The 230,686-nt window shown below is 40.9% G+C and carries 218 protein-coding genes, 5 tRNA genes, 6 rRNA genes, 4 pseudogenes and 1 riboswitch (2 of these 234 only partly in view); of the genes and pseudogenes, 131 read left to right on the top strand and 102 right to left on the bottom strand.

Annotated elements, in window-relative coordinates; genetic code table 11:
- From rpsE to rplQ, 11 genes are all read left to right on the top strand, one after another.
- Positions 1-324, top strand: partial view of a 30S ribosomal protein S5 gene (rpsE, locus tag L0B70_RS03670; RefSeq protein ID WP_235142954.1) — the 3' portion only. It extends 198 nt beyond the left edge of the window; 324 of the gene's 522 nt are visible here — the last part of the coding sequence; the start codon falls outside the window, past its left edge; its stop codon occupies positions 322-324.
- Positions 325-333: 9 nt separating this feature from the next.
- On the top strand, positions 334-510 hold the full coding sequence (gene rpmD / locus L0B70_RS03665) for a 50S ribosomal protein L30 (protein WP_076385059.1): 177 nt from the start codon (positions 334-336) through the stop codon (positions 508-510).
- Positions 511-588: 78 nt separating this feature from the next.
- On the top strand, positions 589-1,035 hold the full coding sequence (rplO, locus tag L0B70_RS03660; RefSeq protein WP_235142953.1) for a 50S ribosomal protein L15: 447 nt from the start codon (positions 589-591) through the stop codon (positions 1,033-1,035).
- Positions 1,036-1,043: 8 nt separating this feature from the next.
- Positions 1,044-2,426, top strand: a complete 1,383-nt coding sequence (gene secY, locus L0B70_RS03655) for a preprotein translocase subunit SecY (protein WP_235142952.1) — start codon at positions 1,044-1,046, stop codon at positions 2,424-2,426.
- 7 nt (positions 2,427-2,433) lie between these two features.
- On the top strand, positions 2,434-2,649 hold the full coding sequence (gene infA, locus L0B70_RS03650) for a translation initiation factor IF-1 (protein ID WP_015806726.1): 216 nt from the start codon (positions 2,434-2,436) through the stop codon (positions 2,647-2,649).
- A 141-nt stretch (positions 2,650-2,790) separates the two neighbouring features.
- A complete protein-coding gene (gene rpmJ / locus L0B70_RS03645) occupies positions 2,791-2,907 on the top strand; it encodes a 50S ribosomal protein L36 (RefSeq protein WP_007839480.1) in 117 nt (38 codons plus the stop codon).
- Positions 2,908-2,916: 9 nt separating this feature from the next.
- Positions 2,917-3,294: a 30S ribosomal protein S13 gene (gene rpsM / locus L0B70_RS03640; protein ID WP_235142951.1), complete on the top strand. Its 378-nt coding sequence runs from the start codon at positions 2,917-2,919 to the stop codon at positions 3,292-3,294.
- A gap of 12 nt (positions 3,295-3,306) precedes the next feature.
- On the top strand, positions 3,307-3,696 hold the full coding sequence (gene rpsK, locus L0B70_RS03635) for a 30S ribosomal protein S11 (protein WP_076385068.1): 390 nt from the start codon (positions 3,307-3,309) through the stop codon (positions 3,694-3,696).
- A gap of 84 nt (positions 3,697-3,780) precedes the next feature.
- Positions 3,781-4,389 carry a 30S ribosomal protein S4 gene (gene rpsD / locus L0B70_RS03630; protein ID WP_235142950.1) on the top strand — a complete coding sequence of 203 codons (609 nt, stop codon included), beginning with the start codon at positions 3,781-3,783 and terminating at the stop codon, positions 4,387-4,389.
- Positions 4,390-4,423: 34 nt separating this feature from the next.
- The gene (locus L0B70_RS03625; protein ID WP_235142949.1) at positions 4,424-5,419 is read left to right on the top strand and encodes a DNA-directed RNA polymerase subunit alpha; all 996 of its coding nucleotides are present in this window, start codon (positions 4,424-4,426) and stop codon (positions 5,417-5,419) included.
- A gap of 6 nt (positions 5,420-5,425) precedes the next feature.
- A complete protein-coding gene (rplQ, locus tag L0B70_RS03620) occupies positions 5,426-5,962 on the top strand; it encodes a 50S ribosomal protein L17 (protein ID WP_235142948.1) in 537 nt (178 codons plus the stop codon).
- 260 nt (positions 5,963-6,222) lie between these two features.
- Here rplQ and L0B70_RS03615 read toward each other — a convergent pair whose 3' ends face one another.
- The gene (locus tag L0B70_RS03615; protein ID WP_235142947.1) at positions 6,223-6,597 is read right to left on the bottom strand and encodes a hypothetical protein; all 375 of its coding nucleotides are present in this window, start codon (positions 6,595-6,597) and stop codon (positions 6,223-6,225) included.
- Positions 6,598-6,768: 171 nt separating this feature from the next.
- On the opposite strand from L0B70_RS03615, the gene eno reads away from it, so the two are divergent.
- From eno to L0B70_RS03575, 8 genes are all read left to right on the top strand, one after another.
- Positions 6,769-8,064 (top strand): phosphopyruvate hydratase, encoded by a 1,296-nt coding sequence (eno, locus tag L0B70_RS03610; protein ID WP_235142946.1) that lies wholly within the window; start codon positions 6,769-6,771, stop codon positions 8,062-8,064.
- 78 nt (positions 8,065-8,142) lie between these two features.
- On the top strand, positions 8,143-9,429 hold the full coding sequence (locus tag L0B70_RS03605; protein WP_235142945.1) for a citrate synthase: 1,287 nt from the start codon (positions 8,143-8,145) through the stop codon (positions 9,427-9,429).
- A gap of 308 nt (positions 9,430-9,737) precedes the next feature.
- Complete coding sequence (locus tag L0B70_RS03600) at positions 9,738-10,022, top strand: hypothetical protein (RefSeq protein ID WP_235142944.1); 285 nt, start codon at positions 9,738-9,740, stop codon at positions 10,020-10,022.
- Entirely contained in the window at positions 10,016-12,508 is a 2,493-nt protein-coding gene (gene paaZ, locus L0B70_RS03595) for a phenylacetic acid degradation bifunctional protein PaaZ (RefSeq protein WP_235143549.1), read from the top strand. The genes L0B70_RS03600 and paaZ overlap by 7 nt, the downstream gene beginning before the upstream one ends.
- An 11-nt stretch (positions 12,509-12,519) precedes the next feature.
- Positions 12,520-13,773 carry a glycoside hydrolase family 5 protein gene (locus L0B70_RS03590; protein ID WP_235142943.1) on the top strand — a complete coding sequence of 418 codons (1,254 nt, stop codon included), beginning with the start codon at positions 12,520-12,522 and terminating at the stop codon, positions 13,771-13,773.
- Between the two features lie 4 nt (positions 13,774-13,777).
- Positions 13,778-14,470 carry an SMUG2 DNA glycosylase family protein gene (locus L0B70_RS03585; protein WP_235142942.1) on the top strand — a complete coding sequence of 231 codons (693 nt, stop codon included), beginning with the start codon at positions 13,778-13,780 and terminating at the stop codon, positions 14,468-14,470.
- Positions 14,467-15,234, top strand: coding sequence for an enoyl-CoA hydratase/isomerase family protein (locus L0B70_RS03580; RefSeq protein WP_235142941.1), 768 nt, complete (start codon positions 14,467-14,469; stop codon positions 15,232-15,234). Before L0B70_RS03585 ends, L0B70_RS03580 begins: the two co-directional genes overlap by 4 nt.
- Before the next feature lie 3 nt (positions 15,235-15,237).
- A complete protein-coding gene (locus L0B70_RS03575) occupies positions 15,238-15,972 on the top strand; it encodes an SDR family NAD(P)-dependent oxidoreductase (RefSeq protein ID WP_235142940.1) in 735 nt (244 codons plus the stop codon).
- A gap of 16 nt (positions 15,973-15,988) precedes the next feature.
- Here the strand turns inward: L0B70_RS03575 and L0B70_RS03570 are convergent, their stop codons facing one another.
- The 4 genes from L0B70_RS03570 to L0B70_RS03555 form a co-directional block, all read right to left on the bottom strand.
- On the bottom strand, positions 15,989-16,963 hold the full coding sequence (locus tag L0B70_RS03570; RefSeq protein WP_235142939.1) for a Fic family protein: 975 nt from the start codon (positions 16,961-16,963) through the stop codon (positions 15,989-15,991).
- Between the two features lie 120 nt (positions 16,964-17,083).
- Positions 17,084-18,838, bottom strand: coding sequence for an aspartate--tRNA ligase (aspS, locus tag L0B70_RS03565; protein WP_235142938.1), 1,755 nt, complete (start codon positions 18,836-18,838; stop codon positions 17,084-17,086).
- Between the two features lie 158 nt (positions 18,839-18,996).
- Positions 18,997-19,206, bottom strand: coding sequence for a helix-turn-helix transcriptional regulator (locus L0B70_RS03560; RefSeq protein WP_235142937.1), 210 nt, complete (start codon positions 19,204-19,206; stop codon positions 18,997-18,999).
- 2 nt (positions 19,207-19,208) lie between these two features.
- Positions 19,209-19,664 carry a DUF2975 domain-containing protein gene (locus L0B70_RS03555; protein WP_235142936.1) on the bottom strand — a complete coding sequence of 152 codons (456 nt, stop codon included), beginning with the start codon at positions 19,662-19,664 and terminating at the stop codon, positions 19,209-19,211.
- Positions 19,665-20,219: 555 nt separating this feature from the next.
- Here L0B70_RS03555 and L0B70_RS13515 point away from each other — a divergent pair.
- Positions 20,220-20,555 carry a 30S ribosomal protein THX gene (locus tag L0B70_RS13515; RefSeq protein ID WP_407929696.1) on the top strand — a complete coding sequence of 112 codons (336 nt, stop codon included), beginning with the start codon at positions 20,220-20,222 and terminating at the stop codon, positions 20,553-20,555.
- A 57-nt stretch (positions 20,556-20,612) separates the two neighbouring features.
- Here L0B70_RS13515 and L0B70_RS03545 read toward each other — a convergent pair whose 3' ends face one another.
- Positions 20,613-21,278 carry a DUF937 domain-containing protein gene (locus L0B70_RS03545; RefSeq protein WP_235142935.1) on the bottom strand — a complete coding sequence of 222 codons (666 nt, stop codon included), beginning with the start codon at positions 21,276-21,278 and terminating at the stop codon, positions 20,613-20,615.
- A gap of 90 nt (positions 21,279-21,368) precedes the next feature.
- Entirely contained in the window at positions 21,369-21,875 is a 507-nt protein-coding gene (locus tag L0B70_RS03540; protein ID WP_235142934.1) for a DUF2480 family protein, read from the bottom strand.
- A 43-nt stretch (positions 21,876-21,918) separates the two neighbouring features.
- Between L0B70_RS03540 and lpxB the strand changes: the two genes are divergently transcribed.
- The 16 genes from lpxB (at position 21,919) to L0B70_RS03460 (ending at position 40,245) form a co-directional block, all read left to right on the top strand.
- Positions 21,919-23,025, top strand: coding sequence for a lipid-A-disaccharide synthase (gene lpxB, locus L0B70_RS03535; protein ID WP_235142933.1), 1,107 nt, complete (start codon positions 21,919-21,921; stop codon positions 23,023-23,025).
- Between the two features lie 40 nt (positions 23,026-23,065).
- Complete coding sequence (locus L0B70_RS03530) at positions 23,066-24,850, top strand: ComEC/Rec2 family competence protein (protein WP_235142932.1); 1,785 nt, start codon at positions 23,066-23,068, stop codon at positions 24,848-24,850.
- 138 nt (positions 24,851-24,988) lie between these two features.
- Entirely contained in the window at positions 24,989-25,651 is a 663-nt protein-coding gene (locus tag L0B70_RS03525) for a succinate dehydrogenase cytochrome b subunit (RefSeq protein WP_235142931.1), read from the top strand.
- A gap of 10 nt (positions 25,652-25,661) precedes the next feature.
- Positions 25,662-27,674, top strand: coding sequence for a fumarate reductase/succinate dehydrogenase flavoprotein subunit (locus tag L0B70_RS03520; RefSeq protein WP_235142930.1), 2,013 nt, complete (start codon positions 25,662-25,664; stop codon positions 27,672-27,674).
- A 6-nt stretch (positions 27,675-27,680) separates the two neighbouring features.
- Entirely contained in the window at positions 27,681-28,259 is a 579-nt protein-coding gene (locus tag L0B70_RS03515; RefSeq protein ID WP_235142929.1) for a hypothetical protein, read from the top strand.
- Positions 28,260-28,282: 23 nt separating this feature from the next.
- A complete protein-coding gene (locus L0B70_RS03510; RefSeq protein ID WP_235142928.1) occupies positions 28,283-29,050 on the top strand; it encodes a succinate dehydrogenase/fumarate reductase iron-sulfur subunit in 768 nt (255 codons plus the stop codon).
- 181 nt (positions 29,051-29,231) lie between these two features.
- Positions 29,232-30,743, top strand: coding sequence for a TlpA disulfide reductase family protein (locus L0B70_RS03505; RefSeq protein WP_235142927.1), 1,512 nt, complete (start codon positions 29,232-29,234; stop codon positions 30,741-30,743).
- 73 nt (positions 30,744-30,816) lie between these two features.
- Positions 30,817-31,122: a hypothetical protein gene (locus tag L0B70_RS03500; RefSeq protein ID WP_235142926.1), complete on the top strand. Its 306-nt coding sequence runs from the start codon at positions 30,817-30,819 to the stop codon at positions 31,120-31,122.
- 127 nt (positions 31,123-31,249) lie between these two features.
- A complete protein-coding gene (gene rlmD / locus L0B70_RS03495) occupies positions 31,250-32,659 on the top strand; it encodes a 23S rRNA (uracil(1939)-C(5))-methyltransferase RlmD (RefSeq protein WP_235142925.1) in 1,410 nt (469 codons plus the stop codon).
- An 18-nt stretch (positions 32,660-32,677) separates the two neighbouring features.
- Positions 32,678-33,157, top strand: coding sequence for a DUF6452 family protein (locus tag L0B70_RS03490; RefSeq protein ID WP_235142924.1), 480 nt, complete (start codon positions 32,678-32,680; stop codon positions 33,155-33,157).
- On the top strand, positions 33,123-33,776 hold the full coding sequence (locus L0B70_RS03485; RefSeq protein WP_235142923.1) for a DUF6048 family protein: 654 nt from the start codon (positions 33,123-33,125) through the stop codon (positions 33,774-33,776). The genes L0B70_RS03490 and L0B70_RS03485 overlap by 35 nt, the downstream gene beginning before the upstream one ends.
- 253 nt (positions 33,777-34,029) lie before the next feature.
- Positions 34,030-36,966, top strand: coding sequence for a reprolysin-like metallopeptidase (locus L0B70_RS03480; RefSeq protein ID WP_235142922.1), 2,937 nt, complete (start codon positions 34,030-34,032; stop codon positions 36,964-36,966).
- Between the two features lie 179 nt (positions 36,967-37,145).
- On the top strand, positions 37,146-37,937 hold the full coding sequence (locus L0B70_RS03475; protein ID WP_235142921.1) for a hypothetical protein: 792 nt from the start codon (positions 37,146-37,148) through the stop codon (positions 37,935-37,937).
- Between the two features lie 123 nt (positions 37,938-38,060).
- Positions 38,061-38,849 (top strand): DUF6759 domain-containing protein, encoded by a 789-nt coding sequence (locus L0B70_RS03470; protein WP_235142920.1) that lies wholly within the window; start codon positions 38,061-38,063, stop codon positions 38,847-38,849.
- A 60-nt stretch (positions 38,850-38,909) separates the two neighbouring features.
- The gene (gene trmB / locus L0B70_RS03465) at positions 38,910-39,587 is read left to right on the top strand and encodes a tRNA (guanosine(46)-N7)-methyltransferase TrmB (protein ID WP_235142919.1); all 678 of its coding nucleotides are present in this window, start codon (positions 38,910-38,912) and stop codon (positions 39,585-39,587) included.
- Between the two features lie 13 nt (positions 39,588-39,600).
- Positions 39,601-40,245: a DUF6759 domain-containing protein gene (locus L0B70_RS03460; protein ID WP_235142918.1), complete on the top strand. Its 645-nt coding sequence runs from the start codon at positions 39,601-39,603 to the stop codon at positions 40,243-40,245.
- 212 nt (positions 40,246-40,457) lie between these two features.
- Here L0B70_RS03460 and rpsB read toward each other — a convergent pair whose 3' ends face one another.
- The 4 genes from rpsB to L0B70_RS03440 form a co-directional block, all read right to left on the bottom strand.
- Entirely contained in the window at positions 40,458-41,240 is a 783-nt protein-coding gene (rpsB, locus tag L0B70_RS03455) for a 30S ribosomal protein S2 (protein WP_235142917.1), read from the bottom strand.
- A 178-nt stretch (positions 41,241-41,418) separates the two neighbouring features.
- Positions 41,419-41,805 carry a 30S ribosomal protein S9 gene (gene rpsI, locus L0B70_RS03450; protein ID WP_235142916.1) on the bottom strand — a complete coding sequence of 129 codons (387 nt, stop codon included), beginning with the start codon at positions 41,803-41,805 and terminating at the stop codon, positions 41,419-41,421.
- A 5-nt stretch (positions 41,806-41,810) separates the two neighbouring features.
- A complete protein-coding gene (gene rplM / locus L0B70_RS03445; RefSeq protein ID WP_034721149.1) occupies positions 41,811-42,266 on the bottom strand; it encodes a 50S ribosomal protein L13 in 456 nt (151 codons plus the stop codon).
- Between the two features lie 175 nt (positions 42,267-42,441).
- A complete protein-coding gene (locus L0B70_RS03440; protein ID WP_235142915.1) occupies positions 42,442-42,774 on the bottom strand; it encodes a hypothetical protein in 333 nt (110 codons plus the stop codon).
- A 321-nt stretch (positions 42,775-43,095) separates the two neighbouring features.
- Between L0B70_RS03440 and L0B70_RS03435 the strand changes: the two genes are divergently transcribed.
- Positions 43,096-46,506 carry a methylmalonyl-CoA mutase family protein gene (locus L0B70_RS03435; RefSeq protein ID WP_235142914.1) on the top strand — a complete coding sequence of 1,137 codons (3,411 nt, stop codon included), beginning with the start codon at positions 43,096-43,098 and terminating at the stop codon, positions 46,504-46,506.
- A 131-nt stretch (positions 46,507-46,637) separates the two neighbouring features.
- Complete coding sequence (locus L0B70_RS03430) at positions 46,638-47,783, top strand: serine hydrolase (protein WP_235142913.1); 1,146 nt, start codon at positions 46,638-46,640, stop codon at positions 47,781-47,783.
- Positions 47,784-47,834: 51 nt separating this feature from the next.
- On the opposite strand, the gene L0B70_RS03425 is transcribed toward L0B70_RS03430, so the two are convergent.
- The gene (locus L0B70_RS03425) at positions 47,835-49,199 is read right to left on the bottom strand and encodes a M64 family metallopeptidase (protein WP_235142912.1); all 1,365 of its coding nucleotides are present in this window, start codon (positions 49,197-49,199) and stop codon (positions 47,835-47,837) included.
- A gap of 4 nt (positions 49,200-49,203) precedes the next feature.
- Complete coding sequence (locus tag L0B70_RS03420; protein ID WP_235142911.1) at positions 49,204-49,692, bottom strand: hypothetical protein; 489 nt, start codon at positions 49,690-49,692, stop codon at positions 49,204-49,206.
- 95 nt (positions 49,693-49,787) lie between these two features.
- Here L0B70_RS03420 and ruvC point away from each other — a divergent pair, with 95 nt between their 5' ends.
- Together ruvC and L0B70_RS03410 are read left to right on the top strand one after the other, a co-directional pair.
- Positions 49,788-50,342: a crossover junction endodeoxyribonuclease RuvC gene (ruvC, locus tag L0B70_RS03415; protein ID WP_235142910.1), complete on the top strand. Its 555-nt coding sequence runs from the start codon at positions 49,788-49,790 to the stop codon at positions 50,340-50,342.
- A gap of 143 nt (positions 50,343-50,485) precedes the next feature.
- Entirely contained in the window at positions 50,486-51,574 is a 1,089-nt protein-coding gene (locus L0B70_RS03410; RefSeq protein ID WP_235142909.1) for a DUF4407 domain-containing protein, read from the top strand.
- A gap of 53 nt (positions 51,575-51,627) precedes the next feature.
- Here the strand turns inward: L0B70_RS03410 and L0B70_RS03405 are convergent, their stop codons facing one another.
- The 5 genes from L0B70_RS03405 to guaB all read right to left on the bottom strand — a co-directional run bounded on the left by L0B70_RS03405 (position 51,628) and on the right by guaB (position 56,276).
- Entirely contained in the window at positions 51,628-52,203 is a 576-nt protein-coding gene (locus L0B70_RS03405) for an SCO family protein (protein ID WP_235142908.1), read from the bottom strand.
- Positions 52,200-53,048, bottom strand: a complete 849-nt coding sequence (locus L0B70_RS03400; RefSeq protein WP_235142907.1) for a formylglycine-generating enzyme family protein — start codon at positions 53,046-53,048, stop codon at positions 52,200-52,202. Before L0B70_RS03400 ends, L0B70_RS03405 begins: the two co-directional genes overlap by 4 nt.
- 36 nt (positions 53,049-53,084) lie before the next feature.
- Complete coding sequence (gene nirK, locus L0B70_RS03395) at positions 53,085-54,119, bottom strand: copper-containing nitrite reductase (RefSeq protein ID WP_235142906.1); 1,035 nt, start codon at positions 54,117-54,119, stop codon at positions 53,085-53,087.
- A gap of 147 nt (positions 54,120-54,266) precedes the next feature.
- On the bottom strand, positions 54,267-54,722 hold the full coding sequence (locus tag L0B70_RS03390; protein WP_235142905.1) for a DUF6759 domain-containing protein: 456 nt from the start codon (positions 54,720-54,722) through the stop codon (positions 54,267-54,269).
- A 93-nt stretch (positions 54,723-54,815) separates the two neighbouring features.
- A complete protein-coding gene (guaB, locus tag L0B70_RS03385; RefSeq protein ID WP_235142904.1) occupies positions 54,816-56,276 on the bottom strand; it encodes an IMP dehydrogenase in 1,461 nt (486 codons plus the stop codon).
- Positions 56,277-56,416: 140 nt separating this feature from the next.
- Here guaB and L0B70_RS03380 point away from each other — a divergent pair, with 140 nt between their 5' ends.
- The 3 genes from L0B70_RS03380 to L0B70_RS03370 are packed head-to-tail and all read left to right on the top strand — an operon-like array spanning position 56,417 to position 58,752.
- Positions 56,417-56,737, top strand: a complete 321-nt coding sequence (locus L0B70_RS03380; RefSeq protein WP_235142903.1) for a DUF6660 family protein — start codon at positions 56,417-56,419, stop codon at positions 56,735-56,737.
- Positions 56,738-56,783: 46 nt separating this feature from the next.
- Positions 56,784-57,254 carry a TonB-dependent siderophore receptor gene (locus L0B70_RS03375; protein ID WP_235142902.1) on the top strand — a complete coding sequence of 157 codons (471 nt, stop codon included), beginning with the start codon at positions 56,784-56,786 and terminating at the stop codon, positions 57,252-57,254.
- Complete coding sequence (locus L0B70_RS03370) at positions 57,193-58,752, top strand: TonB-dependent siderophore receptor (RefSeq protein ID WP_235142901.1); 1,560 nt, start codon at positions 57,193-57,195, stop codon at positions 58,750-58,752. The genes L0B70_RS03375 and L0B70_RS03370 overlap by 62 nt, the downstream gene beginning before the upstream one ends.
- Positions 58,753-58,821: 69 nt before the next feature.
- On the opposite strand, the gene L0B70_RS03365 is transcribed toward L0B70_RS03370, so the two are convergent.
- From L0B70_RS03365 to L0B70_RS03290, 16 genes are all read right to left on the bottom strand, one after another.
- Positions 58,822-59,346: a DUF4252 domain-containing protein gene (locus tag L0B70_RS03365; protein WP_235142900.1), complete on the bottom strand. Its 525-nt coding sequence runs from the start codon at positions 59,344-59,346 to the stop codon at positions 58,822-58,824.
- Between the two features lie 5 nt (positions 59,347-59,351).
- A complete protein-coding gene (locus L0B70_RS03360) occupies positions 59,352-60,623 on the bottom strand; it encodes a DUF4252 domain-containing protein (protein ID WP_235142899.1) in 1,272 nt (423 codons plus the stop codon).
- 12 nt (positions 60,624-60,635) lie between these two features.
- Positions 60,636-61,298: a hypothetical protein gene (locus L0B70_RS03355; RefSeq protein WP_235142898.1), complete on the bottom strand. Its 663-nt coding sequence runs from the start codon at positions 61,296-61,298 to the stop codon at positions 60,636-60,638.
- 10 nt (positions 61,299-61,308) lie between these two features.
- The gene (locus L0B70_RS03350; RefSeq protein ID WP_235142897.1) at positions 61,309-61,821 is read right to left on the bottom strand and encodes an RNA polymerase sigma factor; all 513 of its coding nucleotides are present in this window, start codon (positions 61,819-61,821) and stop codon (positions 61,309-61,311) included.
- A 94-nt stretch (positions 61,822-61,915) separates the two neighbouring features.
- The gene (locus L0B70_RS03345; RefSeq protein WP_235142896.1) at positions 61,916-62,215 is read right to left on the bottom strand and encodes a type II toxin-antitoxin system RelE/ParE family toxin; all 300 of its coding nucleotides are present in this window, start codon (positions 62,213-62,215) and stop codon (positions 61,916-61,918) included.
- Positions 62,199-62,441, bottom strand: a complete 243-nt coding sequence (locus L0B70_RS03340; protein ID WP_235142895.1) for a hypothetical protein — start codon at positions 62,439-62,441, stop codon at positions 62,199-62,201. Before L0B70_RS03340 ends, L0B70_RS03345 begins: the two co-directional genes overlap by 17 nt.
- 131 nt (positions 62,442-62,572) lie before the next feature.
- Positions 62,573-62,986: a PaaI family thioesterase gene (locus L0B70_RS03335; protein ID WP_235142894.1), complete on the bottom strand. Its 414-nt coding sequence runs from the start codon at positions 62,984-62,986 to the stop codon at positions 62,573-62,575.
- 102 nt (positions 62,987-63,088) lie between these two features.
- A complete protein-coding gene (locus L0B70_RS03330) occupies positions 63,089-64,231 on the bottom strand; it encodes a 3-hydroxyacyl-CoA dehydrogenase NAD-binding domain-containing protein (RefSeq protein WP_235142893.1) in 1,143 nt (380 codons plus the stop codon).
- Between the two features lie 40 nt (positions 64,232-64,271).
- Positions 64,272-64,622 carry a four helix bundle protein gene (locus L0B70_RS03325; RefSeq protein WP_235142892.1) on the bottom strand — a complete coding sequence of 117 codons (351 nt, stop codon included), beginning with the start codon at positions 64,620-64,622 and terminating at the stop codon, positions 64,272-64,274.
- 39 nt (positions 64,623-64,661) lie between these two features.
- A complete protein-coding gene (locus L0B70_RS03320; protein ID WP_235142891.1) occupies positions 64,662-65,459 on the bottom strand; it encodes an enoyl-CoA hydratase-related protein in 798 nt (265 codons plus the stop codon).
- A 169-nt stretch (positions 65,460-65,628) separates the two neighbouring features.
- Complete coding sequence (gene paaD / locus L0B70_RS03315; protein ID WP_235142890.1) at positions 65,629-66,093, bottom strand: 1,2-phenylacetyl-CoA epoxidase subunit PaaD; 465 nt, start codon at positions 66,091-66,093, stop codon at positions 65,629-65,631.
- Between the two features lie 95 nt (positions 66,094-66,188).
- Entirely contained in the window at positions 66,189-66,938 is a 750-nt protein-coding gene (paaC, locus tag L0B70_RS03310; protein WP_235142889.1) for a 1,2-phenylacetyl-CoA epoxidase subunit PaaC, read from the bottom strand.
- Between the two features lie 151 nt (positions 66,939-67,089).
- A complete protein-coding gene (gene paaB, locus L0B70_RS03305) occupies positions 67,090-67,371 on the bottom strand; it encodes a 1,2-phenylacetyl-CoA epoxidase subunit PaaB (RefSeq protein WP_235142888.1) in 282 nt (93 codons plus the stop codon).
- Between the two features lie 34 nt (positions 67,372-67,405).
- Complete coding sequence (locus L0B70_RS03300; RefSeq protein ID WP_235142887.1) at positions 67,406-68,479, bottom strand: DUF695 domain-containing protein; 1,074 nt, start codon at positions 68,477-68,479, stop codon at positions 67,406-67,408.
- Positions 68,476-69,705 (bottom strand): imidazolonepropionase, encoded by a 1,230-nt coding sequence (gene hutI / locus L0B70_RS03295; RefSeq protein ID WP_235142886.1) that lies wholly within the window; start codon positions 69,703-69,705, stop codon positions 68,476-68,478. Before hutI ends, L0B70_RS03300 begins: the two co-directional genes overlap by 4 nt.
- A gap of 57 nt (positions 69,706-69,762) precedes the next feature.
- A complete protein-coding gene (locus L0B70_RS03290) occupies positions 69,763-70,908 on the bottom strand; it encodes an MFS transporter (RefSeq protein WP_235142885.1) in 1,146 nt (381 codons plus the stop codon).
- A 155-nt stretch (positions 70,909-71,063) separates the two neighbouring features.
- Here L0B70_RS03290 and ruvB point away from each other — a divergent pair, with 155 nt between their 5' ends.
- The 4 genes from ruvB (at position 71,064) to coaE (ending at position 74,088) form a co-directional block, all read left to right on the top strand.
- Positions 71,064-72,086: a Holliday junction branch migration DNA helicase RuvB gene (ruvB, locus tag L0B70_RS03285; RefSeq protein WP_235142884.1), complete on the top strand. Its 1,023-nt coding sequence runs from the start codon at positions 71,064-71,066 to the stop codon at positions 72,084-72,086.
- Between the two features lie 33 nt (positions 72,087-72,119).
- Complete coding sequence (locus L0B70_RS03280) at positions 72,120-72,491, top strand: four helix bundle protein (RefSeq protein ID WP_235142883.1); 372 nt, start codon at positions 72,120-72,122, stop codon at positions 72,489-72,491.
- A 68-nt stretch (positions 72,492-72,559) separates the two neighbouring features.
- Positions 72,560-73,426 (top strand): MBL fold metallo-hydrolase, encoded by an 867-nt coding sequence (locus L0B70_RS03275; protein ID WP_235142882.1) that lies wholly within the window; start codon positions 72,560-72,562, stop codon positions 73,424-73,426.
- Between the two features lie 23 nt (positions 73,427-73,449).
- The gene (gene coaE, locus L0B70_RS03270; protein WP_235142881.1) at positions 73,450-74,088 is read left to right on the top strand and encodes a dephospho-CoA kinase; all 639 of its coding nucleotides are present in this window, start codon (positions 73,450-73,452) and stop codon (positions 74,086-74,088) included.
- Between the two features lie 59 nt (positions 74,089-74,147).
- Here the strand turns inward: coaE and L0B70_RS03265 are convergent, their stop codons facing one another.
- Positions 74,148-78,296, bottom strand: coding sequence for a T9SS type B sorting domain-containing protein (locus L0B70_RS03265; RefSeq protein ID WP_235142880.1), 4,149 nt, complete (start codon positions 78,294-78,296; stop codon positions 74,148-74,150).
- A 191-nt stretch (positions 78,297-78,487) separates the two neighbouring features.
- On the opposite strand from L0B70_RS03265, the gene L0B70_RS03260 reads away from it, so the two are divergent.
- Positions 78,488-79,753 carry an ectonucleotide pyrophosphatase/phosphodiesterase gene (locus L0B70_RS03260; protein WP_235142879.1) on the top strand — a complete coding sequence of 422 codons (1,266 nt, stop codon included), beginning with the start codon at positions 78,488-78,490 and terminating at the stop codon, positions 79,751-79,753.
- Positions 79,754-79,814: 61 nt separating this feature from the next.
- Here L0B70_RS03260 and L0B70_RS03255 read toward each other — a convergent pair whose 3' ends face one another.
- The 5 genes from L0B70_RS03255 to dinB all read right to left on the bottom strand — a co-directional run bounded on the left by L0B70_RS03255 (position 79,815) and on the right by dinB (position 84,986).
- Positions 79,815-80,873, bottom strand: a complete 1,059-nt coding sequence (locus L0B70_RS03255; protein ID WP_235142878.1) for an NAD(P)-dependent alcohol dehydrogenase — start codon at positions 80,871-80,873, stop codon at positions 79,815-79,817.
- Between the two features lie 91 nt (positions 80,874-80,964).
- On the bottom strand, positions 80,965-81,351 hold the full coding sequence (locus tag L0B70_RS03250) for a barstar family protein (RefSeq protein WP_235142877.1): 387 nt from the start codon (positions 81,349-81,351) through the stop codon (positions 80,965-80,967).
- 24 nt (positions 81,352-81,375) lie between these two features.
- Positions 81,376-82,848 carry an alpha-amylase gene (locus L0B70_RS03245; RefSeq protein WP_235142876.1) on the bottom strand — a complete coding sequence of 491 codons (1,473 nt, stop codon included), beginning with the start codon at positions 82,846-82,848 and terminating at the stop codon, positions 81,376-81,378.
- A 231-nt stretch (positions 82,849-83,079) separates the two neighbouring features.
- Positions 83,080-83,754 carry a YceI family protein gene (locus L0B70_RS03240; protein WP_235142875.1) on the bottom strand — a complete coding sequence of 225 codons (675 nt, stop codon included), beginning with the start codon at positions 83,752-83,754 and terminating at the stop codon, positions 83,080-83,082.
- A gap of 182 nt (positions 83,755-83,936) precedes the next feature.
- A complete protein-coding gene (gene dinB / locus L0B70_RS03235) occupies positions 83,937-84,986 on the bottom strand; it encodes a DNA polymerase IV (RefSeq protein ID WP_235142874.1) in 1,050 nt (349 codons plus the stop codon).
- Positions 84,987-85,149: 163 nt separating this feature from the next.
- Between dinB and L0B70_RS03230 the strand changes: the two genes are divergently transcribed.
- Complete coding sequence (locus L0B70_RS03230; protein WP_235142873.1) at positions 85,150-85,899, top strand: NYN domain-containing protein; 750 nt, start codon at positions 85,150-85,152, stop codon at positions 85,897-85,899.
- Between the two features lie 76 nt (positions 85,900-85,975).
- Positions 85,976-86,458 carry a DUF2059 domain-containing protein gene (locus L0B70_RS03225; RefSeq protein WP_235142872.1) on the top strand — a complete coding sequence of 161 codons (483 nt, stop codon included), beginning with the start codon at positions 85,976-85,978 and terminating at the stop codon, positions 86,456-86,458.
- 77 nt (positions 86,459-86,535) lie between these two features.
- On the opposite strand, the gene L0B70_RS03220 is transcribed toward L0B70_RS03225, so the two are convergent.
- Together L0B70_RS03220 and lpxK are read right to left on the bottom strand one after the other, a co-directional pair.
- Positions 86,536-87,354 (bottom strand): purine-nucleoside phosphorylase, encoded by an 819-nt coding sequence (locus L0B70_RS03220; RefSeq protein ID WP_235142871.1) that lies wholly within the window; start codon positions 87,352-87,354, stop codon positions 86,536-86,538.
- Entirely contained in the window at positions 87,338-88,363 is a 1,026-nt protein-coding gene (gene lpxK, locus L0B70_RS03215; RefSeq protein ID WP_235142870.1) for a tetraacyldisaccharide 4'-kinase, read from the bottom strand. Before lpxK ends, L0B70_RS03220 begins: the two co-directional genes overlap by 17 nt.
- 158 nt (positions 88,364-88,521) lie before the next feature.
- On the opposite strand from lpxK, the gene L0B70_RS03210 reads away from it, so the two are divergent.
- Genes L0B70_RS03210 through L0B70_RS03200 form a run of 3 tightly spaced genes read left to right on the top strand, consistent with a single transcriptional unit; the run spans position 88,522 to position 90,737 of the window.
- The gene (locus L0B70_RS03210; protein WP_235142869.1) at positions 88,522-89,511 is read left to right on the top strand and encodes a D-alanine--D-alanine ligase; all 990 of its coding nucleotides are present in this window, start codon (positions 88,522-88,524) and stop codon (positions 89,509-89,511) included.
- A gap of 55 nt (positions 89,512-89,566) precedes the next feature.
- Positions 89,567-90,061 carry a pantetheine-phosphate adenylyltransferase gene (gene coaD / locus L0B70_RS03205; RefSeq protein ID WP_235142868.1) on the top strand — a complete coding sequence of 165 codons (495 nt, stop codon included), beginning with the start codon at positions 89,567-89,569 and terminating at the stop codon, positions 90,059-90,061.
- Positions 90,062-90,101: 40 nt separating this feature from the next.
- Positions 90,102-90,737: a trimeric intracellular cation channel family protein gene (locus tag L0B70_RS03200; RefSeq protein WP_235142867.1), complete on the top strand. Its 636-nt coding sequence runs from the start codon at positions 90,102-90,104 to the stop codon at positions 90,735-90,737.
- Between the two features lie 297 nt (positions 90,738-91,034).
- Here the strand turns inward: L0B70_RS03200 and L0B70_RS03195 are convergent, their stop codons facing one another.
- Together L0B70_RS03195 and L0B70_RS03190 are read right to left on the bottom strand one after the other, a co-directional pair.
- Entirely contained in the window at positions 91,035-91,601 is a 567-nt protein-coding gene (locus L0B70_RS03195; protein WP_235142866.1) for a DUF2892 domain-containing protein, read from the bottom strand.
- Between the two features lie 58 nt (positions 91,602-91,659).
- Positions 91,660-92,157 (bottom strand): dihydrofolate reductase, encoded by a 498-nt coding sequence (locus L0B70_RS03190; protein ID WP_235142865.1) that lies wholly within the window; start codon positions 92,155-92,157, stop codon positions 91,660-91,662.
- Positions 92,158-92,234: 77 nt separating this feature from the next.
- On the opposite strand from L0B70_RS03190, the gene L0B70_RS03185 reads away from it, so the two are divergent.
- From L0B70_RS03185 to L0B70_RS03170, 4 genes are all read left to right on the top strand, one after another.
- Positions 92,235-92,843, top strand: coding sequence for a LemA family protein (locus L0B70_RS03185; protein WP_235142864.1), 609 nt, complete (start codon positions 92,235-92,237; stop codon positions 92,841-92,843).
- Positions 92,843-93,271 carry a TPM domain-containing protein gene (locus L0B70_RS03180; RefSeq protein ID WP_235142863.1) on the top strand — a complete coding sequence of 143 codons (429 nt, stop codon included), beginning with the start codon at positions 92,843-92,845 and terminating at the stop codon, positions 93,269-93,271. The genes L0B70_RS03185 and L0B70_RS03180 overlap by 1 nt, the downstream gene beginning before the upstream one ends.
- On the top strand, positions 93,252-94,061 hold the full coding sequence (locus L0B70_RS03175; RefSeq protein ID WP_235142862.1) for a YgcG family protein: 810 nt from the start codon (positions 93,252-93,254) through the stop codon (positions 94,059-94,061). The genes L0B70_RS03180 and L0B70_RS03175 overlap by 20 nt, the downstream gene beginning before the upstream one ends.
- Before the next feature lie 530 nt (positions 94,062-94,591).
- Complete coding sequence (locus L0B70_RS03170; RefSeq protein WP_235142861.1) at positions 94,592-95,626, top strand: AI-2E family transporter; 1,035 nt, start codon at positions 94,592-94,594, stop codon at positions 95,624-95,626.
- Positions 95,627-95,664: 38 nt separating this feature from the next.
- Here the strand turns inward: L0B70_RS03170 and L0B70_RS03165 are convergent, their stop codons facing one another.
- Positions 95,665-96,465, bottom strand: coding sequence for a head GIN domain-containing protein (locus tag L0B70_RS03165; protein ID WP_235142860.1), 801 nt, complete (start codon positions 96,463-96,465; stop codon positions 95,665-95,667).
- A 53-nt stretch (positions 96,466-96,518) separates the two neighbouring features.
- Between L0B70_RS03165 and L0B70_RS03160 the strand changes: the two are divergent.
- The 10 genes and pseudogenes from L0B70_RS03160 to L0B70_RS03120 all read left to right on the top strand — a co-directional run.
- Positions 96,519-98,657, top strand: a pseudogene (locus L0B70_RS03160) (M3 family metallopeptidase); the annotation flags it as partial.
- Positions 98,658-98,681: 24 nt separating this feature from the next.
- Positions 98,682-99,029 carry an immunoglobulin-like domain-containing protein gene (locus tag L0B70_RS13445; RefSeq protein WP_311195399.1) on the top strand — a complete coding sequence of 116 codons (348 nt, stop codon included), beginning with the start codon at positions 98,682-98,684 and terminating at the stop codon, positions 99,027-99,029.
- Between the two features lie 74 nt (positions 99,030-99,103).
- On the top strand, positions 99,104-99,466 hold the full coding sequence (locus L0B70_RS03155) for an MmcQ/YjbR family DNA-binding protein (RefSeq protein ID WP_235142859.1): 363 nt from the start codon (positions 99,104-99,106) through the stop codon (positions 99,464-99,466).
- 924 nt (positions 99,467-100,390) lie between these two features.
- Positions 100,391-101,596 carry a pyridoxal phosphate-dependent aminotransferase gene (locus tag L0B70_RS03150; protein ID WP_235142858.1) on the top strand — a complete coding sequence of 402 codons (1,206 nt, stop codon included), beginning with the start codon at positions 100,391-100,393 and terminating at the stop codon, positions 101,594-101,596.
- Positions 101,597-101,830: 234 nt separating this feature from the next.
- Positions 101,831-102,850 carry a UDP-N-acetylmuramate dehydrogenase gene (gene murB / locus L0B70_RS03145; RefSeq protein WP_235142857.1) on the top strand — a complete coding sequence of 340 codons (1,020 nt, stop codon included), beginning with the start codon at positions 101,831-101,833 and terminating at the stop codon, positions 102,848-102,850.
- A gap of 192 nt (positions 102,851-103,042) precedes the next feature.
- Entirely contained in the window at positions 103,043-103,279 is a 237-nt protein-coding gene (gene rpmB, locus L0B70_RS03140; protein ID WP_235142856.1) for a 50S ribosomal protein L28, read from the top strand.
- A gap of 9 nt (positions 103,280-103,288) precedes the next feature.
- Positions 103,289-103,471, top strand: coding sequence for a 50S ribosomal protein L33 (gene rpmG, locus L0B70_RS03135; protein ID WP_015806891.1), 183 nt, complete (start codon positions 103,289-103,291; stop codon positions 103,469-103,471).
- A 19-nt stretch (positions 103,472-103,490) separates the two neighbouring features.
- A complete protein-coding gene (locus L0B70_RS03130) occupies positions 103,491-103,646 on the top strand; it encodes a DUF4295 family protein (protein ID WP_235142855.1) in 156 nt (51 codons plus the stop codon).
- A 116-nt stretch (positions 103,647-103,762) separates the two neighbouring features.
- Entirely contained in the window at positions 103,763-104,719 is a 957-nt protein-coding gene (ftsY, locus tag L0B70_RS03125; protein ID WP_235142854.1) for a signal recognition particle-docking protein FtsY, read from the top strand.
- An 81-nt stretch (positions 104,720-104,800) separates the two neighbouring features.
- Positions 104,801-105,055: a GlsB/YeaQ/YmgE family stress response membrane protein gene (locus L0B70_RS03120; protein ID WP_235142853.1), complete on the top strand. Its 255-nt coding sequence runs from the start codon at positions 104,801-104,803 to the stop codon at positions 105,053-105,055.
- Positions 105,056-105,112: 57 nt separating this feature from the next.
- On the opposite strand, the gene sppA is transcribed toward L0B70_RS03120, so the two are convergent.
- The gene (gene sppA / locus L0B70_RS03115; protein WP_235142852.1) at positions 105,113-106,870 is read right to left on the bottom strand and encodes a signal peptide peptidase SppA; all 1,758 of its coding nucleotides are present in this window, start codon (positions 106,868-106,870) and stop codon (positions 105,113-105,115) included.
- A gap of 21 nt (positions 106,871-106,891) precedes the next feature.
- On the opposite strand from sppA, the gene folK reads away from it, so the two are divergent.
- The 5 genes from folK to fmt all read left to right on the top strand — a co-directional run bounded on the left by folK (position 106,892) and on the right by fmt (position 113,027).
- Positions 106,892-107,314, top strand: coding sequence for a 2-amino-4-hydroxy-6-hydroxymethyldihydropteridine diphosphokinase (gene folK / locus L0B70_RS03110; RefSeq protein WP_235142851.1), 423 nt, complete (start codon positions 106,892-106,894; stop codon positions 107,312-107,314).
- A gap of 10 nt (positions 107,315-107,324) precedes the next feature.
- Complete coding sequence (locus L0B70_RS03105; protein ID WP_235142850.1) at positions 107,325-108,446, top strand: OmpA family protein; 1,122 nt, start codon at positions 107,325-107,327, stop codon at positions 108,444-108,446.
- Positions 108,447-108,591: 145 nt separating this feature from the next.
- Positions 108,592-110,037 (top strand): OmpA family protein, encoded by a 1,446-nt coding sequence (locus tag L0B70_RS03100; protein ID WP_235142849.1) that lies wholly within the window; start codon positions 108,592-108,594, stop codon positions 110,035-110,037.
- 80 nt (positions 110,038-110,117) lie between these two features.
- Positions 110,118-112,019 (top strand): ATP-dependent DNA helicase RecQ, encoded by a 1,902-nt coding sequence (locus L0B70_RS03095; protein ID WP_235143548.1) that lies wholly within the window; start codon positions 110,118-110,120, stop codon positions 112,017-112,019.
- Positions 112,020-112,079: 60 nt separating this feature from the next.
- Positions 112,080-113,027, top strand: coding sequence for a methionyl-tRNA formyltransferase (fmt, locus tag L0B70_RS03090; protein ID WP_235142848.1), 948 nt, complete (start codon positions 112,080-112,082; stop codon positions 113,025-113,027).
- A gap of 1 nt (position 113,028) precedes the next feature.
- Here fmt and L0B70_RS03085 read toward each other — a convergent pair whose 3' ends face one another.
- Positions 113,029-115,074, bottom strand: a complete 2,046-nt coding sequence (locus L0B70_RS03085) for a choice-of-anchor L domain-containing protein (RefSeq protein ID WP_235142847.1) — start codon at positions 115,072-115,074, stop codon at positions 113,029-113,031.
- Positions 115,075-115,168: 94 nt separating this feature from the next.
- A complete protein-coding gene (gene tsf, locus L0B70_RS03080; protein ID WP_235142846.1) occupies positions 115,169-115,993 on the bottom strand; it encodes a translation elongation factor Ts in 825 nt (274 codons plus the stop codon).
- A gap of 135 nt (positions 115,994-116,128) precedes the next feature.
- Here tsf and L0B70_RS03075 point away from each other — a divergent pair, with 135 nt between their 5' ends.
- On the top strand, positions 116,129-116,707 hold the full coding sequence (locus L0B70_RS03075) for a DUF6759 domain-containing protein (RefSeq protein ID WP_235142845.1): 579 nt from the start codon (positions 116,129-116,131) through the stop codon (positions 116,705-116,707).
- A gap of 9 nt (positions 116,708-116,716) precedes the next feature.
- On the opposite strand, the gene L0B70_RS03070 is transcribed toward L0B70_RS03075, so the two are convergent.
- Genes L0B70_RS03070 through L0B70_RS03060 form a run of 3 tightly spaced genes read right to left on the bottom strand, consistent with a single transcriptional unit; the run spans position 116,717 to position 119,486 of the window.
- The gene (locus L0B70_RS03070; protein WP_235142844.1) at positions 116,717-117,412 is read right to left on the bottom strand and encodes a tRNA1(Val) (adenine(37)-N6)-methyltransferase; all 696 of its coding nucleotides are present in this window, start codon (positions 117,410-117,412) and stop codon (positions 116,717-116,719) included.
- A gap of 36 nt (positions 117,413-117,448) precedes the next feature.
- Complete coding sequence (locus L0B70_RS03065) at positions 117,449-118,903, bottom strand: HAMP domain-containing sensor histidine kinase (RefSeq protein WP_235142843.1); 1,455 nt, start codon at positions 118,901-118,903, stop codon at positions 117,449-117,451.
- Complete coding sequence (locus L0B70_RS03060) at positions 118,875-119,486, bottom strand: riboflavin synthase (protein WP_235142842.1); 612 nt, start codon at positions 119,484-119,486, stop codon at positions 118,875-118,877. The genes L0B70_RS03065 and L0B70_RS03060 overlap by 29 nt, the downstream gene beginning before the upstream one ends.
- A 107-nt stretch (positions 119,487-119,593) precedes the next feature.
- Between L0B70_RS03060 and pdxA the strand changes: the two genes are divergently transcribed.
- The 6 genes from pdxA (at position 119,594) to rocD (ending at position 124,951) form a co-directional block, all read left to right on the top strand.
- Positions 119,594-120,685 carry a 4-hydroxythreonine-4-phosphate dehydrogenase PdxA gene (gene pdxA / locus L0B70_RS03055; RefSeq protein WP_235142841.1) on the top strand — a complete coding sequence of 364 codons (1,092 nt, stop codon included), beginning with the start codon at positions 119,594-119,596 and terminating at the stop codon, positions 120,683-120,685.
- Between the two features lie 86 nt (positions 120,686-120,771).
- Entirely contained in the window at positions 120,772-121,296 is a 525-nt protein-coding gene (locus L0B70_RS03050) for a DUF177 domain-containing protein (protein WP_235142840.1), read from the top strand.
- A 62-nt stretch (positions 121,297-121,358) separates the two neighbouring features.
- A complete protein-coding gene (gene rpmF, locus L0B70_RS03045; protein WP_235142839.1) occupies positions 121,359-121,562 on the top strand; it encodes a 50S ribosomal protein L32 in 204 nt (67 codons plus the stop codon).
- Positions 121,563-121,675: 113 nt separating this feature from the next.
- Positions 121,676-122,161, top strand: a complete 486-nt coding sequence (accB, locus tag L0B70_RS03040; RefSeq protein WP_235142838.1) for an acetyl-CoA carboxylase biotin carboxyl carrier protein — start codon at positions 121,676-121,678, stop codon at positions 122,159-122,161.
- 90 nt (positions 122,162-122,251) lie between these two features.
- Positions 122,252-123,604: an acetyl-CoA carboxylase biotin carboxylase subunit gene (accC, locus tag L0B70_RS03035; RefSeq protein WP_235142837.1), complete on the top strand. Its 1,353-nt coding sequence runs from the start codon at positions 122,252-122,254 to the stop codon at positions 123,602-123,604.
- Positions 123,605-123,700: 96 nt separating this feature from the next.
- Complete coding sequence (gene rocD / locus L0B70_RS03030; RefSeq protein WP_235142836.1) at positions 123,701-124,951, top strand: ornithine--oxo-acid transaminase; 1,251 nt, start codon at positions 123,701-123,703, stop codon at positions 124,949-124,951.
- Here the strand turns inward: rocD and L0B70_RS03025 are convergent.
- From L0B70_RS03025 to L0B70_RS03000, 6 genes are read right to left on the bottom strand one after another with little or no spacing between them, the layout of a single operon-like run.
- The gene (locus tag L0B70_RS03025; protein ID WP_235142835.1) at positions 124,941-126,026 is read right to left on the bottom strand and encodes a glycosyltransferase family 1 protein; all 1,086 of its coding nucleotides are present in this window, start codon (positions 126,024-126,026) and stop codon (positions 124,941-124,943) included. The two genes, rocD and L0B70_RS03025, sit on opposite strands and share 11 nt — an antisense overlap.
- A complete protein-coding gene (locus tag L0B70_RS03020) occupies positions 126,023-127,156 on the bottom strand; it encodes a glycosyltransferase (protein ID WP_235142834.1) in 1,134 nt (377 codons plus the stop codon). The genes L0B70_RS03025 and L0B70_RS03020 overlap by 4 nt, the downstream gene beginning before the upstream one ends.
- Before the next feature lie 18 nt (positions 127,157-127,174).
- Positions 127,175-128,413, bottom strand: a complete 1,239-nt coding sequence (locus L0B70_RS03015; protein ID WP_235142833.1) for a glycosyltransferase family 1 protein — start codon at positions 128,411-128,413, stop codon at positions 127,175-127,177.
- A gap of 45 nt (positions 128,414-128,458) precedes the next feature.
- Positions 128,459-129,094: a hypothetical protein gene (locus tag L0B70_RS03010; protein ID WP_235142832.1), complete on the bottom strand. Its 636-nt coding sequence runs from the start codon at positions 129,092-129,094 to the stop codon at positions 128,459-128,461.
- Positions 129,091-130,266, bottom strand: a complete 1,176-nt coding sequence (locus L0B70_RS03005; protein WP_235142831.1) for a glycosyltransferase family 2 protein — start codon at positions 130,264-130,266, stop codon at positions 129,091-129,093. Before L0B70_RS03005 ends, L0B70_RS03010 begins: the two co-directional genes overlap by 4 nt.
- Before the next feature lie 6 nt (positions 130,267-130,272).
- Complete coding sequence (locus tag L0B70_RS03000; RefSeq protein ID WP_235142830.1) at positions 130,273-130,620, bottom strand: phosphomannose isomerase type II C-terminal cupin domain; 348 nt, start codon at positions 130,618-130,620, stop codon at positions 130,273-130,275.
- 173 nt (positions 130,621-130,793) lie between these two features.
- Here L0B70_RS03000 and gltX point away from each other — a divergent pair, with 173 nt between their 5' ends.
- Both gltX and L0B70_RS02990 read left to right on the top strand, forming a co-directional pair.
- Positions 130,794-132,305, top strand: a complete 1,512-nt coding sequence (gene gltX, locus L0B70_RS02995; RefSeq protein ID WP_235142829.1) for a glutamate--tRNA ligase — start codon at positions 130,794-130,796, stop codon at positions 132,303-132,305.
- A 47-nt stretch (positions 132,306-132,352) separates the two neighbouring features.
- On the top strand, positions 132,353-133,309 hold the full coding sequence (locus L0B70_RS02990; RefSeq protein WP_235142828.1) for an acetyl-CoA carboxylase carboxyltransferase subunit alpha: 957 nt from the start codon (positions 132,353-132,355) through the stop codon (positions 133,307-133,309).
- 173 nt (positions 133,310-133,482) lie between these two features.
- Here L0B70_RS02990 and L0B70_RS02985 read toward each other — a convergent pair whose 3' ends face one another.
- Together L0B70_RS02985 and rpmH are read right to left on the bottom strand one after the other, a co-directional pair.
- Positions 133,483-134,193, bottom strand: coding sequence for a cell division ATP-binding protein FtsE (locus L0B70_RS02985; RefSeq protein WP_235142827.1), 711 nt, complete (start codon positions 134,191-134,193; stop codon positions 133,483-133,485).
- A 158-nt stretch (positions 134,194-134,351) separates the two neighbouring features.
- A complete protein-coding gene (gene rpmH / locus L0B70_RS02980; protein ID WP_235142826.1) occupies positions 134,352-134,510 on the bottom strand; it encodes a 50S ribosomal protein L34 in 159 nt (52 codons plus the stop codon).
- A gap of 344 nt (positions 134,511-134,854) precedes the next feature.
- On the opposite strand from rpmH, the gene L0B70_RS02975 reads away from it, so the two are divergent.
- Positions 134,855-135,862 (top strand): bifunctional oligoribonuclease/PAP phosphatase NrnA, encoded by a 1,008-nt coding sequence (locus tag L0B70_RS02975; protein WP_235142825.1) that lies wholly within the window; start codon positions 134,855-134,857, stop codon positions 135,860-135,862.
- A gap of 1 nt (position 135,863) precedes the next feature.
- Here the strand turns inward: L0B70_RS02975 and L0B70_RS02970 are convergent, their stop codons facing one another.
- The 5 genes and pseudogenes from L0B70_RS02970 to L0B70_RS02950 all read right to left on the bottom strand — a co-directional run bounded on the left by L0B70_RS02970 (position 135,864) and on the right by L0B70_RS02950 (position 138,638).
- Positions 135,864-136,229, bottom strand: coding sequence for a DUF1304 domain-containing protein (locus tag L0B70_RS02970; protein ID WP_235142824.1), 366 nt, complete (start codon positions 136,227-136,229; stop codon positions 135,864-135,866).
- Positions 136,230-136,245: 16 nt separating this feature from the next.
- Positions 136,246-137,027 (bottom strand): annotated as a pseudogene (locus L0B70_RS02965) (alpha/beta fold hydrolase).
- A gap of 41 nt (positions 137,028-137,068) precedes the next feature.
- Entirely contained in the window at positions 137,069-137,578 is a 510-nt protein-coding gene (locus tag L0B70_RS02960) for a hypothetical protein (RefSeq protein WP_235142823.1), read from the bottom strand.
- 122 nt (positions 137,579-137,700) lie between these two features.
- A complete protein-coding gene (gene dtd, locus L0B70_RS02955; protein ID WP_235142822.1) occupies positions 137,701-138,150 on the bottom strand; it encodes a D-aminoacyl-tRNA deacylase in 450 nt (149 codons plus the stop codon).
- Positions 138,151-138,188: 38 nt separating this feature from the next.
- Positions 138,189-138,638 (bottom strand): hypothetical protein, encoded by a 450-nt coding sequence (locus L0B70_RS02950; protein ID WP_235142821.1) that lies wholly within the window; start codon positions 138,636-138,638, stop codon positions 138,189-138,191.
- 99 nt (positions 138,639-138,737) lie between these two features.
- Between L0B70_RS02950 and greA the strand changes: the two genes are divergently transcribed.
- From greA to L0B70_RS02915, 7 genes are all read left to right on the top strand, one after another.
- Positions 138,738-139,208 (top strand): transcription elongation factor GreA, encoded by a 471-nt coding sequence (gene greA / locus L0B70_RS02945; protein WP_235142820.1) that lies wholly within the window; start codon positions 138,738-138,740, stop codon positions 139,206-139,208.
- 128 nt (positions 139,209-139,336) lie between these two features.
- Entirely contained in the window at positions 139,337-139,726 is a 390-nt protein-coding gene (locus tag L0B70_RS02940; protein ID WP_235142819.1) for an HIT family protein, read from the top strand.
- 69 nt (positions 139,727-139,795) lie between these two features.
- Positions 139,796-140,977, top strand: coding sequence for an ATP-dependent Clp protease ATP-binding subunit ClpX (gene clpX, locus L0B70_RS02935; protein ID WP_235142818.1), 1,182 nt, complete (start codon positions 139,796-139,798; stop codon positions 140,975-140,977).
- Between the two features lie 80 nt (positions 140,978-141,057).
- On the top strand, positions 141,058-143,043 hold the full coding sequence (locus tag L0B70_RS02930) for a T9SS type A sorting domain-containing protein (protein WP_235142817.1): 1,986 nt from the start codon (positions 141,058-141,060) through the stop codon (positions 143,041-143,043).
- Between the two features lie 17 nt (positions 143,044-143,060).
- Positions 143,061-143,279 carry a signal peptidase gene (locus tag L0B70_RS02925; RefSeq protein ID WP_235142816.1) on the top strand — a complete coding sequence of 73 codons (219 nt, stop codon included), beginning with the start codon at positions 143,061-143,063 and terminating at the stop codon, positions 143,277-143,279.
- A gap of 60 nt (positions 143,280-143,339) precedes the next feature.
- A complete protein-coding gene (locus L0B70_RS02920; protein WP_235142815.1) occupies positions 143,340-144,623 on the top strand; it encodes a TlpA disulfide reductase family protein in 1,284 nt (427 codons plus the stop codon).
- Positions 144,624-144,668: 45 nt separating this feature from the next.
- Positions 144,669-144,742, top strand: a tRNA-Met gene (locus L0B70_RS02915).
- A 346-nt stretch (positions 144,743-145,088) separates the two neighbouring features.
- Here the strand turns inward: L0B70_RS02915 and L0B70_RS02910 are convergent.
- From L0B70_RS02910 to L0B70_RS02895, 4 genes and pseudogenes are all read right to left on the bottom strand, one after another.
- A complete protein-coding gene (locus L0B70_RS02910; RefSeq protein WP_235142814.1) occupies positions 145,089-146,060 on the bottom strand; it encodes a DUF3810 domain-containing protein in 972 nt (323 codons plus the stop codon).
- 82 nt (positions 146,061-146,142) lie between these two features.
- Positions 146,143-147,591, bottom strand: coding sequence for an MFS transporter (locus L0B70_RS02905; protein ID WP_235142813.1), 1,449 nt, complete (start codon positions 147,589-147,591; stop codon positions 146,143-146,145).
- 41 nt (positions 147,592-147,632) lie between these two features.
- Positions 147,633-148,359: pseudogene (locus L0B70_RS02900) on the bottom strand (lysophospholipid acyltransferase family protein).
- Between the two features lie 36 nt (positions 148,360-148,395).
- A complete protein-coding gene (locus tag L0B70_RS02895; RefSeq protein WP_235142812.1) occupies positions 148,396-148,854 on the bottom strand; it encodes a GtrA family protein in 459 nt (152 codons plus the stop codon).
- A 310-nt stretch (positions 148,855-149,164) separates the two neighbouring features.
- On the opposite strand from L0B70_RS02895, the gene L0B70_RS02890 reads away from it, so the two are divergent.
- Entirely contained in the window at positions 149,165-149,308 is a 144-nt protein-coding gene (locus tag L0B70_RS02890; protein ID WP_235142811.1) for a hypothetical protein, read from the top strand.
- A gap of 138 nt (positions 149,309-149,446) precedes the next feature.
- Entirely contained in the window at positions 149,447-150,877 is a 1,431-nt protein-coding gene (locus L0B70_RS02885; protein WP_235142810.1) for a CCA tRNA nucleotidyltransferase, read from the top strand.
- 63 nt (positions 150,878-150,940) lie between these two features.
- On the opposite strand, the gene L0B70_RS02880 is transcribed toward L0B70_RS02885, so the two are convergent.
- The 3 genes from L0B70_RS02880 to ppk1 form a co-directional block, all read right to left on the bottom strand.
- A complete protein-coding gene (locus tag L0B70_RS02880; protein WP_235142809.1) occupies positions 150,941-151,990 on the bottom strand; it encodes a hypothetical protein in 1,050 nt (349 codons plus the stop codon).
- Positions 151,991-152,000: 10 nt separating this feature from the next.
- Positions 152,001-153,827: a TonB-dependent siderophore receptor gene (locus L0B70_RS02875; protein WP_235142808.1), complete on the bottom strand. Its 1,827-nt coding sequence runs from the start codon at positions 153,825-153,827 to the stop codon at positions 152,001-152,003.
- A gap of 28 nt (positions 153,828-153,855) precedes the next feature.
- Positions 153,856-154,025, bottom strand: a riboswitch (cobalamin riboswitch).
- A 56-nt stretch (positions 154,026-154,081) separates the two neighbouring features.
- A complete protein-coding gene (gene ppk1 / locus L0B70_RS02870; RefSeq protein WP_235142807.1) occupies positions 154,082-156,169 on the bottom strand; it encodes a polyphosphate kinase 1 in 2,088 nt (695 codons plus the stop codon).
- A 106-nt stretch (positions 156,170-156,275) separates the two neighbouring features.
- On the opposite strand from ppk1, the gene L0B70_RS02865 reads away from it, so the two are divergent.
- Both L0B70_RS02865 and L0B70_RS02860 read left to right on the top strand, forming a co-directional pair.
- Positions 156,276-156,872: a Crp/Fnr family transcriptional regulator gene (locus L0B70_RS02865; RefSeq protein ID WP_235142806.1), complete on the top strand. Its 597-nt coding sequence runs from the start codon at positions 156,276-156,278 to the stop codon at positions 156,870-156,872.
- Complete coding sequence (locus L0B70_RS02860; protein ID WP_235142805.1) at positions 156,872-158,089, top strand: hypothetical protein; 1,218 nt, start codon at positions 156,872-156,874, stop codon at positions 158,087-158,089. The genes L0B70_RS02865 and L0B70_RS02860 overlap by 1 nt, the downstream gene beginning before the upstream one ends.
- A gap of 329 nt (positions 158,090-158,418) precedes the next feature.
- Here the strand turns inward: L0B70_RS02860 and L0B70_RS02855 are convergent, their stop codons facing one another.
- The 8 genes from L0B70_RS02855 to L0B70_RS02825 form a co-directional block, all read right to left on the bottom strand.
- Positions 158,419-159,186, bottom strand: coding sequence for an ABC transporter permease subunit (locus L0B70_RS02855; protein WP_235142804.1), 768 nt, complete (start codon positions 159,184-159,186; stop codon positions 158,419-158,421).
- Positions 159,187-159,250: 64 nt separating this feature from the next.
- Positions 159,251-159,973 carry an ABC transporter ATP-binding protein gene (locus L0B70_RS02850; protein ID WP_235142803.1) on the bottom strand — a complete coding sequence of 241 codons (723 nt, stop codon included), beginning with the start codon at positions 159,971-159,973 and terminating at the stop codon, positions 159,251-159,253.
- Between the two features lie 51 nt (positions 159,974-160,024).
- Entirely contained in the window at positions 160,025-161,251 is a 1,227-nt protein-coding gene (locus L0B70_RS02845; protein ID WP_235142802.1) for a nitrous oxide reductase family maturation protein NosD, read from the bottom strand.
- Between the two features lie 8 nt (positions 161,252-161,259).
- A complete protein-coding gene (locus L0B70_RS02840) occupies positions 161,260-161,667 on the bottom strand; it encodes a nitrous oxide reductase accessory protein NosL (RefSeq protein WP_235142801.1) in 408 nt (135 codons plus the stop codon).
- 30 nt (positions 161,668-161,697) lie between these two features.
- A complete protein-coding gene (locus L0B70_RS02835; RefSeq protein ID WP_235142800.1) occupies positions 161,698-162,282 on the bottom strand; it encodes a hypothetical protein in 585 nt (194 codons plus the stop codon).
- A gap of 48 nt (positions 162,283-162,330) precedes the next feature.
- Positions 162,331-164,331 (bottom strand): Sec-dependent nitrous-oxide reductase, encoded by a 2,001-nt coding sequence (nosZ, locus tag L0B70_RS02830; RefSeq protein WP_235142799.1) that lies wholly within the window; start codon positions 164,329-164,331, stop codon positions 162,331-162,333.
- Positions 164,332-164,365: 34 nt separating this feature from the next.
- Positions 164,366-164,575 (bottom strand): hypothetical protein, encoded by a 210-nt coding sequence (locus tag L0B70_RS13510; RefSeq protein ID WP_407929695.1) that lies wholly within the window; start codon positions 164,573-164,575, stop codon positions 164,366-164,368.
- A complete protein-coding gene (locus L0B70_RS02825) occupies positions 164,521-164,865 on the bottom strand; it encodes a hypothetical protein (protein ID WP_407929694.1) in 345 nt (114 codons plus the stop codon). The genes L0B70_RS13510 and L0B70_RS02825 overlap by 55 nt, the downstream gene beginning before the upstream one ends.
- A 132-nt stretch (positions 164,866-164,997) precedes the next feature.
- Between L0B70_RS02825 and L0B70_RS02820 the strand changes: the two genes are divergently transcribed.
- The 3 genes from L0B70_RS02820 to L0B70_RS02810 all read left to right on the top strand — a co-directional run bounded on the left by L0B70_RS02820 (position 164,998) and on the right by L0B70_RS02810 (position 168,297).
- A complete protein-coding gene (locus tag L0B70_RS02820; RefSeq protein WP_235142798.1) occupies positions 164,998-165,384 on the top strand; it encodes a c-type cytochrome in 387 nt (128 codons plus the stop codon).
- A gap of 197 nt (positions 165,385-165,581) precedes the next feature.
- The gene (gene dnaK / locus L0B70_RS02815) at positions 165,582-167,480 is read left to right on the top strand and encodes a molecular chaperone DnaK (RefSeq protein ID WP_235142797.1); all 1,899 of its coding nucleotides are present in this window, start codon (positions 165,582-165,584) and stop codon (positions 167,478-167,480) included.
- A 301-nt stretch (positions 167,481-167,781) separates the two neighbouring features.
- A complete protein-coding gene (locus L0B70_RS02810) occupies positions 167,782-168,297 on the top strand; it encodes a thioredoxin family protein (protein ID WP_235142796.1) in 516 nt (171 codons plus the stop codon).
- Between the two features lie 81 nt (positions 168,298-168,378).
- Here the strand turns inward: L0B70_RS02810 and L0B70_RS02805 are convergent, their stop codons facing one another.
- Complete coding sequence (locus tag L0B70_RS02805) at positions 168,379-168,936, bottom strand: hypothetical protein (RefSeq protein ID WP_235142795.1); 558 nt, start codon at positions 168,934-168,936, stop codon at positions 168,379-168,381.
- Positions 168,937-169,177: 241 nt separating this feature from the next.
- Here L0B70_RS02805 and L0B70_RS02800 point away from each other — a divergent pair, with 241 nt between their 5' ends.
- The 5 genes from L0B70_RS02800 to L0B70_RS02780 all read left to right on the top strand — a co-directional run bounded on the left by L0B70_RS02800 (position 169,178) and on the right by L0B70_RS02780 (position 174,521).
- Positions 169,178-170,194 carry a nucleoid-associated protein gene (locus L0B70_RS02800; RefSeq protein WP_235142794.1) on the top strand — a complete coding sequence of 339 codons (1,017 nt, stop codon included), beginning with the start codon at positions 169,178-169,180 and terminating at the stop codon, positions 170,192-170,194.
- 43 nt (positions 170,195-170,237) lie between these two features.
- Entirely contained in the window at positions 170,238-172,427 is a 2,190-nt protein-coding gene (locus L0B70_RS02795) for an ATP-binding protein (protein WP_235142793.1), read from the top strand.
- 8 nt (positions 172,428-172,435) lie between these two features.
- Positions 172,436-172,981 carry a biliverdin-producing heme oxygenase gene (locus L0B70_RS02790; RefSeq protein WP_235142792.1) on the top strand — a complete coding sequence of 182 codons (546 nt, stop codon included), beginning with the start codon at positions 172,436-172,438 and terminating at the stop codon, positions 172,979-172,981.
- A 28-nt stretch (positions 172,982-173,009) separates the two neighbouring features.
- On the top strand, positions 173,010-173,669 hold the full coding sequence (locus L0B70_RS02785; RefSeq protein WP_235142791.1) for a phosphatase PAP2 family protein: 660 nt from the start codon (positions 173,010-173,012) through the stop codon (positions 173,667-173,669).
- Between the two features lie 120 nt (positions 173,670-173,789).
- Positions 173,790-174,521 carry a DNA-formamidopyrimidine glycosylase family protein gene (locus L0B70_RS02780; protein ID WP_235142790.1) on the top strand — a complete coding sequence of 244 codons (732 nt, stop codon included), beginning with the start codon at positions 173,790-173,792 and terminating at the stop codon, positions 174,519-174,521.
- A 290-nt stretch (positions 174,522-174,811) separates the two neighbouring features.
- Here the strand turns inward: L0B70_RS02780 and cysK are convergent, their stop codons facing one another.
- Together cysK and epsC are read right to left on the bottom strand one after the other, a co-directional pair.
- Entirely contained in the window at positions 174,812-175,741 is a 930-nt protein-coding gene (gene cysK / locus L0B70_RS02775) for a cysteine synthase A (protein ID WP_235142789.1), read from the bottom strand.
- Between the two features lie 130 nt (positions 175,742-175,871).
- Positions 175,872-176,687, bottom strand: coding sequence for a serine O-acetyltransferase EpsC (gene epsC / locus L0B70_RS02770; protein ID WP_235142788.1), 816 nt, complete (start codon positions 176,685-176,687; stop codon positions 175,872-175,874).
- A gap of 329 nt (positions 176,688-177,016) precedes the next feature.
- Here epsC and L0B70_RS02765 point away from each other — a divergent pair, with 329 nt between their 5' ends.
- Positions 177,017-177,943, top strand: coding sequence for a malate dehydrogenase (locus L0B70_RS02765; protein ID WP_235142787.1), 927 nt, complete (start codon positions 177,017-177,019; stop codon positions 177,941-177,943).
- 418 nt (positions 177,944-178,361) lie between these two features.
- The gene (gene pafA / locus L0B70_RS02760) at positions 178,362-180,005 is read left to right on the top strand and encodes an alkaline phosphatase PafA (RefSeq protein WP_235142786.1); all 1,644 of its coding nucleotides are present in this window, start codon (positions 178,362-178,364) and stop codon (positions 180,003-180,005) included.
- A 237-nt stretch (positions 180,006-180,242) separates the two neighbouring features.
- Here pafA and L0B70_RS02755 read toward each other — a convergent pair whose 3' ends face one another.
- Both L0B70_RS02755 and L0B70_RS02750 read right to left on the bottom strand, forming a co-directional pair.
- Entirely contained in the window at positions 180,243-180,776 is a 534-nt protein-coding gene (locus tag L0B70_RS02755; RefSeq protein ID WP_235142785.1) for a DUF4136 domain-containing protein, read from the bottom strand.
- A 24-nt stretch (positions 180,777-180,800) separates the two neighbouring features.
- Positions 180,801-181,001 carry a DUF5522 domain-containing protein gene (locus tag L0B70_RS02750; protein ID WP_235142784.1) on the bottom strand — a complete coding sequence of 67 codons (201 nt, stop codon included), beginning with the start codon at positions 180,999-181,001 and terminating at the stop codon, positions 180,801-180,803.
- A 39-nt stretch (positions 181,002-181,040) separates the two neighbouring features.
- On the opposite strand from L0B70_RS02750, the gene L0B70_RS02745 reads away from it, so the two are divergent.
- The gene (locus L0B70_RS02745) at positions 181,041-181,367 is read left to right on the top strand and encodes a hypothetical protein (RefSeq protein WP_235142783.1); all 327 of its coding nucleotides are present in this window, start codon (positions 181,041-181,043) and stop codon (positions 181,365-181,367) included.
- Positions 181,368-181,522: 155 nt separating this feature from the next.
- On the opposite strand, the gene L0B70_RS02740 is transcribed toward L0B70_RS02745, so the two are convergent.
- Both L0B70_RS02740 and L0B70_RS02735 read right to left on the bottom strand, forming a co-directional pair.
- Positions 181,523-181,939: a PIN domain-containing protein gene (locus L0B70_RS02740; RefSeq protein ID WP_235142782.1), complete on the bottom strand. Its 417-nt coding sequence runs from the start codon at positions 181,937-181,939 to the stop codon at positions 181,523-181,525.
- 1 nt (position 181,940) lies between these two features.
- On the bottom strand, positions 181,941-182,195 hold the full coding sequence (locus tag L0B70_RS02735; protein WP_235142781.1) for a DUF6364 family protein: 255 nt from the start codon (positions 182,193-182,195) through the stop codon (positions 181,941-181,943).
- Positions 182,196-182,296: 101 nt separating this feature from the next.
- Here L0B70_RS02735 and L0B70_RS02730 point away from each other — a divergent pair, with 101 nt between their 5' ends.
- The 3 genes from L0B70_RS02730 (at position 182,297) to hemL (ending at position 185,700) form a co-directional block, all read left to right on the top strand.
- The gene (locus L0B70_RS02730) at positions 182,297-183,202 is read left to right on the top strand and encodes a 1-aminocyclopropane-1-carboxylate deaminase/D-cysteine desulfhydrase (protein ID WP_235142780.1); all 906 of its coding nucleotides are present in this window, start codon (positions 182,297-182,299) and stop codon (positions 183,200-183,202) included.
- Positions 183,203-183,283: 81 nt separating this feature from the next.
- Positions 183,284-184,336, top strand: coding sequence for a glucosaminidase domain-containing protein (locus tag L0B70_RS02725; protein ID WP_235142779.1), 1,053 nt, complete (start codon positions 183,284-183,286; stop codon positions 184,334-184,336).
- 80 nt (positions 184,337-184,416) lie between these two features.
- Complete coding sequence (hemL, locus tag L0B70_RS02720; protein WP_235142778.1) at positions 184,417-185,700, top strand: glutamate-1-semialdehyde 2,1-aminomutase; 1,284 nt, start codon at positions 184,417-184,419, stop codon at positions 185,698-185,700.
- Between the two features lie 332 nt (positions 185,701-186,032).
- On the opposite strand, the gene L0B70_RS02715 is transcribed toward hemL, so the two are convergent.
- From L0B70_RS02715 to L0B70_RS02700, 4 genes are all read right to left on the bottom strand, one after another.
- On the bottom strand, positions 186,033-187,079 hold the full coding sequence (locus L0B70_RS02715; protein WP_235143547.1) for an NADH:flavin oxidoreductase/NADH oxidase: 1,047 nt from the start codon (positions 187,077-187,079) through the stop codon (positions 186,033-186,035).
- 133 nt (positions 187,080-187,212) lie between these two features.
- Positions 187,213-189,351, bottom strand: coding sequence for a catalase (locus L0B70_RS02710; protein ID WP_235142777.1), 2,139 nt, complete (start codon positions 189,349-189,351; stop codon positions 187,213-187,215).
- A 107-nt stretch (positions 189,352-189,458) separates the two neighbouring features.
- Positions 189,459-189,947 (bottom strand): ferritin-like domain-containing protein, encoded by a 489-nt coding sequence (locus L0B70_RS02705; RefSeq protein ID WP_311195393.1) that lies wholly within the window; start codon positions 189,945-189,947, stop codon positions 189,459-189,461.
- Positions 189,948-190,319: 372 nt separating this feature from the next.
- Positions 190,320-190,877, bottom strand: coding sequence for a DUF892 family protein (locus tag L0B70_RS02700; RefSeq protein WP_235142776.1), 558 nt, complete (start codon positions 190,875-190,877; stop codon positions 190,320-190,322).
- Positions 190,878-191,199: 322 nt separating this feature from the next.
- Here L0B70_RS02700 and L0B70_RS02695 point away from each other — a divergent pair, with 322 nt between their 5' ends.
- Positions 191,200-191,679: a cytidine deaminase gene (locus L0B70_RS02695; protein WP_235142775.1), complete on the top strand. Its 480-nt coding sequence runs from the start codon at positions 191,200-191,202 to the stop codon at positions 191,677-191,679.
- Between the two features lie 19 nt (positions 191,680-191,698).
- A complete protein-coding gene (locus L0B70_RS02690) occupies positions 191,699-192,583 on the top strand; it encodes an exopolyphosphatase (protein WP_235142774.1) in 885 nt (294 codons plus the stop codon).
- A gap of 161 nt (positions 192,584-192,744) precedes the next feature.
- Here the strand turns inward: L0B70_RS02690 and L0B70_RS02685 are convergent, their stop codons facing one another.
- A complete protein-coding gene (locus L0B70_RS02685) occupies positions 192,745-193,236 on the bottom strand; it encodes a metallophosphoesterase (protein WP_235142773.1) in 492 nt (163 codons plus the stop codon).
- Positions 193,237-193,849: 613 nt separating this feature from the next.
- On the opposite strand from L0B70_RS02685, the gene truA reads away from it, so the two are divergent.
- Both truA and tnpA read left to right on the top strand, forming a co-directional pair.
- Entirely contained in the window at positions 193,850-194,599 is a 750-nt protein-coding gene (gene truA, locus L0B70_RS02680) for a tRNA pseudouridine(38-40) synthase TruA (protein WP_235142772.1), read from the top strand.
- Positions 194,600-195,141: 542 nt separating this feature from the next.
- On the top strand, positions 195,142-195,570 hold the full coding sequence (gene tnpA, locus L0B70_RS02675) for an IS200/IS605 family transposase (RefSeq protein WP_235142771.1): 429 nt from the start codon (positions 195,142-195,144) through the stop codon (positions 195,568-195,570).
- 482 nt (positions 195,571-196,052) lie between these two features.
- Here tnpA and L0B70_RS02670 read toward each other — a convergent pair whose 3' ends face one another.
- Positions 196,053-196,442 carry a hypothetical protein gene (locus L0B70_RS02670; RefSeq protein ID WP_235142770.1) on the bottom strand — a complete coding sequence of 130 codons (390 nt, stop codon included), beginning with the start codon at positions 196,440-196,442 and terminating at the stop codon, positions 196,053-196,055.
- Positions 196,443-196,519: 77 nt separating this feature from the next.
- On the opposite strand from L0B70_RS02670, the gene L0B70_RS02665 reads away from it, so the two are divergent.
- Positions 196,520-198,262, top strand: a complete 1,743-nt coding sequence (locus tag L0B70_RS02665; protein ID WP_235142769.1) for an ABC transporter ATP-binding protein — start codon at positions 196,520-196,522, stop codon at positions 198,260-198,262.
- Here L0B70_RS02665 and L0B70_RS02660 read toward each other — a convergent pair.
- The gene (locus tag L0B70_RS02660; protein WP_235142768.1) at positions 198,259-198,726 is read right to left on the bottom strand and encodes a hypothetical protein; all 468 of its coding nucleotides are present in this window, start codon (positions 198,724-198,726) and stop codon (positions 198,259-198,261) included. The genes L0B70_RS02665 and L0B70_RS02660 overlap by 4 nt on opposite strands.
- Before the next feature lie 125 nt (positions 198,727-198,851).
- Positions 198,852-200,137, bottom strand: a pseudogene (locus tag L0B70_RS02655) (aldehyde dehydrogenase family protein).
- 263 nt (positions 200,138-200,400) lie between these two features.
- Here L0B70_RS02655 and gcvH point away from each other — a divergent pair.
- The 13 genes from gcvH to L0B70_RS02590 all read left to right on the top strand — a co-directional run bounded on the left by gcvH (position 200,401) and on the right by L0B70_RS02590 (position 214,660).
- The gene (gene gcvH / locus L0B70_RS02650; RefSeq protein ID WP_235142767.1) at positions 200,401-200,778 is read left to right on the top strand and encodes a glycine cleavage system protein GcvH; all 378 of its coding nucleotides are present in this window, start codon (positions 200,401-200,403) and stop codon (positions 200,776-200,778) included.
- 82 nt (positions 200,779-200,860) lie between these two features.
- Entirely contained in the window at positions 200,861-201,130 is a 270-nt protein-coding gene (locus L0B70_RS02645) for a VanZ family protein (protein WP_235142766.1), read from the top strand.
- 677 nt (positions 201,131-201,807) lie between these two features.
- Positions 201,808-203,324: ribosomal RNA gene (locus L0B70_RS02640) — 16S ribosomal RNA — on the top strand.
- Between the two features lie 218 nt (positions 203,325-203,542).
- A tRNA-Ile gene (locus L0B70_RS02635) sits at positions 203,543-203,616 on the top strand.
- Between the two features lie 93 nt (positions 203,617-203,709).
- Positions 203,710-203,783 (top strand) — tRNA-Ala (locus L0B70_RS02630).
- A 368-nt stretch (positions 203,784-204,151) separates the two neighbouring features.
- Positions 204,152-206,917: ribosomal RNA gene (locus L0B70_RS02625) — 23S ribosomal RNA — on the top strand.
- 187 nt (positions 206,918-207,104) lie between these two features.
- Positions 207,105-207,212: ribosomal RNA gene (gene rrf, locus L0B70_RS02620) — 5S ribosomal RNA — on the top strand.
- A gap of 1,047 nt (positions 207,213-208,259) precedes the next feature.
- A 16S ribosomal RNA gene (locus L0B70_RS02615) occupies positions 208,260-209,776 on the top strand.
- A gap of 218 nt (positions 209,777-209,994) precedes the next feature.
- Positions 209,995-210,068, top strand: a tRNA-Ile gene (locus tag L0B70_RS02610).
- Positions 210,069-210,161: 93 nt separating this feature from the next.
- Positions 210,162-210,235: transfer RNA gene (locus L0B70_RS02605), tRNA-Ala, on the top strand.
- A gap of 368 nt (positions 210,236-210,603) precedes the next feature.
- Positions 210,604-213,369, top strand: a 23S ribosomal RNA gene (locus tag L0B70_RS02600).
- A gap of 187 nt (positions 213,370-213,556) precedes the next feature.
- Positions 213,557-213,664 (top strand): 5S ribosomal RNA (gene rrf / locus L0B70_RS02595).
- Together the 16S, 23S and 5S rRNA genes with 4 tRNA genes alongside form the textbook arrangement of a ribosomal RNA operon.
- A 150-nt stretch (positions 213,665-213,814) precedes the next feature.
- A complete protein-coding gene (locus L0B70_RS02590) occupies positions 213,815-214,660 on the top strand; it encodes a DUF2911 domain-containing protein (protein WP_235142765.1) in 846 nt (281 codons plus the stop codon).
- A gap of 84 nt (positions 214,661-214,744) precedes the next feature.
- Here L0B70_RS02590 and L0B70_RS13440 read toward each other — a convergent pair whose 3' ends face one another.
- From L0B70_RS13440 to L0B70_RS02580, 3 genes are all read right to left on the bottom strand, one after another.
- Entirely contained in the window at positions 214,745-215,092 is a 348-nt protein-coding gene (locus tag L0B70_RS13440) for a hypothetical protein (RefSeq protein ID WP_311195392.1), read from the bottom strand.
- A complete protein-coding gene (locus L0B70_RS02585) occupies positions 215,089-216,408 on the bottom strand; it encodes a sodium:solute symporter (RefSeq protein WP_311195391.1) in 1,320 nt (439 codons plus the stop codon). Before L0B70_RS02585 ends, L0B70_RS13440 begins: the two co-directional genes overlap by 4 nt.
- A gap of 351 nt (positions 216,409-216,759) precedes the next feature.
- Positions 216,760-219,192: a PIG-L family deacetylase gene (locus L0B70_RS02580; RefSeq protein ID WP_235142764.1), complete on the bottom strand. Its 2,433-nt coding sequence runs from the start codon at positions 219,190-219,192 to the stop codon at positions 216,760-216,762.
- A 123-nt stretch (positions 219,193-219,315) separates the two neighbouring features.
- On the opposite strand from L0B70_RS02580, the gene L0B70_RS02575 reads away from it, so the two are divergent.
- Entirely contained in the window at positions 219,316-219,726 is a 411-nt protein-coding gene (locus L0B70_RS02575; RefSeq protein WP_235142763.1) for a hypothetical protein, read from the top strand.
- 82 nt (positions 219,727-219,808) lie between these two features.
- Here the strand turns inward: L0B70_RS02575 and hutH are convergent, their stop codons facing one another.
- Positions 219,809-221,296: a histidine ammonia-lyase gene (gene hutH / locus L0B70_RS02570; RefSeq protein ID WP_235142762.1), complete on the bottom strand. Its 1,488-nt coding sequence runs from the start codon at positions 221,294-221,296 to the stop codon at positions 219,809-219,811.
- 162 nt (positions 221,297-221,458) lie between these two features.
- Here hutH and uvrC point away from each other — a divergent pair, with 162 nt between their 5' ends.
- Positions 221,459-223,252, top strand: a complete 1,794-nt coding sequence (gene uvrC / locus L0B70_RS02565; protein ID WP_235142761.1) for an excinuclease ABC subunit UvrC — start codon at positions 221,459-221,461, stop codon at positions 223,250-223,252.
- 2 nt (positions 223,253-223,254) lie between these two features.
- On the opposite strand, the gene L0B70_RS02560 is transcribed toward uvrC, so the two are convergent.
- The 3 genes from L0B70_RS02560 to L0B70_RS02550 are packed head-to-tail and all read right to left on the bottom strand — an operon-like array spanning position 223,255 to position 226,038.
- Positions 223,255-224,046: a hypothetical protein gene (locus L0B70_RS02560; RefSeq protein WP_235142760.1), complete on the bottom strand. Its 792-nt coding sequence runs from the start codon at positions 224,044-224,046 to the stop codon at positions 223,255-223,257.
- Between the two features lie 22 nt (positions 224,047-224,068).
- Positions 224,069-225,151, bottom strand: coding sequence for a PorV/PorQ family protein (locus L0B70_RS02555; protein WP_235142759.1), 1,083 nt, complete (start codon positions 225,149-225,151; stop codon positions 224,069-224,071).
- Complete coding sequence (locus L0B70_RS02550) at positions 225,151-226,038, bottom strand: DMT family transporter (RefSeq protein WP_235142758.1); 888 nt, start codon at positions 226,036-226,038, stop codon at positions 225,151-225,153. The genes L0B70_RS02555 and L0B70_RS02550 overlap by 1 nt, the downstream gene beginning before the upstream one ends.
- A gap of 360 nt (positions 226,039-226,398) precedes the next feature.
- On the opposite strand from L0B70_RS02550, the gene L0B70_RS02545 reads away from it, so the two are divergent.
- Together L0B70_RS02545 and L0B70_RS02540 are read left to right on the top strand one after the other, a co-directional pair.
- The gene (locus L0B70_RS02545) at positions 226,399-228,027 is read left to right on the top strand and encodes an acyl-CoA carboxylase subunit beta (RefSeq protein ID WP_235142757.1); all 1,629 of its coding nucleotides are present in this window, start codon (positions 226,399-226,401) and stop codon (positions 228,025-228,027) included.
- A gap of 25 nt (positions 228,028-228,052) precedes the next feature.
- Positions 228,053-228,658: a hypothetical protein gene (locus L0B70_RS02540; RefSeq protein WP_235142756.1), complete on the top strand. Its 606-nt coding sequence runs from the start codon at positions 228,053-228,055 to the stop codon at positions 228,656-228,658.
- A gap of 69 nt (positions 228,659-228,727) precedes the next feature.
- Here the strand turns inward: L0B70_RS02540 and L0B70_RS02535 are convergent, their stop codons facing one another.
- Positions 228,728-229,237: a YceI family protein gene (locus L0B70_RS02535; protein WP_235142755.1), complete on the bottom strand. Its 510-nt coding sequence runs from the start codon at positions 229,235-229,237 to the stop codon at positions 228,728-228,730.
- 186 nt (positions 229,238-229,423) lie between these two features.
- Between L0B70_RS02535 and L0B70_RS02530 the strand changes: the two genes are divergently transcribed.
- Both L0B70_RS02530 and L0B70_RS02525 read left to right on the top strand, forming a co-directional pair.
- The gene (locus L0B70_RS02530; protein ID WP_235142754.1) at positions 229,424-230,125 is read left to right on the top strand and encodes a phosphatase PAP2 family protein; all 702 of its coding nucleotides are present in this window, start codon (positions 229,424-229,426) and stop codon (positions 230,123-230,125) included.
- Between the two features lie 63 nt (positions 230,126-230,188).
- On the top strand, positions 230,189-230,686 hold the start of the coding sequence (locus L0B70_RS02525) for a DPP IV N-terminal domain-containing protein (protein ID WP_235142753.1). It continues 1,644 nt past the right edge of the window; 498 of the gene's 2,142 nt are visible here — the first part of the coding sequence; the start codon lies at positions 230,189-230,191; its stop codon lies beyond the right edge, outside the window.

The raw sequence follows: 230,686 nt of genomic DNA, 5'->3' as shown, positions 1-230,686 counted from the left end.
GCAAAGGCAGTAGAAGATGCGAAGAAAAATTTAGTAAAAGTTCCTGTTGTTAATCATACCATTCCTCACCAGACTTCCGCGCGTTACGGTGGTGCAGACATCTTTTTAAGACCTGCAACGCACGGTACCGGTGTAATCGCAGGTGGTACAGTTCGTATGGTGGTAGAGGCTGCCGGGATTAAAGATATTCTTTCAAAATCCAAAGGATCATCTAACCCACATAACGTTGTGAAAGCTACTTTCAAAGCATTATTGGACATCAGAAGACCTGAGGAAATTGCAAAATTGAGAGGTATTTCATTAAATAAAGTGTTTAACGGTTAATTTAAAACAATGGCAAAAATTCAAGTAAAACAAGTAAAAAGCGCTATTGGTAGAACAAAAACCCAAAAAAGAACGCTGGAAGCATTAGGATTAAAAAAACTTCACCAAATCGTAGAACATGACGACTCTCCTGCAATCCTTGGGATGGTAAGAGCGGTAAGTCACCTCGTAGAAGTTCAAAAATAAAAGAAAAATAGAAGAGAGAGAAGAGATTTCCCCGGAAGTCTCTTGTCTTCAATCTTTTAATCTCAAATCTAAATTAAAATGAATTTAAATAATATTAGACCTGCAGCAGGTTCTACGCACAGTACAAAAAGAATCGGAAGAGGACAAGGTAGTGGTAAAGGGGGTACAGCTGGGAAAGGTCACAATGGCCAGCAGGCAAGAGCGGGTTATTCAAGAAAAATCGGTTTCGAAGGGGGTCAAATGCCTTTGCAAAGACGTCTGCCGAAATTTGGTTTTACCAACATCAACAGAAAAGAGTATAGAGCAATCAATATCGATACGCTTCAAATTTTGGCAGATGCGCAAAACATCACCGAAATTACTCAGGACGTTTTGGTACAGAACGGATTAGCGAAGAAAAGCGAAATCGTAAAGATTATGGGAAGAGGAGAATTGAAAACAGGTGTTTCAGTTTCTGCACACAAATTCACTAAATCTGCTGAAGAAGCAATTGCTAAAGCAGGCGGTAAAGCAATTACTCTATAACTAAGACAATGAAAGAATTTATACAAACACTAAAAAACATTTGGAGTCTTAAGGAACTAAGGGATAAAATTTTGTTTACCCTTGGGATCATCCTCGTGTATAGATTCGCATCTTATATTTCCTTACCGGCCATTAACATGGCAGAGGTAGGGAATCTTTTGGATATTTACAAAGATCAGGGAGGCAACAAGCAAGGAGCAGGACTTCTTGGGTTGCTTTCTTCGTTTACAGGTGGTGCATTCAGTAGAGCCTCCATTATGGCACTCGGCATCATGCCTTATATTTCTGCTTCCATTATTGTGCAGTTAATGGGTATGGCAATACCATACCTTCAGAAATTGCAGAAAGACGGCGAAAGTGGTAGAAATACTTTGAACCAAATTACAAGATGGTTAACTATTGCAGTTTGTTTGGTTCAGGCACCTTCTTACCTTACTTCGATCACGCAAATGTTTTTGCCGCATGCCCAGTTTGCTTCTGCATACTTTGTGCATCCGGAATCAATTATGTTTTGGTTGCCGAGTATCGTAATCCTGGTTGCAGGCTCCGTATTCGCCATGTGGTTAGGAGAAAAAATTACAGATAAAGGTATCGGGAACGGGATCTCCATCTTAATTATGGTAGGTATCCTGGCAGATTTTCCGGGCGCATTTATTCAGGAAGTTGCTACGCAGACCGGTAAAGGTGGTTTCGGAACGATTATGATCCTGATTGAAATTTTATTCTGGATGGTAGTTGTACTTTTGGCAATCATTTTATCGGTAGCCGTTAGAAAAATTCCTATTCAGTATGTAAGCAGAGCACAGGCCAGAGGCGGAGTTACTAAAAATTTGATGCAGGGTGCAAGACAGTGGATTCCTTTAAAGGTGAACGCTGCCGGAGTTATGCCGATCATTTTTGCTCAGGCCTTAATGTTTGTACCGGGACTGTTAACCAAAGTTGACGAATCCAATACCTTTTTGGCAGGATTCAAAAATGTCTTCAGTTGGCAATACAATGTACTGTTTGCCTTATTAATCATTATTTTCTCCTTCTTCTATACTGCAATTACGATTCCTGTGAATCAGATGGCAGATGATTTAAAGAGAAATGGCGGCCTCATTCCTAAGGTTAGACCGGGGAAAGAAACGTCTGATTATCTGGATGATATATTATCAAAAATAACTTTGCCGGGCTCAATCTTTTTAGCTATCTTTGCAATCCTTCCGGCAATAGTGCACGGAGCGTTTGTTCAAACGGATAGATTTGCCCTGTTCTTCGGTGGAACATCACTATTAATCATGGTTGGTGTGATACTGGACACAGTTCAGCAGATCAATACGTATTTATTAAATCATCATTACGATGGCTTAATGCAGTCGAAATTATCCAGAACAAACAACAATCTGTAAAGAATAAATGGCAAAACAAAAACATATAGAACAAGACGGCGTTATTACCGAAGCACTTTCGAACGCTCAGTTCCGTGTTGAGCTTGAGAATGGGCACATCCTTATTGCGCACATCTCGGGTAAAATGAGAATGCATTACATTAAACTTTTACCTGGCGACAAGGTAAAACTGGAGCTGTCTCCTTACGATTTATCAAAAGGCAGAATAACATTTAGATACTAATTTCAGCCAAAACTGAAGATTACTATAAAAGGAAACTTTCAGAATCTCACGATTTAAAAGAGTTTAAAATTTAAACAAAATGGGAATGATTCCGTAAGATCTCATTTAACCGTTGCAAAATTAGAAAAGAAAAGAAACAAAATGAAAGTTAGAGCATCTATCAAAAAAAGAAGTGCTGATTGCAAAATCGTTCGTCGTAAAGGCGTTCTGTTTGTGATCAACAAAAAGAACCCAAAATTTAAACAAAGACAAGGCTAAAATTAAATTATGGCGAGAATTTCCGGTATTGATTTACCAAAGAACAAAAGAGGCGTTATCGGCCTTACATACATTTTCGGAATTGGAAGAAGCACTTCTTCAAAAATCCTGAAAGCTGCCGGTATCAGCGAAGACAAGAAAGTCAACGAATGGAATGACGATGAATTGGCATTAATCAGAAACTACATCACCGAAAGCGTAAAAGTGGAAGGAGAATTGCGTTCTGAAACTTCCACAAACATCAAGCGATTGATGGATATTGGATGCCAACGAGGAATACGTCACAGACTTGGATTACCTTTAAGAGGACAAAGAACTAAAAATAATTCTAGAACCCGAAAAGGAAAACGAAAAACTGTTGCTAACAAGAAAAAAGCAAGTAAATAATCGGTAAGAATTATGGCAAAACAGACTAAAACAGTAAAGAAAAGAAAAGTTAAAGTTGAAGCAATTGGCGAGGCACATATCCAGGCTACCTTCAACAACATCATCATTTCTTTAACGAATAAAAACGGAGAAGTAATCTCTTGGGCATCTGCCGGAAAAATGGGATTCAGAGGTTCTAAAAAGAATACTCCTTTTGCTGCGCAAATGGCTGCAGAAAATTGCTCAACAGTAGCCCACGATGCGGGACTGCGCAGAGTAAAGGTTTACGTGAAAGGTCCTGGTGCAGGTAGAGAATCTGCCATCAGAACTATTCACAATTCAGGGATTGAAGTTAGCGAAATCGTTGATGTGACGCCTATGCCGCACAACGGATGTAGACCACCAAAAAGAAGAAGAGTATAATACAGTTCAATGTTTCGTGTTTAATGTTTAAAGTTTTTTTTCAACATTAAGCATTAAACCCAGAACCTCAAATAACAAAGAAATATGGCTAGATATATTGGACCTAAAACGAAGATTGCCAGAAAGTTTGGCGCTGCAATCTACGGAGACGATAAGAACTTCGAGAAAAGAAAAAACCAACCGCCGGGACAACACGGTGTGAACAAAAGAAGAGGATCGAAAAAATCCGAATACGCTGTTCAGTTAATGGAAAAACAAAAAGCAAAATACACCTATGGTATTTTGGAAAAACAATTTGCGAACCTCTACGAAAAAGCCAACAGAGCAAAAGGCGTTACAGGGGAAGTTCTATTGCAATTGTGTGAAAGTAGATTAGACAATGTAGTGTACAGACTTGGGTTTGCAAAAACCAGAGCCGGTGCAAGACAATTGGTTTCTCACAGACACATCACAGTAAATGGAGAATTGGTAAACATCGCATCGTACACCCTTAAAGCAGGAGACGTTATCGCAATCAGAGAAAAATCCAAATCTTTGGAAGTTATTGCCGACTCGTTAGCTTATAAGTCTAATTACGAGTGGTTACAATTCAACGACGAAACAAAACAAGGTACATTCGTATCTGCTCCAGAAAGAATCCAAATCCCGGAAGATCTTAGAGAGCAACTGATCGTCGAACTTTACTCTAAATAATAATTTTTTCAAATTTTTGCTCAACCCAAATTATATGGCAATTTTAACATTTATTAAACCCGATAAAGTAATCCTTCTTAACTCCGATGATTTCAAAGGTCAATTTGAATTCAGACCCTTGGAGCCAGGTTTTGGATTGACCATCGGTAATGCTTTGAGAAGAGTATTGCTTTCTTCTCTTGAAGGATATGCTATTTCCTCTATCAAAATAGAAGGCGTAGAGCACGAGTTTTCAACAATTCCAGGTGTTATTGAAGATGTTACAGAAATCATTCTGAACTTAAAACAACTGAGACTTAAAGCAAAAACAGAATCTGCTGCGGCAGAGGTTGTAACCGCTAAAGTTTCCGGTCAAACTACAGTAACTGCAGGAGATTTAGGAAAAACAATTCAGGGTTTCGAAATTTTGAACCCCGATTTGGTGATCTGTAATCTTAACAAGGATGTGAAATTTGAAATTACATTCAACGTAGATCAAGGAAGAGGTTATGTTCCATCGGATCAAAACAAATCGAGCAATGCTGCCATCGGTACCATCGCCATCGACTCTATCTTTACTCCGATCAAAAAAGTGCAGTACAGTGTTGAGAATTATCGTGTAGAGCAAAAAACAGACTACGAAAAACTCGTTTTGGATATTGAGACCGATGGCTCCATCAGCCCTCAAAATGCTTTAACTGAAGCTTCCAAGATATTAATTTATCATTTCATGTTGTTCTCCGACGAGAGAATTACTTTGGAAACTGAAGCCGTAAAAGCCTCCATTCAATACGACGAAGAAACATTACATACAAGACAGCTCCTTAAATCTAAATTAACGGATATGGATCTTTCTGTAAGAGCACTAAACTGCTTGAAAGCTGCCGAAGTGGAAACTTTGGGAGAACTGGTTTCTTATACCAAGTCTGATTTGATGAAATTCAGAAATTTCGGTAAAAAATCTTTAACAGAATTAGAAGAATTAGTGCATGCAAAAGGTCTGAACTTCGGTTTCGACGTTGCTAAATATAAATTAGACGCTGACAAATAAAAAACAATGAGACACGGTAAAAAATTCAATCACCTATCTAGAACGACTTCGCACAGAAGTGCAATGCTTTCTAATATGGCTTGTTCTCTTATTGAGCATAAAAGAATCAACACTACTGTTGCCAAAGCAAAAGCTTTGAGAGTGTATGTTGAACCTATCCTTACAAAAGCGAAAGATGATACTACCCATAACAGAAGAACAGTTTTCTCTTACCTGCAAAGCAAAGAAGCAGTTACTGAATTATTCAGAACAGTTGCTCCTAAAATTGCAGACAGACCAGGCGGTTACACAAGAATCATCAAAACTGGATTCAGACAGGGCGATGCTGCCGATATGGCAATGATCGAACTTGTAGATTTCAACGATCTTTACAACCCGAACGCGGAAGAGAAAAAAGTAACAAGAAGAAGCAGAAGAGCTGCAGCTCCGAAAACTGAGGCAGTTGCTGCCGAAGTAAAAGAAGCTCCTGCAAAAACTGAAGCTACAACTGAAGAACCAAAAGCAGACGCTGCGGATTCTACAGAAGAAAAAGCGGGCGAATAATTTTCTCCAACTTTATATTAAAAAAGCCGGTCAATTTATTTGACCGGCTTTTTTTGGGTTTGTTTTCTTTTAAATTATATTTTGTCCGGATCACTTTTTCGGTCCACGTCCGTCATAAAAGATGTTTTTTCCGTCCCTTGTAAATTCTCCGCCAAAGAAATTTTATTTTAAAATCTTTTACTTTAAAGGTGTCTCTTACTTAAAAAGCAACCGTACTTTCACATAAAACGCATCACACGTCCTCCCAGATCGATCACCTCTCAATTCACCCGCGCCTTTTTCAGCCGAATCACATTATTCCCCTGCGTGATCGTAACGCTGTCATTTTTCGCCGCAATCGTATAATCGTGATCCGCGTAAACATTTGCTACATTAGTTTCCGGCGCTTTAATGGTCATTTTATTACTGGCGATACTGATCGATTTTTTTCCGTCCTCGTTGGTAAAAGTTACGAGTGTTGAAGAACCGTCTTCCGCTACATACCGGTCGGTATGCTCGTTGGAACTTCCTTCAGTAAGCGAATTTTGCGACATTGAATCCGCGATTACCACATTTTTGTTACCGTCCGTACTTTTCTTGCAGCTGTAAGCTGTTAGAAGTAAAACCGTCATTACAGGAACAATAATTTTTTTCATAATTCAATTTTTTAGAGTACTCCAATTTACAATTACTTTTCCAAATTTAAAAACGGCAGAATTAACGTAATTTTAACGGAAAATCTACTTTAAATCACGCCAGAAACCCCTTTAATAATTCAATTTTGACTAAATTTGTAACTATTACTAAATTCAAAAAAAATAAATAAGATGAGTTATATTTCTTACATTGAAGCCAGACAGATATTAGATTCCCGCGGAAACCCGACCGTCGAAGTTGATGTTTTCACAGAAGACGGCAATATGGGCCGCGCGGCGGTTCCCTCCGGTGCCTCAACAGGTGAACACGAAGCGGTAGAATTACGCGATGGCGCGGAAGAATTTGGTGGTAAAGGCGTGTTAAAAGCCGTTGAAAATGTGAGAGAAGTAATTGCGCCGGAATTAATGGGGATTTCTGTTTTCGAACAAAATTTAATCGATCAGATCATGATCGAACTGGATGGTACGCCAAATAAAGGAAATCTTGGTGCCAATGCAATTTTAGGTGTTTCTTTGGCGGTTGCGAAAGCAGCAGCTTTAGATCTGAAAATTCCGTTGTACAAATATATTGGTGGTGTGAACGCCAACACCCTTCCGGTTCCCATGATGAATGTTATTAATGGCGGCTCCCACTCCGATGCGCCGATTGCATTTCAGGAATTTATGGTGATGCCCGTTAAAGCAGATTCTTTTTCGCACGCTTTGCAAAAAGGAACAGAAATTTTTCATGAACTTAAATCAATTTTAAAACAAAGAGGTCTTTCTACAGCAGTTGGAGATGAGGGTGGTTTTGCGCCTAAATTCAACGGAACCGAAGATGCCCTGGATACTTTAACACAGGCAATCTCCAACGCAGGATATAAGGCTGGAGACGATATTATGTTCGCGCTGGATTCCGCAGCTTCCGAATTTTATGTGGATGGAAAATACGACTACCGAAAATTTGAAGGTGAAAACGGCGCCTGCAGAACCCGCGAAGAGCAGGTTGATTATTTAGCAGAATTGGCCACAAAATATCCCATTATTTCCATAGAAGACGGCATGGATGAAAATGACTGGGAAGGTTGGAAATTACTCACAGAACGACTGGGAAAAACCGTGCAGATTGTGGGTGATGATCTTTTTGTAACCAACACCGAAATTTTAGCCAAAGGAATTGAAGGCGATATTGCCAACTCAATATTAATTAAAGTAAACCAGATCGGAACCTTAACCGAAACCATGGATGCTGTTCAAATGGCGCAAAATAACAGGTATACCACCGTAATGTCTCACCGTTCCGGCGAAACTGAAGATGCTACCATTGCAGATTTGGCCGTGGCCCTGAACTGCGGACAGATTAAGACCGGTTCCGCTTCTCGTTCAGACCGTATGGCAAAATACAACCAACTGCTTCGCATTGAAGAAGCTTTAGGCGAAACCGCTTATTTCCCGGGGTTAAATGCTTTCAAAATAAACAGATCATAGACAGAATTCATCGCCAACACCGAAAATTGTTTGCGGTTTTGTTCCAATATTCATAAATTAGTAAAAAAATAAATTATAATGTCAGATAATAAAGTTGTATTGAACTATGACGGTAAATCTTTTGAATACCCGATCATAGATAGCACCATCGGTGACAGAGGAATCGATATTTCAAAATTAAGAGATCAAACAGGTTTAATTACCTTAGACTTAGGGTATAAAAATACCGGCGCTACCTTAAGCGATATTACCTATTTAGACGGTGATAATGGCGAACTGTATTACCGCGGTTACCCAATAGAGCAGATTGCAGAAAAATCTAACTTTACCGAAGTAATGTACCTCTTGTTAAACGGCAGCCTGCCTACAACAGAGCAGTTTTCAGGCTTCGAAAGAGGAATTAAAAAATACAATTTCGTTGCGGACGAAATGAAACGGTTAATCGACGTTTTCCCACGCTCCGCTCATCCAATGGGCGTTTTATCTTCCCTTACATCAGCTTTAACGGCCTTCAATCCAAAAGCCGTAGATGTTTCTTCCAAAGAAGAAATGGATCACGCGGCAGAAATGCTCATCGCCAAATTCTCGCACCTTTGTGCGTGGACGTACCGCAAAAAGATGGGCCTTCCCATCAACCACGGGGACGACAGTTTAAACTACGTTGAAAACTTCTACAAAATGTGTTTCCGCCGTCCAAATCAGGAATTCGAACTGGATCCTGTTGTTGTCGGCGCATTAGATAAACTCTTAATTCTTCACGCAGATCACGAGCAAAACTGTTCTACATCTACCGTAAGGATGGTCGGTTCCGCACACACCGGACTTTTTGCTTCCGTTTCCGCCGGTATTTCTGCACTTTGGGGTCCACTTCATGGTGGCGCAAACCAGGCAGTAATCGAAATGTTGGAAATGATTGAACGGGATGGCGGCGATGTAGCAAAATATGTAGAAAAAGCTAAAAATAAAGACGATAATTTCCGTTTGATGGGCTTTGGGCACAGAGTTTACAAAAACTTCGATCCACGAGCCACAATCATCAAAAAAGCGGCCGACGATATCTTAGAATCTTTAGGAATCGAAGACAAAGCTTTGGATATCGCACGTCAGTTAGAAAGAGTAGCGCTGGAAGACGAGTATTTCGTAAGCAGAAAACTCTATCCAAACGTCGATTTCTACTCCGGAATAATTTACCGCGCACTAGGAATTCCAACAGAAATGTTCACCGTTATGTTCGCTTTAGGACGTCTACCAGGCTGGATTTCCCAGTGGAAAGAAATGCGTTTGCACAACGATCCCATCGGAAGACCAAGACAGGTATATCAGGGTTCACCCAAACGCGACTACGTGGACATGAAGGCAAGATAATCTTCAATTCTAAAACAAAATCTCCCTTTCAATTAGTTTGAAGGGGATTTTTTTGGGCGCACATTTCCGTCTTCCGTTCCCGCTTTTTTCTTTGGTAACTTCGGCTGCGCTCAGCCACCAAAAAAAAAGAGCTTCACTCAAGCCGGGGCGCACGAGGTTTTTCAAAATTAGATTTTAGCAAAATTGAAAATTTCAGTATCTTAACACTCACAAAAATCAGGAGCGAAAAAACGCCATTTCATCAACCTGGTTTTTAAAAACGTAATTTTCAAAGTCTCAAACTGAGCTCAAATAAACGCAGTTTACACATGAATTTAAAAAACAAAAAGATAATTATTTCAGTTTTACTGCTTCTTGTGGTTTTAAATGCCATCGCATTTTATTGCATCAGGCAAAGCATCGGCGTTATCGAGGCGCTTCAGAAAGTGCAAGATCAGCACGCCGTTCAATCGCTGCAGCAAAAAAGCTTAATTTACAATTCCATTTCCGCCGTAGTCATCACGCTGGATCTTGTGGCTATTTTGTTTGGACTCTATCTTTTACATAAATTCATCTTCAAAACTTTAAAAAAATCCATATCTACCAAATCATGAAGCTAAAAAATTATATCAACGGACAATGGATCGAAGGGTCGGGAAATGAAGTGCCTTTATATAACGCTGTAAATGGTGAATTGGTAGCGATTTCCGATACCGGCGGAATCAACTTTGAACAGGCTTTGGAGTACGGAAGAACCGTTGGTTATAAGAATCTTTCCTCAATGACGTTCTATGATCGCGGTGAAATGTTGAAGAAGGTAGCCTTGTATTTATTAGAAAGAAAGAAAAAATATTACGATTTATCCTATAAAACCGGTGCAACGCACGCAGATTCCTGGGTGGATATCGAAGGAGGATTCGGCACATTTTTCACCTATTCCGGTCTCGCAAAAAGAATGTTACCCAACACGCCTTTTTGGGTGGATGGCGACACGCAGAAACTCGGAGCCAACGGAACTTTTTTAGGAACGCATATCCTTACGCCAAGCGAAGGTGTTTCAGTACAAATTAATGCGTATAATTTCCCGGTTTGGGGAATGCTGGAAAAATTGTCAACTTCTCTTTTGGCCGGCGTACCCAGTATTGTAAAACCTGCAACTCCAGGTTCGTACCTGACCAATGCAGTGTTTCAGGACATGATCGAAAGTGGTTTTCTTCCTGAAGGAGCCATTCAACTGGTTTGTGGCGAACCCGGAAATATTCTCGATTACATGCAGGATGGAGATTCTGTTCTTTTTACAGGTTCTGCCACCACCGGAAAAAAATTAAAATCTTTGCCGACCGTTTCTAAAAATGCCGTCCGTTTCAATATGGAAGCCGATTCTTTAAACTGTTCCATTCTCGGCCTCGACGCGAAACCCGGCACTCCCGAATTTGATCTCTTTATCACAGAGGTTCGCACCGAAATGACCACAAAAGCCGGACAAAAATGTACTGCGATCCGCAGAATTATCGTTCCCGAAGATTTAGTTGGAGACGTTCAGAATGCTTTAAGCAAAGCGTTGGATCAAACAAAAATAGGTAATCCGTTAAGCCGCGAAACCCGCATGGGCTCCATCGTCGGCAAAAAAGAGATGGCAGTTCTTCAGGATAACATCGCATTGCTGAAACAGGAAACAGAACTCATCTACGATGGGAAACACGACCTGGTAGAAGCAGATTATGAAAAAGGTGCCTTTATGACGCCAAAAGTCTTTTACAACGATAAACCTTTTGAGAAAAATTCTTCCCACGAAGTAGAAGCTTTTGGCCCCGTTTCCACTTTAATGCCGTACAAAGATGCCGATGAAGCCGCCGCTTTGGCAAAACGCGGAAAAGGAAGTTTGGTGGGATCCATTATTTCTCGTGATGAAAAATTTGTTGCCGAAACCTCCTGGAAAATGGCCTCAAGTCATGGACGAATTTTTGTTTTAAATAGAGACAACGCGAAAGAATCAACCGGTCACGGGTCACCCTTACCAACTTTAATGCACGGTGGTCCGGGAAGAGCCGGCGGCGGTGAAGAGATGGGCGGCCTAAATGGGCTTCATTTCTTTTTGCAAAAAACAGCCATTCAAGGTTCGCCCGATATTTTGACGGCGATTACCAAAATTTACCAGCCAGGAGCCGATAAAAAATATTCCGATAAACATCCTTTCAACAAATATTTTGAGGAAGTTGAAATCGGTGATTCATTAGAAACTGCCGGAAGAACAGTGACAGAAGCAGATATCGTCAACTTTGCCAATGTTTCCTGGGATCATTTTTATGCTCACACCGATGCAACTTCCTTAAACGGAACCATTTTCGATAAAACCGTGGCGCATGGCTATTTTATTCTTTCTGCCGCAGCAGGATTATTTGTTTCGGGAAAAAAAGGTCCGGTCATCGCAAATTACGGTTTGGAAAATGCGAACTTCTTTAAGCCCGTTTATGCCGGCGACACCATCACGGTTTATTTAACGGCGAAAGAAAGAATCAATAAAGGCGTAAAAGGACGAAATGTTCCGAGCGGCGTCGTAAAATGGTTGGTCGAGGTGGTAAATCAGCGGGAAGAAACCGTTTGCGTTGCAACAATTTTAACCTTGGTTGCGAAAAAATCTCCTTTTATTAAAATTGATTATAAAGATTTTGCAAAACGCTTACATAATTTAACCGACAAATCTTTACCAAATTGGGGAAGAATGAAAGCTCAGGAAATGCTGGAACACTTAGAAACCACCATGAAATACAGCACGGGCGAACTGAAAACTTCTGAATGTAAAACGCCGGAAGAACATTTAGAGAAATATCAGGACTCACTGTATAATTTCCGCAAAATGCCCAAAGATTTTCCTGCCCCCTTCCTGGAAGAGGGAAAATTACCGGTACTGAAATATAAAAATTTAGAGGAAGCTAAAACGCATTTCCTCGAATCGGTGAAAAATTATCAGATCTATTACCGCGAAAACCCAGACGCAGAGCATTTGCATTTTGTCTTCGGAACTTTAAATAAGGAGATGATGGAATTGTTTCATCAAAAACATGTGACACATCATTTTGAACAGTTCGGAATTTTTTAAATACCTCAAATATGAAAGCAGCAGGATTCTTCAAGCACGCCGTGTTTTTTACTCTTTTTTTTGCGGGTTTTTCTTTTCATGCGCAGAATCAAAAGAAAAAAACGGATTTCATCTATATCGATGGCGTTAATCTGTACACGCCCAACCAGCAGAAATTTTTAATTCAGGGCACGAATCTGGGAAACTGGCTGAATCCGGAAGGTTATATGTTTTTTTTCGAGGGTGCTTCATCTTATCGGCTCATTAATGATGCTTTCTCCGAGATAGTAGGACCTCAGTTTACCGCCGAATTTTGGCGCCAGTTCAAGAAAAATTACGTTACAAAAGAAGATATTCTTTACATTAAATCGACGGGGATGAATACCGTGCGTGTTCCTTTTCATTACAAACTATTTACCGATGAGGATTATATGGGTCTTAAAAAAGACCAAAACGGTTTCGAGATTTTAGATGATGTGATTGGTTGGTGTAAGGAAGCGGGTTTGTATGTGATTCTCGATATGCACGATGCCCCGGGCGGACAAACCGGCGATAATATCGATGACGGTTACGGCTTTCCCTGGCTTTTCGAAAACAAAGAGAATCAGAAAGAATTTATCGAAATCTGGACAAAAATTGCAAGGAAATATGCAAGCGAACCCACCATTTTGGGTTATGACTTATTAAATGAGCCTATCGCGCATTATTTTACGGACGATTTACCAAAATTGAACGCTAAGTTGGAACCGCTGTACAAAGAATGTACGGCAGCCATAAGAACAGTGGACAAAAACCACATAATCTTGCTCGGCGGAGCGCAGTGGAACGGCAATTTCAGCATTGTTAAAGACTCAAAATTTGATGATAAAATAATGTACACACCGCACCGTTACTGGAGTGGCACCGAAACGAAAGATATTCAGGATTTTTTGGATTTCAGGGATAAGGTCAAATTACCCTTAATGATAGGCGAAACCGGCGAAAACACCGATGAATGGGTAGAAAAATTCCGTAAGACGTTCGAAGAAAACAATATTGGCTGGACCTTTTGGCCTTACAAGAAAATGGTACCAAAAAGTGCCATGGTTTATATACCAAAACCCGAAAACTGGGATTTAATCGTGGATTACACTAAAAAGGACCGCGGCGATTTTGCTAAAATTCGCGAGGCAAGACCCAACCAGGAATTGGTGAAAAAAGCCATGCTGGATTTGCTGGAAAACATGAAATTTAAAAACAACAAAAAACTAGAAGGGTACACGCGTGCTTTAGGAATGAAACCCTGATTAAATGAGCAAATCCATCGGCGAAAAAATAGTAGAATTTAACAGGAATTTGATCTTTTCAGATTCTCTTCCCACTGATTTCAATGTTCTCAATCCTTTCTTTGATAATCCCGAGACATTGACGGTAATGACGAAATTTTATCAAAAGTTTTACAATGATCATAATCAAAGAAAATTTATCATCGGAATCAACCCAAGCCGCCACGGAGCTGGAGTAACAGGCGTTCCGTTCACTGATACGAAGAGGTTGGAAAGCGTCTGCGGCATCGAAATGAAATCTGCGCACACGCACGAAATTTCTTCTCTTTTCCTGTATGAAGTCATCCACCAGTTCGGTGGTCCCGAAATTTTTTATAAAGAATTCTACATCAATTCACCGTTTCCACTTGCCATTACACGTCGAAACTTACGCGGAGCTATAAACGCTAATTATTATGATGATAAAAATCTTTTTGAAGCTGTAAAACCCTTTATGATTCAAAGTTTAAGGGACCATATCAGTTTGGGTTTAGATACTTCCGAAGTTTTTATTTTAGGAAAGAAGAATGCAGTTTTCATTGATAAGATCAACAGTCAGGAAAAGTTTTTTGATAAAATGACGGTTTTGGAACATCCCAGGTACATTCAACAATATAAAAGCAAAGAGAAACAATTATACATCGATAAATATTTAATAGCCCTAAATAAAGCCTTATGAACAACGGATTTGTAAACCGAGAACTTAAAAATAATATATCTGAAATCACCTTTGGAACGCCGAAAAGTAATTCTTTACCGGGAGAAATTTTAGAAAAGCTTGCCCAAACTATATTAGAAAGCGGCAAAGATCAAAATGTAAAAGCCATCCTTTTAAAATCCGAGGGTGAAAAAGCTTTCTGCGCCGGAGCCAGTTTTGATGAACTACTGGAGATCGAGGAACTGGAAAAATCAAAAATATTCTTTGGCGGTTTTGCAAAAGTTTTAAATACGATGCGATCGTGCGGGAAATTGGTCATTGTAAGAGTTCAGGGAAAAACAACCGGAGGTGGCGTTGGAATCGCTTGTGCCGCAGATTATTGTTTTGCCACCAAAGACGCCGCCATGGCTTTAACAGAATTAAATTTAGGGATCGGACCGTTTGTTATCGGGCCGTTTGTAGAAAGAAAAATAGGAAAATCAGCTTATTCAGCGATGTCGATCGATGCAGATTTCCGGAGTGCGGATTGGTGTGAAAAACACGATGTCTATCATTCCGTTTCGGAAAATATTCAAATGATGGATGAAGAAATTGATAAATTCTTAGAAAAATTATCAACCAGAAGTTCTGATGCTTTAGCTTTAATCAAGAAAGTTTCCTGGGAAGGAACGGAACATTTCGAACAGTTGATGCCGGAAAGAATTTTAATGAGTGCTTCTTTAATTTTAGAAGATTCTGCAAAAGAAAATATTGGTAAAATCAAAGAAAGACTTCGGGAGAAATAGTCGATGAATAATAATCTTCATAAAACTGTTCTAATTTTAGGCGCCAATTCCGATGTTGCGAAACAGTGTATTTTGCAATACCTGGAGAAGGGTTTTTCTATTATTGCTGCTTCCAGAGATCTTAATTCTCTCGAGCAATTTGTGAGTGAAAACACGATCGATTCTTCTAGAATTATTTTAAAATATTTTGATGCGGTTGATTTTTCTTTGCATCAAAAGTTTTATAATGAACTCCCAGCGAGACCCAATATCGTAATTTACGCTGCAGGTTTTCTCGTCGAAAATCAAAAAGCCCTTCACAATTTCACAAGTGCTAAACAAATGATGGAAGTGAATTATATGGGCGCAGTTTCTATTCTGAATATTATTGCGATGGATGAATCAAACAAAAATTTAGAAAGAATTATTGGTCTGTCTTCACTTTCCGGAGTTCGTGGTAGAAAAAGTAATTTCATTTACGGCAGTACAAAATCTGCATTTACCCAATATTTAGCGGGCCTCCGACAGGAATTAGCTTCGAGGAAAATTATCGTCAATGTTTTGGTGAGCGGATATATCAATACCAAAATTAATGCAGGTTTACAGCTTAATAAAAACCTGTTGATGGAGCCGGATTATGTAGCGAAACATATCGTCAATGCAGGAACTGATTTTTCGATTATCCCCAATTTCAAGTGGAAAATGATCTATTATATTCTAAAAATTCTACCCGAAAGTTTAGTTGCAAAATTGCCCTAAAAAAAAGCGGAAAAGATTACTTTTCCGCTTCCTTTTTTAAAATACGTTTTCGGTCACGATTTTCTATATAATCCAAAACCGCATCTTTGGTAGTGAGCCAGTTTCTGCCTTCTTTGAAAGCGTCTATTTTTCCTTGTCGGGCCAGTAAACTCACGTATTCCTGTCCGTAAGGAACGTCCGGCTCTTTCACGATATCTGTAATACTTTGGTACTGATCATAGGTATTATTAAGATTCCCAAGATAAATATCCAAAGTTCGCTCAACCGCCTGTAAAATCAAAAGCAACAATTTAGAATAGTCCTGATTGTTTGCCTGATTGAGCGCGTCATAATATTTTTTCCGATCATTTTTAAGAATAATCGCAGGTGGAAAACCACTTTTCATCAACAATAGATTCAGCAGCAGTCTTGCAGTTCTTCCATTGCCATCAAAAAACGGATGAATCCAAACAAAGCGATGGTGAAAAATCGCAGATCTTATCAAGATATCGACTTCTGGTTCGTTTGCAAAATCAATCAATTCGCTCATCAACTCATCAACTTTCAAAGCATTCGGCGGAACGAAATTAGCACCAGAAATCCGCACACCAGAAGTTCTGTATTTTCCGGCAAAATCCTTTTCTATTTTCTGCAATACAAGATGATGAACACTCAAAACATCTAATTTGTTAAGAATATACTCATTGGAAGCAAGTGACTCTACAAATTCGATGGCTTCCTGGTGATTCACCACTTCAAAATGTTCCCGAAGCGATTTTCCTTTAATGGTAAATCCATCTTCGATCACCATTTTTGTTTCCTGAAGCGTCAAAGTATTTCCTTCAATGCTGTTGGAATTATAAGTCCATTCAATGCTCAGACTGTCTCTTATACTTTTCAAAACATAGGTTGGAATAGGGCGTTTTTTATCCAGTTCACGTTTTTTTTCGTAAATTCTTTCGAGTTGTTTTTCTAAACCTTCAAAATAATATGGAAATATTTGCCATTTCATTCCCCAAATGTACAACATTATTATTAAAATCGGTTATGCATAAATATTTTATTATCCGATATTAAGAAAGTTTCAATAAAAAAAGGAAGCGAACCTCCTTTTAATTTTTTTAAATTTGAATTAACTTTTCAGTTCTACTTTCAAAGCCAACTCAGTCAACTGCTCATCAGCAATAGCACTTGGTGCGTCGATCATCACATCTCTTCCTGAATTGTTTTTCGGGAATGCGATATAGTCTCGGATCACTTCATTGCCATCGAGAATTGCAACCAAACGATCAAAACCTAAAGCTAAACCTGCATGTGGCGGCGCTCCATATTGGAAAGCGTTCATCAGGAATCCAAACTGTGCTTCTGCATCTTCTTTGGTGAATCCTAGTAAATTGAACATTTTAGCCTGTAAATCTTTATCGAAAATTCTGACCGAACCACCACCGATTTCGTTTCCGTTCAGGATTAAATCGTAAGCGTTTGCTCTGGCTTTTCCCGGATCGGTTTCCAGTAAATGAACATCTTCTGGTTTCGGAGAAGTAAACGGATGATGCATCGCGTGATAACGTTCTGTTTCTTCATCCCATTCTAACAAGGGGAAATCGATCACCCAAAGTGGTGCGAAAACTTTTGGATCTCTTAACCCTAATCTGTTACCCAATTCCATTCTGAGAGCGGAAAGTTGAGTTCTCACTTTATTTTCATTTCCGGACATGAGGAAAATTAAATCTCCTGCTTTTGCGCCGAATTTTTCTGCTATTTTCTTTAAATCTTCTTCGATATAAAATTTGTTTACAGAAGACGTCACAACGCCGTCATTTTGGAATTTAATCCAAATCATTCCATTGGCACCGATTTGCGGACGTTTTACCCAATCGATTAATTCGTCGATTTGTTTTCTGGTGTAGCCTGCACAACCTTCTACGTTAATTCCGACCACCAATTCTGCCTCGTCGAAAATTTTGAAATCTTTTCCTTTGACCAAATCATTAACTTCTACGAACTCCATTCCAAATCTGATGTCCGGTTTATCGTTCCCGTATTTTTTCATCGCGTCGGCAAAAGTCATTCTTGGAAATTTTCCGAATTCTTTCCCGGCGATATCTTTCAATAAAGTCGCGGTCATTCCTTCGAAGATTTCCAAAACATCTTCTTGCTCCACAAATGCCATTTCGCAATCGATTTGTGTGAATTCCGGTTGTCTGTCGGCTCTTAAATCTTCATCCCGAAAACATTTTACAATCTGGAAATAACGGTCCATTCCACCGATCATCAATAATTGTTTGAAAGTTTGTGGCGATTGTGGTAAGGCATAAAACTGCCCGGGATTCATACGGCTTGGAACTACGAAATCACGCGCGCCTTCCGGAGTAGATTTAATCAAAACTGGAGTTTCTACTTCGATGAAATTTTGATCAGACAAATAGTTTCTGACTTTCTGCGCCATTTTGTGACGGAAAATCAATTTGTCTTTCACCGGATTTCTGCGGATGTCCAAATACCTGTATTTCATACGAAGTTCTTCACCGCCGTCAGTTTGGTCTTCAATGGTAAATGGTGGAACTTCTGATTCGTTTAAAATCGTTAATTTTTCAACAAGGATTTCGATTTGTCCCGTTGGGATTTTTGGATTTTTGCTTTGGCGCTCGATCACTTTTCCTTCCACCTGAATCACAAATTCGCGACCTAATTTTGAGGCTTTTTCTAAAAGTTCTGTTGAAGACCGGTCTGAATCAAATACCAATTGTGTAATTCCGTAGCGATCACGCAGATCGATCCACATCATAAAACCTTTATCACGAATGGTTTGAACCCAGCCGGAAAGGGTAACGTTTTCATCAAGATTTTTAAGCGATAATTCTCCATTAGTGTGCGTACGAAACATATTTTTTGGATATTTGAGTTAGACTCTGGATATTAGAAATGGTCTAAAATTTCAGGTGCAAATATAAGATTTTTGTGTGGAAGACGTTGATAAAAACCTCGTTTTTAGTAAGTGAGCTATTGTGAAAATTGCCGTGTTTTTTTTGTTAGGTATCTTTTTTAATCCTCAGATTGAAATTCAAGTAAATCTGCTGGTTGGCAGTCTAAAGCCTTGCAAATGGCCTCCAAAGTAGAGAGTTTTAATGCCTTTGCTTTTCCCGTTTTCAGAATGGAGAGGTTTGCGGGAGTAATACCTATTTTCTCTGCTAATTCCTGGCTCTGCATCTTCCGTTTTGCGAGCATCACGTCGATATTAATAATGATCGCCATAATTATATTGTTAAATCATTTTCAGATTGCAATTCATATCCTTTTTTGAAGAAGGCCACAATAAAGAGAACCATGCTCCCCAGAAAAACCAGAAAAAAGAACTGAAAAAAAGAAGAAGTAGAAATTTTATTATATCCTATACCTTCCACTAAAGATAATATTCCGAAAATTAAATTGAGATATCCGAATCTTTGTAACCACTTAATTGCATTTGGATTAAAGATTTTATCCGAACTCATTTCTTTAAAGCTTCTATAAGAAAAGTAGAAAAATAAAGTCACGAAGAGCATTCCAATGATATTGTAAATGATTTGAGTGCTTCCAAAAACACCTGTTGAAACCTGTAGGTCTGTAAATGGATAGTTGATTCTGAATTTCAGTAAGTCCTTCAATGGATTGGTCCACTTGTTTTGAGTCCAGCCAACATCGTTGTTCAAAATAAAAGTTTGAGAAAACATTTGACTTCCTGTTTTAAACTTGTACGCGAGGATCGAGTGCCCAATTATCATATAAAGAAAATGAACAGCACAAACAAAAAATATAAAAAAGAGAACGTAGCTAACGTACAATGAGAGCGATTTTTTTCCTATGATTTTCATAATGACATTCTTTAATTATATTGTAAATGTATAAATAATTATTGTACGACAATAATTATTTACTAAATATTTGATATTTAATTTACGTGGCGCGAGCGAGGCGAGCGCCAGTAAGGATAGTAATCAGCGCTGTTAGAGCTTCAAGCTCTAACAGCGCTTCCTTTATTAATTTTTTCTCCATGTTTCGAATCGCGCTCACCGCGTGAGGGATTGCAATGGAAATCCCGGAATGCAGCGAAGCGGAATGAGGAATTGGAATGAAAAGCCCGACCCGAGCCGCGGCAAACAAACGCATCTAATTGTAAGCGCCGGAAAGGGGCACGCCCAAAAAACTTTATGAATTTTTAAGATTCGGCTTGCGGCTTTTTTACTTAACTTTGAATTCAATCAACTTCAAAAAAAAATAGTTTTATTATGGGAAAAGGAGATCAAAAATCGAAACGTGGAAAAATTAATGCCGGAAGCTACGGAAATAAACGACCGAGAAAATCTTCCTCAGTGAAAAATATTCCGGTTAATGTGTTGGACGAAGACGACAAAAAAGCGCCAAAAACTAAAGTAAGAAAAGAAGTGGGTTATCCGGCTGATCAATCCGAAAACGCAGAAATGCCAAAAGAAACAAAACCAAAAGCTGCTGCGAAACCGAAAGCGGAAAAAGCAGACGATAAAAAAGAAGTTAAACCAAAAGCACCGAAAGCAGAAAAAGCCGAGGAACCTAAGGAAACCAAAACCAAAAAAACCGAAGAATAATCTTCGGTTTTTTTATGTTGAAACTTAACGTTTCAGATCGTTTTATGTGCGGGAAAATTATCTTCCGCCGCCTAAAATATTTCCTAACAGTCCGCCCAGGCCGCCTTGTTGCTGCTGCTGACTGCCGCCACCAAGCATTCCGCCCAGGAGATCATTTAAGGGGTTTCCACCGGTATTTGCCTGGGAACCGCCACCGAGAACGCTTCCCAAAATGTCATTTAAAGGATTGGAAGGTTCAGCCTGAGCCTGGCTTTGCGCCCCGCCTAAAATTCCACCCAACAAATCGCCCAAACCACCGCCGGAAGTTACGCCGTTGGACTGTTTCTGCTTGCCAATATAACCCATGATAATTGGAGCTAACATACCGAGAATTGGCCCGATCTTGTCCATGGAAATTCCTGTTTTCTGAGAGAGTTGATTTTCCACGGTTGATTTTTCGCCGCCGAAAACATGGTCCAAAATAGAACCACCTTCCTGCTGGCGTGCCTCGACCTGAGAAGGATTGTCTAAAATACTTCCGTCGTGATCTTTGTCCAGCGCACTGTTCAGGGCTTCTGCCTCATTGGGATCTTCCTGCGATTTTTTTCTTAAATAGGAAATTACCAAAGGCGCCGCCACGGCCAAAAGCGCGATGATTTGGTTTTTGCTGATGCCAAATTTGTTTTCTGCCTGTGTAGCCACTTCGTTGCCGGCGTTTCCGGTTATTAAATCGATTAAACTCATGATTTGTAATTTATAGTGTTAAAAATTCAGATCGTATTTACCAAAAACTGTTCCTCTTATTTTTAAAGCAAATTCCACATCGATCACGTGTTAATTTTTAAAAATCGGCACATTTGAACAGGCTTCTCCAAACATCAGCGATTTTACGAGCGGTTTCAGGTGTTCTACCAACTCGATGTAGGCGTTTTCCGGAATACTCTCATCGGAGCAGCCTTTAACCAAAACCCTCTTTCCCGTCATTGCTGTAAAATCGTAGGTTTGAACGGCGTTGTGCATAAGCAAAACTTCGAGATCTTCGCGGTTTCCGTACACGATTTTCTTTGCGGTTTCCGTCAGTTTTGCGGTAAGAAGGAAGTATGCCCACAAAGGCACAATCGCATCCGCGGAGTTGTAAATATAAAGGTAGGCATCGGCGTAATCCGCTGCATTGAGGGCAGCGACTTTTTCCCGAAAATCTTTTTCTTTAAGGATCAATCCCTCAAAAAGAAAATCTTTTAAGTCGATTCCCACACGTTTTCCTTTCGGCAGAAGCTGGCTGAGATCGAAATTGACGAGACCGCTTTCCGCTACTTTGTTTTTAATATCTAAATCGGACATTTTTTTTATTTTATCTTTGAACAAATTTACAATTTTTTACTACGTGAAATACTATATCATCGCAGGAGAAGCCTCGGGAGATTTGCATGCTTCCAATTTAATGAAGTCGATTTTGAAGAAGGATCCTGCCGCAGAATTTCGGTTTTGGGGCGGAGATTTAATGACGCAAGTTGCGGGATATCCACCTGTAAAACATTACAGAGATCTTGCTTTCATGGGGTTTTTGGAAGTAGCGAAAAACATCACCACGATCCTGAAAAATATTAAATTTTGTAAAAATGATATTCAGCAATACCAACCCGATGTTTTAATTTTAGTCGATTATCCGGGCTTTAATTTGCGGATTGCGGAATTTGCAAAAGGTTTGGGCATCAAAATCGTCTATTACATTTCGCCGCAATTGTGGGCGTGGAAGGAAGGCCGCGTCGAAAAGATTCGCAAGTTTGTGGATGAAATGCTCGTGATTCTTCCTTTTGAAAAAGATTTTTACAAAAAACACGAAGTTGAGGCACACTTTGTGGGCCATCCTTTGCTGGACGCTATTTCTGAGGTAAAGCCAATCGATGTCGAAAATTTTAAAGAAGAAAATCAACTCAACGAAAAAGAAATTATCGCATTATTGCCGGGTTCACGCGAACAGGAAGTCACGAAAATGCTGGAATTGATGCTTTCCGTTCGGCCTTATTTTAAAGAATATCAGTTTGTAATTGCCGGTGCGCCAAGTTTGCCGAAAGAATTTTACGAGAACTTTGTGGACGAAAATGTACATTTCGTTTCAAACAGAACCTATGACCTGCTTCGCTGTTCGAAAGCAGCCTTGGTTACGTCGGGCACGGCAACTTTAGAAACCGCTTTGCTTAACATTCCGGAAGTCGTCTGTTACCGCAGCAGCCGGATTTCCTACGAAATTGGAAAGCGTGTGGTGAAAAATATTAAATATATTTCTTTGGTCAATTTAATTATGGACCGCGAGATTGTGACGGAACTGATTCAAAGCGAATTAACAACGAAAAATCTATTAAAAGAACTGGAGCGAATACTAAAAGGAACTTCCAGAGAAAAAATGTTATACGATTTTGAGTTGCTGCGCGAAAAACTGGGCGGAGAGGGCGCAAGCGATCATGCCGCGGATATTATTTTGAAAGGGTGATTTTACGGGCGATTGTATCGGCGGAAGTCGATACTTTTACGTGAAAACACCGTTGCATAAACAACCTTTACTCATTCTCTGCGTCTGTTTTATTCTGGGAATTTTCTTTCAGGATTTTTTTCTTTTGAAACTGAATGCAATCTATATTTTACTGATTTTAAGTTTTCTTACCTTAATCATCTTTCTTTTTAATGGCTTTTATTTTTACCGTTTAAGGCCCATTTCTCTTTTCCTTTTATTTTTCTCTCTGGGGATTTTTGCGCATCGCTTAAATTCTGAAAAACCGAAGCTTCCCAATTTGGCAGGAAAGGAAAATATTCTTTTTAAAATCACAAAAAAACTCAATTCAAACGAGAAAAACCGTCGCTACGAAATCAACGCGTGGAAGGGAAATGAAATGTTTAAAAGTGTTCTGTCCCTGCCAAAATCCGATGTAGAACTGGATTATCTTCATTACTATAAAGGCGCGGTTTACATCAATAAAATAGAAAAACCATACAGCGATTTTCAGTTTGATTATGGGAAGTATCTGGCGCGAAAGAAGATTTACTTTCAAAGTTACTTACCCAATTCTTTTGAAACCGGCGAAAGAAATGATCTGTCGTTTTCGGAAAAAATTCGCCAGAAAAGACTCGAAACTTTGCACAAAATCGATCTGGCAAAACTGTCGAAGCCCGCGCGCGAATTCACGAAAGGAATCATCCTCGCCGACCGCACAGAAATGGACAGAGATGTGGTGCAGGATTTCAGCAAATCCGGTCTGGTGCATATTTTAGCGATTTCCGGGTCGCACATGGCGATCATTTTCTGGCTTATTTTAAAAGTTTTGAATCCTCTTTTTCCGCCAAGATTCCGAAACGGGAAGATCATTATTTCTCTGCTTTTAATTTGGACTTTCGCTGTGTTCATCGATTACGGAAGTTCGGTGATGCGAAGCTGCATTATGATTTCAGCGTACTATATTTTTACATTGCTCCAGCGCAAAAGCGATCTCCTGCATTCCATGGCAGTTGCGGCGTTCGTAATTTTAATTGCGGATACGAACCAGCTTTTCGATGTGGGATTTCAGTTAAGTTTTCTGGCAGTGTTCGGCATTTTTTGGTTTAATCAGCCTCTGTTGAAATATCTGCCAAAACCGAAAAACACTTTTCAGGAGAAGCTGTTTAGTATCATCTCAATCAGCATTTCGGCGCAGCTCGCCACTTTTCCCCTCGTAATTTATTACTTTCATCAGTATTCTTTTATTTCGATTATCGCGAACCTCGTCGTTATTCCTTTTTCTGAATTTCTGATTATTTTTTCTTTACTGATGACGTTCCTGATCGGCTTTTCTTTGCAATTTCCTTTGTTGAATCTACTGTTTGACGCCGCAGTAACGTACACGTTAAAGGTGATTCACTTTTTTGCGGAAGTCGATTTCGCTTTTTATAAAATGATTCGCATGACGCTTCTGGAAGTGGTGGTGGCGTTTATTATTCTGTATTTTGTGAGGTTTACCCTCGTAAAATTGAATTTAAAAAATATGCTGCGCGCAACCTATTTTGTCTTGATTTTTATTGCACTGCGTTTTCTTTTAAATTTTAAAGCGGCTGAAATGAAGGAAGTTTTAGAACATCAATATTATAAGGAAAAAATTATTTCCGTGAAAAGCGGATCGAAAGTTCAGTTCATGATGAAGGAAAATGCTGATCAGTTGAAAATTCAGAAATATATAATCGAGCCTTACCTTACGTCGAGAAGAGCACGTGATTTTGTGGTCTTAAAGATCCCGAACACCACCAGCAAAATCAACATTAACGGAAAAATTTACGATATGAATCATTAAAATCATAATAACGTTGGTAATTCTGTGTAATAGAGATGTTATTTAGAAGGATTACAAACTGAAAAATTCTGACTTTTCTCACCTCGAACTAGCTTAACATTTTTTTAACTTTGTGAAAATTCAAATTTAAATATAATTATGGCAAGTTTAACCACTTCTTCGATCGGTAGAAAATATGCTATGGCACTTTCGGCGATGTTTTTGCTCTCTTTTTTGGTGTTGCATTTAGTTGTAAATCTGCTCTCGCTCTTCGGTCCGGAAGTTTACAATAACGCGTCCCAGTTTATGGGCTACAATCCTTTGGTGCAATTTGTAATGCAGCCTATCCTGGTAGCCGGCGTTATTTTTCACTTTGTGTTGGGGTTCATTTTGGAAATCCGAAACCGGGCTGCAAGACCCATTAAATACGGAACCAACAATCCTTCTGAAAATTCTACATGGATGTCCAGAAATATGATTATTTCCGGTTTGGTGATTCTGGCCTTCCTCGGGTTGCACATGTACGACTTTTGGTACCATGAGATGAATTATAAGTATATTGAAGGACTTCCAATTGAGGAAAACAGATTCTATACCGATCTTCATGCCAAATTTGAAAATCCGATTAGAGTGGGTATTTATATCGTTTCTTTTGTGCTTTTAGGTTTACACCTGGCGCACGGCTTTCAGTCTTCCTTCCAGTCGGTGGGTGCGAGACATCCAAAATATACGCCGGTTTTAAAAGCTTTTGGAACCTGGTTTTCCATTATCATTCCTGCCGGTTTTATCCTTATAGCATTATTTCACTTCCTAACTCAATAATCATCGTATTATGAACAAATTAGATTCAAAAATTCCATCCGGCCCGGTCGCGGATAAATGGACCAATCATAAAAACCACATGAATCTTGTTGCGCCAAATAACCGTGACAAAATTGACATTATTGTAGTTGGAACCGGGTTGGCAGGTGGTTCGGCCGCCGCAACTTTGGCAGAACAGGGATATAATGTAAAGGCGTTTTGCTATCAGGATTCCCCAAGAAGAGCGCATTCAATTGCTGCACAAGGTGGTATTAACGCCGCAAAAAATTATCAGGGAGACGGAGATTCAACCTACCGGTTGTTTTATGATACCATAAAAGGTGGCGATTACCGCTCCCGGGAAGCAAACGTGTACAGACTTGCAGAAGTTTCTGCCTCCATTATCGACCAGTGTGTGGCACAAGGTGTTCCCTTTGGCAGAGATTATGGCGGCCAGTTAGATAACCGTTCTTTCGGTGGTGTTCAGGTAAAAAGAACGTTTTACGCGAAAGGTCAAACCGGACAGCAGCTTTTATTGGGAGCTTATTCCGCAATGAGCCGACAAATCGGAAAGGGCAGAATTAAAATGTTTAACCGTCACGAAATGCTAGATTTAGTAATCGTGGATGGTAAAGCCAGGGGAATTATCGCTAGAAATTTGGTAACCGGCGAAATTGAAAGACATTCTGCACACGCGGTGGTTATTGCTTCCGGGGGTTACGGAAATGTTTATTTTCTGTCCACAAACGCGATGGGTTCCAACGTTTCTGCCGCTTGGAAAATTCATAAAAGAGGCGCGTATTTCGCAAATCCTTGTTACGTTCAAATCCACCCAACCTGTATTCCGGTGCACGGAACACAGCAGTCGAAACTGACGTTGATGTCGGAATCGCTGAGAAATTCCGGGAGAATTTGGGTTCCCAAAAATATTGAAGATGCAGAAGCAATTCGAGCCGGAAAATTAAGACCGGAAAGCATTGCCCCTGAAAACCGCGATTATTATCTGGAAAGAAGATATCCTGCTTTTGGAAATTTGGTCCCGCGTGACGTGGCTTCCAGAGCGGCGAAAGAAAGATGCGACGCTGGGTACGGCATCGAAAATAACGATACGAAAGAAGGTGTTTTCTTAGATTTCTCTACGGAAGTCATTAAAAAAGGAAGAGAAGCCGCCTTGGAACAGAATATTCACAACCCGACCGAGCAGCAGATCAGCGATCTTGGTAAAGCCTGGATTGAGGAAAAATACGGAAACCTTTTCGTGATGTATGAAAAGATTACAGGAGAAAATCCCTACGTAACGCCAATGAAAATATACCCTGCAGTTCATTACACGATGGGCGGTGTTTGGGTCGATTATAATTTACAGTCCACCATTCCGGGATGTTTCGTGATTGGTGAAGCTAATTTCTCCGACCACGGTGCGAACAGATTGGGCGCGTCCGCTTTGATGCAAGGTTTGGCAGATGGTTATTTCGTCCTTCCGTACACGATTGCAGATTATCTTTCTAATGACATCCGAACCGGCGCAATACCAACGAACACCGCCGATTTCAATAAAGCAGAACAGGAAGTTAAGGATAAAATAAATTTCTTTATGACCAATAACGGAACGCATTCGGTCGACCATTTCCATAAACGATTAGGACACATTATGTGGAATAAAGTAGGCATGGGAAGAACGCCCGAAGGTTTGAAAGAAGCGATCCAGGAAATTGAAGAGGTTCGAAATGATTTCTGGAAAAACGTAAAAGTGATTGGCGACCCTAACAGCATGAATCCCGAACTGGAAAAAGCCTTCAGGGTCGCAGACTTTTTAGAATTAGGACAGTTAATGGCAATTGATGCGTTGAACAGAGAAGAATCCTGTGGAGGCCACTTCCGTTGGGATCACGCAACTCCGGAAGGCGAAGCAGAAAGAGACGACGAAAATTACAAATTCGTGTCTTCCTGGGAATATCAAGGTCCGGACATCAAGCAGGAAGTGCTGCATAAAGAAGATTTGATTTATGAGAACATCGAAGTTAAAACAAGAAGTTATAAATAATAGAATATGAATAATTTAAAAAAAATAGTACTTCTTATTGCTTTCTTTTTTGGAATAATCTCTATTTCATCGCAAAAAATTACTACCCAAGAAATTGTAAAACCTTCGGAAGGTAAATCTCTAGTGTATTTTCTCCGAACGGGAGCAGGACCCTTGCTAAATTTTAGAATTTATGATAACGATAAATTTCTGGGTGCACTTTCTGGGTTTAAATATTTGGTGTATGAATGCGAACCGGGACAGCACGTATTTTGGGCTGCCTCTGAAAACAGAGATTATATAGAAGCGAATCTGGAACCCAATGCCGTTTATGTTTTAAATGCAGAAGGGCAAATGGGCGCATTTATCGCCAGCGTTGGTTTTTTACCTCTTAATCCAAATGAATTTAGAGACAGAAGAACTTTCTACCAGGTAGTTAAAGGAGCTAAAAAGCAGGATTACGCACTTACTGATGTGGATAAATCCGAAAATATTCAAAAAGGTTTACAGAAATATGAGGATTTAAAAGCCGGCAATTCCAAGAAAATTAAAGTTTTGGATGCAAGTTGGAAATTCGAAAATGCCGACAAACCTATTAAACAATAATCTCCAGTAAACTAAATAAGAAAATGAGTACACAAAAAGGATTAAACCTGACTCTTAAAATTTGGAGACAGAAAAACAATAAAACGAAAGGTCAGTTCGAAACCTACAAAATATCCGATGTTTCTACGGCATCTTCATTTCTCGAAATGCTGGACATGCTGAACGAAAATCTGATTAATGAAGGAAAAGAAGCAATCGCATTCGACCACGACTGCAGAGAAGGAATTTGTGGAATGTGTTCCCTTTACATCAACGGGCGACCCCATGGTCCCGATACCGGAATTACAACGTGCCAGCTTCACATGAGAATGTTTAAAGATGGCGAAACTATTCATATCGAACCCTGGAGAAGCGCAGCTTTTCCCGTCATCAAAGATTTGGTGGTCGACAGAAGTTCCTTTGACCGGATTATGGCTGCAGGCGGATTTATCTCGGTAAACACGTCCGGGCATACCACGGATGCGAATTCCATTTTAGTGCCGAAAGAAGAGGCAGACAAAGCCATGGATGCAGCAGCTTGTATCGCCTGTGGAGCTTGCGTTGCAACGTGTAAAAACGGCTCTGCCATGTTGTTTGTGGGGGCTAAAGTTTCTCAGTATGCTTTACTGCCGCAAGGTAAGGTAGAAGCAAAACGCAGAGTGCTGAATATGGTGAAAGCCATGGATGAGGAAGGCTTTGGAAACTGCTCCAATACCGGCGCCTGCGAAGTGGAGTGTCCAAAAGGAATTACCCTCGAGGTAATCGCCAGAATGAACCGGGAATACGCGGTGGCCTCTTTGGATAAAGAATAAACAAATCCAGTTTTCAATAAAAATTAAAATCGTCTTCTACCGGAAGGCGATTTTTTTTTGAACCTTATTTTAAAGTCTTACTAAAGTGCTTTAATTTAATAGATCTTAACGAATTTTGTGAAGACACACGTCCGGCTTTCAAAATAAAACACCTATTTTTGCGGAAATTTAAATTTAAACGATGAAAAATTATTTGTTGATGCTTTTCGTTGCTATTGCAACGATGTCATGTTCAAAAAAAGTAGAAGTAAAAGGTAATTTCGCCGGGGGTTCGCCGCTGGAAAGAATCGAGTTTGTAGAAGCTTCAGGAGTTGCCACTTTACCTTTAGCCAATATAGGTGTAGACAGCAAAGGAAGTTTTTCCGGAAGTTTCGAAGTCCCAAAAGACGGAATGTATATTATGTCTTACGCCGGCAAAACAGCCATGATTTATTTGAAAGGCGGTCAGGATTTAAATATTTCCGGGCAGGCTGCTAATTTCCCGAATCAGTTTACCATTACGGGTGATGCCAAAAATAACAACGATTTCTTGTTGGAAGTTCAAAAGTTTATTCAAACCTACGCGGCAAAAATTAATGTTGGCGAATTGGTTACAAAAGACGAAGCTGCTTTTTTGAAAGAAGCCAACAAAATTAAAAACGACATCGAAAAAAACATCGATATTGCAGCCAAGAAAACCTCTGCCGATAAAGATGCCGTACAATGGAAGAAGGATGAACTTCGCGCAAGTGTTTTAGGTTTAATGAACCAATACGAGATTAATCATCCACAGGCCACCCAAAATCCCAATTACAAACCTTCAAAAGCATTTACCGAGGCAGTGGCAAAACTCGACAGCGATTCCGACAGAATGTTAAAAACGCAGCCGATCTACCGTAATTATCTTTTAGGTAAATTAAGCCCGGAAATTCAAACTTTTGGCACCACAAATTCAAAAGGAGATTCTGAATTGTCTTCTTCAATGTTTTCGAGATTTTTGGATACGAAAAAAGACATGCCGCAATTGAGGAAAGATTATTTGTTGGCGTACGTCTTAAGCAGCGATATTACGCCTGGCATGACGCCGGAAAATTCAGCAACGGTGACCAAAATCATCAACGAGAAGATTAAAGACGGTGATATTAAAAAAGAGCTGGAGCGTATTCAGTTTGTGATTACCGGCCCGAAAATCGGCGAAGCCGTACCAACTTCAAAACTCATTAAGCAGGATGGCAGCGATTTTAAATTGGGCGACGTAAAAGGAAAACCAACCTTGGTGATGTTTTACGCCTCCTGGAATCCTTACATTGCAGAAGGAACTGTTCCGGTATTGCGGGAAGTTGTTAATTTCTATAAGTCGAAAATGGATTTTACTTTCGTAAATCTAGACGATACCAAAGAACAGTTTGCGAAAACAAGTAACGCCATGCTGAAAGGAATTCCCGGCAATAATGTTTACGGCGAAGGCGGCTTAAATTCTCAAATTGCGAAAGACCTGGGACTTTACGGTTTCAAACTCCCTTCTTTTGTGGTGTTGGATAAAGACGGAAAAATTGCAAGCCGTTTTTTCTCCAACTTAGGGGATGAAGAAATTATTACCGTTCTGGATAAAGTTTCCGGCCTGAAAGCGCCAACCGCGCAACCCGATGTGCAATTGCAAAACGATCTTATGGCGCCGCAAAATCAAATGCCGCAACCTGCTCCAACAAAGTAGATCAAAAAAATAAAATCAAATTCCTGAAAGAACCGATCTTTCAGGAATTTTTTATAGATATAATTCAAATGTAATGATGAACACCAAACTGCTGATTCCCGCTGAAAAACTTTATTTTATCGCGCTTTTTGGCGTTGTATTTTCGGTTATGACAGTCAGTTTCAGTGCGTCCGCGTTCGGTCTTCCGTCAGTCGTGGGAAATTTGTTGACCGGCCTGGCGCTTTTGTGCAGCTTCGTCACGGTGGTGGTTTTAATCATCGATGTCTTCAAAAACAATGTTCCCGGCAAATACCTGTGGACTTTAGGCTTTCTTTTCACTGCCGGCATTACAGGTTTGTTTTACCTTAGAAGCCGTTCGCGATATTCGAAGTCATCTTAAAACGCTTGATTGTGAGGAAACTTACCGCCTAATTTTTCAATTGTGAGCGAGGCTAAATTAGAAAGACAAGGCGATTTATCGTCTTTTTTTTATTTTAAAACCTTACTTTTGCGCCATTAAAAGTTCCATGAGAAAGAAAAATAAAAATATAGTTCTAGAAAATATCCGAATGGTTTCTGCAGGAGCCAAAGGCATCGCCGTTGGCAGAACAGCAGAAGGAAAAACCGTTTTGGTTTCCGGCGCCGTTCCGGGAGATCTGGTAAATGTGCGCGTGAAAAAATCAAAATCAAAATATTTTGAAGCCGAAGCCATTGAAATTTTGGAGCCCTCGCCCTTTCGTGTAGAACCTAAATGTATTCATTTCGGTGTTTGTGGCGGTTGCAAATGGCAGAATCTTTCCTACGAAAAACAGCTGGACATTAAAAATGATGAGGTGTACAATAACATCAAAAGAATTGGCGGCGTTGAAGATTTCGAGACGTTACCAATTTTAGGCAGCGAAGAGCAGTATTTTTACCGCAATAAGATGGAGTTTTCCTTCTCCAACGCCCGCTGGCTGACGCAATATGAGATTAGTTCCGAAGAAAACTTTGGCAACCGAGATGCTTTAGGTTTTCACATTCCGGGCATGTGGAGCAAGATTTTAGATCTGAAGGAATGTCTTCTGCAGGAAGATCCTTCCAATGCCATTCGGCTGGCCGTAAAAAACTACGCCGTAAAAAATGGTTTGGAGTTTTTTGATGTAAAAGAACAGAAAGGATTTTTGCGGACTTTAATGCTGCGTCAGAATTCAAAAGGCGAATGGATGGTTTTATTTCAGCTTTTCCGTGAAGAAAAGGAAAACCGAAAGAATTTATTTGACTATTTACTCGCGGAATTTCCGCAAATCACCACATTGGTTTACTGCATCAATTCCAAACAAAACGATTCAATTTACGATCAGGACGTTCAAACCTATTTCGGCGAAGGCTTTATTATGGAAGAAATGGATGGTTTGCAGTTTAAAATTGGGCCAAAATCTTTTTTTCAAACCAATTACAAACAGGCTTTGGAACTCTACCGCAAAACCCTGGAATTTGCCGATCTACAAGGTACCGAAGTCGTTTACGATTTATACACCGGAACAGGAACCATCGCGCAGTATGTTGCAAGAAATGCCCAGCACGTTATTGGGATCGAATCGGTTCCGGAAGCCATTGAGGCAGCAAGAGCGCACGCAGAACTGAACGGGCTGAGTAACTGTACTTTCTATTGCGGCGATATGAAAGAAATTTTCAATGATGAATTTTTGTCGCTGCATCCAAAAGCAGATGTCTTAATTACCGATCCGCCAAGGGACGGAATGCACCAGAAAGTGGTGGAGCAGATCCTGAAGCTTTCCCCGGAGAAAATTGTTTATGTGAGCTGCAATTCGGCCACACAGGCGAGAGACATCGCTTTGATGAAAGATCACTATCGTTTGGTAAAAATTCTTCCCGTAGATATGTTTCCACAAACGCATCACGTAGAGAATATTGCACTTTTGGTGAAAATTTAATTTACCTAAATTTGATTCATGAAGTTTCTGAAAATATTTCTGATCCCGCTGTTTTTATGTTTTCTTTTTTCCTGCGGAAGCGACGACGATATTTGCATCGGCGGGGAGGCGACGCCCAGAATGAAGATCAAATTCAAGACGAAAGCCACCGGAAAATTAAAAACTTTGGACTCGCTGTATATTAATGTGGACTATGGGAGCGGTCCCGTGTCTGTGGTGGCAACCAAATCCAAAACAGATTCGGTTTTGATTCCGTTACGGGTAGATGATGCTGCGTTCACAAAAATGTTTGTTGGGACCTCAAAAGCAGCGATTACTTCGGAAATTAAGATAAATTATACGACAAACTCCTCCTACGTCTCTCCTGCATGCGGCATAAAGAAAATATATGAAAACGTAAGTGCACTTTTAGAAGTGCCAAATCCCGTGCTCGATGTTGAAAAGAACCAAAACCAAATTGTTGATGAATCCAAAACTCATTTTTACCTTCTTTTTTAGTTTGATGTTTTCTTTCGCTCTAGCGCAGCAGGATACGCTTGCGAAAAAGTGGAAGTATGAACCCAATTTTATGGTGGGTTTTGATGTTTTGAACGCCGGAGTTGGCGTGTTTTCAGATCGAAAACTCTTTCAGGCCTTTGTATCGTCGCGGATTTCGAAAAAAATTCATGCTGTTGCGGAAGGTGGTTTCGAAAAAAATATCTATCAGAAAAATGGCTATGATGCGGCCGCGAACGGACCTTTTTTAAAGCTCGGCGCCTTCTACATGCTGGCCAATGATAAAGAAAATGTGCTGAATGGTTTTTACGCCGGTGGAAAATTGGGCGGTTCATTCTACACCCAGGAATATAAGGCCGTGCCTGTTCGCGGTTTTGGAGGCAGCGAAACTTCCGTCGCCTTTCCCTCGTCGTCGCAAAGTTCTTATTGGGTTGAAGGGACTGTTGGCGGTCGGGTACAGCTTTTCGACTCGCCGTTTTATATTGACGTCAATATGCAGCCGCGCTATCTGGTTTTTTCTACCACGCAGGAGGAAATTAAACCAATGATTGTCCCAGGTTTCGGCAAAAGTTCGGCAAAATTCAATATGGGGTTTTCCTGGAATGTCGCTTATCACTTCTAAAGAAATTCAATTTGCTATGCGATAAATAGTTTATTGATATTTTTCTTGACTTTAATTTGGGAGTAATTTCTTAAAATTTTTAGATCATTTAAAAATTTAGCAAAATAGTAGTTAAATTTCCGATAAATCGGCAATGATACCTTCATCTGTTTGACTTGTTTTTGTTAAAACCGCACAAAATTTTAACATTTTTATTTTGATTTCGATATAAAATTAATCTACTTTTGAGAAACATTTTTAAAAAGTTAATTTTATGAAGAAAATTTTTACTTCTTTACTTTTAGGATTGATGAGTACGGCAGCCATTGCACAATGGAGCCCCACATCCATGAAGGGAGAAAAGATCCGTGCGACGTTTAACGTTACGAGTTATTATTCATTAGATCTTAATGCGTTAAGATCTACACTGGCAAACGCCCAGGAAACAGGGAACGGTGCAGTTCCTGTAGAAATTAAATTACCTACACTTGACGGGAAAATTGAAAGATTTGCAGTTTACAGCGCGCCTGTAGTAGTAAAATCTTTGGCGGACCGCTACCAGTTGGGTTCTTACATCGGCGTAGGCATCGATGATCCTGCGGCTTATGTAAGATTCAGTATTGCTCCGAATGATTTTCAGTCCATGACTTTCAGAAAGGGCGCTTATGAGTTTATCGAGCCTCAAAACACTGATAAATCCGTTTACGGCGTTCATCCAAAAACAAATAAATCTGAAGAAGACAAAGCCTTTGTTTGCTCTACAAGCGAAGCGCCACTTACAAAGAAGCAAATCGACCAAATGTACATGTCTGGAAAAAGTTTCGCGAATAATCCATCGGATTTCAGCAAAGCTTCCGACAAAAAGTACAGAACCATGCGTTTGGTTATGACCACTAATGGTGAATATACGCAGTATCACGGTGGTCTGGCAGGAGCAATGGCTGCAATTAATGCCACGGTAACCCGTTGTAACGGTGTCTTCGAAAAAGATTTCGGGTTGCACTTGATTCTTCAGGATTTCCCCGCCTTAATTTATTTGGATCCGGCTACAGATCCTTACAGTACTACGCTTTCCAGCTGGAATTTAGCAGCTCAAAAAGCCATTACGGCCGTAGCTGGAGAAGCAAATTATGACATTGGTCATATGTTTGGTGCTTCCGGAGGTGGTGGTAATGCAGGTTGTATCGGTTGTGTATGTATCAGCCCGCCATTAAATGGATCCGGTGTACCAACAGGAAACGGAAAAGGTTCCGGTATTACTTCACCTGCAGATGGCATCCCAATGGGAGACAACTTCGACATCGATTTTGTAGCGCACGAAATGGGTCACCAACTTGGTGGTAATCATACCTTCTCTATGAGTTTAGAAGGAACGGGCCAAAATGTTGAGCCGGGTTCTGGTTCTACCATTATGGGTTACGCGGGTATTACCGGTGCTACCGATGTGCAGCAACACTCTGATGCTTATTTCCACATCAATTCCATTATTCAAGTTCAAAATAATTTAACTGCGAAGACTTGTGATATTGAAACTCCTGTGACGAATGATCCACCGGTAATTACCCCAATGGCTGATATAACCATTCCTAAATCAACCGCGTTTGTTTTAACTGCGCAGGCTACAGACCCACAAGGTGATCCAATCACTTATAACTGGGAAGAAGTTGATGATGCCACGGTAACCATCTCCAAAACCAATCTTGGAAATACAACTAGTGGTGCAAGCTTCAGATCTTTGAACAGCACAACAAGCCCAGTGCGATATTTCCCTAAATTCGCTACAGTTCTTGCCGGGTCGGTAAAAAACGTGAACGAATGGGAAGCTGCGTCTACTGTAGCAAGAGCATCAAACTTCAGAGTGACTGTAAGAGATAATAACGCGAATGTTGCGCAACAGCAAACACAACAAGCTTTGCAAAAAGTAACTGTTAGTGCCAACGGACCCTTTAAAATTACATCTACAAAAGTATACAACAATGCTACAGCACCTTTAACGTGGGATGTAGTTGGTACGGACGTTGCGCCATTTAATTCTCCAAATGTAAAAATTGATTATACAGCAGATAACGGTGCTACCTGGGTGGTATTGGCTGCTTCTACACCAAATGACGGTACTGAAGATTTTAATTTTTCAGCTTTTGCCACCAATACTGTATTAAAAGTAAGAATCTCTGCGATCGGTAACGTATTTTATACAATTGCGCCGGTAACAGTTTCTGCGATTGTGCCATGTGACGGCAGCGCTCCTGCAGGTCTAACGGTTTCCACAGTAACGACTGAATCCGCAGCGGTTTCCTGGGATCCTATCGTAGGTGCTACCTATGTGGTACGTTACAAAAAAACTACAGATGCTACATGGACAAGTGTTCCTGTTGCAGTGAACTCTTACACTATTACAGGTTTAGAAGAAGGTACACCTTATGATGTACAGGTTGCTTCTGTTTGTACAGGTACTACAGGCACTTTCTCCGCAACGGTAAACTTTACTACAAGTATGATTGCTTACTGTACACTATCTTCTACAAATTCAGGTGATGAATACATTTCAAATGTAAGCATCAGTGCAGAAGGTGCAAGTGGAGGAACAAGTACTTCCGGTGCTTCAAATTACACGAATTATTCAGCAGATCCTGCAAGATTGATGAAATTAGCAAAAGGAACTACAAATAATACGATCTCAGTAACAAAAGCATGGACCGGAACTCAGTATAGCGAAGCTGTTACAGTTTGGATCGATTTCGACCGCAGCGGAACTTATGAGGCCAGTGAAATGGTAATGTCAAGTACACCGTCAACTGTAAATCCTGCTACCCAAACGTTTGCAGTACCTGCAACAGCTTACTCCGGTGACAAAACAGTGGGTATGAGAGTTGCATTGAGATTCAACACTGCTCAAACCACACCTTGTGGTACATATACTTATGGTGAGGTTGAGGACTATGCAGTATCAATTTCCCCTACTTTAGGTGTAAACGATAGCGCTGCAAGCCAATCAGTTCAGGTTTATCCAAACCCTGCTGTTGATGTTTTAAACGTAACCAAGGTTTCTAACAATGCCGATTATGCAATTTACAATGCTGCCGGCCAGTTAGTTTCTAAAGGTAAAGTGTCCAATAATCAGGTACAGGTTTCCAAATTAGTGAAAGGTGTATATGTGATTACTGTAGACAACAACGGTGAAGTCAACAAAGTGAAGTTTATTAAAAAATAATCATCGTTAAATATTAATTGAATCCCCGGAATTTCCGGGGATTTTTTTTTGATGTTTTTACCGGTGGAATTCCTTGTGCTTCATTTAACAGTAATTGGTAGTATTTAACCAAAATTTAACCCGTCTATTACCGATAAACAAGATGATACTGGGAAAATATAATTATTTTTGCCGTCTATATGAAGCGATTTTTTCTGCTTGCAACATTATTCATATTAAGTAATGTTCAGGCGCAGTTTTTTTCCGGCGATATTATCATCAGAGACAACTCGGTATATTATCTTAATCAGGTTTACGTGACCAACCTTACGGCACAAAAAACAATTTACACCGATTATTTCGGCAAATTCAAAATCCCGGCAAAAGTGGGCGACGTGATCCGTTTTACCTCAATTATGACCGATCGGCAAGATGTAAAAGTAACTGCAGAAAATCTTCAAAATCCCGGCAATTTTGTCGAACTGAAAATTGCCTACTACGATATTCAGGAGGTCATCATCAGCAGATTTAAACCTACAGGCAATCTCAGAAAAGACGTAAGTTCTCTAAAAACAGGAGAAAAAGCACTCGCCTTGCAGAAAATGATTGGTCTGCCGGTTCCGAAAGGAGACGGACTGCCCACACAGCTACCCGTTGCGGGATTTTCCGGGGGCGGATTAACTTTTGGTTTAGAAAGTATTTACGATATGATTTCCGGCGAGCGCAAAAAGAAAGAACGCGCCAGCGAGTATGAGAAAATGAACAAGACCATATCGGGAATCAAGAATTATTATGGCGTAGAATATTTTGCAAATCTAAAAATTCCTGCCAATCTTATCGATAATTTCCTGCAGTTCGTGTACACATCTGATAATCTCTATCCTTTTATCAAGGCCAATAATTACGAAGCCGCAGCCATTTATATCGAAAAATATCTGCCGATCTACCAACGCAGATTGAAAAATTCGCATTTAATGGATATAAATAAATAAGGTTTTTACTTTTATAAGGCCCTGCGCAGGCTTTTTAAGTGTTGGATCATAAGTTTTTAGTATTTATTGCGTTATCAGTTTTAGACTTAATAATGTGATGATTGTCATAAAATAGTTTTGTACATGTTTTCAGTTAAAAATATTTTATTGCTCCTCTTTTTCTTTTCTTTTTCCACCGTTTCTGCGCAACAAAAGATCAAGGATTACCGCAACATTCTTTACAGCAAAAACATCTACGAGATCGATGCTTTTTTACGCGATGCCCATCCCGATGATCCAAAGCGATCGGTGCTCAAACCGCGTCTTATTAAAATGCTTAAAGAATACATCAAAAATGCACATCCCGCCGATCAGCGTGTGAAAGATTTTCAGGAAAAAATCGCGCTTCTCCGTAAAAGACCGTCCACCCGAATTAGTTTTGACGAAATGAACGAAATCATTCGGCAAAAACAAATCGCAAAATTTAAAGAGGAACTTGAAAAAAAGGAAGGCAGCACCATTACTTATGTTACCACCGTTTATGGCAGCGGAGCCAGCGCTAATACGCCGACAAGTTTCGGCGACTACGTTGATCTGGAAAAGGACGAATTTGCCATGCTGCTTTCTGTAAGTCCCATGGAGCACAAAAACAATACGGTTAAAATTTTAAACTCGCTCTTCGACAACGATCCTAACAGCAAGGAAAGTATTGTCTTGATCGAAAATAAATCGGACTGCAATCTTATTATGCGGATTGAAGGCGTAGGCAATACCAAATACCGTTTACCGGTGCCTGCGCACGCGCAAAATACAATCGTTGTTGCAAAGGGCGACTATTTGTTTTCCAGTTTGGTTTGCGGCGCGCAATACGCTTCCCAAAAGACCGTACAGAAAGCGATCATGGTTTCGTTGGGAGATTCGCCCGCAAAATAATTACGAATTATAGGAAGAACTGTGCAATTTATTATATTTTTGCACGTTTTTGAATGAGCAATGGGTAAAAATAAGTTGGCAAGATTTGCCGAAAACGAGACACTTCCGAATGTATTTCAACCAACGAGAGCCGAGGCTCTCGATAATTATGAGCTGAAAGGGAGGTGGCGAAAAGAGGTTTTTAAAAATGAAAATCCGGTGGTTTTGGAACTCGGTTGCGGAAAAGGGGAGTATTCCGTTGGTTTAGCAAAAGCTTTTCCTGATAAAAATTTTATCGGAATCGATATTAAAGGAGCGCGGTTTTGGTTTGGTGCGAAGGAAGCCATCGAAGAAAACCTCACCAACGTAGCTTTTCTCCGAACGCAGATCGAACTGGTTGATCAGTTTTTTGCGGAAGATGAGATAGACGAAATCTGGATTACGTTTCCTGATCCTCAAATCAAATACCGACGAACAAAGCACCGCATGACGGGTCCCGAGTTTTTGGAACGCTACCAAAAGATCTTGAAGAAAGATGGAATTATGCATTTGAAAACGGACTCGGAATTTCTGCACGGCTACACGTTGGGTTTGCTTCAGGGTTTAGGCCACGAAATACTTTTTGCGAACCACGATATTTACGGTGCGCCGGAATTCGATCCGGAGACGCCGCTTTTGAGAGAAATTAAAACCTATTATGAAGGGCTTTTTTCTGCAAAAGGCAAAACAATTACCTATATAAAATTCAAAATTAAATAATCAGTCCGCGTAAATGAAGAAAGCTGCTCTTATTCTTACGGTTTTCAGTGCGCTACATCTTTCTGCACAAAAAAAGAAATCCGATATTTTAAAAAGCACCAATATAAAGGAAATTGAAAATTTTCTTCGCGTTGCACATCCCGATGATCCCCGAAGATCCGTGCTGAAGCCAAAATTAATTTCCCTGCGAAATTCTACCTGGATGAAAGCGGGCAAAACGTCTTTCGCTTCGTTAAAGCCAGTGGTAACCGAAATCCCGAGGAGTGTTGTGCAACAAAAACATAACGCTGAAGCCGAAGAGTTTCGAAAACTGTTGGACGAAAATTCCGGCAATCACCAGAAAAAAACAGTGAAACTTCTAAACCAGCTTTTCAATAATGATGTTTCGAATAAAGAGGCAATTCTGCTGCTGCAAAATAATTCCGACTGTAATATGATTGTCCGGATTCAGGGTGAATATTATTACAACCTTGCGGTTCCGGCACATGGGGAAAATTCGGTGGTTATAAAAAAAGGAGATTATCAGCTCAGCAGCAACGTTTGCGATGCGCGGTACAGTTCTACCAAAAATATTGCAAAAAATATGCTGGTGATTTTAAACAACCCGGTGGTACAACTTCAGTCCTACGCGCAGGGTAGAAACGGCGCATCAAATTGAGTTAAATAACTAGCGTAGGGTTATATATAAAGGTTAGAAGAAATTAATCAGAAGGAAGCGGGCTTAAGCCTGCTTTTCCGTTTGTAAGGCTTCGGCAGATAAATATCGGGAAGTTTAAACGGAACTTTTCTTCGGGGGCACGGCTTTTTAAATAAGAGATAAAAAAAAGGTTCAGAAAAATTCTGAACCTTTTTGTATTTGAAGATAAAATCTTATTCTGCTGCAGTTGCAGGAGCTTCAGAATCGAAATCAGCATCAGCATCTGCTGAAACCTTTTCGCCTTCTTCTTTGGATTTTTCTTTGTCTGCTTTTCTTTGAGACAATCCGTCTTTGATGGAAGATGAAACAATGCTCAACAACATATCAATAGATTTGGATGCATCATCGTTTCCTGGGATAACGTATTCTACTTTTCTTGGATCAGAATTCGTATCAACGATCGCGAAAATTGGAATTCCCAATTTTTTTGCTTCGGTAACGGCGATGTGCTCTTTCATAATATCAACCACAAAAAGTGCTGATGGTAGACGAACCATGTCGGAGATTGAACCTAAATTTTTCTCCAGGTTTGCTCTTTGACGGTCAACCTGAAGTCTTTCTTTTTTAGATAAAGTTTCGAAAGTTCCGTCTTTCTTCATTTTATCAATCTGGTTCATTTTCTTAACCGCTTTTCGGATGGTAACAAAATTTGTTAACATTCCTCCGGGCCATCTTTCAGTAATATAAGGCATATTAAGTTCAGCAGCATATTTTGCTACCACTTCTTTCGCTTGCTTTTTAGTTGCTACGAAAAGAACTTTTTTACCTGCAGAGGTAATTTTTTCCAAAGCGGAACACGCTTCGTCCAATTTTACTGCTGTTTTATGTAAGTCTACGATGTGAATACCGTTTTTCTCCATAAAAATGTATGGAGCCATATTTGGATTCCACTTACGGGTCATGTGACCAAAGTGTACGCCTGCCTCTAAAAGGTCTTTAACATTTGCTTTTGCCATGTCTCTTTTTTGTTTTTAGTTTACGTGCCGCTTTATGCAATCAACAATTTCTTTAGATGGGAGAAATGTTTGGGTGCTAAACTAATGGGGCATTTTGTTATTAGATAATAGATGAATAGATAACAGACACGAGACAAAAAAGTCTCTGATCTCAAATCTATAAGTCTCCAGTCTCGTATTAACGTTTGGAGAATTGGAATTTCTTTCTTGCTTTTTTCTGACCTGGTTTTTTTCTTTCAACCATTCTTGCGTCTCTTGTAAGCAATCCGTGTGGCTTCAAAAGCAAACGGAATTCTTCGTTGATTTCGCATAAAGCTCTGGAAACTCCCAGTCTGATTGCTTCAGCCTGTCCTGTGATACCACCACCGAAAACATTCACAGTTACGTCGTACTGACCCGCTGTTTCTGTTAATAAAAATGGCTGATTCACTTTGTAAACCAAAACGTCAGTTCCAAAGTATTCCTTAGAATCCTTTTTGTTTATCGTGATCACACCAGAACCTGGTCTCACGTAAACTCTTGCAACAGAAGTTTTTCTTCTTCCGATTTTATGAACTATTGACATATTAATTATTTGAATTCGTTAATATTAATTACTTTCGGCTGTTGCGCTTCATGTTTGTGCTCAGTTCCTTCATATAAATAAAGGTTTTTGAACAGTTGATTCCCTAATTTAGTTTTTGGAATCATTCCTTTTACAGATTTTTCCAATACTTTCAAAGAATCTTTCTTTTGAAGTTCAAGAGCAGTCATAGACTTTTGACCGCCTGGATAACCAGTATGCCAAATGTAAGTTTTGTCAGCCCACTTGTTTCCGGAAAGAGTAATCTTTCCAGCATTCAAAACGATCACATTATCTCCGCAATCTGCGTGAGGGGTGAAATTCGTTTTGTGCTTACCTCTCAAAATCTTTGCAACCTTGGAAGCTAATCTTCCTAAAGGTTGTCCTTCAGCGTCTACCACAACCCATTCTTTATTTGCAGTAGCTTTGTTAGCCGAGACGGTTTTGTAACTTAATGTATTCACACTTTTTTCGTTTACGATTAAACATAATTTTTCCCTTAAAAAGGGTGTGCAAAGGTATGAATTTTTTTTCTACCAAAAAATGTTTTCGGAAAGATTATTCCAGAGATTTGAAAATGAATTTCTTGGACGAAATTATTTTCAGTTGAAATTGCAGTAAAACAAATGTTTCTGAAGCTTACTGACGCAAAGATTTCGACCGGCGGAAACTCGCAATTAAATAGTACGCCACAAAGACCATCGAAAATTTAATGACGGACGGAACCGCAAGTTCAAAATTGAAAATCAGTGTTCCCAGGACGGCTAAAAGTCCCATAGCGATAAATGAAATTGAAAATTTCTGCGCCAGGGTGAATTTTACATCATCTAAAAAGTACGCAATTCCCCACGCCAAACCAAAGGAAAATCCGTAAAACAGATCCAATTCCCAGCCCTGACTTCCCAAAATAAAATAATTGAGGAGAAAACTCACCGCAGTTCCGGCGATAAAATAGAGGAGCGCTCGTTGCATTGTAGAAATATTTAGCGCAAAAATAAAACTTTAAAATTGAATGCATCATTTATTTAATGGAACCTAGTTTGGATTATGAAAAGGAAACGCTTCAGAAGTTTTTATCTTTTTTCCCGGAGCCGAAAGCCAAAAACCAAATTCCGGAGTCATAATATTCTGGCCCAGCAAACTGTTTCTTTTTGATATAAACTTAATTTTGAGAGAGAAGGTGACTCCAAATGATTACGAACGTAACCCTCAAACCCCTTTCAAAATACTTGAAAGGGTTTTCTTTTCTCAAAATTCTAAAAATCCCTACCTTTGAAATCTATCCAAAAGATTATGAATCAAGAAAAATATACGCCCAAAAACAAAGTTAGAGTCGTAACCGCTGCCTCCTTATTCGACGGCCACGATGCTGCCATCAATATTATGCGAAGAATGATTCAGGCCACCGGCGCCGAAGTTATTCATCTCGGTCACGATAAGTCTGCAGAAGAAGTCGTGGACTGCGCTATTCAGGAAGATGCGAACGCTATTGCTTTAACTTCTTATCAAGGCGGGCACAACGAATATTTTAAATATATCTACGACCTTTTACGACAAAAAGGCGCGCCTCAGATCAAGATTTTTGGCGGTGGTGGCGGCGTAATTCTGCCCGAAGAAATCCGCGAACTGATGGATTACGGCATCGATCGCATTTACTCGCCGGATGATGGGCGCGAAATGGGATTACAGGGAATGATTAACGATTTGGTGCAAAAATCGGATTTTGCAACGGGTGAAAAAATTGAAGTTCGCGACCTCGACAAAATTAAGTTTGAAAATTCCAAATCCATTGCAGAGGTTATTTCTGCCGTGGAAAACTTCTCCGAGGAGAAACCGGATCTTGTCGCGGAGATCCATAAAAGAGCCTCTGCTCCCCTCTCCTCCGGAGAGGGGCCGGGGGTGAGGAAAATTCCCATCATCGGAATTACAGGAACCGGTGGGGCCGGAAAATCTTCCTTGACGGACGAACTCGTTCGCCGTTTTTTGCGTTCCAACCCCGATCAAAAAATCGCCATCGTTTCTGTGGATCCTTCCAAAAAGAAAACCGGCGGCGCGTTATTAGGCGACCGGATCCGAATGAACTCCATCAATGATCCGCGTGTTTATATGCGTTCTATGGCTACGCGCGAGAATAATGTTTCGGTATCGAAATTTATCCATTCCACCTTAGATGTCTTAAAATTAGCCAAACCCAATATTATCATTTTGGAAACTTCCGGAATCGGGCAGTCAGGTTCAGAAATTACCGATATCGCTGATGTTTCGATGTACGTGATGACGCCGGAATACGGTGCGAGTACGCAGCTCGAAAAAATCGATATGCTGGATTATGCGGATTTGATCGCTTTAAATAAATCGGACAAGCGCGGCGCTTTAGACGCATTGCAGGCGGTTCGAAAAACCTACCAGCGGAATCACACGGCTTTTGATCAGCCTTTGGAAGCGATGCCGGTATTTTCCACGAAAGCCAGTCAGTTCAATGATTACGGAACTACGGAACTTTACAATGCTTTAATTAACAAAGTGAATTCCAAACTTAAACAAACGCAGGGCGAGAATGCACCGAAATTCAAAGAGTTTGTAGAGCAGAATGTTTCTGATGATATCACCGTGATTCCTGCGAAGCGCGTGCGGTACCTTTCTGAAATTGTAGAATCCAATCATGCATACGACAAAGAAGTGGAGCAGCAGGCCTTGGTCGCGAAGAAAATGTACCTTTTGGAAGGCGCGAAAGTTTTAATCACCGATGATCAAAATACCGTAGATAAACTGGAAAAAGTTTTCCTAAAGACGAAAAAAGAACTTTCCGAAGAAAATATTGCCTTTTTAAAGGGATGGCATCATTTCAAAGAAGAAATGGCGGGTGATTCCTTTTCTTATTTCGTGCGCGGGAAAGAAATTAAGGTAGAAACCAAATACGAATCTTTGTCGCATTTAAAAATTCCAAAACTTTCCTTACCGAAATTTCAGGACTGGGGCGATTTGCTGAGATGGAAAGGCCAGGAAAATGTTCCCGGACAATTTCCTTACACGGCAGGATTATTTCCATTTAAAAGAACGGGCGAAGATCCTACAAGAATGTTTGCGGGAGAAGGCGGCCCCGAAAGAACGAACAGACGATTCCATTATGTTTCCGCCGATATGGATGCCAAACGTCTGTCGACGGCTTTTGATTCCGTTACTTTATATGGACAGGATCCGGCGTTCCCGCCAGATATCTTTGGTAAAATTGGAAATGCGGGAGTTTCAATTGCCACGCTCGATGACGCGAAAAAACTCTATTCCGGTTTCGATCTGGTTAACGCCATGACGTCGGTTTCAATGACGATTAACGGTCCGGCGCCGATGCTGCTCGCTTTCTTTATGAATGCCGCCATCGATCAGAATGTCGAAAAATACTTGTCGGAAAATAATCTTTGGGAGGCCGTAGAAGCACAGCTGAAAGCAAAATTCGACGACAAAGGTTTGAAAAGACCAGCTTATGAAGGCGAACTTCCAAAAGGAAATAACGGTTTAGGTTTAAAACTGTTAGGAATTACGGGCGACGAAGTGATCGACCGGGAAATTTACAATAAAATTAAAGCCGATACCATCGCCACGGTTCGTGGAACGGTTCAGGCAGATATTTTGAAAGAAGATCAGGCGCAAAACACCTGTATTTTCTCCACGGAATTTGCGTTGAGATTAATGGGCGATGTTCAGCAATACTTCATCGATCAAAAAGTAAGAAACTTTTATTCGGTTTCCATTTCCGGTTATCACATTGCAGAAGCGGGCGCCAATCCGATTTCGCAGTTGGCATTTACGCTGGCTAATGGCTTCACGTACGTGGAATATTATTTGAGCCGCGGCATGAACATTAATGATTTCGCGCCGAATTTGTCTTTCTTCTTTTCCAACGGTCTGGATCCGGAATATGCCGTAATCGGACGTGTAGCCCGAAGAATTTGGGCGAAAGCCATGAAGCTGAAATATCATGCGAACGAAAGAAGCCAAATGCTGAAATACCACATTCAAACCTCCGGGCGTTCCCTTCACGCACAGGAAATCGACTTTAACGATATCAGAACCACTTTGCAGGCCTTGTATGCGATTTACGACAACTGTAACTCGCTTCATACCAATGCTTACGACGAAGCCATCACCACCCCGACCGAAGATTCCGTACGACGGGCCATGGCCATCCAGCTCATCATCAATAAAGAATTAGGTTTAGCGAAAAACGAAAATCCCTTACAAGGTTCCTTTATTATTGAGGAATTAACCGATTTGGTTGAAGAAGCCGTTTACACCGAATTCGACCGCATCACCGAAAGAGGCGGCGTTTTGGGTGCTATGGAAACCATGTATCAACGCTCCAAAATTCAGGAGGAAAGCATGCATTACGAAATGCTAAAACATACGGGCGAATTTCCCATTATCGGCGTGAACACCTTCTTAGGTAAAGACGGTTCCCCAACGGTTCGTCCGGGAGAAGTAATCCGGTCCACTGAGGAAGAAAAGCAGCTGCAGATTCAGAATTTAGAAAATTTCCAGAAATCGCATGCTGATAAAAGCGGGCAGATTTTGAAAGATCTTCAAACCGCAGCCATCAATCAGGAAAACCTCTTTGAAAAAATGATGGAAGCCGTGAAATACTGTTCTCTGGGTCAAATTACAAACGCTTTATTCGAAGTGGGCGGAATGTACAGACGAAATATGTAGGTTTCCGACCATCTAATCTTAAAATTATATTACCGTGTCAAGATTTAAAATCTGGACACGGTTTTTTTTGAATGGTGATGGCGATAATTTTTTCTTTCAGTTTAAATTCAATATTTTTAAAAAAAATCAACGTGCTTCAAAAAATTCGACCCTTTTATATCATCTTTTCGTTCCTGCTTATTTTTTCCTGTAAATCGGACGCAGAAAAAGTCGCGGAAAAAACTGCAGCGAGAAATGCGGTTATCGACAGCACCGTTCAGCTTTTTCAGCGGAAATTGTTAAAAGCGCAGATTGATTCGGTGTTTTCGAAGACGCAGTTTAACGGCAGTGTTTCTATCCGTCAGAATGAGGAAATTTTATATGAAAAGGAAAGCGGCTTCGAAGATTTCAGCACCAAAGCGAAACTCGACAGCAGTTCCATTTTTGCGATCGGCTCCATAAGCAAGCAGTTTACTGCGGTTCTGGTTTTATTGCAGGAGGAAGAGGGGAAACTTTCTACGGAAGATAAGGTTTCAAAATATTTAAAGGAGTTTCAACCGAAACAGTTCGAAAACATTACTATTAAAGAACTCTTGAATCATACGTCCGGCCTCAGCGATTTCGGAAATGGATTGCTTTCGCAGCCCGGCGCGGAGTTTCATTATTCCAACAAAGGTTTTCATTATTTAGGCAAGATTATCGAAAAAGTATCGGGAAAATCGTATGATGAGAATGCTTTGAAACTTTTTAAAAGAGCCGGAATGACGAACTCTTCCACTGCCAAAATTTTTAAAGGAAAACATTTTGCCTCAGCTTACATTGGAAATGCGCAGAATTTTGAAAGAATAGAAAATATGCCGCAGCGGCTGTCCAATATTTCGATATCTGTTCCTGCAGGTGGAATTTTATCCACCACCAATGATCTGCATCGCTGGAACATCGCTTTATTTACAGGGAAAATTCTGACCGCTTCCTCTTTAAAAAAGATGACTGAAAAATCTGCCAAAAGAAATCATGCCATTTTGGGCAAAATGAATTACGGTTTAGGCATCATGATGAAAGTGGAAAAGCCTGAAGTTTACTTTCATACCGGCTATGTAAAAGGGTCGCCATCTTTAAATATGTATTATCCGGAGACAAAAACCTCCGTAGTGATCCTGTCGAATATTGCTAACGAAAGCAAAGGCAAAAATGCTTTTTTCGAGCCACACAAAGCAGTTAAGAAAGCCGCCGATCCGGTGGAAATTGCTGTGGTAGAATTGCGGCAGCAAATGTTGAACATTCAAATTCCCAAATAAATGATCCGGCACATTAAGTGCACCGGATCATCAGATTTATTGCTTAGTCCTTTACTCCTTAATAATTTTCTGCGAAAGAATTAATACATCGTTTTCATAAACTTTAATGATATAAGTTTGTGGTAAAAGCCCTGCAAGATCCACAGAAACTTCGCCGGAACTTAATGTTTTTGCTTTTAGTTTCTTTACACTTCTTCCTGACGCATCAAAAATAGCGACTGAAACATTCTTCAAATTATTTTTCTGGTCTTTAATAAAAATCTGCGCGGTAGCGGGATTTGGATAAACGGCGAAAGACCGCACAGAACTGTTGACATCGACCGCGGAAAGGGTTTTGTTGACCGTCCAGAGAACCGTAGAAACGTGGAGAGCCGCGTGATTATCAACTTTCAGGAGACTGTTATTATCAATCACGGAAAACTGCACGGTATTTACGCCGTTTGTAAAGTCAGCAGCCGCAATATTAACCGAACTGGCGGTCTCACTCAGGGGATTTCCATTTAAAGTCCACGTATTTTCTAAAGTATTGGGGTTGGGTAGAATTTCGTTCACCGTAAAAATAATTGGTCCCGAAAGATTAATTCCGGAAGAATTATCCGGGGTAAACGAGTCGATGGGCGTTTGCAAAGTGTGAACTCTTTCAATCAATTGTTGTCTGCAAACGGCGCAAAATTCGCGGTTCAGATAGCGCATTTCGCAATTTTGATGAGGCCGGAACCAGGTGGGACTTTCTTCGTAAGGGTAAATTCCCACCGAATTAAGTCCAATCCAATTCTTCCATCTGTTGGTAGCCGGGTTGCTGTCTTTTGTTTTGTTGGGGGATTCTCCTGTTCCCGAAAACCAATACTCATCGGCTAATTTCCCAAAAGAATGTCCCAGTTCATGAACCACAATTTCATTGGCCTGCGAATGTTTCGACAGAAAGGCATATGTTCCGCCGCAGCCGCCGTATTCCGGCGAATTTCCGAGTATAAAGGCAATGTCGAAATCCGGAACATTGCTCGCCAAAACGTTCGTCACTTTATTCGTGCTGCTGGAGTACAGACACCGGTGCGTTCCGCCCACATCAAAAGAACTTCCAAGAAAATTATTCGGGTTGGTTATGGGAATAACAGGTTCGGTAACGTCGGTGGCATTTCCAGGATGTTTTACGCCCGTTTCCGGAGAAATTACTTTAATCGCATAAACATTAAAATAGTTTTTGTATTGTGCGTACGGTACCTTGCTGAAAATATAATCCACAAGAGAAGTTGCATTGGTTACGAAATCTGCCTGCTGATCTGCCGTAAACCCGTCGCCCATCACCACCATATTGATTCTTTTTTCTTTCGGACCGTTTTCGAAGATCGGAATGGTTTCAAAAACCTGAGAGAAACACCATGGACTCATCAATAAAAGAAGTAAAAGTTTTTTCATATTGTTAAAGTTGAACGGTTATGAGATGTGTTTTCGAAGTGGGTGTTATTTTATCCAGTTGAACAGCGGAAATATTCCCTGTTTGATTAAACCGAATGCTGAATTCTGCTTTTGGTAAGGTCATTTTTTCGCGGTGTAAACCTTCTTCAGAATAGGTTTCCATTGTTGGATTCAACGGATCTTCGATGATTCTTGTCCAAATCTTTTCTCCGTTTTTCCCGAGGAAATTTACTGTAATGTTTCCGGGGATATTTTCTTTATGATCGATGGATCCTTCTTTCATTATACCGGAGGTTATCTTCGTATCGGTATGTTTTACGGTTTCGTCGCCATTTGCTGTTTTTTCTATTTCAAAAAAAAGATAAACGATCGATTGTTCCTGCTTCAGAGCTGTCGGAACCGATTTATTTTCCAATGAAATGGACGTCTGCGGATCGCAGCTTACATTTAAAAAAGACAGTATAAAAATTAGGGTAAGAAAAAACGATCTCATAATCAATGCGTTAAATGGTGCTGAACAAATTTAATATTTTTTAGAAAAAAAATCACTTTGTTCTTCTATTTATTTTAAAGACTTAATTTTGCAGGGTGCAAACAGAAAAAATTATTTTAGGAATCGATCCCGGAACCAGTATTATGGGTTTTGGACTTATCTCAATAAAGGCCGGTAAGATGGAAATGATTTCCATGCACGAACTTCTTCTGAGCAAATATCCGAACCACGAGACGAAACTGAAATATATTTTCGACCGAACTTTATCTTTGATCGATGAGTTTCATCCGGATGAAGTGGCGCTTGAAGCTCCTTTCTTCGGAAAAAATGTACAGTCTATGCTGAAACTCGGCCGCGCCCAGGGTGTTGCAATGGCAGCCTCGCTTCACCGCGATGTCCCGATTACCGAATATTCGCCGAAAAAAATTAAAATGTCGATTACCGGAAACGGAAATGCCAGTAAAGAGCAGGTTGCAGGAATGCTGAAAAGTCTTCTGAACCTGAAAGAATTTCCGACCAAATATCTGGACGCTTCCGATGGTTTAGCCGTGGCAGTTTGCCATCATTTCAATTCGGGAAACCTCACTTCGGAAAAATCTTTTACCGGTTGGGAAAGTTTTCTGAAACAGAACCCGGATCGCTTAAAATAATTTAAAACATTAATTGCCAATCGGTTATTTCGTAAATTTACTTTACAAAAAGTACACAAAGCTTTTACTTGGCTAAACATAATACTATCTGTAACATTGTTGCGTTTTAAAAGACCAATTCTTTAGTGACTAAAATTTAAGAGATGAGCACACAGAAAATTATCCCCTCCAATCAGGCCAGCCATTCGATGAACTGGTTTCAGAAATTTCTTATGGTTTGTTCCGGCGGAAATATTCATATTTTAAGAAAGACGCCGAGCGAGTGGAACAAATTCGCCGGCATTGGCGGCATCGTCTTATTTACGGCTATTTTTGCTACGTTGTCTGCCGGTTATGCCATGTTCACAGTTTTCGACGATATCTGGATTTCCACGGGTTTTGCTCTTTTGTGGGGTTTGATGATTTTTAATCTGGATCGATACATCGTCTCTTCCATCAAGAAAACCGGGACGTGGTGGAACCAGATATTAATGGCAATTCCGCGCTTGATTTTAGCGGCCTTCCTCGGAATTATTATTTCAAAACCTTTGGAACTGAAAATTTTCGAAAAAGAAGTTAACAAACAGCTGAACACCATCATTCAACGCAACAAAACACAGCTGCAGGCAGAAATGAACGGCAGAATTCTACAACAGTCCGGGCCTTTTGAAACGGAGAAGAAACAAATTCAAACCAAAATAGCGGACTATCAAAGATCTTATGATTCGGCTTCCGTGGAACTCGAGAAAGAAATTCTGGGCAAGCAAAGCGGCTTAACCAGCGGAAAAGTCGGTTATGGCACCAATGCGAAACGAAAAGCCGAACTGAAAGAACAGCGCCGGCAGGATCTGGAAAATTACCGGCAACAAATCGCGCCGCGACAGGATTATTTAGATAAAGAAATTTCGAAAGTTTATACCAATATCGAAACAGAGCGAACGAAAACCGAAACCTTCGAAGATAAATTTAACGGGTTTGCCGCGCGGCTTCAGGCGTTGGATGAACTCGGAAAAAATACGGCCATCATTGGCGTTGCCGCAGCTTTCATTATGGGACTTTTTATTTCCCTCGAAATTGCGCCGGTTTTGGTGAAATTAATTTCGGCTGTGGGACCTTACGATTATCTCCTGGAAAAAACCGAAAATGATTTCCGTTTATATTCAAAAGAAAAAATTGAAAAAGGAAATGCCGGCACCGATTGGCGCATTGATGATTTTAAAGACCGACTCGGAAAAGATAATCCGGATATTTAAAACAAAAAAGCCTGCAACTATTAATTTTGCAGGCTTTTTTAATGGCAAGTATTTTATTTCAACCCGTTCACGGTTTTTGCTATGGCGTCGAAATTTACCGTTCCTTCTTCCTGACTAATCATTTCACCTTTTTTATTAAAAATACTGATGATGTTGGAGTGGGAAAAGATAATGGGTGTAATTTTTTTGTATTTCACCGCCAAAACATTCGCAAACTCGCGCGTTGATTCGAGGTCGGTTCGCAGGAAAATCCAGGGTTCGCCTTCCATATTTCTTTGCTGAGCGTATTTTTTCAAGACTTCGGGCGTATCGTTTTCCGGGTCGATGGTAATTAAAACTAGCGACGTTTCTTTCAGTTTTTTGGCATCAATCTTCGATTCTACTTTTTTCATGTCTGCAACCAAAAGCGGACACGCCGTTTGGCAACTCGTGAAGATCATCGCTATGACAAGGTTTTTGCCTTTTAAATCTTCCAGCTTCATTTCTTTACCCTCCTGATTCTGCCATTTAGAATCCAGTAAAAAAATGGAATCGGCTGTTTTTTCATTAACGATCTCTTTCTCTTCCTGATTTTCCGTACAGCCGAAACAAAGGAAAAAAGAAAAGAGAATGATGAATAATTTTTTCATTTTGAATTTTTTTGAAGGTCTTTTGCACATCTAAAACCAAGATTTTCGACCGTGTAATTCGCTTTTAAACTCGATCTGAAGGCGTACCGCATAAATGATGCGTAATTCAGCACATCTGCCGCACTTGTGGCTGCCGATGCGCAGAAAAGTCCCTTGTCATCGAAGTCGCCGGTTCGGGAATCTGCGGTGGTCATAATCGAATTAAAATCATCCGTCCATTCCCAAACCAGATCGAACATATTGTAAACGCCGTAGTAATTGGGTTTTGAAAGTTGTACTTTCTTTTTCTCTCTCAATTTTTCATTATAAAGATTGATGAGGTGTGCAGAATATTCGGATTTGTTCCGCGCGTTTGCACTTTCTTCGTCGGCCATCGCCACGTATTCCCATTCGTCTAAAGTTGGAAGTCTTTTACCAGCACTTTTAGCGAAAGCTTTTGCCGCAAACCAGGAAACAAATGTTACAGGCGCCTCAGGGTCCGCATTTTTGGGAAGCGTTTCGTCATCCTGCCAGTTTTTCAGATACGTGTCGTCTGCAAAAAGTGTTTTAATGTTGCTGCGTTTCCATTTCGGATTTTTCTTTACGAAATCTAAAAATTCTGCGTTCGTTACAGGTCTTTCATCCAGAAGAAAATCCTGAACTTCCACCAAAGAACTGTCTCCGTAAAAGGGCAGATATTTTCCGCCTTTAATGGAAACCATTTTCACATTTGGCGTGATTTGGATTTCTTTTGTGGAAAAAGTTGAAGCATCTTTCTCCTTAGTTCCCGCCGGTTTTTTCGAACAGGCCTGAAAAATAAAAAAGAAACTGCCGATGCACAGAAATATTTTAAAAATTTTTGACATTGCAGTTTCTTTTTTTGATGGTATTTAAATTCTCGATTACTGTACTTTATGGTAAACTTTAGGGTTTTTCTCACCCGTCACTTTCAACTTACCGATCGCACCTTTATTGAAGGCGCGGAAAATAGAGTGGTCTACAATCACGTACTCGCCCGGTTCTTCAACTTTAAATTCAACCATTGCTGCGCCACCTGCGGGAATAACGGTTGTCTGCACGTTTTCGTTAAACTTAGAGCCGCCTTCTGCGTATACTTTGTCGAAGATCTCCCCAATCACGTGGAAAGAAGAAACGAGATTTGGTCCCGCATTACCCACAAAAATCCGTACGGTTTCGCCAACTTTCGCCTGTAGTGCGTTTGCACCCATCAAAGCGTTTTTCTTGCCGTTGAAAACTACGTACGTCGGTCTTTCGTCCACGCCTTTGTCCTGATCAAACTCCTGCAGTCCTTTTTCGTCGGTTTTTCCTTTCGTGTAAAACTCTCCCTGCATAATGTAGTATTCGCGGTCAACTTTAGCCAGACCGCCTGCCGGTTCCACCAAAATTAAACCGTACATTCCGTTCGCAATGTGCAGAGGAACGGGCGCTGCCGCACAGTGGTAGACAAAAAGTCCCGGATTTAAAGCTTTAAAATTAAATATCGCTTCTTTTCCCGGTGCCACATTGGTTGCTTCGGCACCGCCACCAGGACCATTCACGGCGTGAAGATCGATATTGTGCGGCATTACGCTGTTGCTCGCATTTTTAAGGTGAAGTTCAACTTCGTCGCCCACTCGGATTCGGATAAATGAACCCGGAACGGTACTGTTGAAAGTCCAGAATTTGTAAGTAACGCCGTCCGCCAATTCGCCCTCTTCTTCGGTGGCTTCCAGGTGCACGATTACTTTTTTTGCGGCGCGGTCGCCAATTGGTGCAGGAACCGTGGGTGGATTTACGGCTTTCTGATTTTCTGTTTCGCCGCTCACTTTAATTTCCATTGCATTTTCAGTCTTTCCGGCGGACCCATCGGAAGCATTTTGTTTACATGCCTGAAGGGTTAAAAGAGCCAATGCGAAGCTTGTTACTAGGTGTTTCATTTGAAGAATATTTTACTGTTTTTTAATAGGACAAATTTATCCGAAATAAAGATGGTTTGAAAGTTTTAACGTATGAGTTTTATCAGCGCTGAAGTGTTTATTTCTTTTCTAAATAATCTAAGGTTTTGCGCGACTCGCTTTTAAACGTTAATTCGCCGAAAGTTTCAGGATCAGCGGATCGGTCAGGTATTTTTGAGAATAGTAATTGCCGCCGCAAATATTCGATTTCACGGTGTAATTTCCTTTTTGAACAACAAACTGATTTTTCGTGTGCGCTGAAATGGGCAGATTGTAGATTTGATTATTTGAGATTCCCACCATTCTTACGATGATATCACAACCCGAAGTATTTTCGATGACGGCGGCGGTGTGGCTTTCTGCGGGATCTGTATCGTTGAGTAAATAGGTAAGAACTTCTGCATTCACGTGTTTTTTATTAATTTTATCTTTCTCCATTAAAGCTGCAAATTCGCTTCTCTCATTATGGGAAGGATTCGAGGTGTTTGAACCGGATGAACCGGGGCGATAGACCGGACGGTTGGTGGGCAGTACATCGCATGTAATGAAGAGCAGAAAAGTGAGAAGCAGCAGGAATCGTTTCATTATTTCGAATAAAAAGTAAATATAACAAATATTTAAAAGAGAAATACCGAAGATGACCTCCGGCATTTCTATTAAACACCTAAAATTTGTTTTTTACAGGGAATAATTCGGTGCTTCCTGCGTAATAATGACGTCGTGTGGATGCGATTCCTTTAAACCGCTTCCGGTGATCATCACCATTTTTCCGTCGTTTTGTAAGGTTTCGATATCTTTTGTGCCGCAATAACCCATCCCCGCACGGATTCCACCCGTAAGCTGGAAAACAACTTCTTCCAGTTTTCCTTTGTGCGGAACGCGACCTTCAATACCTTCCGGTACAAATTTCTTGGCTTCACTCTGGAAATATCTTTCTTTTCCGCCGCGTCTCATGGCCGAAAGCGAGCCCATTCCCTGGTAGGCTTTAAATTTCCGTCCCTGGAAAATAATTTCTTCGCCCGGAGCTTCATCGGTTCCTGCTAAAAGAGAACCGAGCATAACGGCGCTGGCACCGGAAGCTAAAGCTTTCACAATATCTCCGGAAAGTTTCACGCCACCATCGGCAATTACGGCTACGTTTTTAGTTTTTGCATATTCGAAAACATTGTAAATAGCGGAAAGTTGGGGAACCCCAACGCCGGCAACGACCCGCGTTGTACAGATGGAACCCGGACCAACGCCGACTTTCAGGATATTCGCGCCGGCTTCGATAAGATCTTTCGCGGCTTCGGCCGTCACAATATTTCCTCCCACAATATCCAGATCGGGAAAGTTTTTACGGAGTTCTGCAACTTTATCCAAAACGCCTTTGGAATGTCCGTGGGCGGAATCTACCGCAATAATATCAACGCCGGATTTTACCAAAGCGGTAACGCGCTCAATCGTATCTTCGCCCACACCTACGCCGGCGCCTACGATCAAACGGCCGTTGGCGTCTTTGTTCGCGTTTGGATATTCCGTTTGATTGTCGATATCTTTAATGGTAATGAGACCAACGAGTTTAAAATCCTTGTCTACGATAGGAAGTTTCTCCACGCGGTTGCGAAGGAGAATTTGCTTGGCTTCATCGAGGTTCGTGGCTTTGTTGGACGTGATGAGTTTATCTTTCGTCATTAATTCTTCCACTTTCGCCTCCAGATTTTCCTGATATTTTACATCGCGGTTGGTGATGATGCCAATTAAAGTGTTGGTATCGTCCACCACGGGAAGTCCTGAAATCTTAAATCTTGCCATTAATTCCTTCGCTTCGGCCAAAGTATGATCTTTGGAAAGCGTTACCGGATCGGAGATCATTCCGTTTTCGGAACGTTTTACATTGTAAACCTGCGTCGCCTGTTCCTCAATAGGCATATTTTTGTGGATAAACCCAATACCGCCGACTCTTGCCAAAGCGATGGCCATTTCTGCTTCCGTAACCGTATCCATTGCAGCGGAAACGATGGGAACATTAAGCGTAATTTTATCGGAAAGTCGTGATTTTAGGGAAACCTGATTAGGTAAAACTTCTGAATAAGAAGGGATTAGAAGGACGTCATCGAAAGTGATGGCAGTTTCTACGATTTTGTTGTGGATAGACATCTTTACTTTCTGTGCAAAATTAAGGTATTTTTTGCTAAAATGAAAATCTTCATTTTTTTATGAACTTAATTTAATTTAAGGAAGAAAAAACCTAACATAAATCACTTCTACAAATTTTACAAAAAACTTACCTTTGACGTGTGAAATTCATTTCTCTTTTTTTATCGCTCTTCTTTGCCATTCTTGTTACCGTGCCGTGTAACGATGAGGTTTCGCAGTTTTCAGGTTCGTCCACAACTGCTGTGGAGAAAAAGTCCGGAGATTCGCAGCATTCAGATTTTGACGCCTGTTCCGTTTTTTGCACATGTTCCTGTTGTGGAATTGTGAAAGTTTTGGATCAAAAATTGGCGGAGATTTCTGAGGTAAAGATCGCAGCGCCTTCTACTAAAATTTCGGATTTCCAATTATTTACGCTTTCCAAAATACCTTTAGGAATCTGGCAGCCGCCCAAATTAAGTTAAGATTTTATTGAATTTATTCGCTAACATTTTAACTTAATTATATTTAATGAAAAAAATATTTTTCTTCACAGCAATTCAGCTGTGCTCCTTTTCGTTTGCGCAAAACGACACCATAAAGACCGCCCGGGAACGGGAAAATGATATTGAGGAAGTCATCATCAATTCCACTCGAACCAGCCGAACCATCGCAAATACGCCGACCAGAGTAGAAACCATCGAACTGGAGGAAATCGACGAGAAAGCCAATATGCGACCTTCAAATGTTGCCATGATTCTGCACGAAAGTACCGGGATCGCGGTGCAGCAAACATCTGCAACTTCAGGAAATTCCAGCATCAGAATTCAGGGTTTGGATGGCAGATATACGCAGATTTTAAAAGATGGATTTCCAAGTTTTGGCAACTTTGCCAATGGCTTGAGCATTCTGGAAATTCCTCCGTTGGATTTGAAACAGGTTGAAATCATCAAAGGCCCGAGTTCCACTATTTGGCGCCGGCGCGATTGCGGGCGTTATTAATTTTATTTCCCGAACGCCGCGTGAAAAGCAGGATTTGAATATTTTGACCAATTATGCGAATACCGGTTTGGTTAATTTCGGCGTTTTTGCGTCGAAAAGATCAAAGAATTTCGGCTACACTTTTCTCGCAACTTATAATAACCAAAAAGCTTTCGATGTTGATGAGGACGATTTTTCCGAATTGCCAAAATCGGTGGATTTCACCATTCACCCGAAACTGTTTTTTTACCTTCCGGGAGATGCGCAGATTATTCTTGGTAATGCTTTCACGAAAGGAGACCGTCTCGGTGGAGATCTGCAGTACATCAAAGGAGAAAGAAACGCAAATCATCCTTATTTCGAGCAAAACAAAAGCCTAAGAAATACGACAACGCTGGAATTTGAGAAAAAATTCGGCAATAATTCTGCGTTAAATTACAAAAGTGCTTTTGCTATTTTCGAGCGGAAAATTGAAGTTCCGGGTTATAAGTTCAGCGGAAATAACCAGAATTATTATTCGGATCTATCCTGGAGTAAATCCGGCGAAAAGCAAACTTTTATTTTAGGTGGAAATTATATTTTGGATCAGTTTAAGCAAAATTCAAATCCAGTATTTAATTTGAATTTACAAACTCAAACTTCGGGGATTTATGCGCAACATACCTGGGATGTGGCGGATTTTTTAAAGATTGAAAACGGAATCCGAACCGATTTTGTGAATTACAGCAATCCGCTTTACACGAAATCTGAAAATTTTTTCTTACCCAAAACTTCTTTTCTTTTCCTGATTTCACCGAAGTTCACAAGCAGAATTGGTGGTGGTTTCGGCTACAAAACGCCGACGACTTTTACGGAACAAACCGATACTTTTAATTATCAAAATCTTCGGCCTTTGCAAAATGTTTCTTCCGAAAAAAGTTTGGGGGCAACTGCAGACGTTAACTTCAAAACGAATTTGGGCGATGATTTTAAGTTAAGTTTAAATCAGATGTTTTTCTACACGAAGCTGAAAAACTCAATTATTTTAAATGACAATATTGACGGAACATTCGATTTAAGGAACACCGATTCGAACGTTTACAGTAAAGGTTTTGAAACGAATTTGAAATTTATCTACAAAGATTTCATCAAATTATTCGCAGGCTACACTTTTACGAATACGAAAGCAGAATATCTTCCAGACACGCAAAAGCTGCCATTGGTACCGAAAAGTAAAGTAAACTTAGCCTTAATCGCGGAGAAAGAAGGCAATTACAAAGCTGGTTTTGAGGGGTATTTCACAGACCGGCAAATCCTCTATAATCGCCAACTGACACAGCCTTACTGGGAACTTGGTTTTATGGTTGAGAAATATTTCGGCAGGTTTTCTATCTTTCTTAATCTGGAAAACTTTACAGATACAAGACAGGGCAGGTACAAACCCGTCGTTTCCGGCACGCACCAAAATCCGCAGTTCGATGAGATTTGGACGCATGTTGAAGGCCGAACTTTTAACGGCGGAATTAAATTTAAGCTTTAAATATAATTCAAAAAAAAGCAGGTGCCGAAATATCTTTCAGCACCTGCTTTTATATTTACAACAAAAAATTTATTTGGTCACTAATTTTTTTACATCATTTTTTTCGGAGTAATTGATGATTCTGGATATATCATCGGCCGTGAATTTTCCGGAGATGTCGACGTAAACCAGATCACTGCCCGAGGCAACTGTAATGAGAAGTTTGCGGATTTCTTCGCCTTTTTGCCGCGCCTGAAAATTAATGGTTTCTTTTTCTTTCCGAATGGTCATCCATTCCTCGTAATTATTTTGAGTTAGAAATTTGGCGTAATCCGCGATCATTTTGTCATTCCCATTTTCTACCGTCATCACCTTTATATCGGAGACTTTTTTAATGAGGTTAATGAGGTCTTCATTTTCGGCATCTTCTCTTAAAGCTCGTTTCACAATTGGTTTCGCGAGAAACATCGGCACATTAACGCTTGTGAATTTTGCGCCTGAGGTCGCATAATTGGAGTTAGCGAAGAAATCCATTTTTGGTTTTGTAGAAACCATGCAGGATTGAAAAGACAGGAGCAGAACGAAGCTTAGAGGTACAAGATATAGTTTTTTCATGATGTTTAGTTTAAAGGTTTAATGCTTCCGCCGCTGGAGGTTTTTGTAGCACCGCCGGAAATCTGGGGATTTCCTTTGTACCGGATCGAGGAGCCTGAACTTGCTGTGCCGGCCAGCGTTTCCAGAGCCTGAACTTTTATGTTGGCGCCCGAAGAAGCATTGGCAGTAACATTGCGCCCAACCAAATTCTGTGCGTTACAAGCGGCGGCGCTGCTTAAGTCGATAGAAACTTTGTCTGCACTTCCATTGATTGTGGACATCGATCCGCTGGTTCCGTCGAGCATAAAAGTTTTTGCTTTTACATCCAGTCTGACGCTGGAACCGGAACTGATATCGACGTTGACGGCGTTTTTGATATTCAGATCTGCGTTCATGTTGGCACCGGAAGAAATTTCTGCGTCGAAATCGTTTTCGTTAATGGTGTTCATGGTGCTGAAAAGCGAACCTGAAGATACTTTCGCAGACGTTAGCCGCGGTGCTTCAACGGTTACAAGCAACTTTTTAAAGTTTAGGTTTTTATTGTTTTTATTTTTCACTGCGATGATTAGAATGCCATTTTCAACTTCGGTAGAAATGTATTGCTGCATGTTCGGATCGGTTTCTACAACTACAGATTGGTTATTTCCTTGCGTATAATTCACTTTAATTCCGCTTGAAACAGAAACTCCTGTAAATTTTCCCACGTTTCGGACCTGCGTAGCGCTGTTCGAACTGATGTTTTCGGTCATCACCGTACTGATGGGCGCGGAATTCTGGGCTTCATTCACCAGTTTATTCACATCATCCATCGAGATTTTTCCGTCCAGCATCATTAAAACCGTATTTCCTTCAGAATTAATGCTTAAAAGCAGGTTGTCTAAGATCCCGTTTTCGGCGTCGGACGACAAAAATTTAATCTTGTTGTCTTTGCTGTGAACCGTCATCAGTTCCTCATACTTCATGTTTTTGATGGAGCTGGTAATGTCCGATTGCAATTTTTGGAATGAATTGAATTTCATTTGGTCCCCGCTGCCAGGCGTTGCAGGAGCTTCGGGTTTTTCGACGATCAGAATTCGCAAACCATTAATTTTGCTGAGCAAGGGCTTGATCTGGTCCAGTTCGGCATCGTCGATGTTCAGCTTGTTCAGCATATTGAACATGGGTTTGGCGATCTTTATGGAAGTAACGCCGTCCGATTCCTGGTATTTTTCGAAAAGCTGATCCAGTTTGTCTTTCTGCGCATTAATCAGGAAGAAATGCGAAAAGAAGAGGGCGAATATGATAAGTAATTTTTGCATGATAATTAATTTTTAATAATCGTTATTAAAGCTGTTGATTGCCTCGGTAGAGGCCACTGTTTTAGAAACATTTTCAGACAGAATGCGGAAGGAGTATTTCGTGAGATCGATGGCTTCCTGTTCGCTTTCTATTTTCTGACCGTTGATGATGACGAAATTGGATTTGTAGTCGATATTTTTCTCCGCGGGTTTTTTTGCAGATTTTTCCGGAGAATTTTGAACGTACTGCGGTTGGGAAACGCGTCGGATGCGGCCTCTTTTTGGCAGAATTTTTTCTACGACATCGGCATCATATTTAAAAGAAGTTGAATCGGAGAGCAAGCTGTCGGAAACTACATTTACAGAATCTTTGGTTTGCAGCGCCACGATCTCGGTGCCGTTTCCAAAACTGTTTTTCTGTTTCAGGATTTCGTTTTTTACCAAAGTGTCTTTTTCATCGATGTTCGACCGGTTATTTTTGTTGAAGAAAATTCCAAGGGAAACAAGCAGTACAAGACTTGCTGCCATTAGAAATATTTTCGGAAGAGTGCTGCCTTTTGTTTTTGAAACCAAGGGTATATTTTTCTTCGGTTTCTCAGTTTCAGCCAAAAAATCTTCAAAATCCCAGGTCATTTTTTCGTCTTTCAGTTCCTGAAAGATTTCCGTGTATTTTTTGTCTTGCCCGTTCGTTTTCATCTCTAAATTTTTATAAATTTTCGATCATTTTTTCTTCAAAAGTCATCAGTTTTTGGATCTGGTCTTTAACTTTTTGCCGTGCTCTCATCAAGTTGACGCGCACTGCGTTTTCCTCCATTTCCAGCATCTCCGAGATTTCAGAGACTTCGTATTCTTCGACATCTTTCAGGTGAATGACAGCTTTCTGTTTCTCCGGCAGCTGATTGATAAAACCGACGATCTGTTCCTTTAAATTATTGGTTTCTACCTGATAAAGCTCACTTCTGTGCATTTGAAAATCTGCAAAACCCATTTTCACATCGTGATGCTTCAATCTGTTCAGGCATTCATTTTTCACCGATTTTAAGGCGTAGGATTTCAGATTCCCGAAGGTCGCGAGTTCTTCTTTTTTCTGCCAAAATTTCATCATCAAATCCTGTACAACGTCTTCTGCTTCGTCACTGCTCATCACGAATCTTTTCGCAAAACGGTACATCTCATCCTTGAGACAGAATACCGTATTTTTAAAAATATCGTGGGTCATAGTTTTGTTTCTATCAGTAAGACAACTAATTTCGGAAATATATTACATCAAAATAAAAAAAACTTCAAAAATGATTTTGAAGTTGGTAGCAGAACTATATTTGGAGAATATCAGGACTTTGTCTATTGGAAAAGAAAGATAGAATCTGTATTTCATTTTCTTTAATTCTAAAATACATAGAATTAAATTTTAAGATGACCGCTTTTCTTATATTTTCTTTTTCTGTAGAAGGAAAAATGGTCGGGTTACGACTTATGATCGCTAAAATCCGCTCGATTTCTTCGGCCAACCGACTGATTTCCCGCTGTGAAAATTTCGTTTCAAGGTAATGTATCGTGTCTTGAAGTTCCGCTAAAGCATGGTCAGTCCAAACAATTTCATAAATATTTACCATAAATCTCACGTGCATTTGAATGTGGATTTAGCTTTTCTGCCTCTGCATCTTCAAGACCTTTTTTTATAGATTTTTTTTCCTGATCAGAAATTTCATCCCACCAATCTTTCTTCTTTTCGTGAGAAATGATATCTGAAATTTTTTCTAAAACTCCTAGATCTTCGACGGTTGATAACCATTGAATAATTTCGAGTTTTTTATTCTGAATATGTAACTGCGTCTCCATTTCTAAATTTTAATCAAAGTTAGAAATTAATTTTGAAGTTTATTTAAAAAGACGCAGATCACTAATTTTGCGACATTTCGCAATGGTATTTTTTGAAATAATCTTTTGTTCCTTTTTAAAGGTAAAACAAATTATAAATCCGTCACCTTTTTCTCAATTTTATAAACCGTTCCACGAAAAGTCGCCACCAAAACTTTGTTTTGATTGGTGATGGAAATATCATAAACGCCGATTTTTCGCGTGTCGGAAATCAAAACGCTTTCTGCGGTTAAAATATCTCCCAAGCGAATCGCTTTCGTAAAATTCATGGAACAATGTAAAGCAACAGAAGCTTCATTGGTATTATTGCTCGAAAAAGCCAGCGCCGAATCCGCGAGAGAAAAAGTTACACCGCCGTGAACCGTTTTAAGTCCGTTGATCATTTCCTGTTTTACAGGCATTTCAATGAGACAATATTTTTCCCGTATGTCGATGAGTTTGATTCCCATCCATCGGGAGAAATGATCCTGGTTGAGCATGTATTGGGCGAGTGCGAGTGGAGTCATAAAATGAATTTGAAAATGTGATAATTTGAAAATGAGATAATTTGAAAATGAGATAATTTATAAAGTTTGGAATTATTTTCAAATTCTCAAATTTATTAATTCTCAAATTTTTCTGAGAAGCGGACTTTGTCGGTATCGTTCTTCCTGATATGTTTCGTAAAGATCTTGAAGCGTTTCTGAAATTTTGTCGAAACCAATCTCCTCTCCCCATGCCAACAAGCCTTTTGGGTAATTCACGCCTTTCTGCATCGCCAGTTCGATGGCTTCATCGTCGGCAATTCCCAAGCGTTTTGCTTCCACCGCTTCGTTGATGAGCATTGAAATAATTCTTAAAAATATTTCTGCGTAAAGCTGATCGTCCTTAATATCTTGACTCTTGACTCTTGACTCTTGGTTCTCTATCGAATAATCATAAAATCCTTTGCCGGTTTTTCGGCCGTGGAGCTTGGCCTCGCTCATTCTTTGCTGAAGCAAACTCGGTTTGTATTTCGGATCGAAAAAATAATCTGCGTAAACCGTTTTAGTTACTGAAAAATTGACGTCAATTCCGATAAGATCCATGAGTTCAAAAGGTCCCATTTTGAAATTCCCCAAAGTCCGCATCGCCTCATCAACCTGTTCCGGCGTGGCGATATTTTCCTCCACAATTCTTAAAGCTTCGCCGTAAAAAGGACGGGCGATTCGGTTTACGATAAAGCCGGGAACATCTTTCGCGATCACGGGAATTTTGCCCCAACTCTTCATTAAAATTGTAATTTCCTCTGCTAAACTTTTTTCGGTTAATAATCCCGGAATCACTTCCACCAAAGGCATTAACGGCGCCGGATTGAAAAAGTGAATTCCAATAAAACGTTTCGGATTTTTTAGTTCAGAAGATAGCGACGTGATCGAAATCGAAGAAGTATTGCTTGAAATAATACATTCATCAGAAACAATTTCTTCCAGTTGCTGAAAAACTTTCGTCTTGATTTCTTTATTTTCAATGATGGCTTCAATCACCAAATCACAATCTTTAAAATCCTGAAGTTCCGAACAAGGCTTAATTTTATTAAAAATCTCTTCGCTTTTCTCCGCAGTGATTTTCTGTTTTTCAACTAGTCGAGCCAGAACTTTTTTCAGACTTGCCAATGATTTTTGGGTCTGCGCTGAATTTTGATCATATAAATAAACCTCACAACCGGAAGTTGCGGCAACTTGTGCGATTCCAATTCCCATGGTGCCGGAGCCGATAATTCCTACTTTCATAATTTTAATTTGAAAATTTGATAATGTGTTAATTTGGAAATTAGGATTTAGATGTGGAAATAATTTTGGAGAGAATCAACTGAATGGCTTTTAAATGATCAAACATTTCTTCCGCAGGCGAAGTTAAAACGTTAGAATGTTTGCATAAAAGCAACCAATATTCTACTTCATCAGCTTCTTTTGCTGCAATTTTCATTTTGTGTATAAAATCAGCTTTGCTTTCTGCATTCTGGCTTTCTCTAACATTAGCGCCGATTGAAGTTCCTGAGCTGAAAATTTGATGTGCCAGTGAGAATCTCTTTTGGTCGAAAAATATTTCAGAAAATTCGATAATCTTCAGTGCAAAATCAAAAGTTTTAATAACGATTATATTTTCTTTATCATTTCTCATGATTCTCAAATTTTCAAATTACCACATTTTCAAATCAACTTATTTTCCCTTATATTCCGGTTTTCTTTTTTCTAAAAATGCAGATACACCTTCCATGAAATCTTCAGATTCTGCGGCTTCCTGCTGTAAAATTCCTTCCACATCCAATTGTTGGCTCAGGGAATTTTCATAAGATTCGTTAAACGCTTTTTTCGTGAGCGCGATGGCTTTGGTCGGTAAATTTGAAAGCTGTTCCAAAATTCCCATTGCATTTACAAGAAAATTTTCGTCCTCGAAAACATCTGCAATCAATCCTAAATTTTTCGCTTCCGTTGCCGATAATTTTTTGCCGGTAAAGGCGAGGTAATTTGCCTGCTGTCTGCCCAAAAGTTTCGGCAGCCAATACGTTCCGCCCGTATCCGGAATCAAACCGATATTTACGAAGGCCTGCGAAAAATAGGAAGATTCTGTCGCTAAAGTAAAGTCGCAGATCAATGCCAGCATCGCGCCCGCGCCAACCGCAGGTCCATTAACCAAAGAAATAACGGGCTTTCTGGCTTTCGAAATTTCTTTTACCAAAGGATTATAAAAATCGATGACCATACGCTGTATCACCCGTTCTTCCTCCGGATCGCTGAAAGACATGGCATCCTTTAAATTTTGTCCGGAACAAAAAGCTTTTCCACGTCCTGAAATCGCCAAACAGCGAACGTTCTCGTCCCGACTTCCTTCATGAATAAAGGTTCGGAGTTCAGTTAGTAAAGTTTTATTTAAACTGTTGTAAGTTTTTTCGTCGTTGAGATAAGCGATCTGTAATTTTCCGTCGAGGTGAGATTCTATTTCGAGCTGTTTATACATAGTGTTAATTTGAAAATTTAAAAATTTGGAAATTCTTTAATGAGTTTAAATTTAATTTTGAATTAAAGTGTGTTAACAAAGATAAACTCTTAATAATTATAAAAATAAAGCTTTGAAAAGGGATTTTTTAAAACATCAAATCTTCAAATTGCCACATTTTCAAATTGAGTTAATGACATTTAAAATAATCGAAAGGTTCCAGACAATCGTTGCACTGGTAACTGGCTTTACAAAGCGTAGAACCGAAACGGCTGATCTGTTTGGTGTTTTCGGATCCGCATCTCGGACATTTTTTGGGGATGTTTAGATGGTCTTCATGATTTCCTTTTTCGGGCGGCGTAATTCCGTAAGCGCGCAGTTTTTCCCGGGCTTCGTCGGTGATCCAGTCCGTCGTCCAAATGGGAGAAATTTTGGTGATCACTTTTGCCGTAATTTCTTTTTCCTTAAAAAGTTTGATGATGTCTTCTTCAATATTAAACATGGCCGGACAGGCCGAATACGTCGGCGTGATCACGATTTCTACTTGGTTGTCGGAAACCCTTTTGGCTTCCCGCACAATGCCGAGTTCCACGATATTAATGACGGGAATTTCGGGGTCCGGAATTTGGGAAAGAAGTTCTAAAAGATTGTTCAAAATAATCGAGAATTTGATGATTTGAAAATGTGACGAGTTGAGAATGAGGTCATTTAATTATCAAATTTACTCATTCTCAAATTCTCAAATTGAAATTACCAGGCGCAGTTTGGATAGGTTCTCTGCATATATTGCAGTTCACATAAAATAAAACCAAAATATTCTGTGTGATAACCGGTTCGCGATCCTTTTTGCATAAAGTCACTGTCCGGGATTGCGATGCCGAAATTTTGAAAATCTTCCTCGATTGTTTTTGTCCAGATTTCGTGCAGATTTCTACTGTTTGGAACAACATCTAATTTTGCCAGATCTTCTTCACCTTGCGTTTCCGCAAACATTCCGCCGGTGTATTCCCACAAATTTTCGACCGCATTTTTTAAGCGCATTTTGCTTTCTTCAGTTCCGCCCGCAAACATTTTGATCCAGGTTGAAGTGTGCGTATAATGGTATTTTACTTCTTTCAGAGATTTTTCAGCGATTGCTGCAAGCTGTTCATCGCTGCTTTTCATCAATTCCGTGTAAAGAATTTTCTGATAAACCGCGAAGAAATAAACCTTCAAAATCGTGTTTGCATAATCACCGTTCGGTAGCTCGGAAAGTTGGCAATTCAGGTATTCCTTTTCCAAACGCAGGAAAGCCAGATCATCTTCAGTTTTCCCCAAATCCTGAATTTGTGCCGCGTATTTGTAGAAATTATTCGATTGTCCCAGATAATCCAAAGCAATATTCGTCAAGGCAATATCTTCTTCCAGATACGGCCCCTGCCCGCACAATTCGCCCAGTCTTTGACCATAGATCAAAGTGTCGTCAGCTAATTTTAAAGTATAGTTATAAAGTGGATTCATTTTTTTTAAATTTTTAGACATGAGATGTAGAGATTGGAGACTTTAAGATTGGAGATATGAGATGTTCTCGCGAAATGTGTTTCCTAGCAGAATATTCTACCATCAACTTTCTCCGTCTTGTATCTAATAGTCAATCATCTCTTCGTCTATTCTACATGTTTTTCACGTCATTCGGGATCTCATAAAAAGTAGGGTGCCGATAGAGTTTATCATCTGCCGGATCGAAAAAAGCTTCTTTGTCGATTCCCTCAGAAGTCACCAAATATTTGCTCGGTACGACCCAAATAGAGGTTCCTTCCATTCTTCGGGTATAAACATCTCTTGCAGCCTGCAGTGCCATTTCTGCGGTCGCGGCCTGTACGATTCCGGCGTGTTTATGGGAAAGTCCGGGTTTTGTTTGTATGAAAACTTCCCATACATCTAAGTTGCTCATTAAAGTTTAATTTAGGTTTTAAAGATAAAGATTTTTAATGAATTCCATATCTTTCGAAGGATTGCCAGTACTTGTCTTTATAAATTTCAAAGTTCATTTTGTATTCCGGATATTTTTGAACGGTTTCTGCGAGAACTTTAGAAATCTTTCGGAAGTCTTTGCTCACAAAATAAATTTCTCTTAAATTTTCCGCCGTTTCGCGACCCAAATTGAGGTTTCCTTCCGTCGTTTTTAGTTCAATCATTATTTCATCTTCGATAATATTGAACATGTCGTAATCTTTATCATCCGGGAAGCCGTTTTCTTCATCGCCCACAAACTCAATCCGTAAAACTGAAATCCAGGGATGCGAAGCTTTTTCATTCCACTGCAACAAATCCACATTTACGGTGGCGAGCAAGGGAGAACCATTTTCCAGCGTACCTTCCAGTAAAGAATAGGAATCTTCGGTCGTGGTCATTTTAGCGCCTTCGTATTTTTCGGTGAATTCTCTTTCGCGCCAACCGAGGAAATCCTTCAGTTTTTCAATTGGAATGAGATCTTTTTCTGCCTCATTTTTTCCTTTGATGCTAAAATTATCAATTTGTGTGGCAAAATTTAATTCACCCAAATAATTGTCGATGAATAAATAGGTGCCGCTAATGAGCTCGCTTTCATTTTGACTGTTAAGGTCTTCATGTACAAAAACCAAATCAATCTCGTCCGGATAATCCTCATCATCGTTGGAGTAGAAGTAAATGCTGTCTTTATGAAACACGTGATCGCTCATTTCGATATAAATTTTTTCGATATCGGTTTCGGGTTTTAAGGCCGTGAATTTCCAGTGTTCCAGCGTTGGCGCTGCCTTGATGAGTTCTTCCGCATAAACGATATCTTTGATATTTCCGTCTACGGTGACAATCATTTCGGCCGTATTTTCCCCAGACATTCCCGCAAGAACGAAGAAATTTTGATTGATGTGCTGAAGTTTTGGCGCAATTCGATTGAAGAATTTCGCTTCCACATCACCGCGCTCTTTGATGGCGTCGAAAAAATCGTTTTGATGCTTTTTAAACCAAGTCCAAAAGTCCAGATACCGTATTTCGCTTTTTTTTACTTCTTGAATCATAAGTTCTGTTTTTCTCCGTCAATAAAAACAGATGCTGCTTGTAAACGCCCCTGTTGATAAAGAATATTCTGAAAATTATCAGTCCTGAAAGTAACGAAATCGGCTTTTCTGCCTTTTTCCAAAGTTCCGCGGTCTTCCAAATTCAAAGCAAAAGCCGAGCGAAAAGTAATTCCGGCCAAAACTTCTGCCGTCGAAAGTTTTTCGAACGTGGCCAAAATGGAGGCCTGAGTAATTAAATTTCCCATGGGTGCCGACCCCGGATTCCAGTCTGAGGCGATGGCAAGAATTCCACCTGCATCCAGAATTTTTCGGGCTGGTGTAAATTTTTCGCCCAACCCTAAACTGGCACCGGGAAGCGCAGTTGCAACGGTATCAGATTCAGCGATAAACCGGATGTCTTCATCAACTGTAGCTTCCAAATGATCGGCTGATTTTGCGCCTACTTCGACGGCGATTCGGGAGCTTCCTGACGTGAACTGGTCCGCGTGAACGGTAATTTCAAAGCCTAATTCTTTCGCCTTTAATAAAAATTCTTTGCTTTCTTCCGGTAAAAAGGCGGATTTTTCAATGAAAATGTCAACGCGTTGCGCTAAGTTTTCTTCTTTTACTTTGGGTAAAATTTCCTCCAAAATATAGGTTAAATATTCCTCAGAACTTCCGGCGAAATCGCGCGGTTTTAAATGGGCGGAAAGGCACGTGGGAACCAAAGTCGCTTTCGTAATCTTCTGTGCTTTTTTGATAACGCGCAACATTTTCAGTTCATTTTCCACATCCAAACCGTAGCCGGATTTTATTTCGATCGTTGTAATTCCTAATGAAATCAGGAAATTAATTCTTTCTAAAGTTGTTTTCAGTAATTCTCCTTCGCTCGCGGCTCTCGTGTGCTGCACGGAACTCCAAATTCCGCCGCCGGTCTCCGCAATTTCGAGATAGGTTTTTCCCGCATTCCGCAGGGCAAAGTCGTTCGCGCGGTTTCCGCCAAAACAAATATGCGTGTGAGAATCGGTGAACGCGGGCAAACAAACCTGTTCATTTTCGGTCAGTTCAAGTTCAGCATCAGGAAATTCGTCCTTTAAATTTTGAAAAGATCCTGTTTTTAAAATTTTACCTTCATTCACTAAAATTCCACCTTCAGCAATAATTTCAAGCTCATCATCTGAAAGTTTACCGCGCAAAGGAAGATTGGCGAGCGTAACAATTTGTTTGAAAGGACCGGTTAACTTCATGATTCTGATTTTATAAATTCAAAAATTAAGACAGATTATTTTTAAGAAAAAATTGTTCTATTGCCACTTTTTTAAATGGTCAAAAACCATTTTAGACAGCGGAATAAACATCAAGCCGGCGAGGATAAATACAATAAAGGCTTTCTGCAGGCCAAACGCGCTGGCGAGATAACCGATTATTGGCGGTCCTAAAAACATACCGACCGTAGAATACGTTCCGATGATCGACATCACGATCGCTACGGAATATTTTTTGGCTTTGCCGGCGAGGATAAAAGTCATCGGATAAAGGCCGGAAACGCCAAAACCTACCATTCCAAATCCGATAAGAACAGGATAAAGATAAGGGAAAATTGTGGCAAGAAGGATTCCGAGAATGATGAGCACAGAACTGGCAATATAGAGTTTTTGCATGCCAAAATATTCCATCAATTTATCGATACTTAAGCGCGAAATCGTCATGCAGATCATTAAAAGCAGATAGCCGTAAGTAAAGACTTCCTGTTTTACGATTTCCTGCAGGTAAACGCCGTTCCAGTCGTACATTCCGCCTTCGCAGATCGCAGCGAAAAAGACGATAAATCCGAGGAGAGAAATATATTTGCTTGGTTTTCCTAATTTAAATTTAGTGCCAACCTTCGATCTGTCGTTTTTGATGAGCATCGGAAACATGAAAACTGTGATGACCAAACCAAATAGCGCGACGTATAAAAAATGCCAAAAAATGGAGATTTCATAGTTCAACATGATGGTGGAGAAAAGCACGCCCACAATTCCGCCAATACTCCAAACGCCGTGAAAAGAGCCTATGATTTTCTTTTCAAATTTCTGCTGAACCGAAATCGACTGCGTGTTGATGGAAATATTGATGATTCGGAGTGCGATTGAAAAAAAGAACAAGGAAATAGAAATTCCGAGGAGTGAAAGTCCCCAACTCAAAGAAAAAAGAGAAACTATAAACAAAATACTGGCAATTTGCATAGGGATTCGACTGTCGAATTTTGCGACGAGAAACCCCGAAAGTGGAATGCCGATGAGGGCACTTGCAGGCAATATCATTAATAAATTTCCTAAATCTCCTTCTGTCAGCTGGTAGATGGTTTTGAGCGTAGGAATCCTGGAAGCCCAGGAAGAGAAACAAATTCCGGACAATAAAAAGTATGCAGACAGTGCAATTCTTTCCTTTTGAGGGGTTGAAAACATATCCGGCAAAATTACGAATTTATACGCCCACGAATCGAGTGTTTTTAGGAGAAAAGTTCGAAATTATAAAGTGCTTTTCCACCCAAATTAATTTGTTTTAAATGACAAGAATTTTTCCCTCTAAAAATTTTCTATCTTTGACTAAATTTTAAAAAATGCCCGATTTTCTGCATCCAGATCAAGATAATTTTTCCGACGACGAACTCATTCAGGAAGAAAAAATCCGGCCGCAGAGTTTTCAGGATTTCGCGGGACAGCGCAAAACGCTGGATAATCTGGAGGTTTTTGTGGCTGCGGCGAAAAACCGCGGCGGCGCTTTGGATCATGTTCTTTTACACGGCCCGCCGGGTTTGGGGAAAACCACTTTAGCACATATTATTGCAAACGAACTGGGCGTCGGATGTAAAATAACGTCCGGTCCGGTTTTGGATAAACCCGGAAGTTTGGCAGGCCTGCTCACGAATTTAGAGGAAAACGATGTGCTGTTCATCGATGAAATTCACCGTCTTTCGCCGATCGTAGAAGAGTATTTATATTCGGCCATGGAAGATTATAAGATCGATATCATGCTCGAAAGCGGTCCGAATGCACGAAGTGTGCAGATCGGATTGAATCCTTTTACCTTAGTTGGCGCAACCACGAGAAGCGGAATGTTAACAAAACCCATGCTCGCGCGGTTCGGAATTCAGAGCCGGTTGGAGTATTACACAATTGAACTTTTATCGATGATCATCGGAAGAAGCGCCAGAGTTTTGGAGGTAAAGATCTACGAAGATGCTGCTATGGAAATTGCCAGGCGAAGTCGCGGTACACCCAGAATTGCAAATGCTTTATTGCGAAGAGTGCGCGATTTCGCGGAAATCAAAGGAAATGGTGAAATTGAAATCAATATTACAAAATTTGCTTTGAATTCTTTAAATGTTGATGAATTCGGTCTTGATGATATGGATAACCGCATTATGCGCGTGATGATCGAAAATTTCCGGGGGAAACCGGTGGGAATCTCGGCTTTGGCAACATCGATTGGTGAAAATCCCGAAACCTTGGAAGAAGTTTATGAACCGTTTTTAATTCAGGAAGGTTTTATAATCCGCACGCCGCGAGGAAGAGAAGTGACGGAAAAAGCATACAAACACTTGCAGATTGCGATTCCCAAAAGACCCGATGAACTTTTTTAAATAATAATTAAAAAGTAATAATGAATAACTTGAATGGAAACTAATTTTCAACAAAGGGATAATATTATTAGGAGTAAATCATTTGATTTTTCTGTTAGAATTGTCAACTTGTACAAAATCCTTTATTATGAAAGAAATGAAAAGACAGTTTCCAACCAATTGATAAGATGTGCTACGTCGGTCGGAGCAAATATTGAAGAGGCAATTGCAGCATTTAGCAAAAAAGAATTTATATTTAAACTTCAAATTTCTTACAAAGAAGCGTTCGAGAGCAGATATTGGTTAAAACTTCTTTTTAAGACCGAATATATTAGTCAAGCAGAATACGAATCGCTACTCTTTGATATTGAAGAGATCATCAAAATTATGACCGCAATCTTAAAATCATCAAAGGGAAATCAGTAAGTTTTACTCAGTATGATGCAAAAGCTATTAAGCCCTTATTTATTAATCATTAATTATTCATTTTTAATATGAAACTCTACCCAATCCAGTGTGGAAAATTTAAATTAGATGGCGGTGCCATGTTCGGCGTCGTTCCGAAAACTCTTTGGGAACGGACAAACCCCGCCGACGAAAGAAACCTCATCGAACTCGGAACGCGGTCGCTTTTGGTGGAAGACGGTAAAAAGCTCATCCTCATCGATTGCGGTTTGGGTAATAAACAGGACGAGAAATTCTTTGGACATTATTCGCTTTGGGGCGACGATACGCTGGAGAAAAATTTAAAAAAATATGGCTTCGTAAAAGAAGATATTACCGATGTCTTTCTTACGCACCTTCATTTCGACCATTGCGGCGGCGCGATAGAATGGAATGACGATCGTACCGGTTACCGGTCTGCCTTTAAAAACGCCAATTTCTGGACGAATGAAGACCATTGGAAATGGGCCACGGAACCAAATCCGCGGGAAAAGGCAAGTTTTTTGAAGGAGAACATTATCCCGATTCAGGAAAGTGGACAGCTGAATTTTCTACCTATTCCGCAAAATGGAAATTATGGTTTCGCGCCGGATTTAAAGATGGATGTTATTTTTGTAGACGGACATACGGACAAGCAGATGCTTCCGGTGATTCAGTATCAGGAAAAAACCATTGTCTTTGCGGCCGATTTAATTCCGACCGTGGGACATATTCCGCAGGTTTATGTGATGGGTTACGATACGCGACCACTGTTGACGATGGAAGAAAAAGCGAAATTCTTGAAACAGTGTGTGGATAATGATTATCTGTTGTTTTTCGAACACGATGCGCACAACGAACTCGCCAGTTTAAAAATGACAGAAAAAGGCATTCGCCTGGATGAAACTTTCAGCATGAACGAAGTTTTTGGCTATTAAGATTAAAACATTAAAATAAAGTTATGGTAGAAGAAGAACCTGAACCCGAACCCAGGGAAAGTAAAAAAATCATAGGGATTACCGGCGGCATTGGCTCCGGGAAAACCACCGTCTCGAAATTTATTGAAGAAGCAGGTTTTCCTGTTTATTACTCGGATGTCCGTGCAAAAGACATTGTGAATAACAATCCGCCTTTGGAGCGGCAGATCAAAAACCTTTTGGGAGAAAGAGCCTACGATGAGAATGGATTCTACAGCCGCAGGTATGTCGGCGAAATTGTTTTTAATGATGAAGATATGCTGAATCAGTTAAATTCCCTCATTCATCCCGCAGTTAAAGTCGATTTTGAAAACTGGGTTCAGGAACACAATACACCCTTTGTGTTTAAGGAAACTGCGCTTTTGTTTGAATTGAAGCTGAACGAAAGTTGTTATAAATCGATCCTGATTACCGCGGACGACAATTGCCGCCTGAAAAGAGTGATGGATCGCGATAATAAAACGTATCGCGAAGTAGAAACCATTATGCAGAACCAAATGCCTGAAAAGGATAAAATAAAATTCGCAGATTTCATTATTTATAATAACGACGGTCTGGCAGAATTAAAAGCGCAAACGCATCAGATCTTACTCGAATTGAAGAACGATCTAGTTGAAAAGTAAACCTCAACAAAAAATAAAAAAACCTGAATCCAGTAAATTCAGGTTTTTTTGTAAAATTTTTAGAGGCGGTTTTTTACCAGAATCCACCCGCTGTATTGCGTTACGGCAGAAGATCCGGGCTCTTTCCATTTCATCACATACCAATAACTTCCGGTACTTACAGCTTTGCCGAAAATTTTCCCGTCCCAGATAAAGGAATTGTTATTATCACCCGTGAAAACCGTTTTGCCATACCGATCGAAGATTTGCATAAAAGGTGCTTCTTTTTTTAGCAACGCTGCGTAATTTAAAACATCATTCACACCGTCGTTATTTGGGGTAATAACGTTGTAAAGTACAATTACATTAATATCTGCGCGAACCGGCTCGCAATGGTCTGCGGAAATCACATAAACACTATGGTCGCCGCCGCCAACTCCCGTAAAAACATTGGAAGCCTGATAATTATTGCCGTCCAGCGCATATTGGTAAGGAGGGTTTCCGCCCGTAACGTTTACAGTAACGGTAGATCCCTGAATTTCTATATTCGTGATGGTGGGTAAAGCCACTGCTTTCACAAAAACATATTGCCGGTAAGTACAGCCGTTCGAGGTGAGATCGACATAATAGTCGCCGACCGGAACTTCTATGGCTGGTGTAGTTTCACCCGTGCTCCATAAATAAGCGTCGAAACCCGCTCCGGCATTGAGAACTGTAGTGGCTTCGGGGCAAATATAAAGATCTTCGTCAGACAAAAAATCCGATTTTTTAGCTTTCTGAATGGTAACTGACACTTTTCCAATGACATCACAGTATTGGCTTTTGTGGAATCTCAGATAATAATTCCCTGAATTCGCAACGGTGACAGGATTTGAAAGGAGGTTCATCTTTTTCCGAGCATCTGACAAACTTCCGAAATAAGAAACACTCACAGCACTGTCCAAAGTAAATTCCGAAACATAACCGGATAAATTTACCGCTTTTACTCCATCGAAATCGTCGTCACAAACTTTCGCATTAACCTCCGCGATAAGCAAGGGCAGGCTGTTTCCAACTTTAAAGTCGATTTGCCGTTTTTCAGCTGGGCAATAAGCGGAAGTTGCCTGCACGTAAATGGTCGTATCTGTGATGTACGTAAAATTCGTAGGATCTGCAATCGGATTTTGCAGATTCACATCGCTGAAGTATTCCACCGTAAACGAAGCGAAATTGGGCAATACAAGCGGAGTTACATTATTCAGATTTACTTTGACGTTTCCATCGAAATCATCATCACAATTCGTAGCATCGTAGGCGGCGACGTTCCATTGCGGTTTTGGTGAGGCAATCACCATCACATTTTGGCGGTAAATGCAGCCTGAAGCATTGGTTAAGTCAACATAATAATTTCCCACGCCTGCCGTAATAGTCGGCGTCGTTTCGCCGGTACTCCAAAGAATTCCTGCGGGGAAACCCGTTCCCACGTCCAGTGTAGTGGTGCTTCCGGCGCACACGGTGTAAGAAGGTTGAAGGACGGGCGAGGGCGTTCCCTTTTCTAAATTGATCGCCATTGCGCCGATATTTACACAGAAATCGGGAACATTAATTCTGTAATAAAAAGTTCGGTCGCTTGTGATGTTTTGGTTAACGTTGACTGCATTTTGATTGTTTTGCGCGTCCGAAAGCGTATCGAAGTACGTTGCAGAAGTTCCAGCCGCCACCGAAAACAGAGCAGTGTAATCGGAAAGAACAATTGCTTCGGATTGATCTTCGTTGAGGTCGCAAACCTCTTTCATTGCTACCGCTGTAATTAAAGACGCCTTTGTTCCGATTTGTAATGCAACCTTTTTGATCACCGGCGTACAAACAGCCGGAGATTCTACACGAACCCAAACAAAAGTATCGGTTGTAAAAGTGAAATGTCCTTTGATATTATTGATCAGTCCGTCAATTGCCTGCTGTTGTGTAGCGTAATATTTTACTGCAAAGGCAGTGGAATTTTGTACAATCGTGGGAGTAATTGCTGCTAAATTCACCTTGTAATTGCCGTCGATAATTCCATCAATATCCTCGTCGCAGGTTTTTTGCGTGTAAAGTGACGGCGTAACAACCGGCGGCGCAGTTATTTTTAATTCGATTTCTGCTTCCGCTTCACACCCAAAGGTATTACGAAGTTTTACATAAATAAATGCCGGAGCAGAAGTGTAGTTGGTAAGCTGCGCCAGAGGAATTTCATTTGTATAGGCAGCATCGGTAAAATATTTTTTCGTCACTGTCGCATCTGGAGTTACGGGGGCAGAAGTAAGATCGAAGACTGCTGTTGACGTTTCAGAACACTCATTGAGGATTTTATCGTAATGTTCAATTTGATTTAAATTGATGGTCGCCTGCACCGTTTCGCAATCCGGAATGGTGCCGTTTCCACAGAAAGAAAATTTAAAAGTATCGGTGCCTGTGGCGTTCAGATTTGCTGTGTAGGTTAATGTTCCATCTGGATTAATTACTACGCTGCCTTTTGTGGGCGGCGTATCAACTTTAAGCGTCGAAATATCAACACCTTGCGTACTCAGCGCAAAATTGGGAGAAACAGTTTGACTGGTACAGGTCGAAAAATCATAGTTGGTGTAGGTGGTGCAATTGAAAAACTTAAAATCCCGCGTTTGAATTTCTGCACAAGAACCTTGTTTTACCTTTACGGCATAGATTCCTGCCTGTGTGGGAGCATATTCGAAGGTATTGTTAACTCCGGGGGCGGGAATATAAACGCCACCAGCTTTTATTAACCATTCATAGCTATCAAAACCTGCAGTTACTTCCAACTTCACACCTGGAAGACAGTCGCCCACGGTTTTTGTAATAAGCGGAATGGAAGAGAATCCGGCAAAATAGCCACCATAACCGAAAGCCGCATTTCCGCTCGCGATTCCCGCAGTAACCGCTTTATCAGACACTACCGTTATGTTTCCCTTTACATTGGGGATAGAATAGGTGACCCAACTTTGGTTTGCGGTGATCGTAGAGATATCATAAGGCCCATACAGCGGGTTCGGAACGGCACCATTCACTTTTACAACTGCGCCTTTTTCTGTAATAATATTTAACTTCGTAACAAAACGGTTATCCGCATCGTTTTGCGCGATTTTATTAATGTAACTGATTTCATCAATTTTTTGTGGAAGATAGCAGTTTAGGGGTGGAATATAATTCATGCCACCCGTCGCTAACGGCGAGGAGCCGGCTTCAACGCCGCCTAAAAGCTGATAAACATATACGTTTTTATCGGTTACAATGTGCAAATTATAATGGCCGTTGGTTCGGTCTACATAATTGGTCTCATTGATGAAGTAAAAATCGCCTTCGTTAGCCAATGTCGCAAAGGGAACGGTGGAATCATTCAAATAAATGGCGGTGTTTTTTTCGGTAGCAACAATAATCGCCCCTTCCATATTATTACCCAGGGCACCATATCCTTTCACGACTACAAACTCATCACCCAATTTGTCCACAGGAACCGATTGATCCATTAAGATGTCGGAACCGCTTCCCGTATCAGTGCTCGCGTACTGGCCGTTGAAATTCCCGTTCGTCATAGAAACAGGTTTGTCTGAGGTTACTGTTGCGCCAATAAAACCGTCCACATTTTCGCTGTTAATCGCCCGCCCGTCGATAATGTAAGATTCTCCCTTATTTAATTTGAATGTGATGTTGCTTAAATTTCCGCTGCCGGTAAAAGACAGGTTTTTTTTAAAATTGTTTACCGTAACGTTTGTATTATCTTCAGTAGCGATAAAGCTGGCTGCAAAACCAAGAATGTCGTTATACAGTGAATTGGGCGCCACCACCGTATAAAACTTAGTTCCTATGCCTGCCGTCCCTTTGCTGGTAATAATTTCAGCATGGTTGATTACGCCAAAACGCAGGTTCGCAAAACACGGTCTTTCAGCTTTTACATACAGGCCCATCGTTCGCACCCGAAGCACGTCGGAATATTCCGTTGTAATAATATAGGACCTCGGGATAAAAATTACGCCTGGATTTCCTTTGCTGATGGTTTTTTGGGCGATAACAACATTATTATTATACACATTTACGTTGAACGGCGTGGTTTCATTCGTCGAGAGATGTAGGTACTGTTCGTCTCCACTGTTAGACTGCCCATCAAACATGGGTGCAAACCAATGTTCGCGGTCAAGTTGAGCGTAGGAATTAAAATAAATAAAAGCGAACAGAAAGAATAAAATTTTTCTCATAATAAAAAAGAAATCTCCGCAAATGTAATATTTTATTAAGAAATGTTAACTAAACGTATGTTTTTCTTACCGAAATGCTAATTGTTTTTATAAGTCGGAAAAAATTGTATTTCGATTGAATTTAATTTAACAAGGCTAAAGGACATACCTTAAGGCGTTTTTCCCGTAAATTGGGACGATATTATGAAATTATGAAAAAAATATCCGTCCTTTTCTTTTCCTTTTTTTTTCTTTTGGCATTTTCCCAGGTAGATACTGCGCAAGTTGTAGTTCCGAACAGAAAAAATTCTGTAGACGCGCTCTCAAAACCTTATGTCATCTTGATTTCTGCAGATGGTTTTCGATACGATTATCTTAAAAAATATAATGCCCAAAATCTTTTACGGTTCGCTGAAAGTGGCGTTACGGCAAAGGCCATGATCCCGAGTTTTCCCACCATTACTTTTCCGAATCACTGGAGTTTGATTACGGGTTTATACCCGTCGCACCACGGTTTGATCGATAATTTCTTTTACGATTACAAAAAGGAAAAATTCTACGCCATGAGCCGCAAAGAAAACGCGGAGGACGGCACGTGGTATGGCGGGACACCACTTTGGAGTCTGGCAGAAAAAAACGGCACGCTCTCTGCGTCGATGATGTGGGTAGGTTCTGCCAGTAATGCGGGCGGAATGCGACCGTCCTATTACTATCATTATCACGAAAAATTCAGTCCGGCCGAAAAGGTAGAAAAAGTTCTCGACTGGTTAAAATTGCCTGAAAACGTACGGCCGCACTTTATCAGTTTATATTTCCCGGAGGTGGATGGAGGCGGTCATCATTTTGGCCCGGATGCCAAAGAAACCGCCGACGCCGTGCAGTTAATTGACGAAGCCGTGAAAAATTTAGTAGAGAAAGTAAATCAGTTGGGTTTAAAAAACGTGAACTTCATTTTTGTAGCAGATCACGGAATGATTAAGGTAAATACGGAAAATCCGCTCGAAATTCCTCAGATGCTTAGGGATAAAACGCGTTTTGATTACTACAATGCACAAACTTTGGTGCGTGTGGTTGTCAAAGATCCGACCGAAGTGAAGGCTGCTTATCGCGACCTGAAGAAAAATAAAACCGATGATTACAAAGTTTATCTGGATAAAAGATTTCCGCGCAAACTGAAATTCTCCGCGCGCGACGACCGGTTCAACAGAATCGGCCAAATTTTGCTCGTTCCGGAGCCTTCTAAAATATTTCTGGAAAAGGGCAAGAAAACATCTGCGGGAAAACATGGGTACAATCCCTACAAAGTGCCGGAAATGAAGGCGGTGTTTGTGGCTTTTGGTCCGGCTTTCAAGGAAAATAAGAAAATTGGCGAATTTCAGAACGTAAACGTTTATCCCGTGATTACCGATATTCTGGGTTTAAAAATATCAGAACCAATCGATGGAAAGCAAAAAGTAGCAAAGGAGATTCTGAAGTAAATACTCAAAAAATAATCCGGCTGAAATTTTCGGCCGGATTATGTACTTGTTCTTTAAAATTCTAATTCTTTAAAGACTGCATATCGATCACAAAGCGATACCGAACATCGCTTTTCAGCATTCTTTCGTACGCTTCGTTAATATCCTGAATTTTAATCATTTCGATTTCCGGTAAAATGTTGTGTTCGCCACAGAAATCCAGCATTTCCTGAGTTTCTTTGATGCCGCCAATTACCGAACCAGCCACCGATCTTCTTCCCAGGATCATGGGTGGTGTAAACAGGGCATCGCCCATTTGACCGATGTAGCCGACTAAAACCAGAGTTCCGCTGATGTTCAGTGTCGAAACATAGGGATTAATGTCGTGATCATAAGGCACGGTATCGATAATCAGATCGAATTTTCCTTTCACGGTTTCCATTTCGTTTTCGTACGTGGAAATAACCACGGCGTCCGCACCTAAATCCAGGGCATCCTGAATTTTATCGGGACTTCTGGAAAATAAAGTAACCTGAGCGCCTAAACCTTTTGCCAGTTTAATCGCCATATGTCCCAGGCCGCCCAATCCAACCACGGCCACTTTGCTGCCTTCTTTCACGTTCCAGTGTTTTAGCGGGGACCAAGTTGTAATTCCAGCGCATAATAAAGGGGCAACAGCTTTTAAATCGAGATTTTCAGGAATTTTCAAGCCAAAAGCTTCCGTTACGACCACTTTTTCGGAATATCCGCCAAAAGTATGACCACCCAAATGTTTATCATTGCCGTTGTAAGTGCCGGTAGAACCCGTTAAACAGTATTGTTCCAGGTCCTGTTTGCAGCTTTCGCATTCTTTGCAGGAATCTACAAGACATCCAACGCCGGCCAGATCTCCGACTTTAAATTTGGTTACCTCATCGCCAACTTTCGTAATTCTTCCCACAATTTCGTGACCCGGAACTGCGGGATATTTTGTGCCACCCCAATCATTTCTCGCGGTGTGCAAATCGCTGTGACAAACGCCACAATATAAAATTTCGATCTCGATATCGGTGGGCGTCACTTCTCTGCGTTCGATCTGCATTTCCTTTAAATCTTCTTCTTTGGACGGAGTTCCGTATGCTTTAACTTGGTACGTATTCATATTGCTGTATTTTTTTAATTCGAAAACAAATTTATATCTAATAAATCCATTCGTCTAATGATTAACTCTTTTTAATAGTATCTTAACGATCTTATTTCTCTATCAATTTAATGTTGGAATGCGCACCAATTATTTCGAGAATAATCTCAAAGTACGTTTGGCCGTTTCCCTTTTTTAAATCATCTATTTTTTCCTGAATGAAATTGGTGTTGAAGATTTGGGGTGATTTTAATTTAGCTTCATAAAACTGCAAGGTCGTCTCGAAACCCAGTATTTTTCGGTTTTCTTCAAAATTTTTCCAGATTATGATGTTTTCTTTTCCTTCAATTTCTCCAAAACCGCCATACAGCAAATCATTCAGCGCATCTAAACTTTCGCCCAGTTTCCAGTCTTCATCAGGCATAAAAACGCGGTTAATTTCCACGTAAAATGTTTTGATGTCACGAATCTTTTTTCCTTCAATTGTAAATTCTTTCAAAATAAATTCTTGAAAAATTAAAAATTATTCCGGCACCCAAATGGAAACATTTCCCGCCGGAACAGGGAATTTTCCCCAGCCGTTTTCATCGATTGTTATTTTTTCCGGAAACCAGCCCAGAAAATCATAAAATTGCTGTCCGGCATATTGTTCACCTATTTCCATGGATTTTTCCGTTGCATCGCTGTTGCTTAAGACCACGGCGCAACCTTTGTTGTAGCCGTCGCCTTCGCGAATCCAGCCAATCGAGTTGGGTTCGTCGAAATAATCGCGCTGCGTTCCGTATGCGAAGAGCTGGCGCGCTTTTAAAAGTTCTTCAATTTTTTCGACTTTATCCAGAAAAATTTCCTGATCATTTCCTTCTTTGTCTTTGTCGGTGTAATGCGCCCCAAAAAGATCCGGGTAAAAAACACACGGATAACCACTTTCCCGCAGCAGAATCAATGCGTAAGCAAGAGGTTTAAACCATTTTTCTACGGGGGCTTCCAGATCCTGTAGCGGCTGCGTATCGTGATTATCCACCAACGTTACAGAGAGCAGCGGATTTGATAGCGTAAGCGTGGTATCGAAAATTGTGCGCAAATCATAATTTTCACCCGCCAAAGAGGCTTCGTGCAGGTTGTGATGAAGCGACGAATCGAATAGACTCATGGAGCCTTCCGTGGCTTCAATATATTTTTCGAGCAGCGGCAATTCGCCGGGCGCCCAGTATTCGCCGACTGCAAAAATGTTTTCTCCGGTGTTGGCGCGCAAGGCATAAAGCCATTCCTGGTAAAATTCGGGAGACTGATGTTTTACGGCATCGAGACGAACGCCGCCGAAATGTATCTGATCGTGGTACCACTTCCCCCAGGTATTTAATTCTTCGCGTACGAAAGGATTGCGATGCTCAATATCATTGTACATTAAATAATCATAATTACCTTTTTCCACGGAAATCATTTCTTCCCAACCCTCGCCATGATCATTGATGATCTGAAAAATACCCTCGCCTTCGCCCTCTGCATAATCTACGCCGGAAAAACACTGATAGTTCCACTGAAAACTGGAATATTTTTTGCCTCTGCCCGGAAACGTAAACTTGGTATAGCTGTCTATTTCAAATGGTTCGGAGATGTTTTGCTGGCGGTTTTCGGGATCAACCTTTACGGCGTGAAACTTTTCTTTCTCGTCGCCGCCGGCTTTGTGATTCAAAACAATATCTGCAATCACCGAAATCCCGTTTTTTTGTAAGGCTGTACAAGCGTCGATTAGTTGTGCTTTGCTTCCATATTTAGTGTTGATGCTTCCTTTTTGGTCAAATTCGCCCAGATCAAATAAATCGTATGGATCGTAACCGACGGAATAGCCGCCACCGGCAGCTTTGTACGCGGGCGGAAACCAAACAGCGGAAATTCCGAGTTCCTTCAGGTAATCGGCAGCGTTTTTCATCTGGTTGTAAAGTTCACCGTTTCCCTCGGAATACCAGTGAAAACCTTGAAGCATTGTAGGATTCATAGTTTATAAATTTTTGAAGTGCACAAGCAAAAACCAGCCCGAAATGGATGAAGAAGCCATTTTAAAGGTGAAAATTCGCTGGAGCGCCGGTTTTAATTTAGTTTATCAATATTGTTTAAAGTAGCAACGACGCATTTAACAGAAAGTTCAGGATCCAGCTTAAAAGCATCATCTCCTCATTCCACAAAAAAAAGCCGCAAAACTGCGGCTTCAATGGATGTTGCGTCAAAATTATTTGGTTGCAACAATATTCAGTTCCAGATCAACTCCCTGGGAGATCATCCAGTCTTTTGGATCGCCTTCGGCACCGTATGCCAAGCCCCAATCTTCTCTGTTGATGGTGAATTTGGAAACGAAATCAACTTTTCCGTCCGTCACCTGAACTTTCGCGGGAAAGGTTACGTTTACCGTTTTATCTTTAATGGTAAGGTTTCCGCTAACCTGTTTGTTCGCGCCTTCCAGTTTGGTTTCCGTACCGGCGCCAAGATCTTCCACTTTGGTAATATCAAATTTTACACTTGGATATTTTGCAACATCAAAGAAATCTGCACTTTTCAAATGCGTATCAAGATCCGCAGCTGTTTTTCCGTCTGTTGTTGCAGGATCAACTGCAGTTGGATCGGTTGTTAAAGAATTAATGTCCGAAACAAGGCTCCCGGAAACAAGATTTCCGTTTTCTACAGAGAACAAGCCGGTCGTTTTGGTCGTGCCAAATCTTGGGTTTAAGCCACCTTTGTGATAAGCCGTCCATTTTACAGTGCTGCTGTCGGTATTTACATTAAAGCTTTCCCCCGAATGTCCGGCAACGGTTTGCTCTGTTGTCGAAGTCACCGTGTCGGCTTTGGATTCGTTACAGGAAACCACAAAAAGTGCTGCAGAAAGTGCAAAAATTGATAATTTTTTCATTTTAGATTTTTTAGTTGTTATCTGAGTGCAAAAATAAAGCGGATAATCGACGTGAATATTGATCTATGATAAGAAGTGTCCGGATTTTCGCAGAAGAAAGGCCAGATAAAAAGCGATCTTTATTTAAGAAAATTTTTCAAATTGGGTGGAACTCTTTAAAGAAAAGAAAGAACAATTTCAGCTCAGTCAAACTCCTCGAACGGAATTTTCAGCTGTACCGAGATCTGTTTTTTTTCCTGCGTGTTCAAATTGGATAAGGATAAGCCGAGCAGACGCACCGGTTTGTCGAAAGGCCGAAGTTCCCAGAGTTGTTTGGCGGTTTCGAGGAAATTTTTTGCATCTTCGAAATAATCTTCCTGCGTGCGGCTGCGCGTGTAGACCATAAAATCTTTGTATTTTATTTTTAAAGTTAAAGATTTTCCTTTGATTTCTTTTTTTGAAAGCCGCGTTTCCAGATCTTCGCTGATGATTTCCAACTGCCTGAATACCGCTTCTTCGTCGAGCAGATTTTCCCAGAAAGTTTCTTCTACACCAACACTTTTTTGGATGCGGTGCGATTTTACCTCGCTGTTATGGATGCCGCGAACCGCGTTGTAATAATAAAGTCCGGATTTTCCGAAAAGACGGTGCAGTTCTTCCAGGGACTTTTTCTTTAAATCGGCGCCTTTAAAAATATGGAGTTCGTGCATTTTATTCGCCGTCACTTTTCCGATCCCGAAAAACTTCTCGATGGGCAGCTCTTCCATAAACTCCAGAATTTGGGTGGGATGAATGGTTTTCTGGCCGTTCGGTTTGTTGTAATCGGAGGCTACTTTTGCCAAAAATTTATTGATGGAAATTCCGGCGGAAGCCGTTAAGCCTGTTTCTTCAAAAATTCTTTTCCGGATCTCGCGCGCAATGTCGTTCGCGGATTCCATGTTTTTTTTATTTACAGTAACGTCGAGGTAGGCTTCATCCAGAGAAAGCGGTTCTACCAAATCCGTAAATTCATAAAATATCTGGCGGATTTGCTGAGAAATTTCCTTGTACCGCTGAAACCGCGGTTTCACCACAATTAAGTGCGGGCACTTTTCCAAAGCCAGCCGTCCCGGCATTGCAGACCGGATGCCGTATTTCCGCGCTTCATAACTTGCCGCAGCAACCACGCCGTACTGTCCGCCGCCCACTGCCAGAGGTTTTCCTTTCAGTTCAGGGAAATCATGTTGTTCTACAGAGGCGTAAAACGCATCCATATCTACATGAATTATTTTTCGGTCGGCTTGCACGCTGCAAAATTAAGGAATGGGATTTAAAAATCCGCCACCCTTAAAAACATCTAGGTTAAAGGTGAAATACGACTTCCGTGAATTGTTTATATCTTTGAACGAAATTTAAAAGTTAACAAAAAATCCAAATATGGCAGACGATAAATTAGCGGTCCTCATCGATGCAGACAATGTTCCGTACAAGAATGTAAAAGAAATGCTGGAGGAAATTTCGCGCAACGGAACTCCAACCATCAAAAGAATTTATGCAGACTGGACCAAACCCACGGTTTCCGGCTGGAAAAGCGTTCTTTTGGAAAACGCCATCACGCCCATTCAGCAATACAGTTACACGACCGGGAAAAATTCCAGCGACAGCGCCCTCATCATCGATGCGATGGATATTCTGTACTCCGAAAAAGTGAACGGCTTCTGCATTGTATCCAGCGACAGCGATTTTACAAGACTCGCTACGAGGCTTCGGGAAGCTGGAATGACCGTCATCGGATTTGGAGAAAAGAAAACACCGAAACCCTTTATTTCTGCCTGCGACAAATTTATCTATCTGGAAATTTTGAACAATACCACGGAAGAGACCGATGCGACGGTTGAGGAAAAGAAAACTTCAAAACCTCGGAGAAAAAAAGAACCCATCAGCAAAGTAGATTCCAGAACAATAAAACTCATTACGCAAAGCATCAACGATTTAGGCGACGAGGATGGCTGGACGTTCCTGGGAAATCTGGGAAATTTTATCTTGAAGAAAAAACCTGATTTTGACCCGCGGAATTTTGGTTTTGCGAAGTTGCTGCCATTAATCAAAAGCATCGGAAAAATTGAGATCGATGAGCGCGACACGGGCGTTAACAATATTCGCCATATTTATGTGCGAGTGAAGTAAATGGCCTAACTTGAAGATCGTTCTTCGGCGAACCGCGGATTAGATGTTAAATAGGGAAACTTAAAACTTAAATATCATGAAAACTGCACTTTTTCTTTTATTTATCGCTTTTTCCAACTTTTTTTCCGCGCAGATCAGCGGTAAAGACACTTTTGAGAAAATAAAGTCAGAAGCCGCTAAATATGTTATCGATACAACGGCTGTTCCGGAAGACCGCCTCACGCAGGAGATTCGAAAATTACGCGCTGCCAAAGGCGGTTTCAACATCAATGAGGTTCTGCTTTTTAAAATTGGCGAAGATAAAGCCAAAGGTGAAATTACTGCCGCCGAAGCAGAAAAAGCCGAACAGTATATCACCTCCGGCGATGGGAAAAGATCTTTGGATAACGCCGTAATCTGGATTTACCGCAAACATTTTACACTTTCGGAAATCAAAAAGATCACGCGCTTTTATCAGTCTTCCGCCGGACAAAAAATGGCAGAAAATTTCTCCGTCATCATCTTAGAATCAACGGTTGCGGCGGAAAAAATCATGGGAAAATTGAAGAAAGGGAAATAGGATGTTCGACAGATTTAATCTTTAAAAACAAAAAACACCTCCCGGAAGCGGCGTTTTCTGAATTTTTTCGAGGGAACTTAGGCACTATAATTTTTCACCAAACCTTTTACGATTTTAATGACGGTGGGCATCGCTTTGTTTGCGGCCTGCAGAACTTCTTCATGCGAAACCGTGAATGCGATGTCGGGTCCGCCCACATCGGTGATAATTGAAATTCCGAAACACTCCATTCCCTGATGTTTGGCGACAATAACTTCTGGAACTGTGCTCATTCCAACGGCATCGCCACCGATGGCTTTAATCATGCCGTACTCCGCGGGTGTTTCAAAAGTGGGTCCCTGCAGCGCGACGTAACAACCCTGGTGCGCCGTGATTCCTAAATCTTTTGCCACCTTTGCTGCAACTACGATCATTTCTTTATTGTAAGGTTCGCTCATGTCCACAAACCGCGGGCCAAATTCGTCTAAATTTTGGCCGCGCAACGGATGGTCCGGCATCATGTTGATGTGATCGTTGATGATCATCACATCTGCCACCTTAAAGTTCGGATTTACGCCGCCCGCCGCATTGGAAAGGATGAGGTTTTTAATGCCCAGCAAATGGAAAACGCGAAACGGAAAAACAACAGTCTGAATATCGTGGCCTTCATAATAATGAAAGCGCCCGCTCATCATCAACACTTTTTTACCTTCCAGCGTTCCAAAAATTAATTTTCCACCATGGCCGGCAACGGTTGTTTGCGGAAAATTTGGGATTTCGTGATAGTCTAACGTATGGATGGCCTGGACTTCCTTCTTCAAAGCGCCTAAACCGGAACCCAGAACAATTGCAAAGTCGGGCGTGTCCTGAATAATGTTTTTAATGAACGCCGCGGTTTCTTTAATTTTTTCCAACATAATCGAGAATGGTTTGGTTGAATTCTTCCTTTTTTTCGATGTGAACATTGATGGGCCAGTAGTAAACCAGGTCCCGAAGATAATCAAAAGTTTTCAGCCTCACATAATCCTTTTCCGTCGTTAAAATAAGTTTGTATTCGCCCAGTTTATGATATTCAGCTACAATTTCTTTAATGTCCTGATCGCTGAAATTATGATGGTCTTTAAATTTTAAATGTTTTACGCGCTGCGAAAATTTGGATAAATGATTCAGCAGCGGTTTCGGATTCGCAATTCCTGTAATCAATAAAATATCGTAATAACTCAAATTATTGTCCGGCAAAAACTGATCGTGGGCATAAATGTTTTCGTCGTACCGGATGCTCGAAAAAAATACTTTTTGGTTGTGCTGCGGTTTGATGCGCGAAATGAAATACTGCTTTTTTTCCTCCGTTAAATCGTCGGGGCATTTAGAAACCATAACGATCTGGGCTCTTTTTGCTCCACTTCTGCTTTCACGCAAATCGCCCGCGGGAAGGAGATAATCTTTAAAATAAGGATCGTTGTAATCCGTCATCAAAATATTAAAGCCGGCTTTGATGGCGCGGTGCTGAAAAGCATCATCCAGCAGCAAAACATTCAGATCCATATTATCGATCATTTTTTTTGCGCCCGGCACCCGCTCTTCGGAAACGCCGATGACGAATTTATTTTTGAAGCGCTCAAAAAGCTGCATGGCTTCATCGCCAACCGTTTTATAATTGCTGTCGTAATTCGTGATGGCGTAACCTTTCGTCAGCCGTCCGTACCCGCGCGAAAGGACGCCTGTTCGGTAATGTTTGGACAGAAGTTCGGCCAGATACATCACCATCGGCGATTTTCCGCTCCCGCCCACGGACAGGTTTCCGACATTGATGATCGGCGTTTTAAATTTGGTCGATTTGGAGATTCCCCAATCATACATTAAGTTTCTGAAACTTGTGACGAAATGATAACCAAGGGAAAAAGGGTAGAGATACCATCTTTTCATAGGCGGCAAAAATACATATTTTTAGCAGTAAAATAAAACAGGAAAACACGCATTTTTTGCGCGAAATGCTGCGGTATTTTTTTAAATGATAATATTTACGGGCGCTCCGCCCGAATTTTAAACATTTTGTTTAAATTTGCCCGCATAGTCAAACTGTTATGAAAAAGAAAAATGTAGCCGTTGTAATGGGCGGTTATTCCGACGAATACGTGGTTTCCCTGAAAAGCGGGCAGCTTATTTTCGATTCTTTGGACCGCGATCTCTACAATGTTTACAAAGTGGTGATTTTGAAAGAAGAATGGTACTTTTTGGATGACCGCGGGGAAAAATCGCTCATCAATAAGGCGGATTTTTCTGTGAATCTGAGCAGTGGTTTTGATGTGAAATTTGATGTTTGTTTTAATATCATTCACGGCAAACCCGGCGAAAATGGCGAGCTTCAGGCGTATTGGGACACCATTGGCCAAACTTATACAGGTTGCGGATTCTACCAAAGTGCCTTAACCTTTAATAAAAAAGATACGCTCGCCGTGCTTTCAAAATACGGAATTCCGTCCGCCAAAAGCGTTTATCTGCGCAAAAATGAGGACTGCAACGAAGACCAGATTATCGCAGACTTGGGACTTCCGGTTTTTGTAAAGCCAAATCAATCCGGTTCTTCGCTCGGAATTACAAAGGTGAAAGAGCAGGCGGATCTGAAAAAAGCCATGGATTTTGCGTTTGCCGAAGATGACGAGATTTTGATTGAAAGTTTTCTGGACGGAATGGAAGTTTCCGTGGGTGTTATCGATTATGAGGGTGAAACCATCGTTTTGGGCATTACCGAAATTGTATCTAAAAACGAATTTTTCGATTACGAAGCGAAATACGAAGGCGCTTCGGAAGAAATTACGCCCGCCAGAATTGATGAGGAAACCCGCATCCGCGTAAAAAATATCGCGAAAAAGGCATACGATTCTTTAGGCATGAGCGGTTTTTCCCGAAGTGAATTTATCATTATGAACGGAACGCCGTATATGTTGGAAATGAATACGAATCCAGGATTTTCTCCAGCGTCCATTTTGCCGCAACAGGCTGCGCATTATGGCATTTCCATTAAGGATTTGTGTGGGAATGAAGTGGAGAAAGCCTTGAATAAAACGAAATAAATACAATTTTTTAGGTTTGAATTTATTTCAAATTTAAAATGCAGAATAATCAATTATGAGCAGAGTCGCCATTTTTCCGGGATCATTCGATCCCATTACGCTTGGACATTTTGATATTGTTGAAAGAGCTACGCCGCTTTTCGATAAGATCATTATCGCCATCGGACAGAATTCTCAGAAAAAATATATGTTCTCGTTGGAGCAGCGCATGGAATTTATTCGGCAAACCTTCAAAGATTTTCCGAATGTTGAGGTCGATCATTTCGAAGGTTTAACCATCGATTATTGCCACAGCAAGAACGTGAATTTCATTTTACGTGGCCTGCGCAACCCCTCAGATTTCGAATTCGAAAAAGCCATCGCGCAAACGAACCGCGAACTTACGCGGGACAACAAAGTGGAAACGATTTTCCTTTTAACGTCTGCCAGCAAAGCCTTTATCAGTTCCAGTATAGTGCGCGAAATACTGACCTTCGGCGGACATTACGAGTTGCTGGTTCCGGAGGCGGTGCGCGTGGAGGGCAAAAATACTGGCAGTAACAAGGGCTGATCTGAACCTCCACTTACTTATCACCCATTACCCCTCCATCATGGTTCATGAAAATTTAAATTTCATCATCGAAATTCTCGGCACCATTTCCTTTGCCATGTCGGGAAGTTTTGCAGCGATGCAGAAACGGCTGGATCCTTTCGGAGTGCTTATTATTGCCTTCGTAACATCCGTGGGTGGCGGAACGGTGCGGGATGTACTTTTGGATGTTCCCGTTTTTTGGATGCACGATATGATTATGTGTTCCGTGATTTTTATTACGTGTCTGCTTTCGATGATTTTCAAATCCATTGAAAAAAAATTCCGCGTCACCTTGTTTGTTTTTGACAGTTTCGGGCTGGGACTTTTTACGATAGTCGGCATTCAGAAAGGGTTGAGTGCAGATCTGCATCCTTTGATCTGTTTAACCTTAGGAACGATTACGGGATGTTTCGGCGGGATTATCCGCGATATTTTACTCAACCGGATTCCGCTTATTTTCCGCAAAGAAATCTATGCCACCGCCTGTCTTTTGGGTGGCAGCGTTTTTTTATTACTGGTGAATTACGGCAGTTTTAAATATATTTTCGTGCAGATTTCGACCATTCTTTTGATTGTTTTCATCCGGACTTTGGCCGTGAAATACCAGTGGCAGATCCCGAAATTTTATGGCGCGGATGATAATGCGGAAATGTAGGAATTAAGAGCCAGGTAAAAAGTAAAAAGAGCCAAGGTCTACTAATTAAAGTCGCTAAAAACGATTATCTGTTTTTGCGAGAAGTAACGAAAGTAATTGCATAGATGGGCGACGTTCTTTCGAATCCATCGTTGGTCTATCATTTTCTTAATTTTAAAGTCAACTTAAATTAACTGAAGTCACAATTTAATTTAAATTTTGCCGGAATTTCCAGGCGGATTATCGGCGCTCGCTTCGCTCGCGCCAATAAAAAAATCCCGCGTCTGCAGGATTTATAAGAGTACAAAATATTATTTTCTAGAAAGATTTCCCTCTCTGTCTCATGTTCGGGTTGTGCATGTGTTTTTGCATGGATGGCATTTTCAGCTGGTCTTTCATCATTTTGATCTGATCCGTCATCATGCCGGCAGAATCAAGCTTTTTTGCTTCTTCCAGTAATTTTGCTGCCTCCTGGCGACGTCCTTTCTGCAGAGCTCCTGCTGCGATATTCAGCGTTGCCATTGCGCGGTCGTGTTTCATATTTAAACCAAATTCCAGAGCTTTTCTCATTAAGGGCTCAACTTTCGCGGGGTGATCCTGCGCCAAAACCAGGCCTTGCAAGTAATGGTAGTAGCCGTATTGCGACCGGTGAAGTTCGGTTTCGTAATTTTTGATCTTGGAAAGCCAGTTGCTCGCTTTGGCCACATTCTGTTTTCTTAAAAACCAAAAGGCGATAAGGATGAGTTCATTTTTAAAAAACAAAACAATCGGAATGGCGGAAAGAATGACTACCACGATCCCCCAACCTATATTTCTGTTCATCATCAGATAAATTCCGGCAGCGATCATTAAGGCGGAGATTAAGAATTTTATGTATTTGTTCATTGTTTAAATTTTAGAAGTGCAAAGATAATAATTTGTGTGGATAACGGGAAGCTGACGTTTATACCAACTTCACTTTCCGTTCGAAGGTTTGAAAGCAGAAGTCGAATTCGTTTTTATCATCTTTTTCATGGCAGGTTTCCTGCGTTTTATTCCAAATCTTTGGACTGATTTTAGGAAAGAAAATATCAGCTTTCAAATTGGCTTTTACCTGCGTAACTTCAAGTCTATCAACGAGGTCGATGGTTTGTTTGTAAATATCGCCGCCACCGATGACGAAAACTTCTTCGTCCATTTTTTTTGCAAATTTTAAGGCTTCTTTAATGCTTCCTACGATCAAAATTCCTTCTTCAAACCAATCCTTCCGTCTGGAAACCACAATATTGGTGCGGTTTGGCAGCGGTCTGCCAATACTTTCATACGTTTTTCGTCCCATAATAATGGGATGTCCCGTGGTGATTTCTTTAAAGTTTTTTAAATCTGTCGGAAGATGCCAAAGCAACTGATTATCAGCTCCAATTTCATTATCCAAACCCATTGCCACCACGATTGTTACCATTATTCTGTAATTTCCACAAATTTAAGACTTAATTTGTATATTTGGGTATCGAATTCAAACATTAAAAATAGTAAACTATGAGAAATAAGGGATGTATGAGCGCCGGAACCATCGGCATTGCTCTGCTTGTAATTGCTGCGGTATTGTTCTTTTGGGGCAAAAACGGGTACAACACTTTTACGACAAAGGAACAGACGGTAAATACCAAATGGTCCAACGTAGAAACCGTTTACCAGAAGCGCGCGAACCTGATTCCGAACCTAGAAAGAACCGTAAAATCTTATTCACAATTTGAGCAGGAAACGTTAACCAAAGTTATCGAAGCGCGGTCCAAAGCGACTTCAATCACCGTAGATCCCACGAATATGACGGAGGGCGACATGGCGAAATTTCAGGCAGCACAGGGCGAGTTGAGTGGAGCGTTAAGCCGTTTAATGGCCGTGGTAGAAAGTTATCCTAACTTAAAAGCCGATCAGCAATACATCAATTTCCAGCGGGAATACACCGCGATAGAAAACAGCATCCGCAGCGAAACCGTTTATTATAACGAAGCCGCACAGGACTACAACACATCGATCAAAACTTTCCCAAATAATATTTTGGCGAATTTCACGAATTTCAAAGAAAAACCTTATTTCAAAGCGGCCGCAGGAGCAGAAAATGCGCCGGAAGTTTTCACCAATTAATGAATAATTTTCTAACAGATCAGCAAATGGCTTCCCTTGTGGAAGCCATTCAAACAGCAGAAGACCATTCCACCGGGGAGATCCGAATCCACATCGATTCCAACACCGAAGGAAACAATGCGGAGATCGCTTTTGAAATTTTCAAAAGGCTTTGCAAAGATCAGACTGCTGCGCGAAATGCGGTGCTTTTTCATGTGAATTTTGAGCAGCATTATCTTACGATTATTGGCGATGAAGGCATTCACGAAAAAGTCCACCAAAATTTCTGGGATCGCATGCACGACCGCATTACCGCCGAATTTTCGAAAGGAAATTTTCATGATGGTTTAAAAAATGCCGTTCTGGAAACCGGTCTCGAACTCAAAAAACATTTCCCGGTCTCGGGAGAAAATCCCAATGAACTGCCGAATGAGATTACATTCTCTTAAAAACTTTCTTTTAGTCTTTTTTCTAGGTTTAAACGTTTTTGTTTTTGCCCAGCTCGTTCCGAAAAAACCCGCCAAAATTTTTCCGGTAACGGATAATGTGGGATTATTAACGCAGACAGAAAAAGATCAGCTAAATCAGAAACTTATTAAATTTTACGATTCTACGTCGACGGAAATTGCGGTGATTATTGTTCCAACCACAAGCGGAGAAGACATTAATTACCTTGCCACAATGTATGGCGAAAAATGGGGGATTGGCGAAAAAGAACAGGATAATGGCATTGTTTTCCTCATTGCCACGGAAGATCATACCATGGCGATTCAGCAGGGACGCGGCGTTGAACGGTATTTGACCGCGTCCGTCGCGGGACAGATCCTAGATTATATTGTTACACCCAATTTCAAAAAAGGCCTGTGGTACGAAGGGATCAACCGCGGTACGACTGCTTTAATGGAAACCGTGCAGGGTAAGTTTAAACCCATTGCAAAGGAATCGCAGGAAAAGGGATTAAGCCCGGTTCAGCTGGTCATGATTATTTTCTTTGTTATCATGATTTTAAGTTTTCTTTTTAAAAACCGCGGCGGCGGCGGAAATAATGATGATGACGACGAAATGCTTTCCAGACGTGGCAGAAGAACTTACCCCGGCGGATTCTTTCCATTCCCGGGAAGTTTCGGCGGCGGTGGTTTTGGCCGGGGCGGCGGTTTTGGCGGCGGCTCGGGTGGTGGCTTTGGTGGTTTCGGCGGTGGCGGAAGTTTTGGTGGTGGTGGTGCGTCCGGCGGCTGGTAACCATTCCCGGTTTATGTAGGGACAATTCGCGACTTGTCCAAGAACGAAGAGGAAGCGCCAAATAAATTAATCAAAGTTTTCAGTTTAAAATTTGCATTAAAGCGAAAATCTTTAAAGTATTTCGAAATTTGACGAAAGTCTTGTTCGTATCCTTCTGAGCCTGCCGAAGAATCTTTGTATTTCTCCTTCATTTCAAAAATGTTTCATTTAAATAAATTCAGCGAAGAAAATTTCCGCTGAGTTTTTTTGAGTGTTATAACTGTTAAGCGAACCGCAAAAACTGTTAATTCAGAAAATTTTCGACATGCTCAAAAGGATACTGCCTGTGTAGGTTAATTTTAATGATTTACATTAAAAATTAATTCCTAAAACCTGATTTATTTCCGGAAGAAATCCGTTTCGAACCTTGGCTTTTTTATTCTCTTAGCTCTTAATTAATAGAAACGCTTCAGCCTGTGCTTTCTTCTATCAGTCCAATAATTTTATTAAATTTACTTTCTCATAGATTACAGTTCTGAAAAAATTAAAATTTGAAAAACAATAAAATAGAAATTTCCAGCAGTTATCTGCTGAAATTTTTGGGAATCACCGCCGGGATCTTGATTCTCTTGTTCTACGGCTCCAGTCTTCTTTTACCGGTGTTGTTCGGTGCATTTATAGCCGTTTTACTTCAGGTTCCTATTAATTTTTTAATTAAAAAGAAATTTCCCGAGTGGTTGGCGATGCTGGTTTCTGTATTATTAATGATCGTAATTTTCACTGCTTTATTTTGGTTCATTTTTGCGCAGTTATCGCTGGTTGCAGAAGATTGGCCCGCAATTCAGGAGAAAGGCAGTAAAAAGCTCGTCGAATTATCGAAGTGGTTAAAAGACGATTTTGGGATTAACTATCAAAATTATATTGGCGATGGCCAGGATTTTTTCAACAAAATAAAAAATATTGTTTTGCAGACCTTATCGTCGTTTTCAACTGTTTTATCGCAAATGTTCCTTACGTTGGTTTATATCATTCTGTGTTTAATGCAAAAGCGAATGTTTGTGGGATTTTTTATGCGGCTCACCACTCACGAAGTAGGAATGTCTGAGATTTTATCAGCATCGGCCGCAGTTATTAGAAATTATGTTTTGGGCAAGGGGAAAATAATGTTGTTCTTATTCGGGATTTATTATGCCGGATTTGCTTTGGGCGATGTGCGTTATGCTTTATTTTTAGCTTTGTTCGCGGCGTTATTTTCTATAATTCCTTACATCGGAAACTTTATTGGCGGCGGTATCGCGGTAATTTTCTCCTATATTTTTGCAGGAACATCCTCCGCAATATTTGTATTTGTAGTCGCTGTAATATTTGTTACGCAAATCATCGAAAACTATGTATTAACACCCTGGATTGTTGGTGATGATATCGATCTAAATCCATTCACCACCATTTTTGGTGTGCTCTTATTTTCTACTTTATGGGGCGTTGCGGGTGCTGTAATTTCTTTGCCCGTCCTTGGCGTGATAAAAGTAATTTTAAATCACACCAAAGGGCTGGAGGCTTACGCATATATTATGAAGATAAAATAAGAGAAAATCTTTTTGCCTTAAAAAGCAGTATTTCCGGTTTAATTGATAGAAACACTGCCGCCGCTGCTTTCTTTCTGGCTCAAAACATTTAAATTTCCTTTCCGCGTTACGTTGATGTCGCCCGAAGAACTCGCCGCGGCACTCAACTGATCGGTAACAGTAACGCTGACGTCACCACTGCTCGAAGCTTCAATGTCGGCGTTTTGTGCCACGAGTTTTTGTGCATTTAAAGTCCCGGAAGAAGAAGCATCTAAATGCGCATTTTTCGCTTTCCCAGAAATATTAATGTCGCCGGAAGAACCAACTTCTGATTCCAGATCCACGGCCCAGATTTCGCCTGTGAAACTCGCCGAACTCGACACTTCTATCGACATGTCGTTTGCTTCCAGATTTCCCGTAATACTGCCGGAGCTGGATACTCTAACGTTCGTTTTTTCCTGTGTGAATTTATCTCTGATCTTGATATCGGCGGAAGAATTGGCTTCCACGCGTGAAAAGTCTTTCGCGAAAATTTTCACGGCAACATTTCGGGCAGAAATATTTAAATTCGGTCTGAAACGGATCGAAAGTTTTCCGCCACTGTTGTCCACCACAATATCGTCGATGATATCGGACGGCGCGGTAACCACCACTTTTTCTTCATTGGATTTTACGATTTCCGCGGAGATGGATTGGGAGACTTTAATTTCATCAAAATCCATTTTATATTCCTTCGTTTTAATGATGCCTTTTCCTTCTTTCGTTATGATATTGCCGGGAAAACCATTCTCGGATTTCACATTGCACGACAGTAAAAAGGTCGCCATTGCGGCTGTTAGCGTGAGTGTTTTTAGGTGCATAGTTTTTATTTTTGGTTAAATTTAATATCTTTACTTTAAATAACAATTCAAAAATGAAAAATATTACATCTGTATTATTAATTTCTTCTTTGGCAGCCACAACCGCCTGTACAACAATGAAAAAGACCAGCACGACCTCTCCCACCGAAATCCCCACGCCCGACGCAAGTTTGTCTTCCAATCCTTTTATGATGAAAAGTTCCCTGCAATACCAGGCACCGGAATTTGATAAAATTAAAGACGAACATTTCAAGCCTGCTTTCGACTATGGAATGAAAGTTCAGATGGCTGAAATTGAAAACATTGCCAACAATTCGGCGGCGCCAACTTTTGAAAATACAGTTATTGCTTTGGAAAACAGCGGCGAAGTGCTGAAAAGAGCGCAACTCGTTTTTTACAATCTTACCGGATCCAACACCAACCCAACTTTGCAGAAACTGGAAGAAGATTACGCGCCTGTTTTTTCTGCGTTAAGTGATAAAATTTATTTGAACGAAAAGTTATATTCCCGCATCAAAGCCATTAAAACCGACGATTTAGGTTCTGAAGAAAAAAGAGTTTTGGACTTATACACTACCAACTTCGAACTTGCCGGTGCCAACCTTTCCGCGGAGAATAAGGCGAAGGTGAAAAAGATCAACGAAGAACTGGCAACGCTTTCCACGCAGTTTTCCAGTAAATTACTGGACGCGCGAAAGAACGGCGCACTTTTGATTACCGATGTTGCCGAACTCGACGGCCTGTCGCCGGATGAAATCGAAGCCGCAGCCGCCGATGCTAAAAGCGCCGGAAAAACCGGCTATTTATTGGCGCTCCAGAATACAACGCAACAGCCTCTGCTTCAGAATTTAAAAAACAGAGCAACACGTGAAAAACTTTTTAAAGCTTCCTGGTACAGAGCCGAAAAAGGAAATGCTGATGATACGCGAAATATTTTGGAAAGAGAGGCCAAGCTTCGCATGGATAAAGCGCATTTGATGGGCAAAAAATCCTTCGCGGAATGGAAACTTCAGGACCAAATGGCAAAAACGCCGGAAAATGCAATGAAACTTTTGGCAAGATTAGCCACGCCGGCTGTAGAAACGGCGAAACGCGAAAGTGATGAAATTCAGGCCTTGATCGATAAACAAAAAGGCGGCTTCACCGTCGAGCCGTGGGACTGGAATTTTTATGCCGAGCAGGTTCGGAAAGAAAAGTACGATCTGGACGAAAATCAGATCAAGCCTTATTTTGAAGTAAGAACGGTGTTGGAGAAAGGCGTTTTTTATGCCGCAGAAAAATTTTACGGCATTACGTTTAAAGAAAGAAACGATCTTCCGGTTTATCATCCCGATGTGAAAGCCTACGAAGTCTTCGACAGAGACGGAAAATCGCTGGCCATTTATTACCTCGATTTTTATACGCGAAACAACAAAAACGGCGGCGCCTGGATGAGTAATTTTGTGGAGCAAAGTCACCTTTTAAATCAGAAACCCGTCATCGTGAATGTTTTCAACTTTCAGAAACCGGCGGAAGGAAAGCCTTCTTTAATTTCTTACGATGATGTTTCTACCATGTTCCACGAATTTGGACACACGCTGCACGGATTGTTTGCAGATCAAAAATACATCGCAATCTCCGGGACCAACGTTCCGCGCGACTTTGTGGAATTTCCTTCCCAGATCAACGAGTTTTTCGCCCTGGAACCTTCCGTTTTGAAAAATTACGCGCTGCATTATCAAACGAAGCAGCCGATGCCACAGGCTTTGGTGGATAAAATTAAAAAAGCCGGAACTTTTAATCAGGGCTATTCGACAACAGAACTCGTTTCTGCTGCAACACTCGATATGAACTGGCATTCCGTCACCGATGCGTCGCAGTTTAAACCTACTTTGGAATTTGAAAAAGACGTTTTGGCGAAATATGGCTTTAACTTAAAAGAAGTTCCGCCGAGATATCACACGCCGTACTTTGCGCACATTTGGGGCGGCGGATATTCTGCGGGTTACTACGCGTATATGTGGAGCGACATGCTGAATGCAGATGCGTGGGACTGGATTTCGACTCACGGTGGAATGACGCGTGAAAACGGCGACCGGTTCCGGAAATATATTCTTTCTGTCGGAAATTCAAAAGATTTAAATCAGGCCTTCCGCGATTTCACGGGAAGAGATCCGGATTTGAAACCGTTGTTGAAAAATAAAGGATTTATTTCTGAATCTGAAGGTACGGTTAAAATGGAGACGAATAATAAGTCTGTTAAGCAACAAAGTTTAAAAAAAATAACTGTTGTTATTATCAATAATACTTCGGAAATAATTTCAACTGGCAATGGTTTCTTTATTGAGAAATGGAACGGTAAAAATTGGTTGAAGGCAAAATCTGCACCTAACCGGATGTTCACCAGTATCGGTTACGATATAAAGCCCGGTGGAAGCAAAGCCTTTGAAACAGACGTGAATGAGTATTATCCAAATTTATCCAAAGGCAGATATAGAATTTCCAAATCATTTTTTTATGACAAAGATATTCCAGTAACGAGAGAAGAGGAGCATTTAATCTACAAAGAATTTGTTATTGAATAACAGAAACTGCAGAAATTTTCTGCAGTTTTTGTTTTTGTAAAAAGTCCTAATTTTAATTCTCTAATTCTTCAAAGATGAATTTTATTTATTCCGATTTTGAAGCGGTGAAAAATGCTGCGCTGCAATTTTCGGGTGCGGAAGAAAGTGTTTCGCATAACGGTACACCCTCGATCAAAGTCAACGGAAAACTGATGTGTCGGCTTCATGAGGACGGAACTTTCGTTCCCATCCGTTTGGGTTTTGAACAGCGTGATTTTTATCTGGAAAAATATCCTGAAATCTTCCATTTGCCGGAACATTACAGAAATTATCCATATTTATGTTTTTGGCTTCCACTGCGTGATAAAAAGCTTTTGCATGAAATTTTGGAAATCTCCTGGAAAATGCTTGCCACGAAAAAACAAATCAGTGATTGGGAAAAAGGACTCAATTCGTAGCAAATGAGCAATCGAAAAAGTTAAAGCCGAAAATTAAAAATTATAGTCTCCTTTTCTGTAATGCGAATGTGGTGTAACCGAGCCGCGGAGCGGCGATCTATTGGTAGGATATTGTAAAGCCATTCGCGGAGCTCCAGAGGAGCGACCCTAAATTATTAAGGGTTACAACGGAGATGTCTTAAAATTATGGGTAGCGTGTAAGTAAGATACGAGATATAAGATAGCCGCAGAGCGGCGAACCCTTGGTAGAAATCGTCGTAAAAACATGCGCGGAGCTCCAGAGGAGCGATCCTAAATGATTATGGTTTACATTATAGAAACCAAATAGATATGGAGGAAGTATAATGTACAGAAATGGCAACCCGAAAATTACAACGCGCTACCTCTTTATTTCTCATGCGGTCCGTGGTTAACCGAGCCGCGGAGCGGCGAACCATTGGTAGAAATCGTCGTAAAAACATGTGCGGAGCTCCAGAGGAGCGACCCTAAAATGATTATGGTTTACACTTGAGATACCGTGAAAATATCGCAACATGTAAATAAAAAGCGTCATATAACTCAGCCGCGGAGCGGCTACCCGTAAAGAGATGGTGGGATTTTAAATAAAAAACGTGGTATAACGGCGCCGCGGAGCGGCGAACTATTGGAAGAAATCGTCGTAAAACACATGCGCGGAGCTCCGGAGGAGCGACCTAAAATAGAAGGAATGGTTCCGTAAATACTTTGAAAAAGGTAAACTACCTGAACTTCCAGCCCGGATCGCAGCGGAAATCCTTTTTTTTCGCTGCACGCCACTCTCGTTTTAGGCGGAATTTCGGAGGCGGAAAAAAAGATTGCAGCGTAGAGCCGGACCGCCTTTTCGGGAGGGAAAAATTCTCGGTTGCTTCATAAAAAAATTCTTAATTTTACCGAAAATAATATAGAATGCCGAAAATTTCTCAGCGCGCACAAAATATGCCTGCTTCGCCCGTTAGAAAATTGGTTCCTTACGCCCTTCTGGCGAAACAAAAAGGAATAAAAGTGTATCATTTGAACATCGGTCAGCCCGATATCGAAACGCCGCAATCTGCACTTGATGCGGTGAAAAACAATGATCTGAAAATCTTCGAGTATGCACTTTCCGAAGGGAATCTGGAGTACAGAACGGCGCTGAAAGATTATTATCACACCTTAGGCTTTACAGATTTAACCACCGACAACTTTATAGTGACGAACGGAGGCTCGGAAGCTTTAAATTTCGCGCTTTCCACTTTATGCGACGCCGATGATGAAGTGATTATTCCGGAACCTTATTATGCGAATTATAACGGTTTTGCAAGCACTTTTAACGTGAATGTTGTGGCGGTTTCTTCCTCTATCGACACCGGATTCGCCTTGCCGCCGATCGAAGATTTCGAGAAAAAAATTACGCCGAAAACGAAAGCCATTTTAATCTGTAACCCCGGAAATCCCACGGGTTACCTGTACACGCGCGATGAATTGCAACAGTTGGCACTAATCGCGGCAAAACACGATATAGTAATTATTTCCGATGAGGTTTACCGCGAGTATGTGTACGACGGAAAGCAGCAGATCTCGATGTTCGATTTCCCCGAAATCGCGGAAAACTGTATTATTATCGATTCCGAATCCAAGCGTTATTCGATGTGCGGCGTTCGGATTGGTTTTATGGTAACGCGCTCCAAAAAAATTCACGATGCGGCGATGCTGTTTGCGCAGGCGAGATTAAGCCCGGTTTTGTTGGGACAAATTGCCGCCTCTGCAGCGCACCAAAACGATTCTGACTATATTTTGAAGGTTCGCGCCGAATACACGCACCGCCGAAATGTTTTGGTGGATTTGCTTAACGGGATTCCGGGCGTAATCTGTCCGAAACCGAAAGGCGCCTTTTACTGCGCCGTCGAGCTGCCCGTAGACGATACCGATAAATTTGCGCAGTGGCTTCTCGAAAGTTACTCAAACAACAACGAAACCATTATGGTGGCGCCGATGAGCGGCTTTTACAGCAACCCGGAACTCGGCAGAAAACAGGTGCGGATTGCGTATGTTTTAAACGAAGCCGATCTCAGACGAAGCGTGGAGCTGCTGAGCGATGCACTCCAGAAATATAAAGTCGAATTTAAACTCTAATCCTTTTTATTTTTTTGGGCGCCTTTTTCCGCCTTCCATTCCCGCTTTTTTTATCATGGGCTTCGGCTGCGCTCAGCCCATGATAAAAAAGAGCTTCATTCAAGTCGGGGCGCAGCGCGGGTAAGCAATAAAAGCGGTTTTACCTGAGAAAAATTTTCGTTCCCAAAAAAAATATTACCGGCTTTGTCGAAGTTTCTGAATCTGCGGCAAAGCTTCTTTTCCTATTTAAAGTTCATGAAGATCCAGAAAAACTTTTCTTTAAAAAACCACAATACTTTTGGCGTGGACGTATCCGCAAAATATTTTGCGGAAGTCACTTCTTTGGAGGAACTAACTCAAGCACTCAACGACTCAGTTACTCCAGAAATCCCACTCCTCATTCTGGGCGGCGGCAGTAATTTACTGTTCACGAAAGATTTTGAGGGGTTAGTGCTTCATTTAAATGTTAAGGGGATTTCGGAAGAAATTATTTCGGAAAACGAGGTTTTGGTAACGGCTGCAGCGGGCGAAAACTGGCAGGAGTTTGTGCAGTTTTGTCTGCAGAAAAATTACGGCGGATTAGAGAATTTATCCCTGATTCCGGGAAATGTGGGGACTTCGCCCATGCAAAACATCGGCGCGTATGGCACCGAAATTAAAGATACGTTCGTGCAGTGCCGGGTTCTGAATCTGGAAACTTTGGAGGTTGAAATTTTCGATGCGGAAAAATGTAATTTCGGCTACCGCGAATCTGTTTTCAAACACGAGGGAAAAGGGAAATACATCATTCTGGATGTTACGTTTAAACTTTCGACGAAAGATCATTCCATCAAAACGGAGTACGGCGCCATTAAATCTGAACTGGAAAATCTGGGAATTGAAAATCCTACCATTCAGCAGGTTTCCAAAGCCGTAATCAATATTCGCCAAAGCAAATTACCGGATCCCAAAGCGATGGGAAATGCCGGAAGTTTTTTTAAAAATCCTTCGATTCCAAAAAATCAGTTTGTAGAAGTTCAGGAAAAATATCCCGAAATTCCAAATTATCCGAATGGCGAGCTGGTGAAAATTCCGGCAGGTTGGCTCATCGAACAGTGCGGCTGGAAAGGCAAACAGATGGGAAATGTGGCGTCGCACAAATTGCAGGCTTTGGTTCTTGTAAACGCGACGGGACAGGCTTCAGGGCAAGAAATTTATGATTTCTCTACGCTGATTATTAAGTCGGTAAAAGAGAAGTTTGGGATTGATCTGGAAAGAGAAGTAAATATCATTTAAGGTGAAAATACGCTGTTTTAAGAAAGTTCAACCTTTAAGCTTTAGATTTTTAACATTAAAATATTTTCTGCCTAATTGCTGTAAATGATCTGCGTATTTCGTCGCAATTAATTTCGTAAATAGTTGTCTAATTAAAATATTCTTCGTTATTTTGCACTCTCAAATATTTATTAGTAAAAAGAACATCGAGATATGTCAAGAATTTGCCAAATAACAGGAAAGCGTGCCATGGTAGGAAACAATGTTTCTCACGCTAATAACAAAACGAAACGTCGTTTTGAAATTAACTTACTAGAGAAGAAATTTTACCTTCCGGAGCTGGAGAAATCTGTAACTTTAAAAGTTACTGCTCATGGATTGAGAATTATCAATAGAATTGGGATTGAAGAAGCAATCCTGAGAGCAACACGTAACGGATTTATTAAATAACAAGAAATCATGGCAAAAAAAGGTAACAGAGTACAGGTGATTTTGGAGTGCACAGAGCACAAAGAAACCGGTGTAGCAGGAATGTCAAGATACATCACTACCAAAAATAAAAAGAACACTACAGAGCGATTAGAGTTGAAAAAATTTAATCCGGTTCTTAAAAAATACACCCTTCACAAAGAAATTAAGTAATTTTTTAAAAGAATAAAAAATGGCAAAGAAAGTAGTAGCAACGCTTCAGGGTGGTGCAGGTTCTAAAAAAATGACCAAAGTTGTGAAAATGGTAAAATCCGCGAAAAGTGGTGCTTACGTTTTCGAAGAAAGAGTAATGAACGCTGACGAAGTTGAAGGTTTTTTGAAAAAATAATTTTTGCTTTCGCGAGAATATATAAAACTATCCTATTGGGTAGTTTTTTTGTTTTATCTTTGGTTGCAGTCCGCGCCGGGCTGTAATTTTCTAATTTTTAATTTGTAATTCTGATAATGAGCTGGTATAAAAAAATCTTTAAAAAGGAAGAGAAAGAAGTTTTAGACAAAGGATTGGAAAAATCGAATCAGGGCTTTTTTGATAAAATTTCAAAAGCGGTTGTAGGAAAAAGCACCGTAGATGACGAAGTTTTGGACGATTTGGAAGAAGTACTTATCGCTTCTGATGTAGGCGCTTCCACCACCATAAAAATTATTGAGAGAATTGAGCAGCGCGTTGCCAGAGATAAATTTGTAGGAACCGGCGAACTAGACCAGATTCTCCGTGAAGAAATTACAGGATTGTTACTGGAAAACCCCCATGCAGGAACCGGCAACATCGACGAATCGAAAAAGCCATACGTTATTATGGTAGTCGGCGTAAATGGTGTGGGAAAAACGACCACCATTGGTAAGCTGGCCCACCAGTTCAAAACAGAAGGCCGAAAAGTTATTTTGGGTGCGGCAGATACGTTTCGTGCTGCGGCAACAGAACAACTGACGATTTGGAGTGAAAGAGTTGGCGTACCCATTGTAAAACAAAATATGGGTTCGGATCCGGCATCCGTAGCGTTTGATACGGTGCAAAGCGCTGTGGCGAATAATGCGGACGTTGTGATCATCGATACTGCAGGAAGACTTCACAACAAAGTGAATTTAATGAACGAACTAACGAAGATTAAGCGTGTGATGCAAAAAGTTGTTCCCGATGCGCCGCACGAAATTTTATTAGTTTTAGATGGCTCCACCGGCCAAAATGCTTTCGAGCAGGCGAAACAGTTTACCGCAGCTACCGAAGTTAATGCGCTGGCGGTGACCAAATTAGATGGTACAGCAAAAGGCGGTGTAGTAATTGGCATCTCGGATCAGTTCCAGATTCCAGTGAAATATATTGGTGTTGGGGAAAAGATGACGGACCTTCAATTATTTAATGGAACAGAATTTGTAGATTCATTTTTCAGAAAGAGACTTTAGAATGAAATTTTAATTTTGTCTGATATATTTTTCTAACTTTAAAAATTCGAATTCTAATTATTAACATTAAATTTTAAAACTATGGGAATTTTAACTTGGATCATTTTTGGTCTTATCGCAGGTGCAATTGCAAAAATGATTATGCCAGGCAACCAGAATATGGGTTGGCTTTTAACAATTATTTTAGGGATCGTAGGAGCATTCGTAGGTGGATGGATCGGAAGTATGCTAGGATGGGGAACGGTAAATGAGTTCGACATCAAAAGTATGCTGCTTGCAGTAGTAGGAGCTTTAGCAGTTCTCTGGATCTACGGAATGGCCACTAAAAGAGCTTAATCGCAGAAAAAGAAAAAAAAGCCCGGTTTGAATTTCAAACCGGGCTTTTCTGTGGGATTAATCGAATTTTATGTGGAAAGGCATTTCCATCATTACACTGCTTTTCAGTTTCGGATTCGTTACCTGTTCGAAGATTTTGTAATTCTCCGCACCAATTTTATTTTTAATAAGTCGCGCAGACATCTGCTCTTCGCCCATATCTTTAAATAACTGTTCGAATTTGCTTACGCGTTTTGGATAGCTCGCTGTGTGGTACTCTTTAAGTTTGGCTTTCTGTGCCGCAAAATTAATAGCATCGGTTAAAGTCCCCAAATCATCTACAAGCCCGAGTTGCTTGGCACGTGTTCCGCTCCAGACTCTTCCGCCGCCGATTGCATCAATCTGGTCGAAGGATTTTTTACGGTTTACGGTAACGAAGTGCACAAATCTTTTATAGGTCTGCTCTACACTTTTTGTCATCATCGATATTCCGCCTGGGGTAATGCCGTTAACAGGTGAATACATATTTGAGTTGGCATTTGTAGTAACGGCATAAGAATTTAAGCCGTTTTTATTCGCAATCTCTTTAAAGTAAGGAATCATACCGAAAACGCCGATACTTCCCGTTAAAGTGTTGGGTTCGGAATAAATTTTATCCGCCGCCATGGCAACATAGTACCCGCCGGATGCTGCATAGTCTCCGAAAGAAACAACTAACGGCTTTTTCTTTTTCAGCTGTTGAAGTTCAAAAAGAATTTCGTCGGAAGCATTGGCACTTCCACCGGGCGAATTAATTCTGAACACAACTGCTTTCACTTTATCATTGTCTTTTAATTTTTTAATTTCCTTTACGAAATTGTCTGCGTAAATGGCATCATAACCTTCGCCGTTGTAAATAGCACCGGAAGCATAGAGTACCGCGATCTGGTCGTCTTTTTTTGTATTATCGTCCTCGAAGCTTGAAATATAACTGTTAAAAGAAATTTTATGGAGTTTGTCTTTTTTCTTTACGTTCAGTTTGCTTTTTAAAAGATCGTCGTACTGGGTTTTTTGGATAAGCTGATCGGCTAATCTGTATTTTAAACTTAATTCGGGTATAATTCCGTAAAGGCTGTCCACAACCGTGCGAAACTGTGCAGTATCCATTTTTCTTGAAGTTGCCATTTTCGCAGCATTTACCGACCAAATATCATTTAGCAAGGTTGAAAGTTGTTCGCGGTTTTCCGGCGACATGTCGTCCCTTAAAAAAGGTTCGACTGCCGATTTATATTTTCCGTGGCGAATGACCTCGATGCCGATGCCAAATTTTTCCGCGAAACTCTTCATATATAATACTTCGGAGCTTAGACCTTTCAGTTCGATACCCCCGGCAGGATTCAAATAATATTTATCGGCCACCGAACCTAAATAATAAGCGGGCTGGGAAACCACATTTCCGTAAGCATATACAAATTTTCCGCTTTTTTTAAAGTCTTGCAACGCGTCGCGAACATCATCAAGCTGCGTCATGCCCGCCTGTATTCCGTCCGTTTCTATACTGATGCCTTTTATTTTAGAGTCGGTTTTGGCGTTTTTGATGGCTTGGAGCATGTCGATGATCATAATATTTTTTTGCTTTTCTTCGAAAGCAAATAATCCTTTATTATCTTCGGAAGGACTGTCGATAATGCGTGTTTTAAAATCTAAAGTGAGTACTGAATTGTCCTTTATATTTATTTTTTGCTCATTACTGAAAACGCTGGCGACAATCATCAGTACTAAAAACAGACAAAAAACTGCTCCGATCATCATAATTGCCACTATATTTGCTAAGACATTTTTAAAAAAACTTCTCATAACTTCCTAATATTTTACAATATGTCGCAATACACCGTCACTTTGTTACTCGGCAGTAATTTGGGTAATACCGAAACCAATATCCGCACTGCAATAGGGCGCATTCAACACGATATAGGGCCTGTAATTAAGCAAAGTACAATGCTGCGTACCACCCCTGTAGAATTTGCGAGTAACAATATTTTTTGTAATATTGCAATATTAATAAAAACACAATTTTCCCCCGTTAATCTCTTGAATTTGATAAAAAGAATAGAGTTTGATATGGGACGAACAAAAGATTCCTCGCTCACAGAGAGCTATGAAGATAGGATTATTGATATCGATGTTGTAAGATATGAGAACATTATTTTTGAGTGTAGAATTTTGCAGATTCCGCACCAAAAACATTTGTACGAGCGCGATTTTTCCCGAAAATTGTTATTAAGTATCGAAACACATTAAAACAACAAATATGAAATTAGGTTTATTTTTAGCATTAACCTTACCTATTGCTTTCTATGCACAGGATAGTTTAGCAGTGTCCGGTAACAATGAGTATCCAAACACCTTCTCCAACGGCTCGGCAAGTGTACAAACATTTGACAATTCTGCAAGAAGGTTTAACGACTGGGCGATCTCAGTCGGTGGCGGTGCCGCCTTCCTCGCTAAGGGCGATTTAACATCCTTTTACGATAATAAAATTAACTGGGGTTACAATGCGTACGCGAGTTTAGACAAGCATATCAGTCACACTTTTGGCATGAGTTTGCAGTACCAAATGGGCAAGACCAATCAACAGGGAAAGTTACCTGGTGCAGAAGGTGCTGTAGCGGGAATCGCTGATGCCTGGACGAAGTACCAACAGATTTCTGTGTTGGGAGATATTAATTTTTCGAATTTATTACGACGGGTTGACAATCATTCACCTTATCGATGGGCGCTCCACGGGTATGCTGGTGTGGGGGTGCAGGCCTATGAAACCTTGTTGCTGGATAATGATTTATCCCAGTACGCGCCGAACACTTTTCCGCTTGCGGTGGATCAAAAATTAGGCATTGCCTCTTTCTTTTTGCAGGGAGGGCTTGGTTTAAAATACAAAGTTTCCAAAATGATCGACGTAGAACTTCGCAGCATGTATATCTTTAGCGGCGATGAAGAATTTGACGGTGGTGGAGATCTTCGGGACACCGGACGTCCCAGAATTAACTATAATCTCATAAACGACAGTTATGGAGATGATCTGTTAACGGTTAATTTAGGCTTAAGCTTCAAACTGGGTAAGCATGATTCTCATCTCGCCTGGCACGATCCGTTACAAGAGGTTTACTATAAGGCCAATCTGCTAGAAAATGCTTCGGAAGATCTGGTAGTCTGCCAAAAAGGTGACAACGATAATGACGGAGTTTGTGACGATTGGGACAGACAACTTGACACTCCTGCCAATGCAAGAGTTGATGGCGCCGGCGTTGCATTGGATATGGATCTGGATGGTGTAATCGACCTTTACGATAAGTGTGTGACCGTTCCGGGGTCTGCCGATAATAATGGATGTCCTGTAAATTCAGGAATTATTAACGATTCTGCAAACAAATAAAGTCTAAAATAGTTTGCGTGGCACGGCGTTTGCTCATAGGCTCGGAGATTGAGCGTATTTTTTAACAAAATATTGGCAAATATCGTTTCTTCAAATTATAGACTGGAAAAAAGAAAATCATTTATTAACTTAACAATAAAAAATTATGAAACTAAATTTAGCAATCGTGGCTCTGGCAGTAGCTATACCTACCGCTATGTTCGCTCAAGATTCAATGGCAGTTGCTACTGAAGGTTATCCAAACACTTACTCTTCGGGGTCTGCAAACGTATCACCGTTTACGCAGAGTTCTAAGCGATTTAATGACTGGGCAATTTCTGTAGGTGCGGGTGTGCCACTTCTACAATCTGCGGATCTCACATCCATTAAAAATGGTAATGGAAAAAACCTTTTCGGGTACTCCGCTTATATCAGTGTTGATAAGGCAATTACGCATGCTTTTGGTCTGAATCTACAATACGACAGAGGCGAAACAAGACAAGGTTGGTTCAATACCAAAACCGATAATACCACAGGAACCGGTATTCAGGATAGAGGGGCCAGAACACAGTATGATGCTATCTCTTTATTAGGAGATGTTAATTTTTCTAATTTATTAAGAAGAGTTGATAACAAATCACCGTACAGATGGGCTTTGCACGGGTATGCAGGTATTGGTACCTTAGCGTACAGAGCTTATCAGGAAGATGCTTCCGGTCAAAAATTAATGACTGAGATCAAACCTTTCAAATTCAATTCATTATTTGGTCAGGCAGGTGCCGGATTAAAATACAAAGTGAACAGAAGAATCGATCTTGAAGGTAGAGTAATGTATGTAGTTTCCACAGACGATCAGTTTGATGGTGGTGGTGCTCAGTACAGTACTGTTAATAAAATCGAAGATCAGGTTTCTGATAACTTCATCAACGCAACTTTAGGTTTATCTCTAAAATTAGGGAAACACCAGTCGCACCTAATGTGGCATGATCCATTGCAGGAAATTTATTACAAATTAGATGTATTGGCAGACAAAAGCCAGGATGTTGAAGTTTGTAAAAAAGGTGATGCAGATAATGATGGCGTTTGTGACGATTGGGACAGACAACTTGATACTCCTGCAGGTGCAAGAGTTGATGGGGCAGGTGTTGCTTTTGATACAGATTTAGATGGTGTAATCGATCTTTATGACAAATGTGTAACCGTTCCAGGTCCTGTTGAAAATAACGGTTGTCCAACTAATTCAAGTTCAACAGTTACAGACAACACGAGAACAATGGAAGGAATCGAATTCGATTTAAACTCCGACCGAATTCTTCCGTCAAACACTCCGATCCTGAACAACGCTGTTAATTATATCAATTCTTCTACAGGAACTTATAACGTAGTAGGTGGAACAGATACAAGAGGTACAGATGCTTACAACGAAAATCTTTCTCAAAGAAGAGCCAATACCGTTAAAAATTATTTAACGCAAAATGGTGTAGAATCTGGAAAATTGCAAGCAGTTGGTAGAGGTGAAAAAGACCTTAAATACCCGGAATGTAACCCAGCGACTAAATGTCCTGAATGGAAAAACAGAGCTAACAGAAGAGTTTACTTCGAAGCGAAATAATTTCTGAAATTTATAGTTCAAAGCCACGCATTGCGTGGCTTTTTTTGTTTTATTGAATTTTGTTTCAGTATTTTTACTCCATGATTTCGTCTCAGGCTTTTCAAGACCTCAAATATCAAACCCTAAAACATTTTTGGGGTTACGATTCGTTTAGAGATTCGCAGGAAGAAATCATCAATGCAGTGATCGAGGGGAAAGATTCTTTGGCACTCCTTTCCACAGGTGGCGGAAAATCACTCTGTTATCAGCTGCCGGCACTTATTTTAGAAGGTACCTGCCTCGTTATTTCGCCGCTTTTGGCATTGATGAAAGACCAGGTGTATCAACTCAAAAATAATGGCATTGAAGCCGAGTATTTATCCTCAGAGCTCGACGAATTCGATGCAGAAACCATCTTCAACCGCTGTAAAAACGGTCTCACGAAACTACTTTACATCTCTCCCGAAAGATTAACGAACCGTATTTTTTTACAGAATTTAGAAGAAATCCAAATCTCTTTCGTTGCCGTTGACGAGGCGCACTGTATTTCGGAGTGGGGACAGGATTTTCGGCCAAGCTATCAAAACATAAAAGGATTCCGCGAGAATTTAAAAAATATTCCGCTGCTCGCCCTTACTGCAACAGCAACACCAAAAGTTTTGGCAGAAATTCAGCTCAAACTGAATTTGAAAAATCCTGTAATTTTGCGGCGAAGTTTTCGCAGAACCAACATTAAAATTATTTCCGATAAAATTTCCGATAAGTACGAAAGGGTCTTAAATATTCTTAAATACAATAATTCTTCCGGAATCATTTACGTACGAAGCCGAAAAGAAACCGAGGAACTCACAAAATTTCTTCACCGGAATCAAATTCAGAATGTCGATTATTTCCACGCGGGTTTACCTTTAAGAGAGAAAAATGCCAAACAGAACCGCTGGATTCAAAGTAACAATGAGGTTTTAGTCTCCACCAACGCTTTCGGAATGGGCATCGACAAAGATCAGGTCCGTTTCATCATTCATTTTTCGCCGCCACAATCGCTCGAAAATTATTACCAGGAAATCGGCAGGTCCGGTCGGGATGGTTTGGAATCTTATGCCTTTCTTTTATGGACAGAGCAGGAAATGATCAATTTTGATCAAATTCTTAGAAATCAAATTCCCTCGAAAGCTGAGTTCAAAAATATTGTCACTTATTTGTATTCAACATTTCAGGTGGCCGAAAACGATCTGCCGGAAAATGTTTTCCAACTGCATCTTCAGCGCATCCAAAATTTCACCAAAGTTTCTTTGGCAAAAATCCGGAATGTTTTAAATTTCCTTCACAACCAGGAATTTATTTTTTTCAATGCCAACCAATCGCTGTCTTCTTTGGAACTGAAGATTTCTCCGGACGAACTGGATTTGCTGCCTAAAAATGATGCGTATTTTCTAGAGCTTTTACTCCGCAATTTTTCGGGGCTTACCACGCATAAAATAATGTTCAGCGAACTGACTTTAAGCAAAAAGATCGAATCTGAACCTCATTTGATCAAAGAAAGACTCAAAGAAGTTCACCGGAAAGGCTATGTGGATTACATTGATGGCGCGCTGTCGAGCATTAAATTTTTAAAAAGTCGGGAAGACCGCCACTTCGGCGGAAAGTACTGGAATCTTTTTGAGCATATTCAGCGGAACAAACTACAGAAATGGGAAGAGATGAAATTTTTTGTGGAAGACCGCGAGTTCTGCAAAATGAAACTCATCTTATCGTACTTCGGCGAAAAAAATGTAAAAAACTGCGGAAAATGTTCCGTTTGCGAAAAGCAGAAAGAAAATGTTTTTGGTCGGAATGTCGCCGATGAAATTGTGGAAATACTCCGCCAAAAACCTTCAAACGTCGAAGAGATCGCCATCAAATTAAATTATTTCGAGAAAGATAATATCCTCGAAAATCTCATTCATCTTTTAGATTCAGGGCGTGTAAAAATGCTTAACTTCAGAACGTACACGATAACCTAATTCCTGATATCTTATTTTAAAAGTCTCTGAAAAATTATTAATCTCCTTTTTTAAATATAAATGAAATCATTAAAAGTCGTCTTTTTTGGAACTCCGGAATTTGCAAAAACCTGTTTAGAAGCCATTCATCAATCCGTTCACGAAGTCGTCGGCGTAGTTACGGTGGCAGATAAAGCCAGTGGGCGCGGTCAAAAAGTAAATCAGTCGGCGGTGAAGATGTTTGCCGCAGAAAAACAGCTTCCGGTTTTTCAGCCGGAGAAATTGCGAAATGAAGAATTTTTAGAGGAGATTCAAAAATTAAACGCCGATGTTTTCGTGGTTGTGGCCTTCCGAATGATGCCGAAAATCTTATTCGAAATGCCGGTACTGGGCACTTTCAACCTTCATGCTTCCTTGTTGCCGGATTATCGTGGCGCCGCACCCATCAACTATGCAATCATCAACGGCGAGAAAAAAACAGGAGCCACAACTTTCTTTATTAACGAAAAAATCGACGAAGGAAATATCCTTTTACAGGAGGCGATTGAAATTGTGCCCACCGAAAACGCGGGCTCACTTCACGACCGCCTTATGCAAATGGGTGCGAAGCTCGTAGTAAAAACATTAGATGGTTTGGCGGAGAATTCTATACAGGAAATGCCACAGCCTGCTGTGGATGAACCTAAAAATGCGTTCAAAATTTTTAAAGAAGACACCAGAATTAACTGGAAGCAAAATTCAGAAAAAGTGTACAATTTTATCCGCGGCATGTCGCCTTATCCGTGTGCGTTTACGAGTCTGAAAATAGGGGAGGAAGAAAAAACCTTGAAAATTTATGAAGGCCGATTTGAATTGTCTGCGCACGAAAAAGCTCCGGGAACTTTGGAAATCGACAAACATCAGTTCAGAATTTATACATCAGACGGATTTTATTTTCCCGAAGAATTACAGTTGGAAGGCAAAAAAAGAATGTCTGTAAAAGATTTTCGCAATGGTTTTCAGCATTTCGGCCACATTACGCTGGCTTAAGTTAATCGCGGTTTTTTAGCAGCATCCAGCCTTGATAGGAAACAGGTAAACTGGTATCCGGTTCAGTCCAGTTCAAAATGTACCAGTAATTGCCGGTAGGCAGAACTTTGCCACTCATTTTTCCGTCCCAGAGGTAGGGCGGATTTTTGGAAGTAAAAACAGCGGTCCCAAACCGATCATAAATGGTGATGATGACGTCTTTTTTAAGCTGAAGATCGGAATAATCCAGGACATCATTTTTACCGTCAGCATTTGGTGTAATCACATTAATGAGGTTGATGACCAAAAATTCCTTTTCAATAATTTCGCAGTTTTTATCGTCCTTCACGGAGATTTTGTGTCGTCCACGCGTAACATCGGTGAAAATATTGGATGATTGAAAAGTGCCCTGATCCAGCGAATACTGGTAAGGAGGATTTCCGCCCATCACAAAAACTGTTGCTCTATTTCCGGTGACTTCAATGTTCGTTATCTGCGGAAGTTCTGCGGCACCAACGGTAACTTCCTGTTGCAGTTTGCAGCCGTTTTGCGCCGTTAGTTCTACGATATATTTTCCTACAGGAATATCATCCACAAAGTTGACAGTAGGTCCTTCCGCAATGAGGTCGCCGTTCTCGTGCATCCATTTGTAGAAGGTGAACGTAGGCTCAGTTTCTAATCTTGTGACCGCATTTGGGCAAATGGTCTGGTTTGTCAAAAGAATCGACTTTTTTGGTGTGTAAAGATGAACAACCTCTCTAACAGGTGCACAGATGCCACTTTTTACCTTCGCAAAAATATCAACGTCGGAAGTGTGGGTGAAGTTGTTTGGCAAGGGTGCGGAATAAGTGGAATCTGCAAAATACGTAACTTCGAAATAATCCTGATAATTGGTGACGATTTCTTTGTTTAAATCCTGAAGTTGAACAGAAATGGGATTTCCATTGTTATAATTACAGTACTTTTTTTCATCTAATACAGGTATTGCAGCATATTCAATTTTGATGGATCCTTTCACCGGACAACCGGAATCATCGATCCGAACCTCGTAATCTCCCGCCGTTGTTACGGTGTAAGTGGGCGCAGTTTCTCCCGTAATCGGAAGTCCGTCTTTGTACCATTGATACGTGGCTCCGGCAGTGGTAGCCTCCAGTAGTAAAGTCGAATTTTCACAGAGTGCGGTGCCCTGAGAAATAAGTCGATCCGAACCGAGATCTTTGTTGCCTACAAAACTTCCGGCTTTTAAAAATACGGCAGAATCGAAAAGGCCAGTTACATCACCATGATCGGCAATAACAAGCTTGATGTGATATTTAACACCAATTTCTACCTCCGCTTTTGCAGTTAAGATTTTCGTTTGGCCATTAAAATTAGTAGGGGTTTGCACGCCGTTGAAACTTCCAAAGTATTCGGTGTTTTTCTGGCAAAACGGCGCGGCATTAATTGTTAACGTCGAAACGGGCGTTTGGGTCCCGGGAATTACCGCAATGTTTTTATAAAGTGTTGAATTGTCTGCTTTTTTAATAAGAAAGGCAAATGCGTCGGAATATTGGCAATTACCGGTCTGGTATTCTTCCGAAAGAAAAAGGTAATCAAAACTTATTTCGCTGCTTTTCAAAGAGGTGAAATCAAATTCTAAAACGGTCGCGTTTAAAATATTATCAGAATTAAGGCCGCTTTGGTTCAAAATATCAATAAGATCCGGATCGCCTCCCCAACCTGAATTTGCAAAGGGACTGTTGCGGTCCTTAGTTTGAATAAAATCATTCGGACCAATTGCCGTTAAAGCGCTGCCGGTGGAAAGAATTATTCCTTCTTCCATCTGAAAACCGCTGCCGTTTTTATTAAAATATCCAAAACTTTTGTTGCCGTTTCCAAAATCGTATCCATTAACCGTCACATCTTCCACGGAAATGCAGCCGGCACTTTGGGTGCCAAAGAAAACATCTTTCACGAGCTGATCCGCCGAGAAATTGGTATCAACATTGATGTATTGCGTCTTTATTTCAGTGGGAATCAAAACAAGAAAAATGCAGATTAGGAAAGATAGAAAGCTGCCGATTTTCATAAGTTGAAATATGCTGTGAAATTACTTCTAATTAGCCGAAAAAAAAATCTCTTTCCTTTGGCAGAAAGAGATTTTTATAAGGGATCGTGTTCGATTATGTAAGACTAACTCTTACAAATCCAATTACTTTTAAATCGCCGTTTACAGATTTTACATAATCTGCAACCGAAGTACTTCCGTCTTTAATAAAAGCCTGGTGTACCAAAGTGTTGTCTTTGTAGAATTTCTGCATTTTTCCTTTCAGGATGTTGTCGATGATGTTTGCAGGTTTTCCTTCTTTCGTTAAGATTTCTCTTTCGATATCAAGTTCTCTGTCGATCGTTTCCTGAGAAACCATAGTTTCGTCTAAAGCCAGTGGGTTCATTGCTGCAACCTGCATCGACACGGATTTTGCAACTTCTGAAGCACCGTCTACATTTTGAGACAGCGACGTGATGGCCGCAATTTTATTTCCTGCGTGAATATAAGCACCTAAAAATGGGCCTTCAATTCTTTCGAAAGAACCGATTTCGATTTTTTCTCCAATTACTCCTGTTTGTTCGATCAATTTTTCAGCAACCGTCATTCCGTGGAAATCTGAAGCTAAAAATTCTTCTTTATTTGCGTAAGCAACAGCCTGTTCTGCCAGTTCGTGTGCCAATTCTACGAAACTGTCGTTTTTACCTACGAAATCTGTTTCACAATTTAAAGCGATAATAGCTCCCATGGTGTTGTCCTCGTTCAGTTTTGCAATTACAGCGCCTTCAACAGATTCTCTGTCTGCTCTGTTAGCCGCAACTTTCTGTCCTTTCTTACGAAGGATTTCGATGGCTTTGTCGAAGTCTCCTTCAGCTTCTACCAACGCTTTTTTACAGTCCATCATTCCTGCGCCTGTAATGTTTCTTAATTTAGCTACATCTGCAGCAACTGGTGTATACATATATTTATTTTTATATTGAAATTTTGAGTAAATTGGCTTTTTTTCAGCGCTGCAAATATAATAAATTTAGCACAAACTAAAAAGGATGTTTTTGCGTTATTCTTAAAATTTAAACTTTTAAAAATCACCCTGTTCATGAAGAAATATTTTTATTTTTTTGCTTTTTTCATCTCTACGCTATCGTGTGCGCAATCTTCTTACACCGCCGCACAGGTCGAAAAAAGTACCGATCCGCAAGTCATTGCCAACTTTATAAAATACAATCCCAATCATCCCAAAACACCGGAGTTTAAAAGGAAACTGGTGGCGGTAATCAATAACAACAAAACGCCGTCGCAACAGGCTAAAGTGGCCAAACCCAGCGTTAAACCTATCAACACGAACAAACTGGAAACTTCTATTAAAAAAGACGTTGCAAAAAACGGGTCGAACGAGAAACACAAACGCACCGCAGATCTGTTAAATCACCTTTTCAATACGGATCCGGGGAGCAAAACGGCTTATGTTCAAATTGTGAACCGGTCCAAGTGCAACCTGATTGTAAAAATCAGCGGCAGAAAGTTTTATAACCTCGATGTTCCTGCGAATAATCAAAATTTTCTCCTTGTCGATAAGGGAAGCTACACCGTTACGACGTCCGTTTGCGATGCAAAATATTCCTCCAAAAAGAACATCGGAAAAGATATTGTTATTACGCTGAATGCGCCGAAATAATCTGATTGCTTAGGTGGCAAAAACATGAAAATCCTTCGTTAGTTCCAGGTATTCGTCTGTATATTTTCTGGGCGACTGTTCAATAATGAAGTCGATTTCCTCACAATGTTGGGGGATTCGTCTTAACTCTAAAATCCATCTTTTCGGCGCCGAATTTTTAATCCCAAAAATCTTGATCTTTCTGAAAGGAAATAATCCGTTTACAACACTCATTTTTTCAAAATGATCTCCCGATTCGAACGGAATGATCACGGAAAATGTTCCTTTGTCGGAGAGAAGACCCGCTGATTTTTGAATTAAATTGGAAAATGAAAGTTCCGTCTGCTGCCGTGCAACAATATCTTTTTCGGAGGGATTCTCTTCAAAATAGGGCGGATTCGACACAATCAAATCAAATTTTTCGTCGGTTACGTAAGTTTTGAAATCGTGTTGAGCAGCGCTAATCCGGTCTTGAAAAGGAGAATTTTTAAAATTTTCTGCTGCGAGGATTACAGCATCAGCGTTCAGATCGAGTGCCGTTATTCGGGCCATGGCATTTCTCTGCGCGATCATTAGCGAAATTAAACCCGTTCCCGTGCCCACTTCCAAAATATTTTGAGATCCGTCCACCGAACTTAAGGCGCCTAACAAAACGCCGTCTGTCCCGACGCGAAAAACATTTTTTGACTGGTTAATATTAAAATTTTTGAACTGAAAAGGTTTCATGGAGCGAAATTTAATAAGAACCGATTTGGTCTCGGCTTATAAATTATTAGGAAGCAAAATCGTAAACGTGGTACCTTTACCAATCTCCGATTTAACAGAAATTTCGCCTTTGTAATCTTCCACCATTTTCCGAACCATTGTTAGGCCTAGACCTGTACCACTTGTTTTAGATGTGAAATTTGGTTCGAAAATGCGGTCATAAAGTTCTTCAGGAATTCCGATCCCGTTATCTTCAACGGTAATGATGATTCTTTTTTGGCGTTCTTCTACGTCGACATTAATGATGTTTTCGCGATCGTCCTGACTTGCCTGCCTGGCGTTTGCCACAAGATTGGTGATGATTCTGGACAAGTAAATTTTGTCCATATCGATCATAATATTTTCCTTGTTCGCGTGAAAAAAGATCCGTTCATCGCTGAAAATATTGGTGATTTTTTTAATCTCCTGATTGAGATTAAAGACCTCATTATTTTTTTCCGGAAGTTGCGCGAACTGCGAAAATGCGCTGGCAACTTTTGCCACCAAATCGATCTGGTCGACAAGGGTTTTGCTCATATTCTTCACTTTTTCGCGGATATTCGGATCTTCGGGATTAAACTTTCGCTCGAAGTTTTGAATGGTGAGTTTCATCGGTGTTAAAGGGTTCTTCACTTCGTGCGCCACCTGTTTTGCCATTTCGCGCCAGGCTTCTCCTTTTTCTTTAAAACTCAATCTTTCCTTCTGCTCTTTAATCTGCAAAATCATCTTATTATAGGCTTTTACCAACTGGCTGAGTTCATCTTTTTGGTAATAGCGGATGGCCTGCGGGTCTTTTTCGAAGAGCGTCACCGTATTGATTAAATTCGAAAATTTGGTCACAGCATTGGTTAAATTATTAGAAATAATCCAGCTCAGCCAAACTGCAAAAGCGATAATGAACAAATTAACGATAACGATATAGTTTACGTATTTATTAAACACATTAAAGTAAGATCCGTCATTATGATAAAAGGGAAAGTAAACGATTGCAATGGGTTCTAACATATTGTTTTTCAAAACAGTATACGAAGAGGTTACATTCGAATCGGTTTTTTCGTCGTATTTCTGAAAATCAACACGTTTGTCGGTTTTCAAGACCTGATTTACGATTTGGAGCGGGATTTTTTTCTCTACGATAAGATTGCTGTCTTTGTTGGAAATAAGAAGATTTCCTTTTAGATCGTAAATAATGATGTCCTGATTGTTGATATCTGCGATTTCGAAAATATCGTTATTTAAAATCATGGGCAGATCGGCAGTTTCGACCTGCGTATGACTGACGCCATAATCTAAGGCAGACATCAGCGCTTCGGATTTTTTCTGAAGATCGGTTCGGCTTTGCTCCACCGCATTATTTCGTAAAATAAAAAAGGAAAGAATAGATGATCCTAATATGCTGAGAAAACATATTAAAAGAAAGCCGCCAAAAACTTTATTTCGTAAACTATAACCTTTGTAGTGGGAGAACGGCATTTTTTTTCATAAGTTTCGTTACATATTTTCCGATAATGTCGAATTCTAAATTGACCTTGTTTCCAGGCGCGAGCGTTTTCATATTCGTAAATTCCCAGGTGTAGGGAATAATTGCCACTGAAAATTCGCCCGTTCCGCTTGCAGCCACCGTTAAAGAAATTCCGTTCACGGTAATGGAACCTTGGGGAACCGTTGTAAAATCATCAGTTTCATCATATTGAATGGTGATGAAAAAACTTCCGTCCTGATCTTCAATACTCTTTACGATTCCGTTCTTGTCGACATGTCCTTGAACGATGTGCCCGTCCAACCTTCCATCAAACTTCAAACAACGTTCCAAATTAATTTCGCTTCCAACCTTCCACTCGCCGAGATTGGTTTTTTCAAGGGTTTCTGCAATGGCAGTCACGCCGTAGTTTTGGCCGGAAATATCAACCACAGTCAGGCAGCAGCCGTTATGCGCGAGGCTTTGGTCGATTTTTAACTCTTCGGTAAAAGGGCAGGTTAAAGTGAATTGAATATTTTCAGCACGTTTTTCTATTTTTTGAATGATAGCCGTGGCTTCGATGATTCCTGTGAACATAAAAAAGGTTTTTCTGTGGAAAAAAAATAAGTTCTATAAATAAATAAATAGTTATTTCTAATTTCCTAAATTTGTGAAATTCTATTAATCTTCAAAGATAATTAAAAATGAGTCCGAAGCAGCATAAAATAAGAGTGGGAATTTCTATTGGGGATTACAACGGGATCGGTCCCGAGATCATCATGAAAGCTCTGAAAGATAAAACCATCACCGATTTTTTTACGCCTATAATTTTTGGTTCCGGAAAGCTTTTTACCTATCAAAAAAACATTTTCAAACTCAATCATAATTTTAATTATATCACCGAAGTCGCACAGGCCCAAAATGATAAAATCAACATGCTGAATCTGTGGAAAGATAATGTAAATGTGGATTTAGGCAAACCCACCGAAGAATCTACCAAAATGGCGATTGAATCTTTAGAAGCCGCTACAACTGCTTTGATGAATGGCGAAGTTGATGTTTTGGTAACCGCGCCCATCAATAAAGAGGAAATGCTGAAGCAAGGTTTTGCGCACGCCGGACACACCGGTTATCTGGAAGAAAAATTCGAGAAAAAAGGCTTAATGTTTCTCGTTACGGAAGATTTAAAAGTAGCTGTTTCAACCCATCATATTCCGCTGGCGCAGGTTGCCGAAAATATTTCAAAGGAAAAAATTAAAAAGCAAATCAAAATGCTGAATCAGTGTCTGATTGAAGATTTTCAGATCGAAAGACCCAAAATTGCCGTTTTGGGACTTAATCCGCATTCCGGCGATGGCGGCGCAATTGGAAAGGAAGAGATAGAAATTATAGAACCCGCCATCCGCGAACTTTTTGATAATGGAATTTTAGCGTTTGGACCTTTCCCGGCGGACAGTTTTTTCCAACCCAGCAAATACAGAAACTTCGATGCGGTTTTGGCCATGTATCACGATCAGGGTTTAGCCCCGTTCAAAACCTTGGCCTACGAAGAAGGTGTGAACTACACGGCTGGATTGCCATTCATCCGAACCTCTCCGGACCATGGCGTGGCGTACGATATTGCCGGACAAAATATAGCGGACGAACAAAGTTTCAGTGAAGCTATATTTACTGCAGTCAAAATATTTAAGAACAGACAGGAGTATAATGATCTGATGACGAACCGCATGCAACCACGCAGAGCTTCCTCTGGGCACAGTGTGGATGAAGATTTGCCGCGCGAGCGCAACCGCTAAATCTTCAAAAAAAGTATTTCTCCAATATTTGTTCACGAAACTATTTGTAATATTAAAAAATTTGCATATTTTTGCACACTCATTTTATGGACAGACTAAGAAACTACGATATCGTGTTTTCGGGACTGAAAAACGGAAAACACGAATTCCAGCTTGAGATAGATAAGAAGTTCTTTCAACTTTTCGATACGGAACAGGAATTTACAGAACCGAAAATTATGGCTGATGTTTTAATGGAAAAACATACGACTTTTTTGGAATTCTGGATCAAAACAAAAGGCACTGTGGATTTGGTTTGCGACATCAGCAATGATGGTTTTACGTATCCCATTGAAAGTGAAATCAGTGTTTTGGTAAAATTCGGCGAAGAATATGACGACAGCGAAATCGATGTTATTACAATTCCCAGCAAAGACCACGCATTTAATGTGGCACAGCTGATTTATGAAGATGTAATGTTGTCGGTTCCGATGAAGAAGGTTTCGCCTAATATCTCTAAAGAAGATTTAGAAACTTTAGAAAAATTCAGTCCGAAAGAAGAAATAACAGAAGAACCTAAAAGCGACCCGAGATGGGAAGCCTTGAAGAATTTAAAAGATAAAAATAAATAGTTTAAAATGATGAGGATTGAGCAATCAACGACTCATCGCTCATCAAATTAAAAATATAAGAAATGGCACATCCTAAAAGAAGACAATCCTCAACAAGAAGAGATAAGCGAAGAACCCACTACAAAGCAGAAGTTCCTCAGTTAGCGAAAGATGCAACCTCCGGGGAAATGCACCTTTATCACAGAGCACACTGGTCTGAAGGAAAAATGTACTACAGAGGTAAAGTAGTAATGGAAAAAACAGTAGAATCCACAGAAGAAATCTAGGCATAAACCTTAGAAAAACTTCAATTTTATACCAAAACCACTCGATTTTTTGAATTTTGAGTGGTTTTTTGTTGTTTTTTAGTATCTTTGACATAATAATCAAAACCAATTATATGGACATTAAAGACATCCAAAATCTTATAAAATTTGTATCCAAAGCGGAAGTTTCCGAGGTGAAGTACAAAACGAAAGATTTCGAAATCACCATTAAAACGCCACTGGGAGGAAATGAAATGACCTACATGCAGCAGCCACAGGTTTATCATTCTGCGCCTCAGCAACAAAATCATTCTGCGCCCGCACCTGCAGCAGCACCTACCGCTGATGCGCCTGCCGAAACGGTTTCGGACGACAGTAAATTTGTTACCATTAAATCTCCTATGATTGGGACTTTCTACAGAAAACCTTCACCAGATAAAGATGTTTTTGTAAACGTTGGTGATGAGGTTTCTACGGGCAAAGTTGTTTGTGTAATCGAAGCGATGAAATTATTCAACCAGATCGAATCTGAAATTTCCGGTAAAATCGTGAAAATTTTAGTAGACGACATGACGCCTGTAGAGTATGACCAACCGTTGTTCCTGGTAGATCCTTCTTAAGAAATTTTAAATTATAAATTATCAATTTTAAGTGGAAACTCATTTAAAATAATTTAAAATTCAGAATTTAAAATTTAAAATATCAAAAAGATGTTCAAAAAAATATTAATAGCCAACCGCGGCGAAATTGCAATGCGGATTCTACGCACCTGCAAAGAAATGGGGATTAAAACGGTTGCCGTTTATTCTACCGCCGATAAAGACAGCCTGCACGTTCGCTTTGCCGACGAAGCCGTCTGCATCGGGCCCGCTGCGAGTAAGGATTCTTATCTTAAAATTTCGAATATTATTGCGGCTGCGGAAATTACCAATGCCGACGCCATTCATCCGGGTTACGGATTTTTATCAGAAAATTCTAATTTTTCCAGAATCTGTCAGGAAAACGGCATTAAATTTATCGGCGCAACACCGGATCAGATCGATCGCATGGGCGATAAAGCCAATGCAAAAAAGACCATGAAAGAAGCCGGCGTGCCGTGTGTTCCCGGGTCTGAAGGTTTGATCGACAGCTATGAAACCGCGGCAGTACTTGCGGAGGAAATGGGTTATCCTGTCATGATCAAAGCAACTGCAGGAGGTGGTGGAAAAGGTATGCGCGCAGTTTGGAAAGCAGAAGATCTGCACGAACTTTGGGACTCTGCGGTGCAGGAAGCCACTGCGGCCTTTGGAAATGGCGGAATGTACATGGAAAAACTGATTGTTGAGCCACGGCACATCGAAATTCAAATTGCAGGTGATCAATATGGGAAAGCCTGTCATCTTTCGGAAAGAGACTGTTCGGTACAACGACGAAATCAAAAATTAACAGAAGAAACGCCCTCGCCCTTTATGACCGATGAACTTCGGGAGAAAATGGGTGCCGCTGCGGTGAAAGCTGCGGAATATATTGCGTATGAAGGCGTTGGAACCATCGAATTTTTGGTAGACAAAGACCGTAATTTTTATTTCATGGAAATGAACACGAGAATTCAGGTCGAACATCCGATCACAGAGCAGGTTGTGGATTACGATTTAATTCGCGAACAGATTCTTCTGGCTTCCGGTACGGCGATTTCCGGAATGAATTATCTGCCGAAACTGCACTCTATCGAATGTAGAATTAATGCAGAAGATCCTTTTAACGAATTTCGACCGTCACCGGGGAAAATTACAGAGCTGAACATTCCCGGCGGCCACGGTATTCGGGTTGATACGCATGTTTATTCCGGCTATACCATTCCGTCGAATTATGATTCAATGATTGCAAAACTCATTACCACGGCGCAAACGCGGGATGAAGCCATCGCTAAAATGAAGCGTGCTTTGGAAGAGTTTTATATCGAAGGCGTAAAGACAACCATTCCTTTCCACCGGCAATTGATGGAAAACGAAGATTATCTCGCTGGAAATTATACGACAAAATTTATGGAAGATTTTGTGATGGAGAAAAAGTTTGATAACTAATTTTCCGGATCATTTAAAATATAATTGCCTCTTTTTGAGGCAATTTCCTTTCAGAAGGTATCAATAATAATCATTAAATTAGCAAAAAGTAAAAATATGTCAGAAGTTACGCTACAAAAAGATTCGCAATACTACATCGATTTAGAGAATGAGCACGGCGCACATAACTATCATCCGCTTCCGGTGGTTTTAGAAAAAGGCGAAGGTGTTTTCGTTTGGGATGTTGAAGGAAAAAAATATTATGATTTTCTTTCGGCTTATTCCGCGGTGAACCAAGGTCATTCGCATCCGAAAATTTTAAAGGCATTGGTCGATCAGGCCGGAAAACTGGCTTTAACGTCGAGAGCTTTTCATAATTCAACTTTAGGCGTATACGAAAAGAAGATTACTGCTGTTTTTGGATTTGATAAAGTTTTACCGATGAATTCTGGTGCAGAAGCCGTAGAAACTGCCGTAAAATTAGCCCGTAAATGGAGTTACGAAGTCAAAGGAATTGCGGAAAATGCTGCGAAAATTATCGTTTGCGAAAATAACTTCCACGGACGTACAACAACCATTGTTTCCTTTTCCAATGATCCCGATGCTAGTAAAAATTATGGTCCATTTACACCTGGATTTATTAAAATTGCATACAACGATATCAATGCTTTAGAGGAAACTTTAAAAAATGATGCTGAAAACATTGCCGCCTTTTTGGTAGAACCCATTCAGGGTGAAGCCGGAGTTTATGTTCCGGACGAAGGCTACTTAAAACACGCTTCTGAACTTTGTAAAAAATATAATGTTCTTTTCATTGCGGACGAAGTACAAACCGGAATCGCGAGAACAGGGAAATTGATCGCGTGCCAGCACGAAAATGTACAACCCGACATTTTGGTTTTAGGAAAAGCAATTTCCGGCGGAATGTACCCCGTTTCGGCAGTTTTGGCGAATAATGAAATTATGAATGTCATCAAGCCGGGACAACATGGGTCAACTTTTGGCGGTAACCCGGTTGCCTGCGCGGTTGCAATAGCAGCTCTAGACGTGGTTGAGGAGGAAAATCTCTCGGAAAGAGCTGAGAATTTAGGTCAGCTATTCCGTTCAGAAATTAATAAGGTGATCGCAAAGACCGATCTTATTACGAAAGTTCGCGGTAAAGGTTTGCTCAATGCAATTCTCATCAACGATACGCCGGAAAGTTCCACTGCCTGGGATCTTTGTTTAGCTTTAAAAGAAAACGGTTTACTGGCAAAACCCACGCACGGAAATATCATTCGTTTGGCGCCACCATTGGTGATCACTGAAGCTCAAATTATTGATTGCGTCGGCATTATCGAGAAAACGATTAGGGAATTTAAGAAGTAAGTTTTCTTAAAATCTGCTCATAAAATCGAAGATAATTATTGGACATTACTTTATAATCATATTGTTTTGTCCAATTTTTTATTTCTAAAGATAAAGCCAGTTTATTTTCCGCATAATATTTCATTTTTTTATTAAAAAATTCCGCCATTTTTATTGGATCGAAATCTTCAAAATAAAAAGCTGCGTCGCCGCCAATTTCGGGCAGGCTCGTCAACGTGGAGAGAAAAACGGGTTTCCCAAACGCCATTGCTTCAATTGGTGGAATGCCAAAACCTTCCGCAATACTGGGATGACACATAGCGTTGCAATTTTGAATTAGGGCATATTTTTCCTCCTCGGAGACTTTTTTAAGGAAATGAACCCGGTGCTCTAAATTCAATTCTTTAATCCGGCTTCGTACATTTTCAGCATAAGAATTCTTTTCATCGGAAGCGATTAAAACCAAATCCTCTTCTACGTACGGCAGCATTTCAACCAAAGAAAGTTGATTTTTTTTATCGAAGAGAACACCAATATTGAGGATGAATTTTTTCTGATTTAGATAAGAAAGTTTACCCAGATCATAAATCCGGTCGTCGGGAAGTTTAATTCCGTTGTGAATGACCACGACTTCCTTCAGTTTCCTAAAATCGAAAAGATGTTTGTTCTCCAGCAGATCTTTCTTCGCATATTCCGAAATACAAACGATATAATCTGCATTTTTCAGATTGTTGTTCACTTTGGTGAGCATCTTTTTTCTCTTCTTTTCCGACAGATTTTCATGTAAAAAATTAAGATCGTGAAGCGTTACGATTTTAACTGAATTTTTATAATTCCGCTGAAAATAGGAGGATAACTGATGACTGACATGAATGATGTCGAAATCCGGACTGAAATTCTCCAAAAACTTATGCCATTTTTTCCACTCGATTTTTTTAGGAACTGAAAAGTTTAAAGAGGAAAATTCGCCAAAATACGTGATGTCAAAATTTTTGTTTTCGTTTTGAAAGCCTTTTGCCAAATTACGAAAAACGTTCGCAATCCCGGAATAAGGGTATCGGAGCCGTTCTAAATCGAGGAGTATTTTCTTATTCATGTGGTGAAAGTTCTGTTCAGAATTTCGATCTCTAATTTAGGATCGTGGTTTTCTTTAAAGTAGGAGACCGCTTTTTCTCTCGTTTCCAAATAAAATGCCTCATCATTAAGAAGACGCATCATTTGTTCGGCAAAAACTTTAGCATCGTCGGTCACCAGACAGCCGTTGTCTTTTTTATTCACCAGTCCGTCAACGCCTCTTCGGTTTGTTACGACGGGAATCCCGTAGGAAAGTGCCTCTACAACTTTAATTTTAATTCCGGTGCCGCTGAGCATAGGGCAAATGGCGATTTTAGAATGTTGGTAAAAGTCCTCCAGATCATCGACCATTCCGTATTTGATTACATTTTCATAGTCGCCGATCACTGTTCCGATTTTTCCGATGATATGAATTGTGATATCTTTTAATAGCGGCAGAACTTCCTTTAAAAACCATTTAATTCCCGCAATATTGTGGAGATTATTGCTTGCGACATAAATCACATCATATTTTTGATGTAAAGCTTCTTTTGAAGTATTGATCGGAAAGGAGACGGGAATTAACGTCGTTTTGATTTCGGGTCGCGTAAATTGTCCGAAAATATATTCTTCTTCCACGGAATAAGTCCAGACTTCATCAAAATTATTGAGGATTTCGATCTCATCCCTAAAGCTTCTTCCGATATCTCTTTTGTTGCTGCTCTGCGCCGTCAGAAAGTCGTGCGTATCAATAATAGTATACATGCTCTCATCCTTCTCTCCAATAATTTTACCCCAGGCAGCGTAACTGACCAATACTTTATCATATTTTTTTGAATGCAGAATTTTCTGAAATTCCTTCCGCAAGATGTAACTGGAGAGGTCGATCGAATTACTTTTAAAAAAATAGGGAATTTTATAGAGCACAAAATATTTGAAAAAATTCTTTTTATGTTTCTTTTCAAGTAAATGAAGGGCGATGTTCGGATATTTTATCGTGAAGGCCGCACGGTGTTCCTCGTTCCAGAAACCCCAGTCAATCAGGGAAACAAATTCGGCCTCAACTGCGTCGCTTTCATTAAGATAATGCAGCATTTGCTTCAGTCGCGTAATGTTTCCGGCTTGTCCGACCATCGGATTATCGGGCATGAAATAAAGAATTTTTTGTTTCAAAGTATTTTTTTTGAAAATTTAAGAAAGAACCTCAGAGGAGGAAGATAATATTTTTTTGTAGATCTCCAAATGCTGATCCGCGGTTATTTCCCAGGAGAATTTCTTTGCCTGCTCCAGTCCTCTTTTCGAATATTCTTCGCGCAACTCTGCATTCTTATAAAGCTCGAGCATCTGCGCAATTAAGGCTTTATCTTCTGTTGGATCTACCAAAAATCCCGCCTTACCAACGACTTCCGGCAGGGAAGAAACGTTCGATACGACTGTTGGAGTACCACATTGCATGGCTTCCAACGGCGGTAAACCGAATCCTTCATATAAAGACATATAAAAAAATGCCTCTGCATTGCTGTACACCGCTGCCAAATCTCCGTCGGGAATTCTACCGGTGATGATGATCTTATCTTTAAGATGCGGATGTTTTTCGTACTCCTCGAAAATTTTTCCGTAATCCCAGCCTTTCGAACCTACAAGAACCAAACTTAAATCATCGATATTATTTTCTGTAATCATTTTAACAAAACATTTGATGACATGATGGATGTTTTTCCGTGGTTCCAAAGTGCTTAGACTTAAGAAATATCGGTTTGGCAAGGCGTATTTTTTCTGTATTTCTTTAAATTTTTCTTCATCGCGGCAGACGTAAAATATTTCGGGTGATGCAGCCAATAAAGAGACGAAAACTTTTTCGGGATCCAGGTCCGGCGCGTATTTCAACAGGTCGCGGCGCGTATTTTCCGACACACAGATGGCGTAATTATGCTTGCCAATGCTTTTTATCGTGTCTTTTAAAAGCTTCGTGTTATCATTATATTCAGGGAATAAAATGGGTATGAGATCATGAATTGTTACTGTTTTTTTGAGGTGCCTGTATTTTTCTAAACTTGGGTGAAGCGGAAAGTACAGAGAATGATAGATTTGTGCCTCAGCGATCTCTTTAGTAAAGGTTATTTTATAATTAGAAATGTCCAGTTTACTGTATAATAATTTGAAAAGTTTTTCCTTTCGAAAGGGCAGAAATTTAACTCTGCTGATGCGATTAACCTTTTGGAAATTCATTTGATGATCCGCAGTAAAACGCTCAATTTTAGCAGTGATCTTCTTATCGCTGTTGAAGTTGAAAACGGAGGCCATAACCTCAATTTCGTTGCGTGACATCAGTTTTTTCAGCAATTCATAAGCGACGCGGAAGATGCCGGTTTGATTAATTTTATAATCTTTGCCAATCACCTCGAAGTCAAAAATAACTTTTATTTTCATGAAACTGCGTGTTATAAATATTGTTGGAACAGATTTTTAATGGGATTATAAAGTGTCGTAAAATGCATTCTGTTTGCGTTGTCTTTCGATGCCTTTCGGATGAACCAGACAATAATTTTCATTTTTTATCGGTAATCTTTTAAGCTTTGAATAGTTAACGAGCTTTTCATGAACTTTATTTTCCCACCGGATTTTGCCATTAACCTTAAATAAACGGTTCTGAAAATCCGGGAAATTAATGTAGTTTTTCTCATTAATCTTCCACTCGTAATTTTTTATATCTTCTTCTGTAATCCCTTCAACCGTATTGATTCTCGGAACAAGAAAAAAATCTGCGCGAAAGTTTTTCAGCAAAAACCACTTGATGTTTTTAATCAATTCGGGTTTCGGATATTCGTCCGCATCAATTTGGAACAGATATTTTTTAGCCGATGCCGAAATCAGGTTGTTCTTGAAAGCCGCAAAATCACCATTCAGAGAAGATTGCATTCTTTTTATTTTGTTGCCGTAGGAATCTAAAATACGGGTGACTTCTAAGTTTTCATTCGTGATATCCTGTAAAACGATAATCTCATCTTGCGCGTCAATCAGGGGAATCAGCAGATTCAGAAGCGTTTTTATTTCTTTCGTTTCGTTGTTGACCGTAATTCCGTAAGAGATCGTAATAAGATTTTTTATCATTTCGATTTTCTGACAATTAAATTTTTTTCGAGTAAATTTTCTTTTTGAATGATGAATTCTACCGCTTTAATTTTAAAGTTCGTATGCGGTTTTGGGAAAAGAAAATTTGTGATCGTATTTTTTAGGTTCTGGGATTTTCTTGCGATAATCAGATCATTTAGATTTCTGAAGACATTCAGGTTTTTTTCTGATAACTGATTTCCCTTAAATTTTAAAATTACATCATCGGAAACGGTGTCTGAAAGGTTTCGGAATTTTTCAGAAAGATCAAAATCGGTTTTCTCCGTTTCACTTTCAATATATTCCGAAGGATCATAATCTGAATAAATATGCGTTACGAAAGGTTCCAAAGCGGTCACCGATTTTAAATCAGCATTACTTAGCAAAAGTCCGTAAGTTCTCTTGTTTTGGTGCGTCGAATGGTTTCCAAAACCCCACTTTCGGTAAAAATTACGGTGGGAGTTTTTCTCGATCATTTGGCTTGTATTTACATACTCTGCGGAAAATCGGGAAGTTTTGCTCACAAAATGATACACAATTGCTGAGGGAAATAAATAGGGTTTTTCACCGGATAATTTCAGCCGCAAAATAAGATCATCATCTTCGCAAAACATGGGTTTAAAGAGCGGATCCAAACCATTAATCTTCATTAAGTTTTCTTTCGACGCAGCCAGAAAAAAACTTGAATTTTCTACGAAAACTCCCTTAGAATTTAAGTTTTCTTTTTCAAATTCAAAAAATTCAGCCGCATCGAAATTCTCAAAATCAGTCCCGAAATCCTTGATTTCTTTCCACAAGCGGTTGTCCCCGGCGAAAATTGGGGGTTCAACTGTTTTGTAGTAAACTAACGAATTAATTTTCAGGCCATTTTCAATCTCATGCACAAAATTTCGACCCAACACCATGTCGTTGTGTAAAAAACAGACGTATTTTTTTGTCCCTGTTTCGATGGCTTTATTATAAGTGTCTGCCAGCGATTTTGATTCGGAATTGTGATAATGCTTTAAGTTGCCATCCTGTAAAGAGTCTAACCATTCATCGGTACCATCGGTACTTCCGAAGCTTACGAAAACCAATTCCTCCTGCGGAAAGGTGGCGCGGAAAAAGCGGTAAAATTTTTTGGAATATTCCAGATTGTTTTTTAGTCCGACTAAAAATGATATTTCCGACATTGCGTATTATTTCGTTCGTTCATAGTCATCGTCGAGGCGAACAATATCGTCTTCCCCGAAATAAGTTCCGGTTTGCACCTCTATAAAAACGACTAAATCTGAACTTCTGTTTTCGATGCGGTGCTTTGCACCCAAAGGGATATGAATGCTTTCGCCGTACTTTACATGGTGTTCCACTTCATCGAGGATCACCACCGCTTCACCTTCCACAATGGTCCAGAATTCCTGCCGGTGGTGATGGTATTGGTAAGAAAGTCTTTGCCCTGCGTTCACTTCAATTCGCTTTAATTTGTAATGGGGTTCATCTTCCAAAACATAGTATTTTCCCCAGGGTCTATCGCCGATCTCTAACATAGTTGCATTATTTATGTTACAAAAATAACTAAATTTCCGGAAGACATTGTTTAGAATTCTGTCTTAAAGGGAAACTAGTGCGAAACACTTTCTCCTTTCGGCCTAAAACAGCAAAAATAAAGGCATTTAACCCTATTTTTTCTTTAAATTTGCATCTTAAAATTTTAAGGAGAATGAGCAAAGTACGAGTGCGTTTTGCACCAAGTCCCACCGGGCCTTTACATTTAGGAGGAGTTAGAACGGCTTTATACGATTACCTTTTTGCCAAAAACCAGGGCGGCGATTTCGTGTTGAGAATTGAAGATACCGATACTGCCAGATATGTGGAAGGTGCCGAGAATTATATTTTAGAAGCCCTTGAATGGTGCGGCATCATTCCCGATGAAAGCCCGAAACATGGCGGACCTTTTGCGCCTTACCGCCAGTCGGAAAGACGCGATATTTACGACAAACATCTGGCAGAAATCCTCAAAACAGATTCGGCCTATCTCGCCTTTGATACGCCTGAAGAACTGGATGAAATTCGAACTGAATTCGAAAAAAACGGCGATGTTTTCGCCTATAACTATATTACGCGGAACCGTTTAAAAAATTCACTAACGCTTTCCAAAGACGAAGTTCAGAAGCTGATCGACGACAAAGTGCCGTACGTCGTTCGTTTTAAAATGCCGATCGACCGTACTTTGGTTTTGGAAGATATCATTCGGGGTACTTCCTCCGTAAATACAAATACTTTAGACGACAAAGTTTTGGTGAAGCACGACGGAATGCCAACTTACCATTTTGCTAACGTGGTCGATGATCACGAAATGGAAATTTCTCACGTGATTCGCGGCGAAGAATGGCTGCCGTCACTCGGTCTGCATTATCTGCTTTATGAAGCGATGGGCTGGGAAAAACCCGAGTTCGCGCATTTGTCTCTTATTCTGAAGCCGGAAGGAAAAGGAAAACTCAGCAAACGCGACGGCGACAAATTTGGTTTCCCCGTTTTTCCGTTGAATTTTGAAGATCCGGAAACAGGAAACATTTCGAAAGGCTATCGTGAAGAAGGTTATCTGCCTGAAGCTTTCATCAACATGGTCGCGCTTTTGGGCTGGAGTCCCGCGAATGACCGCGAAATATTGACGTTGGAAGAAATGGTGGCGGAATTTGATCTGAATAAAGTTCATAAAGCCGGCGCCAGATTCAACAAAGAAAAAGCAGAATGGTTCAACCAGGAATATTTAAAAAATAAGTCGCCGGAAGAAGTTTTGGTCCTTTTAAGAAACGTGGAAGGTTTAGACCTGCTGAACTGTGGCGACGATAAATTATTGAAAGTGATTTCTTTGATGCAGGAACGCGCCACGTTTGCGAAAGATATTTACACCGACGGAATTTTCTTCTTCGAAGCACCAAAAGAATATGAAGAAAAAGCCGTAAAAAAAGCCTGGAACCCCGCCGCAGCCGAAGTAATGTCGGATTTCGTCTCTCATCTGGAAACTATCGATTTTGACACCGAAACATTAAAAAAAGAAATTAACGATTTCGCGGAAAGCAAAGGTCTCGGCATGGGAAAAGTGATGATGCCCCTTCGATTGTGTTTGGTCGGCGAACTAAAAGGGCCCGATGTTCCCGATATTCTCCAAATCCTTGGAAAAGAAGAAAGTATCGCCAGAATAAGAAATGCGGTGAATAATATCCCCTAATTTTCTATATTTTTTACTAAATTTGAAAGATAATTTTAAATACCGAAATGGAATACTTAAGTTTTGAACTTCCGATTAAAGAACTGCTAGATCAGTACCAAACCTGCTCCCTGGTAGGTGAAGAAAGTGGGGTCGACGTTAAACTCGCCTGCTCACAAATCGAAGATAAAATTATAGAAAAAAAGAAAGAAATATACCTCAATCTTACGCCGTGGCAGCGGGTTCAGCTTTCGCGCCACCCGGATCGTCCTTATACTTTGGATTTCATTAAAGGAATTACGGATAAGGACAGCTTTTTGGAACTTCACGGCGACCGCAACTTCGCAGACGATCCTGCCATGATTGGTGGTTTAGCCAAAATTGGTGGCGAAAGAGTAATGATCATTGGAACGCAGAAGGGTAGAACCACAAAGGAAAGACAGCTGCGCAGATTCGGAATGAGCAATCCCGAAGGTTACCGAAAAGCTTTAAGACTTATGAAACTGGCGGAAAAATTCCGGATTCCCGTTATTTCTTTAATTGATACGCCCGGAGCTTATCCCGGTTTGGAAGCGGAAGAACGCGGACAGGGAGAGGCCATCGCCAGAAATATTTTTGAAATGACGATGCTTAAAACACCCATTTTCGTCTACATTATTGGCGAAGGAGCGAGTGGTGGTGCTTTAGGAATTGGAGTAGGAAATAAGGTGTACATGTTAGAAAACACTTGGTACACCGTAATTGCGCCGGAAAGCTGTTCTTCAATTTTGTGGAGAAACTGGGACCATAAAGAAGATGCCGCTAATGCTTTGAAATTAACACCGCAAGATGCTTTAAGAGAAAAATTCATCGACGGGATTATCGAAGAACCCCTTGGTGGCGCGCAATATGACCCGGCGGTGGCGTATGACCATTTAAAAACATCGATTCTGCAGAACATCAAAGCTTTCTCCAAATTTACCGGGAAGGAACTGGAAATCCAGAGACAGGACAAATTCATCGCAATGGGTCAGTTTAAAGGATAAATTAAAAAATTAATAGAGTCAATTTAAAATTGAAAATAGATAAAAACGGGCTTTAGTCCGTTTTTCTATTGAAGTAGATTTTTCTTTAGCCAAAGTTGAACTCAATTATAATTTAAGTGCAAAAAAAACCTGTAAAATAATTACAGGTTTTTGTATTTTTAAAAGATTCAAATTTATTCGAAAAGTTCCGCCGTATCTAAAACAGTTACTTTTCCGTCCTCACAACGAATGGCTTCGCCCGGGAAATTTTGAATCATATGATAATCGTGTGTTGCCATTACGACGGCAGAATTATTTTCGAAAGCGACCTGCTTCAGTAAGGTCATAATTTCGTTAGAAGTCTCCGGATCCAAATTTCCCGTCGGCTCATCGGCTAAAATTAATTCTGGGTGGTTTAAAAGCGCTCGTGCGATGGCAATCCGCTGTTGCTCGCCACCAGAAAGTTCGTGCGGCATCTTGTGTTTTTTGGATTTCATGCCAACACTCGCCAAAACTTCATTAATCCGGTCATCCATTTTCACTTTATCCGTCCAGCCTGTAGCTTCCAGGACAAATTTTAAATTTTTTTCAACCGTACGGTCGGGCAAAAGCTGGAAGTCCTGAAATACAATTCCCAGTTTGCGTCTAAGATTGGGTACGTCGGACGTGCGAAGATTTTCTAAATCAAACCCCGCTACTGTTCCGTGGCCAGAACTTAAGGGAATATGCCCGTAAAGTGTTTTTAGCAAAGAACTTTTGCCGGATCCTGTTTTGCCTATAAGATAACAGAAACGGCCTTTTTTAATATGAAGATTAACTTCATTTAAGACGGTGAAATTTTTCTGCGCGATTTTCGCATTGGTTAGATGAATTACGTCCTGGCCGTCTTGAGAAGAATGTGGCATATATTTTTAAGATTGATGTTGATTAAAAGGAATTGTTTCGAAAGCCCCTCAAAAATAGAAAAAACTTTTCCTGTGCGCTAAATTTTGGCAAATTTTAACAAACAAAAAATGCCTGAAAAATTACTTTCAAGCATAATTGTATATGATCGGGTCGGAGTTTATCTCTTAGCGCGTTGTGCACTTACTGTTAAACTCTTTCTGCCTTTTGCTCTTCTTGCAGCTAATATTCTTCTTCCATTGGGCGTAGCCATTCTTAAACGGAAACCGTGTTTATTTCTTTTCTTTCTTTCAGATGGCTGGAATGTTCTTTTTGGCATTGCTAATATTTTTAAGTAAAACTATATCTTGTTTTTCAGATTGCAAAGATAGGAAAGTTTTTATTTGTTGCAAATTAAATTTACTATTTTAAAAAAAACCTGCGCGGATTATGGTCGGACTTGATCAGAATAAAATAGGTAAGTTCTATAGTATATTTCTTGTATTAAGTATTGTTGTTCTTCTCTTTTAATGCGGTAAAATATATTCTTTCGAAGCTTTTAATCTTAGTTCCTGGGATTTTTCCATAGAAGGTTACCGCTGGCGTCAGAAACTTTCGAGAGCAGAATTTCTCCACGATAAAAAACAAACCTTATCTTTGTAATTCTTTAAAATTATATCATTAATGTTTACAGCCGCAGAAATTTCAGAAATTCAACACCTCATTACGCCCGATAAAAAAATCGTCATTATTACGCATTACAATCCCGATGGTGACGCTATTGGTTCAAGTTTAGGATTAAAGCATTTTCTTGCGCAAAAAGGGGTGATGGCGGATGTAATTGTTCCCAATGATTTCCCTAAGTTTTTGAAATGGATGCCCGACTCCAAAAAAGTCATCATCGCCGATTATAAACGGAAGATCGCCGGTGAAGCTATTTATAATGCGGATGTCATTTTTATTCTGGATTTTAACGCCTCGCACCGAAGCGGTAATCTGGTTGGTCCCTGGATTGAAAAAGCCAGAGCCGTAAAAATCCTCATCGATCATCATCAGCAGCCGGAAGATTTCGATTATATTTATTCAGATGTTACCATTCCCGCCACGTCGCAAATGATTTATCATTTTATTCAGGCTTTAAATGAAGAGAGTTTAGTCAACAAGGATATTGCAGAATGTCTTTACACAGGAATCATGACCGATACCGGCGGATTCCGTTTTCGCTCCACAAGCGCCGATACGCACAGAATTGTGGCGAATTTAATCGAGAAAGGTGCCGATCCGGCCATGATAACTTCAAATACGTGGGATACAAATACGGTTTCAAGGCTTCATCTTCTGGCTTTAATTTTAGGACGAATCGAAGTTGTGAAAGACGGTAAAGTAGCCATTCTTTGGCTGAAAAGGGACGAACTGAAAGAATTCGGTTTCCAAAAAGGAGACACCGAAGGTTTTGTGAATTATGGTTTAAGCATTATGGGAACACAGGTTTCCGCCTTTTTTATGGAGGATCTTTATGAAGATTTTATCAAAATTTCTTTCCGGTCTAAAGATGAGGTGGACGTGAATCAGTTCTCCCGAAAATATTTCAACGGCGGCGGTCACATCAACGCAGCAGGCGGAAAATATATAAAATCGATCGAAGAAACGATTGAAGATTTTAAAGAAAAGGTAGAGCAGGAGGATTTTTAAATTATTTCAATAATAGGACTACCAAGGCTAAAATAGCGGGTAATGCCTGCACGAAAAATATTTTTCGCGAAGCCGAAAAAGCACCATAAATGCCGGCGATGCTAACGCAGCCAAGAAAGAAAAGAGCAATATTACTGGACCAGGCAGCATCTGAAATTAAAAGCGACCAAATTAAGCCCGCGGCTAAAAATCCGTTATACAAGCCCTGATTTGCCGCCAGGCCTTTCGTTGGCTTAAATAGTTCTTCTTTCAGCGCACCTTTAAAAGTTTTTTTACCCAAAGTTTCCCACGCAAACATTTCCATGTAAAGAATGGAGACATGTTCTGCGGCCACCACCGCAATCAATATTTTAGAGAGAATTTCCATATTGCTTTTTTTTCAGTTAAAACAGGAGTTTTTTCGGTAAATTGTGCAGCAATTCTGTAGTGATAATGGCTGCACAAATTGCGGGTTTTTCCCAATGACCATTGTGTCCGCAATCCAAAACATAGGATTTGATATTGGTTTTATCGGGGAGGTTTTTCAAGGTTTTGTCTACGTTCACCGCATTGTCGTGTTTCCCGGCCAGTACAAGGATTTTTCCATCAAATTTTTCTATGACTGAAGTTTTATCCGTTCGTTCGATCATGCCTTTCACCGCGGCAAGAGCACCGTCGGTTTTTGTGGAGAGCGCAATTTCTTTCGCCAGGTTAATTTTTCCTTCCAGAATATCTTTTTCGTTGGCGCTGAACAAATTAGGCACACCTGCTTTCACGTATGTGGGAAATGCCTCTTTTATAATTCGGAAGCTTTTTCGGCGCTGTTCTTTTTTTCGTCATCGTCCGCCAAAAAAGTCGAAAAAAACAGCGTTAAACTTTTCAAAACCTCCGGAAATTTTTCGGCAAAAGCCAGCGAAACATAACCCCCCATCGAATGCCCGAGTAAATGGAAAGTTTTTAGTTTTAAATGATCGGTGACCTTTTTTACTTCGTCCGCCATCATTTCCATGGTATGGATTTCGCCATAAATTTTTGTTAAGCCGTGTCCGGGCAGATCGATTTTTATTAAACTGAATTCTTTTGAAAGAGGTTGTTCCATTTCTTCCCAAATCATCAGGTTTTCCATAAAACCATGCAGCATCACAAGGTTTTCTTTTCCATTTCCGGCTATTTCGTAGTTCAGCATACCTTTTTTTTAATAATGACAGTTCAGCATTTCTGCGATTTTTATTTGAAGATATCGATATTATCCGTAAAACCAGACGAGTTAACCCTGTTTTGAAGGCGCCAAAACCTGTCATTTCCTTTTTTTGCGAAACTGGTCTTTTTTGTGCGGACATCAATTTTACCGCGGTCATTCTCCTGAATGCTTTGAGTGATTTTTCCTGTAAAATTTAAAAATTCTTCCGAAACCATTTTTATTTCGCCTTCAATTTCCACATAATCTTTGCCTGCTTTTGCGCCGCCCGAAACGGTGTAACGGTCTCGCCCGATATTTGTGAAGGTAACGTTTCCTTTATTTGAAATTGAACTGTGCGTGAACTGATGATTTCCGCTCAGATCCGGAAAGTGGTTTTTGGCATTAAGTACGGTAATGCTGTCATTGTATTTAGTTCGTACAGCGTTGATAGAATCGATTTCGGATGCGGTGCCCGCTTTGGTCTCCCCAGTATTATTGCCCTTTTTAGTGCAGGAACACAGCGTTGCAATTGCAAAAAGCAGAATTATGTCTTTCAAAATTTTATATTTAATAGTCAAAAATAAAAAATGAGCGCTAAAAAACGCTCATTTTTAATTATTTATTTGTTCACGTCGCCGTAAAATCTTTTTTTTCCAACGGTTCGAGAGCCAGCGGAAAACTATTGCTTTGTTTTAGAATCCATTACAATGGTAACGGGACCATCATTTACCAGGGAAACTTGCATGTCTGCACCAAAAATTCCACTTTCCATTTTGAGAGCCGTTTTGGCGATTTCTGTCTTAAAAAATTCAAACAAAGTAATCGCTTTTTCAGGTTTTGCAGCTTTAATAAAAGAAGGTCGGTTTCCTTTCTTATAGTCTGCAATTAATGTAAACTGGCTGATGCAAAGAATTTCTCCCTCCAGATCCTGAACAGAAAGGTTCATTTTGCCTTCAGGGTCGCTAAAGATGCGTAGATTCAGGATTTTCTGTACCAGCCAAAGTGCATCTGCTTCTTCGTCTTCTTCGTCGATGCCAATCAGCAGAAGCAGGCCGTGGGTAATTGCACCTACGACTTTATTTTCCACTTTTACCTCGGCTTCGGACACGCGCTGGATAACGGCTTTCATTCAGAGTAAGTTAATTAAGGGAATAATATATTGTGATATTAATCAAAAATAGAAAGGGTGTTCGACGGCGAATCGAAATTGTAACGGTACGTTTTCGGTGCAATTTGGGCGACTTTTGTCGGTTCGCCGGTGATGAGAATCCATTCGGCGCCATCCTGCGGACAAACAACCTTAATGTTGTCTTCCACCATTAAAGTAGTATTGGTATCAGGGCAAATATGCGGTGCGTTTCGGTCGTAAATTTTAAAACCGTTGGTTGTTCTTACGACAATTAATCCTCGCGTTCCGGATTCCTGCTGATTCACATAAATCCAGCCGTTCACATTTTGAAGATTGTAATATGCGGGAAGATTCAGGTTTAAAATAACATTAATGGGAACGTTGGGAAAACAGCTTACCGTTTCGTCACGGGTGTTGCAGGAAGTAAGATTTAAGGTACTGAAAATGAGTAATATTGCGCAAAATAAGAGCGAGAACTTTCTTTTCATTTAAAATAAATTTATATCTTTGTAAAACGATCAACGCAGAACATTGTCCGACACAAATGTCGGATTATTTTTTTATACTAACGCTAAATATTAGAAATTATGGCAAGTTATGTCACCAAAGATGGTTTAGACAAAATGAAAGCTGAACTGGAGTTACTGGAAACTACAGAAAGACCAAAAATTACACAGCAAATTGCTGAAGCACGAGATAAAGGCGACCTTTCTGAAAATGCAGAATACGACGCTGCCAAAGAAGCACAGGGCATGTTGGAAATGCGGATTTCGAAACTTAAGAATTTAATTGCCGACGGAAAGGTGATTGACGAGACTAATTTGGACACCTCCAAAGTATCCATCTTAACCACGGTGAGACTTAAAAATAACGATACCAAAGCGGAGCAGAAATTTACGCTTGTTCCCGATAACGAAAGCGATCTGAAAGCCGGGAAAATCTCCATTAATACGCCAATCGCGAAAGGATTGTTAGGTAAAGTTATTGGGGAAACGGCCGATATTGTTCTGCCCAACGGCAACAAACTTTCTTTCGAGATTTTAGACATTACGCTTTAATCAGCACTAAGTTTTACGACTTTCTTAACACCTCATTTTTTTTTAAAGTTGTAATTTTGTCCCATTAAAAAGTACCGGGAAGTTTAGAATTTTCGGTATTTAATGAACAACTTTCAAAAAGGAAAATCATGAGTTCCATTTTCACAAAAATTATCAAAAACGAAATTCCGGCTTATAAAATTGCCGAGGACAGTCATCATTTGGCTTTTCTGGATGCCATGCCTTTAGCGAAAGGTCATACTCTGGTTATACCGAAGGTAGAGACGGATCTTATTTTTGATCTGGAAAATGACGATTTCAAAAATCTTTGGGGCTTTGCGCAAACCGTAGCAAAGAAAATGCAGAAAACCTATCCTAATAAACGGATTGCTGTTGCAGTTATTGGTTTGGAAGTTCCGCATGCGCACATTCATCTCATTCCTATTACGAAAACGGAAGACATGAACTTTAAAAATGTCCGTTTGAAATTTTCAGACGATGAATATCAAGAAATTCAGCGCGCAATCCTTAATTCCTAAAAACACAATTTTGTCAGAGTTTTTTAACTTTGACAAATTTTTTAAAATAACGCAACTTATTATTACTATATGAATTCAAATCAATGTTCTTTCTGTGGAAGAAAACGAACTGAGGTACAGATGCTGATCTCCGGAAACAATGGCTTTATCTGCGAAAACTGCATTGAGCAGGCGCACGCTATTGTAGTTGAAGGTGATAAGGACACAGGATTTTCGCCCTCAGAAAGCATGCAGGATCTTAAAAAACCAAAAGAGATCAAAAAGTTTCTCGATACCTATGTTATCGGGCAGGATCAGGCAAAAAAGCAGCTCTCGATCGCGGTTTATAATCATTATAAAAGAATTTTACACGCCAAAGATGAAAACCGTGAAGTTGAGATCGAAAAATCCAACATCATAATGATTGGCGAGACCGGAACCGGTAAAACACTTCTCGCAAAAACCATTGCAAAGGAATTAAATGTGCCTTTCTGTATTGTTGATGCTACCATTTTGACAGAAGCCGGTTATGTGGGCGAAGATGTAGAAAGTATTTTGTCGCGCCTTCTCATGGTCGCAGATTACGACGTAGAAAAAGCGGAGAAAGGAATCGTCTTTATTGATGAAATCGACAAAATTGCAAGAAAATCTGACAATCCGAGCATTACGCGCGATGTTTCGGGTGAGGGCGTGCAGCAAGGTTTGTTAAAACTTTTGGAAGGCAGCATTGTAAACGTGCCGCCGCAGGGTGGAAGAAAACATCCGGATCAAAAATATATCCAGGTGAATACGCAGAATATCTTATTTATCGCGGGTGGCGCGTTCGACGGTATTAAAGAAATTATTGAAAGACGTTTGAACAAGCAGGCCATCGGTTTCAGCATGGATAAACTGAATAAAATTGAAGAAGAAGATTATATTTTAAGGCAGATAAATGCTATTGATTTGCGCAAATTCGGCTTAATACCGGAGCTTTTGGGGAGATTCCCAATTGTTACTTACTTAGAAAAACTTACAAAAGAGACCATGATTCGCATTATGAAGGAACCGAAAAACTCCATCATCAATCAGTTTGTGGAGCTATTTAAAATGGATGACGTTTCGCTGAAGTTTACCGATGAAGCTATCGACAAAATCGTGGATGAAACGATGGAGAAAGGACTTGGTGCCCGTGGATTGAGGGGGACAACAGAAAAAGTTTTGGAAGATTATATGTTCGATATTACCGCAAAAAAGAAGATAATTTTAAATAAAGATAATTTAAATTTTTAGCATTATTTTGATATTCCGGCGCGGAATAAAAAAAATTAATATATTTGTGTGTCCTATTTTCATAAAACACAAAACACACAATGATGAAAAGAAATCTACTAACTGTAGCGCTCCTCGCGCTGGGTTTATCTGTGGGCGCCCAAAATGTTATTTGCCATATTGATCCCAATGCGATATTTTATGTCGGGGAAAATGCCTTGGTTTATAACGGTGGTGGCGTCGAGACGAAAGGTAACGGAGTGTACGACATCCGTGGCAACGTAATGGTAGTCGGTACCTCTTCCGACAGTTTCAAAACTTTAACAACCGGGGGCGCCAGTAAATCCGACGGCGGAAACTTTATTTTACGGTTAAACAATCCTGCAAATTTTGCCTCATCAACGTATGGTCAACTTTACATCACGGGATTAAGCCAGGGAAACATTTCCGGGATTGTGGATAAGGAGTACCGTACCAAAAAACACGGGACTTACCAGCAGATCGCGCTGCCGTTTTATAATAAAGTAATCTCCAGCCTTTCCGGCACCGCCTCGACAATTGGAACTCTGGGAAAAACTTTTTCGAATGTCAGATATTCGAAAAATGAGGTTTTAACCTGGACGAACGCAACTGCGGTATCCGATAATCTAAATGTCAGCGCAGTTACCCCGAAAAATACAACTTATTACATGTTCGGATCCCTCGGTCTGGACACCAGTGCGCCCCCAGCAACAATGCCGGCCAACGCTCCCGCTCCCAATGGTTCTGTGTATACTTTGAAAGGAAGGCCCTACGCAAACGGAGCAACGGAACTGTTGCGAAATGCCGCCAATGGTATTAATTTCGGGCCGGGCGGAACTAACACAAATTCTTACAACGAAAGGTACAACAGTTACTTACAGGACAACTGGGATTACACGGCTAATCCAAGTAATCCGTGGTCTGTGGCAACCTTCGGAAAAAACATATACCAGTTTGGAAATCCTTATTTCACGAATTTAGATTTGAGCTTGATAGGAATTACCGAGTTGGCTACCATAACAGACAATAATGCCATTTCGTCTATCCAGGGAATCCGCTATGATCCGGGAACGGTTGTTTCGGCGCCTAATGTTGGAACGTATTCTGTGGCGGCGCAGTTTGTTAATTTTACCGCAGGTGCACCTGTTCCGGTAGGCGATGTCGGTTTAATTATCAAGCCGATGCAAACCTTTGTTATTAAATTGCGAAATAACGACGCGGAGCTGAATGGAAACAAAACTTTAAATTTTGATAATTTACGAAGGTTTAAAAACACGCCACGTGCCTCCGCTACCAACTATTCCGTCACCGCCGCAAGGTTTGCAAGTGAAAATAACGGAACTGTAAAACAGCTCGGTGTTATTGGCCTGGACCAGAACGGAGAAGAACTTGCGAGAACTTATTTTGCGGTCTATCCAACCGCTACTACAGGACAAACTTCGGAACCCACCGTGCAGTCTATTCTTGGTAGCGATAATATCCTTGGAACTTTCGAAGAAAGTGTTAATGGCGGAATCGACCCGAATTATGCAAATTCTTACTGGTTGTATATTAATGAAGCCAATGAAAACGATTTCTTTGGAAAAGCCCTGCCTTTATCCTTATACAGCAGTAGCATAAAATTTTTAAAATTTGAAGTAAGAGAAAATACCGACCTGATTGCAGATGGTGTTCACAATTTGTCCACAGGAATCGGATTTTATTATAAAGCGGCAAACGGAGCCATTTCTGAGATCGCGCAGAATCAGGTAATTCCGGTGTCGGGTGATCAGTATAATTTGTATTACGGAAAATCGCTTGTCTTAGGAACCGATGTAACGTCGAAACCTTCGCGTACAATGGTTGTTTATAATGGTAGCATCGATAAGTTCGTTGTTCGTTTCGATCCTTTATGGAAAAAATCGGACATCAAGGTTTACGATATGAGTGGAAAACTAATGTTATCGCAAAAAGAGGTTTCAACCAATCAGGATTTTGAAATAAATCTTGCAAAAGCTAATGCAGCTTACATTGTAACCGCAGTTTCTGAAAAAGGTGAAAAAATTAGCTCCAAAATTATTAGATAATATTAAAAACACAAATTATGAGACATCTAAATAAAATTTTGCTCTTTACCTTTCTGATGATAGGCGTATTGCTCCGGGCCGAAGATATGCCATCTCCTCCACCCGGCGGCGGTGGCGGTGGTACGGGTCCGGGAGCGCCGGCTTCACCTATTGATATGTATATCTATATCCTGGCTGTGGTCGCATTTATTTTTATTATTTATTTTAACCGAAAACACGAAAAAACTACTGTTTAAGTAGTTATAAAATAAGTTTTAACCCGTCCGAATTTGGCGGGTTTTTTTTATATTTACATCATGAAGAAAATTTTAGGGATCATCAGTTTGATGATGATAAATTCGGTATCAGCACAGTTTAAAGTAGAGATTGAAGCTCCGCCTTCATTTGCGCCGAAAGAGGTATATCTATATACCTTAAGTGGTTCCAAAGATCTTTTGGAAAGCAAAGAGGTTAGAAAAGGAAATTCCTGGCAAATCAATGTGGCTAAACCTTACACGGGAATGATGAAACTCTATTTTCCGGAAGATAACATTTCGATGAATTTTATATCTGAAAACAAAAACGTAAAATTAAAGTTTGATGTTGCGCAGGGAAAAATTACGAATGTTGAATATCTGGATGACAGTAACTTCGCCATGAACAATCTGCAGGATATTCAGCAAAAAAAAGAATTTATTCTGCCCGCCCTTAATCAAATGAAGGATTATTATAAACCGAATACCGATTTCGGGAAAGCACTTGATACCGAAATCAACAGGTTGTCCAACAGTTCGCTCGATGTTACGAAATATCCCTTCGTGAGCTACTATAACACCAATTACTCCAAATTTCTGGAAAAAAATGCCGCTAAAAAGCCGCTCACGCACGAAGATATCATCGACTTTTTAACAAAATCCAACGATATGCTGGAAACTTCGTCGCTGTTAAAACCCGTTTTAATTGCTTATCTTAATGTTGGTCCCAGCACCAACGTAACGGCAGATATTGACGCTTTGCTGAAAGCGGTGAATGTAGAAACACCCCGCGGACAAACCGTTCTTTCAGAATTGATTGAGATTTTCGACACGTACGACATGAAGGACTTAAAGACCAAATATCTTACGCAGGCAAGCAATCTTAAATGCACCATTAACGAAAGATTGTCTTCGACGATCGCTACTAATAAAAATACAGAGATCGGAGCGGTATTCCCTAACCAGGTTTTTGTACAGGCCACCAATACCTCCGCGAAATCTTTAACAGATGTTAATTCCGACCGGAAAGTCATCATTTTTTGGTCCTCAACTTGTTCACATTGCGAAGCCGAACTACCTACGATTCTGGAGAAGTACAGTGCGATGAAAGCGAAAAATATTCAGGTCATCGGTCTTTCTTTAGACAACGAAAAAGCATCTTACCAAAATAAAGTGAAGAATCTGCCCTGGATTAACGATTCGGAGCTGAAAGGTTGGTACAGCTCCTATGTGGATAAATACAATGTACATGCAACGCCAACTTATTTTGTGCTGGATGCTAATAATAAGATCATCGCCAAACCCGATCATGCCGCCGATGTAATTTCTTATTTAAAATTGAATTAATTTTTGTCGCGTTCCAAAATATTTCTATCTTTGCACCACTCAAAAGGCGAGGTAGCTCAGTCGGTTAGAGCGCAGGATTCATAACCCTGAGGTCACGGGTTCAATTCCCGTCTTCGCTACTAAAAAACCCAAATTAATTTTTGGGTTTTTTTTGTCGAAAATCCTTTTTTTTGCAAATAAAATCCTTTCGGAACCGGGCGTTATAAGGCTAATAAAAATTTAATTTATTATTCTTTAAAATTTCTTTAAAAGTTTAATAATATCCTAATTTTATACCTATTTTCTTATTATTATCATAATTAAAGTCGTAAGATCAAGATTTTTGTAGTATTTTGTTTGTAGATCGAAAAAATAAGCATACCTTTACAGCGCTTTTAAGTGAGGACGTAAGTTCTGCTGAAAGCATAAATTTTTTTTCATCATTTGTGTTTAGAATCGTATTGCAAAATGCGATTCTTTTTTTGTTTAGTCGCCAAATCTTTCATAGCGAATCAACAGATCTACAAAGTAGGAGTACGTGATGCTGCCCTCCTGTTGATTGCTTTTTAAAAATAAATCGTTCGTAAGACCAAACACGATATCTAAAAGTCCTTCGTGTTCTTTCTTAAATCTTTTTTCCGCCAGTCGGTCCCTTTTCATCCCTTCGGAGTAATTTTGAAGAACCTTCGCTACAAATTCGGGATTTTTTTCGTTTAAAGAATTTAAAAGTGACTTCAGTACAAAATACTGCGTGCTATAGCGCAATGCTGTATTTTCGGAACTCTTACCAATTAAGTACGCGGTAAAATTAGCTTCCTGTTCCCGTGCAAAGCCAACCTGATGCATACCCTCATGCGCCAAAGTGAACGGGAGATAAGTCGCTGGAAGTTCCGGATTGTATTGGGCTTCGGCGGTAAAGGGATTATAATATCCCAATATTCCGGAATAGCTCATCACTCCTTTATAAAGGCTCGGTTTAAACATCTTAATGCTTGTTCCTTTTTTGGATGTAATGAATGCCGGCAGTTTATTTTGATTTTGGAGAATTTGGTCTTCGATGGCCGCGATATGATCAACTTTAAAAACACCGTTTTTATCTTCGTCAGCCATACTTCTGGTTTCGCGGCAGAGGTCCAGATATTTCAACGTTAGGCTCTTCGTTTCCGCTACGGTAATTTCGCCTTTCGGCAGCTTTTCACGGAGGGGTGTCTGAAAATAAAGCATTCCCCAGAAAAGTTGGTAGATCAAATAAAGCAAATTCAACATCATTAAAAACTTCCGGAGGTAAGCGTTACGGGTTTTCTTCCGTAAAATTTTAATAAAAAAAACTAGGAAGAGAAGTCCTATTAAAATGTAAAAAACGTCTCCGACAGAAAACGAAAGGACGGAAAATAATTTTTGATGTAAGGCTTTCTGCCACTCAAAAAATTGCTCGAAAAGCTTAACGGCTGCATCCATTCTGGAGCAGATAAAAAACAAAAGAAATTGGGCAAGTAAAATACCCGCCCAAAATCTCTTTTTTATATAAATTTTATTTTTTTTAATGGCCACCTTCGCTTTTAATTTTATCGAGATCAATTCCCTGTGCTTTTAAAATTCCTGTAACTCTAATGGCGTAAAAAACCAGATAAGCAAAACACAGAACACCAACTACGTAGCTGATGTGAATGTTCGTCATATCAGCAAGTGTACCCTGCAGCCAGGAAATTATTCCGCCACCCATAATCATCATGATTAAATAACCGGAACCCTGGTTGGTATGTTTTCCCAAACCATTTATCGCCAATGCAAAAATACACGGCCAAAGTGTAGAGCAGAATAATCCCACGCTCGTGAAAGCATACACTGAAATCATCCCGGAGGTCATCATGCCAAAAATTAGGGCTAAAATACCCATGCTGGAAAAGATGAGCAACATTCTTGCGGGATTGCCTTTGCTCGCAATATCGCAGGCAATCATTACCAAAATAATTAAACCATAAATGTAGAAGTGCGACAAATCATGTTTCGCAATAGCATTCACCAAAAGGAAAACGCCAAAGGCCAGATAAGGTGCCAGAAATCTCAGTATCTTTTTTGAACCTGCACTTACATCAAAAGCATCAACAGCGCCGGTCCAACGGCCAATCATTAAAGAGGCCCAGTATAAGGAAACATAGGGTGCAATATCTTTGGTGGAGAATCCTAAAGATTTTTCCATATAGGCAGGTAAATTACTCGCCGTAGAAACCTCAACGCCCACATAAACGAAAATCGCGATCATTCCTAAAACGAGCTGCGGATATTTCAAGGCGGAATCGCGGTGTTCGCCGGGAATCACATCCGTGGTGTCTTCGGTAATTGTAGGTGTTATTTGGGGAAGCGAAGAAAATTTAAGTAAAATAGCAACCAAAATAAAAGCGCCGCCCAAAACCATATAAGGGATCTTTACCGACTCTATACTCGCTTCGGTATTTGAAGCTGTAGCAGAACCGAAAATAGCAAAGGCCACAATTAAGGGTCCAATGGTGGTGCCCAGGTTGTTAATTCCGCCGGCCATCGTCAACCGTTGGGAACCTGTTTCTGTTGGTCCTACTTCAATGGCCAAGGGGTTTGCAACAATTTGTTGGAGGGAAAAGCCCAAACCCAAAATAAACAGGCCTGTGATCATCAGCGGGAAGGAACCCAGATTGGCTGCAGGATAAAAGAGCAAAGTCCCGGAGGCTGAAATTAAAAGTCCTAAAATTAAACCGTTTTTATAGCCTATTTTATTCACCAGATCCTGCTTTATGGCTTTGGAGATAAACATATAAATTAAGGACCCCACCGTATAAGCCACATAAAATGCAACCGATACCAACTGACTTTGACTTTGGGTAAGATCAAACGCTTTTTTGAAGACAGGAATTAAAATATCGTTGCTGGCAGCAACAAATCCCCAGAAGAAAAATACAGTCACTAAGGGGACAAACTGGCCCCAGTTGGTTTGCTTTGAATAATTTGTAGACATATGTTAATAATTTCTTAAAACAAATATAACTAATTATTTACTCAATTGGGGTTTTCCAAAATGTTTTTTATTTCCGCGTGGGCGGCGGTTTTCAAATCATTCAGAGGCGCCTCAGGCTTCATAATATCAGTAAGGTAAACCTTTACTTTTCCCGGATGACCTTTGGAATAATTAAACGGAAACATTTCTTTTAAACCGACAAACGTAAAAACCAAAAGCGGTGAGTGGTGCTTTTTTGCCAAAATAAAAGCTCCGTCCTTAAATTCGTCCAAAATTACAGATTCATCGTCGGGCACGCCGCCTTCCGGAAAAATTACAATACTTTGCCCTTCTTCCATTCTTTCCTCACACCGGCGGTAGACGTCCGCGCGGCTTCGGGCAGAACTGCGGTCCACCATAACGCAGATTCTTTTATATATAATTCCGAAAATGGGTATTTTCACCAGTTCTTTTTTTCCCACATAGCACAGCGGATGATGAGGCATTAAGATACATGGGAGCATGACATCCATAATCGAGGTGTGGTTCGAAATAAAAACATATTGCGTGTTTTTGTCAATCTTTTTTATCGGTGAGCTTTTTCAGCTCGTAGCGAAATCCCATTCCGTAAAACATTCCAATGCACCATAATCTGATAAATTGATACGCATATTTATAATGTTCCTTTCGGATCGAAAAAAGAAGCACCGGAATGCCCATCACAATGGTTAGCACCGCTCCCAGGATAATCATCCAGCCGCGCCAAATATAGTTGAGGATCTTTGTCATTTAATTTTTTGAGAGGTTGCGTTGAAGCCTGCTAATTTATCCATTAAAAATGACTTTCTTTTTTACGGTGTAATTAAGGACGGAAACCAAAATGATGGCCGAAATCTTACTCAGCATTTCCTGGCTAAAGACAAAAAATCCCACATCGATATGATTAAAGAAGACAAAACGGAAGAAAATTTGAAAAATACTTAAACTTACGAGGGTGGATAAGAACGAAACTCCCATGAAATACGTAAATTCCTTCTTTTTTGAATGTTTGCCCCTTTCGAAAACGAACCAAATGCTGAGAAAATAATTGGTGATGATGCCAAAACTTGTCGAAAAAATGTTGCTTAACGGAAAATGAATGCCATGATAATTGGTTTCCTGAAAAAAAATAAGCGGTAACTGACTACTGAAGATCTTGAATGATCCAATTTCTACCACTGCGCTTAGTGCCCCCGCGAAAGCAAAAAGTAAAATCTGTTTTTGTTTAAGTAAAATTTCTTTCATCGTAAGTAAGTGCAAATTTAAAATTATATGTTAAACAATTAGAAATGTTGTTAAAAAAAATTTTGCTTTGTTTTAATGCTTATATTTAATTTGTCAAACCGGTGCGTTTAACATAATATTTTCATTAATATGTGCGTAAGGCAGTTGTTTTTCAATCGAAGTGCGTATTTCTATTAATATTATTGAATTAATCCCGTTTATCATGACTACCCAACGACCCTATAGAAAATTTGTACCCCAACAGAAAAAAATTGATGCGTTAGAAAAAAATAGTCCGCGGTTTAAAAGAGTTTATTCCGAATATGAATTGATGTCTGACGAATTATGGAATCTCGAAAACAGCAAAGAGGTCAATATTCCCGATGACTTCATGGAGGCATTACAGGTGCAGACAGATTGCCTGGAAGTAGAGATCGACGATTGGCTTTTAGAGGATGAAAAGACCACATTTTAGGGAATATGGGATTATAAAACTCAGTTCCTGTGAGTTTTTTTGAGCCTTTCTTTTAAAAACAGGCGTCCGTTCCAAAATCGCTGCGCGGCATTGTCTTAGAAGCTTTATCTTTGCACTTAGACATTCAGGCGAAACTTTATGAACATCAATCTCACTCAAAATAGAAATCTCAAACTTTTTAAACGTATTTCGGAAGTTGCCGCAAAAAATAACCAAAACGTCTTTATCGTCGGCGGTTATGTGCGCGATCTTTTGATGAAAAGAAAAGTTCCCACCGATATCGATTTTGTGACGGAAGGAAACGGCATCGATTTGGCCAAAGCTGTCGCGCTGGAAATTAATCCGAATTTAAAGGTTTCCGTTTTCAAAAATTACGGTACGGCGATGTTCAAGCATGAAGGTCTGGATCTCGAGTTTGTGGGTGCCCGAAAAGAAAGTTACGCGGAAGATTCCAGAAAACCCGCCGTAGAAACCGGTACGCTGGAGGACGATCAAAAACGCCGCGATTTTACCATCAACGCGTTGGCAATTTCTTTAAATAAAGAAAATTTCGGAGATCTTATCGATCCTTTTGGCGGCGTTTCAGATATTAAGCAAAGAATTCTGCGCACGCCTCTGGAGCCGTCCCAAACCTACTCCGATGATCCTTTACGCATGATGCGCGCGATTCGGTTTGCCGCCACCTTACATTTTAAAATTGAAGAAAATTCCCTTAACGCGATAAAAGAGGAAGCCGACCGCATAAAAATTGTGTCGCTGGAGCGTATTATGGTGGAATTTAACAAAATTATGCTTTCGGAAAAACCTTCTTTCGGATTGAAACTTCTGGAAGAAACCGGCCTCATGCAGCTTATTATGCCGGAACTCACTGCTTTAAAAGGTATCGAAGAAATCGAAGGACAAACGCACAAAGATAATTTTTGGCATACTTTGGAAGTAGTGGATAACATTTCCAAAAACACCGATAATCTTTGGCTTCGTTGGGCAGCCCTTCTTCACGACGTTGGAAAAGCACCGACGAAAAAATTTGTAGAAGGAAGCGGCTGGACGTTCCACGGTCACGAATTTTTAGGGTCGAAAATGGTGAAAACCATTTTTCACCGCCTGAAACTTCCACTCGGAAGCGATATGAAATACGTTCAGAAACTCGTTAAACTTTCCTCCCGGCCCATCGCACTGATCGATGACGGCACTTCAGATTCCGCTCTGCGACGTCTTCTCTTTGATGCCGGCGAAGATCTGGAAGACTTATTTATTTTGAACAAAGCCGATATTACGACGAAAAATTCCTCCAAGCAGGCCAAATTCAAAAGAAATTTTGAAGAAGTGGCGCTGAAAATTAAAGAGGTCGAAGAGAAAGATCACGTCCGGAATTTTCAGCCGCCCATTTCCGGCGAAGAAATTATGGAACTTTTCAATTTGCAGCCCGGCCGCGAGATCGGAATTTTAAAAGAGAAAGTAAAGGAAGCCATTCTGGAAGGCGAGATCGCCAATGACAAAGCAGAAGCCAGAAATTTCGTCATTAAAGAAGGGAAAGACCTCGGACTTGTTTTAGCATCGAAAAATTAAAAAAAAATAAAAAGCCCTTTCAAACATGACATTTGAAAGGGCTTTTTCTCTTGGAAAATATTCCTAATTTTTATAGAAACCGTTTGTACCAATTCCCGTGGTAAGGGTTTTCAGAAGCGTGCCCGAAGGTCCGTAAATCCGCACTTTGCTGTCGGTAGAAAAGGTTGGATCTGCGATATACGTGTTGCCGTCGATCACATTAAAACCGTAGATGTTGTTCGCAGTAATCGTAAACATTTCGGTGGCAGTAGTTCCCGCCACGCCGTAGACTTTTTTGGTGGAGGTTAAGAAATATAGTTTATTCTGATCCATCGCCAATTTTTGCGCACCCGCAGCGGAGCCTAAATCAATCTGTTCGGCAACACCCGTCGAAGCCGTAATCCTGTAGAGGTAAGATTTCGTCGCATCAGAAGTAATTACATAAACATAGTTAGCGTCCGAAATCATATCTTTAATGATCAGTTCGTCATTTAAAGTGATCACTTTATCCACTTCATTCGTCGCCGGATTGATTCGGGAAATGGTGTGTCCCGTGGGCAGTTCGTTATACGCGGTGTCGTAAGTGGAACCATCGGTCTGCACATAAACGTAGCTGCCCGAGGTTGTAATTTTCTCCGCGTACCGGTCGAAATTGATGCTTTTCACAAAAGCATTATTCTTGTCGTAAACATTTACTTTTCGAACATCGAAGAAGTTGTTGTTCGTAATGTACGTATTGCCGCCCGAAAAAGTAATGTAACGCGGCGTTTCCAGGTTAGCGGTTATCGTCGCGGTTTTTTTGAAGGTGTAGCGGTTTACAATTTCTACTTTGTTCGGCACATTCAGGACAAGATACGCCAGATCGTCTTTAAAGCCAACGGACTGAAAAACGTTGCCCAAAATTTCGCCATTGTTGTTTTTGCCGAAGATATTGCTTTCCTGCTGAGACAAATCTGCCGAGAGGAACTCTGCGGAAGAAGTCGGCGTGCTGAATCCGCCTTCATTGGTGATGATAATGCCGTTTTCGTAGGCGCCTTTTGGTACTTCATCCACGATTGGATCGTCGTTTCGGCAGGAAACATTGAAGAGTAAACTCAGCGCAAATGCTGAAGCCAGAATTTTTGAAAATTTCATATTTTTATTTTTAAAAGTTAATTAAAAGGTTGGCGCTGTAATTTCTTTTTGGCAAAGGATAATAGACCGAGGTTTCGTAGATTTCATCAAAAATATTATTCACTTTGAATCCGATTTTGTAATGCTTTGCCAGTGTTAGGTTTATTCCGGAGTTGGCCACAAAATAAGATTTGATTGAATCTTTCAGGTTTTCGTCATCGGTGGTATACGTCAAACCGTTGAACATTCCCTGTACAAAAATCTCCATAAATTGGTACCCGTACACTGCGTTTCCGAAAATTTTATGCTGCGGAACATACGCTAAAAAGCGGTTCGTTTCCTTGTTTTTTGAATGGGTGAAAATATATCCTGCTGAAAATTTAGTTTTGCTTTTTCCGAAATCCTTTGCAAAATTCACCTGCGATTCCACGCCGTAAGATTCAACTTCATTTGTGTTGCTGGGCGACCAGATTCCATTTGCATTCGGCAGCCAGCGGATCATATTTTTAATGTTGATGTAGTATGGCGTAACATTGAGTTTGAAGCTGCCGTATTTAAAATTATTCCCAATTTCCGCCTGATGCGACGTCTCTGGTTTCAAACATAAATTTCCGCCCGGTTGCCAGTACAAATCGTTGAAAGAGGGATACCGAAAGTTTTTCGAAGCATTTAAGATCACTTCATACCAGGAGTTCACCGTCGCTCTGGCGGAAAACGAAAAGAGAAGCGGGGTATCGATATTTTCTACGAAATCTTTTTTGAGGCCTGCTTCGAAATTCAACTTCTGCGCGGGATTCCATCGCACCAATCCTGCGAGCGAACCTGCACTTCGCTGCACGGAACTGATTCCGGACCGGTAGCCTTTGGCTTTATTCAGCTGATACTCGCCAATAATATTGAAGGCAAATTCATTATTAAAAATATAATTGAAATCGTTTTTTGCCAGGTATGTTTTGGCCGTGCCACCGCTGCTTTTCGGTTTGTCGGTGTTGTCGAAATACTGAAACTCATCTTCCAGGTAAGCCAGTTTAAAGCTGTTCTGAATTTTGGCTGTTTTAAAATTCCAGTCCGCTAAACTGCGGAAAGTATCAGAAAAATATTTTGTCTTTGTCGCGTACTCCGAAAAAATAGGGTAGTGCTGAATGCCGTCGTAGAGTTGCGTTTGCCAGGAAACCGTGTTTTTCGCATCGATTTTGTAGGCCGCACCTAAATTGAAAGTCCTGTTGTCGTATTCCCCATTTAAGTTGAGGTATTTCTTTTCCGGAACTTCGTAATCATTGTCGCTCTTTACAAAGTTTCCGGAGACTTTTACCGATAATTTTTCGTTGCTGTAAGAAGTTTTCAGAAAAGTATTAATCGTGTTGTACGATCCATATTCGCCAAATAAACTTCCCTGTAAACCCTGATCGAATGATAGTTCGTTGTTCAGATGGATTGTGCCGCCAATGGCGCCGCTGCCGTAAAGCACGCTGCCGCCGCCGGATTTAATCTGTAAATTATCGTAACCGAGAAGATTCAGATTGTTTACATCGCCCTGGCCCAAAAAGACGGAATTGATGTTGATGCCGTTCCACACAAAAGCCGTCTGCTGCGCGGTTGTGCCGCGAAAAGACGGCGAAGAAACCATACCGCGCCCGTTTTCCTTAATATAGACGGAAGATTGAAAGCGCAGAACTTCCGAAAGATTCGTTGTATTTTTTAAGAGATCGTCTTCTTTTAAAGTAGAGACTTTTTGAAATTTTGTGGAGTTCTTCAACTGGTTGTCGAAGATATACACTGTGTCGATGGCCTTTTCCTGAGAAAAACTCCAGAAAACACACAACAGCAAAACCGACGAAATGGGGTATTTTAGATTCATTATTCAGGCTTTTCCTCCGAAAGCGATTTTTAAGTTAAGGCTTTCAGCAAGGTCTCCTGACTTTCACAAAACTGCTCCTTCCCGATTGCTCAGTGGTTGTATTGCAGTTTTACATACGTGATTTACAGTTGCGGGGACAGTTTGTGATTTGCACACAATTCCCTTTTCTAAAAGCGCTGCAAAGGTAACAGATTATATTCGACGAAACAATTAAAAATGTCTGACCTCATTTTTTTATGGTCAGATGAGCTCTTTCACCTTTTAGCCGGCTCCTGCACCAGCGTTTTATTCTTCAGATAATGATACGTCGCAATCTGGGAGCGGACGGGCTGGTGAATGTCGCCCAAAACGTAATGATTTCTTAGTTTTTTGTCCAGAATCCGGGCTTTCACATTATCGCTTAACTGAATTTCGAGCAGATCTTTAATTTCTTTTTTAAGGCTTTTTTGTGTGATTTTGGCCGCCGCTTCAATGCGGTAATCGAGGTTTCGCGTCATCCAGTCGGCGGAAGAAATATACGTGTCCTCGCTGCCTTTATTGTAAAAATACATCACTCTGGCGTGCTCCAGATACTCGTCAACAATACTGATGGCCGTGATTTTCTGTTTGAATTCTTTCTGGTTCACCGCACAGTAAATTCCGCGCACAATCAGTTTCACTATTACGCCCGCCTTTGCAGCGTCGTAAATTTTCTGAATTAAAGTCCGGTCGCTCAGCGAGTTGGATTTGATGATCATCAAAGCTTTCCGTCCGGCCTTGGCTTCGTCGATTTCTTTATCGATATGGCTGATGATTTTTTCGCGCATAAATTGCGGACAAACCAGCAGATTTTTGCAGGATTTCAGTGCGGGCATCATATCGGCTTTCGGCTTTTTCAACACCGTAAAAATTTTGTTGATGTCGGCCATAATTCCTCTGTCCGACGTCATCAGCAAATGGTCGCCATAAATTTTCGCCGTCTTTTCGTTGAAGTTTCCTGTGCTTACAAAACCGTACTGAAGCGTTTTGTTGTGAACTCTTTTTTTAATGACGCAAAGTTTTGCGTGCACTTTTTTATTTGGAATCCCAACGAGAACTTTAACGCCTTCCTGCTCCAGAATTTCTTTCCAGCCCAGATTGCTTTCTTCATCAAACCTCGCGCGAAGTTCCAGCATCACGGTTACGTCTTTTCCGTTTCGCACCGCATTAATTAAGGCATTGATTATTTTTGAATTGCTTGCCAACCGATAGGCGGTTATCTGAATGGATTTCACGTCCGGATCCATGGCAGATTCCCGCAGCAGATCGATGACGGGCGTAAAATGATGATACGGAAAAGAAAGTAAGATATCGGTTTTTTGTATGACGTCGGTAACGCGTTTTCCAACAATTTCCGGATGGTCGAAGGAAGTTCTTTCTTCCGGCTTGTGATACGCTTGAAAAACCTCCGGAAATTCCATGAAATGGCGGAAATTATGAATTTTTCCACCCGGAATGATGCTGTCTTTCTTTGTTAAATGCAGTTTTCTGATGAGAAATTCGACGAGCGATTTATCCATTTCTTTATCGAAAACAAAACGCGTGGGTTTTCCTTTTCGGCGGGATTTGATGCCTTTTTCAATCTTTTCGGCGAGTGTTGTTTTAATGTCGTTATCCAGATCAAACTCCGCATCTTTTGTGACTTTAAAGCAGTTTGCCTTAAATTCATCATAGCCAAAATAAGAAAAAATATGCGGTAAGTTGAAGGTGATAACGTCTTCCAAAAGCATCACATTTTTTTGTGCCTCGTTTTCTGAGGGCAACAGAATGAAACGGCCGATCACCCGCGAAGGGATCTCAATAATGGCAAATTTATTTTCCTGATGTTTGTTTTTTTTGCGCATCGCCACGCCCAAATAGAGGGATTTGTCCCTCAAATAAGGCATTGCAGAATTTTCATTAAGCAAAATAGGAATCACATTACTTTCCACAGTTTCGTCGAAATAGCGGCGCACAAATTCTTCCTGTTTCTCTGTCAGATTGTTTGAATTGCGGATGAAGACATTTTGATCGGCCATTTCCGCCTGAATTTTCTTCCACGTATGATCGAAATTCTGCTGCTGTTTAATGACGATTTCGTTGATGTTCTGCAGGATTTTGGTGGGCGGCTGATAAAAAGACTCCGTGATGTATTTGTCTTTGAAATCCATGGCGCGCTTCAAACCGGCTACGCGAACGCGGAAAAATTCGTCCAGATTATTGGAAAAGATTCCGAGAAAACGGATCCGCAGGTTGAGCGGCACATTTTCGTCCATGGCTTCCTGCAAAACCCGCTCGTTGAAGGCGAGCCACGTAATGTCCCGCGGATTAAAAAGATTTGGCATTTCAGTTCTAAATTTCCCCAAAATTAAGGATTTTTAAACGGTTTTATATGACTGCAATCCTATGCGCAATGATAAATTTTCGTTAAATTTGAGACAAAGTTAAAATATGTTCACCAAAGAAATTTTATTGAAAAATAAAGTTCCGTTTCTGCGTTTCAAGAAAAAAGACACCCTTTTTCGGGAGGATCAAATAGCAGTCAACCTCTATTATTTGTTGGAAGGCGAGATCAAAATTTACAATATCGATTCTGAAGGCAAAGAATTTTTAATCAGCACCGTAAGCGAAAATATGTGTCTGGGCGAACCGCCGTTTCTGCTGGGCGAACGCTATCCCGCGAATGCGATTATCGTGAGCGATACGGCGAAAGTGTTCTGTTTTAACGAGGAACTATTTCAGAAATTTATGATCGATCATCCCGAAGTTCTCATCGAATTTACGAAAGAAATTGCGCGGAAAGCCTACGATAAAACGATGAAGCTGAAATCCATCGTCCATTTAAATCCCCACGAACGAATCCTGAATTATCTCAAAATTCACAAAAGAGGTTTAGGCCTGGAAGCCGACGAAAAAACACTCATCGATGTAACGCGGAAAGAAATGGCAAATTCTACAGGTTTAGCCGTCGAAACCGTGATCCGCACCGTAAAAAAAATGGAACGGGAACAACATTTAGAGTTAATTAATCATAAAATTTATTACTAATGCACCGCAGTTTCTGGCTGAAATTCTCCGTCTTCAATTTTTTTATCGTCGCACTTTTGGGCGTCATCATGCGCTACAAAATTCTGTATGCGCTGCCTTTTTTAGATCAAAAGCATCTGCAGGAAGCGCATTCGCATTTTGCTTTTTACGGCTGGATTACCACGGCGATTTATGTCCTGATACTGCATTATTTAAGCAAAGTGAATCCCGCGCTGCGCCTGAAAAAGTATGAGACGCTGATCATCATCAACCTCGCAGCTTCCTTTTTTATGCTTGGAACCTTCATTTACGGCGGCTACTTTTGGGCCTCCATCGTGGGTTCGACCGTCGCGCTGCTCTGCAGTTTTGTTTTTGGTTATTTTTTCCTGCGCGATTCCCGACAAATTAAAGACCTTTCGAAGATCTGGTTTTTGGCAGGTTTCTTCTTCGCCATCATTTCGTCGCTCGGTGTTTTTAATTTGGGGTACATGAAAATGTCCGATAATATAACGCAGGACATGTATTTGGGCTCGGAATATTATTACCTTCATTTTCAGTACAACGGATTTTTTATTTTTTCCTGCATCGGATTGCTGCTGTATTCCCTGAAAGAAGCCGGTGTCGAAATTTCTGTGCAGAAAAATAAACTTATTTTCTGGTTGATGTTTGTAGGCTGCTTCATCGGTTTCGGACTTTCCGTTTTGTGGGTGGAAATGCCGGTTTATATTTTTGCAGCCATTGTTTTGGCGACGATTGCCCAAACGGTTGGAGCAGTAATGCTTTACGGTTTTGTCAAAAAAACCTGGACGAATTTGGTGCTGAAATGGTCTCCGATGCAAAGATTTGTATTGATGTTTGCAGGTTTTGCGTTCGCCGTGAAAATCGCGCTGCAACTGGGTTCCACAATTCCGGCGGTCAACCAGTTTGCCTTCGGCTTCCGGAATGTCGTCATCGCTTATCTGCATTTGGTTTTGCTCATGTGCATCGCGACTTTTTTAATCAACCAGATTTTGGCTACAAATTATTTCACCATCACCAAAAAACTTTTATTGGGACTTAAACTGCTGCTTTTAGGAATTTTTCTTAATGAATTCGTACTGGGTTTGATGGGTATTTTTTCCATTAAATATATTGCGGTTCCATTCGCGAAAGAAGTGCTTCTGCTGTGCGCCGTCCTGATGTTTTTCGCTATTTTCTGGATGTTCGTCCACATGAAAGTGCGGAAAGACCGATTGTAAATTTTAGACTTCAGTTCAAAAGAAAAGAACGGTTTTCAAATAATTTTGAAAGCCGTTTTCGTCTTAAATTTAAATATGCGTAATGAATTAAATTCTTTGCGCAGTAAAACTCCTTTGCGAATATTTAAATTATAAAAATCTCCGAGAAATTTGCGTTAAAATATGATGACAAAAAGTACAGAAAAAATTTAAAGCGAAATATTCCCACAAAAGCACCAGGTCGGGCGCATGAGAAAACTCAATCAAAATTTATTTGAGCTGCTAGATTTAGTTTGATCGAGAAAGCTTTAAAAAGAAAAAGTAAATCATCAAAGCCCAATTCATATGTGTTAAAGGTCTTTTTTGTTGAATTTAATCAGAGAAAGAACGAAAGGAATGGTGGCCCAAATGAGCAGAATCAACATTGAAATTCCCATGCCGCCGCCGGAACCAAAGACCTCTTTAAAAACCGCACCGGAGTAACCCAACATGGCCGAAATGTTCAGCTGCATCAAAACGAAAATCCGCGCGAGACCTACAGGATTTAAACCTGCCAGCGTCGCCATCACGCCTTCAATGGGATAATCGGCGAACTGGAACATCAGCATCAAAAGAATACCATCATAAATAATGCTGAAAAAAAGCCAGATAAAAATGGAGATGCCAATGCCCTTGGCGCGGTCGCGGCTTAAAATTGCAGAGAGCATCGCAAATGATGTGAAAATAACGGAGAGCAAAACGCCGATAATAATCAAAGAAAATCCCGTTGCCAGGGAGGTGTAGAGGAGAATCGGAATTCCGCAACCGATTAAAAATGCGAAAACCAACGCCGTGGAAAGTCCCAGAAATAAATTAAACCAAACTTTCACGCGCGGCACGGGCTGACTCAAAAGCAGTTCGATGAACTGATTGCTGTTGTAAACGTAAATCGTTGAAAAAATAATGCTTACCAGCGGAACAACGAGCAAAACTACATTTAGCAGGCTCAGCGTGGCCTTCGTGTAATTGCTTTCGAGGCCGAGCACCGACCAGGAAATAATGAAAAGCAGAACCGTATAAAAAATGACAATCTTGTTTTTTAAAATATCGAAAAGGATAAAGCGTGCGATCTTGTTCATGAGGTCAGATTTTTGGATGGAGCCAAAATGTTTTTATTTGGGGAAGTTTCGGCCGTGGCGGAATTTACTTTGAATTGGTTTTCATTTCCTTTAAAATACTGATGATCGATTCGGAGATTTTTTCGGCTTTTCGCTCCGTCATCAGGTCTTCCACCGATTGCTGCACGATGATTTTCCCTTCGTTAATGAAGACAATTTCGCTCACAATATCGTCCAGTTCGCTCAGCAAATGCGACGTAATGATGATGAGTTTTCCCTTGTTTTTTTCCTGAATGATTTTATTTTTTAAAATTTCTGAAGCCAAAGGATCGAGTCCCGCCGTGGGTTCGTCGAGGATGATGATTTTCGGATCGAACATAAAGGCCAAAACGGCACTTACTTTCTGCGTGGTTCCGCCGGAAAGCGTTCCCATCTTCTTATCGTAAATTTTTTCGAGCTCGAAAGATTCCAAAAGTTCATTATCCAGATGGGTTTCTGAGGTTTTCCGCGTGTCTTTGATCATTTTCAGAGTTTGCGCAATCGTCATGTTTTCCGGGTAGCGCCCAATCTGCGGCATATAACCGATTTCGCGGCGGTAGAGGTAATCGTCTTTCACGCTTTTTCCGTCGACCAAAATATCACCGGTTTCGATAACATTTAAACCTAAAATACATTTTATCAAAGTCGTTTTTCCGCAGCCGTTTGGGCCGACGAGCGCGATGGACTTCCCGTTGGTGAACGATAAATTCAAATCATCCAAAGCGGTAAAGCGATCGAATTTTTTCGTTAAATTTTTAATTTCTATCATAGCACTTTATCGAAAGGGTTCAGGAAGATCTACGCAGAATTCCGAAACTTTTTAAATCTTTATTTTTTGCATTAAAGGTTGCTGGTCCACAAAATTTTCCGGCGTTAAACTCGGAATGATCTTTTCCGTCTTGTCGAGCAGATCGACGAAAAAGGTGCGAAAAAGAAGCATCACAGCGGGATTGTTTTCCACAAGAACGGAATACAGACTTAAGGGATGAAACGGGACATCGCCGATTTTGTCTTTGTTGAGATCGTAGCCCTCATATTTGTCCCAGTAATTTTTCTTAAAATCATTCATCGTCATGCTGCCCGTGGTGCTCACGTCGAAAACATTGTTGATGAAATTATTGTTGATAATCTTGTTTTCCATGCAGTTGGAACTTATTTTCATGCCCCAGCCGTTATTTTCGAAATCATTTTTAAAGAAATCGATTTTCGTAACGCCGTCCAAAAGGATAGCCGTTGTGTTGTTCTGAAAACGGTTGTGTTTTATTTTGCTGAAACTGATGTCTTTCAGCAGCAAACCATAACTCGCGTCGCCCCAGTTGTTAATGAAATTATTTCCGGCCATTCCAACATTATTGCTGTACATCACGGCGACCCCGGCATTATTGTCATCGAAAGTGTTGTTCACGTAAACATTGTTGTTCGCAAACATAAAATGCAGACCGTAGCGTAAGTTTTTCTTTGAATAATTGTGGAAGACGTAAGAGTTGACGACTTTTTCCAGATAAATTCCGTCTTTATGACCTTCTATATAATTGTTTTTGATCCATAGTTCTTCGCTCACCCAGGCATGAATGCCGTCGCCGCTTCTTTCCTGCGAAGTTGCTCTTTTAGACGTGATTTTGTTGTTTTGAATTAAACACCGGTAACCGCGCTGAATATAAATTCCAAAATAATTATTTTCGAAAATATTATTTTCGATGGTAGAAAAATGGCTGTCGTAGAGACGAACCGCCCCGATATTTACGATTTCATCTTCCCCGGAATTGATGATTTTAAAACCTTTCAAAACGATGTGATTCGCGCGGAAGGATAAGATCTCATATTTCATTTGGCCATCCAAAACAGGTCTGCCAACACCGATAAGCGATATGGGTTTGTCGATACTGATGTTGCCTTCCTTATAAATGCCGCTTTCTACGATGATGGTGTCGCCGCTTTTGGCCGCAGCAACAGCAGCTTTAATGGTAGAATACTGGTCGTTTTTCCCAACCTTTAACACGTTTGAAAAAAGCAGAAACGGAAAAAATAAAAGAAAAAATCGGAACATGAAAACGATTAATTGATGAGGGTGGCGCCCAATTTTGCAGCAGCTTTCTGCGCGGCTTCTTTGCTGGCGAAGGCCTGCGTGTTGCCGCCCATGGGGGATTTAATGCTTCCGCCTTTAATCAGCGTGGCTTTGGGTAATTCTACAAATTTCCCGGTGGACGCATCGATGACGTATTTTTTAGCGTTTGCAGTTTTTTCAGCTTCGGCACTTTCATACATTGTCATACAGCTGATATCGTCGAATTTATAGACTCTGCCTTTTTCGGTGATGAGTTCAGTCGCGTACGTAATGTCGGCGATCGTCATTTTACAATTGTCGCACTGGTCTTTTTCGAGCAGGAAATCTTTCGGGCCACTTTGCTGACAGGACATGAAAGTTAAAGAAGCGACTGCAAGAAGTATTTTGGAAAATTTCATAGAAAAAAAATTAAAAATTAAGATTTTGATTTAACCCATTTTGGGTTTTCGGAACTCGATAATGGCTAAGATAACCAAAATAAGGGCGACCCCGATCATAATTCCGCCGCCGATATTCGGGTAAGAATACGCACCAAAATTAAGCAATTGCTTAAAACCGATCAATGGTGGCTGATAGGTCATGCCGGGCACGACGATGGCCGCATGCGGATCGAGGTTGTGGCCGTAATTATATTCCCACATATAAAAATCGATCATAAAGGCAACGCCAAAGATTAAAAATAAAAGAGTCGTGACGGAAAGCCAAAGTTTTTTATTTAAAAATGCCGCAAGAAAGCACAGAAATGCAAAAAATCCCAGCGCGTACGGCAAAATTTTAAACTCCCAGAAATCTTCTTCGTGAATGGTTTTCATACCGATATAATGGTTTAAGCCGTTGATGATCTCGTAATCTCCCGTAATTTTATTGGACCACAAAAACATGGACAGTCCTTCCGGATATTGCGGCGCCGTGAGATAAATGGACCACATGGGTACAAAGATAGAAACGCAGAGTGCAAGACCGCAAACGAGGAGCGTGATTCTTGTCAACTTTTTTAAAGAAGTGGTTTTCATTTTTTTTGAAATTAAAAAGGGCAGAAAAAATCTGCCCTGTTTTAGTAATTATTTGGTTTCCGCTTTTTTCACAGGACTTTGTGCATTGTCTTTTTTATTGTTCAAAGAATAGATGAGCGGCGTGTTGCTTCCGGTGGGCGAAACCCGCACGTAACCCTGCATTTCCTGGTGCAGCGCACTACAGAAATCGGTGCAGTACATTGGGTACATTCCGGCTTTTTTCGGAACCCATTTCAGCGTGCAGGTTTCTCCGGGCATGATGAGGAGTTCTGCATTTTCGTTGCCTTTGATGGCGAATCCGTGCGGCACATCCCAATCCTGTTCGAGATTCGTAACGTGAAAATACACTTCGTCGCCGACTTTTATGCCTTCAATATTATCCGGCGCGAAGTGAGAACGAATCGAGGTCATGTACACATGAACTTTGTTCCCCTCGCGCACGACTTTACTTTCAGCTTCGCCTTTCGTAGCATACGGATGGTTGTTCTCGCCAATTTTAAAGAATTTCACCTGATTTTTCGAAATCATATCTGCAGGTAAAGCCTGAGCGTAATGCGGTTCGCCAAAGGTTGGAAAATCCAGCAGGAGTTTCATTTTATCGCCCGAAATATCGAAGAGCTGTGCAGACTGCGCCAGTTCCGGACCGGTGGGCAGATAGCGGTCTTTTGTGATTTTGTTATAGGCTACCACATACTTCCCAAAAGGTTTTTTCGAATCTCCGCCCGGGATCATCAGGTGACCGGTGGAATAGTACGTTGGAACACGATCGATAACTTTGAGGTCTTTGATGTTCCATCTTACCAGTTCCGAAGAAACAAACATCGATGTAATTGCATTTCCCTGTCCGTCGAATTCCGTATGAAGCGGGCCGAGACCGGGTTTTTGAACTTCACCGTAAAGTGCTGCTTCGTATTTAATAACCTTCACGCCGTCATATTCGCCACTGAATGCTTTGTCGGCAATAGCTTTCTGAATCTTATCAAAACTGAAAACAGGAATCAAAGCTGCCAATTTTCCAGAGCCTACGATGTACTCGCCGGTGGGATCAACATCACAGCCGTGAGGAGATTTAGGACACGGAATAAAATACATAGCGTCTTTCATATCTTCCACGGAAAGAACCAACACTTCTTTTTTCATCGTCGACGTTGCGGAGTGCGTGCTTTCATCCCATTTGTTGTGAACGTATTCGGTGGCAACTTTTCTGCCTTTTCCGGCTTTCGCTAATTCGGCTGCTTTTTTCCAGTTCACGGCCATGATAAAATCTTTATCATTTTGCGAGGCATTTACTTCGAGCAACGTATTGGCTTTTTCCGAATTGTAACAGGAAAAGAAGAACCAGTCTGCGGATTTTCCTTTACCTGCGTGGGAAAGGTCAAAGTTGATACCCGGCGCTTCAATTTGAAACGACACATCCATATCGCCACTTTCGGGATTAATTCCGATGAAGGAAATTACGCCTTTGAAATTTTCTTTAAAAGTATCAATAGGAACATCGCCGTTCTGATCATCCGTTGGCACAGCGAAGCGCGTTCCGGCCACCACATACTCGGTGTTTTCTGTTAGAAAAGGCGAGGAGTGATTTCCGGCGGAGTTGGGCAACTCGATAATTTCGACGGTTTTAAATGTTTTCAAATCGAGGCGCGCAACACGGGGCGTATTGTTGGCGTTCGCGAATAACCATCTTCCGTCCACTTCGCCGTTGGTTTGCGAAAGCGACAGGTGATGCTGATCATCCCAGGGAATAAATCCGTGCGACGTTTCCAACATGGGTTTTGTTTCTTCGCTGTACCCATAGCCGTTTTCGGGATTTTGTGAGAAGACAGGAAGGACTTTCAGCAGTCTTCCGCTCGGCAATCCGTACACATTTACCTGTCCGTTAAAACCTCCGCTGACAAAGTTGTAAAACTCGTCATATTTGCCCGGAGCAACGTACACTTTTTCTGCGGCATCCCCACTGATCGCGGTTTCGGTGCCTTTTGGCTTACAGCCGCCCAGCGAACTTAAGGCAACAATGGTGGCCAGTCCAAATAATTTAAGACTTTTCATTATAGATATTTGTTAAGTGTTTTGCGGAAGAAAATTACTTCGCGCCGTCGATTTCCCGCATGTATTCCAGGATTTCGCGGGCTTCGTTGTCAGCAAGACCCTGGTTCGGCATTCTCACCAAACAAAGCTCAAGTTGTTTTTGTAATTCTGGATCTACGTCGATCATCGGATCCGGATTAGAGATAAAATTCATAATCCACGCCGGGGTCTGTCTTTTGGTAACGCCTTTCCAGCCTGGTCCCACCAGTTTTTCGTCTGTTGGTTTATGGCAGGAGGTACATTTAACTTCGGCCACTTTTTTCCGGCTGCTGCCATGGCAGGATCGAAGGTGCTGACGTCTACGTTCTCATGTTTACCCAAACCTCTGTTCGGATCGTACTTCGCCGCAGTAGCTTCCATTTCTGCAGTACTTTCATCTGCAGCAACTGCTGTTTCGGTAGAACCGGTTGGGATTGAATCTGTTTTTTTGTCGCCTCCACAAGAGAAAAGTGCAAAGGTAAACGCTGCAAGAGCGAATGTTTTTAGTGTTTTCATAATATTTATTTTCGATACTCAAAGTTACCAAAATCTGCCTCTTTACCGTATGATCTGAGTCATACGGTTTTCATGACATTTATCGTCAGATTTGCGACAGAAATTTTTTATACTTTTGTTAAAAATAAGATTATGAATAAGTACTTAGCAATCTTCGCATTTGCAACGCTCGTTTCATGTGGAAAAGATCAGGGAGATCCCAACAGGGAAAGCAATATCATGTTGGAGGAGCCGATCGTAAAAGTAGTCGATTCGGCCGCTGCCGGAAAAAGTGAAGGTTTAACCCTCATCGAAGGTGCAGACTGCTTAACCTGTCACAAAATGGATACAAAATTGGTGGGACCGTCTTATCAGGAGGTTGCCGATAAATATTCTGAAGGCGACATTGAGATGTTGGCGAGCAAAATTATTGAAGGCGGTAAAGGCAATTGGGGCGAAATCCCAATGACGCCACACGCCGGAATGAGCAAAGACAATGCAAAAAAGATGGTAGAATATATTCTCTCGCTAAAGCAGTAATACATATTTTAATTGTTTGTTGAAGGCACCTTCGTTTGTAAGGTGTCTTTCTTTTTATAATACTGCGGGTAGGACTGATCAGTAGAGGTTTGTTTTCGCAATATTATTTTCTTTCTGTCAATTTGTCACAAAAAGTTACTTGGTATATTTTTGGAGAAAACCTTAGCAAAATAAGTTTAAAATAAAATATACATACTATGAGTAAAATAATTGGAATTGACTTAGGAACAACCAACTCGTGCGTTTCCGTTATGGAAGGTAAAGATCCGGTTGTAATCCCAAACTCGGAAGGTAAAAGAACCACTCCTTCCATCGTGGCTTTTACCGAAGATGGTGAAAGAAAAGTAGGTGATCCCGCGAAAAGACAGGCCGTAACCAACCCAACCAAAACGGTTTATTCGATCAAACGTTTCATTGGTACGCATTTTAAAGATGATGCTACGGAAATCGGAAGAGTTGCCTATAAAGTGGTGAAAGGACCGAATGATACGGTTAAAGTTAAAATTGACGACAGAGAATATACGCCACAGGAAATCTCCGCAATGATTCTTCAGAAAATGAAGAAAACGGCAGAAGATTATTTGGGTCAGGAAGTTACGAGAGCGGTAATTACCGTGCCGGCTTACTTTAATGATGCCCAAAGACAGGCGACAAAAGAAGCGGGTGAAATCGCCGGTTTAACTGTAGAAAGAATCATCAATGAGCCTACTGCAGCAGCCTTGGCTTATGGAATGGATAAAGCACATAAAGACCAGAAAATTGCAGTTTACGATTTAGGGGGCGGTACGTTCGACGTTTCCATCCTTGATTTAGGAGACGGCGTTTTCGAAGTATTGTCTACCAATGGTGATACGCATTTAGGTGGTGATGATTTCGATGATGTGATCATCAACTGGATGGCAAACGAATTCAAATCTGAAGAAGGCGTCGATCTGAAAGCAGATCCAATCGCTTTACAAAGGTTAAAAGAAGCTGCAGAGAAAGCAAAAATTGAATTGTCTTCAGCGCCACAAACCGAAATTAACCTGCCATATGTTACTGCGACTGCCAGCGGTCCGAAACACATGGTGAAAACTTTGACGCGAGCAAAATTCGAGCAGTTATCTGCGGATTTGGTAAGACGTTCCATGGAGCCGTGTAAAAAAGCCCTTTCCGATGCAGGACTTTCAATTTCCGATATCGATGAGGTAATCTTGGTTGGTGGTTCTACAAGAATCCCGATCATTCAGGAAGAAGTGGAAAAATTCTTCGGTAAAAAACCATCCAAAGGAGTGAATCCGGATGAGGTTGTTGCAATTGGTGCAGCCATTCAGGGTGGTGTTTTAACCGGTGATGTAAAAGACGTTCTTTTATTAGACGTTACGCCGCTTTCTTTAGGAATTGAAACAATGGGTTCTGTCTTCACGAAACTAATTGAGTCCAATACCACTATCCCAACTAAGAAATCAGAAGTTTTCTCCACCGCAAGCGACAACCAGCCTGCAGTTTCTATTAGAGTAGGACAGGGAGAAAGACCGATGTTTAACGATAACAAAGAAATTGGAAGATTCGATCTTACCGACATTCCACCTTCTCCACGAGGCGTTCCGCAAATTGAAGTAACCTTCGATATTGATGCGAATGGTATCTTAAGCGTTTCTGCAAAAGACAAAGGAACCGGAAAAGAACAGTCGATTAAGATTCAGGCAAGTTCCGGACTTTCTGATGACGAGATCCAAAGAATGAAACGCGAAGCTGAAGAAAATGCATCCTCTGATGCGAAGAAAAAAGAAGAGGTAGAAGTATTCAACAAAGCGGACGGTTTAATTTTCCAAACAGAAAAACAACTCAAAGAATTCGGCGACAAGTTATCTGCAGATAAAAAAGCTGCTGTTGAAAGCGCTCACGCAGAATTGAAAACTGCCTTCGAAGCCAAAGACATGGAAAGCGTAAAGGCCAAAACAGAAGCTCTAGATGCTGCCTGGATGGCCGCTTCCGAAGAAATGTACGCTGCAGGAAACCAAGGACAACCGGGTGCTGATCAGGCGCAAGGAAATCCAGGTGACAATGCCGGAACAGAAGATGTTCAGGATGCGGACTTTGAAGAAGTGAAATAATACTCGACACAAACAATTTTTGTAATTAATATTCCCCGGATGAAAATCTGGGGATTTTTTTTGTTAGAACTTTTCGCTTAACAACATTTGAAAGTGAATGCGCCATTTCAGAATGAGGTTTGTTTGTTCGAGAAATTATTTGAATGGCAGGTGAAAAGTTACGCATACCGCCGATGCACAAAAACTCATCGAAGAGTTCTTTTATATAACAAATTACGGATTCCAGCCCCCAACCCTCATATTCTGTTTATTAATAGCAATACAATTAAAAAAAACTACTTTTGTCTTAAATTATAAATCAATGAAATTCACAAAGATCTTGTTATTTGCACTGGCTTTCGGTTTTATACACCATTTTTCTGCGCAGGAAAAAGCAGAAACCGTTATCGCAAAGGCTCAAAAAAAGGCAAAAGCTGAAAATAAAAATGTGATGGTCTTCTTCCACGCGTCTTGGTGCAGTTGGTGCCGACTCATGGATAAAAAAATGAATCTGCCCGAAACCAAAAATCTCTTCGAAAATAATTATGTTTTCGCTTCGCTGGATGTGCTGGAACGCGGCGAGAAAGAAAAATTGGAAAATCCCAACGGTGAAAAAATGATGGGTGAGTATGGCGGCAAAGACGCCGGCTTGCCTTTCTTCGTCTTCCTCGATGGTACTGGAAACGTACTGGATACGTCGCTGAACGATAAGAAAGAAAATTTAGGCTGTCCTTCGACGCCCGAAGAAATTACCGCTTTTATCGCCAAATTAAAGAAAACTTCCAGGCTAAATGACGCGCAGTTAAAGGTGATTCAGGGCGTATTCGCCGCCAAATAGTAGTATAACACAGAAATCCTCCGGCGTAAACCGGAGGATTTTCATTATGTACGATGTTAACTAGTTACACTAAGTGCTGGATTATTGATTCAGAAACGCACTTAGCTTGGTCGCATCCGCATTTGCAGGATCATATTCCAACGATTTTGCAATGTTCACTTTTGCCTGTTCTTTATCCGTTTCCTTTTGATTATAGGCGACAAAAAAATGTGCATACGCCAGATTCTTTTTGTTCGCTTCCACTTCTTCCGGTTTTACGGTCGCAATGTATTTTTCATACATCATTTTAGCATTTGCGTCGTCTTTCATTGTTTGGTACACATAAGCCTGGCTATAGTAAGAGGGCGCCCAATCCGGTAAAAGAGTCGACATTTTTTGCCACGTTACAAGCGCGTTATTCCAGTCTTTTGCGTCTTGGTAAGCGGTGGCCAGTTTTACGATCGCGTCGGTATCACTCGGATTAGCCTCGACCTGCTTTTTCAACCCCTCTATCGCCGGGTTTTGAGCGGTGTTTTCTACGGGAGCCGCTACCGTTGTTTTCGTTGTTGCCGCAGTGTCCGTTTGTGCATATCCCACACTAACGGCGCCAAAAAATATGGCAGCTGCGATTGCGTTTTTAGGGTTTGTTAACTTTTTCATACCTCTTTTATTTTAATTAATATTAAAGTCTGCGGTTTCGAAACAACAATAATTCCACGCCGTCGACTATTTTGAAATTTTAATAGTTTTTATAAGAACTTAACTTTGTTTATCTTATTACTTAAATCAAATTTTTCAGGGCCAACTGAGGAAAAAAGAATATTTACCTAAATCTATGCTCACAAAAATTTCCTGTGTCGATCTTTTAAAAATATCTTTGCACCACAAAAATTTTAAACCAATGCTCTCCAAAATCATCGTTCACAAAGTAGGAAACAAAATTAATCAGGAAAACCTCTTTCTTTCCGAAGGCGATCTTCAGCTCGGCGAAGAGATGCAGGAGCTTTTAACCGATTATTTCCTCAATGCCTTCAAATCCGAAGAACAGTTTCAGTTTTACAGCGACTCTTATCTGTCCCTAAATCCCGTTTATTCTTCGGCGGCCGAAATTTTCGAGGATAAAGATAAATTTCGCTTCGAATCGGAGAATATTGCAAAACACCTTTTTGAGATCAGCGATAACCCACGTATTCAGGGCGGGGAGGTTTTCGTTGTTTATTTTGAAGGTGGCATTACCGAAGAAGGCAATCAAATCGACTCCATCGGAATTTTTAAAACAGAAAATAAAAATCCTTTTCTCAAAATATTGCCCATCGACGAAAATTACGAGATCGAAAAAGATTACGGAATTTCCCTTTCGAAACTCGATAAAGGTTGTCTTATTTACAATACGGACAAAGAATCCGGTTTCGCCGTATCTGTGGTGGATAATAATAAAAATGGCGATGCCGACTATTGGTTTGAGGACTTTTTGAAAGTGAGACAGCGCGACGACGAATATTTTCATACGCAGGAAACACTTTCCGTCTTCAAAGATTTTGTTATCAAGCAGTTGCCGCAGGAATTCGATGTGAATAAACCCGACCAGGCAGATTTTCTCACCAAATCGATAACTTTTTTTAAGGAGAAAGAAACATTTGATTTTGATGAATTCACCAACGAAGTTCTGCAGGATAAAAATGTGATCGAAAGTTTTTCGAATTTCAAAACCGATTACGAGCAGGATATGCAGGTTTCGATTTCCGAAGAATTTCCCATTAACCAGACGGCAGTAAAGAAAAATCAGCGCTATTTTAAAAGCGTTATCAAACTCGATAAAAACTTCTCCATCTACGTTCATGGGGACCGAAAAATGATCGAGCAGGGACAGGATGAAAACGGAAAATATTACCGCCTCTATTTCGAGGAAGAGAAATAGATTATGTTAATTAATCCGTATATTTGAGGTTTGAAAATTGCAAATGGCTATAGATTTTGTTGACTGTAACGACGAAAAGATTCATATCCCCGGCTATATTCAGGATTTTGGATATCTCCTCGGTTTAGATTCTACAACGAAAGAAATAAAATTTCTGAGCGAAAATCTCTCAGAAATTTTTCACGTAAATACCCCGCTGTTCGGAAATAAACTGGAAGATTTTTCAGGTCTTTTCGAACCCATTTTGACGTCTAAAAACTATAAAGATCTCAGCCGGATTTGTCTGGTAGAAAATTCATTTTTTTTAGAACAGATCGAGATTGGCGGCAAAACCTATCATTTTACGATCTTCCGGACCGGCGAAAATATTTTTCTGCAGTTCGAAAAAGTTTTAAAAACCGCTGATCATAATGGTTACGTCTCCCGAAGTTACGAAAGCATCAACAATTCTAAAACGGAAAGTGCGATCTGGGAGAATCTTTTATCCGCTTTTGGCGATACCATAAATTATGACCGAATGATGGTTTATCGGTTTTTAGAAGATGGCAGTGGCGTGGTGGTTGCCGAAAAAAAGAAAGATAATATTGAAAGTTATCTGAATTTGCATTATCCCGAAAGCGACATTCCCATTCAGGCCAGAGCACTGTATTTAAAGAAAAGAAAAAGGATTCTCAGCAATGCTGATGCACCGCCTGTTCCTATAATATGCAGTACAGATGCACTAATAGATCTAACGTATTCCAATTTGCGTGCAATGTCGCCCATTCATGTTCAATATTTAAAAAACGGAAATGCGACGTCCAGTTTCAGCACCTCGATTATTGTAAATGATGAACTTTGGGGTCTCGTAACCTGCCAGAATAGGACAAGCAAACACATCGATCTCATTGGTCGTATACGGGCCGAAGTTTTTACCATTCTGGCTGCAAATACGTATACTGCTTTAAAGGCAAAACAAAACTTAGAAATCAGCATCGCTTACGATAAAAAAAATGCGCTGCTCATGCACAAGCTTTTGAAGTTTGATGATTTAGACGCTGCACTTTACGATAATATCGAAGAGATTTGCGGTTATCCTGATGCCGCGGGACTTGCAGTGATCACCGGTGAAACAGTGGTGAGCACAGGGCTGGTTCCCGCCGAAGAAGACATCCTGAAAATAAGAGACTGGATAAAAGCCGAGGATAAAGAAAACTACTTTGCAAGCAATGAATTTCGCAACCGCTACTTTCCCCAGATGGAAAACGCCGCCGGAATTTGTGCCGTATTTTTAGATAACACTAAAAAAGAGTTTCTCATCTGGTTTCGGCAGGAAGAGGAAGAAGATATTCTGTGGGCCGGCAACCCGGAGAAAGCCTTCGAATCTGTGATGCAGCAGGAAGGAGAAAAAATGCTGGTCTCACCGCGTAAATCTTTTGCCATTTACAAAGAAAGCATCAAAGGAAAATCGGCGCCCTGGAAAACCAAAGATCTTTTGGCCATTAAAAAGGTTTCCGAAATTTTACTCGAAGCTTCGCACAACCAGTTTGTCAAAGTGAAAGCGCTTATTGCGGAGTTAAAAGAAGTTAATGAAGAACTCGACAGTTTTTCCTATTCCATCTCCCATGATTTAGGAACACCCTTAACGGTGATGAAGTTGAATGCCCAGATGCTACTGTCCAAAAATAAAGACAATCCTTATCTCCAGAAAAAACTCAACGGCATTGTAACCGAAATCGATGGAATGGCCAACATGATGCGCGAAGTTTTACAGTTGAGCCGCGCAAAATCGGTGGAAATAAATTTGGTGCAGGTTCCGACAAAAACGCTCATCGAGAAAATCAACAGCGACGCCATCATCACATACGGGACGGAAAAAACGCAGATTATTGTGCGCGATTGTCCCGATGTTTGTGCCGATAAGACTTTGCTCCATCAGGTTTTCCAAAATGTGATCACCAACGCCGTAAAATATTCTTCTCAAACTGAAAATCCGGTGGTGGAAGTGAGTGGCGCAATAGTTAATGATAAAGTTATTTTTGAAATTACCGATAACGGAATTGGAATTCAGAAAGAACAACAGGATAAAATGTTCAAAATCTTCCAAAGAATGGATAATGCGAGGAATTTTAAGGGAAACGGCGTAGGACTGTCCATCGTGGACCGAATTATGCTGCGCCTCGGCGGAAGCATTTCTTATGAAAGTATTCCAAATGAAAGAACCACTTTTTTCCTTACATTTAAAAAACCCTAATTTTTCCTATGATCGGAAGTCTTTTAAAAGAACACACCAAAAATCTGCACGATCTGGTTGAGGAGAAACTGATGTCCAATAAGATTATGGATAAAAGTTTTACACGCAGCGAATATCAGCAACTTCTACAACATAACTATTCTTTTCTTCTGCATTTCGAAGAGGCTGTTTTTGCGAAAATTTCTGCGGAGAATGCGCAAAAGTTAAATCTAGATCGGCGCAGGAAGTTACCTTTCCTTCAAAAAGACCTTAAGGATTTTCAGGCTCAAATTCCAGAAAATATTATCATAAAAAACGAAGCCGAAGCCTTAGGGATTTTATATGTGATGGAAGGTGCCACGTTGGGTGGAAATGTGATTGCAAAAAATCTGGCAAAAAACCCTGAGTTTGCGGGAATCACTTTTAATTTTTTCGGTTGTTATGGCGCGGAAACCGGTCTTCTTTGGAAAAATTTCCGCGAAGTTCTCGAAAGCGCATACGACGGGTCTAATGAGGAAGATTTTTTAGATGGTGCGAAAAGAGCTTATCAGTTTTTACTCGATCTCGCGGACTAAAATTAAACATTAGATATTTTTTATAAAAATGAAGTTTGTTAAAGATTTTTATCGAAACAGTTCCTGGAGGCTTTTGCTTTCCCTGTTCCTCTTTATAATAACAATCTTTACTTTTTTTCGCATCATCGACGAAATTATTTTGGAGAAAGAAGATGAGGTTGATTTTATTATTTTTCAATTTTTCCGGGCGCATATTATAAAAGACAGCGCAACCGGTTTTATGTACCTGATCTCGCAGTTTTCTTCCGCGCCTTTTGTAAAAATTGCCTATCCCTTTCTGATGGGAATTTTAGTTGTTTTTAAATTTTACCGCAAAGCAATCTTCACATTCGTCGCCGGAGCTGGCGGCTTGCTACTTATTTACAGTTCGAAAATGTTTTTTGCGCGTGCACGGCCGCCTTTTCCGCTGCTTTACAAAGAAGAAAGTTTTAGTTTTCCCAGTGGTCATGCAACCTTCAGTTTTATATTTTATGGCACTTTGGCCTATTTTATATGGTTAACCAACCTGCCGCGGGTTTGGAAGTATATTATGATGACTTTTTTAATCGCGCTATCGCTGACCATCGGTTTCAGCCGCGTTTATTTGCGGGTTCATTATCCCAGCGATGTTTTAGGCGGTTTGTGCCTGGGCTATTCCTGGTTATTTTTACTGATTTTTATTAGCAGAAAATGGTATATTTTGCGGTAATGCAACGGCTTGAAACCACGTTCTTTTTGTAAATTTGAAACTTGCGGCGTCAGCCAAATTAAATATTTTAATAAGACGTAATTGCTCTACAGGAATTTTTTCATCACTAAATAAAACCCCATGCCAGAAGGACCATCGATACTTTTTCTAAAAAACAAACTGCAGCGTTACAAAGGAAAAACCGTTTCCGAAGCCTCCGGTTATGGCGAAATGGACAAATCCAAAATCGTCAACATAAAATTGGTTGATATCGAAACGTACGGCAAAAATCTTCTGTTCGTCTTCAAAGATTTCTTTGTTGGCGTTCATTTAGGCTTGTTTGGAAGCATGTTGGTGAACAAACGGAAGAAAGTCAACGCGAGTTTCTCCCTTCATTTTGCGGATGGGGAGATTAATTTTTATGTGGCCAAAACAAAACTGTACGAAGGGAAACCAAGCGATCATTTTAATTTTAAAACCGATATTTTAAAGCCGGAATTCGATCCGGAATTTATTTTGAAAGAACTTGAGAATCACGGCGACGAAATGATTGGCGACGTGTTGATGGACCAGCACATATTTGCAGGAGTTGGCAACATTATCCGCATCGAAACTTTGTACCACGCAAAAATTCATCCCCAAAGTATTGTGAAAGAGATTCCGGAGAAAAAGCTCGTCTTCCTTTTGAAAATGGTCGTTGATTATGCGGAAGAATTTTTGGCTCTTTTAAAAACCGGCGGCGTGAAAGAAGCTGCCATGGTTTACGGCAAAAAGACCTGCCCGAAACATAAAACCGAACTTGTAATCGCTGAAATGGGCAAAATAAAACGTAAAACCTACGTTTGCGAAAAGTGCCAGAAACTGTATCAATAAAAAAATCCTGCACGTGCAGGATTTTCATTTTTATTCTCTGAAGATCAAAACTTTCATGAGAGGCTTCTCCAACCTTTTAAATTCAATAAAAATTAAACTTAGTCTAAAATTGATGTTGGTAGTCTTTATAACCACAACCGCAGATTAAGATTGAAAATTATAAGTCACATCAGTTCACATGAGCTAAACAAATCCGAAATTACGATTTATTACCATCAACAAAGAGGAATCTAATATGCCTAATGTGTTTAAAATTACATAAAAAGATTTTTCAAAGCAAATATAAATTTTTACTCTTTGTAAAGATTCTCTTCAAACAAGCCGTCAACAGACCAATATCTTTCGCCTGTATCGTAATTGAACGTCAGGATTTTCGAGCCTTTCGGAATGTCTCCCAATTTTTTCGTGATGGCAGCCAAAGAAGCGCCCGTCGAAATTCCGCCCAAAATTCCTTCCTCCTCGGCCAGTCTTTTCGTGAATTCAAAAGCTTTCTCTTTTTCGACTTCAATGGTGCCGTCCAGGATGTCGGTGTTCAGATTTTTCGGGATGAAACCTGCGCCAATTCCCTGCAATGGATGGGGTCCCGGACTTCCGCCCGAAATAACCGGCGAATCTTTCGGCTCTACGGCATAACTTTTCAGTTTGGGGAATTTCTTTTTTAGAACTTCGGTCACCGCGGAAATATGTCCGCCCGTTCCAACGCCGGTGATGTGATAATCGAAACCCTCGGGAAAATCTTCTAGGATTTCCTGTGCGGTTGTTTTTGCATGAATTTCAGGATTTGCATCGTTTTCAAACTGCTGCGGAATCCAGGAATTTTCTATTGCTACTGCCATTTCCGCAGCCTTCGCGATGGCACCGGAAGTTCCTTTCTCTTTTGGCGTCAAAACAAATTGAGCGCCGTACGAACTCATGAGTTTTCTGCGTTCCACACTCATGCTTTCCGGCATTACGAGAACTAGTTTGTAGCCTTTTACCGCACAAACCATGGCCAAGCCGACGCCCGTATTTCCGGAAGTAGGTTCGATGATAAGGGTGTCTTTATTAATTTTTCCGTCTTTTTCGGCCTTTTCGATCATCGCCAAAGCAATTCTGTCTTTGATGCTTCCGCCGGGATTTTGCTTTTCAAGTTTCATCCAGACTTCGTGGTCCGGAAAAATTTTATTCAGTCTCACGGCCGGGGTGTTGCCAATGGCTTCTAAAATATTATTCAGTTTCATAAATTGATTTTTAAATTATTTTTAGGCAAAGTTTTCTGCCTGGAATTATTTTGAGTCTGGCGGGTATTTCAGTCTTTTTTTCTTTTGATGCGTAAAAGCGATCATTCACGCCATGAATTAGTATTAGTTTTTAAATGCTGAAGATAATTGGTTCATCTGTGGGGAATTTATTTTTTACCGTCACCTGACCTTTATGAAAAACTACCGAATTCGGTGCAACACTTTCCGTGATCCAAACGTTTCCGCCAATTACCGTATTTTCTCCAATCACCGTATCGCCGCCGAGAATCGTGGCGTTCGCGTAAATCACCACATGATCTTCAATGGTTGGATGCCGCGTTATATTCTGTAAATTTTTCGTCACATACAGTGCGCCCAACGTCACGCCCTGATAAATTTTCACGTTATTTCCAATGATGGCTGTCTCTCCGATAACAATTCCCGTTCCATGATCGATAAAGAAGTTCCGGCCGATTTGGGCGCCGGGATTAATGTCGATGCCTGTTTTGTTGTGCGCAAATTCCGTCCAGATTCTGGGGATCAGCGGGATTTTGCTTCTGTAAAGTTCGTGTGCAAAACGGTAGACGGCAATCGCGAAAAATCCGGGGTAGGAAAACATTACTTCTTCCATGCTTTGCGCCGCCGGATCGTTATCAACGATGGTTTTTGCATCATTTTCTAGCAGGTGATAAATTTCTGGGAAACTTTCGAAAAATTTTTCTGTTTTAATGCTTTCGTTTTCCTGCGTCACCGAAGACAGGATTTCCTTAAATTCCCTTTTAAAATGATTCAGGCGGAGCTCAATATCTGCGAGTTCGGAACATTGCTGATATTCCAGAAAAAAGATGAAACGAAATAAACGGTCGATAAAGTCTTCGATCTTTTTCTTGTCGATATCGTATTTTCGGCTCTGGTAACCGCTGTGCAAATGGTTCGCGAAACTCATCGGATTTTTAAATTTGAAACAAATTTAGGACTTAATCCTACAGAAATTCTTGATTTAAGGTAATAAAAAACGATGAGGGTGATGCAACATTTAAATCGGTTGCCGTTCAAAATATTAATAGTAAACAATAATTGCTCAAAACTTTAGCATTTCGTAAATTTGACTTTTAAGAAAATATTCAAATGGAGGCGCGGCTTTTCGCGGCATCATTTAAATAAATAACAGATATGAAAACATTGGTCTTCATATTTCAAGTAAAATCGAACAAATAAATTATATGAAAACGAAAGTTTCCATATCACCTTTAAAAAATCAATAAATAAACAGATATGAAAGTTACCGTAGTAGGAGCAGGAGCAGTTGGCGCGAGTTGCGCGGAATACATTGCGATGAAGAATTTCGCCGCAGAAGTTGTGTTAGTAGATATTAAAGAAGGTTTTGCCGAAGGGAAAGCCATGGATTTAATGCAGACCGCTTCTCTGAACGGTTTCGACACCAAAATTACCGGAACAACCGGCGATTACAGCAAAACCGCCGGCTCAAAAGTAGCCGTAATCACTTCCGGAATTCCGAGAAAACCCGGAATGACGCGTGAAGAACTCATCGGAATCAACGCCGGAATTGTAAAAGATGTTACTGCAAATCTGGTAAAACATTCGCCGGAGGTCATCATCATCGTGGTTTCCAATCCAATGGATACGATGGCGTATTTGGTGCACAAAACTTCCGGGTTACCAACAAATCAAATCATTGGAATGGGCGGAGCTTTAGATTCTGCGCGTTTTAAATACCGTTTAGCCGAAGCTTTAGAATGTCCAATTTCTGATGTTGACGGAATGGTAATCGCGGCACACAGCGATACAGGAATGCTTCCGTTAATGACGAAAGCAACGAGAAATGGAGTTCCGGTAACTGAATTCTTGGACGAAGCACAGCAAAATCATGTTGCCGAAGAAACGAAAGTTGGCGGTGCAACTTTAACCAAACTGTTGGGAACATCTGCCTGGTACGCACCGGGTGCAGCGGTTTCTGTAATGGTGCAGGCTATTCTTTGTGATCACAAAAAAATGATTCCGTGTTCATTAATGTTGGATGGTGAATATGGCGAAAGCGATATCTGTTTGGGCGTTCCTGCAATTATCGGCAAAAATGGTGTTGAGAAAATTGTAGAGATCAGTTTAACCGACGCGGAAAAAGAAAAATTCGCAACTGCGGCAAAAGCCGTGCGTGAAGTGAATGGTGATTTGAAATTCTAGCAGAAAGAATTTCGGTGAGCCGAGAAGTGGCGAATCCTTAGCAAATTCCATCAAGAAACGAAGTGGCGACATCAATAGCAAATGGTGAAGCCCTTTGAGATTGGATATTTTAAATTTTTAATTACATCGATGTTATCATACGTAACGCACCTTTTCGAAGGTGCGTTTTTTTGCGCTATGAAGTAGTTTAGTTCCGGAAATAAATCTGCTTTTATTGAATTCTGCCAGCGAATAAGCTTTTTTCAGCAGATCCAAAAAACGAGTTCAGTCCGATCGGATCTAATTTGAAGTTATGTTTTTCCTAAGATGTTGAAAATCCCTCGTCAAAAGCACTTTCGCGCTGCCCACATTTTTCACGTCTGAAATTAAACCCGTAAATTTGAACATCAAATCATCCTGTAAAATTTAAATTGTAATTATGTTCAAAAAATTAGGCGTCGTTTTGGTTGCTGTTTTGTCAACCGGCTTTCAGGCTCAAAAAAACAAATCCGCGCAGCTTGAAAGACCAAAACTTGTTGTTGGGCTGGTTGTGGATCAAATGCGGTGGGATTATCTCTACCGGTATTATGAGAAATACCAGAATGACGGTTTCAAAAGAATGCTCAAAGAGGGCTATTCCCTCAATAATGTTCACATCAATTATGTCCCGACGTATACTGCGGTCGGACACACCACGATTTACACCGGTTCCGTTCCGGCCATTCATGGCATCGCCGGGAACGACTGGTACGATAAATCTACCGGCAAAGATGTTTATTGCACGGCCGACGACAGCGTAAAACCCGTGGGAACGACCGATGAAAGAGTCGGCAATCAGTCGCCCAGGAATTTATGGTCCACCACCATTACCGATGAACTTCGTCTCGCTACCAATTTTCAGTCAAAAGTGGTCGGTGTTTCTTTAAAAGACCGCGCTTCCATACTTCCTGCGGGTCACAATCCCACAGGTGCTTACTGGTACGACGACACCACGGGAAATTTTGTTACGAGTACCTATTATATGAACGCTTTACCGAAATGGGTTAATGACTTCAACAGCAAAAAAGTCGGCGATGATCTCGTAAAAAATGGGTGGAACACTTTGCTTCCCATTGATCAGTATACGGAAAGTTCTCCCGACAATTCGCCATGGGAAGGTCTTTTGGGGAGTGCGAAAACCCCAACTTTTCCTTACACTAATCTCGCCGCAGACTATCAGTTGAAGAGAGACCACATCCGTTCAACTCCGTTTGGAAATACCTTGACTTTAAAAGTTGCCGAGGCCGCCGTCAACGGAGAAATGTTAGGCGCCGACGCCGTTACCGATTTTCTTGCCGTCAATTTAGCTTCTACGGATTACGCCGGCCATAAATTCGGACCCAATTCTATCGAAGTAGAAGATGTTTATTTACGCTTAGACCGGGATCTGGCGGAGTTTTTTAAATTTTTAGATGCCAAAGTAGGAAAGGGGCAGTATACTGTTTTCCTTTCTGCAGATCATGGCGGAGCGCATTCCGAAGGTTTTATGCAGGAACATAAAATGCCCACCGGTTTTTATGGAGAATCGGCTAAAAAAGATTTTAACCAATCGCTGAAAGATCAATTTGGAGCCGATAAACTTGTCACCGATGTCTCGAATAATCAGGTTTATTTGAACGATCAGGTTATCGCCGATAAAAAGTTGGATGCAGAAATGGTTAAAAAATTTCTTATTGATCGTTTAAACAAAGACAAGTCGGTTTTATTTGCGGTGGATATGAAAAAGGCCGGCTCGTCATCTATTCCCGAACCGATTAAAACGCGGATTATGAACGGTTACAACTGGCAACGCAGTGGCGATATTCAGATTATTTTTCATGATTCGTGGCTGCCAAGTTATTCGAAACTCGGAACCACGCACGGCGCCTGGAATTCTTACGATTCGCATATTCCTTTAATTTTTATGGGTTGGGGAATTAAAAACGGCGAAAGCAATAAAGATTATAATATGACCGATATTGCGCCTACTTTATCTGCGTTGTTGCACATTCAGTTTCCAAGTGGGAATATTGGAAACCCAATTACGGAAGTGGTTGGAAAATAAAATTTTAAAAGTTTTCAGAAAATTAAAAGTCGCTTTCGAGTGGCTTTTTTCTAAGAAATTAAAGATTTCAATCCTCTAATTTTTTTCAGTAAAGTTGTTCATATAAATAGTCTAAAAACTCTTAATGAATTTCGTTTTCTGCTAAATTTCTGTGACTTGCACTTTAAAGAACCGAAGTTTTATAGTCAAAAAAAAAGACTGCAGCGCTGCAGTCTTTTTTACTATTAAAAATGTAAATTATTTCATTCTGTTCGGCGGATAGTTCGCCATAATTTCGGCTACGATTTCCGGAATCTGTTTCTGTTTGGACTTCGGCGAATCTACAGAAATGCCGCTTCCAATGCCTTGCCAAACCAATTTTTGACTTTTTGCATCAATCAGATCCAGGATTAAAGCGCCCTGGTTATAGTTGGAAGTCCAGGTTCGGTTCATGCCCACGCCCCAACCAAAAGGTCCGCCCCAGCCGTACATTCCGTAAGGTCTCGAGCCCTGAATGTCCTGAATTTTTTTATGATTCGCTTTCACGTTCACAATCAAATCCGGATTATCAGCCACACTCAAACCTTTCATTTTCAGTTGCTTTGATACTTCGTTCAGAACACGATCCTGATCGATGTCGTTCATTTTCAAATCGTCAACCCGCAATTTGTAGGTTTTATATTCGTTAAAGTTTGCGGTTTCCGCGTAATCAGATTTCACCTGAAAAGGGCTGCAGGAAGCCAGTCCCAACGTCGCCGAAGCCAATAAAAGTAAGATATATCTTTTGCTCATGATAGGTGTATTTGTATAATTAATTTATAATGGATTTTCGCTTTTTGTCTCCGGTCTCTTTGCTTTCACAAAAGTATCCGTTTTTTTATCGTAGCCGTACGGGCAATGTTTGCAGCCACTTTTGCAGCAATAACCGCGCTTCAAATGGTAGGCTTCCGTAAAAACTTTATAACCATGTTCGTTGTAGTAAAAGTCTTCGTGTTCTTTGATGATTTTCTGGTACATAAGTTAAATCAGGTTTCCCGAAATTAATATCTTTGTTTCATGATCGTGATTTGGCAAAGACTTCTCAAAAATACAAAAATTTCAGGGATCACCCTTTTCCCGCTCATCATTTTGCGCAAGCCCGAATATTGTCAGGATCCGGTCCTCGTCAATCACGAAAAAATACACCTGCGTCAGCAGGCGGAACTTTTAGTTATTTTCTTTTACATCTGGTACGTGATCGAATATTACTACCACTTTTTCAAATTAAAAGATGCTTTTCTCGCCTATAAATCCATTTCTTTTGAGCGCGAAGCGTACGCTATGGAAGACGATTTCAATTATCTGGAAACCAGAAAAATCTGGAGTTTTTGGAAATATATTTAGGATTAATTTTTATTGGGGCGCCTTTTTCCGCCCTCCGTTCCCGCTTTTTTGCTCGTCGTGCCTCCTCACAAAAAGAGCTCCACTCAGGTCGGGGCGCGCGATTTCGTGTTAAATAAAAGAAGTTTTGGTGATCGGCAATTTTTTATAACAGCTGTTTACCGTTTCAAAGTTTCCAAATAACTTTCCCCATTCATCACGGGAATTAGGGCGTTTTTGAAATCTTTCTCATTTCGTGTAATAATTATTTCACAGTTCGAAGCTATTGCACTAAAATATTGCAGCGCATCTTCAAAATCCCTGAAACTGGAGTTGACCGCCTTTTCTACTACTTCCTCATCCATCACGGTAATAAAACAAAGAACTTTAAATCTGCGAATTTTTTCCATGGCCATTTTCGAATTTTCAAATTTTGACAGAATATAGTAAGTATTGGAAATTGAAGTAGCAGAGGTATATATCTGAATTTTCTTCTGATCAGCCAACGTCAAAATTTTTGCGGCAGGTTCATAATAATTCTCCCTTTCTCCGAGAAAATCAAGGACTATATTTGTATCCAGAAATACCTTTTGCATTTTATTGATATTTTTGATCTAAATGGTCAGTGTACTCTTCTCTTAAAGTTTTAAAATCTACATCGGCCGGAACGCTTCTACCGCTCGACATACTTTTCACGAACGGAGAAATTTCAAAATCACCGTTCTGTTCCCGAGTTAACGAGTCCAAATAATTTTCAACTAATCTTGATAAACTCAATTTTTTATTGGCAGCATATTTTTTTGCACGATCAATAACTTTCTCATTAAGTTTAAGGGTGAGTTTTGAATCCATACCGTATTTTATACGTACAAATATAATTAACTTATACAACTTTTGCATTTTCTTATATAACTTTTTTGTTTTCTTCCTATAATTCGTTCAACTTTGCTCCAATGAAAATCCCCGCCTTTTCAGTACCAATTATCGAAATTCCTTTAGAAAAAAACGTCCGGCTTTTTCTGAAACGGGATGATCTCATTCATCCAAATATTTCGGGGAATAAATACTGGAAACTTTTTCATAATATCAATTCCTATTTAGGTCAACATCCGGAAAATCCTTTCCTAATCACTTTCGGTGGGGCATTTTCCAATCATATTGCGGCTGTTGCAGCTTTAGGAAAAGAATGCAACTTAAAAACTTTGGGAATAATTCGCGGCGAAGAAATTAAAAATAAATGGCAGGAAAATCCCACGTTGAAACTTGCGCAGGAAAACGGAATGGAATTTCGGTTTGTAACGCGCGAAATTTATAGAGACAAAGAAAATTTGACAAAAAATTTAAAAAAAGAATTTCCTCGAACTTTGGTTATTCCCGAAGGCGGAACGAACGAACTCGCTGTAGAAGGCATTCGCCATATGCTCACGGACGAAACGAAAAGTTTTGATTATCTTTGCACCGCAGTGGGAAGCGGTGGCACCGTCGCCGGAATCTCCAGATTTGCAGAAGAGAATCAGCGGGTTTTGGGTTTCAAAGTAGTCGACGATGAATCTTTATTTCAGACGGTTCGGGATCTTTCCAAAAGGGAAAATTTTAAACTCATCGATGCACATGACGGAAAGTACGGCAAAATAACCGACGAAAACATCCGTTTCATCAATGACTTTAACAGGAAATTCGGCATTCAGCTGGATCCAGTTTACACGGGAAAGATGATGAAAAAACTTTTCGAAATGTTTGAAAAAGATGAGTTCCCCGACGGCAGTAAAATCCTGGCCTTTCATACCGGCGGGTTGCAGGGAATTTACGGCGCCAACGAAATGTTGAAAAAACAAAACCGCGAAACGATTAAAATTTAGATAACGATCTTACTAATTTAAAATGTAAACGGAAATTTGCGGATAATTTCATCTTCCTGTTGAAGTCATTAAATAAAATTTATGAAGAAAATATTTTTTGCGTTTGCACTCCTTATTATAGCAAAATTTCACGCGCAGACCTGGAAAACGGATGATCAGTATATCCAAAAATTTGCGCCTTACGCGGTGGAAGAAATGGAGAAATATAAAATTCCCGCTTCCATCACTTTAGCGCAGGGACTTTTGGAAACGGGCGGCGGACAAAGCCGTTTGGCACAGCAGGGAAACAATCATTTCGGCATCAAGTGTAAAGAAGACTGGACGGGCAGAACGATGTCGCATACCGACGACGCACCGAATGAATGTTTTCGCGTTTATGACGATCCGCGTCAATCTTACGAAGATCATTCAAAATTTTTGGCCTACCGGAAATATTATGTGAATCTTTTCAAGCTGGATGAGAAAGATTACAAATCCTGGGCACACGGGCTGAAAAAAGCCGGGTACGCTACAAATCCGCGCTACGCTTATATTTTGATCGATAAAATTGAAAAATATAAACTGTACGAATTCGACAAAACCGATTCTAAAGAAGTTCTTTATGCAGTTTTGAAAATGTATCCCGATCTAAAGAATGACCGCATTTTTATGGCGCAGCTCGACCAAAGCAACGCATCTTCCAAACCGGTTACGGTGAAAGTTCCGTACGAACAGACGTCTTACGCAAAACAGCAGAAGAAAGTTGAAAAAATAGTGACGAAGGCGGAAACTTTAAATTCAATTTTAATAAAAAGCCATCCCAACGGCGGCAGGAAATTCGTAATCATTCCTGATGATGTTGCTTTAGCTTCCATCTCCAAAAAATATGGCATTACCGAAAGTCGTTTAATGAAGTGGAATGAACTGGACGGAACGCAACTCCGACGAAACGATATTCTCTTTTTAGAATCGAAAGCTTCCACCGGAAATGTAGCCACTTATAAAACTCAGGTGGGAGAATCCATGCACGATATTGCCCAGAAATTCGGTATTAAACTGAAAAAACTCTACGCTAAAAACAGAATGGATTTTGGGCAGCAACCCAAAGCCGGCCAGATCATTTACCTGCAAAGCAAAAAACCGCGGTCGAAGTAAAGTATTTGCGAAGTACAAAATAGATTGTACAGCAGATAATCGCGCCTCGTTTCATCAACCTCAAATCTCAAAAATCTACAATGTTATATCAAAGAAGTTCTGCTTTATTCGCCGAAGCCTACAAATATATTCCGGGCGGCGTTAATTCCCCCGTTCGTGCGTTTAAATCGGTGGGCGGCGTTCCTGTTTTTATGAAATCGGCAAAAGGCGCTTATCTGACCGATGCCGACGATAATCAATACATCGATTATATAAATTCGTGGGGTCCGGCTATTCTCGGACATACGCATCCGGAAGTTCTGGAAGCCATTAAAAAGCAGGCAGAGAAAGGTTTTTCTTACGGAACTCCAACAGAACTGGAAACCGAAATCGCTAAATTTATTGTCGAAAATGTGCCGAATATCGATCAGATCAGAATGGTTTCTTCCGGTACCGAAGCCTGTATGAGCGCGATCCGTTTGGCGCGTGGATTTACGAAACGCGATAAATTCATCAAATTTGAAGGCTGTTACCACGGACATTCCGATTCTTTTTTAATTAAAGCGGGCAGTGGTGCGGCCACTTTCGGAAATCCAAGTTCTCCCGGCGTAACGGCGGGTACCGCAAAAGACACTTTGAACGCGAGATATAATGATATCGAACAGGTGGCAGATCTGTTCCGTCATAATCCGGGTGAAATTGCCGCTGTCATTATCGAACCCTTGGCCGGAAATATGGGCTGCGTTCTGCCCGAAAATAATTTTCTCCAAAAACTTCGAACCCTTTGCGACGAAAATGGCGCACTTCTGATTTTTGATGAAGTGATGACGGGATTCCGTTTGGCTTTCGGTGGCGCTCAGGAAGTTTACGGCGTGAAAGCTGATCTCGTCACTTTCGGGAAAGTAATTGGTGGCGGACTTCCGGTCGGTGCTTTTGCAGGACGTAACGAAATTATGGATCATCTTGCGCCAAAAGGTGCCGTTTATCAGGCCGGAACTTTAAGCGGGAATCCTTTGGCAATGCGCGCAGGTTTAACGACTTTGCAAATCATTAAGAACGACGAAAACTTCTACGAAAACATTAACAAAACCACAGAAACTTTAGATTTTGAAATCGGAAAGATTTTAAATTCAAAAAGCATCGAACACCGGATCAACCGAAAAGGTGCCATGATGAGCATCTTTTTCCACATCAATGCGGTTTCCAATTTCGATGAAGCAGCGCAGGCGAATCATGCTTTGTTTAATAATTTCTTCCATCAGTTGTTGAAAAACGGCATTTATTTGCCGCCGAGCGGTTATGAAACCTGGTTTATTTCGGACGCGATTAAAGAAAAGGAAATTGATAGAACGTTGGAAGTGATTCGAAAGTTCGAATATTCTTAAACTTTCGTATAGTTTTAAACACAAAGTCGAAAAGATGTTGCGGAAAATTTTCAATACCTAAGTTTTGAGCTTACAGGTGTTAAAGTGGTGATTAAGAGCGCACCAAATTTTTTCTTCGTTCGCTATTAAGATGAATTTGTCGAAGCATCTGTAAAAAATTAAAAAAAGTCCACGACGATAACCTCAAATCAAACATTTGGAAAATCAATGTGAACATTTAGCAGGTTTATATATTCTTAGCCCTGATTTGACTTATGCGTTAACACTTCAGTTAAGTTATTCCCACAAAAAAAGCCATCTCAATTTGAAATGGCTTTCTGTATTTTTGAATTTTAAATTCGCGCGCGCTCATATTGAGGCGGGAAATAACAGTCATCATCCGATTCAAAAGAACTTTCAATCGCAAGATAAGGATTTCTTAAAATCTCCCTCGCCACGAAAATAAGGTCTGCCTCGTCTTTTTGAAGAATTTCTTCAGCTTGCTCTGCAGTTTTAATCAGTCCGACTGCTCCCGTTCGCATTCCCGTTCTACTTTTAATTTCTGAAGCTAACGGAACCTGATAACCATCGAACAAGGGAATTTTTACTCCCTGAATATTTCCACCGCTCGAAACATCGATTAAATCGACGTTTTTATTTTTTAATATTTCCGCAAGTTTCACACTTTCGTCGATATCCCACCCGTTTTCCGCATACTCCGTACCGGAAATTCTAACGAAAAGCGGATGATCATCATCCAAGAGTTCATTAACCGCCTCTACAATTTCCACCAGAAAACGCATTCTGTTGTCGAAACTTCCGCCGTATTCATCAGTTCGAACGTTCGAAAGCGGCGACATAAACTGGTGAATCAGATAGCCGTGTGCGGCATGAATTTCAATCAGATCAAAACCTGCATCCAAAGCTCTTTTAGCAGCATATTTAAAATCCCGGACCAGCTTTTTAATTTCTGCGACGCTCAATTCGTGCGGAATTCTCTCGCCTTCTGCATAAGGGATCTTTGAGGGCGCCACGGTTTCCCAACCTTCTTCCAGCGAAATCTGTTTGCCGTTCCACGTCGAAGCTTTTCTGCCGGCGTGTCCCAACTGAATTCCAATCTTGCTTTCAGAATTTTCGTGAACGAAAGCGACGATTCTTTCCAAACTTTCTGCCTGCTCCGCGTTCCAGAGGCCCATACATTTATTCGTGATTCGTCCTTCGGGGACGACGCCTGTGGCTTCAACCATAAGTAATCCTGTACCGCCCTGCGCACGGCTGCCGTAATGAACATAGTGAAAATCGGTTGCAACGCCGTTCTCGGAGGAGTACATACACATCGGCGACATTACCCAACGGTTTTGGAATTCGAGATTTCGGAATTTGATGGGAGAATATAAAATCATAAATATTTTTTTTATTAAGGAGCCAAAATTACGAAATGCAGTTTGGAGCGCGGCGGTTTCGTCATTCATTCTGCCTATAAAAGAAAGAGGTTTTCAAAACGAAAACCTCCTAATTAATCAAAAATTTATATTACGCCGGTACAACCGGGTTCTCTTCGCGCTCCCAGAAGCGGTGGAGTTCGATGTCTTTCACAAAGTCTGCCAGATTTTCGTTGGTGCAGACGCCATTGGCCGGAAGTTTAATTTCGGGAATTGCTTTTTCTAAAAAACTCACCGCATCCGCATCGGAAGCGACCGGTTTGCAGTGTTTAAAGGCTTCTGCAACAAAATGAAGTGCATCTGCATTATTCGAGAGCTCTTTTACACTTTCGCCACCCGCAACATAAACTGCATCAAAGACAACCGAAGCCGCCGTTAATAAACTTTCATCCACGGGATACTGATCACCGGATTTTGTGGTAACAAAGCCATGTTTCGGTGCGATCACCTGAACCATTGCATCTAAGTCGCAGAGTCCTTTTTTAATTTTGGTAAATGCTTCGTCGCTCACTCCATCTGCGGTTAACAAGGCGATTCTCCGCGCTTTTATATCCGTCGGTAATTTGGTTGCCATGCTCAATGAAGGCGCATCGTCAATTGGAAGATCGTTTCTGAAGGAGTGGTAATGTTCCAAATCTCCATCTGCCGGAATGCTTCCGGTAATGGGTTGTGGAAGTTTTTCCGGTACCAGACCCAAGTTATCACCAACAATTTTTGCCAATCCTTCATTTATTTCTAAAAGCATATTCACCATTCTTTGACGGATTGGAACAATTTTCACTTTTCCTAATTCAAAAGAAAATGCATTTTGAATGTGTCTCTTTTCGTGATCGGACATGCTTTTATAAAACAGATCGGCCTGGCTGAAATGATCGAAGAAACTTTTGCTTCGTTTTCTGATTTTGGTAGAATCGATGCGCTCCTCGAAAGAGTTAAACCCACCTTCGGAAATCATTGCCTGGAAGGGACAGCCGCCACCCATTGAATTTGGGTTGTAGGAAACTTTTCCTTTGTTGATCTGCATTCTGTGCATTCCGTCGCGTTGATGGTTGGTAACCTCAGGTATGGATTTGTTAATGGGAATTTCATGAAAGTTGGGTCCGCCTAAGCGCGAAATCTGGGTGTCGGTGTAGGAAAATAATCGTCCCTGCAACAAAGGATCATTGGTGAAATCGATGCCTGGAACGATATGTCCGGGATGGAAAGCAACCTGTTCGGTTTCCGCAAAAAAGTTATCGGGATTTCTGTTCAACGTCATTTTTCCGATAATTTCGACGGGGACCATTTCTTCGGGAATTATTTTCGTTGGATCTAAAAGGTCAAACGGATATTTGTGTTCGTCTTCCTGAGGCACGATTTGTACACCAAGCTCCCATTCCGGATAATGACCTTCGTCAATAGCTTCCCATAAGTCGCGGCGGTGAAAATCGGTATCTTTTCCCGCGATTCTTTGGGCTTCGTCCCATGCAAGACCTAAAACTCCCTGTTTCGGTTTCCAGTGGAATTTAACGAAATGGGATTTTCCTTCGTCGTTAATAAAGCGGAAGGTATGAATCCCGAAACCTTCCATCATGCGCAGACTTCGTGGGATCGCACGGTCGCTCATCAGCCACATAATGTTGTGCATGGCTTCGGGCATAAGGGAAATGAAATCCCAAAAAGTATCGTGCGCGGATGCCGCCTGCGGAATTTCGTTATGCGGCTCCGGCTTCACGGCGTGAACCAGATCCGGGAATTTCGTTGCATCCTGAATGAAAAATACGGGGGTGTTATTTCCCACGAGGTCATAATTTCCTTCCTGTGTATAAAATTTTACAGCAAAACCACGGATATCTCTTGGAACGTCGGTAGAACCCCTAAAACCTGCAACCGTCGAAAACCGCACGAAGACTGGTGTTTTGATGGACGTATCGTTCAGAAATTTGGCCTTTGTATATTTCGCCATGGACTGATAGAGTTCGAAATGACCGTGCGCTCCGGAGCCCCGAGCGTGGACAATTCTTTCTGGAATTCTTTCGTGGTCGAAGTGGGTAATTTTTTCTCTCAGAATAAAATCTTCGAGTAGAGTTGCGCCCCGTTCGCCGGACTTTAGGGAGTTTTGATCATCGTTAATTTTTAAACCCTGGTTGGTTTTAAGAAATTCACCATTATTATCGGTGGTGTATTTTCCCAGCTGTTCCTGTTTCGGATTTGCACCGTTTTCGAACGGCTCGCTTTCGTTTATTTTCATAATTTTAGTTCTAATGTTGAGTGGTAATTTTTAAACGGCATTTAAATCTTTAGATTGCAATTTTCCGTCCACTGCCTGAGAGTTTAAATTGGTATCTGCGATATAACTTAATAGGGTATCGGATTTTTTTCTTCGCCGAGAGTTTTTAGCAATAAGTCGAGTGCAGTTCTTTCGTTCAGGGTTTTGGCAAATGCAGCCAGGGTTCCGTACGTCGCGATCTCGTAATGTTCTACTTTTTGCGCACTTGCAATAATTCCCGCATCACGAACCGGGCCTTCCAGGGTTTCTTCTATAATCTCTTCGCCTTCCCTGATAATTCCGTCCATGGCAAGGCATTTTTTACCTTCAGCTTTCATTCCCATCGAATCGAAGCACTTTTCAAGGCGAGTGACGTGATCTTTAGTTTGGGCCAAATGATCTTTGATTGCTGTTTTTAATTTTTGATCGGTCGCCTGATCAAACATTTTCGGCAAGGTTTTAACGAGCGCATTTTCCGCCCAGTAAATGTCTTTTAAACCGTCGATAAAAAATTCTTTTAAGTTTTTGGCAACCGCATTACTGCCTTTTTGCGCGGAGTTTGACTTGTTGGTGTCCATTTTTTTTGATGTTTTTATTGTTGATGATTTCGATATGTCGTGATTTCTGTCTTTATTACAAACGTCATTAGAGCATATTACTTTAAAATTTTCCTCCAAAAGATGGTTTAGGGAATTTATTTTAATTTAGTTATTGGTCGTGAAAAGAGAGGAATTTGCAGGCGATTTAGATCAATTTTTAAACCAAATCCGAATATTGAGTAAAAGAAAATAAATTATTTAAAGGAGATAAATAATGGTGTAGAAAGCGTTTATAAAATGGTGAGACGTATTATTTTAAAGTTTAAATCTCTGCCATAGAAACTATGAATTTACGGTCTGTGATAGATTTAGTAGAACGTGCGGGTTAAAGTGAGACTAAAAAAAGCTTGTTTATCCTTTGAATCCCTGTACGTGCGTAGCTAAAAACGCATTAAAGATGCCATTTAAATTGGAGTTAATGTAATCCTCTTCCTCCTGAACGCTTATGGCGAGAAGGGTTGCCGCAGGATAAAACTCGAGGTTGATCGCCAAATGAGCAAGACCGCCATAAGAGGCAATTTTGTAATGAGCCAGTTTTTGCGATACTAAAATGAGACCGATTTCCCAGTTCACAATATCCTCTGCAAAAAGGGACAGATGATTTTTTGCCTCCGCCAGCAGGGCGATAACTGCTACGCACTTTCTACCTCGTATTTTTTTCTTTCGTAGCTGAAAAATCTTTTCTAAACGTTCGGTATGTTTTAAATGAATGGTAAAATGAGCCTCTAAAATTTCGCGTAATTTTGGAGAATCAATGTGTTCCTTTACATTTATAAAATTGATGGCGATGGCATTTTCGGCGTAATACATTTCCTCGAGAGAGTGGATGAAAAATTTTTCCAATACATCTCTGGAACGTTTTATCTCTTCTTTTGCTGAAGGATTTTTATTTTGGTCGGACTTGTTCATAAGTCTTAATGGATGTAGTTCAAACAGAAACAATGAGTGAAAATTTGCACGTGTAAAAATACGATAAGGACTATTTATTTTTACAGTGATTTCACCTTTTTAGGCGCAAAATACCTCCTAAAATCGTCGTATTTTTTCCTTTGCAGCAATTCTAATTAAGATTACTTGAGGCTTGAATGGCTGCCTGATATCGTATTAGATGTTTCATTATTAAAAGGAACCCGTGTACCAATTGGCTAAAAAATTCTGCCGGATTGTTTTAGCGCCCTCAGCAGGTGGGTTTCAAAAAAAAACAATACCTTTATCGACCATTTTTTATTACATGCAAAAAGAATTTACCACGAGTTTTGAAGCCATTGCGAGTTACGACCATCTCGATGAAGCAGAAAAAAAACTTTTTGATACGGCCCAAAAATTTCGTGAGATCGCGTACGCACCTTACTCTAATTTTACCGTTGGCTGCGCCATAATGTTGGAGAATGGCGAAATTATTTCCGGCAGTAATCAGGAGAATGCAGCGTATCCCTCGGGTTTATGCGCGGAAAGAACCACAATCTTCTGGATCGGCGCTAACCATCCCAATATAAAGATCAAAAAACTTTTCGTTATTGGCGCTCCCAAAGATGCTGTTTCTTCGGTGCCGATTCCGCCTTGCGGTGCTTGCCGACAGTCCATTTTGGAATATGAAGCAAAACAGCAGCAAGGCATTGAAATTTATTTTGCCTCCTTAGGTGGCGCGATCTATAAAACAAGATCGATTCGGGATCTGTTGCCTTTTTCTTTTGATGCTTCTTATCTTTAAATCCATTTTATTCTGAACCATGAGGATCGCAGCCATTGATATCGGTAGTAATGCAGCACGGCTGTTGATTAATAAAGTGTCGGAGCCCAAGAAAGGTAAACCGCAGTTCACTAAACTCAATTTGCTTCGAATTCCTTTACGGCTCGGAATGGACGTTTTTACAAAAGGTGAAATCGGTCCTGAACGCGTGCAGATGATTCTCGATTCGATGGGTGTTTTTGGTAACTTAATGAAGATTTACAAAGTGGAACATTATCGTGCCTGTGCCACCAGTGCCATGCGCGATGCAAAGAATGGACAGCATATCATTAAAGAGGTGAAAAAAAGCTCCGGAATCGATATTGAAATTATTACGGGAGACGAAGAAGCGTCTTTGGTTTTTGAAAATCATATTGCCGAAGGCCTCGATAAAAATTTCGATTATCTTTATATTGATGTCGGTGGCGGCTCCACGGAATTAACTTTCTACGAAGACGGAAATAAGAAATACGAAAAATCCATCAATATTGGAACGATCCGACTGTTGAACGGCCTTGTAAAAGACGATCTGTGGAAAGAATTAAAGGAAGATATCCGCAAAAACATCAACAGTAAAAAACCGATTGTAGCGATAGGTTCGGGTGGAAACATCAATAAAATATTTTCGATGAGCAAAACAAAGGACGGCAAACCCATGTCCACCGCTTTTCTGAAAAAATATTATAAAGAAATGAACGGTCTTACGGTTGCGGAGAGAATGGTCCGTTTCAACCTGCGTGAAGACCGCGCCGATGTTTTGGTGCCTGCCCTGGAAATCTTCAATAATATAATGACCTGGAGCGATATTGACAAGATTTTTGTCCCGAAAATTTCGGTGGCTGATGGACTAATTCACAGTATATATGAAGCTGTGCAAAAGAAATAGTATTAAAATTCGTCGTCTTCATTGTAAACTGTAAATGTTCATTATCTTCCGGAATAAGATCCGTAATAATTTTTAAAGTCTCGTAAATTTCTTCCGATTTTAAAAAGAGCGGTGATTCGCGGTATTTTTTCATCTATTAAAACTTCTAACTGATAATGACTTTATTTCTTTCCTAACTCGATTACTTCTAAATTTTCAATTTGGTCGCCGTTGATTTCGAAACGCATCATCGTTCTCATTTGGTGCCACCCAACTTTTCCCATAGCGCCGGGATTTAGGTGAAGGAGTTGGTTTTTCTGGTCGTACATGGCTTTTAGAATATGCGAATGGCCCGAAATAAAAAGTTTAGGTGTCTTCTTCTCGATTTCTTGTTTGGCTAAAGGGGTATATCTTCCCGGATATCCACCGATATGGATCATTAGAACATCTACCGCTTCACACGTAAACCGCAAAACTTCCGGGAAAATTTTTCGGACCTCCGTCCCGTCGATATTTCCGTAAACACCGCGCAGGGGTTTAATTTGTTCCAACTGTTCGATGACCTGCAAATTACCGAAATCGCCACAATGCCAAATTTCATCCGCGTTTTTCGCGTAGTCTAAAATTCGGTCGTCGATATAAGAATGGGAGTCGGAGAGAAGAAGTATTTTCATGCGGTAAATTTCGGGCTTTTTAAACAAACCTACCTAAGCACCGCTTTTCTTTTTTGGTTCTAAAAGATTGGTCAATTAAGGATAAATTTGATTGAATACTTTTATAAATATTATAGGATTGTAAAACGTAGTGTTAAATAGTTTTTCTCATTAAAAATTAATGCAATAGAAAAAGCCGAAAATCATGGAAACTCTATTTTTGCTGTGCTAATTTCTGCAACCAATTTAGTGAAATGCGGCGCCGGAAAAAATTAAATACTGTTAAACGAATGTTGCGGGGTCACGTATTTAGTACTCGATTGGTGAATCGCGGGCAGGCCTAACGGAAAGGGCGATTTTCGCGGAAATCCGTCACTGTCTTTGAGGGTTTGTGAACAGGCCAAACTTTCCAATATTCTTGAAGATTTGGATTTTTGTTTTGTGGAGTAAACGACAAAAAGTTGATTTAACGGCGCCGATGTAAATGTTGATGGTTCCTGAACCGGTGTAAGTTCCGGACTTTCATTTTGATATCGATTTGAAAGGAAGGAAAAAATCGCGAAGAAACTAAGGTTTTATACAGACTTCTTTTTCGGCAGCATAAAAATTTTATTTTTAAGTAGATTTGCACCCGATGAGGTATTTTATTGAGTTTTCGTATTCCGGCAAAAATTATTTTGGATATCAGGTTCAGCCACGCGAAATTTCGGTGCAGGAAGTGTTGGAGAAGGCGTTGTCCACCATTTTACGCGAAGATGTAAAAACGACCGGCGCGGGACGAACCGACACCGGTGTGCACGCGAAACAGATTTTTGCGCATTTCGACACCGATAAGAATGTGACAGACAAATTGGTTTATCAGCTGAACAGTTTCCTGCCCACCGACATTGCCGTTAAAAGAATTTTCAGCGTAAAAGACGATTTTCACGCACGTTTCGATGCAACTTTTCGAACCTACGAATATTACATTTCTTTAAAGAAAAATCCTTTCACACAAGATTCTTCGTGGCAAATTTGGAAAAGAGATTTGGAGGTTAGTCGAATGAATGAAGCTTGCAAAATCCTTTTTGAATACAAAGATTTTACGAGCTTTTCTAAATTACATACCCAAAATAAAACCAATAACTGTAAGATTTACAAAGCGTACTGGGAGCAAAATGGTTCCGAACTAAAGTTTACGATCTCCGCGGACCGCTTTTTACGAAACATGGTTCGTGCGATTGTGGGAACCATGGTTGAAATTGGGAGCGGAAAATTAGAGCCGTCGGATTTGAAAACAATCATCGAAGACAAAAATCGCAACGCGGCCGGAACTTCGGCGCCGGCACAGGGATTATTTTTGGTGGAGGTTGGTTACGATTTTGATAACGACAACAATTCTTGATGGAAATTATGGAAGAGTAGGTGGGGAGTCGCGGAGCGACGACCTATTGGTAAAAGCGAGATGTTATAGTTGATGAGTCGCGTTTAGAGCTTATTAGGGAAGGAGTCGCGGAGCGACGAGCAATTGGTAGAAGTAGAGTCTAATAGAATATAAAGTCGCGGAGCGACGAGCATTTGGTAAAAGCGAGATTTTCTAATCGATGTGTCGCGTTTATAGAATGTCAGATAAGTAGTCGCGGAGCGACGAACTATGGGTAGAAGTAGAGTCTAATAGAACTTAAAGTCGCGGAGCGACGACCTATTGGTAAAGCGAGATGTTATAATTGATGTGTCGCGTTTAGAGATTATTAGGGAAGGAGTCGCGGAGCGACGATCTATTGGTAACTTAGAGTCTAATTAGAATAGAAGTCGCGGAGGGACGACCACTAGGTTCAATAAAATTTATTAGTAATTTTAAATTAACCCGCGGAAAAAATTTCTAATTTTATTCCTCAAATTTTTCATCATGGCTGAAAATAACTCTTATACTCAGATCACATCCATTTGATTTTTGCCGTTAAGTTTCGCAGAGCACTAATTCAAAAGGAATGGAAAGATGATCTTTATAAATACATTACGGGAATTATTCAAAATAGAAACCATAAATTATTGCGCATTAATGGAATGCCGGACCATGTTCATATTTTAATCGGATTAAGACCCAATCAATCTATTTCCGACTTGGTACAGGAAGTTAAAAGCATTTCTTCCAGATGGATTAATGAAAATAAATTTGTTCCCTTTCGATTTGAATGGCAGGATAGTTTTGGCGCTTTCTCCTACAGCAGATCTCAAATCGATGATGTTATGAAATACATAAATAATCAAGAGCAGCATCATCACAAAAAATCGTTCCGTGAAGAATATATTGAATTTTTAAAAAAATTCGAAGTTGTTTATGATGAAAAATATGTTTTTAAAGAATTGATTTGAACCAATTGGTCGTCGCTCCGCGACTGGCTTGGTATATCATCTTTTTTTTCTACCGATAGATCGTCGCTCCGCGACTGGTCTTGTATATCATCTTTTTTTTCTATCAATAAATCGTCGCTCCGCGACTCTTTTGTTACGCAAGGGCGGTTTTCTGCCCAGAGGTTGTCGCTCCGCGACTCTCGTAATTACACTTGTTATACCAATTGGTCGTCGCTCCGCGACTCTTTTGTTACGTAGGAGCGTTTTTCTACCCAGAGGTCGTCGCTCCGCGACTGGCTTGGTATATCATCTTCGTTTTCTACCGATAGATCGTCGCGCCGCGACTCTCCTGGTTACACTTGTTATACGAATAGGTCGTCGATCCGCGACTCTTCTGGTGACATTTGTTATACCAATAGGTCGTCGCTCCGCGTCTGGCCTGGCTTATGATCTTTGTTTTCTACCCATGGCTATTCGCTCCGCGACTCTCCTAGTGGCGCTTGTTATACCAATAAATCGTCGCTCCGCGACTCTTTTGTTACGCACGGGCGGTTTTCTACCAATTGCTCATCGCTCCGCGACTGGTTTGTTATATCATCTTTGTTTTCTACCGATAGCTCGTCGCTCCGCGACTCTTTTGTTACGTAGAGCGGTTTTCTACCAATTGCTCGTCGCTCCGCGACTGACTTGTTATATGATCTTTGTTTTCTACCGATAGATCGTCGCTCCGCGACTCTTTTGTTACGTAAGAGCGGTTTTCTACCAACGGGTCGTCGCACCGCGACTCTCCTGGTGACACTTGTTATACCAATTGCTCGTCGCTCCGCGACACTCCTGTCCACAATTGTTACAACCAATTGGTCGTCGCTCCGCGACTCCCCAAAAATCATCATTGTTTAAGTTACGCTTTATCTACACGACTACACGTCACGTCAAAATTCCTTATTTTTGCAAAGAATTTACATAAAACATGAAGAAACAATCAACTTGGGATATTATAAAACGGCTTTTTGTCATCGGCATGAAATTTCGAACGTGGTTTATTTTTACGCTCATAATTTCTATCCTTTTAGCAGCGGTTTCTACGTATCGGCCGTACCTGACGATGCTTATCGTCGATACCGATATTATTCAGCTTCGCGACAAGGAGGTGATGATGAAGCATATCTACATTTTAATTGCCTTGGTTTTTGGCGAAACTTTTCTAAATTTTTTCCTCGTTTATTTTTCCAATTATATCTCTCAAAATGTAATTCGAGATATCCGCGAAAGACTTTACCACAAACTTATTTATTTTCGGACGTCTTTTTTCGACAAAACGGCGATTGGCCAGTTGGTTACCAGAGCAGTTGGTGATGTAGAAACCATCGCGACTGTTTATACCGATGGCTTCCTCATGGTTTTTGGCGATATTTTAAGAATTGCTTTCGTTTTGGTGGCCATGTTTCAGGTCGATGTGCATTTAAGCTATATTTCTTTGGCGATTCTGCCTCTGATGGTTTTTATTACGCGGTTTTTTCAGAAAAGGTTGAAAAAAGCCTTTACGGATGAACGGGTTTGGACTTCCAATCAAAATTCCTTCGTTCAGGAGCGGCTTTCGGGCATGTCCTTGATTCAAGTATTTAACCGGCAAAAAGCAGAATTTAAGAAATTTGATGATATCAACATTACTCTAAAGTCCGCGCTTCTTCGAACGGTTTTTATTTTCTCCCTCTTTTTTCCCGTTGTCGAATTAATTTCGTCTCTATTTATAGGATTTATTCTTTTTTACGGTGGTTTTATCACCATCAAAGCAGGGGCGGTCATTGCTTTTATTCAGTATATTTCGATGCTAATTCGTCCTTTACGGCAAATTGCGGATCGCTTTAATAATATTCAACGCGGAATTGTTGGTGCAGAAAGAGTTTTGGGCGTTATGGACGAAGATTTTGCGCTCCCGAATAAAGGAACAATCTCCAAAAGTCATTTCGACGGAAAAATTGAATTTAAAAATGTGCATTTTTCTTACGACGAGAAGCAGGAAGTTTTAAAAGGAATCAGTTTCAAAGTAAATCCGGGAGAAACCGTGGCCATTGTTGGTGCAACCGGTGCGGGGAAATCGACCATTATCAGTTTGATCACGCGGTTGTACGATATTAATTCCGGAAAAATTTTGTTGGATGATGTTGAATTGAAAAACTACGAACTCTATAATCTTCGAAGTCATATCGGGGTCGTGCTACAGGATGTTTTTCTTTTCCACGGGAGTATTTTCGAAAATCTGTCCTTTGGTGACGAATCGGTGACTTTAGAAAAAATAAAAAGTGTTGCAAAAGATATTGAAGTCGACGAGTTTATCGAAAGTCTCCCCGGCGGTTACGAATATGTGGTGCGGGAAAGAGGTTCCTCAATTTCTCTGGGGCAGAGACAACTTTTATCCTTCTTGAGAGCCTATCTTTCGGATCCGAAAATTCTGATTTTAGACGAGGCAACTTCTTCCATCGATCACGAAAGTGAAAAACTTATTCAAAGAGCGACCGAAAAAATCACGAAAAACCGTACTTCAATCATTATTGCGCACCGACTTTCGACCATCGAGAAAGCCGACAAGATTATTGTGATGGAGCACGGGAAAATTGTAGAAGAAGGCAAACATGACGAGCTTCTTAAAAAAGGCGGATATTATTCGACGCTATATCGTTCCCAATTAAAAGTGGAAGAGGTTGAAAATTAATTTAAACCAAAAGGGGTAATTTTCAGATCATCTTTCCACACGTTAGTAAATTTCTTAGTCAAATGTTGAGCAATAAGTTGATTATTTAATGTTGCTGTTGGCGAAATTCCCGGGGAGATGACGCAGTTTTCAGTTTTAACCTTAATCCCGTATTTCTTTTCAAAGTCGGAGTAATCATTAGAAACGATGCCGAAGATGACGAATGTTGCGCGGTTTTCTTCCAGTAATAATTCCAAATTGTCCTCATCCGCATAAGTTAGAAAATCAACCTTGTTTATTTCTGTTTGTGGGGAAGGCTTCAATTTTTTTAATCCTTTGTTATAATCAGTCTTGACTGTAATATTCTGATTGGTTGGTCCTAAACTGGACGTAAGATCAGTTTTAATATCTTCAGTTCTGTTTTTCGTTGAACAGGAAAACATAAAGAGCACTGCTACTGCGGGAATTAATTTAATAGATTTCATAGTTTGGTTTCTAAATAGAGTAGCATTTTTTATTAAAGTTAAATTTAAACTTTTTTGATGAAAAATGATCCGCTCAAAAAATTGAACGGATCATTTAATTAATAAGATTAATAAGATTATTAAGATTACTTTCCAACCACAGTTCTGATGTTGACAAATTCTTTCAACGCTACCGTCGAAAGTTCTGTTCCGTAACCTGACGATTTTGCGCCACCGAACGGTAGTCTCGGATCAGAACTGGTAGATTTATTAATGCTCACGGTACCAGATTCTAAATGATCGATATAAAATTGTTGTCTCTTCTTATCTTTTGTCCACACGGAATCCGACAATCCAAACGGGATGTCATTCGCCAGCGCAATTGCCTGTTGATCATCTTTTGCTATCATTACCATCCCCAGTGGTCCGAAAAGTTCTTCCTGTAAGATGGGATTTCCCGATTCTACTTTAATTAATCCGGGCTCAAATTCAGTAGCTGAAATTCTTACCAGTGGCAAAATAATTTCTGCACCATTTTTCAGTGCTTTATCATATTGATTTTGCAGCTCGTCGGCTAAATCGGGACGCGCCATTCCCGCCATATTGGTTTTCTTTTTCAGGGGATCGCCCGCCACAAATTTCTGGTATTCTTTAACAAAAACCGGAATGAATTTTTTTCAATATTCTTCTGAATAATAAATCTTTTCGCAGCGTTACAGGCCTGGCCACAATTCATTAATCTCGATTTCGCGCCACTTTCGGCGGCATTCTGTAAGTCGGCATCGTCCAAAACGATAAATGCATCACTTCCACCCAACTCAAGGAGTGATTTTTTAATATTTTTTCCTGCAATCGACGCAACTTCACGACCAGCTTTTTCGCTGCCGGTTAAACTAACCCCTTGCACAATCTTATTCTCTAAAACCGCCTTTACCTCTGCGTGCCCAATTTCTAAATTCTGGAAAACCCCTTTCGGAAAACCAGCTTCCAGAAAAATTTTCTCAATCGCCTTTCCGCTGCCAAAACAAATAGAAGCATGTTTCATTACCACCGTATTACCAGCCAGAATTGCCGGCACTGCAAAACGAAGCACCTGCCAAAAAGGAAAGTTCCACGGCATTACGCCCAAAATAACGCCTTTGGGTACATAATGAATTTCCGAAACTCGAAATTCTGTTTTAATTTTTTCGGGTTTCAGTATATTTTCCGCGTCTGCATAATAGCGAACCATCAATGCACACTTATTAATTTCCGCGATCGATTGCGAAATGGGCTTGTTCATTTCCTGAGTAATGATCATACCAAATTTCTCAGCATCACCATCCAGTACTTTCGCCAGCTTTTTAAGAAGTTTTTGCTTTTCTTTAAAGGGAACAGCTTTCCAGGTGGTAAATGTTTTATGGGCAATATTGAGTTTATTTTCTATTTTCATTTTTTAATTATTTTTGAAATTGACACCTCCTTATATAACAGGAGGTATGGCAACGAAAGTCAGTTGATTAATTAGAAGGAACAAATTTAAGAAAACATGACAAATTAAGGGATTGATGCGGACAATAATCATCATGTACAATAGCGGGTTCCGTTCATTACATTTTCTAACGCCCAAATCTTATCATGCTTCGCATTAAAAAGGAAAGAAACTTTTGAGAATCATATTATTTTAATTATTTTTGAGCAATAAAAATTAACAAAATGAATTTACCAGGCGAATTAAAATACACCAAAGACCATGAATGGATTATGATCGAGGGAAACATTGCAACGATAGGCATTACCGATTTCGCGCAGGGCGAATTGGGCGATATTGTTTTTGTGGATGTTGATTCCGTGGATGATGAACTTTCCGCCGGAGACGTTTTTGGAAGTGTAGAGGCGGTGAAAACGGTTTCTGATCTTTTTTTACCGTTAGCAGGTACCGTTACCGAGTTTAATTCTGCCTTAGAAGACGAGCCGGAACTACTTAATACCGATCCTTACGGGAAAGGCTGGATTATTAAATTAGATATTGGTGACGCAGCAGATACTACAGAATTGCTTTCGGCAGAAGAATATCAGGCGTCTCTTGGATAAGATTTCGAAACTTTTTACGAAGATTTTGCCCATTTATTGGGCATTTCTTACTTATATGCTCTTGCGGCCCGGTGTCGAAAACATGGAGTTTCCCTTTATGTTCGAGGGAATCGATAAGCTGTTGCATCTAAGTATTTTTGCAATGCTGGGATTTTGCTTTATGGCAGCCATCCCACGCATCAAATTTCTTTACTTCATCCAAATCATGATTATCTACGGCCTGATCACCGAAATTTTGCAGGACGAAATGCACTTGGGCCGCTCTCTCGAAGGTTTAGACCTGGTTGCCGACACCCTTGGAGTTTTAATTGGATATTTTGTCTATCGGAAAGTGAAAGATCTTACCTTTTAATTTTTTTTGGGCGGTCCCTTCGCCAGCGCTTATTTTTGTAATACATTAATTTGGATTGGCTCAGGTCGGGCTATGCGTTCCAATTCCTCGTTTGCGGCCGCTAAGGCCTGTGCTACTGCGGGATTTCCACTACTATCCCTACCGCAATTTCGGTATATTTCGCAGTGTGGATAACTTTAATTTTTTGGTACCTTCTTAAAAATCAAATTCTTACAGTACTTTTCCACATTTGGTAAATAGATTTAAATAGTGCTTGTGAGTGAACTTAATATTAACTTATCTTTGCCGAACCTTAATAGGTAGCGAAGTAGAGGTAAGAATTGAATAGATGGGAAATAAAATTTTTATTTTTTTTGTTTATAAAGCTTGCTAATTAGGAATAAGTTCTTATCTTTGCAATCCCAAATCGAGAGAGGAGGGGAGCGCAGGAGAGGATTTTGGATTGAGTGTTATTAGGGATTGGGATTGAGGCTTACAAAATAAAGTTTCAAATTTCTTTCAAAAACATTTGGTCATCATAAAATTAATACCTACTTTTGCACTCGCAATTCGGAACAAACGACAGAAGAGATTCCGGATATAAAGCGAGAAGCACAGAGATCATTGACATACAAATAACAACCAAAAAGTAAGAAAAAACTAAAGCGTTAATAACTTTGAGTGAGTCAGACAAACATACAATGGAGAGTTTGATCCTGGCTCAGGATGAACGCTAGCGGGAGGCCTAACACATGCAAGCCGAGCGGTATTTGTTCTTCGGAACAGAGAGAGCGGCGTACGGGTGCGTAACACGTGTGCAACCTACCTTTATCAGGGGAATAGCCTTTCGAAAGGAAGATTAATACTCCATAATATATTTGATGGCATCATTAGATATTGAAAACTCCGGTGGATAGAGATGGGCACGCGCAAGATTAGATAGTTGGTGAGGTAACGGCTCACCAAGTCTGTGATCTTTAGGGGTCCTGAGAGGGAGATCCCCCACACTGGTACTGAGACACGGACCAGACTCCTACGGGAGGCAGCAGTGAGGAATATTGGACAATGGGTGAGAGCCTGATCCAGCCATCCCGCGTGAAGGATTAAGGTCCTACGGATTGTAAACTTCTTTTGTACAGGAATAAACCTATTTACGTGTAAATAGCTGAAGGTACTGTACGAATAAGCACCGGCTAACTCCGTGCCAGCAGCCGCGGTAATACGGAGGGTGCAAGCGTTATCCGGATTTATTGGGTTTAAAGGGTCCGCAGGCGGACTGATAAGTCAGTGGTGAAATCTCATAGCTTAACTATGAAACTGCCATTGATACTGTTGGTCTTGAGTAAATTTGAGGTAGCTGGAATAAGTAGTGTAGCGGTGAAATGCATAGATATTACTTAGAACACCAATTGCGAAGGCAGGTTACCAAAATTTAACTGACGCTGAGGGACGAAAGCGTGGGTAGCGAACAGGATTAGATACCCTGGTAGTCCACGCCGTAAACGATGCTAACTCGTTTTTGGATTTTCGGATTCAGAGACCAAGCGAAAGCGATAAGTTAGCCACCTGGGGAGTACGTTCGCAAGAATGAAACTCAAAGGAATTGACGGGGGCCCGCACAAGCGGTGGATTATGTGGTTTAATTCGATGATACGCGAGGAACCTTACCAAGACTTAAATGGGAAATGACAGGTTTAGAAATAGACCCTTCTTCGGACATTTTTCAAGGTGCTGCATGGTTGTCGTCAGCTCGTGCCGTGAGGTGTTAGGTTAAGTCCTGCAACGAGCGCAACCCCTGTCACTAGTTGCTAACATTAAGTTGAGGACTCTAGTGAGACTGCCTACGCAAGTAGTGAGGAAGGTGGGGATGACGTCAAATCATCACGGCCCTTACGTCTTGGGCCACACACGTAATACAATGGCCGGTACAGAGGGCAGCTACACAGCGATGTGATGCGAATCTCGAAAGCCGGTCTCAGTTCGGATTGGAGTCTGCAACTCGACTCTATGAAGCTGGAATCGCTAGTAATCGCGCATCAGCCATGGCGCGGTGAATACGTTCCCGGGCCTTGTACACACCGCCCGTCAAGCCATGGAAGTCTGGGGTACCTGAAGTCGGTGACCGTAAAAGGAGCTGCCTAGGGTAAAACAGGTAACTAGGGCTAAGTCGTAACAAGGTAGCCGTACCGGAAGGTGCGGCTGGAACATCTCATTTTTGAGACTCTTCGTTAGGAGAGTATAAACAAACAACACGATACGCAAGTATCATTGGCTTTACTTAAAGTTAGCTTTAGTTTTTTCTTATTTGGACGGTTGGTATTTAAAAAATATACCCACTAGGATTAGTAATCAGGGAATAGAGATTGAGAATGAAGGAGAGGAAAGATAATATTCACATATTACTTATTACTCATCACCCATTACTCATAAAAGAGTCTCGTAGCTCAGCTGGTTAGAGCGCTACACTGATAATGTAGAGGTCGGCAGTTCGAGCCTGCCCGAGACTACTAATTTAGAGTACAAGAGTAGAAAAGCAGAAGAGTTAAGGAGTAGAAATACCCAAACACTCCACTACGCAATTACTCAAAGACTCCACTAGCGGGGAATTAGCTCAGTTGGCTAGAGCGCCTGCCTTGCACGCAGGAGGTCAAGGGTTCGACTCCCTTATTCTCCACAAACTATAGCAGTATAGTGAGAAGAGTTGTAGCGATACAGCGAAACGCTTTAAAAATAAAGCAAGAACAGAAGATATTTATATTTTAAGATTGAAGAATGAGGCCAAAGAAGGCAAAGTAAACATAAGAATGTTTATTAAAGAGGAGCGATACCTCGATTATTCACGTATTGGGACTTTAATTTAAAAGTGACGGAAAGAGCCAAAAACAATTTCTGTTTATTAAGGAACTAATAAGAAAAAAGATCATTGACATTAACGATAAGAACATCACAAAGAGAAAACCGCGCACTTTCGGGTGCCGAGTTTTAAAAATATCGTTTAACAGCAATGTTAGACAAAAAATACTGAACTAATTTTATATTAGGAAAGAAATCGTTAAGGGCGTATGGCGGATGCCTAGGCTTTCAGAGGCGAAGAAGGACGCGGTAAGCTGCGAAAAGCTGCGGGGATCGGCACACACGAATTGATCCGCAGATGTCCGAATGGGGCAACCCGGCTGGTTGAAGACCAGTCACTCTATTTATTTAGAGAGCAAACCCGGAGAACTGAAACATCTAAGTACCCGGAGGAAAAGAAATCGAAGAGATTCCGTAAGTAGCGGCGAGCGAAAGCGGATTAGCCCAAAAGTCTTTATATGTTTAGAAGAACGTTCTGGAAAGAACGGCCATAGCGGGTGATAGCCCCGTATTTGAAAGGCATATTTGGATGATAAATGAGTAGGGCGGGACACGTGAAATCCTGTCTGAATATGGGGGGACCATCCTCCAAGGCTAAATACTCCTGAAAGACCGATAGTGAACAAGTACTGTGAAGGAAAGGTGAAAAGCACTTCGAATAGAAGGGTGAAAGAGAACCTGAAACCGTACGCCTACAAGCGGTCGGAGCCCACAAGTTGGGTGACGGCGTGCCTTTTGCATAATGAGCCTACGAGTTAATTTTACTAGCGAGCTTAAGTACTTCAGGTACGGAGGCGGAGCGAAAGCGAGTCTGAATAGGGCGCTTAGTTAGTAGGATTAGACGCGAAACCTTGTGATCTACCCATGGGCAGGTTGAAGCTTTGGTAACACAAAGTGGAGGACCGAACCGGTTGACGTTGAAAAGTCTTCGGATGACTTGTGGGTAGGGGTGAAAGGCCAATCAAACTGGGAGATAGCTCGTACTCCCCGAAATGCATTTAGGTGCAGCGTTGCAATATAGTTTATTAGAGGTAGAGCTACTGATTGGATGCGGGGGTTTCATCACCTACCAATTCCTGACAAACTCCGAATGCTAATAAATGTTCTGCAGCAGTGAGGGCATGGGTGCTAAGGTCCATGTCCGAGAGGGAAAGAACCCGGACCAACAGCTAAGGTCCCCAAATCTATACTAAGTTGAAATAACGCGGTTGAACTGCATTGACAGCTAGGATGTTGGCTTGGAAGCAGCCATTCATTTAAAGAGTGCGTAACAGCTCACTAGTCGAGCGGTTCGGCATGGATAATAATCGGGCATAAGTATAGTACCGAAGCTATGGATTTATAACTTTAGAGTTATATCTGGTAGGGGAGCATTCTGTTTGCACAGAAGCTGGAACGTGAGTTCTGGTGGAGCGTACAGAAAAGAAAATGTAGGCATAAGTAACGATAAAGCGGGCGAGAAACCCGCTCACCGAAAGACTAAGGTTTCCTCAGCCATGCTAATCAGCTGAGGGTTAGTCGGGACCTAACGCGAACCCGAAAGGGGAAGTGGATGGACATAGGGTTAATATTCCCTAACTTGCTCACACTAAAAAGGGGACGGACTGCCGTACTTACTGGAGACTGACGGAATAGTCAAGACCTAGCCTTCGGGCGAAGTTGTTGTAGGGAAAGCGGTTCCAAGAAAAGCCGAAGTGAAGCAACCCGTACCAAAACCGACACAGGTAGTCGAGGAGAGAATCCTAAGGTGCTAGAGTGAATCATGGTTAAGGAACTAGGCAAAATAGTCTCGTAACTTCGGAAGAAGAGACGCCAGCAGCAATGCTGGCCGCAGTGAAGAGGCCCAGGCGACTGTTTATCAAAAACACAGGACTCTGCTAAATCGAAAGATGCTGTATAGGGTCTGACACCTGCCCGGTGCTGGAAGGTTAAGGAAGGTTGTTAGCCGCAAGGCGAAGCAATTAACTGAAGCCCCAGTAAACGGCGGCCGTAACTATAACGGTCCTAAGGTAGCGAAATTCCTTGTCGGGTAAGTTCCGACCTGCACGAATGGTGTAACGATCTGGGCACTGTCTCAACCATGAGCTCTGTGAAATTGTAGTCTCGGTGAAGATGCCGAGTACCCGCAATGGGACGAAAAGACCCTGTGAACCTTTACTATAACTTCGTATTGACTTTGAATAAACAATGTGTAGGATAGGTGGGAGACTTTGAAGCTGGCACGCTAGTGTCGGTGGAGTCAACGTTGAAATACCACCCTTTGTTTATTTGGAGCCTAACTTCTTAACAGAAGGACATTGCGTGGTGGGTAGTTTGACTGGGGTGGTCGCCTCCAAAAGAGTAACGGAGGCTTTCAAAGGTACCCTCAGCACGCTTGGTAACCGTGCGTAGAGTGTAATGGCATAAGGGTGCTTGACTGTGAGACCTACAAGTCGATCAGGTGCGAAAGCAGGACATAGTGATCCGGTGGTTCCGTATGGAAGGGCCATCGCTCATAGGATAAAAGGTACTCCGGGGATAACAGGCTAGTCTCCCCCAAGAGCTCATATCGACGGGGAGGTTCGGCACCTCGATGTCGGCTCGTCACATCCTGGGGCTGGAGAAGGTCCCAAGGGTTGGGCTGTTCGCCCATTAAAGTGGCACGCGAGCTGGGTTCAGAACGTCGTGAGACAGTTCGGTCTCTATCTATTGCGGGCGTTAGATGTTTGAGAGGGCTTGAATCTAGTACGAGAGGACCGATTTGAACAAACCTCTGGTGTATCTGTTGTATTGCCAAGTGCATCGCAGAGTAGCTACGTTTGGAAAGGATAAGCACTGAAAGCATATAAGTGCGAAACCTGCCTCAAGATGAGACATCTTTTAAGGGTCGTTGGAGATGACAACGTTGATAGGCTATAGGTGTAAAGGCAGTAATGTCATAGCCGAGTAGTACTAATTACCCGTAGATTTATAGCTTAATATAGGCACTCCGAAAGTGCAACACGGTCTTCTCTTTGTGAACGTTTTTATCGATTTTTTAAATCAGACATAAGATTTAAAGACAAGAGATAAGAGACTTAAAGTCTATTATCTATCCGTCTATTATCTACACTCGTCTTTTTTAATAATAATATACTGTACAACCTTTTGTACAAAACCAACTTAGGGTGGTTTTAGCAGAGGGGCTCACCTGTTCCCATTCCGAACACAGAAGTTAAGCCCTCTAGCGCCGATGGTACTGCGAAAGCGGGAGAGTAGGTCGCCGCCAGTCTTTTTAAAGCTCATCAATTATTTTGATGAGCTTTTTTTGTATCCGGAAATCCAACAAACCTGTACAATAAGTTAGAAATAAAAAGTACAATTTCCTATAACTTACATAACAACATACATTGATCTCACCCCCATGGTCATCTTAATAGTACTTGCTTCAAAACATGCTTAATAGTCTACCTATTCGATTACTCACGGTAGGCCCTTCTGAGGACTTGTCGAGGTCTTTTAATGTTCCTTACAATCGTATGGTTCCATAATGTCTTAAAAATGGCTTGGCTTTATCTTGTACTTTTATCCATGGATCTGCGTTGCCGTGGACCCTTCCTTGATTTTCAAGATAATTAAATCAGAATGATCTTACCTTTTAATTTTTTTGGGCGGTCCCTTCGCCGGGGCTTATTTTTGTAATAGTTAATTTTGCCTGGCTCAGGTCGGGCTATGCGTTCCAATTCCTCGTTTGCGGCCGCTAAGGCCTGTGCTACTGCGGGATTTCCACTACTATCCCTACCGCAATTTTGGTATATTTCGCAGTGTGGATAACTTTAATTTTTTGGTACCTTCTTAAAAATCAAATTCTTACAGGGGTACTTTTCCACATTTGGTAAATAGATTTAAATAGTGCTTGTGAGTGAACTTAATATTAACTTATCTTTGCCGAACCTTAATAGGTAGCGAAGTAGAGGTAAGAATTGAATAGATGGGAAATAAAATTTTTATTTTTTTTGTTTATAAAGCTTGCTAATTAGGAATAAGTTCTTATCTTTGCAATCCCAAATCGAGAGAGGAGGGGAGCGCAGGAGAGGATTTGGATTGAGTGTTATTAGGGATTGGGATTGAGGCTTACAAGATAAAGTTTCAAATTTCTTTCAAAAACATTTGGTCATCATAAAATTAATACCTACTTTTGCACTCGCAATTCGGAACAAACGACAGAAGAGATTCCGGATATAAAGCGAGAAGCATAGAGATCATTGACATACAAATAACAACCAAAAAGTAAGAAAAAACTAAAGCGTTAATAACTTTGAGTGAGTCAGACAAACATACAATGGAGAGTTTGATCCTGGCTCAGGATGAACGCTAGCGGGAGGCCTAACACATGCAAGCCGAGCGGTATTTGTTCTTCGGAACAGAGAGAGCGGCGTACGGGTGCGTAACACGTGTGCAACCTACCTTTATCAGGGGAATAGCCTTTCGAAAGGAAGATTAATACTCCATAATATATTTGATGGCATCATTAGATATTGAAAACTCCGGTGGATAGAGATGGGCACGCGCAAGATTAGATAGTTGGTGAGGTAACGGCTCACCAAGTCTGTGATCTTTAGGGGTCCTGAGAGGGAGATCCCCCACACTGGTACTGAGACACGGACCAGACTCCTACGGGAGGCAGCAGTGAGGAATATTGGACAATGGGTGAGAGCCTGATCCAGCCATCCCGCGTGAAGGATTAAGGTCCTACGGATTGTAAACTTCTTTTGTACAGGAATAAACCTATTTACGTGTAAATAGCTGAAGGTACTGTACGAATAAGCACCGGCTAACTCCGTGCCAGCAGCCGCGGTAATACGGAGGGTGCAAGCGTTATCCGGATTTATTGGGTTTAAAGGGTCCGCAGGCGGACTGATAAGTCAGTGGTGAAATCTCATAGCTTAACTATGAAACTGCCATTGATACTGTTGGTCTTGAGTAAATTTGAGGTAGCTGGAATAAGTAGTGTAGCGGTGAAATGCATAGATATTACTTAGAACACCAATTGCGAAGGCAGGTTACCAAAATTTAACTGACGCTGAGGGACGAAAGCGTGGGTAGCGAACAGGATTAGATACCCTGGTAGTCCACGCCGTAAACGATGCTAACTCGTTTTTGGATTTTCGGATTCAGAGACCAAGCGAAAGCGATAAGTTAGCCACCTGGGGAGTACGTTCGCAAGAATGAAACTCAAAGGAATTGACGGGGGCCCGCACAAGCGGTGGATTATGTGGTTTAATTCGATGATACGCGAGGAACCTTACCAAGACTTAAATGGGAAATGACAGGTTTATAAATAGACCCTTCTTCGGACATTTTTCAAGGTGCTGCATGGTTGTCGTCAGCTCGTGCCGTGAGGTGTTAGGTTAAGTCCTGCAACGAGCGCAACCCCTGTCACTAGTTGCTAACATTAAGTTGAGGACTCTAGTGAGACTGCCTACGCAAGTAGTGAGGAAGGTGGGGATGACGTCAAATCATCACGGCCCTTACGTCTTGGGCCACACACGTAATACAATGGCCGGTACAGAGGGCAGCTACACAGCGATGTGATGCGAATCTCGAAAGCCGGTCTCAGTTCGGATTGGAGTCTGCAACTCGACTCTATGAAGCTGGAATCGCTAGTAATCGCGCATCAGCCATGGCGCGGTGAATACGTTCCCGGGCCTTGTACACACCGCCCGTCAAGCCATGGAAGTCTGGGGTACCTGAAGTCGGTGACCGTAAAAGGAGCTGCCTAGGGTAAAACAGGTAACTAGGGCTAAGTCGTAACAAGGTAGCCGTACCGGAAGGTGCGGCTGGAACATCTCATTTTTGAGACTCTTCGTTAGGAGAGTATAAACAAACAACACGATACGCAAGTATCATTGGCTTTACTTAAAGTTAGCTTTAGTTTTTTCTTATTTGGACGGTTGGTATTTAAAAAATATACCCACTAGGATTAGTAATCAGGGAATAGAGATTGAGGATGAAGGAGAGGAAAGATAATATTCACATATTACTTATTACTCATCACCCATTACTCATAAAAGAGTCTCGTAGCTCAGCTGGTTAGAGCGCTACACTGATAATGTAGAGGTCGGCAGTTCGAGCCTGCCCGAGACTACTAATTTAGAGTACAAGAGTAGAAAAGCAGAAGAGTTAAGGAGTAGAAATACCCAAACACTCCACTGCGCACTTACTCAAAGACTCCACTAGCGGGGAATTAGCTCAGTTGGCTAGAGCGCCTGCCTTGCACGCAGGAGGTCAAGGGTTCGACTCCCTTATTCTCCACAAACTATAGCAGTATAGTGAGAAAAGTTGTAGCGATACAGCAAAAAGCTTTAGAAATAAAGCAAGAACAGAAGATATTTATATTTTAAGATTGAAGAATGATGCCAGAGAAGGCAAAGTAAACATAAGAATGTTTATTAAAGAGGAGCGATACCTCGATTATTCACGTATTAGGACTTTAATTTAAAAGTGACGGAAAGAGCCAAAAACAATTTCTGTTTATTAAGGAACTAATAAGAAAAAAGATCATTGACATTAACGATAAGAACATCACAAAGAGAAAACCGCGCACTTTCGGGTGCCGAGTTTTAAAAATATCGTTTAACAGCAATGTTAGACAAAAAATACTGAACTAATTTTATATTAGGAAAGAAATCGTTAAGGGCGTATGGCGGATGCCTAGGCTTTCAGAGGCGAAGAAGGACGCGGTAAGCTGCGAAAAGCTGCGGGGATCGGCACACACGAATTGATCCGCAGATGTCCGAATGGGGCAACCCGGCTGGTTGAAGACCAGTCACTCTATTTATTTAGAGAGCAAACCCGGAGAACTGAAACATCTAAGTACCCGGAGGAAAAGAAATCGAAGAGATTCCGTAAGTAGCGGCGAGCGAAAGCGGATTAGCCCAAAAGTCTTTATATGTTTAGAAGAACGTTCTGGAAAGAACGGCCATAGCGGGTGATAGCCCCGTATTTGAAAGGCATATTTGGATGATAAATGAGTAGGGCGGGACACGTGAAATCCTGTCTGAATATGGGGGGACCATCCTCCAAGGCTAAATACTCCTGAAAGACCGATAGTGAACAAGTACTGTGAAGGAAAGGTGAAAAGCACTTCGAATAGAAGGGTGAAAGAGAACCTGAAACCGTACGCCTACAAGCGGTCGGAGCCCACAAGTTGGGTGACGGCGTGCCTTTTGCATAATGAGCCTACGAGTTAATTTTACTAGCGAGCTTAAGTACTTCAGGTACGGAGGCGGAGCGAAAGCGAGTCTGAATAGGGCGCTTAGTTAGTAGGATTAGACGCGAAACCTTGTGATCTACCCATGGGCAGGTTGAAGCTTTGGTAACACAAAGTGGAGGACCGAACCGGTTGACGTTGAAAAGTCTTCGGATGACTTGTGGGTAGGGGTGAAAGGCCAATCAAACTGGGAGATAGCTCGTACTCCCCGAAATGCATTTAGGTGCAGCGTTGCAATATAGTTTATTAGAGGTAGAGCTACTGATTGGATGCGGGGGTTTCATCACCTACCAATTCCTGACAAACTCCGAATGCTAATAAATGTTCTGCAGCAGTGAGGGCATGGGTGCTAAGGTCCATGTCCGAGAGGGAAAGAACCCGGACCAACAGCTAAGGTCCCCAAATCTATACTAAGTTGAAATAACGCGGTTGAACTGCATTGACAGCTAGGATGTTGGCTTGGAAGCAGCCATTCATTTAAAGAGTGCGTAACAGCTCACTAGTCGAGCGGTTCGGCATGGATAATAATCGGGCATAAGTATAGTACCGAAGCTATGGATTTATAACTTTAGAGTTATATCTGGTAGGGGAGCATTCTGTTTGCACAGAAGCTGGAACGTGAGTTCTGGTGGAGCGTACAGAAAAGAAAATGTAGGCATAAGTAACGATAAAGCGGGCGAGAAACCCGCTCACCGAAAGACTAAGGTTTCCTCAGCCATGCTAATCAGCTGAGGGTTAGTCGGGACCTAACGCGAACCCGAAAGGGGAAGTGGATGGACATAGGGTTAATATTCCCTAACTTGCTCACACTAAAAAGGGGACGGACTGCCGTACTTACTGGAGACTGACGGAATAGTCAAGACCTAGCCTTCGGGCGAAGTTGTTGTAGGGAAAGCGGTTCCAAGAAAAGCCGAAGTGAAGCAACCCGTACCAAAACCGACACAGGTAGTCGAGGAGAGAATCCTAAGGTGCTAGAGTGAATCATGGTTAAGGAACTAGGCAAAATAGTCTCGTAACTTCGGAAGAAGAGACGCCAGCAGCAATGCTGGCCGCAGTGAAGAGGCCCAGGCGACTGTTTATCAAAAACACAGGACTCTGCTAAATCGAAAGATGCTGTATAGGGTCTGACACCTGCCCGGTGCTGGAAGGTTAAGGAAGGTTGTTAGCCGCAAGGCGAAGCAATTAACTGAAGCCCCAGTAAACGGCGGCCGTAACTATAACGGTCCTAAGGTAGCGAAATTCCTTGTCGGGTAAGTTCCGACCTGCACGAATGGTGTAACGATCTGGGCACTGTCTCAACCATGAGCTCTGTGAAATTGTAGTCTCGGTGAAGATGCCGAGTACCCGCAATGGGACGAAAAGACCCTGTGAACCTTTACTATAACTTCGTATTGACTTTGAATAAACAATGTGTAGGATAGGTGGGAGACTTTGAAGCTGGCACGCTAGTGTCGGTGGAGTCAACGTTGAAATACCACCCTTTGTTTATTTGGAGCCTAACTTCTTAACAGAAGGACATTGCGTGGTGGGTAGTTTGACTGGGGTGGTCGCCTCCAAAAGAGTAACGGAGGCTTTCAAAGGTACCCTCAGCACGCTTGGTAACCGTGCGTAGAGTGTAATGGCATAAGGGTGCTTGACTGTGAGACCTACAAGTCGATCAGGTGCGAAAGCAGGACATAGTGATCCGGTGGTTCCGTATGGAAGGGCCATCGCTCATAGGATAAAAGGTACTCCGGGGATAACAGGCTAGTCTCCCCCAAGAGCTCATATCGACGGGGAGGTTCGGCACCTCGATGTCGGCTCGTCACATCCTGGGGCTGGAGAAGGTCCCAAGGGTTGGGCTGTTCGCCCATTAAAGTGGCACGCGAGCTGGGTTCAGAACGTCGTGAGACAGTTCGGTCTCTATCTATTGCGGGCGTTAGATGTTTGAGAGGGCTTGAATCTAGTACGAGAGGACCGATTTGAACAAACCTCTGGTGTATCTGTTGTATTGCCAAGTGCATCGCAGAGTAGCTACGTTTGGAAAGGATAAGCACTGAAAGCATATAAGTGCGAAACCTGCCTCAAGATGAGACATCTTTTAAGGGTCGTTGGAGATGACAACGTTGATAGGCTATAGGTGTAAAGGCAGTAATGTCATAGCCGAGTAGTACTAATTACCCGTAGATTTATAGCTTAATATAGGCACTCCGAAAGTGCAACACGGTCTTCTCTTTGTGAACGTTTTTATCGATTTTTTAAATCAGACATAAGATTTAAAGACAAGAGATAAGAGACTTAAAGTCTATTATCTATCCGTCTATTATCTACACTCGTCTTTTTTAATAATAATATACTGTACAACCTTTTGTACAAAACCAACTTAGGGTGGTTTTAGCAGAGGGGCTCACCTGTTCCCATTCCGAACACAGAAGTTAAGCCCTCTAGCGCCGATGGTACTGCGAAAGCGGGAGAGTAGGTCGCCGCCAGTCTTTTTAAAGCTCATCAATTATTTTGATGAGCTTTTTTTGTATCCGGAAAGCAGAGGTTCTTAATGGTAACTTTCTACCCCCAAACTTCATTAAATTAGTAAAGCAATAAAATTTTAAGTAAATTTATACACTAATAAAAACTTTTTAAAGATGAAAAAAATTCTTTTATCCCTACTTGCGGCCGGTGCAGTTTCTCTTGGTAACGCCCAGGTGAAAACACCGCAGCCCAGTCCCTCATCCAGCGTGAAACAATCGATAGGGCTGGCAGAAGTAACCGTCGATTATTCCAGGCCTTCGGCGAAAGGCCGTACCATTTTTGGAGATTTGGTACCGATGAATCAACTCTGGAGAACCGGCGCGAATGGCTCTACCGATATTACTTTCTCCGGCGATGCACTTTTCGGTGGCATTAAAGTTCCGGCCGGAAAATATGCACTGTATTCCATTCCGTCCCAAACCGATTGGGAAGTTATTCTGTATAAAGACACGGAACAATGGGGCGCCCCAAAAGAACTCAGCGCAGACTTGATTGCTGCCAGAACGAAAGTTAAAGCAGAGAAAAGTTCCATGTATTCCGAAACGTTCAGCATTGGTTTTGCGGACCTTAAAAATGACAAAGCCAACCTGACCATCAATTGGGAAAATACTCTTGTAAAAGTTCCGATCGAGATGAATTCTAAAAATGAAGTTTTAGAATCGATAACTAAAACGTTGTCTTCAAAAGAGGCGAAAGCTTCAGATTATAATCAGGCTGCAGGTTATCTTTTGCAACAGAACATGGATTTGAAGAAAGCCCTTGAATACGCCAATAAAGCAAATGAAATGCAACCGGATGTTTACTATATGCTGAAGCAGAAAGCGGAAATCCAGGCTGCAAACGGAATGAAAAAAGAAGCCGTTGCAACTGCAAAAAAATCGCTGGAACTCGCAAAGAAAGAGGGTAACGAAGATTACGTAAAAATCAATACAGACAATATCGCGAAATGGAGTAAATAACATTGCTCTTTTTTCAAAATAGAAAGTGGACATCAAAAATTTGGTGTCCACTTTTTTTATCGAAAGATCTTTTTAGTAATATTTCTATGCGGTTTCTTTCCGAAACAGTGGTTGCAGTAAACCCGCAGAAGCAATCATCAGCAAACAGCCTATCGGATTGAGCCATAGAAATTCCAGCCGGATCACTTCCCTCACCTCCAGAAAGTATAGCAAAATAATAATCGGCTCTACAATCACAATACTCCACATCGTGGCTTTTCCGCCTATTTTGGGGAAGAGAAAAGCGATGGCGAAAACCCCCAAAATTGTTCCGTAAAATAAAGAGCCGATAATGTTTACCGCCTGAATTAAGTTTTCAAACAAACTCGCATTCACCGCAAAAAAGATCGCGATCATTCCCCACATCAACGTGAACAGGCGCGACGCGTTCAAATATTTTTTTCTGAAATGTTAGGCGCGAAATTCCGTTTGTAAATATCCACAACGGTGGTTGTCGCCAGGGCATTCAACTCAGAGGATGTCGAACTCATCGCCGCGGAAAGGATCACCGCAATCAGCAAGCCTACAATTCCCGTGGGCAGATAATTCAGGATATAATAAATAAAAACATAGTCTTTGTCGTTAGATTCAATTTCGGGCGCTTCCTTATCGATGAGGGTTTTCACATCCTTGCGGATCGTAATTTCTTTCGCCTGCAGAACTTTAAGTTCCGACATTACCTCTTCCGAATGACCCGATTTCCACTCGATTATTTTCTGCTTTTTATCCTCGTGAACTTGATTAAATTCTGTATTTAAAGTTTGATACGCTGCAGTATTTTCAAGTTTCTGTGAAAGCGGATTAAAATTTAGCGGCGTTTTCTCAAACTGAAAAAAGACAAAAACCATCACCCCGATAAAAAGGATAAAAAACTGCATCGGAATCTTAAAAAGGCCATTAAAAAGCAGTCCAAGCCGCGCTTCCTTCAGGCTTTTTCCCGTAAGATACCTTTGAACCTGACTTTGATCCGTCCCGAAATAACTCAAAAACAAAAAGGTTCCGCCCAGAAATGCCGACCAGATATTATACCTGTTGTTCATATCAAATTCAAAACTCACGGGATTTATTTTCCCCATTTGGCCGGAATAGAGCAGCGCGTCATTCAGATCCAGCGGCAATTTGTGTACGATGAGAAAAAAGGCCAGAAACATTCCGATAAAAATCACGATCATCTGTTGCTTCTGTGTTTGGCTCACCGCTTCCGTACCGCCAACAAGGGTGTAAAGCGTCACCAAAGCGCCGATCACAATGTTTGTTACCATCAAGTTCCACCCTAGGATCGTGGACAAGATAATCGCCGGTGCAAAAACCGTAATGCCCGCCGCCAGACCTCTTTGGATGAGAAATAAAATCGCCGTTAGGATACGTGTAGAAAGTCCAAAGCGTTTTTCTAGATATTCATAGGCCGTCAAAACGTTCATTTTAAAAAATTTTGGCAACACCCAAACGCACAGAATAACCATGGCGAGCGGCAAACCAAAATAAAACTGCACGAAACCCAAACCGTCGTGGTACGCCTGTCCGGGCGTCGAAAGGAAGGTGATGGCACTTGCCTGTGTCGCCATAATGCTCAAACCCACCATCCACCACGGGTTGCTTTTTCCGCCCAAAAAAGACGCCGAAGTTTTTACCTTTTTCGACTTATAAATACCGTAGATGACGATAAACAGCAAAACGAAAACTAAAACTGCCCAATCTAAAGTTTTCATCGATATTTATTTTGAAAGATGAGCATTGCTACGATCATCAAAAACATCAGCATCAATAATGTAAGATAGAGCGGTTTAAAATTCGTTTCCTTTTTGTGATTCATATTTTCTTTCTTTCGCCGATTTTTTATTTGGGCAGCAATTTCCGCCCTCCGTTCCCGCTTTTTTATATTCCACTGCGTTCCATATAAAAAGAGCTCCACTCAGGTCGGGCTGCAATACGTTTTCTAAACAAGTCGTGTTTTTTTAAACGATTTGCGTTACTATTCCAAAGAAGATCACAAACCTTTTTTGTCCTTTTGTATTGTTGAAGACACGAAAAGCTTTTTTCCTTTCTTGGTTAAACCTGTTTTATTTCTTCGAACCCAGCGCGAGAATATTCATAAAGAGCTTATAAGCACCCGGAACGCCCGCCGGCAATTCCCGGAAGAAGGACAAGCCCGTGTAAACATAAGTTCCTTTTCCATATTTCCCAGCCAATAAAATTCCCTGTTTCGGCGTTTCTCCCGTATCATTTCCTTCCAAAAGCGGAATTAAATCTTTGTCCCAGCTGTCCGCAAAATACAACCCTCTTTCCTGCACCCAATTATCAAAATCTCGCGGTGTAATAACATTCGGCGACTGAAAAACCGCGTGATTTGGAAGGAGAATTTTCAACGCTGCATCTTCCTCAGAAATTCTGCTCCCGCCTAATTTTAAAGTAAAAGGTGCAATTTCATCCGTCAGCAAACCGCGGTTGGTGTTGTACTGATTGATCACGAGACCGCCGTTTTCCACAAATTTCCAGATATCTTTATTGATCAGTCCCATTTCGGGCTGTGTATTAAACACCCGAATTCCCAAAATTAAAACATCGTAATTTTTTAACGGTGCAGAATTCCAATTTTTTAAATCCAGTTCATCTACCTTCAAACCGATCGCCCGTAATGACGAAGGGATTTCGTCACCGGAACCTTTAAGATAAGCGATCCTGACCGCCGGAATTTTCAGGTCTAAGTTTTGGATTTTGGCCTGCGCATTTTTCACCCAGATCTGCCGGTCCATGTGTGGATATTGCACCACGTTCAAAGACTGATCGTAGGTTTTGCCTTTCGCTTCCACAACGGCTTCGATAACGTTATTTGCATTTTTCGACAGCGGCTCTACGGTGAAAGTCACGTTTTTATTTTCGCCGACTTCTTTAAAGTTGACAGTTTGTGCCGCGGAAATTTTCCAGTCTTTGCTGCTTTTTAAAAATATTTTCGCCGTCGAATTGGCTGCAAAACTTTGGACGTTCACCGAAATCTGTTTCGCCCGCCCGCTGAAAATAAAATTATCCTGATCGAAATTAGCCACGAACGAAGGCACGGTATAAAACGGTTCGTATATTTCGCCGATCGACGGATTGACGGTCTTTTGCTGCAATGGAACTTCAAAATCGATCTTTGCAGACCCAAAATCTATTGTTACGTTTTTATTGATGGAAGTTGAAGTTTCTGGCAAGCCAATATTTTCCGGATTACTAACGACGTACAGATTATTTTTTGGAACTTCCTGCAGCCAGTACGGATTGGATATTTTCGCATTCTCAATTTTAAACTTTTCCGTGGTTTTAAAAGATTCGTTCCCTGCAATTTTCTGATTTTTTCCTTCAAAGGAAAAATTTAAATCTGCACCACTTCTGTTTGCAATTTCCAGCTTGGTTGCAATTTCTTCGTTGGAAGTTCCGAAAGCCTCATCCGTCGTCCATTCCAGGTAAATGCCCTGCGTTTTTAGAATTAAATTTTTTACCTGTTCTAACTTCGGATCGTTCGGATTTTCTTTTTTAATTAATTCATAAACCGTTACTAAATTTTTCAGTGATAATTGAGGATTATTAAACTGAAAGTCAGAAACGGTTTTGTCTAATTGGTTTTGCACCGTTTTGTCCTGAGATTTTAAGTTGATGCCCTCAAAAATATCGTTGGAGTTTGGTTTGTCGCCTTTCAGAAATTTCAAATATTCCATGTCCGTTCCGCGTTCCAATGCCATCCCAAAACCCTGGCACGCGTGTTTGCTTCTGGCTTCAGCAGAAATTTCGTTATTGGAAATCCCCAGGATCGGATAATAATTTCCCACGTTTAGGGAAAAAAGATCGCCTTTATCGGCTTTTTCAAAATTTTCTTTGCTGCCGTAAAACCACCAACTTGTATTGTAGAACATTCTTTTGGGCTGCCAAACCTGCACATATTTCAGCTGTTCCGGAAAAGCTTTCGGATTCGCGGCCAAATCAAAAGCTTCCATCGCCAAAAGGGCAGAAGCGGTGTGATGTCCGTGTGTTTCGCCGTTGGAGTTCGGATCAAAACGCGTGATGATGATTTCGGGTCTATTTTTGCGGATCGCCCAAACGACGTCAGATAAAATTTCCTGCTTGTCCCAAAACTTCAGAGTTTCCGTGGCAGTTTTCGAATACCCAAAATCCAAAGCTCTGGTAAACCACTGTCGCCCTTTATCGATTTTCCGGGCTTCCAAAAGTTCCTGCGTGCGCAGCAATCCCAACAATTCGCCCTTTTCTGTGCCGATTAAGTTCTGTCCGCCGTCGCCCCGTGTTAAGGACAAATAAACCGCATCCACGTGTTTCTCGTGCGTGAGCCAGGAAATAATTCTCGTGTTTTCATCGTCCGGATGCGCCGCAAGATACATCACCGTCGTGTTATTTTGCAGGCGCAAAAGATCATCATAGATTTCTGAGGAGGGGTTCGCCACGGATTGGGCGGAAAATAAAATGGAAAGCAGTAAGCTGATCCCAACTAAAAATGTATTCATGCCTTAAAGATAAAAAGTTATTCTAAAAGTGCATGTACAAATGGACACGTTTGAGATTTTTTATAATGAAAATTCTACCTTTGAAACCTGGTGTATTTATAAATTACGTTTGAAAAACAAAACATGAACTTAAAAACGCAAAATCTCTTAACCAATATTTTTTCGATCGTTTTTGGCATCATCCTTTTGGCAGCTGCGTACAACCATATCGTCAATGCTGAAATATATTTGGCAATGATTCCCCCGTTTATTCCGGTTGCCTTTGCAGATTTTTTTGCGGTGATCTCTGAGGCTTTGGTCGGAATTCTTTTGTTGGTACCGAAAACGCGAAAATACGGTGTCTTGGGTTTCAGTATTTTGATGATTGTTTTTTTACCGCTGCACATCTGGGACGTTTTCCGCGTTAAAAATCATGAAAATCCGTTGGTTAAGAATTTTAATGTTGCCGTAATCCGACTCCTTATCCAATTTGTCGTCATCGCACTGGGTTTCTGGATGTATGGCGTTAAAAGAAAAGTTCTGCGTAAAACTTAGATTACCGCAGAACTTGATAAGATCAATTTATTTTTAATTCCTGGAAAAAATTCATGAATGCTTCACTTTAAATTTTCCTTTTTTAATTCACTTCAAATTTTCGTTCGCGAATGAAATCTGCGATCGCCAGCATATCTTCGCCGATCAAACGGTCGTTTTCTAATTTGGCCACCTTGGTTCGGATCAAGTCGTAAGCATTTTCCACGTATTTGGAGCATTTTGCCGGACGGCGGAATTCCAGTCCCTGCGCGCCAAACATGAGTTCAACGGAAAGAATATTTTCCAGATTTCCTAAAACCTGGTTGAATTTCCTGCCCGAAATACTTCCCATCGACACGTGGTCTTCCTGTCCCAAACTTGTCGGAATAGAATCTGCAGAAGCGGGAAAGCAGAGGGTTTTATTTTCCGTAACCAGTGCTGCAGCCGTGTATTGCGGAATCATAAAGCCGGAATTTAAACCGGAACTTTCCGTCAACAATCTGGGTAAACCGTATTTACCTTCCAGCAAAAGATAACTTCTCCGGTCTGAAATGTTGCCGAGTTCTGCCGCGGCCAAAGTGCAGTAATCAAGCGGTAAAGCCAACAGTTGCCCGTGGAAATTTCCGCCGGAAATGGATTCTTCTGCGCTTAAAACGATCGGGTTATCCGTTACAGAATTGAGTTCGGTTTCCGTTAATTGTTTTAGATGTTCGAAAGCGTTTCGGCTCGCGCCGTGAACCTGTGGAACGCACCGCATGGAATACGGATCCTGCACGCGGTCGCAAAATTCGTGGGCGTGCAGATTCTCAGAATTTTTTAAGAATTTTCGCATTCTTGCCGCAACTTTTTTACTGCCGTCGAAGGCGCGGATGTCGTGAAGTTCTTTTTTAAAAGGACTTGAAGACCCGCGGTAGGCCTCCAGACTCATGGCTGCGGTGAGATCTACGAGATCCAAAATATATTCAAACCGGTGCAGACCCAAAATGGAATGCGCCAAAATAAACTGCGTACCGTTGATCAGCCCCAAACCTCCTTTTGGTCCAAGTTGCAAAGGCTCTAAATTATTTTCTGCCAGAACTTCGGCAGCGTTCCGGATTTCGTTGTTTTGCCAAACTTTTCCGAGGCCCAAAAGCGGTAAAACCAAATGTGCCAAAGGCGCCAAATCGCCGGACGCGCCTACAGATCCCTGCTCCGGCACGACAGGAATAATATCTTTTTCGAGCAGGAGAATCAGCCGCTCGATGACGTCTAAGGAAACTCCTGAAAATCCGCGCGACAGTGCATGAACTTTCGTGATCATCATAATTTTGGACAAATCTTTTGCGATAGGTTTTCCCACGCCAACGGCGTGCGAAATAATTAAATTGTACTGAAGCTGGGCGGTTTCTTCTTCGGAGATTTTTACGTCGCACAGTGGGCCGAATCCTGTATTAATACCGTAAACGGTGCGGTCTGACGCTACAATCTGCTCTACATTCTGTTGGGATCTCAGGATTTTTTCCCTGGACTCTTCGTTGAGCCGGGCTTTTGTGGGATCCTTTAAAATCTCCATTACATCGCTAATGGTGAAAATATCTACGCCGTAAATCATGTTTAAAATTTTTCTTAAAAATACGGTTTTTTGTACGAATTCGGAAACCCGTGTCCCGGCTTGAACGGAGCTCTTTTTGGGCGGAAGAATGACGCACAAAAAAGCGGGAGTGGAAGACGGATAAGACACCCAAAATAAAAAATCATTGCGTAAATTTGCAGCATGAACGCCGATCTTGAACTTCAGCTGAAAACTTTGCCTTCCGAACCGGGAGTTTACCGCTATTACGACCAAAAAGACCAGTTGCTGTATGTAGGCAAAGCAAAGTACCTGAACAAACGCGTGCTTTCTTACTTCAATAAAAACCAGGCAGGATACCGGACGCGCATCATGGTGAGCAAAATTTTCCGCCTCGAAACAACCATCGTACCGAGTGAATATGATGCGTTGCTGCTGGAAAATAACCTGATCAAAGAACATCAGCCGTTTTACAACGTGATGTTGAAAGACGATAAAACCTACCCGTGGATCTGTATTAAAAACGAAGATTTCCCGCGCATCTTTCTTACACGCACCAAAATTAAAGACGGTTCGGAATACTACGGACCCTACGCAAAGGTGCGTCCGGCGAAGATTCTGCTGGACACCATTAAACATATTTATAAAATCCGGACGTGTAACCTGAATTTGGCGCCGGAAAAAATTGCGGAAGGAAAATACAAGGTCTGTCTGGAATATCATATAAAAAACTGCGCCGGCCCCTGCGAAATGTTGGAAATGAAGGCGGAATACGACGAAAAGATCGATGCGATCCGCGGAATCATCAAAGGTGATTTCCGGAAGGCGAAAGAATATCTGACGGCGCAAATGATGAAGTTTGCAGAAAATCTGGAGTTTGAAAACGCTCAAATGATCAAGGAACGCATGGATATTCTGGATAATTATCAACACAAACATACGGTGGTACACCCAACGATTAACGATGTTGATGTTTTCGGAATGACGAGTGACGAGACCGCGGCGTATGTGAATTATTTTAAAATTCAGAACGGCAACATCATCCAGAGTTACACAACAGAAATCCGGAAAATGCTGGAGGAAAGCGACGAAGATATTTTGGAGGAAGCCATGATCGAAATCCGCCAAAAGTTCAGTTCGATGTCGCGCGAGATTTTAATTCCGTTTCATCTGACGCTGGAAATTCCGAACGTGAAGCTGATTGTGCCGAAAGTTGGCGACAAGAAAAGAATTCTGGAACTCTCCGAAAAGAATGCGAAAGAATATCGTATCGAAAAACTGAAAGCGGTGCAGATTGTAGATCCGGAACGCCACACAAACCGAATTATGGCAGAGATGCAAAAATTGCTGAGAATGCCCGAAGAACCGCGACACATCGAAGGTTTTGATAACTCGAACATTCAGGGAACGAATCCGGTTTCGGCGTGTGTTGTTTTTAAGGACGGCAAACCGAGCAAAGCAGATTACCGGATTTTCCACCCCAAAACGGTGGTCGGCGCGGATGATTACAAAACGATGGAAGAGGTGATTTACCGCCGGTACAAAAGGCTTTTGGACGAAAATGAACCTTTGCCGCAGTTGATTTTGATCGATGGGGGAAAAGGGCAGCTGTCCTCGTCGGTGAAAAGTTTGAAGCTGCTTGGTTTGTACGGAAAGATCACAATCATCGGCATTGCGAAGCGTTTGGAAGAAATTTATTTTCCGGAAGATCCGGTGCCGTTGTATCTGGATAAAAAATCGGAAACGTTGAAGATTCTGCAGCGCGTTCGTGACGAATCGCACCGTTTTGGGGTGAAACATCACCGCACGCGACGAAAAAATTCAACCATAAAATCTGAACTGGAAGAAATTCCGGGCATCGGCGAAAAAGCGATCGAACTTTTGCTGGGTAAATTAAAATCTGTAAAACGAGTTCGGGAATCTTCGCGAGAAACGTTGGAGGAGATTTTAGGAAAAAGCCGCGGTGGTTTGGTTTGGGAGTATTTTAATGATAAATAAAATTACTTTCTTTCAAACACTTCTCTTCTTAAACTTCCATCAGCGTTGCTTACTTCGACCACAATTTTTCCGGCTTCGAGGTAACCTAAAGTTGCGGTTCCGTCACTGAGCTGTACGCGGTAACTGTCTTTTCTCGTAGAAGGTTTAAAAATGGCGTAAGGCACCGCACTGTTTGGATTGACCAAAATAAATTCGCCGTTGGTAAGGATTATTTTGTTTAAATTAAGCGTACCGTTGGTGTAGACTTCCGCTGCGGATTTTGTTTCTGTTGGAAGAACGGACTGGGCCACACCTTCTTTTTGCACCACCACAGGATTTTCAGTCACGACCGCTTTTTTAAGGGCTTGCTGAGGCACCTCTTTTTGAACGGCTACAGCTTTTTTCGTTTGCGATGAAGGCGGGATAGCGTTCAAAGCATTTTGAAGGGCATCGCGCATCCCCGCCTCAAAGTCTTTTTTGCTGGATTTTCCGTCGAAGGAAGCGATTTCTTTATCGTTACAGTCGCTGAAAGTAATCCGCGCTTTGTTCGTAAAAATAGAACTGGTGTCCGCAAGTTCGGCTTTCAAAATCTCGCAGGGATTCGTTACGCTTGCCGGTTGCTGATCTGGATTTTGATTGAAGACAATATAATTTTTCGCTTTAAGTTTGGAACTGAGAAGGCTGTTAAGACCAAATTTGTTCGTCTTTACATCTTTAAATTCCGAAGGGACAAGAATATATTGATACTCGGAGATTTGTTGTGCGTACATCGCGCTCACTAGGAAGAGGGCGGAAATTTGTATAAGTTTTTTCACGATTTTTTTTCTTAAAGGTAAATTAATTCCGGAAATCTCCCATATCAAGTTTCAGGGAGAAAAAGTTGGAGTAAAAATTAGAACCGCCGATCCCCGAATTGGTGATGGCGTAATCGAGCGTTAAGCCTTGATATTTAATGCCGATACCGGCGCTGGGCTGAAAAGATACTTTTCTTTTTAGGTCTTCGATGTCGGTAATCGTTTGAAATCTGTTCACACCAACGCGAACAAAAATCATATCCTGAAATTTCAGTTCTGCGCCCGCATACGGCGTGATGCTCGCAAAGTCGGTGGAAATCAGCGCCGCAGTTTTCGCGAAATCGATATTTAATCCTGCTTCGGGCATAAATTCCAAATCACGGTTGATTTCGAAATTTCGGCTCATACCGAGGTTAAGTTTTGGCATGGTGATTTCCAGTTTATCGGTAGGTGCGGGATTAAATTCCTCACCGTTAACCACGGCGGAAAGTTCGTCCTGATTCACTGTCCAGAAATTAACCGTTGTTGTGGCATCGCGCAACATGGCACCATAATTCCACCCCGTGTCGGCGTTATACAAAACACCGAGGTCGAAACCAAAGCCGTAACCGCTTGCAAATTTTCCCACATTCCGATACACGAGTTTTGCATTTACACCCACAGCAAGCCGGTGATCGCCCCCCGGACGAAACGCGTACGAAAGCAGTGCCGCATAATCAGATTGAGAAAAACTTGTAATTTTGTCGTAGTCGATATTTCCTTCAGAATCGATAAGTTGAGTCGTGTTCAGAATGTTGTCGACTCCTAAACGGACAACGGAAATGGCGAAAACACCGCCATTGTTATCTAAAGGTTTGGCATACGCCAGATAATCGTATTTAGCGATGGATTCGAAATATTCCGCATGCATTGCAGCTCCCTGCCAATCGCGGTCGATCCCGATCAGACCGGCGGGATTCCACATGGGGGAATACACGTCATTTTGATTCGCAATCACGGCACCGCCCATTGCAAGGCCTCTTGCACCTGCTCCGATATTGAGAAATTCATTCGAATACTTTCGAATGATCTGAGCCTCAGAAAAAATTCCGCATAAAATAAAAAGGGCAAAGAATATTTTTTTCATCAAATTTCTACTTTTTTGGTGGCTCTTCGCGTTTTGATAATTCCGTTTGCAACAATCGCCAAAATCATTATTAACGAGGCGATATAAAAGATCGGACTCATCTGTTCGGATTCTCCAAAGATAAAAAAGGCCAGAATAATCCCGTAAACCGGCTCCAGATTTACTGTTAAAATTAAGGTAAAAGGAGAAATGTATTTCATCAGTTTCACCGATTCCAGCATCGGAAACGCCGTAAAAACGCTTGCCAATATAATGATTAACGTCAAATCGCGATAACTTATTTCGTTGAGCTGCGAAATTTGCCCCGTGACGAGATAAAATACCGTTAAAATTAAAAAGCCGGAAAATATTTCGTAGAAAATAATATTTCCGGAACTCGTTTTACCAAAAATTTTTCCGTTGAAAACGCCGAAAACGGTACCGAAAAGCGCCGTGAGAATTCCAAAGAAAATTCCTTCTTTATACTGAAACTCCGCTTTAAAAATGAGTGCCATACAGATTACAATCACGATGCCCATGATGACTTCGGAAACATCAACTTTTCTTTTAAAGACAATGGGTTCCAAAATAGAGGCAAAAATGGTAGAAAGTGAAAGACAACTCAGCGCGATCGCCACATTCGAAACTTTGATGGAGTAGAAGAAGCAGAACCAGTGGAACGCCATGGCGCCGCCGATCGCAGCAAGCTGCATGAGAAGTTTCCGCGGGACGTACAGGCTTTCTCTTTTAATAAATCGGATAAAAATATAGAGGAAAAGTGCGGCAAATCCCATGCGGTAAAAGACGAGCAAATTTGCGCCGGCATGGATTAGTTTGCCCAGAATTGCGGTGAATCCCCACAAAAAAACGATAAGATGCAGGCGGAAAAGTGCGGAATTTTTAAACACGGATGATGATTTTTTTTAACTGGTGCAAATCTACAATTTCCCTTTTATATTAAAGGTAGGCATCAACGCGCTTTCTCTGAAAATTTCATCAAAAAACCCCAAAAGTCTTTTCAACTTTTGGGGCCTTCAAATAATAAACTATTAAAAAAATAAACTAGGAACCGAATTTCAAAAATTCATGAAACTATTTTAGAATTCTAATTGAGTAACGCAAAAAAAGAAAAAATATTTTAAAAAATTTCACTTTAATTTTTTAGTGCAGCAACATTAGATTTCTGAGACTCAAATAATTAATAGAACGCCGGTTCCACCGCGGAAATAGGATTAAAAATCTTATCTTTAGACAAATTTTTTTTAACGATGGATTTAGAATTTAATAAAAGAGAAGATCAAAATAAGTTAAAACTCGGCGAGATCAATGGTCTTCTGAGCGAAATAAAGAAAGGCGGCGGCGAAAAACGTCTTCAGAAACAGCGTGATGAAGGCAAGTTAACGGCGCGCGAAAGAGTTGAATATCTTCTTGATAAAGATTCAGATTCCATCGAAATCGGTGCTTTTGCCGGCTACGAAATGTACGAAGAACAGGGCGGCTGCCCGAGCGGCGGCGTGGTTGTGGTGATGGGTTATGTTTCGGGCAAGCAATGTTTAATCGTAGCGAATGATGCCTCGGTGAAAGCCGGTGCGTGGTTTCCGATCACGGCGAAGAAAAATCTTCGGGCACAGGAAATTTCCATGGAAAACAAATTACCCATTATTTATTTGGTGGATTCCGCCGGCGTTTTTCTTCCGATGCAGGACGAAATTTTTCCGGACAAAGAGCACTTTGGAAGAATTTTCCGCAACAACGCGAAAATGAGTTCCATGGGAATCATTCAGATTTCTGCCGTGATGGGCAGCTGTGTGGCCGGTGGCGCTTACCTGCCGATTATGAGTGACGAAGCCATGATCGTAGACCAAACCGGTTCTATATTTCTCGCCGGAAGTTACCTCGTAAAAGCCGCGATTGGCGAAACCATCGATAACGAAACGTTGGGCGGCGCGACAACTCATTGCGAAATTTCGGGTGTTACGGACTACAAAGCGAAAGACGATCAGGATGCCCTGAACCGCATTAAAAATATTATGAAATCCCTCGGCGATTACGAAAAAGCCGGTTTCGACCGTACAGAAAGTTTTCCGCCGAAAGAAAATATCGAAGATATTTTCGGCCACATGCCGGTTTCCAGAGGCGATCAGTACGATACTTTTAACATTATTAAATGTTTGGTCGATAAATCGGAGTTCGAAGAATACAAAGGCGATTACGGTAAAACCATCATTTGCGCCACGGCGAGAATTGATGGTTGGAGTGTGGGAATTGTTGCCAATCAAAGAAAATTGGTGAAAAACGGAAAAGGCGAAATGCAGTTTGGCGGAGTAATTTATTCGGATTCTGCGGACAAAGCAACGCGGTTTATCGCAAACTGCAACCAGAGAAAAATTCCGTTGATTTTCTTACAGGATGTTACCGGATTTATGGTAGGTTCTAAATCGGAGCATGGCGGAATTATTAAAGACGGCGCCAAAATGGTGAATGCCGTGGCAAATTCTGTGGTGCCGAAATTTACGGTGATCACCGGAAATTCCTACGGCGCGGGAAATTACGCCATGTGCGGGAAAGCCTATGATCCCAGATTGATCGTGGCGTGGCCCTGGTCCGAACTGGCAGTGATGGGCGGCAGCCAGGCGGCGAAAGTTTTGGCACAAATTCAAACTTCCACTTTAAAGAAACAGGGAATAGAAATTGGAGACAAGGAACATCAGGAAATCCTGGACTCCATCTCGAAGAAATACCAAAAACAAACGGAACCGACTTACGCTGCGGCAAGGTTGTGGACGGACGCCATCATCAATCCCATCGACACAAGAAAATGGATCTCTATGGGAATTGAAGCGGCGAATCATGCGCCGATCACGGAAAAATTTAATTTAGGAGTTATTCAGGTATAAACATTAACCACAAACACACACAACGATGAAAAAATTTTTATTCTTTTTAGCAGTACTGAATTTCAGTTTTGCCTTCTCGCAGTGCACTATTGACGGTGCAGACCAGCTTCAGGTTGGGGAGAAGCAGGTGTACAAAGCCACGACGGCCGCGGCGCCATGTGAAAACTGTTATGAGTGGATCTATCTGGACCAGAAAGTTCTTTTGGAAAATGGAACTCATCAAAGTGAAATCACGCTGAAAGGCGCAGTTCCGGGTGAGGCGGTTTTAAATTTAGAGCTCAAAACCAAAAACGGAAAAACCAAATGTAAAAAAATGGTGAAGGTGATCGCACCCACATCGAATATTCTGCCTGGCGACAGCGCAAAATGCGATCTCCCTTTGGAAGCCTTTAAAGAAATCCGCGCCGAAGATCATCAGGTTGTCTTCGAGCCAGAAACGTCCGATACAAATTACACGTATTTATGGACGGTCACGTACCGCGACGGCTCGCAAAAAACGTCGTCCGACCGAAAAGCCAGATTTACTTATATGGGAAGCGTGATCGACAACGTAGAAATGAAGGTAACGTTCGAAAAATGCACGAAGAAAATCTCTAAAACCTACGACACCAATTTTTGGTATTTTTTCTAAATTGAATTGATTATAAAATAAAAAAGTTCACCCGAATAAGGTGAACTTTGTTTTTATGGGCAAGCGCAATTACGCCTTTACGTACTGCAGTTCTCCCGCGATTTTTACCTCGTCCGAAACCATTACGCCCCCAGTTTCCAAAGCTGCGTTCCAGTTTAAACCAAAATCTTTTCTGTTGATTTTCCCTTCAAAAGAAAAACCGGCTTTTGTATTTCCCCAGGGATCTACGTTGATGCCACCAAAATCTACGTCCAAAGTAATCGGTTTTGTAACGCCGTTGATGGTTAAATTACCCGTAACATCGTTGTTTAAAGAATCAGATTCAAATGTAATTACCGGGTTAACGGCAACATTGAAAAACTCTTCGCTTTTCAGATGCGTATCGCGGTCGGCGTTGTTGGTATTTACAGAATCTGTTTGGATGGTAGTTTTCACGGATACTTTTTGAAAAGTATCGTCTTCAGCTTCCATTTCGGAAGTAAAATCGGTGAAGGCACCTTTAACATTAGAAATCATCATGTGTCTTACTCTGAAAGTAATTTCACTGTGCGTTGGGTCTAAATTCCATTTTGTAGCCATAATGTCTTTTTTATTTTATTGTTATTAAATGTGATTGTTCAAAATTGATAGTGCAAAGATACTTCCACAAAATTACAATCGTATTGATGTAGGGTAAGAAATCAATAATTTCGGTAATTATTCCACGATTCTTTATATTAAATGTAACGTTGAGGAACTTCCCGCGCATTTTCCTAAATTTAGCGCATGAAGAAATTCTTTTTATTCCTGATGATTTTCAGTGTGTCCTTTTTGGGTTTTGCTCAAATTAAAGACACCGCCCAAGTAGAAAACAAGCATTTCGACTTTCAATATAAAAAAATGTACGTTCCTCTAGGCTTAATGCTTTCGGGAATTATTGCTGATGGTAACGGCCGCGAATCCCTAAAAAATGAGATCGTAGAAGAAAGAAACGAACATATTTTCGGTTTTGAAAATCATCTGGACGATTACGCGCAGTTCGCGCCTTTTCTGGCCATCTATGGTTTCGAACTTGCCGGCATGAAACCCCGCACCGACTGGAAAAACCGGTCGGCCATTCTGCTGAAAGGCCAGATCGTGAATCTGGGGCTCGTTTATGTGCTGAAAAAAACTTTAAAAAAAACGCGTCCCGACGGCACGGCATATTCCTTTCCTTCCGGACATACGGCGAATGTTTTCGCGGGCGCGACGATGCTTTCCATTGAGTATGGAGAAGAATACAAATGGGTTCCCTACGTTTCATACGGTTTCGCTTCCGGAATTGGAATGATGCGGATGGCGAACAATAAACATTACATTTCCGATGTGCTATTCGGCGCGGGTTTGGGCATTCTTTCCATGAAAGCCGCTTACTGGACGCATCAGTATAAATGGAACCGGCCGAAACCGGGCAAAGATCCGTTCGCCGGAGTAATTTACCCAAACTAAGTTTCTTAACGTTTTTTAACAGTCATTTAAATTTCTTATTTTTAGCCATCTAATTTTTAAGAAATGAAATTTTCAAAATTTACTCTGCTCATCCTGCTTACAGGCAGTTTTCTTTCCGCACAAACTCAAAAATTTACCATCGCCGAAGCCGTTAACGGACTTCGAAGCAATCTGGCGGTTAAAAATATTTCTCAGTTTTCCTGGAGCGACGACAGCAAATCCTTCTATCAGGGCACGAAAAACGGTTATTTAATTACGGAAGTGCCGAGTTTGAAACAGGATACTTTGGTTTCGCTGTCGCAACTGAATAGAAATCTTTCCGGGGAAAATATTTTAAAAAGCTTTCCGAGAATTACATTTATTACTAAAGATAAAGGATATTTCACGCAGGGCTCGAAATATTTCTGGGTGGAACGCAGCGGAAAAGACTGGAAAGTGAAAGACTGGACTTCTCTCGACGAGGCGGCAGAAAACGTGCAAATGCTCAGCAACAATCAGGGTTTTGTCTACACCATTAAAAACAATCTTTATCTGAATAAGAACGGCAAAGTTGTAGCGATC

The organism is Kaistella sp. 97-N-M2 (assembly GCF_021513235.1).
Classification (GTDB): domain Bacteria; phylum Bacteroidota; class Bacteroidia; order Flavobacteriales; family Weeksellaceae; genus Kaistella.
Note: the sequence above shows the minus strand (reverse complement) of the source record. Positions and strands in the feature narration are given on the sequence as shown.

What these genes read in the sequence shown, in the direction of transcription:
- L0B70_RS03065 (WP_235142843.1), bottom strand. Translation starts at nt 118,903, where the DNA reads ATGCCGTTCTCCCACTACAAAGGTTATAGTTTACGAAATAAAGTTTTT.
- L0B70_RS02705 (WP_311195393.1), bottom strand. Translation starts at nt 189,947, where the DNA reads ATGGACACCAACAAGTCAAACTCCGCGCAAAAAGGCAGTAATGCGGTT.
- rpmB (WP_235142856.1), top strand. Translation starts at nt 103,043, where the DNA reads ATGTCAAGAATTTGCCAAATAACAGGAAAGCGTGCCATGGTAGGAAAC.
- L0B70_RS02990 (WP_235142828.1), top strand. Translation starts at nt 132,353, where the DNA reads ATGGAATACTTAAGTTTTGAACTTCCGATTAAAGAACTGCTAGATCAG.
- trmB (WP_235142919.1), top strand. Translation starts at nt 38,910, where the DNA reads ATGGGTAAAAATAAGTTGGCAAGATTTGCCGAAAACGAGACACTTCCG.
- L0B70_RS02575 (WP_235142763.1), top strand. Translation starts at nt 219,316, where the DNA reads ATGAACTTAAAAACGCAAAATCTCTTAACCAATATTTTTTCGATCGTT.
- dinB (WP_235142874.1), bottom strand. Translation starts at nt 84,986, where the DNA reads ATGGATGCGTTTTACGCCTCTGTAGAACAACATGATTTCCCTGAACTG.
- rpmJ (WP_007839480.1), top strand. Translation starts at nt 2,791, where the DNA reads ATGAAAGTTAGAGCATCTATCAAAAAAAGAAGTGCTGATTGCAAAATC.
- L0B70_RS02555 (WP_235142759.1), bottom strand. Translation starts at nt 225,151, where the DNA reads ATGAAAAAAATATTCTTTGCCCTTTTTATTTTATGCGGAATTTTTTCT.
- L0B70_RS02535 (WP_235142755.1), bottom strand. Translation starts at nt 229,237, where the DNA reads ATGGCTACAAAATGGAATTTAGACCCAACGCACAGTGAAATTACTTTC.
- L0B70_RS03275 (WP_235142882.1), top strand. Translation starts at nt 72,560, where the DNA reads ATGAAACTCTACCCAATCCAGTGTGGAAAATTTAAATTAGATGGCGGT.
- L0B70_RS03050 (WP_235142840.1), top strand. Translation starts at nt 120,772, where the DNA reads ATGGACAGACTAAGAAACTACGATATCGTGTTTTCGGGACTGAAAAAC.
- cysK (WP_235142789.1), bottom strand. Translation starts at nt 175,741, where the DNA reads ATGAAACTGAATAATATTTTAGAAGCCATTGGCAACACCCCGGCCGTG.
- pafA (WP_235142786.1), top strand. Translation starts at nt 178,362, where the DNA reads ATGTTCAAAAAATTAGGCGTCGTTTTGGTTGCTGTTTTGTCAACCGGC.
- L0B70_RS03485 (WP_235142923.1), top strand. Translation starts at nt 33,123, where the DNA reads ATGAATCCAAAACTCATTTTTACCTTCTTTTTTAGTTTGATGTTTTCT.
- L0B70_RS03425 (WP_235142912.1), bottom strand. Translation starts at nt 49,199, where the DNA reads ATGAAAAAACTTTTACTTCTTTTATTGATGAGTCCATGGTGTTTCTCT.
- L0B70_RS03320 (WP_235142891.1), bottom strand. Translation starts at nt 65,459, where the DNA reads ATGTATAAACAGCTCGAAATAGAATCTCACCTCGACGGAAAATTACAG.
- L0B70_RS03075 (WP_235142845.1), top strand. Translation starts at nt 116,129, where the DNA reads ATGAAGAAATATTTTTATTTTTTTGCTTTTTTCATCTCTACGCTATCG.
- L0B70_RS03510 (WP_235142928.1), top strand. Translation starts at nt 28,283, where the DNA reads ATGAGTACACAAAAAGGATTAAACCTGACTCTTAAAATTTGGAGACAG.
- lpxK (WP_235142870.1), bottom strand. Translation starts at nt 88,363, where the DNA reads ATGAAAAGATGGTATCTCTACCCTTTTTCCCTTGGTTATCATTTCGTC.
- L0B70_RS03195 (WP_235142866.1), bottom strand. Translation starts at nt 91,601, where the DNA reads ATGAACAAATACATAAAATTCTTAATCTCCGCCTTAATGATCGCTGCC.
- L0B70_RS02790 (WP_235142792.1), top strand. Translation starts at nt 172,436, where the DNA reads ATGATCGGAAGTCTTTTAAAAGAACACACCAAAAATCTGCACGATCTG.
- hutH (WP_235142762.1), bottom strand. Translation starts at nt 221,296, where the DNA reads ATGATTTACGGCGTAGATATTTTCACCATTAGCGATGTAATGGAGATT.
- L0B70_RS03095 (WP_235143548.1), top strand. Translation starts at nt 110,118, where the DNA reads ATGATTTCGTCTCAGGCTTTTCAAGACCTCAAATATCAAACCCTAAAA.
- L0B70_RS03500 (WP_235142926.1), top strand. Translation starts at nt 30,817, where the DNA reads ATGATGAACACCAAACTGCTGATTCCCGCTGAAAAACTTTATTTTATC.
- L0B70_RS03240 (WP_235142875.1), bottom strand. Translation starts at nt 83,754, where the DNA reads ATGAAAAAATTATCAATTTTTGCACTTTCTGCAGCACTTTTTGTGGTT.
- L0B70_RS03150 (WP_235142858.1), top strand. Translation starts at nt 100,391, where the DNA reads ATGCCGAAAATTTCTCAGCGCGCACAAAATATGCCTGCTTCGCCCGTT.
- hemL (WP_235142778.1), top strand. Translation starts at nt 184,417, where the DNA reads ATGTTATATCAAAGAAGTTCTGCTTTATTCGCCGAAGCCTACAAATAT.
- L0B70_RS03575 (WP_235142940.1), top strand. Translation starts at nt 15,238, where the DNA reads ATGAATAATAATCTTCATAAAACTGTTCTAATTTTAGGCGCCAATTCC.
- L0B70_RS02710 (WP_235142777.1), bottom strand. Translation starts at nt 189,351, where the DNA reads ATGAAAATAAACGAAAGCGAGCCGTTCGAAAACGGTGCAAATCCGAAA.
- L0B70_RS03525 (WP_235142931.1), top strand. Translation starts at nt 24,989, where the DNA reads ATGGCAAGTTTAACCACTTCTTCGATCGGTAGAAAATATGCTATGGCA.
- L0B70_RS02860 (WP_235142805.1), top strand. Translation starts at nt 156,872, where the DNA reads ATGCACCGCAGTTTCTGGCTGAAATTCTCCGTCTTCAATTTTTTTATC.
- rpmD (WP_076385059.1), top strand. Translation starts at nt 334, where the DNA reads ATGGCAAAAATTCAAGTAAAACAAGTAAAAAGCGCTATTGGTAGAACA.
- L0B70_RS02800 (WP_235142794.1), top strand. Translation starts at nt 169,178, where the DNA reads ATGCTCTCCAAAATCATCGTTCACAAAGTAGGAAACAAAATTAATCAG.
- L0B70_RS03570 (WP_235142939.1), bottom strand. Translation starts at nt 16,963, where the DNA reads ATGAAATGGCAAATATTTCCATATTATTTTGAAGGTTTAGAAAAACAA.
- L0B70_RS02895 (WP_235142812.1), bottom strand. Translation starts at nt 148,854, where the DNA reads ATGAAAGAAATTTTACTTAAACAAAAACAGATTTTACTTTTTGCTTTC.
- rpmF (WP_235142839.1), top strand. Translation starts at nt 121,359, where the DNA reads ATGGCACATCCTAAAAGAAGACAATCCTCAACAAGAAGAGATAAGCGA.
- L0B70_RS03155 (WP_235142859.1), top strand. Translation starts at nt 99,104, where the DNA reads ATGAATTTTATTTATTCCGATTTTGAAGCGGTGAAAAATGCTGCGCTG.
- rpmH (WP_235142826.1), bottom strand. Translation starts at nt 134,510, where the DNA reads ATGCCAAAAAGAACATTCCAGCCATCTGAAAGAAAGAAAAGAAATAAA.
- L0B70_RS02940 (WP_235142819.1), top strand. Translation starts at nt 139,337, where the DNA reads ATGAGTTCCATTTTCACAAAAATTATCAAAAACGAAATTCCGGCTTAT.
- ruvB (WP_235142884.1), top strand. Translation starts at nt 71,064, where the DNA reads ATGCCCGATTTTCTGCATCCAGATCAAGATAATTTTTCCGACGACGAA.
- rplO (WP_235142953.1), top strand. Translation starts at nt 589, where the DNA reads ATGAATTTAAATAATATTAGACCTGCAGCAGGTTCTACGCACAGTACA.
- L0B70_RS02785 (WP_235142791.1), top strand. Translation starts at nt 173,010, where the DNA reads ATGAAGTTTGTTAAAGATTTTTATCGAAACAGTTCCTGGAGGCTTTTG.
- L0B70_RS03605 (WP_235142945.1), top strand. Translation starts at nt 8,143, where the DNA reads ATGTCAGATAATAAAGTTGTATTGAACTATGACGGTAAATCTTTTGAA.
- L0B70_RS03015 (WP_235142833.1), bottom strand. Translation starts at nt 128,413, where the DNA reads ATGAAAATAAAAGTTATTTTTGACTTCGAGGTGATTGGCAAAGATTAT.
- L0B70_RS03335 (WP_235142894.1), bottom strand. Translation starts at nt 62,986, where the DNA reads ATGACTCCACTCGCACTCGCCCAATACATGCTCAACCAGGATCATTTC.
- rocD (WP_235142836.1), top strand. Translation starts at nt 123,701, where the DNA reads ATGTCAGAAGTTACGCTACAAAAAGATTCGCAATACTACATCGATTTA.
- nirK (WP_235142906.1), bottom strand. Translation starts at nt 54,119, where the DNA reads ATGAAACACCTAGTAACAAGCTTCGCATTGGCTCTTTTAACCCTTCAG.
- rplQ (WP_235142948.1), top strand. Translation starts at nt 5,426, where the DNA reads ATGAGACACGGTAAAAAATTCAATCACCTATCTAGAACGACTTCGCAC.
- L0B70_RS02585 (WP_311195391.1), bottom strand. Translation starts at nt 216,408, where the DNA reads ATGAAAACTTTAGATTGGGCAGTTTTAGTTTTCGTTTTGCTGTTTATC.
- L0B70_RS02735 (WP_235142781.1), bottom strand. Translation starts at nt 182,195, where the DNA reads ATGGATTCAAAACTCACCCTTAAACTTAATGAGAAAGTTATTGATCGT.
- L0B70_RS03200 (WP_235142867.1), top strand. Translation starts at nt 90,102, where the DNA reads ATGGTTCATGAAAATTTAAATTTCATCATCGAAATTCTCGGCACCATT.
- rpsB (WP_235142917.1), bottom strand. Translation starts at nt 41,240, where the DNA reads ATGGCAAAAGCAAATGTTAAAGACCTTTTAGAGGCAGGCGTACACTTT.
- L0B70_RS03375 (WP_235142902.1), top strand. Translation starts at nt 56,784, where the DNA reads ATGAAAAAAATATTTTTCTTCACAGCAATTCAGCTGTGCTCCTTTTCG.
- L0B70_RS03555 (WP_235142936.1), bottom strand. Translation starts at nt 19,664, where the DNA reads ATGTTTTCTCAAACTTTTATTTTGAACAACGATGTTGGCTGGACTCAA.
- L0B70_RS02765 (WP_235142787.1), top strand. Translation starts at nt 177,017, where the DNA reads ATGAAAGTTACCGTAGTAGGAGCAGGAGCAGTTGGCGCGAGTTGCGCG.
- L0B70_RS13445 (WP_311195399.1), top strand. Translation starts at nt 98,682, where the DNA reads ATGGAGACGAATAATAAGTCTGTTAAGCAACAAAGTTTAAAAAAAATA.
- L0B70_RS02750 (WP_235142784.1), bottom strand. Translation starts at nt 181,001, where the DNA reads ATGTACCAGAAAATCATCAAAGAACACGAAGACTTTTACTACAACGAA.
- L0B70_RS03490 (WP_235142924.1), top strand. Translation starts at nt 32,678, where the DNA reads ATGAAGTTTCTGAAAATATTTCTGATCCCGCTGTTTTTATGTTTTCTT.
- L0B70_RS03480 (WP_235142922.1), top strand. Translation starts at nt 34,030, where the DNA reads ATGAAGAAAATTTTTACTTCTTTACTTTTAGGATTGATGAGTACGGCA.
- rpsD (WP_235142950.1), top strand. Translation starts at nt 3,781, where the DNA reads ATGGCTAGATATATTGGACCTAAAACGAAGATTGCCAGAAAGTTTGGC.
- gcvH (WP_235142767.1), top strand. Translation starts at nt 200,401, where the DNA reads ATGAATTTACCAGGCGAATTAAAATACACCAAAGACCATGAATGGATT.
- L0B70_RS02985 (WP_235142827.1), bottom strand. Translation starts at nt 134,193, where the DNA reads ATGCCACATTCTTCTCAAGACGGCCAGGACGTAATTCATCTAACCAAT.
- L0B70_RS03190 (WP_235142865.1), bottom strand. Translation starts at nt 92,157, where the DNA reads ATGGTAACAATCGTGGTGGCAATGGGTTTGGATAATGAAATTGGAGCT.
- L0B70_RS02975 (WP_235142825.1), top strand. Translation starts at nt 134,855, where the DNA reads ATGTTTACAGCCGCAGAAATTTCAGAAATTCAACACCTCATTACGCCC.
- L0B70_RS02540 (WP_235142756.1), top strand. Translation starts at nt 228,053, where the DNA reads ATGAAAAAATTTTTATTCTTTTTAGCAGTACTGAATTTCAGTTTTGCC.
- L0B70_RS02805 (WP_235142795.1), bottom strand. Translation starts at nt 168,936, where the DNA reads ATGAAAAAGTTAACAAACCCTAAAAACGCAATCGCAGCTGCCATATTT.
- L0B70_RS03070 (WP_235142844.1), bottom strand. Translation starts at nt 117,412, where the DNA reads ATGAAACCTTTTCAGTTCAAAAATTTTAATATTAACCAGTCAAAAAAT.
- L0B70_RS02920 (WP_235142815.1), top strand. Translation starts at nt 143,340, where the DNA reads ATGAAGAAAATTTTAGGGATCATCAGTTTGATGATGATAAATTCGGTA.
- L0B70_RS03585 (WP_235142942.1), top strand. Translation starts at nt 13,778, where the DNA reads ATGAGCAAATCCATCGGCGAAAAAATAGTAGAATTTAACAGGAATTTG.
- L0B70_RS03625 (WP_235142949.1), top strand. Translation starts at nt 4,424, where the DNA reads ATGGCAATTTTAACATTTATTAAACCCGATAAAGTAATCCTTCTTAAC.
- L0B70_RS03440 (WP_235142915.1), bottom strand. Translation starts at nt 42,774, where the DNA reads ATGCAACGAGCGCTCCTCTATTTTATCGCCGGAACTGCGGTGAGTTTT.
- L0B70_RS03505 (WP_235142927.1), top strand. Translation starts at nt 29,232, where the DNA reads ATGAAAAATTATTTGTTGATGCTTTTCGTTGCTATTGCAACGATGTCA.
- L0B70_RS02580 (WP_235142764.1), bottom strand. Translation starts at nt 219,192, where the DNA reads ATGAATACATTTTTAGTTGGGATCAGCTTACTGCTTTCCATTTTATTT.
- L0B70_RS02700 (WP_235142776.1), bottom strand. Translation starts at nt 190,877, where the DNA reads ATGAACAAGTCCGACCAAAATAAAAATCCTTCAGCAAAAGAAGAGATA.
- folK (WP_235142851.1), top strand. Translation starts at nt 106,892, where the DNA reads ATGTCGCAATACACCGTCACTTTGTTACTCGGCAGTAATTTGGGTAAT.
- tsf (WP_235142846.1), bottom strand. Translation starts at nt 115,993, where the DNA reads ATGTATACACCAGTTGCTGCAGATGTAGCTAAATTAAGAAACATTACA.
- L0B70_RS03365 (WP_235142900.1), bottom strand. Translation starts at nt 59,346, where the DNA reads ATGAAAAAACTATATCTTGTACCTCTAAGCTTCGTTCTGCTCCTGTCT.
- L0B70_RS02725 (WP_235142779.1), top strand. Translation starts at nt 183,284, where the DNA reads ATGAAGAAAATATTTTTTGCGTTTGCACTCCTTATTATAGCAAAATTT.
- L0B70_RS02545 (WP_235142757.1), top strand. Translation starts at nt 226,399, where the DNA reads ATGGATTTAGAATTTAATAAAAGAGAAGATCAAAATAAGTTAAAACTC.
- rlmD (WP_235142925.1), top strand. Translation starts at nt 31,250, where the DNA reads ATGAGAAAGAAAAATAAAAATATAGTTCTAGAAAATATCCGAATGGTT.
- murB (WP_235142857.1), top strand. Translation starts at nt 101,831, where the DNA reads ATGAAGATCCAGAAAAACTTTTCTTTAAAAAACCACAATACTTTTGGC.
- L0B70_RS03260 (WP_235142879.1), top strand. Translation starts at nt 78,488, where the DNA reads ATGAAAAAAATATCCGTCCTTTTCTTTTCCTTTTTTTTTCTTTTGGCA.
- L0B70_RS02820 (WP_235142798.1), top strand. Translation starts at nt 164,998, where the DNA reads ATGAATAAGTACTTAGCAATCTTCGCATTTGCAACGCTCGTTTCATGT.
- rpmG (WP_015806891.1), top strand. Translation starts at nt 103,289, where the DNA reads ATGGCAAAAAAAGGTAACAGAGTACAGGTGATTTTGGAGTGCACAGAG.
- hutI (WP_235142886.1), bottom strand. Translation starts at nt 69,705, where the DNA reads ATGAAGTTAACCGGTCCTTTCAAACAAATTGTTACGCTCGCCAATCTT.
- L0B70_RS03540 (WP_235142934.1), bottom strand. Translation starts at nt 21,875, where the DNA reads ATGTCCGATTTAGATATTAAAAACAAAGTAGCGGAAAGCGGTCTCGTC.
- L0B70_RS03400 (WP_235142907.1), bottom strand. Translation starts at nt 53,048, where the DNA reads ATGTCAAAAATTTTTAAAATATTTCTGTGCATCGGCAGTTTCTTTTTT.
- accB (WP_235142838.1), top strand. Translation starts at nt 121,676, where the DNA reads ATGGACATTAAAGACATCCAAAATCTTATAAAATTTGTATCCAAAGCG.
- L0B70_RS03350 (WP_235142897.1), bottom strand. Translation starts at nt 61,821, where the DNA reads ATGACCCACGATATTTTTAAAAATACGGTATTCTGTCTCAAGGATGAG.
- L0B70_RS02865 (WP_235142806.1), top strand. Translation starts at nt 156,276, where the DNA reads ATGTTCACCAAAGAAATTTTATTGAAAAATAAAGTTCCGTTTCTGCGT.
- L0B70_RS03130 (WP_235142855.1), top strand. Translation starts at nt 103,491, where the DNA reads ATGGCAAAGAAAGTAGTAGCAACGCTTCAGGGTGGTGCAGGTTCTAAA.
- dtd (WP_235142822.1), bottom strand. Translation starts at nt 138,150, where the DNA reads ATGAAAGCCGTTATCCAGCGCGTGTCCGAAGCCGAGGTAAAAGTGGAA.
- L0B70_RS03325 (WP_235142892.1), bottom strand. Translation starts at nt 64,622, where the DNA reads ATGAGAAATGATAAAGAAAATATAATCGTTATTAAAACTTTTGATTTT.
- L0B70_RS03545 (WP_235142935.1), bottom strand. Translation starts at nt 21,278, where the DNA reads ATGAGTTTAATCGATTTAATAACCGGAAACGCCGGCAACGAAGTGGCT.
- L0B70_RS03460 (WP_235142918.1), top strand. Translation starts at nt 39,601, where the DNA reads ATGAAGAAAGCTGCTCTTATTCTTACGGTTTTCAGTGCGCTACATCTT.
- L0B70_RS02910 (WP_235142814.1), bottom strand. Translation starts at nt 146,060, where the DNA reads ATGGATGCAGCCGTTAAGCTTTTCGAGCAATTTTTTGAGTGGCAGAAA.
- ppk1 (WP_235142807.1), bottom strand. Translation starts at nt 156,169, where the DNA reads ATGCCAAATCTTTTTAATCCGCGGGACATTACGTGGCTCGCCTTCAAC.
- infA (WP_015806726.1), top strand. Translation starts at nt 2,434, where the DNA reads ATGGCAAAACAAAAACATATAGAACAAGACGGCGTTATTACCGAAGCA.
- L0B70_RS03120 (WP_235142853.1), top strand. Translation starts at nt 104,801, where the DNA reads ATGGGAATTTTAACTTGGATCATTTTTGGTCTTATCGCAGGTGCAATT.
- L0B70_RS02665 (WP_235142769.1), top strand. Translation starts at nt 196,520, where the DNA reads ATGAAGAAACAATCAACTTGGGATATTATAAAACGGCTTTTTGTCATC.
- L0B70_RS03515 (WP_235142929.1), top strand. Translation starts at nt 27,681, where the DNA reads ATGAATAATTTAAAAAAAATAGTACTTCTTATTGCTTTCTTTTTTGGA.
- L0B70_RS02890 (WP_235142811.1), top strand. Translation starts at nt 149,165, where the DNA reads ATGTCTGACGAATTATGGAATCTCGAAAACAGCAAAGAGGTCAATATT.
- fmt (WP_235142848.1), top strand. Translation starts at nt 112,080, where the DNA reads ATGAAATCATTAAAAGTCGTCTTTTTTGGAACTCCGGAATTTGCAAAA.
- L0B70_RS03420 (WP_235142911.1), bottom strand. Translation starts at nt 49,692, where the DNA reads ATGAGATCGTTTTTTCTTACCCTAATTTTTATACTGTCTTTTTTAAAT.
- aspS (WP_235142938.1), bottom strand. Translation starts at nt 18,838, where the DNA reads ATGTTTCGTACGCACACTAATGGAGAATTATCGCTTAAAAATCTTGAT.
- L0B70_RS03245 (WP_235142876.1), bottom strand. Translation starts at nt 82,848, where the DNA reads ATGAATCCTACAATGCTTCAAGGTTTTCACTGGTATTCCGAGGGAAAC.
- L0B70_RS03410 (WP_235142909.1), top strand. Translation starts at nt 50,486, where the DNA reads ATGAGCACACAGAAAATTATCCCCTCCAATCAGGCCAGCCATTCGATG.
- L0B70_RS02845 (WP_235142802.1), bottom strand. Translation starts at nt 161,251, where the DNA reads ATGTTCCGATTTTTTCTTTTATTTTTTCCGTTTCTGCTTTTTTCAAAC.
- L0B70_RS03025 (WP_235142835.1), bottom strand. Translation starts at nt 126,026, where the DNA reads ATGAATAAGAAAATACTCCTCGATTTAGAACGGCTCCGATACCCTTAT.
- L0B70_RS02855 (WP_235142804.1), bottom strand. Translation starts at nt 159,186, where the DNA reads ATGAACAAGATCGCACGCTTTATCCTTTTCGATATTTTAAAAAACAAG.
- L0B70_RS03230 (WP_235142873.1), top strand. Translation starts at nt 85,150, where the DNA reads ATGGCAGACGATAAATTAGCGGTCCTCATCGATGCAGACAATGTTCCG.
- L0B70_RS03435 (WP_235142914.1), top strand. Translation starts at nt 43,096, where the DNA reads ATGAATCAAGAAAAATATACGCCCAAAAACAAAGTTAGAGTCGTAACC.
- truA (WP_235142772.1), top strand. Translation starts at nt 193,850, where the DNA reads ATGAGGTATTTTATTGAGTTTTCGTATTCCGGCAAAAATTATTTTGGA.
- L0B70_RS02690 (WP_235142774.1), top strand. Translation starts at nt 191,699, where the DNA reads ATGAGGATCGCAGCCATTGATATCGGTAGTAATGCAGCACGGCTGTTG.
- L0B70_RS03290 (WP_235142885.1), bottom strand. Translation starts at nt 70,908, where the DNA reads ATGTTTTCAACCCCTCAAAAGGAAAGAATTGCACTGTCTGCATACTTT.
- L0B70_RS02825 (WP_407929694.1), bottom strand. Translation starts at nt 164,865, where the DNA reads ATGAAAACACTAAAAACATTCGCTCTTGCAGCGTTTACCTTTGCACTT.
- paaC (WP_235142889.1), bottom strand. Translation starts at nt 66,938, where the DNA reads ATGAATCCACTTTATAACTATACTTTAAAATTAGCTGACGACACTTTG.
- L0B70_RS03105 (WP_235142850.1), top strand. Translation starts at nt 107,325, where the DNA reads ATGAAATTAGGTTTATTTTTAGCATTAACCTTACCTATTGCTTTCTAT.
- rpsI (WP_235142916.1), bottom strand. Translation starts at nt 41,805, where the DNA reads ATGTCAATAGTTCATAAAATCGGAAGAAGAAAAACTTCTGTTGCAAGA.
- L0B70_RS02780 (WP_235142790.1), top strand. Translation starts at nt 173,790, where the DNA reads ATGCCAGAAGGACCATCGATACTTTTTCTAAAAAACAAACTGCAGCGT.
- L0B70_RS02530 (WP_235142754.1), top strand. Translation starts at nt 229,424, where the DNA reads ATGAAGAAATTCTTTTTATTCCTGATGATTTTCAGTGTGTCCTTTTTG.
- ftsY (WP_235142854.1), top strand. Translation starts at nt 103,763, where the DNA reads ATGAGCTGGTATAAAAAAATCTTTAAAAAGGAAGAGAAAGAAGTTTTA.
- L0B70_RS03330 (WP_235142893.1), bottom strand. Translation starts at nt 64,231, where the DNA reads ATGAAAGTAGGAATTATCGGCTCCGGCACCATGGGAATTGGAATCGCA.
- clpX (WP_235142818.1), top strand. Translation starts at nt 139,796, where the DNA reads ATGAATTCAAATCAATGTTCTTTCTGTGGAAGAAAACGAACTGAGGTA.
- L0B70_RS03255 (WP_235142878.1), bottom strand. Translation starts at nt 80,873, where the DNA reads ATGAATACGTACCAAGTTAAAGCATACGGAACTCCGTCCAAAGAAGAA.
- L0B70_RS02875 (WP_235142808.1), bottom strand. Translation starts at nt 153,827, where the DNA reads ATGAATCTAAAATACCCCATTTCGTCGGTTTTGCTGTTGTGTGTTTTC.
- L0B70_RS02670 (WP_235142770.1), bottom strand. Translation starts at nt 196,442, where the DNA reads ATGATGATTTTTGGGGAGTCGCGGAGCGACGACCAATTGGTTGTAACA.
- guaB (WP_235142904.1), bottom strand. Translation starts at nt 56,276, where the DNA reads ATGTCTATCCACAACAAAATCGTAGAAACTGCCATCACTTTCGATGAC.
- L0B70_RS03225 (WP_235142872.1), top strand. Translation starts at nt 85,976, where the DNA reads ATGAAAACTGCACTTTTTCTTTTATTTATCGCTTTTTCCAACTTTTTT.
- L0B70_RS13515 (WP_407929696.1), top strand. Translation starts at nt 20,220, where the DNA reads ATGGGAAAAGGAGATCAAAAATCGAAACGTGGAAAAATTAATGCCGGA.
- secY (WP_235142952.1), top strand. Translation starts at nt 1,044, where the DNA reads ATGAAAGAATTTATACAAACACTAAAAAACATTTGGAGTCTTAAGGAA.
- L0B70_RS03520 (WP_235142930.1), top strand. Translation starts at nt 25,662, where the DNA reads ATGAACAAATTAGATTCAAAAATTCCATCCGGCCCGGTCGCGGATAAA.
- dnaK (WP_235142797.1), top strand. Translation starts at nt 165,582, where the DNA reads ATGAGTAAAATAATTGGAATTGACTTAGGAACAACCAACTCGTGCGTT.
- paaB (WP_235142888.1), bottom strand. Translation starts at nt 67,371, where the DNA reads ATGAGCAACTTAGATGTATGGGAAGTTTTCATACAAACAAAACCCGGA.
- coaE (WP_235142881.1), top strand. Translation starts at nt 73,450, where the DNA reads ATGGTAGAAGAAGAACCTGAACCCGAACCCAGGGAAAGTAAAAAAATC.
- L0B70_RS02745 (WP_235142783.1), top strand. Translation starts at nt 181,041, where the DNA reads ATGATCGTGATTTGGCAAAGACTTCTCAAAAATACAAAAATTTCAGGG.
- pdxA (WP_235142841.1), top strand. Translation starts at nt 119,594, where the DNA reads ATGAGTCCGAAGCAGCATAAAATAAGAGTGGGAATTTCTATTGGGGAT.
- L0B70_RS03010 (WP_235142832.1), bottom strand. Translation starts at nt 129,094, where the DNA reads ATGATAAAAAATCTTATTACGATCTCTTACGGAATTACGGTCAACAAC.
- L0B70_RS03340 (WP_235142895.1), bottom strand. Translation starts at nt 62,441, where the DNA reads ATGGAGACGCAGTTACATATTCAGAATAAAAAACTCGAAATTATTCAA.
- L0B70_RS03590 (WP_235142943.1), top strand. Translation starts at nt 12,520, where the DNA reads ATGAAAGCAGCAGGATTCTTCAAGCACGCCGTGTTTTTTACTCTTTTT.
- nosZ (WP_235142799.1), bottom strand. Translation starts at nt 164,331, where the DNA reads ATGAAAAGTCTTAAATTATTTGGACTGGCCACCATTGTTGCCTTAAGT.
- L0B70_RS03280 (WP_235142883.1), top strand. Translation starts at nt 72,120, where the DNA reads ATGGAAACTAATTTTCAACAAAGGGATAATATTATTAGGAGTAAATCA.
- L0B70_RS02905 (WP_235142813.1), bottom strand. Translation starts at nt 147,591, where the DNA reads ATGTCTACAAATTATTCAAAGCAAACCAACTGGGGCCAGTTTGTCCCC.
- L0B70_RS03000 (WP_235142830.1), bottom strand. Translation starts at nt 130,620, where the DNA reads ATGTTAGAGATCGGCGATAGACCCTGGGGAAAATACTATGTTTTGGAA.
- L0B70_RS02730 (WP_235142780.1), top strand. Translation starts at nt 182,297, where the DNA reads ATGAAAATCCCCGCCTTTTCAGTACCAATTATCGAAATTCCTTTAGAA.
- accC (WP_235142837.1), top strand. Translation starts at nt 122,252, where the DNA reads ATGTTCAAAAAAATATTAATAGCCAACCGCGGCGAAATTGCAATGCGG.
- L0B70_RS03405 (WP_235142908.1), bottom strand. Translation starts at nt 52,203, where the DNA reads ATGAAAAAATTATTCATCATTCTCTTTTCTTTTTTCCTTTGTTTCGGC.
- L0B70_RS03265 (WP_235142880.1), bottom strand. Translation starts at nt 78,296, where the DNA reads ATGAGAAAAATTTTATTCTTTCTGTTCGCTTTTATTTATTTTAATTCC.
- L0B70_RS02885 (WP_235142810.1), top strand. Translation starts at nt 149,447, where the DNA reads ATGAACATCAATCTCACTCAAAATAGAAATCTCAAACTTTTTAAACGT.
- L0B70_RS02925 (WP_235142816.1), top strand. Translation starts at nt 143,061, where the DNA reads ATGAGACATCTAAATAAAATTTTGCTCTTTACCTTTCTGATGATAGGC.
- L0B70_RS02685 (WP_235142773.1), bottom strand. Translation starts at nt 193,236, where the DNA reads ATGAAAATACTTCTTCTCTCCGACTCCCATTCTTATATCGACGACCGA.
- L0B70_RS03360 (WP_235142899.1), bottom strand. Translation starts at nt 60,623, where the DNA reads ATGCAAAAATTACTTATCATATTCGCCCTCTTCTTTTCGCATTTCTTC.
- greA (WP_235142820.1), top strand. Translation starts at nt 138,738, where the DNA reads ATGGCAAGTTATGTCACCAAAGATGGTTTAGACAAAATGAAAGCTGAA.
- L0B70_RS02970 (WP_235142824.1), bottom strand. Translation starts at nt 136,229, where the DNA reads ATGGAAATTCTCTCTAAAATATTGATTGCGGTGGTGGCCGCAGAACAT.
- L0B70_RS02695 (WP_235142775.1), top strand. Translation starts at nt 191,200, where the DNA reads ATGCAAAAAGAATTTACCACGAGTTTTGAAGCCATTGCGAGTTACGAC.
- eno (WP_235142946.1), top strand. Translation starts at nt 6,769, where the DNA reads ATGAGTTATATTTCTTACATTGAAGCCAGACAGATATTAGATTCCCGC.
- uvrC (WP_235142761.1), top strand. Translation starts at nt 221,459, where the DNA reads ATGAACGCCGATCTTGAACTTCAGCTGAAAACTTTGCCTTCCGAACCG.
- L0B70_RS03175 (WP_235142862.1), top strand. Translation starts at nt 93,252, where the DNA reads ATGAGATTACATTCTCTTAAAAACTTTCTTTTAGTCTTTTTTCTAGGT.
- L0B70_RS03600 (WP_235142944.1), top strand. Translation starts at nt 9,738, where the DNA reads ATGAATTTAAAAAACAAAAAGATAATTATTTCAGTTTTACTGCTTCTT.
- L0B70_RS02795 (WP_235142793.1), top strand. Translation starts at nt 170,238, where the DNA reads ATGGCTATAGATTTTGTTGACTGTAACGACGAAAAGATTCATATCCCC.
- L0B70_RS03180 (WP_235142863.1), top strand. Translation starts at nt 92,843, where the DNA reads ATGAATAATTTTCTAACAGATCAGCAAATGGCTTCCCTTGTGGAAGCC.
- sppA (WP_235142852.1), bottom strand. Translation starts at nt 106,870, where the DNA reads ATGAGAAGTTTTTTTAAAAATGTCTTAGCAAATATAGTGGCAATTATG.
- L0B70_RS03060 (WP_235142842.1), bottom strand. Translation starts at nt 119,486, where the DNA reads ATGTTCACAGGAATCATCGAAGCCACGGCTATCATTCAAAAAATAGAA.
- L0B70_RS02835 (WP_235142800.1), bottom strand. Translation starts at nt 162,282, where the DNA reads ATGAAAACCACTTCTTTAAAAAAGTTGACAAGAATCACGCTCCTCGTT.
- gltX (WP_235142829.1), top strand. Translation starts at nt 130,794, where the DNA reads ATGAGCAAAGTACGAGTGCGTTTTGCACCAAGTCCCACCGGGCCTTTA.
- L0B70_RS02740 (WP_235142782.1), bottom strand. Translation starts at nt 181,939, where the DNA reads ATGCAAAAGGTATTTCTGGATACAAATATAGTCCTTGATTTTCTCGGA.
- L0B70_RS03085 (WP_235142847.1), bottom strand. Translation starts at nt 115,074, where the DNA reads ATGAAAATCGGCAGCTTTCTATCTTTCCTAATCTGCATTTTTCTTGTT.
- L0B70_RS02645 (WP_235142766.1), top strand. Translation starts at nt 200,861, where the DNA reads ATGGAGTTTCCCTTTATGTTCGAGGGAATCGATAAGCTGTTGCATCTA.
- L0B70_RS03560 (WP_235142937.1), bottom strand. Translation starts at nt 19,206, where the DNA reads ATGGCGATCATTATTAATATCGACGTGATGCTCGCAAAACGGAAGATG.
- L0B70_RS02660 (WP_235142768.1), bottom strand. Translation starts at nt 198,726, where the DNA reads ATGAAATCTATTAAATTAATTCCCGCAGTAGCAGTGCTCTTTATGTTT.
- L0B70_RS03220 (WP_235142871.1), bottom strand. Translation starts at nt 87,354, where the DNA reads ATGTTGGAAAAAATTAAAGAAACCGCGGCGTTCATTAAAAACATTATT.
- L0B70_RS02755 (WP_235142785.1), bottom strand. Translation starts at nt 180,776, where the DNA reads ATGAGCAAAAGATATATCTTACTTTTATTGGCTTCGGCGACGTTGGGA.
- L0B70_RS03300 (WP_235142887.1), bottom strand. Translation starts at nt 68,479, where the DNA reads ATGATTCAAGAAGTAAAAAAAAGCGAAATACGGTATCTGGACTTTTGG.
- L0B70_RS02880 (WP_235142809.1), bottom strand. Translation starts at nt 151,990, where the DNA reads ATGAAATTTTCAAAAATTCTGGCTTCAGCATTTGCGCTGAGTTTACTC.
- L0B70_RS02950 (WP_235142821.1), bottom strand. Translation starts at nt 138,638, where the DNA reads ATGAAAAGAAAGTTCTCGCTCTTATTTTGCGCAATATTACTCATTTTC.
- L0B70_RS03615 (WP_235142947.1), bottom strand. Translation starts at nt 6,597, where the DNA reads ATGAAAAAAATTATTGTTCCTGTAATGACGGTTTTACTTCTAACAGCT.
- L0B70_RS03470 (WP_235142920.1), top strand. Translation starts at nt 38,061, where the DNA reads ATGTTTTCAGTTAAAAATATTTTATTGCTCCTCTTTTTCTTTTCTTTT.
- L0B70_RS03185 (WP_235142864.1), top strand. Translation starts at nt 92,235, where the DNA reads ATGAGAAATAAGGGATGTATGAGCGCCGGAACCATCGGCATTGCTCTG.
- rpsK (WP_076385068.1), top strand. Translation starts at nt 3,307, where the DNA reads ATGGCAAAACAGACTAAAACAGTAAAGAAAAGAAAAGTTAAAGTTGAA.
- rpsM (WP_235142951.1), top strand. Translation starts at nt 2,917, where the DNA reads ATGGCGAGAATTTCCGGTATTGATTTACCAAAGAACAAAAGAGGCGTT.
- coaD (WP_235142868.1), top strand. Translation starts at nt 89,567, where the DNA reads ATGAGCAGAGTCGCCATTTTTCCGGGATCATTCGATCCCATTACGCTT.
- L0B70_RS02840 (WP_235142801.1), bottom strand. Translation starts at nt 161,667, where the DNA reads ATGAAATTTTCCAAAATACTTCTTGCAGTCGCTTCTTTAACTTTCATG.
- L0B70_RS03210 (WP_235142869.1), top strand. Translation starts at nt 88,522, where the DNA reads ATGAAAAAGAAAAATGTAGCCGTTGTAATGGGCGGTTATTCCGACGAA.
- L0B70_RS03005 (WP_235142831.1), bottom strand. Translation starts at nt 130,266, where the DNA reads ATGTCGGAAATATCATTTTTAGTCGGACTAAAAAACAATCTGGAATAT.
- L0B70_RS03345 (WP_235142896.1), bottom strand. Translation starts at nt 62,215, where the DNA reads ATGGTAAATATTTATGAAATTGTTTGGACTGACCATGCTTTAGCGGAA.
- epsC (WP_235142788.1), bottom strand. Translation starts at nt 176,687, where the DNA reads ATGAGTTTCGCGAACCATTTGCACAGCGGTTACCAGAGCCGAAAATAC.
- L0B70_RS03355 (WP_235142898.1), bottom strand. Translation starts at nt 61,298, where the DNA reads ATGAAAACGAACGGGCAAGACAAAAAATACACGGAAATCTTTCAGGAA.
- L0B70_RS03390 (WP_235142905.1), bottom strand. Translation starts at nt 54,722, where the DNA reads ATGAAACGATTCCTGCTGCTTCTCACTTTTCTGCTCTTCATTACATGC.
- L0B70_RS03475 (WP_235142921.1), top strand. Translation starts at nt 37,146, where the DNA reads ATGAAGCGATTTTTTCTGCTTGCAACATTATTCATATTAAGTAATGTT.
- L0B70_RS02590 (WP_235142765.1), top strand. Translation starts at nt 213,815, where the DNA reads ATGAAAAAAATTCTTTTATCCCTACTTGCGGCCGGTGCAGTTTCTCTT.
- L0B70_RS03100 (WP_235142849.1), top strand. Translation starts at nt 108,592, where the DNA reads ATGAAACTAAATTTAGCAATCGTGGCTCTGGCAGTAGCTATACCTACC.
- L0B70_RS03580 (WP_235142941.1), top strand. Translation starts at nt 14,467, where the DNA reads ATGAACAACGGATTTGTAAACCGAGAACTTAAAAATAATATATCTGAA.
- L0B70_RS02930 (WP_235142817.1), top strand. Translation starts at nt 141,058, where the DNA reads ATGATGAAAAGAAATCTACTAACTGTAGCGCTCCTCGCGCTGGGTTTA.
- L0B70_RS02810 (WP_235142796.1), top strand. Translation starts at nt 167,782, where the DNA reads ATGAAATTCACAAAGATCTTGTTATTTGCACTGGCTTTCGGTTTTATA.
- L0B70_RS02850 (WP_235142803.1), bottom strand. Translation starts at nt 159,973, where the DNA reads ATGATAGAAATTAAAAATTTAACGAAAAAATTCGATCGCTTTACCGCT.
- L0B70_RS03165 (WP_235142860.1), bottom strand. Translation starts at nt 96,465, where the DNA reads ATGCACCTAAAAACACTCACGCTAACAGCCGCAATGGCGACCTTTTTA.